183 protein-coding genes, 2 tRNA genes, 1 pseudogene and 2 riboswitches (2 of these 188 only partly in view) are annotated in these 230,686 nt (G+C 66.9%); of the genes and pseudogenes, 102 read left to right on the forward strand and 84 right to left on the reverse strand.

Features of this window, described 5'->3' with window-relative positions:
• Together FBX97_RS23420 and FBX97_RS23425 are read left to right on the forward strand one after the other, a co-directional pair.
• Window positions 1-551, forward strand: the 3' end of a protein-coding gene (locus FBX97_RS23420) for a sugar MFS transporter (protein ID WP_141837252.1). The gene continues 838 nt to the left of window position 1, outside the view; the window shows 551 of its 1,389 coding nt (coding positions 839-1,389); its start codon lies off the left edge, out of view; it ends in the stop codon at window positions 549-551.
• A gap of 74 nt (window positions 552-625) precedes the next feature.
• Window positions 626-3,181 (forward strand): family 20 glycosylhydrolase, encoded by a 2,556-nt coding sequence (locus tag FBX97_RS23425; protein WP_255517605.1) that lies wholly within the window; start codon window positions 626-628, stop codon window positions 3,179-3,181.
• Between the two features lie 4 nt (window positions 3,182-3,185).
• On the opposite strand, the gene FBX97_RS23430 is transcribed toward FBX97_RS23425, so the two are convergent.
• Both FBX97_RS23430 and FBX97_RS23435 read right to left on the reverse strand, forming a co-directional pair.
• Window positions 3,186-3,755, reverse strand: coding sequence for a DUF308 domain-containing protein (locus FBX97_RS23430; protein ID WP_141837254.1), 570 nt, complete (start codon window positions 3,753-3,755; stop codon window positions 3,186-3,188).
• Window positions 3,756-3,863: 108 nt separating this feature from the next.
• A complete protein-coding gene (locus tag FBX97_RS23435; protein ID WP_141837256.1) occupies window positions 3,864-4,448 on the reverse strand; it encodes a TetR/AcrR family transcriptional regulator in 585 nt (194 codons plus the stop codon).
• Between the two features lie 203 nt (window positions 4,449-4,651).
• Here FBX97_RS23435 and FBX97_RS29715 point away from each other — a divergent pair, with 203 nt between their 5' ends.
• Genes FBX97_RS29715 through FBX97_RS23455 form a run of 4 tightly spaced genes read left to right on the forward strand, consistent with a single transcriptional unit; the run spans window position 4,652 to window position 7,765 of the window.
• A complete protein-coding gene (locus FBX97_RS29715) occupies window positions 4,652-5,044 on the forward strand; it encodes a response regulator (protein ID WP_185748717.1) in 393 nt (130 codons plus the stop codon).
• Window positions 5,045-5,078: 34 nt separating this feature from the next.
• Window positions 5,079-6,227: a galactonate dehydratase gene (dgoD, locus tag FBX97_RS23445; protein WP_141837260.1), complete on the forward strand. Its 1,149-nt coding sequence runs from the start codon at window positions 5,079-5,081 to the stop codon at window positions 6,225-6,227.
• Between the two features lie 7 nt (window positions 6,228-6,234).
• The gene (locus FBX97_RS23450) at window positions 6,235-7,170 is read left to right on the forward strand and encodes a 2-dehydro-3-deoxygalactonokinase (protein ID WP_141837262.1); all 936 of its coding nucleotides are present in this window, start codon (window positions 6,235-6,237) and stop codon (window positions 7,168-7,170) included.
• Window positions 7,151-7,765 (forward strand): 2-dehydro-3-deoxy-6-phosphogalactonate aldolase, encoded by a 615-nt coding sequence (locus tag FBX97_RS23455; RefSeq protein ID WP_141837264.1) that lies wholly within the window; start codon window positions 7,151-7,153, stop codon window positions 7,763-7,765. The genes FBX97_RS23450 and FBX97_RS23455 overlap by 20 nt, the downstream gene beginning before the upstream one ends.
• Before the next feature lie 64 nt (window positions 7,766-7,829).
• On the opposite strand, the gene FBX97_RS23460 is transcribed toward FBX97_RS23455, so the two are convergent.
• Window positions 7,830-10,295, reverse strand: coding sequence for a TonB-dependent siderophore receptor (locus tag FBX97_RS23460; protein WP_141837266.1), 2,466 nt, complete (start codon window positions 10,293-10,295; stop codon window positions 7,830-7,832).
• Between the two features lie 212 nt (window positions 10,296-10,507).
• Here FBX97_RS23460 and FBX97_RS23465 point away from each other — a divergent pair, with 212 nt between their 5' ends.
• The 5 genes from FBX97_RS23465 to FBX97_RS23485 all read left to right on the forward strand — a co-directional run bounded on the left by FBX97_RS23465 (window position 10,508) and on the right by FBX97_RS23485 (window position 16,813).
• Window positions 10,508-11,527 carry a LacI family DNA-binding transcriptional regulator gene (locus FBX97_RS23465; protein WP_141837268.1) on the forward strand — a complete coding sequence of 340 codons (1,020 nt, stop codon included), beginning with the start codon at window positions 10,508-10,510 and terminating at the stop codon, window positions 11,525-11,527.
• 84 nt (window positions 11,528-11,611) lie between these two features.
• On the forward strand, window positions 11,612-13,930 hold the full coding sequence (locus FBX97_RS23470; RefSeq protein WP_255517606.1) for a glycoside hydrolase family 65 protein: 2,319 nt from the start codon (window positions 11,612-11,614) through the stop codon (window positions 13,928-13,930).
• Window positions 13,927-14,589, forward strand: coding sequence for a beta-phosphoglucomutase (gene pgmB, locus FBX97_RS23475; protein ID WP_141837270.1), 663 nt, complete (start codon window positions 13,927-13,929; stop codon window positions 14,587-14,589). The genes FBX97_RS23470 and pgmB overlap by 4 nt, the downstream gene beginning before the upstream one ends.
• A 43-nt stretch (window positions 14,590-14,632) precedes the next feature.
• Window positions 14,633-15,895 (forward strand): sugar MFS transporter, encoded by a 1,263-nt coding sequence (locus FBX97_RS23480; protein ID WP_141837272.1) that lies wholly within the window; start codon window positions 14,633-14,635, stop codon window positions 15,893-15,895.
• 108 nt (window positions 15,896-16,003) lie between these two features.
• Window positions 16,004-16,813 carry a YdcF family protein gene (locus FBX97_RS23485; protein WP_255517607.1) on the forward strand — a complete coding sequence of 270 codons (810 nt, stop codon included), beginning with the start codon at window positions 16,004-16,006 and terminating at the stop codon, window positions 16,811-16,813.
• Here FBX97_RS23485 and FBX97_RS23490 read toward each other — a convergent pair.
• Window positions 16,810-17,661, reverse strand: coding sequence for an oxygenase MpaB family protein (locus FBX97_RS23490; RefSeq protein ID WP_141837274.1), 852 nt, complete (start codon window positions 17,659-17,661; stop codon window positions 16,810-16,812). The genes FBX97_RS23485 and FBX97_RS23490 overlap by 4 nt on opposite strands.
• A 28-nt stretch (window positions 17,662-17,689) precedes the next feature.
• Window positions 17,690-18,199, reverse strand: coding sequence for a peptide-methionine (S)-S-oxide reductase MsrA (gene msrA / locus FBX97_RS23495; RefSeq protein ID WP_141837276.1), 510 nt, complete (start codon window positions 18,197-18,199; stop codon window positions 17,690-17,692).
• A gap of 188 nt (window positions 18,200-18,387) precedes the next feature.
• Between msrA and FBX97_RS23500 the strand changes: the two genes are divergently transcribed.
• Window positions 18,388-18,783, forward strand: coding sequence for a DUF2384 domain-containing protein (locus tag FBX97_RS23500; RefSeq protein ID WP_185748718.1), 396 nt, complete (start codon window positions 18,388-18,390; stop codon window positions 18,781-18,783).
• The gene (locus tag FBX97_RS23505; RefSeq protein WP_141837278.1) at window positions 18,780-19,316 is read left to right on the forward strand and encodes an RES family NAD+ phosphorylase; all 537 of its coding nucleotides are present in this window, start codon (window positions 18,780-18,782) and stop codon (window positions 19,314-19,316) included. Before FBX97_RS23500 ends, FBX97_RS23505 begins: the two co-directional genes overlap by 4 nt.
• A gap of 20 nt (window positions 19,317-19,336) precedes the next feature.
• Here the strand turns inward: FBX97_RS23505 and FBX97_RS23510 are convergent, their stop codons facing one another.
• The gene (locus tag FBX97_RS23510) at window positions 19,337-21,481 is read right to left on the reverse strand and encodes an FUSC family membrane protein (protein WP_141837280.1); all 2,145 of its coding nucleotides are present in this window, start codon (window positions 21,479-21,481) and stop codon (window positions 19,337-19,339) included.
• Window positions 21,482-21,738: 257 nt separating this feature from the next.
• Here FBX97_RS23510 and FBX97_RS23515 point away from each other — a divergent pair, with 257 nt between their 5' ends.
• The 4 genes from FBX97_RS23515 (at window position 21,739) to FBX97_RS23530 (ending at window position 31,598) form a co-directional block, all read left to right on the forward strand.
• On the forward strand, window positions 21,739-24,405 hold the full coding sequence (locus FBX97_RS23515; RefSeq protein WP_185748719.1) for a TonB-dependent receptor: 2,667 nt from the start codon (window positions 21,739-21,741) through the stop codon (window positions 24,403-24,405).
• Complete coding sequence (locus FBX97_RS23520) at window positions 24,392-25,615, forward strand: glycosyl hydrolase 53 family protein (RefSeq protein WP_141837284.1); 1,224 nt, start codon at window positions 24,392-24,394, stop codon at window positions 25,613-25,615. Before FBX97_RS23515 ends, FBX97_RS23520 begins: the two co-directional genes overlap by 14 nt.
• A 16-nt stretch (window positions 25,616-25,631) precedes the next feature.
• A complete protein-coding gene (locus FBX97_RS23525; RefSeq protein WP_141837287.1) occupies window positions 25,632-28,100 on the forward strand; it encodes a beta-galactosidase in 2,469 nt (822 codons plus the stop codon).
• A 282-nt stretch (window positions 28,101-28,382) separates the two neighbouring features.
• Window positions 28,383-31,598, forward strand: a complete 3,216-nt coding sequence (locus tag FBX97_RS23530) for a TonB-dependent receptor (RefSeq protein WP_141837289.1) — start codon at window positions 28,383-28,385, stop codon at window positions 31,596-31,598.
• Between the two features lie 49 nt (window positions 31,599-31,647).
• On the opposite strand, the gene FBX97_RS23535 is transcribed toward FBX97_RS23530, so the two are convergent.
• From FBX97_RS23535 to lldD, 3 genes are read right to left on the reverse strand one after another with little or no spacing between them, the layout of a single operon-like run.
• On the reverse strand, window positions 31,648-33,777 hold the full coding sequence (locus tag FBX97_RS23535; RefSeq protein ID WP_221631860.1) for a family 43 glycosylhydrolase: 2,130 nt from the start codon (window positions 33,775-33,777) through the stop codon (window positions 31,648-31,650).
• 21 nt (window positions 33,778-33,798) lie between these two features.
• Entirely contained in the window at window positions 33,799-35,349 is a 1,551-nt protein-coding gene (locus FBX97_RS23540) for a CocE/NonD family hydrolase (protein WP_141837291.1), read from the reverse strand.
• A 17-nt stretch (window positions 35,350-35,366) separates the two neighbouring features.
• On the reverse strand, window positions 35,367-36,497 hold the full coding sequence (gene lldD, locus FBX97_RS23545; protein WP_141837293.1) for an FMN-dependent L-lactate dehydrogenase LldD: 1,131 nt from the start codon (window positions 36,495-36,497) through the stop codon (window positions 35,367-35,369).
• Window positions 36,498-36,680: 183 nt separating this feature from the next.
• On the opposite strand from lldD, the gene FBX97_RS23550 reads away from it, so the two are divergent.
• A tRNA-Cys gene (locus FBX97_RS23550) sits at window positions 36,681-36,751 on the forward strand.
• 50 nt (window positions 36,752-36,801) lie between these two features.
• Here FBX97_RS23550 and FBX97_RS23555 read toward each other — a convergent pair.
• From FBX97_RS23555 to FBX97_RS23570, 4 genes are all read right to left on the reverse strand, one after another.
• On the reverse strand, window positions 36,802-37,707 hold the full coding sequence (locus FBX97_RS23555) for a diguanylate cyclase domain-containing protein (RefSeq protein WP_141837295.1): 906 nt from the start codon (window positions 37,705-37,707) through the stop codon (window positions 36,802-36,804).
• The gene (locus FBX97_RS23560) at window positions 37,704-41,171 is read right to left on the reverse strand and encodes a hybrid sensor histidine kinase/response regulator (RefSeq protein ID WP_255517608.1); all 3,468 of its coding nucleotides are present in this window, start codon (window positions 41,169-41,171) and stop codon (window positions 37,704-37,706) included. The genes FBX97_RS23555 and FBX97_RS23560 overlap by 4 nt, the downstream gene beginning before the upstream one ends.
• Before the next feature lie 10 nt (window positions 41,172-41,181).
• Complete coding sequence (locus FBX97_RS23565; protein ID WP_255517609.1) at window positions 41,182-43,464, reverse strand: TonB-dependent receptor; 2,283 nt, start codon at window positions 43,462-43,464, stop codon at window positions 41,182-41,184.
• 234 nt (window positions 43,465-43,698) lie between these two features.
• Window positions 43,699-44,268 carry a GNAT family N-acetyltransferase gene (locus tag FBX97_RS23570; RefSeq protein ID WP_141837300.1) on the reverse strand — a complete coding sequence of 190 codons (570 nt, stop codon included), beginning with the start codon at window positions 44,266-44,268 and terminating at the stop codon, window positions 43,699-43,701.
• 99 nt (window positions 44,269-44,367) lie between these two features.
• Between FBX97_RS23570 and FBX97_RS23575 the strand changes: the two genes are divergently transcribed.
• Window positions 44,368-46,212, forward strand: coding sequence for a glycosyltransferase (locus tag FBX97_RS23575; protein ID WP_141837302.1), 1,845 nt, complete (start codon window positions 44,368-44,370; stop codon window positions 46,210-46,212).
• A gap of 50 nt (window positions 46,213-46,262) precedes the next feature.
• Here FBX97_RS23575 and FBX97_RS23580 read toward each other — a convergent pair whose 3' ends face one another.
• Window positions 46,263-46,652 carry a VOC family protein gene (locus FBX97_RS23580; protein ID WP_141837304.1) on the reverse strand — a complete coding sequence of 130 codons (390 nt, stop codon included), beginning with the start codon at window positions 46,650-46,652 and terminating at the stop codon, window positions 46,263-46,265.
• 244 nt (window positions 46,653-46,896) lie between these two features.
• Here FBX97_RS23580 and FBX97_RS23585 point away from each other — a divergent pair.
• The 3 genes and pseudogenes from FBX97_RS23585 to FBX97_RS23595 all read left to right on the forward strand — a co-directional run.
• A pseudogene (locus FBX97_RS23585) lies at window positions 46,897-48,186 on the forward strand (paraquat-inducible protein A); the annotation flags it as partial.
• Window positions 48,183-49,844 carry an intermembrane transport protein PqiB gene (locus tag FBX97_RS23590; protein ID WP_255517610.1) on the forward strand — a complete coding sequence of 554 codons (1,662 nt, stop codon included), beginning with the start codon at window positions 48,183-48,185 and terminating at the stop codon, window positions 49,842-49,844. The pseudogene FBX97_RS23585 and the gene FBX97_RS23590, both read left to right, overlap by 4 nt.
• Window positions 49,841-50,434: a membrane integrity-associated transporter subunit PqiC gene (locus tag FBX97_RS23595; RefSeq protein ID WP_141837308.1), complete on the forward strand. Its 594-nt coding sequence runs from the start codon at window positions 49,841-49,843 to the stop codon at window positions 50,432-50,434. The genes FBX97_RS23590 and FBX97_RS23595 overlap by 4 nt, the downstream gene beginning before the upstream one ends.
• Window positions 50,435-50,444: 10 nt before the next feature.
• On the opposite strand, the gene FBX97_RS23600 is transcribed toward FBX97_RS23595, so the two are convergent.
• The 5 genes from FBX97_RS23600 to FBX97_RS23620 form a co-directional block, all read right to left on the reverse strand.
• Window positions 50,445-50,984 (reverse strand): hypothetical protein, encoded by a 540-nt coding sequence (locus tag FBX97_RS23600; RefSeq protein WP_141837310.1) that lies wholly within the window; start codon window positions 50,982-50,984, stop codon window positions 50,445-50,447.
• Between the two features lie 115 nt (window positions 50,985-51,099).
• Entirely contained in the window at window positions 51,100-51,528 is a 429-nt protein-coding gene (locus tag FBX97_RS23605) for a hypothetical protein (RefSeq protein WP_141837312.1), read from the reverse strand.
• 14 nt (window positions 51,529-51,542) lie between these two features.
• Window positions 51,543-52,784, reverse strand: a complete 1,242-nt coding sequence (locus FBX97_RS23610; RefSeq protein ID WP_141837315.1) for a metal-dependent hydrolase — start codon at window positions 52,782-52,784, stop codon at window positions 51,543-51,545.
• Between the two features lie 118 nt (window positions 52,785-52,902).
• The gene (locus FBX97_RS23615; protein ID WP_141837317.1) at window positions 52,903-53,499 is read right to left on the reverse strand and encodes a 4-phosphopantetheinyl transferase; all 597 of its coding nucleotides are present in this window, start codon (window positions 53,497-53,499) and stop codon (window positions 52,903-52,905) included.
• Window positions 53,500-53,501: 2 nt separating this feature from the next.
• Entirely contained in the window at window positions 53,502-57,548 is a 4,047-nt protein-coding gene (locus FBX97_RS23620; RefSeq protein WP_141837319.1) for a Pls/PosA family non-ribosomal peptide synthetase, read from the reverse strand.
• Between the two features lie 227 nt (window positions 57,549-57,775).
• Here FBX97_RS23620 and FBX97_RS23625 point away from each other — a divergent pair, with 227 nt between their 5' ends.
• Window positions 57,776-59,338: a PAS domain-containing methyl-accepting chemotaxis protein gene (locus FBX97_RS23625; protein WP_141837321.1), complete on the forward strand. Its 1,563-nt coding sequence runs from the start codon at window positions 57,776-57,778 to the stop codon at window positions 59,336-59,338.
• Between the two features lie 118 nt (window positions 59,339-59,456).
• Entirely contained in the window at window positions 59,457-60,854 is a 1,398-nt protein-coding gene (gene hemN, locus FBX97_RS23630; RefSeq protein WP_141837323.1) for an oxygen-independent coproporphyrinogen III oxidase, read from the forward strand.
• A gap of 134 nt (window positions 60,855-60,988) precedes the next feature.
• Here the strand turns inward: hemN and FBX97_RS23635 are convergent, their stop codons facing one another.
• A complete protein-coding gene (locus tag FBX97_RS23635; RefSeq protein WP_141837325.1) occupies window positions 60,989-61,387 on the reverse strand; it encodes a TraR/DksA family transcriptional regulator in 399 nt (132 codons plus the stop codon).
• A 153-nt stretch (window positions 61,388-61,540) separates the two neighbouring features.
• Here FBX97_RS23635 and FBX97_RS23640 point away from each other — a divergent pair, with 153 nt between their 5' ends.
• Window positions 61,541-62,119: a GNAT family N-acetyltransferase gene (locus tag FBX97_RS23640; RefSeq protein ID WP_255517611.1), complete on the forward strand. Its 579-nt coding sequence runs from the start codon at window positions 61,541-61,543 to the stop codon at window positions 62,117-62,119.
• On the opposite strand, the gene fnr is transcribed toward FBX97_RS23640, so the two are convergent.
• Both fnr and FBX97_RS23650 read right to left on the reverse strand, forming a co-directional pair.
• Window positions 62,010-62,777, reverse strand: a complete 768-nt coding sequence (gene fnr / locus FBX97_RS23645) for a fumarate/nitrate reduction transcriptional regulator Fnr (protein ID WP_141837327.1) — start codon at window positions 62,775-62,777, stop codon at window positions 62,010-62,012. The genes FBX97_RS23640 and fnr overlap by 110 nt on opposite strands.
• A gap of 41 nt (window positions 62,778-62,818) precedes the next feature.
• Window positions 62,819-63,331, reverse strand: a complete 513-nt coding sequence (locus FBX97_RS23650) for a DUF2721 domain-containing protein (protein WP_185748720.1) — start codon at window positions 63,329-63,331, stop codon at window positions 62,819-62,821.
• A gap of 243 nt (window positions 63,332-63,574) precedes the next feature.
• On the opposite strand from FBX97_RS23650, the gene FBX97_RS23655 reads away from it, so the two are divergent.
• The 16 genes from FBX97_RS23655 (at window position 63,575) to pncB (ending at window position 80,417) form a co-directional block, all read left to right on the forward strand.
• Window positions 63,575-64,228 carry a molecular chaperone gene (locus FBX97_RS23655; RefSeq protein ID WP_141837331.1) on the forward strand — a complete coding sequence of 218 codons (654 nt, stop codon included), beginning with the start codon at window positions 63,575-63,577 and terminating at the stop codon, window positions 64,226-64,228.
• Window positions 64,229-64,236: 8 nt separating this feature from the next.
• Window positions 64,237-64,506, forward strand: coding sequence for a formate dehydrogenase (locus tag FBX97_RS23660; RefSeq protein WP_255517612.1), 270 nt, complete (start codon window positions 64,237-64,239; stop codon window positions 64,504-64,506).
• A gap of 14 nt (window positions 64,507-64,520) precedes the next feature.
• On the forward strand, window positions 64,521-67,340 hold the full coding sequence (locus FBX97_RS23665; protein WP_141837332.1) for a formate dehydrogenase subunit alpha: 2,820 nt from the start codon (window positions 64,521-64,523) through the stop codon (window positions 67,338-67,340).
• A 25-nt stretch (window positions 67,341-67,365) separates the two neighbouring features.
• Complete coding sequence (gene fdh3B / locus FBX97_RS23670) at window positions 67,366-68,049, forward strand: formate dehydrogenase FDH3 subunit beta (protein ID WP_221631861.1); 684 nt, start codon at window positions 67,366-67,368, stop codon at window positions 68,047-68,049.
• On the forward strand, window positions 68,046-68,258 hold the full coding sequence (locus FBX97_RS23675; RefSeq protein ID WP_141837334.1) for a hypothetical protein: 213 nt from the start codon (window positions 68,046-68,048) through the stop codon (window positions 68,256-68,258). Before fdh3B ends, FBX97_RS23675 begins: the two co-directional genes overlap by 4 nt.
• A 10-nt stretch (window positions 68,259-68,268) precedes the next feature.
• Window positions 68,269-69,435 (forward strand): formate dehydrogenase subunit gamma, encoded by a 1,167-nt coding sequence (locus FBX97_RS23680; RefSeq protein ID WP_255517613.1) that lies wholly within the window; start codon window positions 68,269-68,271, stop codon window positions 69,433-69,435.
• A gap of 10 nt (window positions 69,436-69,445) precedes the next feature.
• Window positions 69,446-69,886, forward strand: a complete 441-nt coding sequence (locus FBX97_RS23685) for a hypothetical protein (RefSeq protein ID WP_141837336.1) — start codon at window positions 69,446-69,448, stop codon at window positions 69,884-69,886.
• Between the two features lie 10 nt (window positions 69,887-69,896).
• Window positions 69,897-70,412: a hypothetical protein gene (locus tag FBX97_RS23690; protein WP_141837338.1), complete on the forward strand. Its 516-nt coding sequence runs from the start codon at window positions 69,897-69,899 to the stop codon at window positions 70,410-70,412.
• On the forward strand, window positions 70,409-70,849 hold the full coding sequence (locus tag FBX97_RS23695) for a DUF3305 domain-containing protein (protein WP_185748721.1): 441 nt from the start codon (window positions 70,409-70,411) through the stop codon (window positions 70,847-70,849). The genes FBX97_RS23690 and FBX97_RS23695 overlap by 4 nt, the downstream gene beginning before the upstream one ends.
• Window positions 70,846-71,505 carry a DUF3306 domain-containing protein gene (locus tag FBX97_RS23700; RefSeq protein WP_255517614.1) on the forward strand — a complete coding sequence of 220 codons (660 nt, stop codon included), beginning with the start codon at window positions 70,846-70,848 and terminating at the stop codon, window positions 71,503-71,505. The genes FBX97_RS23695 and FBX97_RS23700 overlap by 4 nt, the downstream gene beginning before the upstream one ends.
• Window positions 71,506-71,537: 32 nt before the next feature.
• Window positions 71,538-73,220, forward strand: a complete 1,683-nt coding sequence (locus tag FBX97_RS23705; protein ID WP_141837340.1) for a 4Fe-4S binding protein — start codon at window positions 71,538-71,540, stop codon at window positions 73,218-73,220.
• Window positions 73,221-73,315: 95 nt separating this feature from the next.
• Window positions 73,316-74,995, forward strand: a complete 1,680-nt coding sequence (locus FBX97_RS23710) for an AMP-binding protein (RefSeq protein WP_141837341.1) — start codon at window positions 73,316-73,318, stop codon at window positions 74,993-74,995.
• A gap of 45 nt (window positions 74,996-75,040) precedes the next feature.
• Window positions 75,041-76,396 carry a GIY-YIG nuclease family protein gene (locus FBX97_RS23715; RefSeq protein WP_141837343.1) on the forward strand — a complete coding sequence of 452 codons (1,356 nt, stop codon included), beginning with the start codon at window positions 75,041-75,043 and terminating at the stop codon, window positions 76,394-76,396.
• A gap of 192 nt (window positions 76,397-76,588) precedes the next feature.
• Window positions 76,589-78,559: a prolyl oligopeptidase family serine peptidase gene (locus FBX97_RS23720; RefSeq protein WP_141837345.1), complete on the forward strand. Its 1,971-nt coding sequence runs from the start codon at window positions 76,589-76,591 to the stop codon at window positions 78,557-78,559.
• A gap of 138 nt (window positions 78,560-78,697) precedes the next feature.
• On the forward strand, window positions 78,698-79,201 hold the full coding sequence (locus FBX97_RS23725) for an SET domain-containing protein (protein WP_141837348.1): 504 nt from the start codon (window positions 78,698-78,700) through the stop codon (window positions 79,199-79,201).
• 28 nt (window positions 79,202-79,229) lie between these two features.
• Window positions 79,230-80,417, forward strand: a complete 1,188-nt coding sequence (gene pncB / locus FBX97_RS23730; protein ID WP_141837350.1) for a nicotinate phosphoribosyltransferase — start codon at window positions 79,230-79,232, stop codon at window positions 80,415-80,417.
• Here pncB and FBX97_RS23735 read toward each other — a convergent pair.
• Window positions 80,414-81,175 carry a sulfite exporter TauE/SafE family protein gene (locus FBX97_RS23735; protein ID WP_141837352.1) on the reverse strand — a complete coding sequence of 254 codons (762 nt, stop codon included), beginning with the start codon at window positions 81,173-81,175 and terminating at the stop codon, window positions 80,414-80,416. The two genes, pncB and FBX97_RS23735, sit on opposite strands and share 4 nt — an antisense overlap.
• A 129-nt stretch (window positions 81,176-81,304) precedes the next feature.
• Here FBX97_RS23735 and FBX97_RS23740 point away from each other — a divergent pair, with 129 nt between their 5' ends.
• The 5 genes from FBX97_RS23740 to FBX97_RS23760 all read left to right on the forward strand — a co-directional run bounded on the left by FBX97_RS23740 (window position 81,305) and on the right by FBX97_RS23760 (window position 85,910).
• A complete protein-coding gene (locus FBX97_RS23740) occupies window positions 81,305-82,051 on the forward strand; it encodes an SDR family NAD(P)-dependent oxidoreductase (protein ID WP_141837354.1) in 747 nt (248 codons plus the stop codon).
• 79 nt (window positions 82,052-82,130) lie between these two features.
• Window positions 82,131-82,562 (forward strand): DUF4019 domain-containing protein, encoded by a 432-nt coding sequence (locus tag FBX97_RS23745; RefSeq protein ID WP_141837355.1) that lies wholly within the window; start codon window positions 82,131-82,133, stop codon window positions 82,560-82,562.
• An 89-nt stretch (window positions 82,563-82,651) separates the two neighbouring features.
• Window positions 82,652-84,040 carry an FAD-binding oxidoreductase gene (locus FBX97_RS23750; protein ID WP_141837357.1) on the forward strand — a complete coding sequence of 463 codons (1,389 nt, stop codon included), beginning with the start codon at window positions 82,652-82,654 and terminating at the stop codon, window positions 84,038-84,040.
• Between the two features lie 58 nt (window positions 84,041-84,098).
• Window positions 84,099-84,935 carry an AraC family transcriptional regulator gene (locus FBX97_RS23755; RefSeq protein ID WP_141837359.1) on the forward strand — a complete coding sequence of 279 codons (837 nt, stop codon included), beginning with the start codon at window positions 84,099-84,101 and terminating at the stop codon, window positions 84,933-84,935.
• A gap of 24 nt (window positions 84,936-84,959) precedes the next feature.
• Window positions 84,960-85,910: a DMT family transporter gene (locus FBX97_RS23760; protein ID WP_141837361.1), complete on the forward strand. Its 951-nt coding sequence runs from the start codon at window positions 84,960-84,962 to the stop codon at window positions 85,908-85,910.
• Here the strand turns inward: FBX97_RS23760 and FBX97_RS23765 are convergent.
• Complete coding sequence (locus FBX97_RS23765; RefSeq protein WP_255517615.1) at window positions 85,907-87,028, reverse strand: major royal jelly family protein; 1,122 nt, start codon at window positions 87,026-87,028, stop codon at window positions 85,907-85,909. The genes FBX97_RS23760 and FBX97_RS23765 overlap by 4 nt on opposite strands.
• Window positions 87,029-87,376: 348 nt before the next feature.
• Between FBX97_RS23765 and FBX97_RS23770 the strand changes: the two genes are divergently transcribed.
• The gene (locus tag FBX97_RS23770; protein ID WP_141837365.1) at window positions 87,377-90,631 is read left to right on the forward strand and encodes a PAS domain S-box protein; all 3,255 of its coding nucleotides are present in this window, start codon (window positions 87,377-87,379) and stop codon (window positions 90,629-90,631) included.
• A gap of 4 nt (window positions 90,632-90,635) precedes the next feature.
• Here the strand turns inward: FBX97_RS23770 and FBX97_RS23775 are convergent, their stop codons facing one another.
• The gene (locus tag FBX97_RS23775) at window positions 90,636-93,407 is read right to left on the reverse strand and encodes a PAS domain S-box protein (protein ID WP_141837367.1); all 2,772 of its coding nucleotides are present in this window, start codon (window positions 93,405-93,407) and stop codon (window positions 90,636-90,638) included.
• Between the two features lie 287 nt (window positions 93,408-93,694).
• On the opposite strand from FBX97_RS23775, the gene FBX97_RS23780 reads away from it, so the two are divergent.
• A complete protein-coding gene (locus tag FBX97_RS23780) occupies window positions 93,695-94,231 on the forward strand; it encodes a pyridoxamine 5'-phosphate oxidase family protein (protein WP_141837369.1) in 537 nt (178 codons plus the stop codon).
• A 157-nt stretch (window positions 94,232-94,388) separates the two neighbouring features.
• On the opposite strand, the gene FBX97_RS23785 is transcribed toward FBX97_RS23780, so the two are convergent.
• The 8 genes from FBX97_RS23785 to FBX97_RS23820 form a co-directional block, all read right to left on the reverse strand.
• Window positions 94,389-95,450, reverse strand: a complete 1,062-nt coding sequence (locus FBX97_RS23785; protein WP_141837371.1) for an L-dopachrome tautomerase-related protein — start codon at window positions 95,448-95,450, stop codon at window positions 94,389-94,391.
• Window positions 95,451-95,486: 36 nt separating this feature from the next.
• Window positions 95,487-96,617: a DNA topoisomerase IB gene (locus tag FBX97_RS23790; RefSeq protein ID WP_141837374.1), complete on the reverse strand. Its 1,131-nt coding sequence runs from the start codon at window positions 96,615-96,617 to the stop codon at window positions 95,487-95,489.
• Between the two features lie 107 nt (window positions 96,618-96,724).
• On the reverse strand, window positions 96,725-98,353 hold the full coding sequence (locus FBX97_RS23795; RefSeq protein ID WP_141837376.1) for a Na+/H+ antiporter: 1,629 nt from the start codon (window positions 98,351-98,353) through the stop codon (window positions 96,725-96,727).
• 74 nt (window positions 98,354-98,427) lie between these two features.
• A complete protein-coding gene (locus tag FBX97_RS23800; RefSeq protein ID WP_141837378.1) occupies window positions 98,428-100,803 on the reverse strand; it encodes a GH92 family glycosyl hydrolase in 2,376 nt (791 codons plus the stop codon).
• A 153-nt stretch (window positions 100,804-100,956) separates the two neighbouring features.
• Entirely contained in the window at window positions 100,957-102,990 is a 2,034-nt protein-coding gene (locus tag FBX97_RS23805) for a prolyl oligopeptidase family serine peptidase (protein ID WP_141837380.1), read from the reverse strand.
• An 89-nt stretch (window positions 102,991-103,079) separates the two neighbouring features.
• Window positions 103,080-105,260, reverse strand: coding sequence for a TonB-dependent siderophore receptor (locus FBX97_RS23810; protein ID WP_141837382.1), 2,181 nt, complete (start codon window positions 105,258-105,260; stop codon window positions 103,080-103,082).
• 81 nt (window positions 105,261-105,341) lie between these two features.
• Entirely contained in the window at window positions 105,342-107,021 is a 1,680-nt protein-coding gene (locus FBX97_RS23815) for a VWA domain-containing protein (RefSeq protein WP_221631862.1), read from the reverse strand.
• 79 nt (window positions 107,022-107,100) lie between these two features.
• Window positions 107,101-109,404 (reverse strand): ATP-binding protein, encoded by a 2,304-nt coding sequence (locus FBX97_RS23820; RefSeq protein ID WP_185748722.1) that lies wholly within the window; start codon window positions 109,402-109,404, stop codon window positions 107,101-107,103.
• Window positions 109,405-109,574: 170 nt separating this feature from the next.
• Between FBX97_RS23820 and FBX97_RS23825 the strand changes: the two genes are divergently transcribed.
• The gene (locus FBX97_RS23825; RefSeq protein WP_141837386.1) at window positions 109,575-109,937 is read left to right on the forward strand and encodes a hypothetical protein; all 363 of its coding nucleotides are present in this window, start codon (window positions 109,575-109,577) and stop codon (window positions 109,935-109,937) included.
• 218 nt (window positions 109,938-110,155) lie between these two features.
• Window positions 110,156-110,761: an isochorismatase family protein gene (locus FBX97_RS23830; protein ID WP_141837388.1), complete on the forward strand. Its 606-nt coding sequence runs from the start codon at window positions 110,156-110,158 to the stop codon at window positions 110,759-110,761.
• 28 nt (window positions 110,762-110,789) lie between these two features.
• Here FBX97_RS23830 and FBX97_RS23835 read toward each other — a convergent pair whose 3' ends face one another.
• From FBX97_RS23835 to FBX97_RS23845, 3 genes are read right to left on the reverse strand one after another with little or no spacing between them, the layout of a single operon-like run.
• Complete coding sequence (locus FBX97_RS23835; RefSeq protein WP_370457353.1) at window positions 110,790-112,325, reverse strand: tetratricopeptide repeat protein; 1,536 nt, start codon at window positions 112,323-112,325, stop codon at window positions 110,790-110,792.
• A complete protein-coding gene (locus FBX97_RS23840) occupies window positions 112,316-114,571 on the reverse strand; it encodes a molybdopterin cofactor-binding domain-containing protein (protein WP_141837390.1) in 2,256 nt (751 codons plus the stop codon). The genes FBX97_RS23835 and FBX97_RS23840 overlap by 10 nt, the downstream gene beginning before the upstream one ends.
• Window positions 114,568-115,056, reverse strand: a complete 489-nt coding sequence (locus tag FBX97_RS23845) for a (2Fe-2S)-binding protein (protein WP_141837392.1) — start codon at window positions 115,054-115,056, stop codon at window positions 114,568-114,570. The genes FBX97_RS23840 and FBX97_RS23845 overlap by 4 nt, the downstream gene beginning before the upstream one ends.
• A 232-nt stretch (window positions 115,057-115,288) precedes the next feature.
• Between FBX97_RS23845 and FBX97_RS23850 the strand changes: the two genes are divergently transcribed.
• From FBX97_RS23850 to FBX97_RS23860, 3 genes are all read left to right on the forward strand, one after another.
• The gene (locus FBX97_RS23850) at window positions 115,289-115,798 is read left to right on the forward strand and encodes a DUF3016 domain-containing protein (RefSeq protein WP_141837394.1); all 510 of its coding nucleotides are present in this window, start codon (window positions 115,289-115,291) and stop codon (window positions 115,796-115,798) included.
• 6 nt (window positions 115,799-115,804) lie between these two features.
• Complete coding sequence (locus FBX97_RS23855; RefSeq protein ID WP_141837397.1) at window positions 115,805-116,533, forward strand: haloacid dehalogenase type II; 729 nt, start codon at window positions 115,805-115,807, stop codon at window positions 116,531-116,533.
• Between the two features lie 70 nt (window positions 116,534-116,603).
• Window positions 116,604-117,560, forward strand: coding sequence for an MYG1 family protein (locus tag FBX97_RS23860; protein WP_141837399.1), 957 nt, complete (start codon window positions 116,604-116,606; stop codon window positions 117,558-117,560).
• On the opposite strand, the gene FBX97_RS23865 is transcribed toward FBX97_RS23860, so the two are convergent.
• From FBX97_RS23865 to FBX97_RS29720, 5 genes are all read right to left on the reverse strand, one after another.
• Window positions 117,557-118,882, reverse strand: coding sequence for an erythromycin esterase family protein (locus FBX97_RS23865; protein WP_141837401.1), 1,326 nt, complete (start codon window positions 118,880-118,882; stop codon window positions 117,557-117,559). The two genes, FBX97_RS23860 and FBX97_RS23865, sit on opposite strands and share 4 nt — an antisense overlap.
• A gap of 2 nt (window positions 118,883-118,884) precedes the next feature.
• Window positions 118,885-120,165, reverse strand: a complete 1,281-nt coding sequence (locus tag FBX97_RS23870; RefSeq protein WP_141837403.1) for an SRPBCC family protein — start codon at window positions 120,163-120,165, stop codon at window positions 118,885-118,887.
• A complete protein-coding gene (locus FBX97_RS23875; protein ID WP_185748723.1) occupies window positions 120,143-120,877 on the reverse strand; it encodes a phosphoribosyltransferase in 735 nt (244 codons plus the stop codon). The genes FBX97_RS23870 and FBX97_RS23875 overlap by 23 nt, the downstream gene beginning before the upstream one ends.
• A 332-nt stretch (window positions 120,878-121,209) precedes the next feature.
• Complete coding sequence (fghA, locus tag FBX97_RS23880) at window positions 121,210-122,073, reverse strand: S-formylglutathione hydrolase (protein ID WP_141837405.1); 864 nt, start codon at window positions 122,071-122,073, stop codon at window positions 121,210-121,212.
• Window positions 122,074-122,167: 94 nt separating this feature from the next.
• On the reverse strand, window positions 122,168-122,344 hold the full coding sequence (locus FBX97_RS29720; RefSeq protein ID WP_185748724.1) for a hypothetical protein: 177 nt from the start codon (window positions 122,342-122,344) through the stop codon (window positions 122,168-122,170).
• A gap of 242 nt (window positions 122,345-122,586) precedes the next feature.
• On the opposite strand from FBX97_RS29720, the gene FBX97_RS23885 reads away from it, so the two are divergent.
• Both FBX97_RS23885 and FBX97_RS23890 read left to right on the forward strand, forming a co-directional pair.
• Complete coding sequence (locus tag FBX97_RS23885; protein ID WP_141837407.1) at window positions 122,587-122,805, forward strand: hypothetical protein; 219 nt, start codon at window positions 122,587-122,589, stop codon at window positions 122,803-122,805.
• Between the two features lie 391 nt (window positions 122,806-123,196).
• Window positions 123,197-125,344 (forward strand): ATP-dependent helicase, encoded by a 2,148-nt coding sequence (locus FBX97_RS23890; protein WP_141837410.1) that lies wholly within the window; start codon window positions 123,197-123,199, stop codon window positions 125,342-125,344.
• A 452-nt stretch (window positions 125,345-125,796) separates the two neighbouring features.
• Here FBX97_RS23890 and FBX97_RS23895 read toward each other — a convergent pair whose 3' ends face one another.
• Both FBX97_RS23895 and FBX97_RS23900 read right to left on the reverse strand, forming a co-directional pair.
• Window positions 125,797-126,657 (reverse strand): Sir2 family NAD-dependent protein deacetylase, encoded by an 861-nt coding sequence (locus tag FBX97_RS23895; protein ID WP_141837411.1) that lies wholly within the window; start codon window positions 126,655-126,657, stop codon window positions 125,797-125,799.
• Complete coding sequence (locus FBX97_RS23900; protein ID WP_255517616.1) at window positions 126,647-127,306, reverse strand: phosphohydrolase; 660 nt, start codon at window positions 127,304-127,306, stop codon at window positions 126,647-126,649. The genes FBX97_RS23895 and FBX97_RS23900 overlap by 11 nt, the downstream gene beginning before the upstream one ends.
• Window positions 127,307-127,455: 149 nt before the next feature.
• On the opposite strand from FBX97_RS23900, the gene glpD reads away from it, so the two are divergent.
• Window positions 127,456-129,144, forward strand: a complete 1,689-nt coding sequence (glpD, locus tag FBX97_RS23905) for a glycerol-3-phosphate dehydrogenase (RefSeq protein ID WP_141837412.1) — start codon at window positions 127,456-127,458, stop codon at window positions 129,142-129,144.
• 38 nt (window positions 129,145-129,182) lie between these two features.
• Here the strand turns inward: glpD and FBX97_RS23910 are convergent, their stop codons facing one another.
• Window positions 129,183-130,388, reverse strand: a complete 1,206-nt coding sequence (locus tag FBX97_RS23910) for an MFS transporter (RefSeq protein ID WP_141837414.1) — start codon at window positions 130,386-130,388, stop codon at window positions 129,183-129,185.
• Between the two features lie 163 nt (window positions 130,389-130,551).
• On the opposite strand from FBX97_RS23910, the gene FBX97_RS23915 reads away from it, so the two are divergent.
• Window positions 130,552-130,749 (forward strand): hypothetical protein, encoded by a 198-nt coding sequence (locus FBX97_RS23915; protein ID WP_141837416.1) that lies wholly within the window; start codon window positions 130,552-130,554, stop codon window positions 130,747-130,749.
• An 88-nt stretch (window positions 130,750-130,837) separates the two neighbouring features.
• Complete coding sequence (locus FBX97_RS23920) at window positions 130,838-132,769, forward strand: glycoside hydrolase family 2 protein (RefSeq protein WP_255517617.1); 1,932 nt, start codon at window positions 130,838-130,840, stop codon at window positions 132,767-132,769.
• 4 nt (window positions 132,770-132,773) lie between these two features.
• Here the strand turns inward: FBX97_RS23920 and FBX97_RS23925 are convergent, their stop codons facing one another.
• Complete coding sequence (locus tag FBX97_RS23925; protein WP_255517618.1) at window positions 132,774-133,523, reverse strand: SDR family oxidoreductase; 750 nt, start codon at window positions 133,521-133,523, stop codon at window positions 132,774-132,776.
• A 135-nt stretch (window positions 133,524-133,658) separates the two neighbouring features.
• On the opposite strand from FBX97_RS23925, the gene FBX97_RS23930 reads away from it, so the two are divergent.
• Both FBX97_RS23930 and FBX97_RS23935 read left to right on the forward strand, forming a co-directional pair.
• Window positions 133,659-134,648 (forward strand): chemotaxis protein CheB, encoded by a 990-nt coding sequence (locus tag FBX97_RS23930; RefSeq protein WP_141837420.1) that lies wholly within the window; start codon window positions 133,659-133,661, stop codon window positions 134,646-134,648.
• Between the two features lie 132 nt (window positions 134,649-134,780).
• Window positions 134,781-135,806 carry a patatin-like phospholipase family protein gene (locus FBX97_RS23935; protein WP_255517619.1) on the forward strand — a complete coding sequence of 342 codons (1,026 nt, stop codon included), beginning with the start codon at window positions 134,781-134,783 and terminating at the stop codon, window positions 135,804-135,806.
• 73 nt (window positions 135,807-135,879) lie between these two features.
• On the opposite strand, the gene FBX97_RS23940 is transcribed toward FBX97_RS23935, so the two are convergent.
• A complete protein-coding gene (locus tag FBX97_RS23940) occupies window positions 135,880-138,540 on the reverse strand; it encodes a M1 family metallopeptidase (RefSeq protein ID WP_141837422.1) in 2,661 nt (886 codons plus the stop codon).
• Between the two features lie 149 nt (window positions 138,541-138,689).
• On the opposite strand from FBX97_RS23940, the gene FBX97_RS23945 reads away from it, so the two are divergent.
• Window positions 138,690-139,313 carry a glutathione S-transferase family protein gene (locus FBX97_RS23945; protein WP_141837424.1) on the forward strand — a complete coding sequence of 208 codons (624 nt, stop codon included), beginning with the start codon at window positions 138,690-138,692 and terminating at the stop codon, window positions 139,311-139,313.
• An 81-nt stretch (window positions 139,314-139,394) separates the two neighbouring features.
• On the opposite strand, the gene FBX97_RS23950 is transcribed toward FBX97_RS23945, so the two are convergent.
• Both FBX97_RS23950 and FBX97_RS23955 read right to left on the reverse strand, forming a co-directional pair.
• Complete coding sequence (locus FBX97_RS23950) at window positions 139,395-140,270, reverse strand: protein-glutamate O-methyltransferase CheR (RefSeq protein WP_141837426.1); 876 nt, start codon at window positions 140,268-140,270, stop codon at window positions 139,395-139,397.
• Window positions 140,270-145,204: a HAMP domain-containing protein gene (locus tag FBX97_RS23955; RefSeq protein WP_141837428.1), complete on the reverse strand. Its 4,935-nt coding sequence runs from the start codon at window positions 145,202-145,204 to the stop codon at window positions 140,270-140,272. Before FBX97_RS23955 ends, FBX97_RS23950 begins: the two co-directional genes overlap by 1 nt.
• Before the next feature lie 449 nt (window positions 145,205-145,653).
• On the opposite strand from FBX97_RS23955, the gene FBX97_RS23960 reads away from it, so the two are divergent.
• The gene (locus tag FBX97_RS23960; RefSeq protein WP_141837430.1) at window positions 145,654-146,385 is read left to right on the forward strand and encodes a LuxR family transcriptional regulator; all 732 of its coding nucleotides are present in this window, start codon (window positions 145,654-145,656) and stop codon (window positions 146,383-146,385) included.
• On the opposite strand, the gene FBX97_RS23965 is transcribed toward FBX97_RS23960, so the two are convergent.
• Window positions 146,360-146,632 carry a helix-turn-helix transcriptional regulator gene (locus tag FBX97_RS23965; RefSeq protein WP_185748725.1) on the reverse strand — a complete coding sequence of 91 codons (273 nt, stop codon included), beginning with the start codon at window positions 146,630-146,632 and terminating at the stop codon, window positions 146,360-146,362. The two genes, FBX97_RS23960 and FBX97_RS23965, sit on opposite strands and share 26 nt — an antisense overlap.
• 120 nt (window positions 146,633-146,752) lie before the next feature.
• Window positions 146,753-148,822 carry a prolyl oligopeptidase family protein gene (locus FBX97_RS23970; protein ID WP_141837432.1) on the reverse strand — a complete coding sequence of 690 codons (2,070 nt, stop codon included), beginning with the start codon at window positions 148,820-148,822 and terminating at the stop codon, window positions 146,753-146,755.
• A 173-nt stretch (window positions 148,823-148,995) separates the two neighbouring features.
• On the opposite strand from FBX97_RS23970, the gene recC reads away from it, so the two are divergent.
• From recC to FBX97_RS23995, 5 genes are all read left to right on the forward strand, one after another.
• On the forward strand, window positions 148,996-152,442 hold the full coding sequence (gene recC, locus FBX97_RS23975) for an exodeoxyribonuclease V subunit gamma (RefSeq protein ID WP_141837434.1): 3,447 nt from the start codon (window positions 148,996-148,998) through the stop codon (window positions 152,440-152,442).
• Window positions 152,439-156,134, forward strand: coding sequence for an exodeoxyribonuclease V subunit beta (recB, locus tag FBX97_RS23980; protein WP_141837436.1), 3,696 nt, complete (start codon window positions 152,439-152,441; stop codon window positions 156,132-156,134). The genes recC and recB overlap by 4 nt, the downstream gene beginning before the upstream one ends.
• Complete coding sequence (gene recD, locus FBX97_RS23985) at window positions 156,131-158,140, forward strand: exodeoxyribonuclease V subunit alpha (RefSeq protein WP_141837438.1); 2,010 nt, start codon at window positions 156,131-156,133, stop codon at window positions 158,138-158,140. Before recB ends, recD begins: the two co-directional genes overlap by 4 nt.
• 86 nt (window positions 158,141-158,226) lie before the next feature.
• A complete protein-coding gene (gene motA, locus FBX97_RS23990; RefSeq protein ID WP_141837439.1) occupies window positions 158,227-159,087 on the forward strand; it encodes a flagellar motor stator protein MotA in 861 nt (286 codons plus the stop codon).
• Between the two features lie 103 nt (window positions 159,088-159,190).
• Entirely contained in the window at window positions 159,191-159,826 is a 636-nt protein-coding gene (locus tag FBX97_RS23995) for a hypothetical protein (RefSeq protein WP_141837441.1), read from the forward strand.
• Between the two features lie 6 nt (window positions 159,827-159,832).
• Here the strand turns inward: FBX97_RS23995 and FBX97_RS24000 are convergent, their stop codons facing one another.
• The 3 genes from FBX97_RS24000 to FBX97_RS24010 form a co-directional block, all read right to left on the reverse strand.
• Window positions 159,833-160,261: a hypothetical protein gene (locus tag FBX97_RS24000; protein ID WP_141837443.1), complete on the reverse strand. Its 429-nt coding sequence runs from the start codon at window positions 160,259-160,261 to the stop codon at window positions 159,833-159,835.
• A 90-nt stretch (window positions 160,262-160,351) separates the two neighbouring features.
• Window positions 160,352-161,329, reverse strand: a complete 978-nt coding sequence (locus FBX97_RS24005) for a serine hydrolase (protein WP_370457333.1) — start codon at window positions 161,327-161,329, stop codon at window positions 160,352-160,354.
• Between the two features lie 372 nt (window positions 161,330-161,701).
• Complete coding sequence (locus tag FBX97_RS24010) at window positions 161,702-162,724, reverse strand: sulfate ABC transporter substrate-binding protein (RefSeq protein ID WP_141837447.1); 1,023 nt, start codon at window positions 162,722-162,724, stop codon at window positions 161,702-161,704.
• A 211-nt stretch (window positions 162,725-162,935) separates the two neighbouring features.
• Between FBX97_RS24010 and FBX97_RS24015 the strand changes: the two genes are divergently transcribed.
• From FBX97_RS24015 to FBX97_RS24035, 5 genes are all read left to right on the forward strand, one after another.
• Window positions 162,936-163,466: a GNAT family N-acetyltransferase gene (locus tag FBX97_RS24015; RefSeq protein ID WP_141837449.1), complete on the forward strand. Its 531-nt coding sequence runs from the start codon at window positions 162,936-162,938 to the stop codon at window positions 163,464-163,466.
• A gap of 124 nt (window positions 163,467-163,590) precedes the next feature.
• Window positions 163,591-164,244, forward strand: coding sequence for a DUF882 domain-containing protein (locus FBX97_RS24020; RefSeq protein WP_141837451.1), 654 nt, complete (start codon window positions 163,591-163,593; stop codon window positions 164,242-164,244).
• A 121-nt stretch (window positions 164,245-164,365) separates the two neighbouring features.
• On the forward strand, window positions 164,366-164,650 hold the full coding sequence (locus FBX97_RS30275; protein ID WP_141837453.1) for a DUF378 domain-containing protein: 285 nt from the start codon (window positions 164,366-164,368) through the stop codon (window positions 164,648-164,650).
• 5 nt (window positions 164,651-164,655) lie between these two features.
• On the forward strand, window positions 164,656-165,111 hold the full coding sequence (locus FBX97_RS30280; protein WP_141838120.1) for a metallophosphoesterase family protein: 456 nt from the start codon (window positions 164,656-164,658) through the stop codon (window positions 165,109-165,111).
• Window positions 165,112-165,150: 39 nt separating this feature from the next.
• Complete coding sequence (locus tag FBX97_RS24035; RefSeq protein ID WP_141837455.1) at window positions 165,151-165,567, forward strand: hypothetical protein; 417 nt, start codon at window positions 165,151-165,153, stop codon at window positions 165,565-165,567.
• Between the two features lie 95 nt (window positions 165,568-165,662).
• Here the strand turns inward: FBX97_RS24035 and FBX97_RS24040 are convergent, their stop codons facing one another.
• A complete protein-coding gene (locus tag FBX97_RS24040) occupies window positions 165,663-167,339 on the reverse strand; it encodes an electron transfer flavoprotein-ubiquinone oxidoreductase (RefSeq protein ID WP_185748726.1) in 1,677 nt (558 codons plus the stop codon).
• Window positions 167,340-167,517: 178 nt separating this feature from the next.
• On the opposite strand from FBX97_RS24040, the gene FBX97_RS24045 reads away from it, so the two are divergent.
• From FBX97_RS24045 to FBX97_RS24055, 3 genes are read left to right on the forward strand one after another with little or no spacing between them, the layout of a single operon-like run.
• Entirely contained in the window at window positions 167,518-168,294 is a 777-nt protein-coding gene (locus FBX97_RS24045; RefSeq protein WP_141837456.1) for an SDR family oxidoreductase, read from the forward strand.
• Window positions 168,291-169,073 carry an alpha/beta fold hydrolase gene (locus FBX97_RS24050; protein WP_141837458.1) on the forward strand — a complete coding sequence of 261 codons (783 nt, stop codon included), beginning with the start codon at window positions 168,291-168,293 and terminating at the stop codon, window positions 169,071-169,073. Before FBX97_RS24045 ends, FBX97_RS24050 begins: the two co-directional genes overlap by 4 nt.
• A 32-nt stretch (window positions 169,074-169,105) precedes the next feature.
• Complete coding sequence (locus FBX97_RS24055; protein ID WP_141837460.1) at window positions 169,106-169,525, forward strand: thioesterase family protein; 420 nt, start codon at window positions 169,106-169,108, stop codon at window positions 169,523-169,525.
• 30 nt (window positions 169,526-169,555) lie between these two features.
• On the opposite strand, the gene FBX97_RS24060 is transcribed toward FBX97_RS24055, so the two are convergent.
• On the reverse strand, window positions 169,556-170,116 hold the full coding sequence (locus tag FBX97_RS24060) for a PAS and helix-turn-helix domain-containing protein (protein WP_141837462.1): 561 nt from the start codon (window positions 170,114-170,116) through the stop codon (window positions 169,556-169,558).
• Window positions 170,117-170,275: 159 nt separating this feature from the next.
• Here FBX97_RS24060 and FBX97_RS24065 point away from each other — a divergent pair, with 159 nt between their 5' ends.
• Together FBX97_RS24065 and FBX97_RS24070 are read left to right on the forward strand one after the other, a co-directional pair.
• Entirely contained in the window at window positions 170,276-170,974 is a 699-nt protein-coding gene (locus FBX97_RS24065) for a CoA transferase subunit A (protein WP_141837465.1), read from the forward strand.
• A 19-nt stretch (window positions 170,975-170,993) separates the two neighbouring features.
• Entirely contained in the window at window positions 170,994-171,644 is a 651-nt protein-coding gene (locus FBX97_RS24070; protein WP_141837467.1) for a 3-oxoacid CoA-transferase subunit B, read from the forward strand.
• Between the two features lie 63 nt (window positions 171,645-171,707).
• On the opposite strand, the gene FBX97_RS24075 is transcribed toward FBX97_RS24070, so the two are convergent.
• The 3 genes from FBX97_RS24075 to FBX97_RS24085 are packed head-to-tail and all read right to left on the reverse strand — an operon-like array spanning window position 171,708 to window position 173,830.
• On the reverse strand, window positions 171,708-172,091 hold the full coding sequence (locus FBX97_RS24075) for an energy transducer TonB (RefSeq protein ID WP_255517620.1): 384 nt from the start codon (window positions 172,089-172,091) through the stop codon (window positions 171,708-171,710).
• A gap of 39 nt (window positions 172,092-172,130) precedes the next feature.
• A complete protein-coding gene (locus tag FBX97_RS24080; protein ID WP_141837471.1) occupies window positions 172,131-173,447 on the reverse strand; it encodes a M56 family metallopeptidase in 1,317 nt (438 codons plus the stop codon).
• Window positions 173,444-173,830 carry a BlaI/MecI/CopY family transcriptional regulator gene (locus FBX97_RS24085; protein ID WP_141837473.1) on the reverse strand — a complete coding sequence of 129 codons (387 nt, stop codon included), beginning with the start codon at window positions 173,828-173,830 and terminating at the stop codon, window positions 173,444-173,446. The genes FBX97_RS24080 and FBX97_RS24085 overlap by 4 nt, the downstream gene beginning before the upstream one ends.
• A gap of 179 nt (window positions 173,831-174,009) precedes the next feature.
• On the opposite strand from FBX97_RS24085, the gene FBX97_RS24090 reads away from it, so the two are divergent.
• On the forward strand, window positions 174,010-174,792 hold the full coding sequence (locus FBX97_RS24090; RefSeq protein ID WP_141837475.1) for an SIMPL domain-containing protein: 783 nt from the start codon (window positions 174,010-174,012) through the stop codon (window positions 174,790-174,792).
• Between the two features lie 83 nt (window positions 174,793-174,875).
• Window positions 174,876-176,678 (forward strand): ABC transporter ATP-binding protein/permease, encoded by a 1,803-nt coding sequence (locus FBX97_RS24095; RefSeq protein WP_141837477.1) that lies wholly within the window; start codon window positions 174,876-174,878, stop codon window positions 176,676-176,678.
• 1 nt (window position 176,679) lies between these two features.
• On the opposite strand, the gene FBX97_RS24100 is transcribed toward FBX97_RS24095, so the two are convergent.
• The 12 genes from FBX97_RS24100 to FBX97_RS24155 form a co-directional block, all read right to left on the reverse strand.
• Window positions 176,680-177,702 (reverse strand): methyl-accepting chemotaxis protein, encoded by a 1,023-nt coding sequence (locus tag FBX97_RS24100; protein ID WP_141837479.1) that lies wholly within the window; start codon window positions 177,700-177,702, stop codon window positions 176,680-176,682.
• Window position 177,703: 1 nt separating this feature from the next.
• The gene (locus tag FBX97_RS24105; RefSeq protein WP_141837481.1) at window positions 177,704-178,078 is read right to left on the reverse strand and encodes a response regulator; all 375 of its coding nucleotides are present in this window, start codon (window positions 178,076-178,078) and stop codon (window positions 177,704-177,706) included.
• Between the two features lie 43 nt (window positions 178,079-178,121).
• Complete coding sequence (locus tag FBX97_RS24110) at window positions 178,122-178,367, reverse strand: hypothetical protein (RefSeq protein ID WP_141837483.1); 246 nt, start codon at window positions 178,365-178,367, stop codon at window positions 178,122-178,124.
• The gene (locus FBX97_RS24115) at window positions 178,364-180,739 is read right to left on the reverse strand and encodes a chemotaxis protein CheA (RefSeq protein WP_141837485.1); all 2,376 of its coding nucleotides are present in this window, start codon (window positions 180,737-180,739) and stop codon (window positions 178,364-178,366) included. The genes FBX97_RS24110 and FBX97_RS24115 overlap by 4 nt, the downstream gene beginning before the upstream one ends.
• Entirely contained in the window at window positions 180,736-181,113 is a 378-nt protein-coding gene (locus FBX97_RS24120; protein WP_141837487.1) for a response regulator, read from the reverse strand. Before FBX97_RS24120 ends, FBX97_RS24115 begins: the two co-directional genes overlap by 4 nt.
• Window positions 181,110-181,952: a protein-glutamate O-methyltransferase CheR gene (locus tag FBX97_RS24125; RefSeq protein ID WP_141837489.1), complete on the reverse strand. Its 843-nt coding sequence runs from the start codon at window positions 181,950-181,952 to the stop codon at window positions 181,110-181,112. The genes FBX97_RS24120 and FBX97_RS24125 overlap by 4 nt, the downstream gene beginning before the upstream one ends.
• Complete coding sequence (locus tag FBX97_RS24130; protein ID WP_141837491.1) at window positions 181,953-182,582, reverse strand: HEAT repeat domain-containing protein; 630 nt, start codon at window positions 182,580-182,582, stop codon at window positions 181,953-181,955. It abuts the gene before it with no gap.
• A gap of 2 nt (window positions 182,583-182,584) precedes the next feature.
• A complete protein-coding gene (gene cheB / locus FBX97_RS24135) occupies window positions 182,585-183,688 on the reverse strand; it encodes a chemotaxis-specific protein-glutamate methyltransferase CheB (RefSeq protein ID WP_141837493.1) in 1,104 nt (367 codons plus the stop codon).
• Window positions 183,689-183,695: 7 nt separating this feature from the next.
• Window positions 183,696-185,234, reverse strand: a complete 1,539-nt coding sequence (locus FBX97_RS24140; RefSeq protein ID WP_141837495.1) for a chemotaxis protein CheW — start codon at window positions 185,232-185,234, stop codon at window positions 183,696-183,698.
• A 28-nt stretch (window positions 185,235-185,262) separates the two neighbouring features.
• Window positions 185,263-187,179: a methyl-accepting chemotaxis protein gene (locus tag FBX97_RS24145; RefSeq protein WP_141837497.1), complete on the reverse strand. Its 1,917-nt coding sequence runs from the start codon at window positions 187,177-187,179 to the stop codon at window positions 185,263-185,265.
• Window positions 187,180-187,335: 156 nt separating this feature from the next.
• Window positions 187,336-187,980 (reverse strand): response regulator transcription factor, encoded by a 645-nt coding sequence (locus FBX97_RS24150; protein WP_141837499.1) that lies wholly within the window; start codon window positions 187,978-187,980, stop codon window positions 187,336-187,338.
• Window positions 187,977-189,119, reverse strand: coding sequence for a sensor histidine kinase (locus FBX97_RS24155; RefSeq protein ID WP_141837501.1), 1,143 nt, complete (start codon window positions 189,117-189,119; stop codon window positions 187,977-187,979). The genes FBX97_RS24150 and FBX97_RS24155 overlap by 4 nt, the downstream gene beginning before the upstream one ends.
• Window positions 189,120-189,469: 350 nt before the next feature.
• On the opposite strand from FBX97_RS24155, the gene FBX97_RS24160 reads away from it, so the two are divergent.
• Window positions 189,470-189,667 carry a hypothetical protein gene (locus tag FBX97_RS24160; protein WP_141837504.1) on the forward strand — a complete coding sequence of 66 codons (198 nt, stop codon included), beginning with the start codon at window positions 189,470-189,472 and terminating at the stop codon, window positions 189,665-189,667.
• Between the two features lie 120 nt (window positions 189,668-189,787).
• Here the strand turns inward: FBX97_RS24160 and FBX97_RS24165 are convergent, their stop codons facing one another.
• The 3 genes from FBX97_RS24165 to FBX97_RS24175 form a co-directional block, all read right to left on the reverse strand.
• On the reverse strand, window positions 189,788-191,233 hold the full coding sequence (locus FBX97_RS24165) for an NAD-dependent succinate-semialdehyde dehydrogenase (protein ID WP_141837506.1): 1,446 nt from the start codon (window positions 191,231-191,233) through the stop codon (window positions 189,788-189,790).
• A 129-nt stretch (window positions 191,234-191,362) separates the two neighbouring features.
• Window positions 191,363-192,664 carry a dicarboxylate/amino acid:cation symporter gene (locus FBX97_RS24170; RefSeq protein WP_141837508.1) on the reverse strand — a complete coding sequence of 434 codons (1,302 nt, stop codon included), beginning with the start codon at window positions 192,662-192,664 and terminating at the stop codon, window positions 191,363-191,365.
• A gap of 139 nt (window positions 192,665-192,803) precedes the next feature.
• Window positions 192,804-194,105, reverse strand: coding sequence for an amidohydrolase family protein (locus FBX97_RS24175; RefSeq protein ID WP_141837509.1), 1,302 nt, complete (start codon window positions 194,103-194,105; stop codon window positions 192,804-192,806).
• 285 nt (window positions 194,106-194,390) lie between these two features.
• Between FBX97_RS24175 and FBX97_RS24180 the strand changes: the two genes are divergently transcribed.
• Together FBX97_RS24180 and FBX97_RS29885 are read left to right on the forward strand one after the other, a co-directional pair.
• On the forward strand, window positions 194,391-197,402 hold the full coding sequence (locus FBX97_RS24180; RefSeq protein WP_221631864.1) for a M12 family metallo-peptidase: 3,012 nt from the start codon (window positions 194,391-194,393) through the stop codon (window positions 197,400-197,402).
• Window positions 197,403-197,482: 80 nt separating this feature from the next.
• A complete protein-coding gene (locus FBX97_RS29885; protein WP_221631865.1) occupies window positions 197,483-198,067 on the forward strand; it encodes a cohesin domain-containing protein in 585 nt (194 codons plus the stop codon).
• 147 nt (window positions 198,068-198,214) lie between these two features.
• Here FBX97_RS29885 and FBX97_RS24190 read toward each other — a convergent pair whose 3' ends face one another.
• On the reverse strand, window positions 198,215-198,592 hold the full coding sequence (locus FBX97_RS24190; protein ID WP_141837515.1) for a hypothetical protein: 378 nt from the start codon (window positions 198,590-198,592) through the stop codon (window positions 198,215-198,217).
• Window positions 198,592-199,386: a 3-hydroxybutyrate dehydrogenase gene (locus FBX97_RS24195; protein WP_141837517.1), complete on the reverse strand. Its 795-nt coding sequence runs from the start codon at window positions 199,384-199,386 to the stop codon at window positions 198,592-198,594. Before FBX97_RS24195 ends, FBX97_RS24190 begins: the two co-directional genes overlap by 1 nt.
• 157 nt (window positions 199,387-199,543) lie before the next feature.
• Here FBX97_RS24195 and FBX97_RS24200 point away from each other — a divergent pair, with 157 nt between their 5' ends.
• The 6 genes from FBX97_RS24200 to FBX97_RS24225 all read left to right on the forward strand — a co-directional run bounded on the left by FBX97_RS24200 (window position 199,544) and on the right by FBX97_RS24225 (window position 205,554).
• Window positions 199,544-200,422: an alpha/beta fold hydrolase gene (locus FBX97_RS24200; RefSeq protein WP_141837519.1), complete on the forward strand. Its 879-nt coding sequence runs from the start codon at window positions 199,544-199,546 to the stop codon at window positions 200,420-200,422.
• 48 nt (window positions 200,423-200,470) lie between these two features.
• Entirely contained in the window at window positions 200,471-200,821 is a 351-nt protein-coding gene (locus FBX97_RS24205) for a RidA family protein (protein ID WP_141837521.1), read from the forward strand.
• Window positions 200,822-200,830: 9 nt separating this feature from the next.
• On the forward strand, window positions 200,831-203,080 hold the full coding sequence (locus FBX97_RS24210; protein WP_141837523.1) for a bifunctional (p)ppGpp synthetase/guanosine-3',5'-bis(diphosphate) 3'-pyrophosphohydrolase: 2,250 nt from the start codon (window positions 200,831-200,833) through the stop codon (window positions 203,078-203,080).
• Window positions 203,081-203,156: 76 nt separating this feature from the next.
• Window positions 203,157-203,963, forward strand: a complete 807-nt coding sequence (locus FBX97_RS24215; protein ID WP_255517621.1) for an ABC transporter permease — start codon at window positions 203,157-203,159, stop codon at window positions 203,961-203,963.
• A gap of 14 nt (window positions 203,964-203,977) precedes the next feature.
• A complete protein-coding gene (locus FBX97_RS24220) occupies window positions 203,978-204,931 on the forward strand; it encodes an MlaD family protein (RefSeq protein ID WP_141837524.1) in 954 nt (317 codons plus the stop codon).
• Window positions 204,928-205,554, forward strand: a complete 627-nt coding sequence (locus FBX97_RS24225; RefSeq protein ID WP_141837526.1) for a hypothetical protein — start codon at window positions 204,928-204,930, stop codon at window positions 205,552-205,554. Before FBX97_RS24220 ends, FBX97_RS24225 begins: the two co-directional genes overlap by 4 nt.
• A gap of 85 nt (window positions 205,555-205,639) precedes the next feature.
• On the opposite strand, the gene FBX97_RS24230 is transcribed toward FBX97_RS24225, so the two are convergent.
• The 4 genes from FBX97_RS24230 to FBX97_RS24245 form a co-directional block, all read right to left on the reverse strand.
• A complete protein-coding gene (locus FBX97_RS24230; protein WP_141837528.1) occupies window positions 205,640-206,113 on the reverse strand; it encodes an MgtC/SapB family protein in 474 nt (157 codons plus the stop codon).
• 96 nt (window positions 206,114-206,209) lie between these two features.
• Complete coding sequence (locus FBX97_RS24235; protein ID WP_255517622.1) at window positions 206,210-206,539, reverse strand: H-NS histone family protein; 330 nt, start codon at window positions 206,537-206,539, stop codon at window positions 206,210-206,212.
• The gene (locus FBX97_RS24240; RefSeq protein ID WP_141837530.1) at window positions 206,536-207,516 is read right to left on the reverse strand and encodes an NAD(P)/FAD-dependent oxidoreductase; all 981 of its coding nucleotides are present in this window, start codon (window positions 207,514-207,516) and stop codon (window positions 206,536-206,538) included. The genes FBX97_RS24235 and FBX97_RS24240 overlap by 4 nt, the downstream gene beginning before the upstream one ends.
• A 99-nt stretch (window positions 207,517-207,615) precedes the next feature.
• The gene (locus FBX97_RS24245; RefSeq protein WP_141837532.1) at window positions 207,616-208,530 is read right to left on the reverse strand and encodes a cation diffusion facilitator family transporter; all 915 of its coding nucleotides are present in this window, start codon (window positions 208,528-208,530) and stop codon (window positions 207,616-207,618) included.
• 139 nt (window positions 208,531-208,669) lie between these two features.
• Here FBX97_RS24245 and FBX97_RS24250 point away from each other — a divergent pair.
• From FBX97_RS24250 to FBX97_RS24300, 11 genes are all read left to right on the forward strand, one after another.
• Window positions 208,670-208,746, forward strand: a tRNA-Val gene (locus FBX97_RS24250).
• Between the two features lie 257 nt (window positions 208,747-209,003).
• Window positions 209,004-210,914, forward strand: a complete 1,911-nt coding sequence (gene thrS / locus FBX97_RS24255; protein ID WP_141837534.1) for a threonine--tRNA ligase — start codon at window positions 209,004-209,006, stop codon at window positions 210,912-210,914.
• A 53-nt stretch (window positions 210,915-210,967) separates the two neighbouring features.
• Window positions 210,968-211,492, forward strand: a complete 525-nt coding sequence (gene infC, locus FBX97_RS24260) for a translation initiation factor IF-3 (protein WP_141837536.1) — start codon at window positions 210,968-210,970, stop codon at window positions 211,490-211,492.
• Between the two features lie 322 nt (window positions 211,493-211,814).
• Entirely contained in the window at window positions 211,815-212,015 is a 201-nt protein-coding gene (gene rpmI, locus FBX97_RS24265) for a 50S ribosomal protein L35 (protein WP_005667419.1), read from the forward strand.
• A gap of 20 nt (window positions 212,016-212,035) precedes the next feature.
• Window positions 212,036-212,398 (forward strand): 50S ribosomal protein L20, encoded by a 363-nt coding sequence (gene rplT, locus FBX97_RS24270; RefSeq protein ID WP_141837538.1) that lies wholly within the window; start codon window positions 212,036-212,038, stop codon window positions 212,396-212,398.
• A gap of 122 nt (window positions 212,399-212,520) precedes the next feature.
• A complete protein-coding gene (gene pheS, locus FBX97_RS24275) occupies window positions 212,521-213,537 on the forward strand; it encodes a phenylalanine--tRNA ligase subunit alpha (protein WP_141837540.1) in 1,017 nt (338 codons plus the stop codon).
• Between the two features lie 34 nt (window positions 213,538-213,571).
• The gene (gene pheT / locus FBX97_RS24280; RefSeq protein ID WP_141837542.1) at window positions 213,572-215,998 is read left to right on the forward strand and encodes a phenylalanine--tRNA ligase subunit beta; all 2,427 of its coding nucleotides are present in this window, start codon (window positions 213,572-213,574) and stop codon (window positions 215,996-215,998) included.
• Between the two features lie 128 nt (window positions 215,999-216,126).
• Window positions 216,127-216,495, forward strand: a complete 369-nt coding sequence (locus FBX97_RS24285; protein ID WP_141837544.1) for an integration host factor subunit alpha — start codon at window positions 216,127-216,129, stop codon at window positions 216,493-216,495.
• A 42-nt stretch (window positions 216,496-216,537) separates the two neighbouring features.
• Complete coding sequence (locus FBX97_RS24290) at window positions 216,538-216,942, forward strand: MerR family transcriptional regulator (RefSeq protein WP_141837546.1); 405 nt, start codon at window positions 216,538-216,540, stop codon at window positions 216,940-216,942.
• Window positions 216,943-217,139: 197 nt separating this feature from the next.
• Complete coding sequence (locus FBX97_RS24295) at window positions 217,140-217,772, forward strand: response regulator transcription factor (RefSeq protein WP_141837548.1); 633 nt, start codon at window positions 217,140-217,142, stop codon at window positions 217,770-217,772.
• 293 nt (window positions 217,773-218,065) lie between these two features.
• The gene (locus FBX97_RS24300; RefSeq protein WP_141837550.1) at window positions 218,066-219,625 is read left to right on the forward strand and encodes a CHASE3 domain-containing protein; all 1,560 of its coding nucleotides are present in this window, start codon (window positions 218,066-218,068) and stop codon (window positions 219,623-219,625) included.
• A gap of 45 nt (window positions 219,626-219,670) precedes the next feature.
• Here FBX97_RS24300 and FBX97_RS24305 read toward each other — a convergent pair whose 3' ends face one another.
• Window positions 219,671-220,477 carry a Crp/Fnr family transcriptional regulator gene (locus tag FBX97_RS24305; RefSeq protein ID WP_141837553.1) on the reverse strand — a complete coding sequence of 269 codons (807 nt, stop codon included), beginning with the start codon at window positions 220,475-220,477 and terminating at the stop codon, window positions 219,671-219,673.
• Between the two features lie 440 nt (window positions 220,478-220,917).
• Between FBX97_RS24305 and FBX97_RS24310 the strand changes: the two genes are divergently transcribed.
• Window positions 220,918-222,585, forward strand: a complete 1,668-nt coding sequence (locus FBX97_RS24310; protein WP_141837555.1) for a peptide chain release factor 3 — start codon at window positions 220,918-220,920, stop codon at window positions 222,583-222,585.
• 49 nt (window positions 222,586-222,634) lie between these two features.
• On the opposite strand, the gene FBX97_RS24315 is transcribed toward FBX97_RS24310, so the two are convergent.
• Complete coding sequence (locus FBX97_RS24315; RefSeq protein ID WP_141837557.1) at window positions 222,635-222,964, reverse strand: hypothetical protein; 330 nt, start codon at window positions 222,962-222,964, stop codon at window positions 222,635-222,637.
• A gap of 197 nt (window positions 222,965-223,161) precedes the next feature.
• On the opposite strand from FBX97_RS24315, the gene FBX97_RS24320 reads away from it, so the two are divergent.
• Window positions 223,162-224,874 (forward strand): methyl-accepting chemotaxis protein, encoded by a 1,713-nt coding sequence (locus FBX97_RS24320; RefSeq protein WP_185748727.1) that lies wholly within the window; start codon window positions 223,162-223,164, stop codon window positions 224,872-224,874.
• A gap of 181 nt (window positions 224,875-225,055) precedes the next feature.
• On the opposite strand, the gene gcvP is transcribed toward FBX97_RS24320, so the two are convergent.
• The 3 genes from gcvP to gcvT form a co-directional block, all read right to left on the reverse strand.
• Window positions 225,056-227,962: an aminomethyl-transferring glycine dehydrogenase gene (gcvP, locus tag FBX97_RS24325; protein ID WP_141837561.1), complete on the reverse strand. Its 2,907-nt coding sequence runs from the start codon at window positions 227,960-227,962 to the stop codon at window positions 225,056-225,058.
• Window positions 227,963-228,177: 215 nt separating this feature from the next.
• Complete coding sequence (gcvH, locus tag FBX97_RS24330; RefSeq protein ID WP_141837563.1) at window positions 228,178-228,558, reverse strand: glycine cleavage system protein GcvH; 381 nt, start codon at window positions 228,556-228,558, stop codon at window positions 228,178-228,180.
• A 60-nt stretch (window positions 228,559-228,618) separates the two neighbouring features.
• Complete coding sequence (gene gcvT / locus FBX97_RS24335) at window positions 228,619-229,752, reverse strand: glycine cleavage system aminomethyltransferase GcvT (protein WP_141837565.1); 1,134 nt, start codon at window positions 229,750-229,752, stop codon at window positions 228,619-228,621.
• A 57-nt stretch (window positions 229,753-229,809) separates the two neighbouring features.
• Window positions 229,810-229,901, reverse strand: a riboswitch (glycine riboswitch).
• A 24-nt stretch (window positions 229,902-229,925) separates the two neighbouring features.
• A riboswitch (glycine riboswitch) is annotated at window positions 229,926-230,011 on the reverse strand.
• A gap of 154 nt (window positions 230,012-230,165) precedes the next feature.
• Between gcvT and FBX97_RS24340 the strand changes: the two genes are divergently transcribed.
• Window positions 230,166-230,686, forward strand: partial view of an ATP-dependent Clp protease proteolytic subunit gene (locus FBX97_RS24340; protein WP_141837567.1) — the 5' portion only. 40 nt of this gene lie beyond the right edge of the window; 521 of the gene's 561 nt are visible here — the first part of the coding sequence; the start codon lies at window positions 230,166-230,168; the stop codon falls past the right edge of the window.

Genomic DNA, 230,686 nt, shown 5'->3' on the forward strand with positions numbered 1-230,686 from the left:
CCGGCGACACCATCGGCCTGTACGGCCATGAGCTCAATGTGGCCAACTTCGGCGTGCTGACTTCCTACACCATGGTCTGCATGGTGATCGGCTACCTGGTCGGCGTGGTGGCGATCCCGCGCTGGCTGACGCAGGGGCGCGCGCTGCTGCTGTCTGCGGTGCTGGGCCTGCTGCTGACGGTCGGCGTCGCCACCGCCTCCAAAACCGGCACCGGCCTGTCGCAGGCGCTGCTGGGCTGGAGCGGGGTGCCGCTGGTGCCGGACAGCGTGATGTGCCTGGCGCTGCTCGGCCTGGCCAACGCGATGGTCTGGCCGGCGATCTGGCCGCTGGCGCTGCACGGGCTCGGACGCTACACCGCGCAGGGTTCGGCGCTGCTGATCATGGCGATCTGCGGGGGCGCCATCCTGCCGCTGGTGTACGGCCACCTGTCCGACCTGGCCGGTCCGCAGGCCGGCTACTGGATCATGCTGCCTTGCTACGGCATGATCTTCTGGTACGCCGCCTGGGGCTACCGCATGCGCAGCTGGGGCCGCGCGGCCGCTCCGGCCTGAGCGCGCATCGGCTCAGCGGCGGCGCCACGGCGCCGCTGCCACCATTTTCAAGCTTCAACCACCTGGAGAGACATTTGGGGAATCGACCATCCCGTGGCGGCCTGCTGGCCTTGCTGCTGCTGAGCGCATCGCTGGCGGCCAATTCATACGGCGCCGCCGCGGCCCGGCCGGCACCGGCCGCAGCCGATGCCGCCGTCGGCGGTTTCGCCAGCGCCGCCCGGATGGGGCTGCGCTGGGAACTGGCAGGGGAGGTGAGCACCCCGGAGGCCCCTGGCGGCCGCACGCGGGCGCGCCTGCGCCTGACCAACCGCGACAGCCGCCCCCTGCCGGCGCAGGGCTGGTCGCTCTACTTCAACGTCATGGACGGCGCCGTGGCCGGGCCGCTGCCGGGAAAGCTGGTGCTCGAGCACGTGGCCGGCGACCTGTTCCGCATCCGGCCGGCGCCCGGTTTTCCCGGCCTGGCCGCGGGTGCCGCGCTCGACACCGAATACAGCTATGCCTGGCGCGTCGCCAAGCTGGGCAAGGCGCTGCTCGGTCCCTACCTGGTGTACGACGCCGCACCCGGCACCGGCGTGGCGATCGGCGACTACCAGCCGCAGGCGGTCGCGCAGCCCGACCGGATGGGCAAGGGCAGCGCCACGCCGGCCGACACCTACCGCATGAACGCCGGCGCCGACCTGCTGCCGGCGGCGGCGCTGCCGCCGGTGCTGCCGACGCCCTTGCAGCTGCAGACCGGTCCCGGACGGCTAACGCTGCGCGGGCGGCCGGCGGTGAGCGCTCCGGGCGCGCTGGCGGGCGAGGCTGCGCTGGCCACATCGCTGTTCCCGGCGGCGCTGCCGGCCGGCGGTCCGCCGCTGCGCCTGAGCGTCGGCAGCGTGCCGGGCCAGTCGTCGCCGGAAGCCTACACGCTGACGATCCGCGCCGACAGCGGCATCGCCATCGTCGGCAACAGCGCGGCCGGCGTGTTCTACGGCTTGCAGAGCCTGCGCGACCTGATGCCGCTGCCCGGCAGCGCCGCGCCGACGCTGCCGGAAGCGGCCATCGTCGACGCCCCGCGCTTCGGCTACCGCGGCTTCCAGCTCGACGTGGCGCGCAACTTCCAGGACAAGCAGACCGTGTTCAAGTGGCTCGACCTGATGGCGCGCTACAAGATGAACAGCCTGCATTTCCACCTGACCGACGACGAAGGCTGGCGCCTCGAGATCGCCGGCCTGCCGGAACTGACGGACATCGGCGCGGTGCGCGGCCACGGCGAGCGTCCCGGCCTGCGCCTGCAGCCGGCCTACGGGTCCGGTCCCGACCCGCGCGACCCGCGCGGCAGCGGCTACTACACGCGCGCGGACTACATCGAGATCCTGCGCTACGCCGCCGCGCGCCACATCGACGTCATCCCGGAAATCGAGATGCCGGGCCATGCGCGCGCCGCGGTGCAGGCGATGGCGGCGCGCTACCGCCGCCTGCAGGCGGCAGGCGAGGGTGACGCTGCCCGCTACCTGCTGCACGATCCGGATGACCGCTCGGTCTACCGCTCGGCGCAGTGGTTCGGCGACAACGTGATCAACCCCGGCCTCGATTCCAGCTTCGCCTTCATCGAGCACGTGGTGACGCAGGTGGCGGCGCTGCACCGCGAGGCCGGCGTGCCGCTGCGCACCCTCCACATGGGCGGCGACGAGCTGGCCAACGGCGCCTGGGAACGCTCCCCTGCGAGCGGGGCGCGCATGCGGGAGGAGGGCCTGGAAAGCGTGGCCGACCTGTGGGACTACTTTTACGACCGCGTCGACGGCATCCTGCGCAAGCAGGGCCTGACCACGTCGGGCTGGGAAGAGCTGGCGGCGCGCAGCACGCTGCTGGACGGCCGGCGCAAGCTGATCCCGAACCCGCGCTTCAGCCAGCGCGGGTTCCGTGCCTGGGTCTGGAACAACACCGAGGGCGCCGAGGACTTCGCCTACCGCCTGGCCAACGCCGGCTACGACATCGTGCTGGCGCCGGTGACCCGGCTGTACATGGACATGGCCTACAACGCCAATTTCGACGAACCGGGCATGACCTGGGGCGCCTACATCGAGCTGGCCGACGTCTACGATTTCATCCCCTTCGACTACCTGAAGAACGCCGCTCCCGGCGCGCGCAGCGGCAAGGACGGCCTGACCGACTACGGCAAGCGCCATGTGCGCGGGCTGGAAGCGACCATCTTCGGAGAGACGCTGCGCGACCCCGGCCGCCTCGACTACATGGTGATGCCGCGCCTGCTGGCGGCCGCGGAGCGCGCCTGGGCGCCGGACCCGGCCTGGGCCACCGAAAAGGATGCGGCCAAGGCCGCGGCGCTGCACCGCGCGGCCTGGTCCGGCTTCGTGAACGCGCTGGGCCAGCGCGTGCTGCCGCGCCTCGACCTCGAGCAGCCCGGCGTCGCCTACCGCATCGCGCCGCCGGGGCTGCTGGTGGAGGGCGACGGGGTGAAGGTCAACCACGTCCTGCCCGGTATCGCCCTGCGCTACACCACCGACGGCAGCCTGCCCACGAAAAACAGTCCGCCCGTGACGGGACCGATCCGCGCGCGCGGCGTGATCCAGGCGGCCGCCTTCGACCGCAATGGCCGGCGCGGGCTGGTGGCGCGGGTCGAGCGGCGCTGAACGCTCAGGCGGCCTTGCGGCGCCAGCCGGCGGCACTCAGCGACAGCGCCGATACCAGGAAGTAGAAGGCACCGAAGCCCGCATAGCCGGCCAGGGCGGCGACGGATGGTTCGGCCGGCGCCCGTGCCTGCAGGATGAAGACCGTGCCGGCCAGTGCCGACTGGGCGCCGCTCAGGATCATCGCCCATTGCGCGCCGACGCTTTTCCAGCGGCGCAGGCCGGTGCCGAGCTGGAGCAGGCCGGACAGGATGGCCCAGATGCCGAACACGGCCAGCACCCGGTGCATGTCGGGGAGCGCGGCGCCGATGGCGACGGCGACCAGGGTGCTGGTAGCGGCGTTCCAGGCCTGGGTCCGGCTGGCGGCGAGGCCGCCGCTGCGACGGGCGTCGGCCAGGTTGGCCAGGGCATCCCAGGCGGGATAGGCGACCAGCAGGGCGGCCGCCGCCGCGCCGTGCGCGTCCACGCGTCCTACCGCGAGCACCCAGGCGAGCGAAAACGCGGCCCTGGCAAAGTAGTAGGTCTTGAGCCAGGCGGCGTGGGTGCGCTGGTCCGGCAGGGTGTTCGATGACAGCATGGTGTTCTCCTCGGGTGAATGCATCTGCAAGTTGTGTACCTACTAGTTGGTAGGCTGGGTTGGCAAAAAATGACCCCGGTGCCGCGCACGGCCTGCCGGGGCCAGGGGTCAATCTGCGGCCGCCAGGCGCGCCAGTTGCGGGTCCATGATGGTGGCGAAGATGGCGGTGTCGCCGTACGCCCGCGCCGACAGCATTGCGCCGTGCACCGCGGCCATGAAGATTTCCGCTTCGACGCGCGCCGTATCGCGCAGCGCGATGGCGCCTTGCGCCGCGCCTGCCTCCAGGACCGCCGCGAGCCATGCGGACAGGAAGCGGAAGTACGCACGGATCTCCGTCGCGATCTCCTCAGGCAGCACCGGCAGTTCGTTGGCCAGCAGGGCACACACGCAGAACGGCGCGCTGGCGTCCCCGATGCAGGCTTTCCAGTAATCGATATACGCGCGCAGCCGGCCGAGCGGGTCGGGAATCGCGCGTTCGAGGTTCTTCATGCCTTCCTCGGCCGCCTCGCGGTAGCGGGCGACCAGCGTCCTGACCAGGTCGGCCTTGCTCGGGAAGTGGTGGTGGATGCTCGGCTTGCGGATGCCGACCACGGCGGCGATGTCCGCATAGCTGAAGCTGTTGTAGCCGCCGCCGAGAATCAGGGAGCGGGCACAGGCGAGAATATCATCGGCAGTCGAAGATGTCTTGTTCATACCAATCAGCCTACCTTCTAGTAGGTCAGATGTCAAGCAGGCCCACAGTGGGTCGGTTGTTGGTATTTACCAACGTTAATTTCTTTAAGAAAAGTGTTAAAATTGGCTTGGCCGCGTATCCATGCATACCGGTCGCGCGTCGGCCCCATCCCCGCCGATATCTCAGGTCCGCGCCGCACGCGCTCTTCAGTTATCGATTTTTCATGTCACCCGCTCACCATACCCGCGTCCTCATCGTGGACGACAATCGCGATGCAGCCGACCTGCTGAGCGAGCTGTTGATCATCAATGGTTATACGACCCGCACCGCCTACGACGGCTTCATGGCCCTCGACGCTGCCATGTCTTTCGAACCGGAGATCGTCATCCTCGACCTCGGCATGCCCAAGTATTCGGGCAACGAAGTCGCGCCGATGCTACGCCAGGTCAAGAAGCTCGAAAACGCCTACATCATCGCCCTGACCGCCTGGGGCGATGCCGAAAGCCGCGCCCTGACCAGCCGCACCGGCTTCGATCTGCACCTGACCAAGTCGGTCACGATGCAGGAACTGCTGGGGGCCGTGAAAGCCGGCCGGATGCGCAGCGCGACGTTATAAAGCAGGATTTTGCAGCCGGGCGTACACTTGGCTGATGAACATCACCCGGCTCTCCACCTACCGCATCCCGCCGCGCTGGATGCTGCTGAAGATCGAGACCGACGCCGGCATCGTCGGCTGGGGCGAACCGATCGTCGAGGGACGCGCGCGGACCGTCGAGGCAGCCGTGCACGAGCTGGCCGACTACCTGGTCGGGCGCGACCCGTCCCGCATCAACGACTTGTGGCAGACCATGTACCGAGGCGGCTTCTACCGCGGCGGTCCGGTGCTGATGAGCGCGATTGCCGGCATCGACCAGGCGCTGTGGGACATCAAGGGCAAGGCGCTCGGGGTGCCGGTGTATGAACTGCTGGGCGGCCTGGTGCGCGAGCGCATGAAGACCTACAGCTGGGTCGGCGGCGACCGCCCGCACGACGTGGTCGACGGCATCGCCGCCCGGCGCGAAGTCGGCTTCGACACCTTCAAGATGAACGGCACCGACGACCTGGCCCTCATCGACAGCGCGCGCCGGATCGACGAGACCGTCAAGCGCGTCGCCAACATCCGCGCGACCTTCGGCGACGCCATCGAGTTCGGCCTCGATTTCCACGGCCGCGTGTCGCTGCCGATGGCGCGCGTGCTGCTGCGCGAGCTGGAGCCGCTGCGGCCGTTGTTCGTCGAGGAACCGGTGCTGCCCGAATTCGCCGACAGCTACCGGCGCCTGGCCGACCAGACCTCGATCCCGATCGCCGCCGGCGAGCGCATGTTCTCGCGCTTCGACTTCCGCCACGTGTTCGAGGCGGGCGGCCTGTCCATCGTCCAGCCCGACCTGTCGCATGCGGGCGGCATCACCGAGTGCCTGAAGATCGGCGCGATGGCCGAGGCCTACGGCATCGCGCTGGCGCCGCATTGCCCGCTCGGGCCGGTGGCGCTGGCGGCCTGCCTGCAGGTCGATTTCGTGTCGCACAACGCGGTGCTGCAGGAGCAGAGCATGGGCATCCACTACAACAAGGGCGGCGAGGTGCTCGACTACGTGGCCAACAAGGAAGATTTCGCCATCGTCGACGGCTACATCAAGCCGCTGCCCAAGCCCGGCCTGGGCGTCGAGATCGACGAGGCGGCCGTCGTGCAAGCCACGCAGCGCGCCATCGACTGGCGCAACCCGGTATGGCGCCACCCCGACGGCAGCATCGCCGAATGGTGACAACAGCATGAACGAGACCGCGCACCGCATCCTCGGCATCGACTGGGGCACCAGCAACCGCCGCGCCTACCTGGTCGACGCCGCCGGCACCCTGGTCGACAGCCGCGCCGACGACCAGGGCATGCTGGCGGCCGGCCCGGACTTCGGCGCCTCACTGGCCGCGCTGCTGGCGGACATGGGCATAGCCCCCGGCGTGCCGGTGCTCGCCTCGGGCATGATCGGCAGTGCCCAGGGCTGGCGCGAGACGCCGTATCTCGATGCCGCCGTCGCGCTGGAAGACTTGCCGCGGCATCTGGTGGGGGTGCCGGTGCCCGGCGATGCCCCCGCGCGTACGTGCCGGATCGTGCCCGGCTACCGCTTCCAGGATGCGGACGGCCGCGTCGACGTGATGCGCGGCGAAGAGATGCAGCTGCTCGGCGCGGTCGCCATGGGCCGGCGCAGCGGCTGGTTCGTCCTGCCGGGCACGCACAGCAAATGGGTGCGGCTGGAACAGGGCGTCATCCGCCACCTCTCGACTTTCATGACCGGCGAGTTCTTCGCGACGCTGGGGAAGCAGGGCACGCTGGCACCCTTGATGAAGGGACCCGACGACGACGCAGCCTTTGCCGCCGGCGTCGACGAGGCACGGCGGCGCGCACCCCTGACCCACGCCCTGTTCGGCGTACGCGCCCGCGCCGTCACCGGTGCCATGCCGGCAGCGCAGGTGCGCTCCTTCGTCAGCGGCCTGCTGATCGGCGCCGAGCTGGTGGCGGCGCTCGATCTCACCGGTCCGGCCGCCGGCGGCGTCACCACCGTCGCCGCGCCGAAGCTGCAGGGCATCTATGCCGCCGCCGCGGCGCGCCTGGGCATCGACCTGCAGCCGCTGGATCCGGACGCCGTCTACCGTGCGGCGCTCGGCGTTTTCCTCGACAGGATGGACCCCCATGAAGCTTCCCCACTTTGACCTGCCGCTGGTCGCCATCCTGCGCGGCCTCGCGCCGGAAGACGCAGAACCGGTCGGCCGCACCCTGTTCGATGCCGGCTTCCGTCTGATCGAGGTGCCGCTCAACCGCCCTGGCGCGATCGAGGCCATGCGCACCATCCGGGCGCTGGCGCCGCCGGATGCGCTGGTCGGCGGCGGCACCATGCTGACGCTGGCCGACGTCGACGCCGTCGCCGACGCCGGCGGCCAGATCTTCGTCGCGCCCAACTGCGATCCGCCGGTGATCGCCCATGCGGCGGCGCGCGGCCTGCTGTGCGCACCGGGCGTGGCGACGCCGAGCGAGGCGTTTGCGGCGCTGGCGGCCGGCGCCCACATACTGAAATTGTTCCCGGCCGAGATGATTGGCCCGGCAGGCCTGAAGGCGATGAAGTCGGTGCTGCCGGACGGGACGCCGCTGTGGCCGGTGGGTGGCGTGGTGCCCCAGCAGATCGGCGAATGGAAAGCGGCCGGCGCCAGTGGGGCAGGGATCGGCGGGGCGCTGTTCACGCCGGGCGTGGGACTGGATGAGCTGGCGCGGCGCGCGCAAGCCTTCGTTGCGGCGTGGCGGCAGGACTGAATGAAAAAAAGCGGGACCGAAGTCCCGCCAAGAGGGTTGAAACAGTTGAACCTGTGCAGCCGAATCAGAAGCGGTAGTTGAGCGACGCTTCCCACGAACGCCCGAAGATCGGACGCGCATTGATCGGGCCGCTGCTGGCGCCGACCAGGCGCGAGTTGCCTTCCGTCAGGCCCAGCTCGTTGCTGAGGTTGCTGCCGCTGACGCGGAACTCGAGCTTGTCCGACAGCTCGGCCAGGATGCCGACGTCGAGCGTGTTGTAGGCGGGCAGGTACTGGGTGTTCGCCTGGTCGGCCCAGCGGCTGCCGATGTGCGAATAGGTGCCGTACAGGCGCAGCGCGTAGTCGCCCATCGGGATCCGGTAGCTCGGCGAGAAGCGGTACTGGAACTTCGGCTGGCGCTGCACCAGCTTGCCGGCGATGTCCGGGTTGTCCTTGTAGGTCGAATCCTGCCAGTCGCCGGTCAGCTGCAGCTGCAGGCCTTTCAGCGGACGCACTGCCAGTTCGAATTCGACGCCCTTGCCCTTGGAGCCGCTGATCGAATACAGGATGTCGGTGGTCGTGATCTGCTGGAACGAGATGCCGCTGAAGTCGGTGAAGAAGGCATTCACGTAGGCGCTGTACAGCGGCGTCGCGGTCTTGAAGCCGACCTCGTACTGGGTCACCTTCGGGTTCGGCACGCGGTTGCGGTCGTTCAGCACGGCCTGGCTGCCGGCGTTGCGCATGTCGTCGAAGTAGATGAAGGTGTGGCCCTGGTTGGCGCGCACGAACACGCTCGCATCGCGGCTCAGCTTGTACAGGCCGCCGACCGTGAACGAATTCGCCGAATCGGTGCGCGACAGTGCGGTGTAGCTGCCGTTCGGCATCGAGGTGCCGTTGTTGTAGACGGTCAGCGGATTGTTGTCGGTGTCGGCGCTGGTCAGGTTCGAGACCGAGCCCGACAGGCGCTGGCGTTCGTGGCGCATGCCGGCGTCGACCTTGAAGCGGTCGTTGATGCGCCATTCGTCGGCGATGAACACCGCCGTGTTGTCGCCGTCATAGGAAGCGATCGGCGCGTAGTTGACGTTGCCGTCGGTGCCCTTGTTCGAGACCACCACACCATTGTTCAGGCGCACGTCGAGCAGGCTGGCGTTGGGCGTGGCCGTCATCAGGTGGCTGTTGCCCAGGTACCAGACATCCCTCGACGAGTAATTGGCGATATAGGCGCCGGCGGTGACGGTGTTGTTGCCGATCTCCCTGCTGACGCGGAACTCGTCGGTGAAGGAGCGCAGTTTCTTTTCCACCGCCCACAGGCCGGCCTGCACCACCTGCTGGTTGGCGGCGACGGCGCCGCTGCCATTCGTGTAAGTCATGCTGCCGCCGCTGGCCGGCACGCCGCCGGCCGCCGCCAGCACCGCCGCATTGCCATTGGCCGCGCCGACCGCCTGGGTCAGGTAGTCGGCCGCGCTCAGCGGGTTATTGCCGGTGAACATGGCGATCGTGTTCAGGTCGCCTTTGAAGTAGTTCAGCTTGTTCGACACGTCCCAGCCGTTGAATTTCTGCTGGAATTCGGCGCCGAGCAGGTTCGAGCTCAGGCCGCGGCCGTCGCCGAGGTCGTAGTTCAGGGTCTTGCCGGGGCCGGCTTCGACCGTGAAGTTGCGCATCTCGTTGCTCATCAGGGTGCCGGTGAGCGGATTGAAGCCGGGGAAGGACGAGATCGTGTGGCCGTTGTTCGACGAGATCAGCGGCACGCCGGTATAGAAGGCGTTCTTGTCCGAGGTGGAGCGGGCGTACAGCGTCAGTTCGCCCTGGTCCAGCTTGCGGGTCAGCGATGCCGACAGCTGGCCGCCGTCGTCGGCCGGGAAGCCGGCATCGCGCACGCCGTTCGTGGTGCGGTAGAAGCCGCCGATCATGCCGTACCAGCCTTCGGCGATCTTGCCGCTGTAGACGCCGTCGACGCGGCGCAGGTTGCCGGTGCCGGTGGTGAAGCGCAGGTTGCCTTCCGGGGTGTCGCCGCCTCGCTTCATGATGAAGTTCATGGTGGCGCCCGGCTGGCCGACCGAGTAGATCGTGCTCGGGCCGCCGCGCAGCACTTCGACGCGTTCGATGGTGTCATCGAGGCGGAAGGCCGACGAACCCTCGAAGAAGGACAGCACCGGCACCGGGAACACCGGGTTGCCGTTCAGCTGGATCGAGACGAAGGGCGAGTCGCTGCCCGACGGGAAACCGCGCACTTCGATGTTGGCGCCGGCCTGGCCGCCGGTCGATTCGGCGTACACGCCGGGGACGATCTTGAGGACGTCGGCGGTGCTGGTCGGCGCCGCCTGCTTCAATTGTTCCTCGTTGGCGGTAGTGATCGAGAAGCTGGTGTCGATCTTGCGCGTGCCGCTGGCCGACGCGGTGCCGGTCACGACGACCTGCTGGATCTCTTTCTGCACGTTGTCCTGCGGGGGGAGGGGAGAAGTTTCCTGGGCGGCGGCCTGGACCTGGGCCACGAGGGCAAGGACGGCAAGCGCGCTGGCCGACAGCTGCGGGAACTTGACTGGTTTTTTCATTGTGTTCTCTCTGATGGAGGATGGGAATCCGTGAACGGGGCGTCTCCTCCCCGTGCGCCGTCGAATCATTTGTTCGACAAGCAATGAAATCATTGAAACATTGAAATGTTATCGATGTCAACCGAATTGTTATCGATGTCATTTTTTGTCGACAACACAAACAAATCTGGCATAATGCATCCTCGTTCGCAGACTCATCCGGATTCAGCCACATGGCGCAAAACAAGGTGACGCAAGACAGGACCGCCGGCGACGGCACGGTCACTATGGAAGACCTGGCCAAAATTGCCGGCGTCTCTTCCATCACGGTCTCGCGCGCCCTGCGCGACAGTCCGCTGGTGACCGAGAAGACGCGCGAAAAGATCCGCAAGATCGCCGCCGAGCAGGGCTACCGCTTCAACATCAGCGCCCGCAACCTGCGCATGCGCCGTTCGTATTCGGTGGCGGTGGTGGTCGAGATGACGCCGGTGAAGGGCCGGCCGATGTCCGATCCGTATCCGCTGGAACTGCTGGGCGGCATCACCCAGGAACTCACCACGTCCGGCTACAGCGTCGTGCTGACCTCGAAGCAGCTGCTCGACACCGCGCCGGTGCAGGGCGCCGACGGCCTGATCCTGCTGGGCCAGGGCTCGCACGGCGAAGCGGTGCGCGCGCTGCAGGCGACCAACCTGCCGCTGGTGGTGTGGGGCGCGCCGGAGGCCGACGGCAGCTACGTCGTGGTCGGCAGCGACAATGCCAAGGGCGGCGCCAGCGCGGCCGAACGTTTCCTGGAGCTGGGACGGCGCAAGCTGGTCTTCGTCGGCGACGTCGACCACGCCGAGGTCGAAAAGCGCTGCGCCGGCTTCGTCGACGCGCTGTCCGGACGCGCCACCGTCCACATCCTGCGGCCCAAGGCATTTACCTTCGAGGCCGGCTTCGACTGCGTCAACGCGCTGCTGAAGAAGAAGGGCGGGCGCAACTGCGACGGCCTGTTTGCCGCCAGCGATTCGCTGGCCATGGGCGCCATCCGCGCCCTGACCGAAGCCGGGCTGCGCGTGCCCGACGATATTTCCGTGATCGGCTACGACGACACGCCGGGCGCCGCCAGCTTCGTGCCGCCGCTGACCAGCGTGCACCAGTACCTGCGCGACGGCGGCGTGCTGCTTGCCAAAAAAATGCTGGCCATGATCGAGGGCCAGCCGGACGTGCGCTCCGAGATGCTGCCGACGACGCTGATCGCGCGCCATACCTGAACCACCCGAACAACCCATCCGCCCCACCATAAGCGCCACGCGCAACGAGACGAGGAAAACGAAGTGCAGAATGACATCGATAACATGGGTAGCATGATTACATTGGCGGCCGAGCCCTGGTGCATCCGCGAGCGCGGTATCGATCCCGCCCGGCGCTTCCTGCACGAGACGCTGTTTACATTGGGGAATGGCTACATCGGCATGCGCGGCACCCCGGAAGAGGGCGGGCATGGCGCCAGGGACACGCTGGAAGGCACCTACCTGAACGGTTTCCACGATACCGAAGCGATCCACTATCCGGAAAACGCCTACGGCCTGGCCCGCGTCAACGAGTTCATGCTGAACGTGCCGAATGCCAAGCGCGTCGACCTGTTCGTCGACGGCGAACGCTTTGCCCCCGACAGCGGCAAGGTCGAGGCCTACGAGCGGCTGCTCGACTTCCGCACCGGTGTCCTGCGCCGCAGCCTCGAGTGGACCTCGAACTCGGGCAAGCGCGTGCGCATCGTGAGCCGGCGCCTGGTGTGCATGGGGCGCAAGCACGTGGCGGCCGTCGAATACGCCGTCACGCCGCTGAATTTTTCCGGTACGCTGCGCATCGTCTCGGCGATCGATGCCGACGTCACCAACCTGCAGGCGGGCGACGATCCGCGCGTCGGCTCGGCGATCACCGGTCCCAGCCTGCAATTGGTCGAGCGCCGCCTCCAGGACACCAGCCAGCTGGTGCTGCAGCGCACCCGCCACAGCGGCTTCCTGCTAGCCAGCGCCACCGATTCCACGCTGGCCCACGGCACGGAGGCTCTCGCAAGCGCGCTGGACGGCGGCCATGCCTTCGACGTCGATGCCCGGCAGGGCCGCACCGTCACGCTGCACAAGTTCATCGCCTACGCCAGTTCGCGCGACATGCCTGACGCGGAGGTGGCGGACTTCGCCGGCGCCGAAGCCGCGCGCGCCCGTACGGTCGGTTTCGAGGCACTGGCGGCGGAGCAGGCCGCCTACCTGGCGCAATTCTGGGACGAGGCCGACGTCGGCATCGAGGGCGACGACGCCCTGCAGCAGGGCGTGCACTTCAACCAGTTCCACCTGCTGCAATCGGTGGGGCGCGACGGCAAGACCAATATCGCCGCCAAGGGCGTGACCGGGGAAGGGTACGAGGGCCACTATTTCTGGGATACCGAGATCTATGTGTTCCCCTTCTTCCTGTTCTCGCGGCCCGAGATCGCGCGCGCCCTGCTGCAATACCGCTACAACGGCCTGCCGAAGGCGCGCGAGCGCGCACGCCAGATGGCGCACGCGAAGGGCGCGCTCTACCCCTGGCGCACCATCGCCGGCGAGGAGTGCTCGGCCTATTTCCCGGCCGGCAGCGCCCAGTACCACATCAATGCCGACGTCGCCTATTCGATCCGCCTCTACCTGCTGGCCACCGGCGATTTCGACTTCATCGCGCAGTACGGCGCCGAGATCGTGCTGGACACGGCGCGCATCTGGATCGGCCTCGGCAGCTACGACCGCCAGGGCCGCTTCTGCATCAATGAAGTGACCGGCCCGGACGAATACACGGCGCTGGTCAACAACAATTACTACACCAACGCGATGGCGCGCATGCACATGACGTTTGCCGCCGACGTCGCCGCGCGCCTGCGCGCCGAGCGCCCGGACGACTACGCCCGCGTGGCCGCCGCCATCGGCCTGGAGCCGGCCGAGCTGGACGCCTTCCGCGCCGCCTCCGCCGCCATGCACCTGCCTTACGACTTTGACCTGGGCATCCACGAGCAGGACGACAGCTTCCTCTCGAAAAAGCCCTGGGACTTTGCCGCCACGCCGAAGGAAAACTATCCGCTGCTGCTGCACTACCACCCGCTGGTGATCTACCGCCACCAGGTCTGCAAGCAGGCCGACGTGGTGCTGGCGCTGCTGCTGCTGTCCGACCAGTTCGCGCTGGACGACAAGCGCCGCGACTTCGACTTCTACGAGCGCGTGACGACCCACGATTCCTCGCTGTCGTCCTGCATCTTCAGCGTGATCGCCGCCGAGGTCGGCTACCGCGACAAGGCCTACGCCTACTTCATGGAGACGGCGCGCCTGGACCTCGACAACACCCACGGCAACACCGAGTACGGCGTGCACACGGCAGCGATGGCCGGCACCTGGCTGGGCGTGGCCTACGGCTTTGCCGGCATGCGCCTCGACGACGGCGGCTTGCGCTTCGCGCCGACGCTGCCCGGCCAGTGGCGCGGCTACCGCTTCAAGCTGCACGTGCACGGCGCGCTGCTGGAAGTGGCGGTCGACGCCGGCGGCGCCGACTACCGCCTGCTGCAGGGCGAGCGCCTGGCGCTGGCGCACCGCGGCACCGCATTCGAACTGAACGCAGCACAAAAAAGCATCCGCATGGGAGACCTGGCATGAGCACGAACAACAGCAATCACACCCGCTTCAAGGCGGTCATCTTCGACCTCGACGGCGTCATCACCGACACCGCCCACTACCACTACCTGGCCTGGAAGCGCACCGCCGACAGCATCGGCGCGCCGTTCGACGAAGCCTTCAACGAGCAGCTGAAGGGCGTCGACCGCATGGGTTCCCTGCGCCTGATCCTGGCGCGCGCGCCGCGCAGCTTCTCCGAGGAAGAACAGCTGGCCCTGGCCGACGCCAAGAACCGCCATTACCAGGAACTGATCGCCACCATGACGCCGCGCGACCTGCTGCCGGGCGCGCTGGAAGCGCTGGAAGCGGTGCGCGCCGCCGGGCTGCGCATCGGCCTTGCATCGGTCAGCAAGAACGCGTTCACGGTGCTGGACCGGCTCGGCATCCGCGACCGCTTCGACGACGTGGTCGATGCCGCCACCATCCGCAACAGCAAGCCGCATCCGGAAATCTTCCTGACCGCGGCTGAGCACCTTGGCGTGGCCCCGGCCGACTGCCTGGGCGTCGAGGACGCGGCGGCGGGCGTGGCGGCAATCAAGGACGCCGGCATGGTCGCCGTCGGCGTCGGCAGCCCGGACGTGCTGCACCGGGCCGACCGCGTGATCCGTTCGATGGAAGAGTTCGATTTGTCCGCGTACTAATAAAATACAAGACGACCACAACCAAAACAACGGCGGAGACACCGTGAACAAACGACGCATACTGCTTGCACTATTCCTGATCTATTTCGTGTTCGCCATCCTGCTCAACAGCGTGGGCACGGTGATCCTGCAGGTCATCAACAACTACGGCGTCGACAAGAGCGCCGCCAGCGTGCTGGAAGGCTTCAAGGACCTGCCGATCGCGATCGTCTCCTTCCTGGTGGCCTCGATGCTGCCGCGCTTCGGCTACAAGAAGGCGATGCTGGAAGCGCTGGCCATCGTCACCTGCGCCACGCTGGCGATGCCGCTGCTGCCGGCCTTCGCCACCGCCAAGCTGTTGTTCCTGTGCGTCGGCATCGCGTTCGCCCTGGTCAAGGTGTCGGTGTATTCGACGGTCGGCCTGATCGCCCAGGACAGCCGCCAGCATGCCGGTATCACGAACACGCTGGAAGGCTGCTTCATGCTCGGCGTGCTGAGCGCCTACTGGCTGTTCGGCCAGTTCATCGATTCGTCCGACCCCAGGTCGACGGCCTGGCTGGACGTCTACTGGCTGCTGTCGGCGCTGTGCGCGGCCACCTTCCTGCTGGTGCTGACGACGACCTTCGACGAGCGCGGCGCCGCGCCCCCGCACAACCGCGGGCTCACCGCCGAATTCGTCGAGATGCTGCGCCTGTTCATGCGCCCGCTGGTGTGCGTGTTCGTGCTGACCGCCTTCCTGTACGTACTGGTCGAGCAGGCCGTCGGCACCTGGCTGCCGACCTTCAACAACGAGATCCTGAAGCTGCCGGCGGCGATGAGCGTCCAGATGACCGGTATCTTTGCCGGCTGCCTGGCGCTGGGCCGGCTCTCGGCCGGCGTGATCATGCGCCGCCTGAACTGGTACCCGGTCCTGAGCGTCTGCATGCTGGCGATGGGCGCCACCGTGCTGCTGGCGCTGCCGCTGGCGCAGGACATCGTGCACGACCCGCACGTCGGCTGGTCGACGGCCCCGACTGCCGCCTTCCTGTTCCCGCTGATCGGCCTGTTCATGGCGCCGATCTACCCGGGCATCAATTCAGTGATGCTGAGCTCCTTGCCGCGTCACCAGCACGCGCCGATGACCGGCCTGCTGGTGATCTTCTCGGCGCTGGGCGGCACCACCGGTTCGCTCATCACGGGTTATGTGTTCGGGCGCTTCAGCGGCCACTTCGCGTTCTACCTGACCCTGGTGCCGATCGCGCTGATGCTTGTAAGCCTGTATGTGTTCAAGCGCCAGGTGCAGCGCGGGGCAGGGGTGCCGATGGCGGGCGCGGCGGGGACGGTCTAGGCGGCGATGGTCCAGGCGCGATGGTTCAGGCGATCGGGGGGCGCCGGGACTTGACGGCGGAGCGGGGCTGCGGTCTACTCTCGCGGCCATCATCTTCCAACGCCATTCATGATTCTCCAACCGGTGCTCGACCTGCTGAACGACCTCCCGCGCGACCTGATCCTGCCGCCCACCAGCCTGTTCCTGGTGATTGCCGTCGGCCTGGCGCTGTGGCGCCGCTGGCCGCGCGCCGGACGCATCGTCGCCGGCAGCGGCCTGGCGGCGCTGGCCTTCCTGTGCACCGGCGCCGGCGCCCAGCTGTTCGTGCGGCCGCTGGAAGCCATGACCGCGCCGCTGCGCGCGCCCGAGCGCGCCGGAGCCCAGGCGATCGTGGTACTGGCCGCCGGCCACGTGCGGCGCGCCCCCGAATACGAAGGCCGCGACATACCCGACTACATCGCCCTGATACGCCTGCGCTATGCGGCGCACCTGCAGCGCCGCACCGGGCTGCCGCTGCTGGTCAGCGGCGGCAACGGCGCCGACAACGGCCACCCGGCGCCGGGCCGTCCGCGCGCCTATGCCAAGGCCGACGGGATGGCCGCGGCGTTGCGCGAAGACTTCGGGGTGCCGGTCAGGTGGATCGAATGGCGCTCGCGCGATACCGCCGAAAACGCGGCCTTCAGCGCCGAGATGCTGAAAGCCGGCGGCATCAAGCGCATCCTGCTCGTCACCGACGCGATGCACATGCCGCGGGCCCATGCCGTGTTCGCGCAAGCCGGGCTCGAGGTGGTGGATGCGCCGACCATGTTCTACACCCGGCGCCCGCTGTCGCTCGATGCCTGGGTGCCGGACGCCGAGGGCATGCGGGTGTCCTGGTATGCGATCTACGAGTCGATCGGCCTGGCCTGGTACCGCGTCCGCGTGCTGCGGAACGCCTAGGCCGAGCGCGCCAGCCGCCGCGCCGCCTGCACCGGTGGCGTGTCGCCCAGCGGCAGCACGCCGGCCGCGCGCCCCAGTGCGCGCACCAGCGCCGCTTCGCCGGGGCGCAGGCCGCGCCCGTGCAGTTGCGGCAGCGAACCGACCGGCTCGGGCGCGATCTGCACGGCGGCGCGCACCAGCAGCCGCTGCAGCGGGCGCAGCGGCGCGGGCAGGATCGGTGCCTCGTGCATGATATCCAGGAATTCGGCCAGGATCGGCGAGCCCTCGAGGCCGGGGGCGGCCGCGGCCAGCATCGTTTCCCAGGCGGCCCAGGAAACCGGCACGCCGGTCGCGCCATACAGCGCAGCGGCCGGCTGGCCCTCGGCGAAGGCGGCATCCCTGTCGCGCGCGGACAAGGGCCGTACATAGCGGTGGTAAGCCTGGGTGAAGCCGAAGACGGCCGTGGCCTGCACCCAGTCGAGCAGGCGCGGATCGTTGGCATGGTAGGCGACGCCGTCCGGCGTGGTGCCTTCGACGCGGCCATGCATGCGCACCACGCGCGCGATCAGCGCTTCGGTGGCCGAGCGCGGGCCGTACACGGTCATCATCGCGGCGAAGCCGGTGCGCCGCAAACGCATCTGCGGATCGCGGCGGAAGCTGCTGTGGTCCCACACGCCGCTGCGCACCGACGGTTCGGCCAGTTCCAGCAGTACCGCCGCCACCCCGCCGACGAACAGGGCGACCGGGTTGGCGAACACCCGCCAGGCGACGCCGTCACGCGGGGCCAGCGCCGGTTCGCCGGGCGGCTGGCTGAAGTCGAAGGCCATGCCCGGCGGCGGCTGCATCAGTTCGCGTAGCGTGTCCAGCATCGCCCGGATGCGCGCACCGGCGCCGTGTTCAGGCTGCGCTGCCGCGCTGCGGCAGGTGCCAGTCCTTGCGGATGTAGTGGCAGGTATAGCCGTTCGGGCGCTTGACCAGGTAATCCTGGTGTTCCGGCTCGGCTTCCCAGAACGGGCCGGCCGGTTCGACTTCGGTCACCACCTTGCCGGGCCACAGGCCGGACGCATCGACGTCGGCGATGGTGTCCAGCGCCACCGCGCGCTGCTCGTCGCTGGTAGTGTAGATGGCCGAGCGGTAGCTGGTGCCGATGTCGTTGCCCTGGCGGTTGCGCGTGCTCGGGTCGTGGATCTGGAAGAAGAATTCCAGCAGGCGCCGGTAGCTCATCTGCTCGGGATCGAACACGATCTCGATCGCCTCGGCGTGGGTGCCGTGGTTGCGGTAGGTTGCGTTCGGCACGTCGCCGCCGGCATAGCCGACGCGGGTGGAGAGCACGCCGGGCAGCTTGCGGATCAGGTCTTGCATGCCCCAGAAACAGCCGCCGGCGAGGATTGCGGTTTCTTGTTTCATTGGAAGTCCTTTCATGGTTGCGTTGGATGCACTATAGCCGGTTTCCCGAATATCTTCCGGCAGCGTCACATAACGCCACCAGCTTGTTCTACGCCAGGTGGTCTCTGAAGCACCAAGCTTCGAGGCTACTTTGTAGTGTCAAAATTAGTGCTAATATGAGGCATATTTAGTGCAAAACTGAGGGTGTCATGAAAATTGAGCAACAGTCTCCCGTATTTGGGCAAGATTTCGACGCTTTCATGACCTATCTCCGGGATGGAGCGAGCCCGACGTTATCGCCCGCGCGTTATGGGGAAGTGCTGCATCTGGACACGCAGACCCTGGCGCAAAGTGCACAGGTGCACCGTAACACGCTGCGGCGGGCACCTCAGTCGGCCAGTGTCCAAGGGTTTCTGCGCGATTCGGTGCGCGTGCTGCGCGCCGCGACCGATCTGCATGGGAGTGTCGAGGAAGCGCTGTTCTGGTTTTCCAATCATCCACTGCCTGTTTTTGAATACAAGACGGCGCATACGCTGGTCACGGAACGCCGCACCGAGGCGCTGCTGCGCTATCTTGCATCGCTCGACGCAGGGTTCGCCGGATGAAAACCACCCGGCTCGATGCGACAGCGTATCGGGTCCATACGCCGCGCTGGGCGCATGCGCCACTCAGCGGCGCCGGCGCTGCGCGTGTAGGCGGACGTGCCAACCGACCGGGTGTGCCGGCGCTTTACCTGTCGCTTGAACTGGAAACGGCCCTCGCTGAATACCGGCAGCTCAGTCCACTCATGCCGCCTGGATTGATGGTGACCTATCTTCTCGGTCTGGGACCGCTGGTCGATTTGCGCGACGGCGTGGATGCTGCCTGGGATCCGCTGTGGAACGACTTTTACTGCGACTGGCGCGCCTTATATTTCGACAAGGGTGTCGAGCCGCCGTCATGGGTAATGGGCGACATCGCAATGGCATCCGGCACGAAGGGCATTGTGTTTCCTTCCGTGCTCGTGGCCGGTATCAACCTTGTGCTGTATACGGAGCTGCTGGATGCAAATGACCGTCTGAGTGTGTACGACCCGGACGGTGGACTGCCGCGCAACCAGCGTTCCTGGGAAGAGGACAGGGCGCCGCCGGCGCCGTGACATGCAGGTTTTGTGCCCCCCTAGCCGCGCCGTCCCGGCGCCTCGTCCAGCGCGGCCCTGGCCTGCGTCACCTGCTCGGCATCCTGGTGCAGCAGCTTGAGCCGGCGCTGCAGCGGCACCCAGCCGGCCCAGGGCGCGGCCGGCCCGCTGCGTTCGCGCGGCGGCGCCTCGCCACCCGGCGCCGCCATCCCCAGCCGGGCGCGCAGTTCGGCGAAGGTCTGTTCCAGCGCCGCCTCGACCTGCGCGCGCGGCATGTGCTCGGCGTAGCGCTGCAGCAGCAGCCGCACCGCCGCGACGTGCGCCACCAGCAGGTAATTCTGCACCGTGAAGCGGTTCAGCGCTTCCGGCGCGCGCCGCTTGGCCGCCGGTTCGTCGAGCATGCGGCCGAGCGCCGCACTGAGATTGGCCAGGCTGTCCATGAAGCCCTTGCGGCGCACCCGGTAGTGGAAATCGTCGACACTGCGACCCAGCAGCAGGTCGGCGGCGGCGTCGACGTACTTGCGGTTGGCATCCAGCACGGCGTCGATCAGGCGCGGCAGGGCCTGGTATTCCCAGCTCGGCAGCACGTAGCTGAAGAAAGTGGCGATCAGGGTGCCGAGCAGGGTGTCGAGCAGGCGCTCGTTGATGGCGCTGGCGCCGTGCGGCAGCGTCAGGCCGATCAGCAGCAGCGCCTGCATGCTGGCGGCGATCGCGGTGTAGCGGTACTTAATATAGAGGAAGGTCGGGCCGGCCGCGGTGGCGACGAACAGGAAGCCGAACAGGATCGCGGGCGCATGCACGAAGCGCAGGATGATCGCGGTCAGCACGCAGCCGATCAGGGTGCCGACCAGGCGGTCGGCGCGGCGCTGGCGCGTCATGCTGAAGCTCGGTTTCAGGATGACGGCGATGGTCAGCGCGGTCCAGTAGCCGTGCGACTGGTAGGGCAGCCATTCGGACAGCAGCAGGCCGGCCGAAATCGCCATCGCCACCCGCAGCGCGAAGCGGAAGGTCGGCGAGCTCCAGCGCAGGTTCGACAGCAGCAGGCCGATGCTGTAACGCTGCTGGGTGAGGAAGGGCGTCAGGTCGGCGCCGGGCGTGATCGGCAGCGCACCGTGGGGCGCGCGGCTGGCGGCATGCAGGCGGGCGATCATCCCGATCGTCTCGCGGATCTTGTTGGAGGTGGCGCGCAGCACGGCCTGGGCCTCGCGGGTCTTGTCGTCCTCGTCGTTGCTGGGCAGCGTGCGCAGCACCTCGGCCAGGCGGCGCAGATCGTCCTGGTAATCGACGACGCGGCGTGACGGGCGGTTGCGCGTCATGGCGTAGGCCACCGATTCGATGTCGCGCGCGGCCTTGCCGATCAGGTCCCCGAGCAGCTCGAGGACCGGGCCGCCGGTTGGTCCCTCGGCGAAATGGCGGCGCAGCAGCGCGTAGTCGGTGTGGGTCGACAGCACCACTTCGTACAGGTCGAACATGGCGTAGTGCACCTGCACCAGGCTGGTTTCGTCGGGGCCGGGTTTGCCGCGCAGGATCAGGTCGCGCGAAGCCTGCTGGCGTTCGGCCAGTACGCTCTGCTGGCGTACCAGCTTTTCCAGCTGGGACGGCAGCGGCGTGGCGATGTCGTAGCAGTTGGCCTTCAGGTTGGTATAGCTCGCCAGTTCGTACAGCGCTTCGGCCAGCACCTGCTGCTTCAGGCGCCGCTGCAGGGTCCAGACCACGGCCATCGCATACGCCATGTAGCCGGCGCCGCCCGCCAGGAACAGCGCGCCGTGGCGCAGCGCCTGCAGCGGCGTGGCCGCTTCCTCGGCCGACAGCATCATCACGAACAGCGCCGCGAACTGCAGCGGCATCGCCTTGCGCCCATACACCACCATCATGCTGGCCAGGAAGGAGACCAGCACGATCACCGTGCGCAGCAGCCACGGCACCGGCGAGCACAGGCTGATCAGCAGTGCCACCAAGGAGCACAGCAGCACCGCTGCCAGCATCTCGTTGAACTTGTGGCGCAGTGGACTGGGCATGTCCATCAGGCTGGTGCACAGCGCCCCCATCGCCACCGCCATGGCGGTGCGCAGGTCGGCGAAGGCGTAGGTGAGGCAGCTGAGGCCGACGACGCCGGTGGCGATCCGCAGGCCGGTGTAGAAGTAATGACTGAAGACGAAGGTGCGCGGCGCGAGGGCGTAATGCATGGAGTCAGGGCGGAAATGTTGCGACCATTATATCGCTGCCGCCCGCACGCCATCCGTTCGGCTGAGACTGAAAAGCGGCCAGACCGATTCCGGATCACCTGTCCAGCCAGTTGCATGCAAGAAGCATGTGGTCAGCGCGCCACATCCTCCAGAAACGACCAAGAATGTTCCTACAAAAACCTTGTTTCTAAGCACGTTTTTGTTGTCGATATAGTAAGCTCATGAACACTTCAATAAGAATCCACCAGGAGACAGGAATGAACATGCACGTCCCGGGGCGCCGCCGCGCCATCGCGCTGGCGGCCGCCCTGTGCGCAGCCCAGGTCTGCGCGCAAGCCCACGCACAATCCCAAACCGCTCAGACCAGCGATGCCGAGGCGCCCCTGCAGCAGGTCGTCGTCAGCGGCATGCGCGCCAGCCTCGAAAAGGCGCAGGACCTGAAACGCCGCGCCGACCAGGTGGTCGACTCGATCGTCGCCGACGACATCGGCAAGCTGCCCGACGCCAACGTGGCCGAAGCCCTGCAGCGCATCACCGGCGTGCAGGTGTCGCGCAACCGCGGCGAAGGCGACCAGGTGCAGATCCGCGGCCTGTCGCAGACCCAGACCCTGCTCAACGGCCGCTCGATCTTCACCGCCGGCAAGGAGCGCGGCCTGTCCTTCCAGGACGTGCCGGCCGAGCTGCTGGCCGGCGCCGACGTCTATAAGACCCCGACCGCCGACCAGGTCGAGGGCGGCATCGGCGGCCTGATCGACCTGCGCATGCGCCGGCCCTTCGACTTCAGCGGCGCCCGCATCGCCGGCACGCTCAAGGAAACCTACGCCGACTATGCGAAGAAAAAGAACCCGGAAGGTTCGATCCTGCTCAGCAACCGCTGGAAAACCGGCATCGGCGAGGTCGGCGCGCTGCTCAGCGTGGCCCACCAGAAGCGCGACTACCGCTCGGATTCGATCGAGCTGGGCGCGCCGGCGCAGCTGGCCGACGGTTCCGGCACCTACGCCCCGGTCGGCGCCTATTACTCCTACGAGATGGGCCAGCGCGAGCGCACCGGCGTGACCGCGTCGCTGCAATGGCGGCCGTCGCGCCAGCTCGACGTTTACCTGGACGGCAACTTCACCCGCCTGAAGACCGCCACCGATACCTATTCGATGTACGCCTCGCCGTACTGGGCCAACTGGAGCGCCGCGACCAATGCCGGCGCCATGTGGCCGAAGGGGACCATCGAGACCGACGGCGACGCCATCGTCAAGGGCACGGTGTGGGGTGCGCAGCTGAGCACCTCGGGCTTCATCGCCGACGACCGCACCAAAACGCAGCAGCTGGCGCTGGCCGGCAAGTGGCGCGGCCAGGACTGGACCGTGCGCTCGGAACTCGGCCATACCAAAAGCGACTACGCCCGCCTGTACCAGGAAGTGCGTCTCGGTGCCGGGACCAACGACCCCACCTTCACCTACGACATGACGACGCCGGTGCCGTCGGCTTATCCGGTGCTGGCCAACGCCAACGACCTCCTGAACCCGTCGAACTACTGGGCCGGCAATGCGCTGTACTTCCGCCAGAAGAACGAGGGCAAGGAAACCACCTGGCGCGCCGACGGCGAACGCAGCCTCGACCTCGGCGCCGTCACCCGCGTGCGTACCGGCGTGCGCTATGCCGACCGCAATGCGAACAGCGCCGAGATCAACACCATCGACAATATCTGGCGCGACGGTAATTCCAGTGCGGTGGGCGGCGCCGTGCCCGGCCTGGCCAGCCAGATCGCACCGATCCCGTACAGCGATCTTTTGCACCGCGAAGGCGGCGGCATCTACCCGCGCCAGTGGCTGTCGGTCTCGAACCTCGACTGGCTGCGCGATCCGCAGGCGGTGCGCAGCACGCTCGGCCTGAGCGTGCCGGGCTTCGACGCCGCCCAGACCTTCGACTTCTCGGAAAAATCGACGGCCCTGTATGGCATGCTCGATTTCGAATCGACGCTGTTCGGCAAGGCGCTGGGCGGCAACGTGGGGGTGCGCTACATCCACACCAAAACCGGACGCTCGTGGCAGGAAGCGGTCGCGGGCGGTGGCTACGTTACACGCACCGGCGACAGCACCGACAACGACTGGCTGCCCAGCCTGAACGCCAAGCTGGCGCTGACCGACCAGCTGCAGGCGCGCTTCTCGGCCTCCAAGGTGATCACGCGTCCGAACTTCGACCAGCTGACCCCGAGCCTGTCGCTGAACGCCAACGACCGCACCGGCTACCAGGGCAATCCGACCCTGCAGCCCCTGAGCGCGCGCCAGCTCGACGCCACGCTCGAGTACTACATGAGCAGCAGCGACTACCTTTTCGGCGCTGCCTTCTATAAAAAGGTGGACGGCTTCATCCAGACTTCGGCCACCAACCTGCAGTACGGCGGCACCTCGTACACGGTCAGCACCCCGAGCAACGGCCAGGACGGCACCATCAAGGGCCTGGAACTGGGCTACCAGGGCTTCTTCAAGAACCTGCCGGGCATGCTGCGCGGCCTCGGCGTGCAGGCCAACTTCACCTACGTCGACAGCCGCGCGCCGGGGCCGCTGGAAGGCCAGCAGACCGCGCTGGAAGGCCTGTCGCGCCAGAGCTACAACTTGGTGGCGATGTACGACTGGGAGAATTTCTCGGCGCGCCTGGCCTACAACCACCGCGGCAAGTACCTGGCCGGCACTACCAACTACTATCCGAACAACGGCAACACGATCGCGCAGACGCCGTACTACATGGACGGCTACGGCCTGGTCGACGCCTACCTGAGCTACGGCCTGAGCAAGACGCTGAAACTCGCGGTCGAGGCCAACAACCTGACCCGCACCTCGCGCCACAGCTACTACGGCGTGAGCGGGCTGCCGTTCGGGCGCTACGTGGACGACCGTCGCTTCGCGGTGAGCCTGCATGCGGACTTCTGAGGCGCGCCGCGGCGTCCTGCGCGGCCTGGCGGCGGCGCTGGCGCTGGCCTTTGGCGGACCGGCATGCGCCGCCGGCTCCACGGCGCGTGTCGCCGGCAGCCGGTTCCTCGCGGGCGGCGACGTCTCGGTCCTGGGCTGGCTCGAACGAAGCGGCGCCCGCTATCACGACCGGCGCGGCCGCCGCGGCGATGCGCTGGCCATCCTGCGCGACGCCGGCTTCGATATCGTACGCCTGCGCCTGTACGAGCAGCCCGGCCCCGGCCGCGGCCACGACGGCTGGCACTGGCCGGCCGACTGCATGAACCTGCCCGACCTGCTGGCACTGGCGCGCCGTAGCGCCGCGCTGGGCATGCAGATCCAGCTGACCTTCCACTACAGCGACTTCTGGACCAACGGCAAGGTGCAGACCGTGCCCGCGGCGTGGCAGGCCCAGCTCGATGCCTTGCCGACCGAGGCCGAGCGCTTCGAGCGTTTGCGTACGCTTGTGTACGCGCGCACGCGCGAGGTGATGCTGGCGCTGCAGGCCCAGGGCACGACGCCGCAGTTCGTCTCGATCGGCAACGAGATCGAGGGCGGCCTGCTGTTCCCGTACGGTGCATTGAATACACCGGATGGGGAAGCCAACTGGCCGCGCCTGGGCAAGCTGCTGCAGGCAGGCCACGATGCGGTGAAGTCGGTGGCGCCGGCCAGCCGCACCATCCTGCACCTCGACGACGGCGGCAACATCGGCAAGTACACCTGGTACTTCGACCACCTGCGCAGCCTCGGCGTGGACTGGGACGTGATCGGCGCCTCCTACTATCCGTTCTGGACCAGGAAGAGCGTGCCGCAACTGGCCGATTTCATCCGCGCCGTCACCGCGCGCTACGACAAGGATTTGTTCGTGATGGAGGCCGGCTTCAACTGGAGCCCGACGCTGCCGGACGGCCGGCGCGGCCAGCTGAGCGACAACGGGCCGTATCCGGCGGCCATGAGTTCGCCCGAAGGCCAGCAGCGCTTCATGCGCGAGCTGCTGTCGACGCTGCGCCGCACGCCGCGCACGCTCGGCGTGCTGTACTGGGACCCGATCATGATCGAGACCCCGGGCGTCGGCTGGGCGCTGCGCGACGCCGACGGCAAGCCGGGACCGAACGTGGTCTCGAACACCACGCTGTTCGACTTCAGGGGCAGGGCGTTGCCGGTGCTGGACAGCTGGCGCGGCAACAAATAATCCAAGCAGAGAGACGATGAAGAATACCAACCACCACCGCCATGCGGCGCTACTTGCGTGCGCGCTGCTGTTCCCGACCGCGGCCGCACTGGCCGCGTTTGATTCCGATCATTTACTGGCGGTCGACGCCAGCGCACCCGTCAACGCCCCGCTCGAGGGCCACCTGAAACAGGGCAGCAACCGCTCGCCGCAGGGCGCGACCATCGGCATCAACAGCCGCTACCTGACCCGCGCCGGCAAGCCCTGGCTGCCGGTAATGGGCGAATTCCATTACACCCGCATGCCGGCCTCGCAGTGGGAACTGGAGCTGCGCAAGATGAAGGCGGCCGGTGTCGACGTCGTCGCCAGCTACATCATCTGGAACCACCACGAGGAGCAGGAAGGCAAATTCGACTGGAGCGGCCGGCGCGACCTGCGCCGCTTCGTCGAACTGTGCCGCAAGGTCGGCCTCGACTTCGTGGTGCGGGTCGGTCCCTGGGCCCATGCCGAGGTGCGCTACGGCGGCGTCCCCGACTGGGTGGTGGATGCGATGCCGACCCGCGGCGACGATCCGCAATACCTGTCGTATGTGGAGCGCTTCTACGGCCAGATCGGCCGCCAGCTGCGCGGCCTGCTGTGGAAGGATGGCGGGCCGGTGATCGGTGTGCAGATCGAAAACGAATACAACCTGCGCGGGCCGGGGCAGGGCGCCGCCCACATCGCCAGGCTGAAAAGCCTGGTGCTGAAGGCCGGGCTGGACGTGCCGCTGTACACCGTCACCGGCTGGGACGGCACCGTGTACCCGCCGGGCGAAGTGACCCCGGTGTTCGGCGGCTACATCGACGAACCCTGGTCCACCAGCACGAAGGAGCTGCCGCCGAAGGAGACCCACGCCTTCCGCTTCGACACCCGCGTCAGCGGCGACCTCGGCGCCCAGACGGCCTCGCACGGCGTCGGCACCGCCGACCAGGAAATCGACAAGACGCCTTTCCTGGGCGCCGAATACGGCCCCGGGCTGCCCTTCATGTACCGCCGCCGTCCGGTGCTGTCGCCCGACGACGTGGCCTCGATGCTGCCGGTGCAGCTGGGATCGGGCCTGAACCTGCTCGGCTACTACATGTTCCACGGCGGGCGCAATCCGGAAGGACGCACCTGGCTGCAGGAAAGCAGCGCCAGCGGCGGCTACAACGACCTCCCGCTGATCAACTACGACTTCCAGGCGCCGCTCGGCCCGGACGGGCAGGGGCGCCCTGTGCTGGCGCGCCTGCGCCCCTTCCACTGGTTCCTGCACGATTTCGGCGCGCAGCTGGCCACCATGACGGTGCGCAAGCCGGACCTGGTGCCGGTCAATCCGGCCGACCTGAAGACGCCGCGCTTCGCCGTGCGCAGCCAGGGCAAGTCGGGCTTCGTCTTCATGAACAACCACGTGCGTCAGTACGCGATGGCGCCGCAGAAGGGCGTGCACTTCTCGGTCAGGCTGCCCGGTGAAACCCTGGTGTTCCCGAGCAAGCCGGTCGACGTGCAGGACGGCGATTACTTCATCTGGCCATTCCACCTCGACCTGGACGGCACCGACCTGCGCTACGCCACCGCGCAGCCGATGGCGCGCATCGATGCCGGCAAGGAGGGCATCGTCTACGTGTTCGCGGCGCATGAAACGATTCCGGTGGAATTCGGCTTCGATGCCGCTGCGGCGGGCAGCATCGCGCTGGCGGGCGCACAGGGGACCGCGCGCGAGGGCGCATACGTGGTGGATGCGATCACGCCCGGTACCGCGGCCGCGGTGACGATCCGTCGTCCCGGCGCACGCCCGGTACGCATCGTGGTGCTGGGCGCGGCGCAGGCCGGGCAGGTCAGCATCGAGCAGGTGGCCGGCCAGCGCCGGCTGCTCATGAGCGCCCAGCAGGTGGTGGTGGCGGACAAGGCGCTGCAGCTGCGCTCGGCCGGGCAGCCGCATTTCCGCCTTGGCGTGTTCCCGGCGCTGGGCAAGACGCTGGCCGGCACGCGCGCCGGCCAGGACGGCATCTTCCAGACCTTCGAGGCCGACCTGCCGGAGCGCCGCATCGCGGCCACCGTCACGCCGGTGCGCGCAGCGCGCGAAGCGCCGCCGGTCAGGATCGGCGGCCCCGCGCGGGCAGCCGTGGAACCCGCGCCGGAAAGCTTCAAGGCCGCCGCCAGCTGGCAGATCGCCGTGCCGCGCGCGCAGCTGAAGGGCCTCGACGATGCGCTGCTGAACGTCGACTTCGTCGGCGACGTCGGCCGCCTGTACAGCGGCGTGCACATGCTCGACGACTGGTACTACAGCGGCTACGGCTGGCAGTTCGGCCTGCGCGATGCGGAGGCGGCGCTGGACCGGCCCCTGACGCTGTCGGTGATGCCGCTGCGCGCCGATGCGCCGGTGTACATCCCGAAGGAGGGCCGGCCGGACTTCGGCGGCAAGCCGCAGGTGGCCGCGCTGCGCGGCGTGAGCGTCACGCCGGTCTACCTGCTGACCCTGACGCCGTGAGCGCCGCTTAGCGTCGCTTGATGCCACACGCGCCGGACCTGGCAGGTCCGGCGCGTGTCTGGGTACGACACAGCGTTTTGCTTCTTTTCCACCCGTCATGCATGCCAATGCAGCGCCTCCTTCCTGCCGCCCCGGTTCGATACCGGTTTTGGTATCGCGGCAACAAAAAAAGTTGTTGGCCTTCCCGTATTTACTTGGATAAATTGCTTATATATTAGTGTAGAAGCAAGAGTGACACCAAAGCAGTGCCACGCGAGAAGACAACAACAGAGGAGACAAACCATGAACAAGAACTGGAAGGGCGCCGCGCTGCGCCGGCTGGATGCCGGGCGCGGGGTTTTGGTGATGACCGTCCTGGCGGGCATGATATCGAGCGCCTACGCGCAGACGAGTGCCGCATCAGGCGCCACCGACCCGGCCGGCACGCCGGCGACGGCGCCGCAGACGGCGCCGCAGTCCACCGATACCACCCCCGACAAGGTGGCCGCCAACGCCAAGACCCCCGCCATCTCGACCGTGAACGTGAGCGGCTACCGCAGCTCGCTGGCGCTGTCGGCCAATGAAAAGCGCGACAACAACGGCTTGACCGACACCGTGTTCTCGGAAGACATCGGCAAGTTCCCCGATCCGAACATCGCCGACGCGCTCTCGCGCATGCCGGGCGTGCGGGTGCAGCGCGCCGCCATCGACGGCGAAGGCATGAGCATCTCGATCCGCGGCATGGGCCCGGCCTTCACGCGCGTGCTGCTGAACGGGGCGCCGATGGCGGCCGCGTCGGCCGGCAGCTGGGGCGGCACCATCAGCGCCAACCGCGAAGTGGACATGGACTTCCTGCCGTCCGAACTGTTCCGCAGCGCGACCGTGTACAAGAGCCAGCAGGCCGACATCATGGAAGGCGGCGTGGCCGGCACCGTCAACATGCGCAGCGTGCGCCCGTTCGACAAGGCCGGCTTCCGTTCGGCCTTCACCGCCAGCGGAAACTACCGCGACCAGGACGGCAAGTGGGGCAACACCGGCTCGGCCCTGGTCAGCAATACCTGGAACACGCGCTTCGGTAAGGTCGGCGCGCTGGCCGGCTTCGCCTGGGGCAATACCAAGTACCACACCGACGTGTTCCAGACCGTCGACATGCGCACCTTCCGCCTCAACGCCAACCAGAGGAATGGGTCGGACCCGGCCTCGCTCGGCGGCGACTACTTCAACAGTCCGGCCACCGTGCCCTCGGGATTGCCGATGAATCTGCTGCCGGATTATGCGCAGGCGGTACTCAAGCCGGGTGCGGCGATCGACCGCAACATGCTGCTGGCGCTGAACCCCGGCGCCACCATCCAGCAGATCGACAACGGCCTGATGGGCCGCCTGCCGCGCTACCTGGTCTACGACGGCGCGCGCAAGCGCCGCGGCGAAGTGCTGAGTTTCCAGTGGCAGCCGAACGAAAGCTGGGACTTCTACCTCGACGCCCTGTTCGCCCAGAAGGGCAACAAGATGACGCAGGAGTCGATGAACGTCGGCATGCGCGCCAACACCCCGATCCCGATCGGCCTGCAGTTCGACCGCAGCGATTGCTCGGCCTATTGCACGATCACCCAGGCCACGCTGGCGAATACCTTCTGGTCGCTCGAGTTCCGTCCGCTGCAGGAGAATACCCACTTCCGCAGCCTCAACCCGGGCTTCGAATGGCGCGCGACCGACAAGCTGACGGTCGACGGCCACGTCAACTACACCGACAGCGGCTTCTGGCGCGACACGCCGTCGGTGCTGGTGGCGACCCGCTCGGCGCCGTCGCTGATCAACTACAGCAACACCGATCCCGGCCAGATCCCCAAGATCACCAGCAACATCGACATCAACGACCCCAGCGCCTTCGGCTGGTACCAGGCAGGCCAGAACCTGTCCGGCCTGCGTACCGACCTGTACCAGCGCACCAACACGACCAAGGGCACGCGCCTGAACCTCAACTGGGGCGAGGAGAAGTTCGCGATCAAGGTCGGCGGCTCGTTCGACGACATCACGCGCCGCTTCACCGGCAGCGACTTCACCAATCCCGAAGCGTGGATGAACTACACCTGCGGGAACAACGTGAGCTACCAGTTCTATGCGCCGAACACCGCGCTGCAAGGGGCCTGCGACGGCCGCTCCACGCCGGGCGTGGCCGTGGCGCCGACCCTGTATCCGGGCTACGGGACCGGCGTCAGCGCCGGCCAGACCGCGCCGCTGGTCTACCTGGGCTCGAAGGTGACGAATGCCGATCTGGCCAAGTACGTGCACAAGAGCGATCACGGTTTCATCACCGTCGACTGGGACCAGTTCGCGAAGGACACCAACTACGACTATTTCAAGCAGCACATGTACGGCGTGGCCACCGCCGGCGGCGGCTACCTGCGCGAAAAGGTCAGCGCCTTTTATGTCGAGACCAACGGCCGCGTGCCGGTGTTCGGCCACACGCTGCGCTACAACGCCGGCGTGCGCTATGCCACCACCGAGCAGACCATCGGCGCGCCGCAGAACCCGGCCGATCCGCGCAACGCCGAGCAGAACCTGCAGAACGGCGGCCGCTATCCGAACGTGCAGACCTGGGTCTACGAGACCACCAAGTACCACAACGTGCTGCCGTCGTTTAACCTGTCCTACAACCTGACGCGCGACCTGATCGCGCGCGTCTCCGGTTCCAAGTCGATGACCCGCGCCAATCCGGCCGATTTGCACCAGACCCAGCTGACCATCGGCGACCAGGGCGTGAACCAGGGCAGCGTGTCGAACCCGAACCTGAAGCCGTTCAAGGCCAACGCCCTCGACCTGGCGCTGGAATGGTACTTCAGCCGCGAGGGTTACGTGGCGCTGTCCGGCTTCGCCAAGGACATCGTCAGCCGTCCGGGCCAGCGCCTGGTCGACTACACGCTGGCCCAGCTGGACCAGATCTACGGCACGGTCGGCCTGACCGACGCCCAGCAGGCGGCGGTCGATGCGGCCGGCGGGCGCGATCAGAAGCACGTGATCATCACCGAGCCTTACGACATCAACACCAAGCTCAAGGTCCGCGGTTTCGAATTCACCTGGCAGCAGCCGCTGGACATGTTGCCGGTCAAGGGCTTCGGCTTCACCGGCAACTTCACCTACACCAAGCAGACCGACGAGGTGGCCGGTTCGCCGCCGGTGGCAGGCGTGCCGCCGCGCACCAACAACCTGACCGTCTACTATGAACGCAATGGCCTGAACATGCGGGTGTCGCGCCAGTACACCTCGAGCCTGATCAGCAACACCAGCACCGGCCTGGCGCCAGGGGTGTATGCGTATTCGACCGGGCGTTCGCAAGTGGACCTGTCGGCCGGCCTGAACCTGCAGCGCATGTTCGGCTTCCGCTACAACACCGACCTGACGCTCAGCGTGTGGAACCTGAACCGGGCCAAGAGCCAGAACTACACCCAGTTCACCAACGCCGTGTACGACCAGAACGATCCGGGCCGCAGCTATACGATGTCGCTGCGGACCGCGTTCTGACTCAAGAGGATGGCGAGTGAAACCCCGGCGTTGCGGCGCCGGGGTTTTTTTATTGTCTCGGCACCGCCGCCTGCGACCACGAGAAGCGCACGCCGTCGCGCGCGTCCGGACCCGGTCCCGGACTGTCGGCGCCGATGGCGCCGGTGGCCGGATCGATGCGCAGGTAGCGCCGGGTGGCCAGCGACATCAGCAGCAGTTCGCCGTTCAGGGTCTCGCTCCACTGGAAGGCTTGCGCTTCTTTTGCCGGACCCGGCGCCAGCCCCGCGCGGCCATCCGGGCCGACCGTCAGGTAGCGCGTGCCGGCGCGCAGGGCGACGCGGCCCAGGCCCCGGTCCTCGACCGTGAACGGGGTCGGCGCCGCTGCCGACAGCCCGGCGCCGTCGGCATGCAGTCCGGCGCCGGTCCCGATGCCGGCCAGCCGGATCGGCTGGCCGTAGGGGATGGCGCGCATCAGGCCATGCGGATTCGGCTGGTAGACATCGATGCTGTCGAAGTCGGCGTGGCCGCCTTCCTTGCCCTGGGTGTTGTAGTTGAACAGGGCATAGCGCACGCCCTGGAAGGTGGTCAGCTGGAACACCATCGTGAACGGCTCGCCGATCGGCTGGAAGACCTTGCCGTCCAGCGAGTACGAGAAACTGGCCTGCTCGGTCAGGAAATCGCAGTCGGCGCGCAGCCACACGCGCGCAGTGTCGGATGAACCCGCGAGCGTGATCCGGCGGCTGGCGGCGCGCGCCTGGTCGAACAGCACGATGGCCAGGCCGGCGGCGGTCTTCTCGACGCCGAGGGTGGCGTACGGCAGGTTCAGCAAGCCCAGGCCGGCGACGTCGCCCGGCTGCATGCCGGCCGCGTCGAGCGCCACCGTGGGCGAGGAGCGCGGGCCGATGGCGCGCTGGGTCAGGCTGTTGCGCGCGTCCCGGAACGACGCCGCCGGCAGTGCGTGCAGGCGCAGGAAGCCGGGCCGTTCGGTCAGCGACCATTTGCCGTCGACCGGCACGTGGTTCCATTGCCACAGCGGCTGCAGCGCCGTGCCTGAGAAATCGTCGCTGCGTTTGAACGGCACCCGGATCGGCTGCGCCGTGTCCGTTTTCGGCTTGACCCAGGTGCGCGGCGTGCGTCCCAGATTGCCCGGCAGGCCGAACCAGGGCCAGCCATCCTTCCAGGTGACCGGCGACAGGGCGGTCAGGCGTCCGACCGCGTTCGCATCCATCATCGAGAACCCCCACCATTCGCCGGCCGGCGTCAGCACGATGCCGCCCTGGTGCAGCGGTCCGGCGGACTTGCCCGGCTGCGGCGGCGCGATCGTGAATGACTCCCCGGTCTGCTTCAGGCCGTGCCCGCCGGCCAGACCGAAGGCTTCGTCGCGGCTGATCGCCTGATTGACTTCGTAGGGGCCGAAGACGTGGTCGGCGCGCGCGGCCGGCATGCGGAAGCCGCCGGCGTAGTTGGCGCTGATGATGTAGTAGCGGCCGTCGATCTTGTAGAAGTGGGCGCCTTCGCCCATGCCGGCGGTCTTGGAGAAGACGACTTTTTCCGTCTCCGGGACGATGTCGGTCAGGTCCGCCGTCAGCTCGGCCACGTGCATGTCCTGGTGGCCCCAGACCGCGTAGGCCTTGCCGTCGTCGTCGAACAGCACGGAGAGGTCGTGCAGGCCGCGCTTCATCTCGCGGTGGGTCCAGGGACCGCGCGGATCTCGTGCGCTGTAGACCTGGGTGGCGCGCCGGTTGACGTTGCTGAAGATATAGAAGGTGCCGTCGCGGTGGCGCAGGCTCGGCGCCCAGATGCCCTGGCCGTAGATGCCCTTGCCGTCTTCCAGCCGGTAGCCGGGACCGTAGTCGAGGCGGTCGGCGGCGTAGGCGAGGAATTCCCAGTTGACCAGGTCGCGCGAGCGCAGGACCGGCAGGCCCGGCATGGTGTGCATGGTGGTCCCGGTCAGGTAGAACCAGTCGCCGACGCGGATCAGGTCGGGATCGGAGAATTCGTCGTAGAACAGCGGGTTGGTGAAGGTGCCGTTGCCGTTGTCGGCGGTCCAGGTGGCGCTCGACAGGCCGGCGGCCGGGCGCGGCACCTGCTGGGCGGCGGCGGGCAGGGCCGCCAGGATCGCGCACAGGACCAGGGGCCAGGTGCGGGGGCTGCGCGGCAGGCTGCGGCGCCGCGGGTGGGTAGGTTGTGCTTGACTCAAGTCTCCTCCATGATGCCGGTCTCAGTGCCTGCTTTCCGCTTCGAGCCGCGCAATCGCCAGCTTCGCATCCGCCATGTCGGGCCAGAAGCCGAGCACGCGCCGGTAGGCCGCGATCGCCGCGGCGTTGTCGCGCTGCCTGTCGTAGGTCATGGCGAGGTAGAACATGGCACGCCCGCTGTCCGGATACAGGCTGGTGGCAAGGCGGTAGATGTCGATTGCCTCGGCATACCGCTTCAGGTCCAGGAAGCGCTCGCCCCATGCGATCAGCGCGCGCTCTTCCGGCTTGAAGCCGGCGTCGCGCCGCCCCATGTCGCGATAGATCGTCTCGAGGTCCTTGTGGTCCTGGCGGGCATAGCGCGCGGCCAGCGTGGCCAGCGTCGCCGGTTCGCCTTCGGCGCGGTGGATGTCGACTGCCAGCAGGTGGGGCGGCACCGCGTTCGCCGCCGGCTTGTTGCCCATGAAGGCCAGGCCGGCCGCATCGCCGCGCAGGTAGGCGTCGAGGAAGGCGCGCACGTAGCGCCCCATCCAGCCGTGGGCGAGCAGGGCTTCCTCGCGCGAGTAGTCGCCGAAACGCTCGTCCGGCCCGAGCCGCAGCGCTTCCGCCTGGAAGGCGGCATGCGTCATGGTGTCCATGGTGACGTTGTACAGCGTCGCGTACTTCATCCGGTTCATCAGGCTGTAGCTTGCCGCCACCTGTTCCGAGCGGTTCATGGCCTCGGCGGTCGACGGCTTGCCGCCCAGGTACAGCATCGGCAGCGCCAGGCGTTCCGGTGTCGCATACGCGGCTTGCTGGACGACCGCCGGGTGGTAGCGCACCGACCCGTCGAGCGAGACCAGCGCCGCGATCCGGTCGTCGCGCGCGGCGGCCAGCACGTTGGCCAGGCCGCCCCAGCTGTAGCCCATGGCGGCCACGTGGCGGGCGTCGGCCTGGGGCAGGGTCGCGGCATACCCCACCAGGAAGGAGATGTCGCGTGCCTCGGATTCCGCGCTGACGAGGTCGAGGTCGATGCTGCGCGTATGCACGCCGATACTGGCGCTGGCGACGACCAGGTAACCATGGGTGACGAGGTATTCGCACAGGTCGGCGTTCTCGTGCGCGGACATGCTCGAACCCGGCGCGTAGATCACGACCGGGAACCGTCCCGCAGCCGGCCGGCCGTCGCGCCGCGCCAGCATCGGCTGGTCGAGCGCGGTCCTGGCCTGGCGCGGGTCGAGGACCGGGTAGTTGTCCTGCATGTAAGCGGCGACGAAACGCTCGACCGCCGCGGCGTCGCGCCCGAAATGGTCTTCGGTGGCCGCGGTGCGCAGGTAATCGGCGTAGCGGACCGGCGTGCCCGCCTGTTTTTCGGCCGGATACCATACCAGTGCCTGGATCGGGCGCGCGCGTTCGCCATCGGTCGGCATGCCGGTCACCATGTCCATCTTTTCCTGGTAGGCGCGCGACCTGTCGTGCAACTGCACGACGCGCAGTCCGACGGCGTATGGCCCCGGTCCGCCGGGAAAGGAGGGGTTGGCGGCAGCCGCGACGTGGGATGCCAGTCCGATTGCGAGCAACAGCAGCAGTTTGCGCATGACTTCCTTTTGGGTGTTCAGGCCAGGATGCGGCCGTCGATCTCGCGCACCGACTTCACCCCGGTCAGCACCATGCTGGTCCGCATGTCCTTTTCCAGGATCGCCAGCAGGTTGCGCACGCCGGCCGCGCCGCCCACCGCCAGCGCATAGATGAAGGCGCGGCCGATCAGCACGCCGTCCGCGCCCAGCGCCAGCAGGCGCACCACGTCGAGGCCGGTGCGAATGCCGGAGTCGGCGAAGATGGTCAGGTCGCCTTTCACGGCGGCGGCGATCGAGGGCAGGGCCCTGGCCGTGGACAGCGCGCCGTCCAGCTGGCGCCCGCCGTGGTTGGAGACCACGATGCCGTCGGCGCCGAAGGCCTTGGCGTCGCGGGCGTCGTCGGCGTCGAGGATGCCCTTGATGACCATCGGGCCGTTCCACTCGTCGCGGATCCACTGCAGGTCGGCCCAGTCGATGCCCGGGTCGAAGTTGGCGGCCAGCCAGCCCATGTAGTCGACCAGGCCGGTCGGGTTGCCGCGGTAGGCCGAGATGTTGCCGAGGTCGTGCGGGCGCCCGAACACGCCGACGTCGAAGGCCCAGCGCGGATGGGTCATCGCCTGGAACACGCGCCGCAGCGGGCCGCTGCGCCCGCTCATGCCCGAATGGGCATCGCGGTAGCGCGCGCCGGGCACCGGCATGTCGACCGTGAAGACCAGCGTCTTGATGCCCAGTTCGCGCGCGCGGCGCAGGTAGTCGCGCATGAAGCCGCGGTCCTTCAGCACGTACAGCTGGCACCAGATCGGGCGCGCCGACTGCGCCGCGACTTCCTGCAACGGGCATACCGACACGGTCGACTGGATGAAGGGGATGTTGCGCTCGGCCGCCACGTGCGCCGCCTGCACTTCGCCGCGGCGCGCATACATGCCGGCCAGGCCGATCGGCGCCAGCGCGATCGGCAGGTCCTGCTTGACGCCGAACCATTCGGTGCCGAGGTCGAGGCTTTCCGACCCCTTCAGCACGCGCTGGCGCAGCGCCACCTCCTGCAGGTCGTCGACGTTGGCACGTAGCGTGGATTCGGTGCCGGAGCCGCCGTCGAGGTAGTGGAACAGGAAGGGCGGCAGCTTGCGGCGTGCCGCTTCGCGGTAGTCGGTTGCGGAAGAAATGATCATGTTCGGGTCGGAAGATGGTAAGCCCGACAAGAATGACGGCCCGGGGCCCGGCCTGTCAACCCGGCAGCGTGCCGGACGGGGATGTGAGCAGCGAACTGATCGTTTTGCGCATATTGATATGCTTTAAATGATCGATTGACCGGCTTCCGTACCGGTTTCTCCCGGGCGCGTACTATCGGTTCTGGCGAGGTAGCAAAGAGGTTATGCAACGGCTTGCAAAGCCGTCCAGACAGGTTCAATTCCTGTCCTCGCCTTCTCCCCCTCCAGATTCACGGCACCCGGCCGTTTCGCCGCAAGTTCCGGTTCAGCGCCACACCACCCGGTTGCGCCCGGCCTGCTTGGCCCGATACAGGTGATTGTCGGCCGCTTCGAACAGCGCGGCCGCGGTTTCGGCACCGTTCGTGCCGAGCGTCGCGCCACCCACGCTGACGGTCAGCACCGGCGCCACGGGCGACGCCGCGTGCGCCAGCTGCAGCGCCGCCAGCGCCGTGCACAGGCCGTCGACCACGCTGCGTGCCTCGTCGGCGCCGGTCTCCGGCAGTATCAGCACCAGTTCCTCGCCGCCGTAGCGCGCCGCCAGGTCGGCCGGACGGCGCATCGCCGCGCGCGCCACCCGCGCCACCGCGCGCAGCGCCCGGTCGCCGGCCGGGTGGCCGTAATGGTCGTTGTACTGCTTGAAGGCGTCGATGTCGAGCAGGGCGATCGACAGCGGGGCGCCGCTGCGCTGGGCGCGCGCCCATTCCTGTGCATACACTTCGTCGAAGCGGCGCCGGTTGGCCAGTTCGGTCAGGCCGTCGACGTTGGCCAGCCGCTCGAGCATGCGGCGCTGGCGCACCATCTGCAGGTGCAGCGCCACGCGCGCCATCACCACGGTGGCGTTGAAGGGCTTGGCGATGTAGTCGGCGGCGCCCAGCTTGAGGCCATTGGCTTCGTCTTCGGGCCGGTCCAGGCCGGAAATGAAGATCACCGCCAGCTGGGCCGTGGCCGGATCGGCGCGCAGGCGGCGCAGCACGTCGAAGCCGTTCATGTCCGGCATCACCACGTCCAGCAGCAGCAGGTCGGGCATGAGACGGGCGGCCCGTTCCAGCGCCTGTTCGCCGTTCTTCGCCAGCAGCACCGTGTAATCGGGCTTCAGCAATTCCGCCAGCAGCTGGCGGTTGATCGGATCGTCGTCGCAGATCAGGACTTTCTGGGGTTCGACCGGGTTCATGCCTGGGTTTCCGTTTCGAGCTCGAGCGAGCGCACCAGTGCCGCCAGCTGCACCTGGGCGGCATCGTATTCGAGGTCGCCGATGGCATCGGTTAGCACCGCCAGGGCGGCCGCGTGGACCGGCTGCGGCAAGGCCTGCCGCAGCGCCGCCAGCGCATCGTCGGCACGGGCGTCGCCGTCGCGCAGCCAGGCTGCCAGTTCGGTGGTCAGCGTGGCAAGATCGGCTGCCGTGGCGGCCGCGGCGCCGGGCGCCGCGGCGGCCGGTACGGCGGCACGCGCCAGCCCGGCCAGCACGCCTTCCAGGGCCATGATCAGGTCCGGCACCAGCAGCGGCACGCGCGCGTGGCTGCCGGCGCGCAATTCGCCTTCCAGACTGCCGGCCAGTGCCGCCAGTGGCGTGGCGCCGATGTAGGCCGCCCCCGACTTCAGGTTGTGCGCCAGCGACGCCAGGGGCGCATAGTCGCCGTCCGCCAGCGCGTCGCGCAGCGCCTGCGGCGCGGCGCGGTATTCCTGGATGAAGCCGGCGATGCGCTTGTGCACGCGTGCCGGCTGGCCGGCGGCGCTGGCCAGCGCGCGCTGCCAGTCGATGCCGTGCACCGGCGCCAGGCCATGGCCGGCACCCACATCGGTGTCCGGCACGGCGGCCTGCGGCACGCTGCGTCCGGCCAGGCGCGCCGGGTCGATCCACTTGACCAGGGTGCGCAGCAGCAGGTCGGGGTCGATCGGCTTGACCACGTGGTCGTTCATGCCGGCCGCCAGGCTCTTGTCGCGGTCGCCGGCCATGGCATGCGCGGTCATGGCGATCACCGGCAGGTTGGCGCATTGCGGCAGCGCGCGGATGCGGCGGGTGGCGCTCAGGCCATCCAGTTCGTGCATCTGGATGTCCATCAGCACCAGGTCGTAGTCGCCCTTGGCTGCCATGCCGACCGCCTCGAGGCCGCCGCTGGCGACGTCCACCTGCATGCGCGCGGCAGCCAGGAAGTCGAGCGCCACCTCGCGGTTGTTGGCGTTGTCGTCGACCAGCAGGATGCGGGCGCCGTCCAGGCGCGCCAGCGCATCGGCGTGATTGTCGGTCGTTGCAGATGCAGCGCCTGGCGGCGCTGCATCTGCGGCCAGTTCGGGACGCAGCACCTGCACCAGGCTGTGGTAGAGCAGGGCCGGGCCGACCGGCTTGGTGAGGAAGGCCGCCAGCGGCAGCTCGCCTTCCTGGGCCAGCACGCTTTCGCGGGTGCAGGCGCTGACCATCAGGATCGCCGGCGGCGCCGCGACACCCACGACACCCGCGTCGGCGCGGATGCGGCGGATCGCCTGGACGCCGTCCATTTCCGGCATCAGGTAATCCATCAGCACCGCCTGGTAGGGCTTGCCGTCGCCGGCTGCCGCGGCCATGCTCGCCAGCGCAGCCTCGCCGGAGGCCACCGCATCGGCCTTGATGCCGAAACCGTCCAGCATGTCGACCAGTGCGCTGCGGGCGCTGGCGCAGTCGTCCACCACCAGCACGCGCATCTGCTGCAGCGCGCCGATCGACGGACGTGGGTCGGTTGCCGTGGCGCCGCCGATGCCCAGGCGCGCCGTGAAGCTGAAGCGGCTGCCCACGCCCGGGGTGCTGGCGACCTCGATGCGGCCGCCCATCAGTTCGACCAGCTGCTTCGAGATCGACAGGCCGAGGCCGGTGCCGCCGTACTTGCGGGTGATCGAGCTGTCGGCCTGGCTGAAGGACTGGAACAGGCGCGCCAGCTGGTCGTTGTCCATGCCGATGCCGGTGTCGCTGACCGAGAAGCGCAGCAGCACGCCGTCCGCCGTGCGTTCGGCCACCTCGACCGCGACCACGATCTCGCCTTCGTCGGTGAACTTGACGGCGTTGTTGGTCAGGTTGATCAGGACCTGGCCCAGGCGCAGCGGGTCGCCGACCAGGCGCGCCGGCACCCCGCGCGGCACCGAGAACACCAGTTCGACGCGCTTGTCGTCGGTCTTCAGCGCGGTCAGGCTGGACAGGTGCTCGAGCAGTTCGTCGAGGTCGAAGGGGACCGCTTCCAGCGTCATGCGGCCGGCTTCGATCTTGGAGAAATCGAGGATGTCGTTGATCACGCCGAGCAGGTGCTCGCCGGCGCCCAGGATCTTGCCGAGGTAGTTGCGCAGCTTCGGATCCGGATCCGCCATCAGGCCCAGGCGGCTCATGCCGATGATCGCGTTCATCGGGGTGCGGATCTCGTGGCTCATGTTGGCCAGGAACTCCGATTTCAGGCGCGTGGCTTCCTCGGCGCGCAGCATGGCGTCCTGGATGCCCTTGGTGCGCAGGCCGAGGATGCGCATGAACAGGATCATCTCGAAGGTGCTGCCCAGCTGCACGCCGTGCAGGGTCCAGAAACTGGCGCCGAGACGGCCCTTGATCAGTTCCGCCGCCACCACCGAGCCGGCGAAGGCGACCGCCCAGCCGATCAGGAAATAGGTGCCGACGGCGTCGCCGCGGCGGGCACGCTGGAAGGCGCCGGGCAGGCCGAGCAGCATCGGCATGATGCCCAGGCTGCCGACGATCGCGACCAGTACCTTGTCGTCGATCAGGTCGAAGCCGAAGGCGGCGGCGCCGAGCACGCACAGGACGGCGCCGGTCTTCATCAGGCGCGAGAAGATGCGGTCCATGCCGGGACGCGCCAGCGCCTGTTCGACGAACAGGTAGGCGCCGCAGGACGCCATCAGGGCGACCGTGCCGCCGGCATGGATCGTGAACCAGGCATTGCCGCCCCACAGGTAATGGGCGCCGAGGCCGAACCACGACAGGTTATAGATTGCCATGCTGCCGGTCAGCAGCGCGTACTTGCCGAACAGGTGTTCGCGCAGGTTGATCCACTGGGCCAGGCTGTACAGCAGCAGGCACAGGCTCAAGCCGCCCAGCACGCCCTGCAGCAGGAATTCGTTCATGGCCCCGCGTGCGTAGGTCGCCGGTTTCTGCAGGCTGAGCGGCAGGATCTTGGGACCGTTGGTCAGGACCCGCAGCAGCACCTCGTAGCGCGCGCCGGGCTGTAGGCGCAGCACGAAGGCCGGCGCCGGCGTGCCCAGCGATCCGCGCTGCGCCACTGCGCCGCCCGCCAGTGCGTGCTGCTCGATGCGGCCGTCGCGTGCCAGATACATGTCGACGCGCTTGAGCAGGCCGAAGTCCAGCTTCAGGACCCAGCTGCCGTCGCTGCCCGCCGCCACCTGCAGCGGTATGCGCACCCAGACCACCGCCTTTTCCATGCCGAGCGTGGCGTAGGCGCCGTCCGGGCGCGTAAACCGCTGCGGCGCCGCCAGCAGCGCTTCCGGTGCCAGGGCGGCGCCCGGGTCGCGCAGCACCGTGGCTGCCGGCCAGGCTTCGATGTGCGGCGTGGCGTCGTCCAGCAGCAGTGCCGCGGCCCATGCCGGAAAGGGCGCCGCCAGTGCCAGTACCAGGGTCAGGAACAGCGCGCTGAAAGAACGAAGGGTAGCCATCGGCATGCTCTCAGAAGCGGTAGTCGAGCCGCAGCTCGCCGGTGCGCGGATCGCTCGGCACCGTGATGCCGGTCGAGTTGATGGTCAACGGGCGTACCGCGTTCTCGAGGTTGCGCACGCGCGCCAGCAGGCTCCAGTTGGCGGCGCGAGGTTCCCAGCACAGGCGCAGGTCGGATTCGGTGTGGCCGGGGATGCGGTACACCAGTCCCTTCGACGGCACGCTCAGGATGTAGGCGGCGCTGGCGCGGGTACCGCCGCCGAGCACTAGGCTGCCGCCCGGCAGCGCGAAGCGGTGCTCGTAGCCGAGCGCCAGCGTGCGCGCCGGCGCGCGGTCGAGCCTGGTGCCTGACAGGTCGCGGGTGGCGTCCGGCCGGTAGCTGGTGTAGTGCGCATCGAGCAGGCTCAGGGCATAGGTGACGCGGTCGGCCGCCGTCACGCGCACCTGGCCGTCGGCTTCCAGGCCGCGCACCTTGGCTTCGCCGGCGTTGGTGGTTTCGTAGCGCGGCTTGCCGTTGATGACTTCCTGCGACGACAGCTGCAGGTTGCGGTAGTCGTAATGGAACACCGCCAGGTTGAGGCTGGCGCGGCTGTCCCAGAAACGGGTCTTGAGGCCGGCCTCGAGCGCGCGCAGGGTTTCCGGCTGGTACACCAGGCTGTGCGCCGGCACCGCGCTGGCGGCCGGGCAGCCGACGCCGGCCAGGCGGCCAGTGCCGACCGCGCCCGCGCTGCAGCCGTCGTTGAAGCCGCCCGACTTGTAGCCGGTGGCGAGCGAGCCGTAGAGCAGGGTGCCCGGCGCCAGGTCGTAGTCCAGGGCGAGGCGCCAGGTGGTCTTGTTGCTCGAGATCGCGCCGGCGTTCAGTTCGCGCGGGTCGGTCGCCATGTTCAGCGCCGCCGCCTGCTGGTAGCCGATATAGCCGTAGCGCGACTTGTCGTCCTCGGTATAGCGGGCGCCGGCGGTGGCGCGCAGGCGCGGACTCAAGGCGTAGGTCGCCTGGCCGAACACGGCGCGGCTCCAGGCGTCGACCGGATCGTTGTCGAACACATAGTAGGGCGTGAGGCCGGCCGCCTTCAGGTCGCGGAAGGTGTAATGGTCGCTGACGTTCTCGTGGAACCAGTACACGCCGCCCTGGGCGCTGAGCGGCCCTGCGCTGTTGGTGGCGATGCGCAGCTCGTGCGAATCCTGCTTGTAGTCGCCGTGGAAGTTCTGGCGTACCCCGAGCGCGACGCTGGGCGCCACGCGGTAGAAATAGTTATACAGGTAGTCGTGCTCGAAATTGCGGTGCGAGCCGAGCCAGCTCAGCGTGGCCGGGCCGAGGTCCCAGCTGACGTCGGCCGTCAGGCTGGACGAGGTCTTGTGCGAGAACCCCTGGTCGGGCACGTTGTTGGGGGACTTGAAGCGGTTGGTCAGGCGGCGCGCGCTGTCGTCGCCGTTCCAGACCGGCTTGCCCTGGGCCAGGCCGGAATAGAAGTTGGTGTCCGGGACGGTGCTGTCGTTGTTGGTATTGTCCAGGCCCGTTTCGTAGCGCACGATCGCGGTGATGCCGTGGCCGGGCCTCCAGCTGGCCGACAGGCGCGCGGCGCGGTCGTCGCGGTCGAGGCCGGGCCTGTAGCCCGTGCCTTGTCCATTGCGGAGATACGGATCGTGGCGGTTGGCAGTGAACGCGGCGCGCAGCGCCAGCACGTCGCTCACCGGCACGTTGACCATGCCGCCCAGCTGGCGCGTGTCGTAGCTGCCGACCGTGGCATTGGCGGCGGCCTCGAAATAGGGCACGGGGGCCTTGCTGATCACGTTGACGGCGCCGGCGGTCGTGTTGCGGCCGTACAGCGTGCCCTGCGGACCGCGCAGCACTTCGATGCGTTCGACGTCGTAGAACGATGCATTCTGGGCCTGCGGCCGCGCGACGTAGACGCCGTCGACCAGGTAGGCGGCCGACGGGTCGCCCTTTTCGGTGGCGTCGGCATTCGAGACGCCGCGCATCGTGATGCGCAGGCCGTCGTAGGAATTCTGCAGGTAAGTATTCGGCAGGCGATCGGCGATCGCACCCGGGCTGTCGATGCCCTGCTGGTCGAGCTGGGCAGCGGTGAGCACGCTCATTGCCACCGGCGTCCGCGATGCCGGCGCGGCGCTGCGCTGGGCGGTGACGATGACTTCCGGGAGCGTGCCGTCGGCGCTTGGTGCCTGCTGCGATGGCTGGGCCTGCGCGGCGGCATGGAACGGTACGGCAAACGAGGCGATGCCGGCAATCGACGCTGCCAGCAGGGTGGGGTTCAGGCGAACCCATTGCTTTTTCATGAGACTTCCCCAGCTATTTTTATGATGTTTATCCGGTTCCGTGCTTAATAAACATTGCGAACCGTCAACGTGAAATTGTGAGAGATTTTATTTCACGGCGGGGGCACTGGGCAGTTGCAGGGGGAGCTCAGATGTAAAAATAGTTCCGTAAAGCCACAAAAAAGTGGCTGAAAAGCAACTTGATAAAGTAATCAATCTTATATATGACACCGGATTGATGGGCTGGCGCTTGGCTTACAGGCTGTCGACTTGCTCAATGGGATTGATGAGCGAGCTCAACACCATGTCTTCCCATTTGCCATCGATGCGCAGGTAGGAACGCGCATAACCCTCGCGTTCGAAGCCGAGCTTGGCCAGCAGCACGGCGCTGCGCAGGTTGCGCGGCAGATGGCTGGCCATGATCCGATGCAAGCCTTGCGGCCCGAACATGTGATCGATGCCCGCCCGTGCCACCTCGTGCATCAGGCCCTGGCCCTGGCAGGCCGCCGCCACCGAAAAACCGATGTGGCAAGCCTGGAACACGCCGCGCACGATGTTGGTAAAGGAACAGCTGGCCACGATGGCGCCGCTGGCGCGCTCGCGTGCCAGGAAGTGCAGGGCGCTGCCGGCGCGGGCCTCGGCCACCGACTGCGCCAGGCGCCGCCGGGCCGCCGCCTCGGTGTAATAGTCGGCGCTGCGCGCCGGTTCCCACGGCGCCAGGTGCTCGCGGTTGTGCAGGCGGTAGGCCAGCAGCAGCGGCGCGTGTTCGGGCGCCGGCACCGTCATCACGGTGCGCGCGGTATCCAGGATCGGCAGGTCGCTCATGCGCCGATTGTAGCGGAGCTGGCGCACGACTGATACCGCGCAAACGCCGGCCGGCACCGCTGTCTATGCTGGCAGCATGTTCAAACGGCAGGAGCTTCCATGGCCCAGGTGCCCGCGGTCAGCGTGCTGATGCCCAGCTTCGAGCAGGCGGCCTTTATCGGCCGCGCGCTCGCCAGCCTGCAGGGCCAGACCCTGCACGACTGGGAAGCGCTGATCGTCGACGACGGCTCCGAGGACGGCACCGCCGGGGCAGTGGCGCCTTTCCTGGCCGATCCACGCATCCGCACCGTCCGCCTGGAGCGCAACGAGGGCCTCGGCCGCGCACTGAACACGGCGCTGGACCGGACGAGCGCGCCGCTGGTGGCCTACCTGCCCAGCGACGACGTGTTCTACCCGCGCCATCTCGAACTGCTAACCGGCGCGCTTGGCGAGACCCCGCAGGCGGTGCTGGCCTTTGCCGGCCTGCGCCATCACTACAACCGCTGGCATCCGGGCCAGCTGCCCGATGCCCCCCTGCAGCTGGTGCAGGTGATGCACCGCCGCAGCAGCCTGCGCTGGCTCGAACGGGACACCCTCGAATCGGACGACCTCGAGCGCCTGTACTGGGGCGGGCTGCGCGCGGCGGGCAGCTTCATCGGCACCGGCGAGCCGAGTTGCGAGTGGGTCGACCATCCCGGGCAGCGCCACAAGCGCATGCAGGAGCCGGTGGGCGGCATCAACCCGTTCCGCCAGCATTACCGCGTGGCGGCGCCGCTGCGCTTTCACACCACCGCCGGCAACGCGATCGACGAGGACGCCCTGTACCGCCGCCTGCGCGAACGCCCGCCGACGCCGCGCGCCACCGACGGCCTGCGCATCCTGCTGGTGGGCGAACTGGCCTACAACGCCGAGCGTGTGCTGGCGCTGGAAGAGCAGGGCCATGCCCTGTACGGCCTGTGGACCGATACGCCTTACTGGTTCAACACGGTCGGCCCGCTGCCCTTCGGACACGTGACCGAGCTGCCGCGCCAGGACTGGCGGGCGGCCATCCGCGAACTCCGCCCGGACCTCATCTACGGCCTGCTGAACTGGCAGGCCGTGCCCTTCGTGCACGCGGTGATGCTGGCCACGTCCGGCATTCCCTTCGTCTGGCATTTCAAGGAAGGGCCCTTCATCTGCATCGACAAGGGCAGCTGGCCCCAGCTGCTCGACTTGTACCGCCGCGCCGACGGCCGCATCTTCGGCAGTCCGGAAACACGCGACTGGTTCGAGCTGGCGTCGCCCGGCCTGGCGACGGCGAAGCCGGCCATGGTGCTCGACGGCGACCTGCCCAAGCGCGACTGGTTCGATGCACCGCGCAGCAGCCTGCTGGCGGCGCGCGACGGCGGCCTGCACACGGTGGTGCCGGGACGGCCGATCGGGCTGCATCCACCCGCGGTGGCGGCACTTGCGGCGCACGACATCCACCTGCATTTCTATGGAGACTTTACCCACGGCCAGTGGAAGGACTGGATCGCCAAGGCGCGCGGCCTGGCGCCGGCACACCTGCACCTGCACGCCAATGTTGCGCAGGACCGCTGGGTCGACGAATTCTCGCGCTACGATGCCGGCTGGCTGCACTGCTTCGCCAGCCGCAACGGCGGCGACCTGCGCCTGGCCGACTGGGACGACCTGAATTATCCGGCGCGCATGGCGACGCTGGCGATGGCGGGGCTGCCGATGATCCAGCGTGACAACCGCGGGGCGGCGGTGGCTGCGCAGACGCTGGCGCGCGAACTCGGCATCGGCATCTTTTACGACGACATCGACGGCCTGGCCGCGCAACTGCGCGACCCGGCGCGCATGGGCGGCCTGCGCCAGCGGGTGTGGCAGGAACGCGAGCGCTTCAGTTTCGACAGCCATGTGCCGGCGCTGCTCGGGTTCTTCCGGCAGGTGATCGCCGAAGGGGGCCACACCCGCGCATGAGTGCCAGGCGTGACCTTGAACGGCGCCCTCAGGAACGGCTCAGGGACCGCTCAGGGACGGAAGGCGGCGCACAGCTTGTTGCCGTCCGGATCGCGCACATAGGCCAGGTGCAGCGTGCCCATGCTGCTCTCGCGCGGGCCCGGCGGTGCCTCGATCGAGGTGCCGCCATTGGCGACAGCGACGTCGTGGAACTGCTTTACCTGTTCCGGCGAGCTGCATTTGAAACCGATGGTGCCGCCGTTGGCCGGCGTTGCCTGTTCGCCATTAATCGGTTCGCTTACACCGAAGCTGCTGCCGGCGTGGCGGTAGAACAGACGGGTGTGGCCCGAGGCGGCCACGTTGCGAATCGCTTCGCCCGCACCCAGCAAGCCGAGCACGGCGTCATAAAAACGTTTGGATCGTTCGATATCGTTCGAGCCGACTAAGACGTGATTGATCATCCTGATTTTCCTTTATTGGGTGGGTCCTGCAACGCGACGGCCTTGCAGCGGCGACTATAGCATCCGCCGCGGTTCTTACCCGAGCTGCATGGCGCCAACCGTTCCGCACGCTATCGTGTGGGGGTTGCTGCATCAAAATAGTCATAATACAAATGACATCGCGATTATTTTTGGAGCCCCGTTTGCCATATCACCCCCCATTTTCTGCCCGTAAAGCCGGTCCCGCACCCGGGAAGCGTGCGTCCGCATGAGGGAAGGGGAACTGATCGGATGCCACGACTGCGGCCAGGTCTACCGCTGGCGGCCGCTGGCACGGCGTGAACGGGCGCGCTGTACGCAATGCCGCAAGGAACTGTATCGCTGGCAAGCTGCGGGACCGACGCCGCATCCGAACACGATGATGGCCGTCACCCTGGGCGCGGTGCTGGTGTGGCTGATCGCGCAGTGCTTCCCGATCGTCTCGCTGAACCTCGAAGGCATGGTCACCAGCGTCACCCTGCTGCAGTCGATCGGCGTGCTGTGGCACGAACGCATGCAGATCATCGCCGCGCTGGTGTTCTTTTGCGCGATCGTGTTCCCCTTGCTCGACCTCGGCGCCCTGCTGTACGTGGCGACCGGCCTGGCGCGCGGCCGGCGCGTGCCCGGCTTCGACCTGCTGCTGCGCATCGTGCAGGCGGCGCGCCACTGGGCCATGACCGAAGTGCTGATGATGGGCATCCTGGTCACCGTGATCAAGATGACCAGCCTGGCCAGGGTGGAGCCGCATCCGGGCCTGTTCGCCTTCGGGGCGCTGACGCTGCTGTCGGCGCTGGCCATGCGCTACGAGCCGCGCGCCCTGTGGGCACTCGGCGACCAGGTGGCGCCGCGCCGCATGCAGCGGGTGCTGCCGGCGCCCGGCACGCCGACCGAATACGTCAGCTGCCACGCCTGCGGCCTGGTCAACCTGTGCGCCTGCCACGGCCCGGCGGCGCGCTGCGCGCGCTGTGCGACGCGGCTGCACCGGCGCATTCCGGACAGCATCAGGCGCACCTGGGCACTGCTGATCTCTGCCGCGCTGCTGTACATCCCGGCCAACATCCTGCCGATCATGTACACCACCTCGCTCGGCAGCGGCAGCGAGGGCGACACCATCATGAGCGGCGTCAAGCTGTTCTGGGACACCAATTCGCGCGGGCTGGCGATCATCATCTTCGTTGCCAGTATCTTCGTGCCGGTCGGGAAGCTGCTGGCATTGACCGTGCTGGTCGTCACCGCGCAATTCCGCTCGCGCCGGGCGCCGCTCAGGCGTACCCGGCTGTACCGCATCGTCGAGTTCATCGGCCGCTGGTCGATGCTCGACATCTTCGTCGTGACCCTCACCGTCGCCCTGGTGCGCTTCAACGCCGTCGCCACCATTACCGCCGGTCCCGGTGCGCTGGCCTTCGGCGTCGTCGTCGTGCTGACGATGTTCGCATCGAGCCAGTTCGACCCGCGCCTGATCTGGGACCCGATCGACCCCGGGAGCGACGCTCGTAAAGAAGGAGAAAGAACATGATTGACCAGGATGGCGGCAACGCCCCTGCGACCCAGGCAGCGCCGCCGCAGGCGCGGCAGATGCCGGAACCGCCCCCGCCCGAGATCGACAAGCCGAACCGCTGGCTGCCGTCGCTGATCTGGCTGATCCCGCTGCTGGCCGCGATCATCGGCGCTACCCAGGTCGTGACCTGGCTGTTCGACAAGGGACCGTCGATCACGGTCAGCTTCGCCACCGGCGAAGGACTCGAAGCCGGCAAGACCAAGGTCAAGTTCAAGGAAGTCGACATCGGCCAGGTGACCAAGGTGACGCTGGGGCCGGACGGCAACCGGGTCGTCGCCACGATCCAGATGGCCAAGGAAGCTGAACGCTTCACCGCCGTCGACACCAAGTTCTGGGTGGTGCGGCCGCAGATCGGCACCAGCGGCGTCACCGGCCTCGGCACACTGCTGTCGGGTGCCTACATCGGCGCCGCCGCCGGCACTTCCAAGGAAACCAATACCAGCTTCGTGGGACTGGACAAGGCGCCCGCGGTCCCGCCCGGCCTGAAGGGACGCGAATTCAAGCTGCACGGCGACAGCCTCGGCTCGCTGGCGGCCGGTGCGCCCGTGTATTACCGGCGGGTGCGCGTCGGCCAGATCGCCTCGGCCAAGCTCGATCCGGCCGGCAAGGGTGTCGATTTGTCGGTCTTCATCGAAGAACCCTACATCGGCCTGGTGGGCGCCGACACGCGCTGGTGGCACGCCAGCGGCGTCGACGTGCGCCTCGACGCCAACGGCTTCAAGCTGAACACGCAATCGCTGGCGACGCTGGTCACCGGCGGCATCGCCTTCGAATCGCCGAGCGGCGAAAAGCCCGCGGCCCCGGCCAGCGCCGACACCACCTTCCTGCTGGCCAACGACCGCAACGCGGCGCTGCGCCCGCCGGATGGCCCGGCCGTCACCACGATCATGTACTTCGACCAGTCGCTGCGCGGGCTGGCGGCCGGCGCCCCGGTCGATTTCCGCGGCATCGTGCTGGGCGAGGTGCGCACGGTCGGCATCGAGTACGACCCGGTCCGCAAGAAATTCCGCATGCCGGTGACGGCCGACCTGTATCCGAGCCGCCTCGGCCAGTCGGTGCTGAATGCGCTCGGCACCGACGCCGCCACCTCCGAACAGGCGCTGGCGCAGATGGTCACGCGCGGCTTCCGCGCCCAGTTGCGCACCGGCAGCCTGCTCACGAACCAGCTGTACCTCAACCTCGACTTCTTCCCGAAGGCGCCCAAGGTCAAGCCGGCCACGCTGGCCGCCGCCCCCGGCGTACTCGTGCTGCCGACGGTGCCGGGTCCGCTCGACGAATTGCAGAGCCAGCTGTCGCGCATCGCCGGCAAGCTCGACAAGATTCCGTTCGACGAGATCGGGAATAACCTGAACAAGACGCTGCAGCAGGCCAACGCGATGATCGCCCGCCTGGACGGCAAGGTGCTGCCGGAAATGCAGGAAGCGCTGAACGCCGCCAAGAAGACCCTGTCCAGCGCCGACGCCCTGCTGCAGCAGGATTCGCCGCTGCAATCCGAGCTGCGCCAGACGCTGCAGGACGTGCAGGGCACGGTGGAATCGCTGAACTCGCTGTCCGATTACCTCGAACGCCATCCGGAATCGCTGATCCGCGGCAAAGCAAAGGAGAAAAGCAAATGAGATCGATCCAGGCTGCGGCTTGCATCGGGATGGCCGCGCTGCTGGCGGCGTGCGCCACGACCGACAGCGACCATTTCTATACCCTGAACGGCCCGGCCGCGCCGGCGCCTACGGTCCAGGCCGCCGCACGGCCGGTCTATATCGAGATGCTGGCAGTGAACGTGCCGGCCCAGGTCAAGCGCAAGGAGCTGGTGGTCACCACCGGCGCCGGCCTGGTCGACATGCTCGACCACCACCGCTGGATCGGGCCGCTGGCGGACGAGATCGGCCACGCGCTGTCGCTGCAGGTGAGCGCCGAGCTCGGCGCGATCGATGTCTACCGCACCCCGTACCCGGCCGGGGCGGCGCCGTACCGGATCAGCACCAACGTCCAGCGCTTCGAGTCGGTGCCGGGGCAGTATGCGCTGGTCGACGCCACCTGGAGCGTGCGCCAGGTCGGCAGCGAGACCGTGCTGACCTGCCGCAGCGTGCTGCGCGAACCGGTGGGGCAGGGCTACGACGCGCTGGTGGCCGGCCACCGGGCGGCACTGGCCAAGCTGGGGAGTGCGATGGCGGCCGCGGTGCGCAAGGGGCCGGGCGCCGGCTGCTGACCGTACTACCTCAGACGCTGCGCAGCAGGGCGACCGCGGTCAGCCACAGGATGGCGCCGGTCGCCAGCAATGCCAGGGCCACGCCGTTGACGGCGCCGCCGGCCAGCAGGGCAGTACAAGCGACCACGACCAGCGCGGCCGCCGTCAGGTTGTAGGCGCGGTAGCCGAACAGCCTGGCCAGCGGAAAGAAATGCAGTCCCACGACCAGGATCACGGCCGGCAGGATCCAGGCCACATGCCCGGTCAGGTTCAGCAGCAGCACCGCCAGGCCGATGCTCGACCATTGCACGGCGTTGACCACCATGAAACCCTTGCGTACCCGCCGGCTCGCGGCGGCGTCGCCGGTCGCGGTGAAGCTGCGGCGGCGTGCGCGGAAGGTTGCGATGGCCCATGCCGTCATCAGCAGTGCCGCGATCGCGATTGCCGCCAGCAGCGGCAGGTTGGGGCCGGCATACGCGATGCTGGCGCCGCACAGCCAGGTGGCACCGAACAGGGACAGGAAGATGCCGCCCAGCGCCATGCTGGGGTGGTACGGGCTGGCAGGGATCACGGATGGCCTTTGCGTAGTCAGATGATGCAAGTTGGAGTCGATGAAATGCAGAAACGATACCAGACCTGTCATGCCAGAAATGCACACATTTCCACCAGCTGACCGGAGTAGGGCGTCAGGCGCCCGGGTTCCGAAAACAATTGTCGGGTCGAAAAACGGGGTCGAATACGCGCGCCTTGTCTTCAAAGCCATAGGACCAGCCGTACACCCGTGCGGCCTGCGCGAAGCATTGCTCGATCCACTTCCTGTAGGCTTCCATCAGGGGCGGAAAATCGTTGAAGCACACTTCGATGCTGTCGTAGCAGCGGCTGCGGATGTCGAACCAGTGCTGCATGAAATACAGCAGGTAGTGGGTCTGGTCGGCCGTATCCCTGGACACGGCACCGGCCTCGAACATGAGCGCATTGCGCGGCCGGTCTTCGGCCATCCGGAAATGTTTGGCGCTCAGCCGGCCAACGCGCTCTGCATACGGCGCCGTTTTCGCCAGCTCGGCCAAGGCCGCAATCTCGGCGAAGGTCAGGTTATCTCTGATTACGAACGGCATCGGCGGATTCCCATTCAATGGGCGCTGCCGAGCAGGTCGGCACGCGGATAGGTCCAGTCCGGCACCGGATGCGGGCAGGGCGTGTCCGCCTGCGCCGCGATCTCCATGGTCGAGAAATTCGTGCTGCCGACCGGGCCCCAGCGCACGTCGGTGGCCAGGCCGCCGGCAATCGAGGGCGCCCGTGCGAAGCGCAGCCAGGCGTTCACGTGGCAATCGCGCGCCAGCGACTGCAGCTCGGCCAGGCTTTCGCGACGGTCGCCCAGCCAGGCCAGTTGCGGCGTCGCGTCTTCCGACGCGCGGCCGGCGATCGGCGCCGGGCAGGCGCGCACCGGATCGATGCCGGGCGCGACGCTGAGCAGGCCGCGCCGCAGGTGGTAGCTGCCGCCGGCGTCGTCGCGCGCCACCGTCACGAAGGACCAGCACAGCGGATTGGCGGGGTAGGCGGACAGTGCGGTGTCGAGCAGGCGCTCGCCCGGATCGAGGGTGCGCACGGCGGCCGCCAGCACGCTGCGCGCCTGCTGCAGCGCCACCGCCTGCACGCCGATAAAGGCGAGCGACACCGCCAGCCCGGCCGCCAGCGCCAGCCGGCCGCGCGCGCCGTGGCGTTCGTGCGCATGGCGCGTCACCCAGGCCAGCACCAGGCCGATCGCGACCAGGGCCGCCAGCGAACCCCATTGCAGGAAGCCGAGCAGGGTGGCCACCACCGGGATCAGGACCATCAGGCCGAGGAACAGCCAGCGCAGCCGCGGCCGCGGCACGATGGCCGCGAGCGGCGCCCCGAACGCGAACCAGAACACCGGCTCGACGATGAACACCAGGTCGCCGTAATACCAGTGGGTGTTCCAGGGCCAGAACGGGTGCACCCCGTAGACGTTCATGCCGTCCATCGACAAGTGCAGCAGCAGGCCGGCACAGGCCGCGATGACGGCGCCCCAGCGCGCAGTGGCACTGACCTGCAGCAGCCGGCGCGCGTTCGGCCACAACAGCCAGACCAGGGCCAGCAGCACGAGCACTTCGCCCAGCGCCGCCAGCAGCGTGTGGGTATGGCCGCGGTGGTGCAGCAGGTAGCCGAGCGGCGCCGGCAGGATGCGGGTATAGACCAGGTCGAGGTCCGGGAAATTGCTGGCCAGGCAGCCGACCGTCAGCAGCATGCGCTGGCGCGTGCGCTCGCGGGCGGTGTCGGGTTCCGGCGGCAGGCTGCGGTCGATCAGGGCGCCGATGCCGAGGCCGACGACCGAGTGAGTAATATTGTCCATGCTGCAATCTTACCTTGAACGCAAGCTTGGCAGGATTCGGATGAACCCGTGCGAGCTCGTCCCAAGTATTGCAACTAATCGACAAGCGGCGTCACGAACTAATTAAAAGCGCGGCCAGTCAGGCAGCGTCCGCAGCCACGGCCAGGTAACCGACGTAGCCAGCCGGCAGCGCCAGCGGAAAACAGCGACAGGCTTGCAGCACCGGCGCGCGCTCGGCACGCCACTCGTCCAGTTGCAGGCCGAGGCATTTCAGGCGCGCCTCGTGTTCGCTCCAGGCGCGCGCAAACCCGGCATCGCGCGCCGCAAAGGGCAGGGCGGCAAGCTGGGCCGCGACGGCCGGTCCGAGATAGTCGCGCGCCACCGGCTCCCAGTCCGGCACCGGCACGACCTGGCTGACGTCGATGCCGACCGCGCCGCCGTCGGCGCGGAACGCGGCCACCGAGAGCTCGCCATCGTGGCTGATCGCGAGCGCGATGCGGCGTTCGCCGCCATCCAGGGCTGCAGTCGCCCAGGGTGCGGCACCTTCGGGCGAACGCAGCCCGATGCGATCCGGACCGACGCCGCAATGCGCCGCCAGCGCGGCTGCCAGGGCGGCGCGGATGCGCAGCCGGGCCGTCTCGCGGTCCGGCTGGCCAGGCACGCCGATCACGCGCACGCCGCCCGGCCCTTCATGGACGGGATCGCCGGGCCAGGCTGGCGTGACGGGCGCGTCCATGCTCACCCCGCCGCCCGCAAGGGTGCCGCCGGCAAGCCGCTCCAGCTGGTCGCCGCCGGAATGTGCTCGCCCTTCATCACCAGCGTCAGCGGTCCGAGGCGCGCGTTGTCGCCGACCTTGGCGCTGTACAGCACGGTGCCGCGCGGGCCGACGTAGACCTTGCTGCCGATGTCGACACGGTCGATCTTCATCACCCGGTCTTCGAACAGGTGGGTCTGCGGGCAGGACAATGCATTCAGCTCGCTGTGGTCGCCGATGTGGACGCAGTCGAATTCCGTGATGTCGGTGGTGTCCATGTACACGCCCTTGCCGATGCGGCAGCCGAGCAGGCGGAAGGCGACCGGCAGCCACGGCGTGCCGCGCAGGTAGCGCATGAAGTTCGGCACCGCGATGCCTTCGTACATATTGGTCACGCCTTCGGACAGCCACACGAAGGGCGTCCACATCGGTTCCGCGCGTTTCTGGTAGCGGCCCAGCAGCAGCCATTTGAAGGCGAGCACGAACAGGTAGTTGCCGACGCCGAAGGCCAGGCCGATCAGCGCCAGGTACCAGACCACCTCGCCCCAGCGCCCCTGGCCGGCGATCGGCATCAGGTCCAGCACCACCGTGTAGCCGACCGCGATCACCACCGCGTGCGGCGCCACGATGCGGAAGGCTTCCACCAGCGCGCGGCCGAAGCGGCGCAGCGGCGAGGGGCGGTAGGTCAGGTGTTCCGGGTAGCCGCTGACCTGTTCGCGCGCCGGCAGGTGGATCGGGGGCGATCCCAGCCAGGTGTCGCCGCCGGTCATGCGTTCGTTGGCCGGGGCGTGGGTGTGCACGCCGACCAGCACGCCTTCCGGCAGGATGGTGCCGTCCGGGATGTAGCTGCCGTTGCCGACGAAAGAGCGGTTCGAGACCACGGTGGGCTCCATCGTCATCCAGCCGCCGTCGATCTGTTCGTCGCCCAGCATCACGGCGTCGGCGATGAAGGTTTCGTCGCCCAGGGTCAGCATGTCGGGTACCACGCCCAGCGCGGTCGAGATCTCGGCGTCGCGTCCGACCTTGGCGCCCAGCAGGCGGTACCAGAAGGGCGCGTACACGGTGGCGTAGATGCCGTGCAGGACATTCAGGCTGGATTCCTGGATGTGGCTGACCAGCCACTTCTTGCAGTAGGCGTTCGAGTGCACCGCGGAGCGGCCCGGCTGCATGCGCGGCAGGAAGCCCCAGCGGATCCCGGCCGACACCAGCATGGTCAGGAAGATCAGCACCGCGCTGGCCGGCAGCGCCAGCACGAAGTAGCGCACCAGCTGCCCCTGGATGGTACTGGCCTGCAGCCAGGCCAGGGTGCCGCGTTCGTCGAACCAGTCGATCAGGACGAAGCTCGGGAACACCGGCATGAAGAACAGGGTCGCCACCAGCAGGATGCCGAACACGAAGAACAGCGCTTCCCCGGCCAGGCGCCGCCGGCTGGCGCGCGGGCGCGGCGGCAGGGTCGACGGGTCGAAGGCGCCGGCGTCGCGCGCGGGCGAGCCGTTCCAGATGCGGTTGGCCGGCACCACGGCGCCGTCCTGCAGCGCCGACTGACCCTCGAGGTGGCCGCGCCGCTCGACCCGTGTGTTCCCTTCCAGGATCGCGTACGAGGACACGAAGGCGTCGTCTTCCAGCGTGACCGCGCCCAGGATCAGGCGTCCGCGCTCGACCCGCGCGTTCTCGAAGTTCACCGCGTTGCCGATGCTGACGTTGTCGCCGAAGTGCAGCAGTTCCGGCGCGCGCACCGTCATCGAACCGATCACGACGTCGCGGCCGATCCTGGCACCCAGCAGGCGCAGCCACCAGGCGTACAGCGAGGAACCGGCCAGCAGGTAGGTCGGCGCCGCCTCGACCAGGCGGTCGGCCAGCCACCAGCGGAAATACGTCCTGCCCCACAATGGGTAGACACCCGCTTTCAGACGGCCGGCCACCAGCCATTTGCCGCCGATGGCGAGCACGAATTCCATGACCGTCGCCAGCAGGAACACGCCGATCGACGCCGCGATCGCGCGCGGGATCTTGTCGCCCGGGTCGCCGGTCATGAAGTGGTAAGTAAAGAAGGGCGCCAGCCACTGCGCCATGCGCAGCGTGACCAGCACCGGCACCGTCGCCAGCTGGGCCAGGCCGCACAGCCAGCGCCGCGCCGCCGGCGGCGGAGTCCAGTCGTCTTCCATCGCGGCGGTGCCTGCGGCCTGGTCCAGGCTCGAGGCGATCGCGCCGATCTGCCGCTGCTGGTAGATGTCGCGCACCGTCATGTGGGCGAAGCGCGGGTCCTGGCGCAAGGCGGTGGCCAGGCGCGCGGCAAAGAAGGAGTGGCCGCCGAGGTCGGAAAAGAAATCCTGCTCGCGCCGGATCGCCTGGCCCGGGAACAGCCCGGCCAGTGCCGCGAACAGGGCTTCCTCGCCGGGCGTCTCGGGCGTATCGGATTCGGCCGGGTCGCTCGGCAGCGGCGCACTCAGGGCCATCGCCTTCAGGGACTTGCGGTCGATCTTGCCCGAGGTCAGGCGCGGCATCACGCTCAGGACTTCGAAGCGGCTCGGCACCATGTAGGGCGGCAGGCGGCCGGACAATGCGCGACGCAATGTGGCCGGGGCCAGCTGTTCGCCGGTGGCGCCCGCGGCCGGCACCAGGTAGGCCACCAGGCGGTCGATGCCGTCGTCCTTGCGCAGCAAGACGGCCGTGGTGCCGATGCCGTCCTGCTGGGCCAGTACCGCCTCGATCTCGCCCAGCTCGACCCGGAAACCACGGATCTTGACCTGGTCGTCGGTGCGGCCCAGGCACACCACCTGGCCGTCCGGCTCGATGCGTGCCAGGTCGCCGGTGCGGTACAGGCGCGCGTCGTCCATGCCCGAGGCCCACGGGTTGGGCAGGAATTTTTCGGCCGTCAGGTCGGGGCGGCCCAGGTAGCCGGCCGACAGGCCGGGGCCGGTGATGCACAGTTCCCCGGTATCGCCGCGCGGAAGGATCTGCAAACCCTTGTCGGTTTCGGTGGAGATGACCAGCAGGCCGTAGTTCGGCAGCGGATCGCCGATCGTGATCGTGCGCCCCGGTTCCATGCGCGCCAGGCTGGCCGACACCGTGGCCTCGGTCGGGCCGTAGGTATTGAACATCGTGCGGCCGGGCTTCGAGAAGCGCTCGACCACGGTTTCCGGGCACATCTCGCCGCCCAGGTTGATGATGCGCAGGCCCGGCACGTCCTCGGCGAACAGCGACAGCAGGGTCGGTACCGCGTGCAGCACGGTGACGCCGTTTTCCGTCAGGAGGCGCGGCAGCGCTTCCGGATCGCCCGCGCTTTCCTTGGGGCCGAGCCAGAGGGTGGCGCCGACCAGCCAGGAAATCCAGATCTCCTCGAACGACATGTCGAAGGCGACCGAGAAGCCCTGGTAGACGCGGTCGTCGGCACGCACGCCCAGCACCTCGTTTTCGCTGCGCAGGAAGTGGCAGATGCTGCGCTGGTCGATCAGGATGCCTTTCGGCTTGCCGGTCGAGCCCGAGGTGTAGATCACGTAGGCCGGTGCACTGCCCGGCACGGCGCCGCGGCGCTGCAGCACGTAGCCGTCAGCGGCCGGCAGCAGCAAGTCCTCGGCCATGTGTAGCGGCCGGGTCGCGCCAGGCTGCGTGACGCCGCCGAGGCGCTCGCGCATCCGTTCGCTGCTGACCAGCGCCGGCGAGCCGGCATCCTCCATGCACACCAGCAGGCGCTCGACCGGCGTGTCTTCGTCGACCGGCAGCCAGGCGGCGCCGGTCTTGGCGATCGCCGCTTGCATGATCAACAACTCGATCCCGCGCGGCATCCACAAGCCGACGATGTCGCCCGGCCCGATACCTGCCTCGATCAGCCGGGAAGCGGCCAGGCTGGCCTGCTCGTCGAGTTCGCGATAGCGCAGCCGGCGTTCGCCGGACACCAGCGCCAGCTGCTCGGGCGCCCGGCGCGCACTGGCTTCCAGCAGGTCGGCCAGGATTTCGTTGCGCAGCAGCTCGGGCTGGTGTGGTCCATACAGGACGTCGGGGTGCCGCGTCAGGGAAAGGTGATCGTTCATCGACGCTAAATGAGGGTAAGCATGGGTTTAAGCAAGGCCGTTGTGCAGTTAAAAACATTGGTCTGCAATCATTGCGCGCAGCGTAACTCATTTTGAACCCAGCCACGAAACCGTCTGTTTTTTTCTTCACATACGCAGGTTTCATTCGCGTTTTTGATCTAAGTCAAGGAAAATAGTTGCCGTGAGTCCATAAAATTACCATGTTTCACAAGAATTAAGGATTACCTGTGCGTACCAACCTGCCGGTCACCGGCATCGAATACCTGCTCCAGGATGGCCAGTCGATCGTCTCCAAGACCGACACCAAAGGCCGCATTACCTACGTCAACCCGGCCTTCATCGAAGTCAGCGGTTTCGCCGTCGACGAATTGCTGGGCAAGGCGCACAACATCGTGCGCCACCCGGACATGCCGCCGGAAGCCTTCGCCGACCTGTGGGCCACGCTGCAGGCCGGCGAACCCTGGACCGGCATGGTCAAGAACCGCCGCAAGAACGGCGATTTCTACTGGGTGGTGGCGAACGTGGTGCCGGTCAAGGAAAACGGCCGCGTGGTCGGCTACATGTCGGTCCGCACCCGGCCCGGGCGCGACCAGGTCAAGGCGGCCGAAGCGCTGTACCGGCGCTTCCGCGAGAAGAAAGCCGAGGGACTGGCGATCCGCCGCGGCGCCGTGGTCAAGTCCGGCTGGGCGGCGCGCCTGCTGGCCCTGCGCAGCATGCCGCTGGGACGGCGCCTCGGCCTGATGCTGGGTTCGCAGTCGGCGCTGCTGCTGGCGCTGGCCGCCGCCACCGGCGGCATCGTGTGGCGCGTGCTGGCCGGCGCCGGCGCGGTCCTGACGCTGCTGGCCTGGGCCGAGCTGCAGCGCGCCATCGTGGCGCCGCTGGGCCAGGCGCGCGACGCCGTCAATGCCCTGGCCGGCGGCGACCTGTCGCACATGCCGCCGAGGGGCCGCGACGACGAAATGGGCAGCTTGCTGCTGGCGCTGCGCCAGCTGAACGTGAACCTGACCGCGATCGTCGGCGACGTGCGCGCCAACGTCGGCTCGATCGAAGCGGCCACGCGCGAGATCGCCACCGGCAACCACGACCTGGCCCAGCGCACCGAAGCCCAGGCCGCGAGCCTGGAGCAGACCGCCGCCAGCCTGGCGCAGGTGGCTGCCGCGGCCGGACAGAACGTCGACAGCGCGGTCCGCGCCGACGGCCTGGTCGGCGCCGCCTCCAGCGTCGCCGGGCGCGGCGGCGATGCGGTGCAGGCGGTCGGCGCCACCATGGGCCAGATCAGCGGCTCGGCCACCCGCATCGTCGACATTATCGGCCTGATCGACGGCATCGCCTTCCAGACCAACATCCTGGCGCTGAACGCGGCGGTGGAAGCGGCGCGCGCCGGCGAGCAGGGGCGCGGTTTCGCGGTGGTGGCGGGCGAGGTGCGCAGCCTGGCCCAGCGCTCCGCCGGCGCGGCCAAGGAAATCAAGGCGCTGATCGAGGATTCGGTGCAGAAGGTCGGCCAGGGCAACGACCAGGTCGGCAACGCCGGCCAGACCATGCGCGAAGTGGTGGCCTCGGTGCAGGACGCCGCCGTCATCATGCACGGCATCACGCTGGCCTCGCGCGAGCAGGGGCAGGGCATCGCCCAGGTGAATGCGGCGATGGCGGAACTGGATGCGATCACGCGCCAGAACGCGGCGCTGGTCGAGGAATCGGCGGCGGCATCGTCCAGCGTGGCGGAGCAGGCGGCGCATCTGTCGCAGGCGCTGGATGTCTTCAAGATCGACACGCGTTCGCTTACTGCTTAAATAAAGGGGCTCGGCGGTTTTTGATGTAAGTCAAAGATTTAGCTGAGCCCGCTCAATAAACTCCTCGTATAGATTTCCACCTGGCATGGGTCATGTGGATCACAAGGAGTTAGTTGACATGAAACTGCACGACCTGCCGGTAGTCGAATTCGACGCCGAGCTGATTGCCCGCCTCGGCAAGTCCGGCCCCCGCTACACCTCCTACCCGACCGCCGACCGCTTCGGCGACAGCTTCGGCTACCGCGATTTCCTGCATGCCGTGGCCGACCGCCGCACGCGTGCCGGCGTCCGGCCGCTCTCGCTGTACCTGCACATCCCGTTCTGCGACACCGTCTGCTACTACTGCGCCTGCAACAAGATCGTCACCAAAAAGCGCGACAAGGCCGCCACCTACCTGGCCTACCTGAAGCGCGAGGTCGAGATGCAGGGGCGGCTGTTCGCCGGCATGAATGAAGTCGAGCAGCTGCATTTCGGCGGCGGCACGCCGACCTACCTGTCGGACGCGCAGATGGGCGAGCTGATGGACCACCTGCGGCGCTGCTTCCGTTTCGCCGGCGATGCCGCCGGCGAGTATTCGATCGAGGTCGATCCGCGCACCGTGTCGCCGGAACGCGTGCACAGCCTGCGCCGCCAGGGCTTCAACCGCATCAGCCTCGGCGTGCAGGATTTCGACGGCGCGGTCCAGCAGGCGGTCAACCGCATCCAGCCGGAGGAGGAGACGCGCGCCATCATCGCCGCCGCGCGTGCCGCCGGCTTCCGTTCGGTCAGCATCGACCTGATCTACGGCCTGCCGAAGCAGACCCCGGCCACGATGGACGCCACGCTGGACAAGGTCATCGCGGCCGACCCGGACCGCATCGCGGTCTACCATTACGCCCACATGCCGCAGCTGTTCAAGCCGCAGCGCCGCATCCTGGACGCCGACATGCCCGACAGCGATACCAAGCTGCAGATGCTGCAGCTGTGCATCGAGCGCCTGGGCCGCGCCGGCTACGTCTACATCGGCATGGACCATTTCGCCAAGCCCGGCGACGATCTGGCCCTGGCCCAGCGCCAGGGCCGCCTGCACCGCAACTTCCAGGGCTATTCGACCCACGCCGACGCCGACCTGGTGTCCTGCGGGGTGTCCGCCATCAGCGCGGTCGGCGCCACCTACAGCCAGAACGCCAAGACGCTGGACGGCTATTACGACGCCCTCGACCGCAACGAACTGCCGGTGGCGCGCGGCGTGCGCCTGAGCATGGACGACGTGCTGCGGCGGACCGTCATCCAGAAACTGATGTGCCAGTTCGAACTGTCGATCCTGGCGCTGGAGCAGGCGTTTCCGATCGTGTTCCGGCGCTATTTCGAACGCGAGCTGGACGCGCTGGCGGCGCTCGAGCGGGATGGGCTGGTGAGCGTGGGGGAGGACTGGATCAGCGTGGGCATGAAGGGGCGGCTGCTGATCCGGAATATCTGCATGGTGTTCGACCGGTACCTGGACGTCGCGGAGCCGCGCCATTCGAAGACCGTTTGAGGTACTACGGACACGCTGTATGAGCGTCGCCCCTGCGCAGGCAGGGGCCCAAGTTTTGCGCTACACCACGAACTTGGGCCCCTGCCTTCGCAGGGGCGACGTTTACGCGCTAACAACGGAAGAGCAGGGCGGCCTCACATCGTCGGCCCGCGCCCCGATCCTTCTTCCTTCTCGATCCGCTCCTGGCACTGGATGCAGGTCTGCACCGTCGGCGTCGCCAGCAGGCGCTCTTCCGGGATGTCGCAGCCGCACACCACGCAGATGCCGGCGCCACCCGATTCCAGGCGGCCGATGGCGGCGTCGATCTCGTGCAGCATGTTGGTTTCGTGTTCGGCCAGGTGCTCTTCGTTATGGCTGAGCATTTCGCCGGCCGGGGCGTCGTCGTTCTGGCCCATGTGGGCATTCGGCGAGATCGCCGGGCGGTCGTCGGTGTCGCCGTCGGTGCGGGCGTGGACGGTGGCGAGGATGTCTTCGCGGCTCTGGCGCAGGCGTTTGCCGAGTTCTTCGTGGAGTTCTGGTGAGATTGGCGGCATAGGTAAGTCCTTGATACGTTATTGATCGCGTTGTTGATCGTCTTGATAACAGTCTAGCCGATGCCTGCCGGGAGGCGCGCACGCGCGGGGAAGTTGGCTTGTATTGACGGCCGTGATAGATTGATCGGCACCGATAGCGTACGAGGCCAGACGATGAGCATGCCATCCCAGCGCCCGGCCACCGAAGCCGACCTCGCGGCCCTCTGGGCGCTGCGCACCCGCGCCGTGAGGAGCAGCTGCGCAAGCCACTATCCGCCCGAGGTCATCGACATCTGGTCCGCCGCCGCGCCGCCGGCCACCATGCCCTTGCTGGTCCGGTCCGGCGGCGGCATCGTCGCGGAAGACGCGGGCCGGCTGCTCGGCTATGCCGTGCTGGATGCCGAGACCGGCGAAGTCGATGCGGTGTTCGTCGATCCCGGCGCGCACGGGCAAGGAATCGGGCGCGCCTTGCTGGCGGCGCTGGAAGCGATGGCGCGCGCCCAGGACGTCGACCGGCTGTTCCTGTCGGCGTCGCTGAATGCGGTGCCGTTCTACGAGCGCGCCGGGTTCCGCGCGCTGCGCGAGCGGCTGGTGCCGCACCGCAGCGGGATCGCGATCCGGGCGCTGCAGATGGAAAAACGGCTTACGCCATCGGGCTGCACTGCTCCGTACCCGCCGCCATTGCCTTCAACCGGGCCGGCTCCAGCAGCACGATCTCGCGCTTGTCCACCTGCACCAGTCCCATCTTCTTGAAGCGCGACAGCAGGCGGCTGACGCTCTCGATGGTCAGGCCCAGGTAATTGCCGATGTCCTCGCGCGACATGCGCAGCTGGAAGCGGGTCGGCGAGTAGCCGCGGGCGGCGTAGCGCGACGACAGGTTGACCAGGAACACGGCAAAGCGCTGCTCGGCGCGCATGTTGCCGAGCAAGAGCATGACGTTCTGCTCGCGCGTGATTTCCTGGCTCATGATGCGGTGGAAGTGGCGCAGCAGGGCCGGTACCTGGCCGAACAGCTCTTCCAGGCGCGCGAACGGGATCTCGCAGACTTCGCTGTCTTCCAGCGCCACCGCGTCGCAGTGGTGGCGGTCGCCGCTGATCGCGTCCATGCCCAGCAGTTCGCCCGCCATCTGGAAGCCGGTGATCTGGGATTCGCCGGCCGCATTCACCTGGTAGGTCTTGAAGTGGCCGAAGCGCACCGCGTACAGGTTGCGGAAGGGTTCGTCCATCGCATACAGGCGCTCGTCGCGCACCAGGCGCCGGCGGCGGCCGATGATCTGGTCGAGGCGCTCCATGTCGGCATCTTCGAGGCCCATCGGCAGGCACAGCTGGTGCATGCTGCAGGCCGAGCATTTGACCTTCAGCGCCTGGACGTTCAGCGGCTGCTCGATGGCAGGAAAATCGGGGGAGCTCATGGGAGGGTAAGGGCCGTCAATACCCCGCCATTATAGCCTGTTCACTTTCCGCCACCCAATGCATTCGAGGCCTTGTGGCCGCTGCGCGGCCTGGATGCCAGCGCGCGCAGTTCCGGAATGTCTTCCATTTCATGGTCGAGCGGCAGCTTGATCAGCCGGTTCTCGGCCACCACCAGCGCCGCCGACCAGATGATGGCGGCCAGTCCGGCCAGCGTGGTCAGCGTGCCCAGGTATTTCAGGAACGCGGGAGCGCCGAACATCGCGCTGAGGGCAGCGATGATCAGGGTGCCGATCAACAGCATCGCCGCATACAGGCCGAGGTCGAGGGCGCGGCGCATGTAGTCGACCCGTTCACGGTACAGCGCGATCTGGTCGCGTACCGTGTCCTTGCGCTTGCCCTCGATGCCGTGCCGGAAATCGCTGATCAGCTCGCGGTAGCGTGTGAACGCGGCGGTATAGCGTCCCTGCAGCAACTGCATGAACATCCAGGAGGCGAACACCAGGCCGGCGTTCGGGCCGACCGCTTCCATTACCTTGCTGAGTTCATAGTCCATTGCTTCCTCTAAGTTTTTCCGCTGCAATGCCATCGATCGATGCAGTGTGCATGGCACGGCCACGTCAAGCAAGCGTGCGCCCCCGTTCGTTACAAAACTGCGCGCTGGCGTTGCCCGTCGTCATGAATGCGGCGGGCATGCGCTGCCACCCAAGCCGGCTGCGCATGCAAGGCGGTTCAACCGTGCGCGTCCCGTCCTTACGAGCGTCTACACTTTCCGTAAGAATTTATTAACGGGAGAACCATGGTTCCTCAGCAGCCAGACGCATCCGTCAACCTGCCGCTCGGCGGCGAGGACCAGGCGCGCGCCGATTTCTACGCCTTGCTGGCGCGCCTGCTGCTGGCGCCACCGGACAGCGGTTTGCTGGCAGCCCTGGCCGAGTCGGAGCCGATCTCTGCCGCCGGCGAGTTCGCGCTGGAAGATGCCTGGCTGAAGCTGACCCAAGCCGCCAGCGTGGTCGACGCCGGCGCGGCGTCCGACGAGTTCACGCTGCTGTTCCTGAGCACCGGCAACCCGCTGCTGAATCCCTTCGGTTCCTTCTATCTCACCGGCCACCTGAACGACGTGCCGCTGGTCCAGCTGCGCCACGACCTCGCGCGCCTGCGCCTGGCACGCGCGCCGGGTGCTGGCGAGTCGGAAGATCACCTCGGCGCCCTGTGCGAAACCATGCGCGTGCTGATCCAGGGCGCCCCGGGCATCGGCCGGCAGCCGCTGCTGGCCCAGAAACAGTTTTTCGAAGCGCACATCCGTCCCTGGTATGCGGCCTGCCTGGCCGATATCGCGCATGCCGAGGGAGCGAATTTCTACCGCGTCGTGGCCGCCGTGGCCGACGCCTTCCTGTCGATCGAAGCCCAGGCCTTTTCGGTGCTGGATGCCGATGACCTGATTGCAGCCTGAGGACACACATGGACAAGGAACAGAAACCCGACCAAATGGACGAGAACGGCATTGCTGGATCGGGCAGGCCGGCCCGCAAGCCGGCCGGCGTACCCGATCCAGCCCGACGCAGCCTGCTGAAGGCCGCGCCGCTGTGCGCCCTGGCAGTGGCCGCCGCCGCTGGTGCCAAGGAAGCCGAAGCCCCGGCTGCCGCCCCGGCGCCAGACACGGCCAAGCCGCGCGGCTACCACGAGACCGAACACATCCGTAATTACTACCGCACCGCCGCCTACTGGTAAATCGAGGAACTCTCATGACCCTGGTGAAAACATCGCGCGACAGCGGCCTCAAGCGCCGCCGCTTCCTGGTCGGGGCCGGCGTCACCGCCGGCGCCGGCGCACTCGCGCGCCACCTGCCGCTGAACATGATGCAGCCGGCCACCGCCGCCGAGCCTGTGCAGGCCGAACCCACGACCGAGATCAAGCACACCGTCTGCAGCCACTGCTCGGTCGGCTGTTCGGTCGAAGCGGTGGTCAGCAACGGCGTCTGGGTGCGCCAGGAAGCGGCCTTCGATTCGCCCATCAACATGGGCGCCCACTGCGCCAAGGGCGCGTCGGTGCGCGAGCACGGCTTCGGCGAGCACCGCCTGCGCTATCCGATGAAGCTGGTCAACGGCAAGTACGAGCGCATTTCCTGGGACCAGGCCATCAACGAGATCGGCGACAAGCTGCTGCAGCTGCGCCAGCAGTCCGGTCCGGATGCGCTGATGCTGATCGGCAGCTCCAAGCACAGCAACGAGCAGGCTTACCTGCTGCGCAAATGGGTCTCGTTCTGGGGTAGCAACAACTGCGACCACCAGGCGCGCATCTGCCACTCGACCACGGTGGCCGGCGTGGCCCAGACCTTCGGCTACGGCGCGATGACGAACTCGTTCAACGACTTGCACTATAGCAAGGCCGTGCTGTTCATCGGTTCGAATCCGGCCGAGGCCCACCCGATCTCGATGCTGCACTTCCTGCACGCCAAGGAACTGGGCGCGAAGATGATCGTGATCGACCCGCGCTTCACCCGCACCGCGCGCTTCGCGCATCACTACGTGCGCGTGCGCCCCGGCACCGACATCCCGCTGGTGTGGGGCATCGTCTGGCACATCTTCGCCAACGGCTGGGAAGACAAGGAATTCATCGCCGCCCGCACCTACGGCATGGAAGACGTGCGCAAGGAAGTGGCGAAATGGACGCCGGAAAAGGTCACTGAAGTGACCGGCGTGCCGGAATCGGCGGTGCGCATGGCGGCCGAGATGCTCGCCACCAACCGGCCGTCGTCGGTGGTGTGGTGCATGGGCATCACCCAGCACCACGTCGGCACCGCCAACGTGCGCGCGCTCTCGATCCTCCAGCTGGTGCTGGGCAATATCGGCAAGCCGGGCGGCGGCGCCAACATCTACCGCGGCCACGACAACGTGCAGGGCGCAACCGACGTCGGCCCCAACGGCGACTCGCTGCCAGGCTACTTCGGCCTGGCCGAAGGCGCCTGGAAGCACTTCGCCAACGTCTGGGGCGTCGACTACGACTGGATCAAGTCGCGCTTCGGGTCCAAGGAGCTGATGGAAAAACCGGGCATCACGGTGTCGCGCTGGTTCGATGCCGTGCTCGAGGAAAACAAGTACATCGACCAGCCGAGCAACCTGAAGGCCGTCATCTACTGGGGCCACGCGCCCAACAGCCAGACCCGCCTGCCGGACATGAAGGCGGCGATGCAAAAGCTCGACATGCTGGTCGTGGTCGACCCGTACCCAAGCATGACGGCGTCGATGCACGGGCGCCAGGACGGCGTCTACCTGCTGCCGGCGGCGTCGCAGTTCGAATCGCAGGGTTCGGTGACGGCCTCGAACCGCTCGATCCAGTGGCGCGAGCGCGTGATCCAGCCGCTGTTCGAGTGCAAGACCGACCATGAAATCATGTACCTGTTCGCCAAGAAGCTCGGCTTCGGCGAACAGCTGGTCAAGAACATCAAGGTCGTGCACAACGAACCGGTGATCGAAGACATCCTGCGCGAGATCAACCGCTCGTGCTGGACCATCGGCTACACCGGCTGCTCGCCCGAGCGCCTCAAGCTGCACATGCAGAACAAGCACACCTTCAACCCGACCACGATGCGCGCCGACGATGGCCCGTGCAAGGGCGATTACTACGGCTTGCCGTGGCCGTGCTGGGGCACGCCGGAAATGAAGCACCCGGGCACGCCCATCCTGTACGATTTGACCAAGTCCGTGGCCGAAGGCGGCCTGCCGTTCCGCGCCAACTGGGGCGTCGAGCACAACGGCGAAAGCCTGCTGGCGGCCGACGGCTCGTTCACGAAGGACAGCGAGATCGACACCGGCTACCCCGAGTTCGACCACGTGTTCCTCAAGAAGTTGGGCTGGTGGGACGATCTCACGCCGGAAGAAAAGATCGCCGCCGAGGGCAAGAACTGGAAGACCGACCTGTCGGGCGGCATCCAGCGCGTGGTGATCTCGCACGGCTGCGCGCCCTATGGCAACGCCCGCGCCCGCGCCAACGTCTGGAACTTCCCGGACCCGGTGCCGACCCACCGCGAACCGCTGCTGTCGCCGCGGCGCGACCTGGTCGCCAAGTACCCGACCTACGACGACAAGGCCGCCTTCCTGCGCCTGCCGACGCTGTACAAATCGGTGCAGCAGGTCGACTTCTCGAAGGACTTCCCGCTGATCATGACCTCCGGCCGCCTGGTGGAGTACGAGGGCGGCGGCGAGGAAACCCGTTCCAACCCGTGGCTGGCCGAACTGCAGCAGAACATGTTCTGCGAAGTGAATCCCGAGGACGCCGCCCAGATCGGTGTCAAGCTGGGCGACTTCATGTGGGTCGAGACCCCGACCGGCGCGCGCCTGAAGCTGATGGCGATGGTGACCCAGCGGGTGCCGATCGGCATCGTCTGGATGCCGTTCCACTTCGGCGGCTGGTGGATGGGCGAAGACCTCGAAAAGCACTATCCGGAAGGCGGCGCGCCGACGGTGCGCGGCGAAGCCGTCAACACCGGCTGGACCTACGGCTACGATGCCGTGACGATGATGCAGGAAACCAAGGTATCGCTGTGCCGCCTGGTACGCGCCTAAGGAAAGAGCTGAGGAAGGAGCTGACATGACGGCACGAATGAAGTTCATTTGCGACACCGAACGCTGCATCGACTGCAACGGTTGCGTGACCGCCTGCAAGAACGAACACGAAACCCCGTGGGGCGTGAACCGCCGCCGCGTGGTCACGATCAACGACGGCATCCCCGGCGAGCGCTCGGTCTCGGTGGCCTGCATGCACTGCACCGACGCCCCCTGCCTGGCGGTGTGCCCGGTCAACTGCATCTACCACACCGAGGACGGCATCGTGCTGCACTCGAAGGACCAGTGCATCGGCTGCGGCTACTGCTATTACGCCTGCCCGTTCGGCGCGCCGCAGTTCCCCGAGACCGGCCTGTTCAACCACCGCGGCAAGATGGACAAGTGCACCTTCTGCGCCGGCGGCCCGGAACCGGACACCTCGGAAGCCGAATTCAAGAAATACGGCCGCAACCGCATCGCCGAAGGCAAGCTGCCGGCTTGTGCCGAGATGTGCGGCACCAAGGCCCTGATCGGCGGCGACGCCAACGTGATCGCCGACATCTACCGCCAGCGCGTCGAGACGCGTGGCTACGGGCCGGAACTGTGGGGCTGGAAGATCGCCTACGGCAAGCCGAAACGCGGCGGCGAGATCAAGGCCACCGGCGACGCGCCGCGCGAAAACCAGAACCTCAAGGATTCGCAGAACGATGCAGGGAGGATCCCGACATGAAACGCTTGTTGCTGTTGATCGTACCGCTGTGGGTGCTGACCGGCTGCCTCGAAGTCGAGCAGCACCCGAACTGGGTCAAGGGCCAGTACGCCGGCAAGAAGGACAACCGCCCATTCGAGGTGATGTTCCACAAGGACAGGCTGGCGTGGTGGGGCACGGTTGCCAACCGCAACATGCACCAGAACGAATACAACCGGGCCAACCCGTAAAGGAACCGACATGCGAATCGATTTGCGCGCCGCGCTTCCCTCCGCTGTGTCTCCCGGTGTGTCTCCTGTTTCCTGGCTGGTCCGGTTTGTCCTGTCGAGCATGATGCTGTTCGTGTTCGCGACGCATCTGGCGCATGCCGGGGTGCCGAACAACCGCGCCGAGCCGGCCTACGCCGAAGAACAGACCATGCTGCAGCTGCAGCAGGATTCGCGCGTGCCCGAACCCGGCCTGGCCGACAAGTCCTCGGGCCGCGTTCACGTCGACCGCCACTACCTCGGCCAGTACGGCAGCACCGAAGCCAACGTGATCGTCCAGCGCGGCGGCAACCAGTGGCGCGTGTGGCGCAACGGCCCGATCGCGACCATCATGGGCAGCCTGCTGGTGCTGGTGATCGCCGTCATCTTCGTGTTCTACCGCGTGGTCGGCCCGGCGCGCACCGATGCGCCCGACACCGGACGCCGCCTGCAGCGCTTCAACGGCTGGGAGCGCTGGGTGCACTGGGCCACCGCGATCAGCTTCGTGATCCTGGCTGTCACCGGTCTCCTGATCACCTTCGGCAAGAAGCTCTTGATCCCGCTGTTCGGCCACGACGTGTTCTCGTTTTTCGCTTACGTCTCGAAGTACCTGCACAACTTCCTCGGCCCGCTGTTCATCGTCTGCTCGGTGCTGATGTTCTTCACCTTCCTGCGCCGTAACTTCCCGCGCAAGATCGACTGGCTGTGGATCAAGCAGGGCGGAGGGCTGGTCCAGCACAAGCACGTGCCGGCCGGCTTCTTCAACGCCGGCGAAAAGAGCTGGTTCTGGTTCGGCGTGGTACTGCTGGGCCTGGTGATGTCGATCAGCGGCCTGATCCTCGACTTCATCGGTTTCGGCCAGACCCGCTACATGCTGCAGGTGGCCAACTACCTGCACATGATCGGCGCCACCTTCTACATCGCCGCCGGCATGGGCCATGCCTTCATCGGCACCTGGGGCACCCCGGGCGCCTACGAGGCGATGCGCCACGGCACCGTCGACGAGACCTGGGCCAAGGCCCACCACCGCCTGTGGTACGAGGAAGTCAAGGCGGGCGTGCCGCCAGGCACCTTCGACGACCAGGTGCCGACGGACCCGCCGCCACCGGACAACCCGCCGCCCCAGGGTGGCATGCGGCCGCGACCCGGCCCGGCCCACTGAGGACAGCGGCATGAAAGCATCGACTTATCTGATACCGGGCGTACTGCTGGCCCTGGCCCTGGCAGGCTGCAAGGAGCACGGCGACGACGCCCAGATCCATACCAAATTCCCCGGCATGGTGACAGCCGGCGGCGGCACCAGCGGCCAGGTGATGGCGGCGCATGGCGGTCCGAAGACCGACGCCACCTATGCCGGCGGCACGCCGGGCATCGCCGGCGGCGCCGGCGGCAACACCGGGGGCGCCGGTACCGGCGGCACCACCACCGAGACCGGCCAGGGCCCGAGTTCCGGTGTCAGCAACCCGGGTGCCGCGAGCGGCACCACCCAGCAGCAATCCGGCGACAACAAGCCGGCCCCGTCCGCACCCACGCCGGAATCGGGCAACGGCGCGCCGCAGCCGGCTGCCGCCCACCGCGACCCGGGCGCCAGCCAGGCTGCGCCGGGACGTTGAGGAGAACGCAATGACCACCAAGACCATGATGCTGGCCGCGGCCCTGCTGGCGGCGGCCTCGGCCTCCCTGCCGGCCTGGGCCGCACTGCCGGCCCCGACCCCGGCCCAGCAGCAGGCCGCGGACGCCAAGAAAGCCCAGGCCGCTGCGCAGGCGGCGAAAGACAAGGAAAGCCTGACCGCCTCGATGGATGCGCTCAGCAGCCGCTGGCGCGGCCGCGCTGCCCAGCAGGGCTGGAAAACGCATCCGCCGGTGGCGATTGCCGCTGCCGCGCCGGCCGCTGCAGCCCCAGGATCTGCGGCGCCGGCGGGCGCATCCGCCGGCGGCATCGTGACCGCGGCCGGCGCCGGCGGCCAGCAGGCCGGCCAATTGCCGGCTTCGCCCGCCAACCCGATCGTCAAGAGCGAAAAATGGGGCACCGCGCCGCCGAGCGAGGACCAGAAGGCAGGCCCGACCAAGGCCGTGCCGCATGGCACCGAGCCGACGGTCCAGAAAGGGTCGCCAGAGAACGTGAGCAAGAAAAAATGAAAATGGGAAGCATGCCGATCGCGGTGCTGATGCAGCGCCGCAGCGTCCAGCACCGCTGGGCCGATGAAGCCTGGGCCGCCGTCGGCATCGTGCCCGACCGCGGCAACCTGCCGCCGGTCCAGATGCTGAGCCAGTCGCCCGAGCGCGACTATTACCTGGTCTCCGGCCTGGAGCTGGAACTCTACCCGGACGAAAACGAAGGGTATTACGAGAACTGCATGGCGCCGGAATCGAAGGTGTTCGTGATGTGGCGCATGGAAGAGGGCAGGGCGATGCCGGTGCGCGCCTCGGTCAGCTACGTCGAGGGCACGCGCATGTTCGACTCGGGCGAGAACGCCGACGGCGTCGACATGCCGGCCGAGGTCTACAGCTGGGTGGCCGGCTACCTGCGCGAACACTACCAGCCCAAGCCGCGCCGCGGCCGGCAGCACGGATGACCATGGCCGAAGAAGGCTTCCTGCGGCGCTGGGCACGGCGCAAGACTGAAACCAGGGCGGGCATCGAGCCGGCACCCGAGCCGGCAGCGGAAACCGCCGTCGAACCCATCGTAGTCGAATCCCCTGCGCCACGCATGCCGGCGACCGAAGCGGCGCCGGTCGCGCACGCCGCGGCGCCGATCGTCCTGCCGACCATGGACGATGTGGCGCAACTGACCAGCGAATCCGACTTCTCGGCCTTCGTCGCCCGCGGCGTCGACCAGGCCGTGCGCCGCAGCGCGCTCAAGAAACTGTTCGCCGACCCTCACTTCAACGTGATGGACAAGCTCGACATGTACATGGACGACTACAACGTCGCCAGTCCGATGCCGGCCGACATGCTGGCTTCGCTGAAGCATTCGAAAAGCTTTTTCGACCAGGCGGCCGAGGATGCCCGCAAGCGTGCCGAGGCACAAGCCAGGGCCGAGGCGGGCGGGGTGCTGGCGGCTTCGCCGCCGGTCCCGGAACAGCCTGGTCCTGCCGAGGCAGCGCAGGTGCAGGTGCGGCAGGATGGCGCGCAAGCCATCGGGCCGCCCGACGTGCCCGAGATGGCCGTGCTGCAGGCAGAGACGCATATCGTGCCGGAAAGCGACACGATCATGCAAAAACAACCATAATCACAAGAACGACCACCTGAACCAGAGACAGAATGAATATCCGCTTTATCGAAGGACAGGGCGCCGACCCGGAGCAGGAGCGCCGCAACGCGCTGGCCAAGGTCGCCGCCATCGTTGCACTCGATGCGCAGGGCATGCCCGAGGCGATCGACAGCGTCGGCTACCGCTCGGCCGGCAAGACCCTGATCATCGGCGCCGCACGCGACGTGCTGCCCCAGGCCGACCGCCTGGCCGCGGCGCTGCCGGTGACCGTGCTGCTGACCGATGCCGCCGACGGCGCGCCAGCCGGAGAACGCCCCAGCCTGCGCATCTACCCGGTATTCCAGGTCCGCGGCCTGGTGCTGAGCGGCTGGCTGGGCGCCTTCCACGCCACCTGGCAGGCGCCGGGACAGCCACCCCAGCAGGAACGCTTCGACCTGGTGCTGGACCTCGGCGCCACGCCGCAGATCGCTGCGCACCAGAAGCCGCACGGCTACTACGCGCCCGGCCTGGACGAGGCCGCACGCGGCGCCGCGCTCGAGGCGCTGACGGACATGGTGGGCGACTTCGAAAAGCCGAAGTACTTCGCCTATAAAGAGCGCCTGTGCGCCCACAGCCGCAACGCACGTACCGGCTGCAATGCCTGCATCGACGTGTGCTCGGCCGGTGCGATCGAAGGCGCGGGCAACCTGGTCAAGGTCAATCCCTACCTGTGCGCCGGCTGCGGCGCCTGCTCGACCGTGTGCCCGACCGGCGCCATGACCTACGCCTACCCGGCGCCCCAGCACACCGGCAGCCGCCTGAAGGCGCTGCTGCAGGCCTATTACGAGGTCGAGGGCAGCGAACCGGTGGTGCTGCTCCACAGCGAATCCGGCGGCCACCTGCTGGCGAACCTGCCGGAGCCGGTGCCTGCGCGCGTGCTGCCGGTGGCGCTGCACCACACCGCATCGACCGGGATCGAGGTCTGGCTGACCGCGCTGGCTTACGGCGCCAGCGGCGTGACCGTGCTCATGACCGACGACGACGCGCCGCAGTACACGGCCGCACTCGACCAGCAGATGCAGTTCGCGCAGCAGGTGATGGATGGCCTGGGTTACGCCGGACCGCATTTGCAGCTGCTGCGGGTGAGCAGCCCTGCCGAGCTGGGGCTGGCCTTGCAGCACGCCCCGCGCGGCGAGGTGCCGGCGCAACGGGCCGGCTACAACATCGCCGCGGACAAGCGTAACACGCTGGATTACGCCCTCGACCACCTGTACCGCCACGCGCCGCAGCAGGTTCCCGCAATCCCGCTGGCCGCGGGCGCCCCTTTCGGCGCACTGGCGCTGAACCGCGACACCTGCAGCCTGTGCATGGCCTGCGTCGGCGCTTGCCCCGCCTCGGCCCTGCAGGACGGACAGAACGCGCCGCAGCTGCGTTTCATCGAAAAGAATTGCGTGCAGTGCGGCCTGTGCGCCGACACCTGCCCGGAAAACGCGATCGCGCTGGTGCCGCGCCTCTCCTTCTCCGAGTCGCGCAAGCAGGCAGTGCTGCTCAACGAAACCCAGCCCTTCCACTGCATCCGCTGCAGCAAGCCCTTCGGCACGCTGCGCATGATCGAGGGCATGCTGGCGCGCCTGGCCTCGCATCCGGCCTTTGCCGGCAACCTCGACCGCATGAAGATGTGCGGCGACTGCCGCGTGATCGACATGCTGCAGCCCCAGGACGAGATGAAGGTAACGGCGCTGCGGCGCGAATGAATGGCACCTGTGCGTCTGCCGCCGTGGCAGAATGGTGAGAACCAAACCGTAGAGCGGAAACATACCGCTCACGCCACCACGCACAGGAGACAACCATGGCCGCAGCAACCCCGGGCGCGCGCTTCTTGGCCGCGCGCGATTTCCTCCAGCAGCACCGCACCGACTACGACAGCGCCTACCGCGACTACCGCGCGCCCGAACTGACTGAGTTCAACTGGGCGCTCGACTACTTCGACATCCAGGCGCAGGACAACGCGACAGCGGCCCTGTGGGTGGTCGAGGAAGACGGCAGCGAACGCAAGATCAGCTACGCGGAGATGGCCGCCCGCTCGTCCCAGGTGGCCAACTGGCTGCGCGACTGCGGCGTCGGCCGCGGCGACCGCATTCTCCTCATGCTGCCGAACCGCGTCGAGCTGTGGGAAATCATGCTGGCCGGGATCAAGCTGGGCGCGGTGCTGGTGCCGACCACGATGCTGGTGTCCACGGCCGACCTCGAGGACCGCATGGCGCGCGGGCAGATCCGCCACGTGATCGCGCAAACCTCCGAGACGCACAAGTTCGCGTCGCTGGAGGGCGACTACACCCGGATCGCGGTCGGCGGCACTGCGGACGGCTGGCGCGATTTCGACGACAGCCGCGAGGCCGCGCAAGGCTACACGCCGGACGGCGTGACCAAAGCCAGCGATCCTTTGCTGCTGTACTTCACCTCCGGCACCACCGCCAAGCCGAAGCTGGTGCTGCACAGCCACCAGAGCTACCCGGTCGGCCACCTGTCGACCATGTACTGGATCGGCCTGCAGCGCGGCGACGTCCACTGGAACATCAGCTCGCCCGGCTGGGCCAAGCATGCCTGGAGCTGCTTCTTCGCGCCGTGGAACGCCGGCGCCACCGTCTTCGTCTACAACTACGAACGCTTCTCGGCGCGCGCCTGCCTCGACACCATCGTGCGCTGCGGCGTCACCTCGCTGTGTGCGCCGCCGACCGTGTGGCGCATGATGATCAAGGAAGACCTGCGCGCCTGGCAGCCGCCGCTGCGCGAACTGGTCGGGGCAGGGGAACCGCTGAACCCCGAAGTGATCGAGCAGGTCGAGCGTGCCTGGGGCATCCGCATCCGCGACGGCTACGGCCAGTCCGAGACTACCTGCCAGGTCGGCAATTCGCCGGGCCAGCTTGTCAAGCCGGGATCGATGGGGCGGCCGCTGCCGGGCTACCGCATCGAACTGCTGGACGCCGACGACCAGCCGGCCGCCGAGGGCGAGATCGCCATCGTGACCGACCCGAGACCGCTCGGCCTGATGCTGTGCTACGAGGGCGACGAGGCCAAGACCGCGGACGTGATGCGCGCCGGCCGCTACCACACCGGCGACAGCGCCACGGTCGACGCGGACGGCTACTATTTCTACGTCGGCCGCAACGACGACGTGTTCAAGTCTTCCGACTACCGCATCAGCCCCTTCGAACTCGAGAGCGTGCTGATCGAGCACCCGGACGTGCTGGAAGCGGCCATCGTGCCCAGCCCCGACCCGCTGCGCCTGTCGGTGCCCAAGGCCTTCATCGCGCTGCGTCCCGGCGTGGAACCGACGCGCGAACTGGCCGCCGCCATCTTTGCCTTTACGCGCGAGCGGCTGTCGCCGTATAAACGCATCCGGCGGCTGGAATTCGCCGAGCTGCCGAAGACGATTTCGGGCAAGATCCGGCGCGTGGAATTGCGCAAGGCCGAGGCGGCGGGTGGCAGGCGCGAGACCGAGTATCGTGAAGAAGACGTTGACGGCTGACGTCTTATTAGACAAACTAAATTAACGCATTGTCCTTTTCCAGTCATGGCCTATACCGTCTATAGCATCACCCACCGCATTGGTAACCAGAACGAAAAGCTATACGTCGGTGTCACTCGGCGAACATTGACAGACCGGCTTAACGCACATTTCAACGAAAGCACACGCAAAAAAACGCAGGGGTTATCGCCATTTTCCCTTGGTTTCGCAATACGTCAACACTTAAGTGACGACCCGAAAGGGGAGCGGTTGATGACAGATTTCGAGATCCAAGAACTCGAAACATATTCATCAGTGCAAAACATGCTACAAGGTGAAGCGCATTGGATAGAAAAATTAGGGACAATGGCCCCGTCCGGCTATAACTTGATGCGTGGAGGTTCAAGCGCTGGCGGGCCTTCCAATGCAAAACCATGTGAAATTTTTCTCGGCGATACGACAAGAGAATTTACGAGTATTACGAGTGCGATCGAAGCAGTCGCACTATTTCATAATATTACTGAAGAAACAGAATTTAGGAGATATTACGGAAGAGTGCGTGCCCGCATGAATTACAAAGGAAGCCAACCTTGGACTCTCGCCGAGGCCTTGGAGCTGGAACCTCGGGAAGATTTTCGAAAAACTGTGCTGAGCAAGAAAGCCAAGGCATCCGGCGAGAACCTGGGGACGGCACGATCACGCGAGTACAGGCAAAAGCGCACACAAGAACTTGCTAGTGTAGAGAAGGTCCGCATTATCCCGCATCCGGAGGATTCTGGTAAAACAGTATCGATTGGCGAAGCGGCGAAATTGTTTGGCATAGCTGACTCAACTCTTCGCTGGCGGCTAGACCAGATTCGTCCAAACATCAGTCAGATGCAGCCACAAGAGATTATTGCACATCTTAAAACTGCTCAGGAACGTGAAAAGCCTGTCCGGGTATTTTTGCCTGGAGAGAAAGAACCGGTTGAACTTGGCTACAATGCGCTCGCCCGGAAGTACCAGAGAAAAGGTCACTCCGTCTCCGCAATAAAAGCTCGATTAAGGAAGATGAGTTCGTCACCGACCAACGACGAATTGCTGGTGGCAATTGGACTCACGGAGCCTCCACCGCGGACGCGCGTCGTGCATGTCAAGGCGATATCTCGAAAGAAACACTGTGATGACTGGACTGTTTCTTTTGATATGTCGGCTCACCAATTCCCCAATCAAGCGGCCTTTGTCCGTGCTTGTGCAGAGGTGCTCATGAACATGCCCGGAGATCGGCGGAAATTAGGAAAGTCGCCCACGGATATGGTGAAAGTGATTGGGTATATCAGAGGTGTTGCATGCCGCATGACTAAGGGCGGGACGACCCCGAACGAGTTGGCAGACTTTTTCGGAATACGCGAAGAGCTATCCAGGTACGGCAGAAAAAAATAAGGTGCTCGGTTCGTAAGCGTAACGAACGGTATGTGGCGATGTTGAATACACCGAGATTCTCGCCAATTATTGCAGTAGCTTAAATATTTACCTTGCGCTACCATAATTGGCCTTCTGTCCACAGGACTGTCCATTATGTGCAAAGCATCCCTGTTTCGTGGCGTTTCGGCTTGCCGCCAGATCTTGCCATTGATGCTGACCTTGATTGTCTTCGCCCAGGCAACCCAGGCCGCCGACGCCCCGATTCCGCTGACGGCCTTCTTCGGCAATCCCGGCGTGAGCGGCGCCAAGCTGTCGCCGGACGGCAAGCGCCTGGCCATGCTGGTGAATAACGAGAGCGGGCACGACCAGCTCGGCGTGATCGACCTGGCCGACAATGCGATCAAGGTGGTGGCCACCTTCCGGGATGCCGACGTCGGCTATTTCGAGTGGGTCAACAACGGCCGCCTAGTCTACGATTCGCGCGACAAGACCACCGCGCCGGGCAAGGAGCGCTACGCGCCGGGGCTGTTCGCGGTGAATGCGGATGGCAGCGTGCGGCGCCAGCTGGTCGAGACCTTCGATCCCTGGGTCAAGGACGCGACCGTCCTCGAACGCGAAAAAATGCCCTGGAATACCTATCTGCTGCGTCAACCCGGCGCCCAGGATTCCGACTGGGTGTATGTGATGACGGTCAACTTCTCGCGCGACGAGGGCATCGACGAGGTCCGGCTGGTCCGGCTGAATACCCTGAACGGTGCCAACGAGACGGTGAAGGCGCCGCGCTGGACGCGCCAATGGTGGCTCGACGCCAAGGGCCGGCCGGCGCTGGTGACCACGGTCGAGGACAACCGCGAAGTGCTGCATTACCTCGACCCCAAGACTGGCCAGTGGCGCAAGCTGGCGGACAGCGACGCCTTCCTGCGCAGCGAGGATGCACTCACGCCGGTCGGCTTCGCGCCCGACGGCACGCTGTACGTGAGCAGCTACGGCAAGCGCGACAAGAGCGCGCTGTTCGCCTACGACCTCGGGGCCGGCAAGGTGGCCGCGACGCCGTTGGTCGACCTGGAACAATACGACTTCAGCGGCGAGCTGGTGCTTGATGCCACCCGCCTGCTCGGCGTGCGCTACACCATCGACACCGAGGCCGTGGCCTGGTTCGATCCGGCCATGAAAAAGGCGCAGGAAGCCGTCGACAAGCTGCTGCCCGGGCGCGTGAACGCCCTCAGCGTTGCGGTACGCTCGATCACGCCGTTCTTGCTGGTCGAATCCTGGTCCGACCGCCAGCCGCCGGTCTTCATGCTGTACAACCGCGATACCGGCAAACTCACGAAGGTCGGCGAGAGCCGTCCGGCGATCGCGGCGGCGCGGATGGGGCCGCAGGCGCTGGTCCAGGCCACCGCGCGCGACGGCCGCACCATTCCGACCTGGGTCACGCTGCCGGCCAGGACTAGCGGCAAGAAGCTGCCGATGGTGGTGCTGGTGCACGGCGGTCCCTACGTGCGCGGCAACGATTGGCGCTGGAACGCCGACAGCCAGTTCCTGGCCTCGCGCGGCTACGTCGTGCTGGAGCCGGAATACCGCGGCAGCACCGGTTACGGCGCCGCCCACTTCCACGGCGGCTGGAAGCAGTGGGGGCTGGCGATGCAGGACGATATCGCCGACGCCACGCGCTGGGCGATCGCCGAGGGCATCGCCGATCCGCAGCGCATCTGCATCGCCGGCGCCAGCTATGGCGGCTATGCGACGCTGATGGGGCTGATCCGCGATCCGCAGCTGTACCGCTGCGGCATTGACTGGGCCGGGGTCACCGATATCGAGTTGATGTACACCGGGCACTGGAGCCGCGCCGACGACCTGTCCGGTGCCTACAAGCGCTACGGCATGCCGAAGCTGATCGGCGACCCGGTGCAGGATGCGGCCCAGTTCGCGGCCACCTCGCCGCTGAAGCAGGCGGCGCGCATCACCCAGCCGCTGCTGCTGGCCTACGGCGGCGCCGACCAGCGGGTGCCGCTCTATCACGGCCGCAAGTTCTACGACGCGGTCCGGCAGACCAACAAGAACGTCGAATGGGTCGTGTACCAGGAGGAAGGGCACGGCTGGACCCTGGTCGAGACGCGCCTGGATTTCTGGGGCCGGGTCGAGAAGTTCCTGCAGAAGCATATCGGGCAGGGCGGCCAGTGAGCCTGCGCAGCCGGCGAGTTGACGATCACGTTCAAATCGCTTGTGCAAGGTTCGGTGTGGCACCGGTGCTGCAATTTGGGCAATAATAGGGACAGTGTTCATTCTCAACGACCCTCGACCTTGCCCATCCGCCCGCCCATGAGCCCATCCGCAAAAACGGCAGCACCGCAACTGTATGAAGTCAGGAAGTCCCCGGTCCACGGCAACGGCGTGTTCGCCCTGCACGACATCCGGGCCGGGGAGCGCATCATCGAATACCGCGGCGAACGCATCACCTGGGACCAGGCCACCCAGCGCGCCGAGGAACGCGGCGGTCCGGTCAACCACACCTTTTATTTCAGCCTGGCCGACGGCCGCGTGATCGATGGCGGCAAGCGCGGCAACGATGCGCGCTGGATCAACCACGCCTGCGAACCGAACTGCCAGGCCTTCGAGGACGACGGCAAGGTGTATATCCACGCGATGCGCGATATCGCGGCCGGCGAGGAGCTGAACTACAATTACGCCCTGATCTACGACGAACGCCACACGCCGGCCCTGAAGCGCCTGTTCGAATGCCGTTGCGGCACGCCCGCCTGCAGCGGCACGATGCTCGCGCCGAAGCGCCGGGCCAGGAAGAAGGCCGACGTCGCCAGCGTTTGATACCAGCACACGAACAAGAAAGTCCGCCATGACCCCCGTCGTCCGCAGCCTGCTCGAAACCGACCTTTACAAATTCACGATGTGGCAGGCCTTCCTGCACATGCACCCGAACGCGGTCGGGGATTATGAATTCAAGTGCCGCAATACGCCGGCCTATCCGCTGGCCGAACTGAAGGAGGAAGTCGAGCGCGAACTGGACCACCTGTGCACGCTGATGTTCAGCGAAGACGAGATCGACTACTTGCGCTCGCTGCGCTTCATCAAGAGCGATTTCGCCGACTTCCTGACCCTGTTCCGCTTCCAGCGCAAGTTCATCCACGTCGAAGCCGAAGGCGAACACCTGCGCATCCGCGCCAGCGGTCCGATCGTGCACGTGATGGGCTTCGAGATCTTCGTCCTCTACATCGTCAACGAACTGTATTTCCGCCGCTTCGACCAGGAAGCGGCCATGCTCGAAGCGCGCAAGCGCCTGGCGCAGAAGATCGACGAATGGCGTGCCTTCGACCAGGAACCGAAACGCCTGAATCCCTTCGAATTCTTCGACTTCGGCGTGCGCCGCCGCTTCTCGGGCGTGTGGCACGAGGAAGTCGTCGCTACCCTGGCGCGCGAGCTGCCGCAATTCTTCCGCGGCACCTCGAACGTCTACCTGGCCAAGAAGCTGAAACTGGTCCCGATCGGCACCATGGCCCACGAATACATGCAGGCCTTCCAGTCCTTCGACGTGCGCCTGCGCGACTTCCAGAAGAAGGCGCTGGAAGACTGGGTCATGGAATACCGCGGCGACCTCGGCACCGCCCTGACCGACGTGGTCGGCATGGACGCCTTCCTGCGCGACTTCGACCTGTATTTCGCCAAGCTGTTCGACGGCCTGCGCCACGATTCCGGCGACCCGGTCGAGTGGGGCGAAAAGGCGATCGCCCACTACGCCAAGCTGCGCATCGACGCCCGCACCAAGCGCCTGGTGTTTTCCGATGCGCTGACGGTGCCCAAGGCGCTCAACCTGTACCGCCACTTCGCCGACCGCGTGCAGACCGGCTTCGGTATCGGTACCAAGCTGACCAACGACACCCAGTTCGATCCGATCAACATCGTGATGAAGCTGGTGCGCTGCAACGGGCAGGCGGTAGCCAAGCTGTCGGATTCGCCGGGCAAGGGGTTCAGTACCGACGAGACGTTCATCGCTTATTTGCGGCAGGTGTTCGATCAGCGGATTTAACTCACCAGCATCATCACCGCCGTCCCCAGCAACACCACACTGAAGCACATGCGCAGGCGCGCCGCCGAAAACCGGTGCGCCAGCGCCACGCCCCACGACACGCTCAGCACCCCGCCCACCGCCATCGGCAGGCCGACCTGCCAGTCGACGTGGCCGCCCTGTGCATACGCGACCAGCGCAATCAGGGCACCCGGCGCCGCCAGCGCCAGTCCCATGCCCTGGGCGCGCGTCTGCTTTTCGCCGAACAGGCTGACCAGCGCCGGCACCACGATCAGGCCGCCGCCGACGGTGAAGATGCCCGACATCGCACCGCTGAACACGCCCAGCACCGGCAGTGCCGCACGCGGCATCGGCTTCGCCGGGGCGTCCACAGTCCCGGTCGTGCCCTTCGGCCGGCGCCCGAAATACAGCGCCAGCAGGATCAGGAACACGGCAAAGGCGATGCGCAGTTGGCCGGCGTCGATGCCGGTGGCGAGGCGTGCGGCCAGGTAGGTCGTCACCATCGAGAACACGGCAATCGATGCCACCGAGCGCAGGTCGATGCGGTTGCGCTGGTGGTAGCGCCAGAAGCCGAGCAGCACGTTGGGCGCGATCATGACCAGCGCCGTGCCCTGGGCCAGGTGCTGGTCCATGCCGTACAGGTAGCCGAGCACCGGAATCGCGATCAGGCCGCCGCCGATGCCGAGCAGGCCGCCGGCCACGCCGAGGGCGGCGCCCAGGCCGAAGTTGATGAAAGCGGTGACGAGAGGAAGGGCCATCGGAGGCATTGCCGGAACAGGATGAAGCCGGCATTGTCGCAGACCGGCGCACTGCAATACCAGAGCGGACGCGGTCTTCGGCCGCTTTCGTCTATGCTGGCAGTTCCGCACAACCCGACAGGAACCACTATGCCCCAGGATCAACCGCAACATGTCGCGATCGTGACCGGCGCCGCCGGCGGCATCGGCCTGGCCGTCGTGCGCCGCCTGCTGCGCGACGGCGGCGCCGTGATGCTGGTCGGCCGCCACCTCGACAAGCTGGACGAGGCCGCCGCCAGGCTGGCGCAGGATGCCGACCCGGCCCGCATCGCCACCATTGCCTGCGACGTGTCGCACGAAGACCAGGTCATGGCCGCGGTGGACGCCACCATCGCCCGCTTCGGCCACTGGAACCAGGTCGTCAACAATGCCGGCCTGATGACCTTCAAGAAGCTCGAGGAACAGGTCGCCGACGACTGGCACAGCGTCCTCGGCGTCGACCTGCTGGGCGCGTTCTTCTTCATCAAGCAGGCCTTCCTCAAGATGGAGGGGGGCGGGGCGGTCGTCAACGTGTCGAGCGTGCATGCGGTCGAGACCGAGCCCCTGGTCGCACCCTATGCCGCAGCCAAGGCCGCGCTGCTGTCGCTGACCCGTTCGGCGGCGCTGGAAGGCAAGCCGAAGGGCATCCGCGTGAATGCGGTGCTGCCGGGGGCGGTCGATACGCCGATGTTGTGGGACAACCCGAACGTCCGCAACGGCACCGAGGTCATCGACAAGGCCGACGTCGGTACGCCGGACGACATCGCCGCCGCCATCGCCTTCCTGCTCGGCGACGATGCGCGCTTCGTCTGCGGCGACGCGATGCGGGTGGACGGCGGACGCCTGGCGCGGCTCTGACACATGGCCCGACGACGGCACTGACAGCCGTTGAGCGCGGTGCTATCCTGACGAGGTCCTCTTCTCTTGAAAGGCCGCCATGAACAAACCGATCGCCGTCCTGCTCGCCGGCGCCGTGCTGCTGGCCCCTGCCGTCCATGCCCAGGACGCCCAGGATCCCGGCGCCGCCGTGGCCGCCGCCACCGACAGCGCCACCCGCTGGCTCGCGATTGCCGACGCCGGCAAAGGCAGCGAGAGCTGGGATGCGATGGCGCCCGCGGCCCAGTCGATGGTCACGGAGCCGGCCTGGACAGGCGAGCTGGCCTCGACACGCGCGCCGCTCGGCGCGGTCAAGTCGCGCAAGCTGCAATCGGCGTCGTTCACGCACGCGCTGCCGGGCGCGCCGGCCGGCGACTACGTCGTGATCCAGTACGCCACCGACTTCGCCAACAAGCCGCAGTCGGTCGAGACCGTGGTGCCGATGCGCCTGCCGGACGGCAGCTGGAAGGTGTCCGGCTACTTCGTGCGCTGACCCGCCGCGCCAGGCCGACCACGCTTGCACATCCGCCCGCGAGACCTATGCTGGGAGAACGGCATGGGCAGATTTTCGCGGAGGCTGCGATGACGGACATGAAAAGCGACGTGGTCGAGCACTTCAGGGCCACACTCAGGGGACCGCTGCTGCAACCGGGCGACCCGGACTACGATGGCGCACGCAGCATCTGGAACGCGATGATCGAGCGGCGCCCGGCCTTCATCGCGCGCTGCAGCGGCACCGCCGACGTGCTGGCGGCGGTCGCCTTCGCGCGCAACCACGGCCTGCCGCTGGCGGTGCGCGGCGGCGGCCACAACATTGCCGGCAATGCCTTGTGCGACGACGGCCTGGTCATCGACCTGTCCGCCATGCGTACAGTGCGGGTCGACCCCGACGCGCGCATCGCCCGCGCCGGCGGCGGCGCCACGCTGCGCGACCTCGACCACGAAACCCAGGCATACGGGCTGGCGACGCCGACCGGCATCAATTCCACCACCGGCCTGGCCGGCCTGACCCTGGGCGGCGGCTTCGGCTGGCTCAGCCGCACGCTCGGGCTGACGGTCGATAACCTGACAGGTGCCGAGATCGTCACCGCCGACGGCCGCCGCCGCCACATCGGGCCGGACCGGGAACCGGACCTGTTCTGGGCGATCCGCGGCGGTGGCGGCAATTTCGGCGTGGTCACCGAGTTCGAGTTCGCGCTGCACCCGGTCGGCCCGGAAGTCACCGCCGGCCTGGTCGTGTTCCCGTTCGCCGAGGCGCGCGAGGTGCTGCGCCGCTACCGCGACCTGGTGCACGGCCTGCCCGACGAGGTCTCGATCTGGGCGGTGCTGCGGCGCGCGCCGCCGCTGCCTTTCCTGCCACCCGAAGTGCACGGCGAACCGATCGTGGCCTTGGCCGTGTTTTCGCCGCTGGCGCCGGATGCCGCGCTGCCGCGGATCACGCCGCTGCGCGGCTTCGGCCAGGTGCTGGGCGAACACGTCGGCGCCGTTCCCTACACGGCCTGGCAGCAGGCCTTCGATCCGCTGCTGGCGCCGGGTGCGCGCAACTACTGGAAATCGCACAATTTCACGGCCCTGAGCGACGCCGCCATCGACGCAGTACTGCGCTACGCCGCCACGTTGCCGACGCCGCACTGCGAAATCTTCCTCGGCCTGATCGGCGGCCGCGCCAACGTGCCCCTGCCTGCCGACACCGCCTACCCGCACCGCGACGTGCTGTACGCGATGAACGTGCACGGGCGCTGGCTGGCGCCGGAAGAAGATGCCCCGGTGGTGAACTGGGCGCGCGAATTCTTCGGGGCGGTGGCGCCGTTCGCGGCGGGCAGCGTGTACATCAATTTCCTGACGCAGGATGAGGGGGCACGCATCCGCGAGGCGTATGGCGGCAATTACGATCGGCTGGTGCAGGTCAAGCGGCAGTACGATCCGGATAATCTGTTCCGCTTCAACCATAATATCCGGCCGGACGGCTGAAGCGCCGCGCTAGAGCAGGGTGCTACACTGTCGTGGCCCCTTGTCCGCTACCTCTCGCATGCCTTCGATACCCACCGCCGACCTCCACCTGCGCAGCTACGGCCGGGTCCGCGAATCGGACCGCCACGACTTCGCCCAGCTGGTGCTGCCGCTGAGCGGCACGCTGCTGCTCGAGATCGAGGGCAGCCAGGGCCGGCTCGATCCGGTGCATGCCGCCTTCGTGGCGCCGGGCGCCTGGCATTCGCAGGTTAGCAGCGCGCCGAACCAGTCCATCATCCTCGACCTCGACCTGGCGAGCGTGACGCCCGAGGCGGCCGGGCGCCTGATCGAGCAGCCCTTTCCGCAACTGGGTGCGGCGGCGCGCAAGCTGGTCGAGTTCATGGGCATCATGGCCTTGCAGCAGCCGGCCGGGCAGGGGCCGGCACCGGCGCTGCTGCAGGGCTGGGTGCCGCTGCTGCTCGATACGCTTGCGCTGGACACGCCGCGCCCGCTATCCCGCCTGAACGCGCTGATGGCCCGGATCGAGGCCGATCCGGGCCGGCCCTGGACCACCGACGCGATGGCGGCCAACGCCGGACTCAGCGTCAGCCGCCTGCATGCGCTGTTCCGCGACGAGTTCAATACCAGTCCGCATGCCTGGCTGCTGGCGCAGCGCCTTGCGCGCGCCCGCACCTTGCTGGCGCAGTCCGACCTGCCGATCGCCGAGCTGGCGCTGCGGGCCGGCTTTTCCGAGCAGAGCGCACTGACCCGCGCGATGCGCCAGGCCAGCGGCGAAACGCCGGCCGCTTACCGCCGCCAGGTGCGCGCGCGAGGTGGCGAGCAGGCTGGCGAACAGGAGAACCGGTCCAGACAGGAGGAGAGCAGGTCAAGAAGCCGCCGCAGCCGGGATGCATAATGCCGGCCTCGGAGGTGTTTTTACATGCAATCACGGAATCTGTTATTCGGCCTTGGTGCCGGCATCCTGGCCGGCGCCATGTGGGGACTGGTGTTCCTGACGCCGGAACTGACGCGCGGCTTCCTGCCGATCCAGTTGTCGGCCGGCCGCTACCTGGCCTATGGCGTGCTCGCCGCGGCGATGGTGGCGCCGGCCTGGCGCCGGCTGGCCGCCACCCTCGGCTGGAAGGAGTGGCGCGCGCTGATCTGGCTCAGCTTCACCGGCAACATCCTGTATTACGTGTGCCTGGCGAACGGCGTGCGCGGCGGCGGCGTCGCCATGACCTCGCTGGTGATCGGGCTGCTGCCGGTGACGATCACGCTGGTCGGCAGCCGCGCGCACCATGCAGTGGCGCTGCGGCGCCTGCTGCCGTCGCTGGTCCTGAGTGCAGGGGGCCTGGTCTGCATCAGCTGGGAAGCGCTGGCGCGGTCGGCGCCGGGTTCGCTGTTCGGCCTGCTGAGCGCGGCCGGCGCGCTGCTGTCGTGGACCGTGTATGCGATCGGTAACAGCCGCTGGCTGGCCCGGCTCGACCACGTGTCGGCCCACGAGTGGAGCCTGCTGACCGGCGTCGTCACCGGCCTGCAGGCGCTGGTGCTGGCGGTACCGGCGTTCTGGCTGGCGCCGGGCAACCATGCGCCGGCCGAGTGGCTGCGCTTCGGCGCCATCATGGCGGCGGTTGCGCTGCTGTGTTCGGTGGTCGGCAACGCGCTGTGGAACCGCGCCAGCCGCCTGCTGCCGCTCACCATGGTCGGGCAGATGATCGTGTTCGAGACCCTGTTCGCGCTGCTGTACGGCTTTGTATGGGAACAGCGCTGGCCGACCGTGCTCGAAAGCCTGGCCATGGTGCTGCTGGTGGCCGGCGTGCTGACCTGCGCGACGGCGCATCGCCAGCCGGCCACGGCACAAGCCGAAGCCGAGACCGAAGCCGCTGCCTAATGCGCCGATCCGGCCGCCGGCGGTCTCAGTTTCCACAACTGCGTCGGCAGGGCCAGCGGCGCGTCGCGCCGGAAGAAGGCCGAGTCCTGGATGCGCGAGGTGGTAACGTAGAGCGCGCCGTCCGGTCCCTGGCTGAAGGTGTCCGGCCAGCGCAGGCGCGGATCCTGGGCCACCACGCGCAGGCCGCCATTCGGGCCCTGGCTCAGGTCGCGGGCCTTGACGGCATTGTCTTCGATCGCGGTAATGAAGAGCGTGTTGGTCCCGCGGCCGATCCAGAAGCCGTCGGTGGGACCGACCCGGCCGTAGGGCTGCACCGCATCCGCCACGTCCTGGCCGGCCAGGCCGCGCGTCACCAGTACGCCGGTGGCGATCCGGTACAGCCTGGTGCCGGTGAGCGGTTTCCAGTACAGGTAGCCGTCTTCCGACAGGGCGATGCTGTCGGCCGCGAACAGCACCGGGCGCCCGTCCGGGTAGCGCAGCGGGCGGCCGTCGGTACGGACCACCACGCCCGGTTCCGGCTGGGTCGACGGGTGGCCGTCCAGCACGCGCCGCGCCGTCCCGCTGGCGAGTTCGACCACCACCAGCGCGCCGCGCTGCCCGGAATCGGTGAGGTAGGCGTAGCGGCCGTCGGCCGAGAAGCGCACGTCGTTGAGGTAGGAGCCGGGAATCGCGACGTCCTCGCCGAAGCGGATCACCTGCGCCACGCGGTCGCTGGCGAGGTCGATCCGCACCAGCTTCGGCCCGCCGCGCACGATGCCGTCGAGGCCGGGGGCGGCCGGGTCGACCACCCACAGGCTGCCGCGGCCGTCGGCGACCACGCTCTGCACGCAGACCCAGTGGCTGGCCGGGTCGAGTTCGTCGCGCCGCACGTTGCGCCAGGCGTTCCAGCCGGCGTCGGGGTAGGGCCGCAGCGAACCGTCGCGCAGGACTTCCGCCACCGACAGCGGGGCGTCCTCGGTCCAGCGCGGGAAATTCACGAAAATCCGGCCGCGCTCGCTGACCGAGACGCCGGTGACCTGGTGCGCAAAATGCGCTACCGCCTGCAGGCCGTTGCCGGCCGGGTAAGACCACTGCGCTTGCGCAAACGCGATGCTGCTGCCGCCAGCATGTGCGAGCACGAGCGCAAGTAGCGCCAATAGGTTTCTGAAAACCGGCCTCATCTGTGCCTCCGTCCTGGAAACAGCCTGTTGGAGCGTCGATTCTGGCACGCGGCCGGTCGCAGGCGCGTAGGCGCCCGCTGATTCGTTTCGAGGAATAGGCCAGGGCAAGGTAAAGATGGCTTACCCGGTCACATCAGCCATGAATTCATGGCCGATCCTCAGCCGCGTAAATACGCGGCTGAGGATCAAGTACAATGGCGCCGCCGGTCACAACGGCTGAGCACGCCAGGTACTGCGTCTGCTGCGCCGTGGTGCATACTCAACAAGTAGAATAGCTTTTTTCGCTTGCAGTCCATATCACATCCCATGCCACATTCACTGACCTTCCTCGACGGCGGCGGCCAGACCGCAGAACTGATCCGCACCTTTCCCTGGGCCGACACCGGCCTGGGGCCGATCGAGGCGTGGCCGGGTGCCGTGAAAACCATGGTTGCGATGATCCTGCATTCGCCGGTCCCGATCGCCACGCTGTGGCAGGACGAAGGCTACATGATCTACAACGATGCTTACTCGGTGGTCGCCGGCGGCCGCCATCCCCAGCTGCTGGGTTCGCGCGTGCGCGAAGGCTGGGAAGAGATCGCGGACTTCAACGACAATGTGATGAAGGTAGTCATGGGCGGCGGTATCCTCAGCTATACCGACCAGGAACTGACCCTCCATCGCAACGGCAAGCCGGAGCCGGCGTGGATGAACCTCGACTATTCGCCGGTGCGCGACGAGGCCGGCCGCATCCTCGGCGTGGTCGCCCTCGTGGTCGAGACCACCGCCAAGGTGCGCGCCGAGCGCCACATCCAGGGCGAGCGCGCGCGCCTGGGCGCAATGTTCGAACAGGCGCCCGGCTTCATGGCGCTGCTGAATGGTCCCGAGCACCGCTTCGACCTGGTCAATACCGCCTACCGGCAGATGATCGGCGATCGCGCCTGGGCCGGCCGCACCGCGCGCGAGGTGCTGCCCGAGCTGGCCAACCAGGGCTATTTCGAAATGCTCGACCAGGTCTTCCAGACCGGCAACGTGGTGACCGGGCAGGCGACGCCGTTCCAGCTCGAAGCGGATGCCGGCACGCCGGGCGAGGTGCGTTACCTCGACTTCGTCTACCAGCCGCTGAAGGACGAGCAAGGCAAGGTATTCGGCATCTTCGTCGAAGGCACCGACGTCAGCGAACGGGTGCGCGCCGAGTCGGCGCTGCGCGAAAGCGAAGCCAAGTTCCGCGCCTTCGCACAGGCGATGCCGCACCAGGTGTGGACCGCGCCGGCCGATGGCCAGCTCGACTGGTTCAACGAGCGCGTCTACGAATACTCGGGCGCGCGCGCCGGTGCGCTCGACGGCGACGGCTGGGGCACCATCATCCATCCCGACGACGTCGCCACGGCGACCCGGCGCTGGCGCGAATCGCTGGCCAGCGGCGAGGGCTACGAAGTCGAATTCCGCATTCGCCGCCACGACGGCGCCTGGCGCTGGCACCTGGTGCGCGCCGTGCCGATGCGCGACCCGGAAGGCAAGGTCGTCCGCTGGATCGGCAGCAATACCGACATCGAGGAACAGACGTCGACCGCGCAGGCGCTGGTGTGCCTGAACGCCACGCTGGAAGAGCAGGTCTCGACCCGCACCGCGGAGCGCGACCGCATCTGGCGCCTGTCCAAGGACATCATGCTGGTGGCCGACTTCAACGGCATATTGAGCGCGGTGAACCCGGCCTTCACCTCGACCCTGGGCTGGCGCGAACAGGACGTGACCGGCACCTCGCTGCTCGACCTGGTGCATCCGGACGACGTCCAGTCGACCGTCCAGCAGGTCGGCTCGCTGAGCGGCGGCAGCCACGTCTACCGGTTCGAGAACCGCTACCGGCGCAAGGACGGCAGCTACTGCACGCTGTCGTGGACCGCGGTGCCGGACGCGCACTACATCCACGCCATCGGACGCGACATCACCGCCGACCTGCAGCAGGCCGAGGCCATGCGCAAGACCGAGGCCGCCCTGCAGCAGTCGCAAAAAATGGAAACGATCGGCAAGCTGACCGGCGGCGTCGCGCACGATTTCAACAACCTGCTGCAGGTCATTTCCGGCAACCTGCAGCTGCTGGCCCCACAGGTCAACAACGTGCCGGTGGCGCGCCGCCGCGTCGAGAACGCGCTGGCCAGCGTGCAGCGCGGCGCCAAGCTGGCCAGCTCGCTGCTGGCCTTCGCGCGCAAGCAGCCGCTGGAGCCGAAGGTGGTCAAGGTCAGCCGCCTGATCACCGGCATGGAAGACATGCTGCGCCGCAGCCTGGGCGAGGAAATCGAGATCGAGACCGTGATGTCGGGTGGCCTGTGGAGCGCGTCGATCGACGTCACGCAGGTCGAGAACGCGATCCTGAACCTGGCCATCAACGCACGCGATGCCATGGAACACTGCGCGGACGGCACCCGCCGCCTGACCATCGAAGTCAACAATGCGCTGCTGGACAGCGCCTACTGCGCCACGCATCCGGACGTGGTGCCGGGCCAGTACGTGATGATCGCGGTCAGCGACACCGGCAGCGGCATGTCGCCGGAGGTGTTGCAGCAGGCCTTCGAACCCTTCTTCTCGACCAAGGCCGAGGGCAAGGGCACCGGCCTGGGCCTGTCGATGGTGTATGGCCTGGTCAAGCAGTCCGGCGGCCACGTCAAGATCTACAGCGAACCGGGCGAGGGCACGACCATCAAGCTCTACCTGCCGCGCTCGCGCGAGGCGGAAGACGCCTACGTGGCGCTGGACGTGCAGCCGGTGGTCGGCGGCAGCGAGACCGTGCTGGTGGCCGAGGACGACGATGCGGTGCGCGCTACCGTGGTCGAGATGCTGACCGAGCTGGGCTACCGCGTGCTCAAGGCCGGCGACGCCAGCGCCGCGCTGACCGTGATCGACAGCGGCGTGCCGATCGACCTGCTGTTCACCGACGTCGTGATGCCGGGGCCGTTGCGTAGCCCGGAACTTGCGCGCAAGGCCAGGGAGCGCCTGCCGGAGCTGGCGGTGCTGTTCACTTCCGGCTATACCGAGAATGCGATCGTGCACGGCGGCCGCCTCGACCGCGGCGTGGAACTGATCGGCAAGCCGTACACGAAGGAGAGCCTGGCGCGCAAGATTCGCCACGTGCTGGCCAACCAGAAGCAAAAGACGGCCGGCAAGCTGCCGGAGGCGGCGGCGGTCGAGGTCCCGCCGCCCGCCGCAGCGCCGCCGGCGGCGGGCGCCGGGCTGCACATCCTGCTGGTCGAGGACGACGGCGACATCCGCGAGAACACGCGCGACATGGTCGAATTCCTCGGCCATCGCGTGATCGCCGTCGCCAGCGCGGAAGAAGCGATGGACAAGCTGTCGCTCGACATCGACCTGCTGCTGACCGACATGCAGCTGCCCGGCGTCCAGGGCGACGACCTGGCCCAGCTGGCCCGGGCCCGGTTCCCCCATATCAAGGTGCTGCTGGCGAGCGGCTATGGCGGGGTGGCGGTGCCGGGCGCCGACATTCTACCCAAGCCCTACGCCCTGGAAAGCCTGCGGGCGGCGCTGGATGCGCTCGGCGCGCCGGCCGCGGCCTCCGCCATGTCCTGAGCGGTCAGTCCGGCGCCAGGGTATCGAGCAGCGCCAGCAGGCGCGGCAGGTCCACCGGCTTGACCAGGTGCAGCGCAAAGCCGGCACGGCGCGAGGCTTCCAGGTCCTGGCGCTGGCCGTAGCCGCTGAGGGCGATCATGGTGGCCCGCGCCGCCAGCGGCAGCGCCTGCAGGCGGCGCACCAGCTGGTGGCCGTCCATGTCGGGCAGGCCGATGTCGAGCAGGCAGACGTCGACCGCCTCGTCCTGCACCCGGCGCAGGGCCGCCTGCGAGCTTTCCTCGACCATCACCGTATGCCCGCTCGACGCCAGTACGATGCCGAGCGATTCGCCGGCATCGCGGTTGTCGTCGACGACCAGGATGCGCAGCGGCACGCGTGCCGGCGGCACCGGGGTGCCGGCCGCCGCGGTGGGCGCCGCCCCCGGGCGGTCCGTCAACAGCGGCAGCACGACGTCGAAGCGGCTGCCGCGTCCCGGTCCCGCACTGCTGGCCTCGACCCGTCCGCCATGCAGGCCGACCATGCTGCGCACCAGCGCCAGCCCGAGGCCGAGCCCGCCCTGGGCGCGGTCGGGCGTGCGCTTGGCCTGGGTGAACAGCTCGAACACCTCGGGCAGCAGGGCGGCGTCGATGCCGATGCCGTTGTCGATCACGCTCAGCTTGATCCCGGTGCCGTCCACGTCTGCGTAGACCTTGATCTCGCCGCCGTCCGGCGTGTACTTGGCCGCGTTGTTGAGCAGGTTGACGATCACCTGCACCAGCCGCTTGCGGTCGCCGAGCACGCTGACGTGGGCGTCGCCCAGGCGCGTGGACAGCGTATGGCCCTTGCGTTCGATCAGCGGGCGCGCCTGTTCGATCGCGCTCTGCAGTGCGGCCGCCAGGTCGACCGGCTCGCGTTCCAGTTCCACCAGCCCGCGCGTGACGCGCGAGACGTCGAGCAGGTCGTCCACCAGTTCCACCATGTGCCTGACCTGGCGCGCGATGACGTCGCTGGCGTTGGCGATGCGCTTGGGGTCGGCGCCGGGCAGCTTGAGGATCTGGGCGGCGGTGCTGATCGGCGCCAGTGGATTGCGCAGCTCGTGGGCCAGCATTGCCAGGAATTCGTCCTTGCGCGCATTGGCCGCCTTCAGTTCCTCGGCCGCCAGCTTCTGGTCGTGGATGTCGGTCACGGTGCCCATCCAGCGTACGATCTTGCCGTCTTCGTCGTGCACGGGCAAGCCGCGGTTCAGCACCCAGCGGTATTCGCCGTCGTGGCGGCGGATGCGGTGCTCGGCATCGAACAGCGCGCCGCTCTCGACACTGCGCATCCAGTTGGCATGCAGCGCCTGCAGGTCGTCGGGATGGATTACGTCCAGCCACTGCATCCCGGACAGGTCCTCGCTGGACAAGCCGGTGAACTCGCACCAGCGGACGTTCGAATAATCGTTCCGGCCATCCGGCAGGGTCGACCAGACCATCTGCGGCATGGCATCGGTGATGGTGCGGAACCGCTGTTCACTTTCACGCAGGGCACGCTGGGTGCCGATCTGCTCGCTCATGTCCATGCTGACCGAGACCGCGCCGGCGACCGCGCCGCCCTCGTCGCGGATCGGCTCGGCGCAGATCAGCAGGGTGCGGCGCTCGCCGGGCCGTCCGAAGGGCTCGATCTCGACGATGTCAGCGTCGACCCGTTCACCGCGCAGCGCCCGCGCCGTCGCCCAGTCGTCGGCGCCCAGCGGCTCGCCCTGGCGCTCGGCACCGTCCGCCCACCAGCCGCGCCATTCGCCATATTCGTGCCGGCTGCGCGACATCGGATGCTCGCCCCACAGCACCTGGTTCATGCGGTTGGTGGCGGACAGGCCGCCCTCGGCGTCGACGTAGGCGATGCCGACCGGGACCGAGCTGAGCAGGGCGTCCAGCCGGCGCCGCTCGGCTTCGGCCAGGGCCGCGGCGCTGCGTGCCTGCTGTTCGCTGGCCTGCAGCGCGCGCTCGGCGTTGATGCGCTCGGTGATGTCGGTGAACAGCAGGGCGACGCGGCGCTGTTCCGGCGTTTCGATGCGGCCCGCATACACGTTGAACCAGCGTCCCATCACCGGCGACTCCTCGACGAAGCGGCGCGCCACGCCGGTGCGCGCGATCTCGTCGTAGATGTCGATCCAGCGCTGTTCGATGTCCGGCACCAGCTGGCGCGCGGTCTTGCCGACGCTGTCGACCAGGCCGGTCTGGGCCACGAAAGCCTTGTTGGCCTCGACGAACAGGTAGTCGACCGCCTTGCCGTCGGCATCGCGGAGGATGTCGATCAGGCAGAAGCCGTCGTCCATGGTCTCGATCAGGGCATGGTTGGTCTGCTTCAGGCGCTCGCGCAGCAGGTGGTCCTCGGTGACGTCGTTGCAGATCACCAGCACGCCGCGGATGCCGGACTCGTCCTCGATCGGGCTGTAGCCGTAGGTCCACCACACGTCCTGGCGCTCGCCGTGGCGGGTGAGGGGCACCAGCCGGTCTTCGTACCAGGTCGGCTCGCCGCCCGCCATCACGCGCTCGATGTCCGGACCGATCAGGTCCCAGGCTTCTTCCCAGCACACCCTGCCGGGCTGGCCGAGGGCGGCCGGATGGCGTTCCGGTCCCATGGTCCGGCGGTAGCCGTCGTTGTAGAACTGGATCAGGTCCTCGCCCCACCAGATGAACATCGGGTGGTTGCTCGACAGGATCAGCCGGATCACGGTCTTCAGCGTGGACGGCCAGGTGTCGGGCGCGCCCAGCGCCGTGCCGTGCCAGTCGTGGGCGCGGATCAGGGCGCCCATTTCGCCTCCGCCGGCGAGGAAATTGAAACTCGAGTTCAAGCTGGTCCGATCGGTTGTACAGCGGCGTGGTGCGCGCCGTTTATCCCTGTAAAAGAGGCAGACTGTAACATTATTTCACCTTGAAGGTCGGGGCGGGCGCGTCCGGCACGCCGCAGCAGCCACAGCCGGCCAGTGACGACGCAGTTTCCAGACAGTTAATATTACGGCGGTGCGCTCGCGCACAGTCGGCGCGGAGTGGAATGCCTAGAGTCGTCGCAACGGCCATCCCGGCCATAAGGAGAATGACCATGGATTCGATCAACCGCAACCAACCTGAAGAAAACCGCCGCGACCTCAGCGGCCCCGACGCCGTGAAACGCGTCAAGGACATGGCCGACGATGCCGAGTCGTGCTTCTTCGTGACCGCCGCCGCAACCGGTGAAACCAACGGCGTGCGTCCGATGAGCATTCGCGAGACCGACGACGCCGGCAACCTCTGGTTCCTGAGCGCCAGCGACAGCCACAAGAACCACGAACTGGCGTCCAACCCGGCCGTGAAGCTCTACTTCCAGGTCGGCGCCCACGCCGGCTTCCTGGAACTCGAAGGCCGCGCCGAGGTGCTGACCGACCGTGCGCGTATCCACGAACTGTGGAATCCGCTGCTCAAGACCTGGTTCACCGAGGGCGAGGACGATCCGCGCGTCACCGCGATCCGGTTCACGCCGCAGTCGGGGTATTACTGGGACAACAAGCATGGCTCGGTCGTGGCCGGCGCCAAGGTGGCGGTGGGGGCCTTGATCGGCAAGACGCTGGATGATTCGATCGAGGGGCGCTTGACGTTCTGAGCACTGATACACAGCTTCTTGCTGTGTTGGCGCGTAAACGTCGTCCCCGCGCAGGCGGGGATCCAAGTTGCACGCGCTGCGTGAACGCACGCAGCACTTGGGCCCCCGCCTGCGCGGGGGCGACGTTCAGGGGCAGCGGGCCGTTATCGACCGTACGTCACGCTTGTGTACCGAACTTCAACTTCCACAACTGCGTAGGCAAAGCCGCCGGCGCGTCCGGCTTGAAGAAGGCCGAATCCTGGATGTGCGAGGTGGTCACGTAGATCGTGCCGTCCGGCCCCTGGCTGAAGGTATCCGGCCAGCGCAGGCGCTCGTCCTGCACCACGGTGCGGATGGCGGCCGACGGGCCCTGCGCCAGGTTGCGCACCTTGATCGCATTGTCCTGCACCGAGGTCAGGTACATGTCGTCGGTGCCACGGGCGATCAGGAGGCCGTCGTTGACGCCGTTCTTGCCGTACGGTTCCACCGACCCGGATACGTCCTCGCCGCGCAGGCCGGCGCCGAGCAGCACTTCGGTCGGGATGCGGTACAGGTCGTCGCCCTTGATGGCCTGCCAGTACAGGTACTTGCCGTCGCCGGAGAGTTCGATGCCGTCGGCCGAAAATTCCACGCCGCGGCCGTCGGGACGGCGCAGCACTTCACCGTCGACGCTGACGTCGAGGCCCTTCTTCATCTGCGTGGACGAATGGCCGTCCAGCAGGCGCACGCTGTTGCCGGCCGCGAGGTCGACCACCACCAGCGCGCCGACCACGCCGGAATCGGTAATGTAGGCATAGTTGCCATCGTTCGAGAAACGCACGTCGTTCAGGTAGGAACCCTGGGGCGCCACGTCTTCGTCGAAGGCGACGGTCTGCGCCACTTTGTTCGTCGCGAGGTCGATCTTCACCAGCTTGGCGCCTTTCGCCACCAGGTGGGCCTGGGCCGGCGCCGCCGGGTCCAGCACCCACAGGCTGCCGCGGCCGTCGGCGACGATGCTCTGCACGCACACCCAGTGGTCGTCCGGCGTGATCTCGTCCTTCTTGGCGTTGCGCCAGGCATTCCATTCTTCGTCCGGATACGGCTTCACGCTGCCGTCGACCAGTTCGGCCACCGACACCGGGCTATCCTCGGTCCAGCGCGGGAAGTTGACGAAGATGCGGTTGTCCTCGGAGACCGAAATGCCGGTCACCTGGTGCTCGAAAGCCTGGACCAGTTCGATCGTGCATGTACCTGCTGTCATTCTTTTTCCTTTCAATTGAGTGGATAGGGGATGCGCTCACGCCGCGCGGCGCTTCACCTGGAGCTTGGTATCGTCCGGAACTTCCTGCGCCAGGCGCCGCTGCAGCATGGCCAGCACCGCGGCTTCCTCGGGCTGCAGGTCGTGCAGGTCCTCGACCAGCTTTTCCTCGGCCAGCGCACGCAACCCTTCCAGCATGGTGCCGTCCATGTAGGCGTCGAGCACGGCCGGGTGCACGTAGCACTTGCGGCACACCGACGGCGTGTTGCCGAGCTTTTCGGCCACCGATTCGATGGCGCGCACCACGTTCTTCTTGGCCTGGGCTTCGGAATCGACTTTCTCGAATTCCTGCAGCGCCAGCGCCGCCAGCACCGTGCCCGACCAGGTACGGAAGTCCTTGGCCGTGTATTCCTCGCCGGTGATGTCGCGCAGGTAGTCGTTGACGTCGCTCGAGTCGACCGTGTGCGGCTCGCCGTCGTCGCCGACGTACTCGAACAGGTGCTGGCCGGGCAGGTCGCGGGTGCGCCCGATGATGCGCGCCAGGCGCTTGTCGTGCACCTTGACGTCGTGATGGACGCCGCTCTTGCCGCGGAAGCGGAACTCGACTTCGCTGCCGTCGATCTTGACGTGGCGGTTGCGCAGCGTGGTCAGGCCGTACGACTTGTTCTCGCGCGCGTATTCGTCGTTGCCGATGCGGATCATGGTCGCTTCGAGCAGGTAGACGATGGTCGCCAGCACCTTTTCGCGCGGCAGGCCGGGCAGGCTCAGGGCGCGGTCGACTTCCTTCCTGATCTGCGGCAGCGCCTTGCCGAAGTTGATCATGCGCTCGTACTTGACCTCGTCGCGCACGGTGCGCCACTTGGGGTGGTAGCGGTACTGCTTGCGCCCGCGCGCGTCGCGCCCGGTGGCCTGCAGGTGGCCGTTGGCTTGCGGGCAGATCCAGACATCCTGCCAGGCCGGCGGGATCACCAGCGACTTGATGCGCTTGAGCGTGGCCTCGTCGTCGACCTTCCGGCCCTTGGCGTCGACGTAGTCGAAGCCGTCCTTGGCCGGCGCGCGGCGGATGCCGGGGCGGTCGTCGTGGACATAGCGCAGGCCGGCCGCTTTGGCGGCGGCGGGCGGGTCGGCGTTGGGAATGGCGTGGTTTTCCTGCTGTGCGTCATCTTTCATGGTCGGCCTCGTAGGGTGGGCACAGAGAGCCCACCCTACGGAAGGCCTGCCCGAGCATGCAGTCTAAGCGGGGCGGGTTGCTACGCACCGTACGGAAACGAACATTGCTAGCGGTACCTTGCCTCTACAAGATCGATCTCGCGCAGCAGCTTGCGTGCGATCTCGTCGGAAATCTCGCGGCGCCGCCCCAGGCGCAGGATGGTCTCGCGCTCGGCCCGCAGCGCGGTCAGGCGGTACTCGCGTTCGGTGTCGCGCGCCTGCTGCGGATCGTGGCCGGCATCGCCTTCCTGGACCACGCGCAACCGGTGGCGGTACAGCTTGGCCACGTGGCCGGCCGTGTTGGCGTGCAGGTCGGCGTCGGGACCGGTGCTGCGTTCGCGTCCCAGCCGCTCGACCGCTTCCACCGCCGCCGTGATCGCCGCATTGCGGGCCTTGTCCTCGTGCTGCTCGGCTTCGCCTTCGGTCGGCACTTCCAGGCCGCGCAGCAGGCGCGGCAGCATGATGCTGGCCAGTATCAGCGACACCACGATCACCGCGCTGGCCAGCAGGATCGCCAGATGGCGGCCCGGGAACGGATCGCCGTTCGGCAGCGCCAGCGGCAGCGTCATCACACCGGCCATGGTCAGGGCGCCGCGCACGCCGGCGAACGAGGTCGCCAGGATCAGGCGCAGGCGCGGCTTGAACACCTGCTGGCCCAGGCGGCGCTGGTTCAGGATGGTCAGGCGCAGCGACACCCAGACCCAGACGAAGCGCAGCAGCACCAGCCCCAGGCTCAATGCCAGCGCATTGCCGGCCAGCCACCAGGGGTTGAACGGGTGGCCGCCGCCCGGCGGGTGCACGGCTTCTCGCAGGATGTCCGGCAACTGCTCGCCGAGCAGCACGAACATCACGCCGTTCAGCGTGAATTGCAGCGTGTCCCAGACCACGGCGCGGTGCACGCGGGTGGTCGGAGTGGCCGAGCCGCCCAGTTCCACGTAGCTCATCGTGATGCCGGCCGCCACCGCGGCCAGGATGCCGGACGCGCCGATGTGTTCGGCCGCCAGGTAGGCGCCGAACGGCGTCAAGAGGTTGATCAGGATCGGTGCGCCCTCGTCGTCGCCGAAGCGGCGCGTCAGAAACTGGTGCACGCGCGAGATCGCGAAGGTGACCGCCACGCCGGCCGCGATGCCGGCGAGCGCCAGCCACAGGAAGGTCAGGCTGGCCTGCGCGATCGAGAAGGTGCCGGTCATCGCCGCCGCCACCGCGAAGCGGAAGCACACCAGGCCGCTGGCGTCGTTGAGCAGCGATTCGCCCTCGATGATGTGCATCAGGCGCGGCGGCACCGGCACCCGGCTGGTAATCGCCGACACCGCCACCGGATCGGTCGGCGCCACGATCGCCGCCAGCGCGAACGCCACCGCCAAGGGCAGTTCCGGGATCAGCCAGTGCAGCAGGAAACCGGCGCCGACCACGGTGAACAGCACCAGCCCGAGTGCCAGCTCGATGATCGTGCCCTTGTCGCGGAACAGGCCGACCTTGGGGATGCGCCAGCCATCCAGGAACAGCAGTGGCGGCAGGAACAGCAGGAAGAAGATGTCCGGTTCCAGCGCCGTGCCATGCTTGAGCACGCCCGAGATCACGGCGCCCAGCGCGATCTGGATCAGTGGCAGCGGCACGGCGAAGGGCAACATCCGTCCCAGGAAGCCGCTGGCAACCACGGCGAGCAGCATCGCCAGGACGATTTCGATCGAATCCATTCTTTTACATTCCGTTTACATGTCGAAGACCGATGATAAAGGAATGTAGGGATAAGCGTGGTCTGCTTGGCAATTTATCTGGGCAAGTTCTCCTGTGTCGCCATCGACGGCGGTGCCTGGCGCGGGTCGGCGCCCCAGGCCTCGTTCGGTGCCGGACCCATGGTCAATACCAGGGTGCCGCCATCGGCGATGTCGGCTTGGCTGAACCAGGGCTTGGTCCACGGCTTGCCGTCGAGCGTGGCCGACTGGATGTACAGATTGCGCGCCGAGTTGTTGCGGGCGACGATCTCGAACACCTTGCCGTTGCCCAGGCGCAGGCGCACGCGGTCGAAGATCGGGCTGCCGATGATGTAGTCGGCGCTCGACGGGTCCACCGGATAGAAGCCCATCGCGCTCAGGACATACCAGGACGAGGTCGAGCCCTGGTCGTCCATGCCGGGGTAGGCATAGCCGCTGGCGTCGCTGCCGTACAGCTCGCCGAGGATGCGGCGCACCAGCGCCTGGGTCTTCCACGGCTGGCCGCTCCAGGCATACAGGTAGGGCGCCTGCTGGTCCGGCTGGTTGCCCTGCACGTACTGCCCGATCAGGCCGGTGCAGTCGCGGCAGATGCCCTTGGGCGTGTAGGGCGTGGCGAAGAAGGCGTCGAGCTTGGCGTTGAAGGCGGCGCGGCCGCCGAGCAGGCCGACCAGGCCCTGCACGTCGTGCGGTACCAGCCACAGCGTGGACCAGCCCGAGGCTTCCTTCATCATGAAGTTGTAGTAGGGCTCGCCCGGGTCAAAGGGGGCGATCCACTTGCCGTCGGCAGTGCGGCCGCGCATGAATCCGGTCGACGCATCGAACACATTGCGGTAGTTGGCGGCGCGGCGCAGGAACAGTTGCGCATCGTCGGGCTTGCCGAGCCGGCGCGCCATGTCGGCCAGCACGTAGTCGTCCCAGGCATATTCCAGCGTCTTGGCGACGCCGGCCTTGCCGCCGGCGTAGGGCGGGCTCGGGTTGCCCGGCGGGACGATGTCCGCGATCCAGCCGTTCTGCATGTACTCGGCCAGGTAGCCGCGCGGGCCCTTGGGATCGAGCGCGTTCTTGCGCAGGTAGGCGTAGGCGGCGGCGTAGTCGAACGGAATCCCGCGCCGCAGGGCGCCGTCGTAGAGCAGCACGGCGTGGTCGCCGTGGAACGAGGTGTTCATGTAGCCGCTGGCGCGCGCCATGTCGAGTTCGGAACGCATGACGTCCTGCACCACCTGCGGTTCGAGCAGCATCAGCAGCGCGATCTGGTTGCGCCCGGTATCCCAGAACGGCACCGGCCCGTAACGGTCGTAGGCGGACGCTTCGGTACGGCCGTCGGCGCCGCTCACGGGCATGCCCTTGGGGGCGACCAGCCACGGGCTGGCGAAGGAATGGTACAGGGTCGAGTAGAACAGCATGCGCTGCTTGTCGGTGCCGCCGCTGACTTCGACGCGCCCGAACAGTTGCGCCCAGGCCGCGCGCGCCTGCGCGTGCACGCGCGCGAAGTCGAAGTCCGGCGCCTCGCGGCGCAGGCGCTGCTCGGCTTCGGCGGCGCTGTTGCCGTGTGCCATGCGCATCAGCACCTGCTCGCCGGCGCGGGTGGCGAAGGTGACGTACACACCCGCACTGGGGCCGCTGTCGGTGCGCCGCCCGGCCTGGACGTCCTTGTAGCCGAGCGCGCCCCAGTTGTAGTCGTGCACCGCGTGGAAGGTGCCGAAGCCGGCGAACGGGCGCGAGAACTCGGCCACGAACCAGGGACCGTCCGCGGCCGCGTTCCTGTCCTTGCGGTCGGCGAGGCCGACGATCTTGCGGTCGCCGATCACTTCCACCTTGCCGCCGGGGCGGCGCAGGTCGATCACGACGTTGGCGCGCGGGCTTTCGGGGAAGGTGAAGCGCATCAGGCTGGTCGACTGTGTCACCGTCAGTTCCACTTTGGTACGCGAGGCGGCGAGATCGACCGCGTAATAGCCTGGCGACGCTTTTTCGCTGGCCTTGTCGTACCAGGACTGCGAATAGGCCGGCGGCACCGTCCAGTCGCCCACCACCGGCATCACGATCGGCGCCGCTTCGGCGGGATAGGCCGAGCCGCCGCCGGTAAAGCCGAACATGGTCGGATTCGGATAGGCGTAGGAAATGTCGACGCCCATCGGGTAGTTGAGGTCGACGTTGAAATTCACCGGCGCGGCCTGGGTCAGGCTGTGCGGCAGGCGCGCGCCCGGCGAAGTCTGGCCCGAGTACAGCAGCTCCCCCGGAGGCGGCGCGTTGCCGGTCAAGGCCGGACGGTCGAGGGGCGCGGTGCCGACCAGTGGATTGGCGAGGTCGACGCCGGACCTGGCCGGCGCAGGCGCGGCGCCGGGTTGGGCATGGGCGGTGCCGAAGCCGGCCAGGGCCGCGATGGCGGCGGCCCGGACGACACAACGGCAAAGGCTGGGGAGGGGTGAGTGCATGGCCGGTTCCAGTGGCCGGCCAGGCCAGCCTGTTAGTTGACTGCAACTAATTTATATACAGGAAGGCGATGCGCTCAACAAGGTTTCGATATTCCGGTGCAGTTTATGTTCGTTTACTAAACCTGCGCATCGATGCCACCCGCTTGGCCACGGTCAGTCGGTCCCTTTGCCGATCTGCTTCTGCAGGAAACGCTCGACCCGGCCCCAGAAATCCAGCCGCGTATCGACCAGGGTCCAGCCGTGCGCTTCCTCGTCATAGACCACCCACTCGACCTGCTTGTTATGCGGCTTGACCGCGTCGTACAGCTTGCGGCCGTGGTACAGCGGCACGCGCAGGTCGGCGCCGCCGTAGGCCAGCAACAGCGGCTGGGTCAGCCGGGCCGCCTGCTTCAGGGGCGAGGTGGCCTCGAACTGGCCGGCGTCCTTGACCGGATCGCCCACCAGGGTCGGCATGCCGTAGCGCTTGTAGGCCTCGGAGGTGTCGCTGTCGCGGGTCCAGTTGCCGCTGTAGATCAGGCCGATGTCGGTGACGCCGAGCCAGTCGATCCCGCATTTGTACAGGTCCGGGTCGCGGATCAGGCCCATCAGGGTGGCATAGCCGCCGTAGCTGGCGCCGGCGATGCAGATGCGCTGTCCATCGGCCATGCCCTGGGCGATGGCCCAGCGCGTGGCGTCGGCGATGTCGTCCTGCATCGCCAGGCCCCACTGTTTCCAGCCGGCCCGGAAGTGGGCCTCGCCATAACCGGTACTGCCGCGGAATTCCGGCTCCAGCACCAGGTAGCCGCGCGAGGCCAGGAATTGGCTGTCGCTTTCCCAGCGCCAGTCGCGCCCGCGCACGTAGGGGCCGCCGTGCACCAGCACCACCATCGGCAATTTCTTGCCGGCGCCATCCGGCGGCACCGTCAGCCAGGCCGGGATCGTGCGGCCGTCGCGCGCTTTCACGGTCACCATGTCCTGCCTGGCCATCCTGGATGGATCGATGGCCGGGTGGCTGTTGCCCAGCATCGAGAGCTTGCCGCTCTGCAGGTCGAACAGCATGAACACCGGGGGCTGGCGGTCGGACCACGAGCGCACCAGCAGGAAGGAGGTTTCGGAACGCCTACCGGCGCTCAGCACGTTGACGCGGCCGGGCAACAGCTTGTCGACCGCCGCCTGTGCCGCCTTCATGGCCGGGTCGAACCAGGCCACCGCCTCGGTATCGGCCGTATAGCGTACGCCCAGCAGCTTGCCGGCGCCGGCCACCAGCTGGCCGCGGAAATCGTATTCCTCGAGGTCGACCAGCGGCTGCTCGGCCAGCTTCCCGCTGGCGAGGTCATAGGCGAACAGCGCGCTCTTGTCGCGCCCGCGGCGGCTGACCACGTACAGCGTGCCATCGGGAGCGAAGCCGAGCGGCGCGAAGGCGCCTTTGGCCCCGAGGTAGACGTCCTGCGCGAACAGTTTGCGCCAGCGGCCGCTGGCGGGATCGAGGTAATGCAGGGTCTCGACGTTGTCCTCGATCGTGGTCGCCAGCGCCGGCTGCCCTTTGGCGTCGAGCCACCATTCGCGCGTCTTGCCCTGCGCCGGACCGTGCACCGGGTCCCAGCGTCCGCTGACGGTGTCGAGCTTGATCAGCTCGACTTCCTTGACCGCGTAGTCTTTCCCGAATTCGGCGCTCTCGACGTAGACCCAGTTCGAATCCTGCGCGCCGGGCTGGTCCAGCATGAAGGTATGCCAGGGCAGCTTCTCGCGGCCGTTGTCGCTGCCATACGAGAAGAAGGTGCGGCCCGTCACCTGCACCAGCTGGCGCCGCAGGCTGCCGTCGATGTTCACGGCAAACAGGCCGGGCGCATAGCGCTCTTCACCCGGTGCCGTGTGCTTGTCGCGCGAATCGTAGAGCAGCCTGTCGTTGTTGACCCACTCGAAGCGGCCGACATCGGCGCCGGCGAACGCGGCCACCACCTTGATCGATTTGTCGGCAAGGGTCACGACGCCGAGCTGGTCGTGGCCTTCCGTATTGTTGACGAGCATGGCCAGATGCTTGCCGTCGGGCGACAGCTTGGCGTTGCTCAGGCTCGGATTCTCGAAAAAGGCGGCGATCGGAACAGGACGCTCGCCGGCGTGGGCGGTCGCGATGGCCAGCAGGGCCAGGCCCAGCAGCACGCTGCGGCGGAAGGTCGCGCTGGCGGCGACAAATAAGGTGGCGCGCATGATGGAAGAATGAACGACGAGGCCAACATGGTACCGCGTCGAAACTGTTTCTTCTACTGCAATATTTCGTGAGAATCTGTCTGACTGTACTAGATCGGCAGCTCCACCTGCAGCCGCAGTGCTGGACGGCGCGGCGTGGCAACGAAGCGCTGCTGCAGCAGCGCCGTATCCTGGTAGACCTGGCTTTCGCGTGCGCTGCGCCGCAGCACATCGGGCAGCGTCAGCCGCCATTGCGCGCCGGCGGCCGACCAGGCCGCATACGCTTCCAGCTCGCGCACCATGCCGGTGCTTGATGTCAGGCTCGGGGCCACGCGTGCCGTGTTGGTACCGACCACGTGCAGGTTGAGGCCTGCCGCCAGCTTGTGCGCGTTGCCGGCCAAGCGCGCATCGGCCCCGAGGTTGAGCGTGAACGGCGCCTGCGCCGCCAGCCGGTTGTCCGGGCCGGGCAGGGCGTCCACGTGCGACCAGTTGCGGCCCAGGTTGGCGCGCAGCTCGATGGCTGGCCAGCGCGGGATGGGTGCCGGCAGCGGCAGGCGCAGGTCGGCTTCGATGCCGTGCACGCCGGCGCCGCCGTTGTTGGCGGGCGTCGCGACCCAGCTTGCGCCATCCTGGTACAGCCGCTGCAGCACCACGTCGCGTATGCGGCGTGCATACACCGAGACGCTGGCCATGCCGTCGCCTGCAAAGTAGGATTCCAGCGCCGCATCCAGGCCCCAGGCCAGTTCCGGACGCAGGCCCGGGTTGCCTTCGAAGTCGGGGTTGGCCGGGCCGTTGTCGTTGTTGACGGTGTAGCGGCGCGGCACCAGGGCGCCCGGCTGCGGCGCTTTATAAGTGCGCGCCAGCGCCAGGCGCAACTGGTCGCGCGGGCGGCCCGGCAGTTTCCACACCAGCTGCCCGATCGGGCTGAACACGCTGGCGTGTACCGCGCGCCCGTCGAAGCCGCGGCCTGCGGTACGCGTGTCCAGGCCTTCCCAGCGCAGCCCGAGGTAGGCTTGCAGATCGGGCCGCAGCTGCCACTCGTCCTGGGCGAACAGCGCCAGGCGCCGCACGTCGGCCGTGTAGTCCTGGTCGAGCGTGTAGTAGGGGGCTGTGCCGGGTGCGCGGTCCTGCTGCAGGCGGGTTTCGGCGCGGCGCGTCAGCGCGGCATCCCAGCCGAACGCGATGTCGTGGCCATCGCCCAGCGGCGTCACGTACTTGCCGCTGGTGGAGGCGCGCCGTTCGCCGGCGCTGGAGGTGACGGCGCGCTCGAACCAGGGCGTGCCGCCGGCGTCGATGCCGCGGAACAGGTAGTCGCCGGGACGCCGGTTGGCTTCCAGCCCGGCCTTCAGCGACAGGCGGCCGGCGCCGATGCGGCGCGACCAGGACAGGTCGGACTTGGCCAGCCAGGTGTCGTAGGCGGCGCGGCCGGTGGCGTCCGGCGAGGCGGTCGGCTGGCCCAGCAGCGTGGTTTCCAGCTGGCGGCTCATGGAGCGGCTGCGCGACAAATCGAACAGGCCGGTGAGCGCGAGCGTATCGCCGTTGGCGGCCTTGCGCTCCATGCGCGGCGCCAGGCTCAGTTTGGTGAGGCGGCTCTCGTCGCGTTCGTCGAAGTGGCGCAGCGTGGTGCCGGCGCTGCCTTCCGTGCGCTCGTCGATGCCTGGATCGTCGTGGCGGCGCGTCTGCGATGCGGTGGCGGCGAGCGCGTAGCTGGTGATGCCGGCGCGGCCGGACCACTGCAGCGTGGCCGCCGGGCTGGCGCGCCGCTGCGCCTGTGCGGCGCTCAGTTTCAGGCTGCGCGCGCTTTTGCCGGCACCTGCGCGCGCCTTGCGCATCACGATGTTGATGGTGCCCGCGACCGCCTGCGCGCCCGTGTCGGCGCTGGCGCTGCGCAGGATCTCGATGCGTTCGACCAGGTCGGGCGACAGGGTGTCAATGGCGAAGCCGCCAGGGGCCGGATCGCCGTCGACCAGGATCTGGGTGTAGCCGGCACCGAGGCCGCGCATGCGGATTTCGCCGGCACTGACGCTGACGCCGGGCTGGCGCTTCAGCGCATCCGACAGCGTGGTGTCGCCATATTTCGCCAGCTCCTCGCGTCCGACCACGATACGCCCCAGGCTGTCCTGCCGGCGCAGTTCCTGGCTGCCGGGCCCCTTGATCTCGACCTGCTGCAGCGGCGCTTCGGGCGTCTGCTGGGCCGTCGCGGCGCAATGGAACATGAGGAGGGGCAGGGGCAGCAGCGGCAGGCGGCGGAGCATGGGGGCGGGACGGTCGGTGAAGTAGCGGGAGCGCAAGTATATGCAGCTCCCGCGCCGGCTGGCCAGTCAATTCGGCCAGCCGTGCATGGCACGCGATGAAGCGCCGATAAGCGCCGATCAGGGCTGGCCGGCCTGCGCCACCTTGCCCAGCGCATCGGCCATGCGCACCAGCTTCACGAACTCGGCGCGGTAGCCTTCCGGATCCGGGCCGCGGGCGGCGTTCGCCATCGCGGCGATCTGTTCGTAGCTGGTGTCGGCCAGCGGCGCTTCGCCGCGCAGGCGCTGGCCGAAGGCGGCGACGGCCACCGCGAAACGCTGGTCGTCCGGTGCAGCCTCGAAGCGGGCCCGCGCCGAGCCGGCACGCACCGGATGCTCGACCAGGCGGCTGCCTGCTTCGCCCGGCAGCTTGTAGCGCAGCTTGACGAAGCACAGCTCGTCGCCGCCGCTGGATGCGGCCTTTGCGGTATTCTCCTTGCCGTAGCGCAGCGGATCGACCAGGATGCCGGCCGCGGCGCTCGGCGTGATCTCGTAGATCGCGGTGACGGTGTGGCCTGCGCCCATGTCGCCGGCGTCTACCTTGTCGTCCTTGAAATCCTGGCGCTGCAGCATGCGGGTTTCGTAGCCGATCAGGCGGTAGGCGGCGACCCGCTCGGGATTGAATTCGACCTGTACCTTGACGTCGTTCGCGATCGGGAACATGGTCGAGCCGAGTTCTTCGCCGAGCGCCTTGCCGGCTTCCATCAGGGTGTCGATGTAGGCCGCATTGCCGTTGCCCGACTGGGCCAGGCGCTGCATCAGGGCGTCGTTCAGGTTGCCTTCGCCGACGCCGAGGATCGACAGGTAGACGCCGCTCTTGCGTTTCCCGGCGACGAACTGTTCGAGCTGGCGCGGGTCGGTGATGCCGACGTTGAAGTCGCCGTCGGTGGCCAGCACCACGCGGTTGACCGCCTCGCGGTCGAAGTTGCGCTCGGCCAGTGCATAGGCGCGCTGCAGGCCTTCGCCGCCGGCGGTGCCGCCGCCCGCGTGCAGGGCGTCGATGGCATCGAGGATCTTGCGGCGCTCGCTGCCGGGCGTCGGCTCCAGCGCCACCGCGGTGCCGTTGGCATAGGTGACGATGGCGACGCGGTCGTCGTCGCGCAGCCGTTCGGCAAACAGGTGGAACCCCTGCTTGAGCAGCGGCAGGCGGTCCTGCCCCATCATCGACCCGGACACGTCGACCAGCAGCACCACGTTGGCGCGCGGGCGCTGCGCATTCTGCAGGTCATAACCGCGCACGGCGATGTGGACCAGCTGGTTGCCCGCCTTCCACGGGCTCGGCATGACTTCGGTGGACACCGCGAACGGCACGCGGCTGTTCTTCGGCGCGGCGTAGCGATAGGGGAAGTAGTTCACCATTTCCTCGACCCGCACCGCTTCCGGTGCCGGCATGCGGCCTGCGGACAGCAGGCGGCGCACGAAGGCGTACGAGGCGGTGTCGACGTCGGCGCTGAAGGTCGATACCGGCTGGTCCGCCACCAGGATCGCCTTGCCGGCTTCCTTGTCCGGGAACTTGTCGGTGGAGGGCGGCACGACCAGCCACGGCGCCGGCGCCACGATGGCGCGCTGGCTGGTGGCGTAGCCCAGGACCCCGGACCGCGACATCATGGCAGGGGCGGGAGGCGGGGGCGCCGCCGGCGGCGCGCGATACGCGCCGACGTCGTCGCTGACGACGGTCTCGCGGATGGTGGTCTGGCTGCTGCAGCCCGCCAGCAGCAGGGCGCAGGCGAGGGTGATCGAGGTACCGCAGAGAGTCTTCATGGTGTCCCTGTCGTGGTTATGGTGGCGCCTGTTGGCGTTCCGATAACTTGATACAGGATGCGACGTTTGGCAACTGCGGTTACATATTGTCATCAGCCGGCGCGCCGGCGGGCGCCACCGCCGCCAGGATCTCCGCCAGCCGGACGGTATCCACCGGCTTGACCAGGTAGTGATCGAAGCCGGCCGCCAGCGCCGTCGCGCGGTCCTGCTGGCGGCCGTAGCCGGTCATCGCGATCAGCGTGCTGCCCGCGGCCTGCGGCAGCTGGCGCAGGCGGCGCGCCAGTTCGTTGCCGTCGAAGTCGGGCAGGCCGATGTCGAGCAGGCAGACGTCCGGCCGCGTCAGGCGCGCCAGTTCCAGCGCGTCGCCGGCGGTATACGCGATGTCGACCTCGTGTCCGGCCGAGCGCAGGAACAGCTGCAGCGTGTGCACCGCGTCGACGTGATCGTCGCACAGCAGGATGCGCAGCGGCGCGCTTGTAACGGCGGCGGGGGCGCCCGCGGCATCCGCATCGGCCTGCGCCGCCGGCGCGGCCAGCCCGGGCATCTGGCGCGGCAGCCGAACCGTGAAGGTCGAGCCCTGGCCCGGGCCGGGGCTGGCCGCCTGCACGCTGCCGCCGTGCAGCTCGACCAGGCTCTTGACCAGCGCCAGGCCGAGTCCGAGGCCGCCCTGCGAGCGGTCGGGCGTGCGCTCGGCCTGGGTGAACAGGTCGAACACGTGGCCGACCAGGCCGGCGTCCATGCCGATGCCGTTGTCGGACACGCTCAAGAGCCAGCTGCCCTGGCCGGCGTCGCCTTCGCCTTCGAGGCGCAAGCGGATCGTGCCGCCCTCGGGCGTGTACTTGCCGGCGTTGCCGAGCATGTTGGCGACCACCTGCACCAGGCGCTTGTGGTCGCCCATCGCAGGGGCCGGCGCGCGCGCCGGATCCGGCAGCTCGACCAGCAGGCGGTGGCGGCGCGCCGTCACCAGCGGCCGGATCTGCTCGACCGCATCCTCGATCACGCGCTTCAGGTCCAGCGGCTGGGCCGAGATCGAGACCAGCCCGCGCGTCACCCGCGACACGTCCAGCAGGTCGTCCACCAGGCTGGTCATGTGCTGCACCTGGCGCACGATGATCGAGCAGGTCTGGTGGATCTGGGCATTCTCCGAATGCAGCAGCCGCAGCAGGTTGGCGCCGGTGCTGATCGGCGCCAGCGGGTTGCGCAGTTCGTGCGCCAGCATCGCCAGGAACTCGTCCTTGCGCTGGTCGGCGCTGCGCAGCTCGCGCTCGGCCAGCGACCGCGCCGCTTCCTTCTTCTGCAGCGCCGCCGCCATCCGGTCCAGCGCCTGCGCCAGGCTGCCGATCTCCTCGTTGCCGTAATCGATGCGGGAACGCGCCTCCAGGTCGCCGGCCGCGATGCGCTCGGCGGTGCCCATCAGCTTGTGCACGCGGCGCACGATCAGCACGTCGCCCACCAGCCACGCCGCCAGCAGGGCCAGCAGGATGGTCGCCCCGAGGCCGAGCAGCGACATGATCTGGTCGTGGCGCGCCGCGCGCAGGATACCTTCGGTCGGGATGCCGATGGTGACGGTGTAGTCGGTCAGCGCCGGCGTGCCGACGCGCGCGAAGCTGTGCAGGCGCTCGATGCCGTCCCTGCCGTGCAGGGTGACGGCACCCGCGCTCGCCGCCGGCGCCTTCATCGCTTCCAGCATCGCCTTCGGCACCGGCTTGCCGAGCCAGGTCTCGGGTTCGGGGCGGCGCGAGATGATGCCGCCGCGCGCATCGAAGGTGGTCAGGATCGAGCCGGGCGGCAGGTCGATGTCGTTGATGAAGGTGTCCAGCGCCTCCAGGTCCATCGCCGCGAACACCACGGCCAGCACCTTGCCGGCGCGGTCGATGACGGGGTAGGTGAGGTTGATCGTGTGTTTCTTGATCACGCGCCCGAACACGTAGTCGCCGGCGATGAAGCGGCGTTCCTCCATCGCGCGCCGGAAGTGGCTGCGGTCGCCCAGGTTGACCGGGTGCAGCAGCGGCACGGCGCTGCAGGTGACGTCGCCGTTCAGCTGGATCAGCCCGAAGTTGACGTAGCCCTCGTTGCGGTCGAGGACGTCCGACAGCAGCGCGGTGCAGCGCGCGGTGTCCCCCATCAGGTCGGGCACGCTGGCAAGGTCGACCAGGATCTGGCGCGCACCCTGGATCGACTGGGCTTCGTTGGCGGCGGCCATGGCGGTCAGGCGCCGCAGGTGTTCTTCGGACGCCTGGACCGTGTGGTGGCGCTCGCGCACCCCGGCCAGGACGGTCATGATCGCCAGCGGCATCATCGCCAGCGCCACCAGCAGCATCAGCCGGCTGCGCAGGCTGTTCAGCCGGAAGCGGCTCAGCCCGCGGTTCAACCCAGAGTTCATCTTGCTTTTTGTCTATATGTATTGCCCTAGCCCGCGAGTGTACACCTTGCTGTCGAGCTTGTGCGGCTTATCCATGCCTTATGGATACCTCATGTGGCCTGCGAGCGCCACCGCCTTGCCATTTCTGGTACGGTGGAATTCAACACAATGTACTCAATGCAGGAGAAACCATGCAAAATCCGATCGTACGCACTTTCGTGCAACTCGCTTCCGCCGAACAGGCACGCAACGAACTGCTGGCCGCCGGCCTGGCCGCCGATAACGTCGTGATCGACGTCCGCATCGACGAGACCGGCCCGGTGCAGGGCAATTTCACCGTCGGCGACAACCCCGAGGTCAAGGGCAAGACCGCCTACACCCACACCTATGCGCCGACCGCCCAGGACGACGTGCGCGACTGCCAGATCACCGTCACGACGGCAGACGCGGCGCAGGCGCAGCAGGCGGTGGCCATCCTCGACCGGCTGGGGGCGCTGGATCCGGATCCGGCGGCGCGCGCGGCGCAGGCGTCGGGGTCGACGCTGCCGCATTGATTGCATTACCGGCCGCGGCGCTCACGCACCGTGCGCCCGCTACGCTGGCCCGTCGCCCCGTACGCTCGCCCGTCGCCCCCGCGAAGGCGGGGGTCCAAGTTTGCCCGCGTCTCGACTGCGCTTGCAGAACTTGGACCCCCGCCTGCGCGGGGGCGACGGTATATACTGGCATTAACCGACAAGTTCGCGCGACGACAGCGCACCATGGAGAACAATAGATGAGTGCCATCCACCTCGAACCAGGCGACGCCCTGTTGATCATCGACCTGCAATACGACTTCCTGCCCGGCGGCGCCCTCGGTGTCGCCAACGGCCACGAAGTCATCGCCCCGATCAACCACCTGATCGAACTGTTCCAGGCCCAGGGCCTGCCGATCGTCGCCTCGCGCGACTGGCACCCGCAGGACCACTGCTCGTTCGCGGCCCAGGGCGGGCCGTGGCCGCCGCACTGCCAGGCGGACAGCCCGGGCGCCGAATTCGCCGCCGAGCTGGCGCTGCCGGACGACGCCATCGTGGTGTCGAAAGCCGACACCGCCGCCGTCGACGCCTACTCGGCCTTCGGCGGCACCGACCTGTCCGCCCAGTTGCGCGCGCGCGAAGTGACGCGCGTGACGGTCTGCGGCCTGGCCACCGACTACTGCGTGCTGAACACCGTGACCGATGCGCTGGAAGAGGGCTTCGACACCCTGATCGTGCCGGAAGCGATGCGCGCGGTCGACGTCAAGCCCGGCGACGGCACGCGCGCCATCGACCGCATGGTGGCGCGCGGCGCGGTGCCGGTGCGGCTGGGCGAGATCGGCATGACGGCGCTGTCGGTGGCCTGAAGCTAGCTTCCTTACGCCGGCGCCGGTCTTACGTCCGGCGCAGCAGGACCAGGTGGCCGGCCACCTCGCGGCCGTGTTCACGGCGCAGTGCCGCGGCGCGGGTTTCCACCGGCGCGAAGCCGTGCTGCGCGGCCAGCCGCTCGATATAGGCCAACGCATGCGTGAAGCGGTTCGACGGCGTGATCGCATAGCCGCTGGCGCCGTCGCCATCCTTGTCGCCTGGCGCTTCCACCGAAAACGCAAACCAGCCCCCGGCCTGCAGGGCCTGCGCCACCCCGGCGAACACGGGTGAGAGGTCGCCGATGTACACGAACACGTCGGCCGCCAGTACCAGGCCGTAGCGGCCGGCCTGGCCATCGCCCGCCAGGAAATCGACGATGTCGGCACAGGCGAGGGCATCGTACAGGTTTGACGCGCGCGCCTTGTCGAGCATGCGCTGCGACAGGTCGACCCCGGTCAGCCTGCGTGCCAGCGGCCGCAGGAAAGGTGCGCACAGGCCGGTGCCGCAGCCGAGGTCGAGCACCTCGTCCTGTACGGCCTGCACGGGCCCGAGGTGCGCGCGCAGTACCTCGTCCAGCAGGGCCGGCGTGCGGTAGGCCAGCACCTCGACCAGGTGGCGGTCGAAATGGCCGGCGTACTGGTCGAACAATCCTTTTATATAGTCGGACGGAGCGCTCGCGGGCAGGGCGCCTTCGCCCAGCGCCGCCAGCGCAAAGCCGACCTCGGTGGCGTCGGCGCCCAGCGCCAGCGCCGCGCGGTAGGCGGCGATGGCGTCAAGCTTGCGGCCGAGCGCGCGCAGCGTGTTGGCGCGGTAGTGCTGGGCCAGCGCATAGTCCGGGTCGAGCGCCAGCGCGCGTTCGTAACTGTCCAGTGCCGCCGCCAGGTCGCCGGACTTTTTCAGCGCACTGCCGCGCGCGCACCAGATGTCGGCGCGCGGCGCCTTCGTCAATGCCTGCTCGTAGGCGGCGCAGGCTTCCTCGAAACGCTCCAGCGCCTGCAATGCATTGCCGAGCGCCAGCAGCGCATCCGGGTAGGTCGCCCGCAGCTGCAGCGCGCGGCCGGCGCTGGCGGCGGCATCGTCGAAGCGTCCCAGGTCGTTCAGCACGATGGCGCGGTGGCACCAGGTCTCGGCCGCATCGTGGCGCAGGCCGAGCGCCTGTTCGTAGCTGGCCAGGGCCTCGTCGAGGCGGCCCAGCCGGCGCAGTGCGTTGCCGCGGTTGTCCCAGGCCAGCGCATAGCGCGGATCGAGGCGCAGCGCCTGGTCGTAGCTGTCCAGGGCGGCCTGGGGCTGGTCCAGGTCCTGCAGTGCCGCGCCCAGGTTGCAATGGGCGCGCGCCTGGGACGGGTCGACCTGCAGCGCATCGCGGATCAGGCCGGCGGCAGCGGCGGCATCGCCGCGCTGGCGCGCGATCACGCCCAGCAGGTGCAGGGCGTCGAACTGGCGCGGCGCCTGCGCCAGCACTTGCCGGTACAGGCTGGCCGCCGCATCCAGCTTGCCCTGCTGGTGCGCCTGCAGGGCTTGTTGCAGCAGAGCGTGGGCCTGGGAGGACAGGATCAGCTCCAGCTGAGGTCGGTCTTGCTGAGCGGCAGTTCGCGCACGCGCTTGCCGGTGGCGGCGAAGATCGCGTTGCAGACGGCCGGCGCCAGCGGCGGGAACACCGGTTCGCCCAGGCCCGTGACCGGGTAATCGGTCTTCAGGAAGTGCGATTCGATTTTCGTCGGCGTGTCCGGCATGCGCAGCAGCGGGTACTCGTGGAAATTGCTCTGCACGATGCGGCCCTTGTCGATGTCCAGCGCCGGTCCCATCAGCGTGGAGAGGCCATCGATCACCGAACCCTCGACCTGGTTCTCGGCGCCGGACAGGTTGACGATCTGGGCGCCGATGTCGGTCACCACCACCACGCGGTCGACGGTCAGCTTGCCGTCCTTCGACACCGTGACCTCGGCCACTTCGGCCACATAGCCGCGGTGGCTGAAGTGGAAGGCCACGCCGGCACCCTGGCCGCGCGCAAACTTGCGCTTGCCCCAGTCGGCCTTGTCGGCCACTGCCTTCAGCACGTTGCGCATGCGCGCTACGCTGTAGGGCTGGCCGCGTTCTCCGGTGCCGGGCACGATGTCCTTGTCGCCCAGCAGCTCCAGCCGGAACTCGACCGGATCGCGCCCGGCCGCATGCGCCAGCTCGTCGATGAAGCTGTGGAACACCCAGGCGAATACATTGCTGCCCGGCGCGCGCCACGGTCCCATCGGGATGCGGCATTCGATCGGGGTCTGCTCGAGCAGGCAGTTGGCGGCCCAGCGCCCCGGGAATTCGTCGCCCGACAAATTGCCGCCGCTGCCCGGCTGCAGCACGCTGTTGTTGGTGCCGTCGCTTTCCTTGCGCTCGATGCGGTTGGCGAAGGTGACGAAATGGTTGTGCCAGGCCACCAGCTTGCCGGCGTCGTCGACGCCGCCGCGCAGGAAGTGGAAGCCGCCCGCACGGAAATGGTCTTGCTGCAAATCGTCTTCGCGGGTCCAGGTCAGCTTGACCGGCGCCTTCACTTTTTGCGAGATGGCCGCCGCATCGACGATGAAGTCGGACGACAGCCGGCGCCCGAAGCCGCCGCCGCTGCGCGTGATGTGCAGCGTGATCTTTTCCTTAGGAATGTCGAAGGTGCTTGCCGCCAGCGCCTGGCCCGAGCCCGGATTCTGGGTTGGCGCCCACAGTTCCAGGCTGCCGTCCGGCTTGAACCAGGCGGTGCAGTTCTGCGGTTCCATGCTCGCGTGCGAGATGAAGGGGTAGCTGTAGGCGGCCTCGACCGTATGGGCGGCGCCCGCCAGCGCGGCGTTGACGTCGCCGTCCTTGCGCATGGTGGCCGCACCCGGCTGCCTGGACAGCGCCTGGGCCTGGGCCGTGAAGCCGGCCCAGCTATGGTTGGCGCCTTCGCCTTCGTCCCATTTCACGTCCAGCTTCTTGCGCGCGCGCAGGGCGTTCCAGGTCGAGTTGGCGAGGATGGCCACGCCCGGGCGCAAGCCGTTCAAATTGGCCGTGCCTTCGACGATGAAGGCATCCTTCACGCCCGGCATGGCCTTGATCGCGTCGAGGTTGGCGCTGACCGGGCGTCCGCCCAGTGTCGGGCATTTGACGTAGGTTGCATACAACATGCCCGGCAGCTTGACGTCGATGCCGAACAGCGGCTTCCCGCTGACCACCAGGCCATTGTCGACGCCGCCGATGCGCGTGCCCAGCAGGCGATAACCGGACGGATCCTTCAGCTGGACGCCCTTGGCGTCCGGTACCGGCAGCGTGGCCGCCACCTTGACCAGCGCGCCATAGCCGAGCTTGCGGCCGGAACCCTTGTGCTCGACGCTGCCCTGGGCCGTCGCGCATTCGGCGGCCGGCACGTTCCAGGCCTGGCTTGCGGCCTGCACCAGGATCGCGCGCGCGGTGGCGCCGAGGCGGTGGAAGTTGTCGTAGTTGGTCGGGGTCGAGGTCGAACCGCCGGCGCCCTGCGAACCGTAGACCGGGTTCAGGTCGCCCTGCACGACGCGCACGTCTTTCCAATCGACGTCGAGCTCTTCGGCGATGATCATCGGCAGCGAGGTCTTGATGCCCTGGCCGATTTCCGGCTGCTTCGAGATCAGGGTGACGCGGCCGTCCTGGCCGATGCGGATGAAGGCGTTGGGGGCGAACTCGGCGCCCTCGGCCGGCGCCGTGGCGCCGGCGGCCGCGATCACGCCGCCGCTATGCAGGCCCAAAAGCAGGGAAGCGCCGCCGGCGGTCGACTGGCGCAGGAAGTTGCGGCGCGCACTGGAAACGGGCGGGTGGGTCATTTCTTGCCCTTTCCAGTCGTCGTCGCGGAAGCGATCTCGGCTGCGCGATGGATGCCGGCGCGGATACGCACGTAGGTCGCGCAGCGGCACAGGTTGCCGGCCATGGCGTCGTCGATCTGGGCGTCGGTCGGACGCGGGGTCTGCTTGAGCAGCGCGCAGGCGCTCATGATCTGGCCGGACTGGCAGTAGCCGCATTGGGGCACGTCGAGTTCCTGCCAGGCCTGCTGCAGCGGGTGCATGGCGCGCGCATCCAGGCCTTCGATGGTGGTGATCTTGTGCTTGCCGACGCTGGCCACAGGCATCTGGCACGAGCGGGCGGGCTGGCCGTCGATGTGGACGGTGCAGGCACCGCAGGCGCCGATGCCGCAGCCGTATTTGGTGCCGACCAGGTTCAGGGTATCGCGCAAGGCCCACAGCAGCGGGGTGTCGGGTTCGACGTCGACGGACTGGACCTTGCCGTTGACGTTCAGGTTGTATTTACTCATGTCTCGGCTCTGTTCTCACTCTGATTAAGTTGCCAGATCATAACGACGCCATCGTAAACCAAAGCGGGCGGGTCCAAGCAATAAAATTTGTTGCCGGGGGCTGGAGCGTCGTTTTACATTCACAGCGCATTCCCCGGCCTGGGCACGCCGGGCGCGCGGCGGCGGGCACGGCTGAGGGAAGCGGCGTATAGTTGAACCGACATCGTTTTCGCGAAAGGACGGGAGGCCAACCATGACCTGCCTACGGCAACTTGCATTCGCCGCCGCCTGGCTGGCGGCGCACGGCATCGCCGCGGCCGCCGTCACCGTCAACTATGTCCACGACGCCCAGTTCACCGACCTGCCGCGCACGCCCTGGCAGCGCCAGCAGGCGCTGGAAGACATCAGCGGCCATTTCCAGGCGCTCGGCAAGGACTTGCCGGCCGGGCAGGACCTGGTCATCGACGTGCTCGACATCGACCTGGCCGGCCGCGAGGAGCCGAACCGCTTTGCCCTCAGCGGCGTGCGTATCCTGCGTCACGGCGGCGACTGGCCGCGCATGCGGCTGCGCTATTCGCTGGTCGAGGACGGCAAGGTCCTGAAGAGCGGCGACGCCCAGCTCAGCGACAAGGCCTATGGCAACCGCGTGAATGCCTACCCGTCGGACGCGCGCTGGCCGCACGAAAAGCAGATGATCGACGACTGGTGGCGCGCGACGATCGTGCCGGACCAGCGCCCCGCCAAACAGGTTTCCACGGAGTGATGCCCCATGTCCTTGCCATTCGAACAGCTTGAATTCCTGGGTTTCGACGTCTTCGGTACCGTGGTGGACTGGCGCTCGGGCGTCGCCCGTGCTGCCGAGCCTTTTCTGGAGCGCCATGGCATTGCAGTCGACCCCTTCGAATTCGCCAAGGAGTGGCGGGCCCTGTACCAGCCGGCGATGGAAGCGGTGCGTTCCGGCGCGCGGCCCTGGGTCCGGCTCGACGTGCTCAACCGCGAAAACCTGGAGCAGGTGCTGGACCGGCATGGCGTCGCTGCCTCCAGCATCCCGCAAGCCGAGCTGATCGCGTTGAACCGGGCCTGGGAACGTCTCGATCCCTGGCCGGATGCCGTGGAGGGCCTGCTGCGCCTGAAGCGGCGTTTTGCCATCGGGCCGGTGTCGAACGGCCATATTGCCGGCATGCTGAAGCTGGCGCGTTTCGGCGGCCTGCCGTGGGACGTGATCCTGGGCGCGGAAATCGCCCGCAGCTACAAGCCGCGCCCCGAGGTCTACCTGCGGTCGGCCGAGGCGGCCGGGGTGGCGCCCGGCCAGTTCGGCATGGTGGCGGCCCACAACACCGACCTGGCGGCGGCCCGCGCGCTCGGCCTGCGCACGATGTTCGTGCGGCGCCGCTTCGAACACGGCCCCGGCCAGACCACCGATTTGCAGCCCGAACAGGACTGGGATATCGTCGCCGATGACCTGGTGGCGCTGGCCGACGCACTCGGGTGCCCGTGACGGGCGCTGCGGCCCGGTAAAGCCGGTATCATCTTGAAACAGCGAATATGTTTTAAAGATGAAAGAGCTTATGGTAATCGTGACCCACAGCGGGAAATTCCATGCCGACGATGCATGGGCCGCCGCCACACTGAACGTGTTATATCCCGGCAGCGAGATCGTGCGCACGCGCAATCCGGCCATCATCGACAAGGCCGATTTCGCGGTCGACGTCGGCGGCATCTGGGACCCGGCCAGCGGCCGTTTCGACCACCACCAGAAAGGTTTCGACGGCGCCCGCCAGAGCGGGGTGGTGTATGCCAGCGCCGGCCTGGTGTGGCGCGAGCATGGCGCCCGCTGCGTGGCCATCCTGGCCGAGACCCATACCGGCCAGCGCCTGTCCGACGACGCCGCGCGCGAGATTGCCTACGCCATCGATGCCGACATCGTCCAGTACCTCGACATGTCGGATACCGGCGCCGCCCGCAACGCACCCGGCAGCTATGGCCTGTCGGCGGTGATTTCCGGCTTCAATCCGAACTGGCTGGACGAGCAGCGCATCGGCTATGGCGAACCGACCGAAGCCTACCGCCTCGGCCAGTTCCGGCGCGCGATGGCGCTGCTGACCGATATCATGGTCAATGCGGTCAAGTACCGCGTCGGCGCGACGCTGGCGGTGGAGCAGGTGCGCCAGTCCGAGCTGCTCGAAGACGGCAAGGTGCTGTACCTGAAAAACAGTGCGCTGCCCTGGACCAGCGTGGTGCGCAAGGAAATGCCGAAAGTCCTGTTCGTGATCAGCCATAACCTGGGCGAGCAGCGCTACATGCTGCACACGGTGCCGGTCAGCCCGGAAACCTTCGAGGCCCGCGCCGATTTGCCGGCAGCCTGGGCCGGGCTGCGCGACGCCGAGCTGGCCGCCGTGACCGGCGTGCCGGATGCTGGCTTCTGCCATAACGGGCGCTTCATTGCGGCCGTCAAGTCGTACGAAGGCGCGCGCGTGATGGCCCGGCAGGCGCTGGCCGCGGTGGAAGCCGAGCGCCAGCCCTAAAAGCCGCCCGGATAAGTTTCCGGCGGCTCTTCCGAGTGCCAGCCGCCGCCCGGATCCAGCGGCTGTACCGCCGTGGTCCGGTCGATATGGATCACCGCATCGAACTGGCGCGCCATCTGGGCCGAGAAATAGTGGCTGTGGCGCTCGGTCCGCGGCAGGTAGATGACGCCGATGGCGCGCTCCAGCCGGCGCTGCATCAATGCGTCGCGTGCCGGGCCTTCTTCGCGCAGCGGCAGCAGGAAGCGGTCGACGCCGACCTCGTGCAGCAATGCTTCGTAGCTGCCCGGCATGCCCGGACGCACACGCTTGTGCTCGGCCGGCGCGTCCCATTCCGACGCCGCCGTCACGAAACCCTCGTAGGTGGAAAAGCCGATCAGGCGGGTGTCGCCGTCGTAGGCCTTGCGCGCCAGTTCGCCCACGTTCCATTCGCCGAGCTCGCCGACCTCGGTCGCACGTGCATCGCCGATGTGCGAATTGTGTTCCCACACCACGATCTTGGCCGGTTCGCCATCCTTCGACAGGTGCTGGGCCAGCGCCTCGAGCGTCTCGGCCATGTGGCTGTCGCGTAGGTTCCAGGACGACACACGGCCCCGGAACATGGTGCGGTAGTATTCTTCGGCATTCTTGACCAGGCGCGCGTTTTGCTGCGCGTAGAAGAGTGCCTCGTCGGCGCCGTCCTTCTGCATGGTGTCGGCCGAGCGCCTCTGCAACTGGTGCAATTGCTCGATCACACCCTGCTCGCAGGATTCCGACAGGCTCAGGCTGGCGGTGTAACCGTAATGCTGGCTGTCTTCCTGGTAATGGTCGAAGCAAGAGTAGCGCTCGCGCGCCACCTTGGCGGCCTGCGGGTCGACCTTGTCCAGGTAGGCCAGCACTTCGCTGATCGAGGTGAACATACTGTACAGGTCGAGGCCATAGAAGCCGACCTTGTGGCTGGCCGTCTTCTGGTTATGCGCGCGCAGCCACTCGACGAAGCTTTGCACGTCGGTGTTGCGCCACATCCAGTTCGGGAAGCGCTGGAAGCCCGACAGCGCCGCGTCGGCACTGCCGTCCTCGCCCTCGCCGCGCACGTAGCGGTTGACGCGATAGGCGTCCGGCCAGTCGGCCTCGACGGCCACCGCGTGAAACCCCTTGTCTTCGATCAGGCGCCGGGTGATGCGGGCGCGCTCTTCGTAGAACTCGTGGGTGCCGTGGGTGGCTTCGCCCAGCAGCACGAAGCGCGCATCGCCGACCAGGTCGAGCAGGGCATCGTAGTCGCGCTCGCCGCCATCGAGCCTGATGGCGGCGGCGCGCAGGGCGGAGAGGGTATCCTGGTCCGCCATGATCAATGCAGGAAACGGCTGGAGGAACGCGAGCGGCCGGCGTCGTCCGAGCCCCTGGACGGCATGGCGCCACGTTCGACGAAGGCTTTCATGCGTGCCAGGTCGTCGTCCATCTGCGCCTTCGGATCGGCGCCGAGGAGGGTTGCCAGGCCATGGCCGATGACACCGGCCGGCGGCGTGTACGACATGCGCACCGTCACGTGGGTGCCGCCGCGGTGCGGCTCGAACTGGATCGAACCGCTTTGCGGGATCTCGGCGCCCGGCTCGCTGCGCCAGGCCAGGCGATGCGGGCGGGTCTGCTCGGTGAGCACGGAATTCCACGCGAACTCGCTGCCGCCCGGCCCCTTGACCACCCAGTGCGAGCGGCGCCGGCCCAGGTCTTTCACCTCGACCACGTGCGACATGAAGCGCGGGAAGTTCTCGTAATTGTTCCAGAGGTCGTACACCTCTTCCGGCGAGGCCTCGATATGGATCGATTTCTCGAAATCGATCGTCTGGCTGAGACCGCCGCTCAGTGTGCTGCTCAGTGTGCCGCCCAAGCGGTCGCCGAGCTGGCGCGTCGACAGCAGGCTGCGCAGCGGCTTGCCGGTCACGCCGCGTGCCAGCAGGGCGGCGCCGGCCAGGCCCAGCACCAGGCCCAGCGGCGAACGGCGCGCCAGTCCATACAGGCCAAGCAGGCCGCCGCCCAGCACCGCCGGGTTGCGTGCGGTCGCGCGCCAGTCGGTCGCACGGAGGGCGCTGCGGGCGTCGTCGATGCCGCTGCTGACGGTATTCCTGGCGAGATCGGCGGCGCGGTTGGCGCGGCTGGTCACCCTGGATGCGAGGTCGCCGGTCGTGTCGGCGCTGCGGCTCATGGCGCTGCCGGCCTTGGATACCGCGTCGCTGGCGGCATCGCCGGCACGGCTGGCGACGCTTTTTGCCCTGGAAATCGTATCGTCGAGCACTTCGCCGGCAGCATGGCCAAGGCGCGACAGCGAGGATTTGATCGTGCCCGCTGCGCCGTCCGGCTTGGCGGCAGCGGCGAGGTCGGCGGCGCGGTCGCCGGCCGCATCGGCCATGTTATCCGCCGCCGCACCGAGGCGCGCGCCGGCGCCGCGCCAGACGTTGCCGAGCGCGCTCGAGGTGCGGCTGCCGGCATGGCGCACGGCCGCCACCGAGTGCGCGCGCCGTGCGCCGCCGCGGTCCGGGTCGAGAATGTACATCAACAGGGCGCCCGCGGCCGCGCCGCCGAGCAGCTTGGCAAGGTCGAGACCCAGTTCGTTATCCGTCATCTGTGTTTTCATCGTTCTGTCCTCCTGTTGTTGGATGGGACGCTGCCTGCGGCTGCCGTGCGGCCGTCAACAGCGCCTGTACTTGTTCGTCGCTGGTCTGCTCGAACGCGTCGTACCACTGTCCGACCGAGCGGAACAGCGGCGGCGCCGACAGGCAGACCAGCTCGTCGACCTGCGGCGCCAGCTTGTGCACGGTCGCGGGCGGCGCGACCGGCACCGCCAGCACCAGCTTGCGCGGCTGCATGCGGCGCAGCACCTGGATCGCCGCCCCCACAGTCGAACCGGTCGCGATACCGTCGTCGACCAGGATCGCGGTGCTGCCGCGCAGGTCGGGCGCGGTGCGCGTACCCCCCGCTGCATCGTCCCCGATGCCGCGGTAAGCCCGCTCGCGGCGCGCGAGCTCGGCCAGCTCGCGTGCCGTGACCGCTTCGAGATCCTGTGCCGTCACACCCATCAGCCCGGGTACGCCCGGCTGCAGCACGCGCACGCCGCCACTGCCGACCGCACCCATGGCGAACTCTTCGTGGTGCGGCATGCCCAGCTTGCGCACGACCAGCACGTCGAGCCCGATGCCGAGCCGCTGCGCGATCGCGAAGCCGACCGGCACGCCGCCGCGCGGCAGAGCCAGCACGATCGCGTCCGGCGCGTGCGCGTAGCGGCGCAACTGCCTTGCCAGCAATGCGCCCGCGTGCGCGCGGTCCTTGAAACGGTGGATGTGCGCCATGCAGCAGCCGCTCCTGATTGCGTTCGATTGCCAATCGAGAGCGGCCAGAGTACACCACCTGTTCACCCTGGCGTCGTACGTTTCTGCAGGGATACCCGGTCCCACTGCAAGCGCACGGCTTCATTTATAAGACGCCTCGCGGCGTGGTTCAAGCGTGCGCACGCGCCGCGGCGGGCCTGCCGGACGCAGGGTTGACACAGGCCATAATGCGAGCGGGAGCGGGGAATTCGCAGCGCCGGACGCACTCTGACGGGAAGCAGGGGAAAGTTGGCCAACGAGGCGGGCGCGCCGCACAGGACGTGCGGGCGCCGGCAGCAGTCAGCCTTCAGCCCTCAGCCGAGCTGACGGTGGTGGAAGCGCAGGTGATCTTCGACGAAAGTCTGGATGAAGTAATAGCCGTGGTCGTACCCGGCATGGCGGCGCAGCTCGAGCGGCTGGCCGGCCTTGCGGCAGGCTTCTTCGAAGGCCTCCGGATAAAGCTGTTCGGCCAGGAATTTATCGGCCAGGCCCTGGTCCACCAGGATGCCTTTGGGGAAAGGCGCCGCCGCGCTGTTCGCCATCAGCTCGGTGGCATCGTAGGCGCGCCAGGCGGCCTGGTCCGCACCGAGGTAGCCGCCGAAGGCTTTCTGGCCCCACGGGCAGCGTACCGGCGCGGCGATCGGCGCGAAGGCCGAGACCGAATGGAACAGCGCAGGATTGCGCAGCGCCAGCATCAGGGCGCCGTGGCCGCCCATCGAGTGGCCGAAGATGCCGACGCGTGCCAGGTCGGCGGGCAGGCGGGACAGCACCAGTTCGCGCAGTTCCAGGATGTGGCTGTACATGCGGTAGTGGCGCGACCACGGTTCCTCGGTGGCGTCGACGTAGAAGCCGGCGCCCACGCCGAAGTCCCAGCTGTCGGCTTCGCCGGGGACGCCGGCGCCGCGCGGGCTGGTATCCGGCGTCACCAGGATCACGCCCAGTTCAGCGGCCACGCGCTGGGCACCGGCCTTGATCATGAAGGTTTCTTCGGTACAGGTCAGGCCGGCCAGGTAGAACAGCACCGGCAGCTTGCCGGCATCCGTGCCGGCGGTGGTGTCGGCAGCCCCGGGCGGCAGGTACACCGAAAACCGCATCGGCAGGCCGATCGCGGTGGAGTCGTATTTATAGAAGCGCTGCACGCCGCCGAAGCAGGCGTGTTCACTGAGGAGTTCGGGCATGACGGAATCCATCGGAGCTCGCAGGGACAAGTTAACGATAGCGCAAGTATGCCCGATCCGCGCCGATGGCGTCGGCTCAGCGTCAGGCGCGGCTTCAGCCGCCGCCGATGCCGCGCATCACGCGGCCGGTGCCTTCGCACTCGGGGCAGGTCTTGCCGTTGTCCAGCTTGCCGCTGCCGCCGCAGCTTTCGCACAAGTCTTCAGCGGCGCCCGGCGTGCCCGGTTCGGCTTCGTCGCCAGGTTTCAGATCGGGATCGGGGGTCATGCTCATGGGCGGCCTCGCTGCTGTGTGGTTGAAAGTGGACATCACGTGGATGACGCAACCATTCTAGGCTCACCCATCCGATGATGGCGCACGGCCGGCATCGCGACGCCGGTCATGCAGGAGGCATACCTTGTCATGGAGATTTCACGCCGCCATGCGAAATTTGCTTGACTTTGGCAAATGCTGGCAAATACTCCCTAGGGCTTTACCCATCACCATCTTAACCCTCATCAAAACCAGGAGTTGCGATGCCCCAAGATAACCTCGACCACAGCGACAGCGACTTTGTCGTGCCTTACCAGCGGCGCGATGCCCGTCAAAAAGACATTGTCGACCTCGGCATCGCGCTCCAGCAGCGCAGCAATACGATGTCCGCGCTCGAATACCTGCGTTCCCAGGATGTCGGCAACGACGTCATCGAGCGCGTGCTCACCGAGCCGGGGCGCAGGCGTTCGTGGAGCGTATAATCGGGACACGACTCATATGCGGAAAGCTTGGCCGGCATGCGGCCTGCCTGCACGCTGCAGGGCTTCGGATTTCCGTTCCACCGCGTCGACGACGGCCTCGATTTTACGTAGCTCACAAGTTGCCCGCGCAACGGGCAACTTGTTGAAAGCCGCATGTGCACTTGATTGCAGCTTGTCAAGGGGGTCGTTTTCCACATACTTATGCACAGATTTTGTGGATATCTGACATATATCAATGTCTTCCTTGAGCTAACGCAAATTGGGCGGACTAGGGAGTGCTAGTTAGCCCTATTGATGTGATTTTGCTACAAGCGCAGCACGGCCAGGGGCGACTGCCACTTGCGCTCGACTACTGGATAAATGTACAGTTGAGCATCTGATCCAGTCCGCCATGACCGCCGCCCACGCTACCGCCGCCTTCGCTTCCATTCCTGCATCCGCCACCGCCGATGCGGACCCCGCCGTGCCCGATCCTTTCGGCAGCCTGAACCCGGCGCAGCGCGAGGCGGTCGAGCACGGGATTGGCGCGGCCTTGCCCCAGCCGCTGCTGGTGGTGGCCGGTGCCGGCTCGGGCAAGACCAACACGCTGGCGCACCGGGTGGCGCGCCTGATCCAGTCCGGGGCGGATCCGCAGCGCATCCTGCTGCTGACATTTTCGCGCCGTGCCGCCAACGAAATGGGCCAGCGCGCCGCCGCGGTCCTGCAGCGCCTCTTCGGCAGCGCGGGCGCGCCGGGCCTGATGGCCAGGCTGCCGTGGGCCGGCACTTTCCATAGCATCGGCGCGCGCCTGCTGCGCGAATACGCCGGCAACATCGGCCTGGAAGCCTCGTTCACGATCAACGACCGCGGCGATTCCGAAGACCTGATGGGCATGGTGCGCCAGGAAATCGGCCTCGGCCAGAGCGGCGGGCAGGGCGGCCAGAAGCGCTTCCCGCTGAAAGGGACCTGCCTGTCGATCTATTCGCGCGTGGTCAACAGCCGCGAACCGCTGGATGCCGTGCTGCAATCCACCTTTCCCTGGTGCGCCGAATGGGAGGCGCAATTGAAACGCCTGTTCGGCGCCTATGTCGACGCCAAGCAGGCGCAGAACGTGCTCGACTACGACGACCTGCTGCTGTTCTGGGCCGAGATGGCGGCCGATCCCGAGCTGGGCCCGGCAATCGGCGCCCAGTTCGACCACGTGCTGGTCGACGAATACCAGGACACCAATCGCCTGCAGGCGGCCATCCTGCACGGCATGAAGCCGGACGGGGCCGGCGTGATGGTGGTCGGCGACGATGCCCAGGCCATCTATTCCTTCCGCGGCGCGACGGTGCGCAACATCATGGAGTTCCCGCAGCAGTTCTCGCAGCCGGCGCGCATCGTCACGCTGGACCGCAATTACCGTTCGACGCAGCCGATCCTGGATGCCTCGAATGCCGTGATCGCTGCGGCCGTCGAGCGCCATGCCAAGACGCTGTGGACTGATAAGACAGGCAGCGGCAAACCGCAACTGGTGCTGATCCCGGACGAAGCCGAGCAGGCGCGCTGGGTCTGCAACCGCGTGCTGGAGCAGCGCGAAGCCGGCATCAAGCTGACCCAGCAGGCGGTGCTGTTCCGCGCCGCCAGCCACAGCGCGGCCCTGGAGCTCGAGCTGGTGCGGCGGAATATTCCCTTCGTCAAGTTCGGCGGCCTGAAGTTCCTGGAGGCGGCCCACATCAAGGACCTGCTGGCCGTGCTGCGCTTCGTCCAGAATCCGAGCGGGCGCCTGGCCGGGTTCCGCGTGGTCCAGCTGATTCCCGGCATCGGCCCGGCAACGGCGGCACGCTGCATGGATGCGGTAGCAGAAGCGGCCGAGCCGGCTGCGGCACTGGCGGGCTTTGCCGTGCCGGCGCGGGCGCGCGACGACTGGGATGCCTTCGTGGCGCTGTTCGCCGCGCTGCGCACGCCCGGCCTGCGCTGGCCGATGGAGATCGAGCTGGTCAGGAACTGGTACCAGCCCCACCTCGAGCGCCAGTACGACGACGCAGCGGTACGCGCCGCCGACCTCGAGCAACTGGTGGCATTGGCCGGCGGCTATGGTTCGCGCGAATCGTTCCTGACCGAGCTGACCCTCGATCCACCGGAGGCGACGAGCGACCGGGCTGGCGCGCCGCTGCTGGACGAGGATTACCTGATCCTCTCGACGATCCATTCCTCCAAGGGGCAGGAGTGGAAATCGGTGACGCTGCTGAACGTCGTCGACGGCTGCATTCCGTCCGACATGGCTACCGGCTCGCTCGAAGACATCGAGGAAGAGCGGCGCCTGCTGTATGTGGCAATGACACGCGCCAAGGAAAACCTGCAGCTGGTGGTGCCGAACCGCTTCTTCATCAAGCAGCAGGCCCAGCTCGGCGACCGCCACGTGTATGCCCAGCGCACGCGCTTTATCAGCCCGGCCATGCTGAAGCATTTCGAAGAGGCGGTCTGGAACGATGCCGAGACGCTGCACAGCCGCAAACCGGTGCCGGATGCGGTGCGGATGCTGGTACGCGAACGGGCCCGCAACGCCTGGAAATAAGCGGTTTTCAATCCTTGTGGAAATTAACCATGTTCTACATGCTCAGCAATAAGAGCAAGGCTCACGAGTTATCCCCCAGTGCATGATTTTGTAGGAATTTACCCCACTGCTACGTTCTGCTGAAAACATATGCAATCGTAAGTCATTGATTCCTAAGGATTCCGTTTTTGCCTCTTGAACGGGCATTTTGTTGAAACCCGCATCAATACTGCGCTTCCGGCTTGTCAAGAGGCGCTTTTCCACACAGTTATCCACATTTCTTGTGGATATTAGAATAAAGGCCGTGGAATCAAGACTTTAGGCAAGGCTCCTCAAAAACGGATTAGCATTTTCGTAACGTTAATTATTGCTCAAGATTAAGGCACTCGATGCCTGGTGCATAAACCGTTCATGAAAGGAAATTTCTCTCCACTGCACTTCATGAAAGAAAATTTCATGATGGAAATATTTGTTCAGTTGGCAAGGACAGTGCGCAGGCGCTGCAATGCGTCGAGTGCGCCTGCCGCAATACCGACTCCGCTGCCGGCTGCTACCGCCGGCTCGCGCGGGTTGATGCGGATCAGCGGGGCACGCTGTGTCTCGCACAAGCGGCGTACCGAGGGAATGTCGGTGCCGGCACCGAGTTCGATCACCACCGGCCGCTGCACCCGTGCGCGCCATGCCGTGAAACGCGCGTACTGCGCTTCGCTGCGGGCTTCCAGCCAGCGGCTGTCGTTGAACATCAATATATTCGGCCGGGCCAGTGCGCCGCAGCGCGGGCAGGCTGGCAGCGGCAGCGCCATCGTGCAGGTCGACGGGTCGACCTGGGGCGTCACCGCCTCCGCCGCCCAGATGGTGTCGCTGCAGGGCCGCGTGCATTGCAGGTGGTGGATCGAGCCGTGGTATTCGACGATACGGCCGGGGTCGAAGCCGGCGCGCTGGAACTGGCCGTCGACGTTGCTGGTAAACACAAAGGCGCCGTGCGGCAGGGAAGCGCCCAGCGCCCGCAGGATCGCGAAGCCTTTGTGGGGCACGGTCGCCCGGTACAGCGCCAGGCGGTGTCCGTAGAAGCCCCATGCCAGCGCCGGATCGGCCTCGAAGCTGTGCGGGTTGGCGATCTCGACGAAGCGGATGCCGCGTGCAGCCAGCGGTGGATAGGCGCGCCAGAAACCATGGTCGCCGCGGAAGTCGGGCAGGCCGGAATCGACCCCGATCCCGGCGCCGGCGCCGATCAGCAGGGCGTCGGCATCGCGCACGAGGTCGGCTGCACGGGCGACCGCGGCGTCGAGGCCGGCCTCATCGTGACCGGCACGGGGGTGGGGATCAGGAGGCATGCGGGTTCTTTTCATCCGTAACTCGTTCCTGCGCATCGATGCGCCGCTCCAGGGTCTCCAGCGCCTCCAGGAAACGCTCGGCCGCCACGGCCGGCTTCCACGGTTCCCACGGCCGGCAATCGTAGACCGCGGCCAGCGGATCGTCCTGCAGCACGGCGGCGCGGATGCGCAGGGTGTCGCGCACTTCCCTGGCCGACCAGCCGGCCACGTGCACGGCCTCGCTGGCGGCGGCCAGGCGGTCGGCGCGCTTGTGGCGTTCGTGCTCGGCCGGGGTCCAGGCCGGCAAGCCGTAGCGCAGGAACACCGCCTGTTCCAGGCGCCGCGTCAGGGCGCGGAAACCGTCGCCGAGGAAGGGCTTCAGCGGCGACACGGCGTCGAAGCCGAGCAAGCCTTCCTCGGCGTCGTGCAGCAGTTCGCGCAGCTCGATGACCGGCGCCAGCGGCGTGCCGGCGGGGGCGGCGGCGCGGCGCAGCAGCATCACGCTGAGCGAGTGCTGGGCCACCGACAGCGGCAGCGGCCAGGCAGTGTGGCCGCCCCAGCGGTAGGTGCGGGCCAGGCCGAGCGCCAGGTCGGCGTCGTCCCAGTCGAAAGGGGTCGGGTTCAGCAGGTCAAGCCGCTTGCCGGAGGGCATGCGGACCCAGGCGCGCATCTCGGGCGCCATCTCAGTGTGCGATGTTCGGAAAGCTCATGCGCCGATTTTACACACGCTGCGGCGCGCTCCCCGCGAGATTGATATGGCCGAACACCGCCCTTGCGCGCGCCACTAGACTAATCAAAATGGCATGCAAAGGAACCGACATGGGCGAGCATCCGAAACGCATCGATTGCGACGTGCTGGTGGTGGGAGGCGGCATCAACGGCGCCGGGATCGCGCGCGACGCCGCCGGGCGCGGCCTGCGCGTGGTGCTGTGCGAAAAGGACGACCTGGCCCAGCATACCTCGTCCGCGTCGAGCAAGCTGATCCATGGCGGCCTGCGCTACCTCGAACAATACGAATTCGGGCTGGTGCGCAAGGCGCTGGCCGAACGCGAGGTCCTGCTCAAGAGCGCGCCCCACATCATGCATCCGCTGCGCTTCGTGATGCCGCAGCGCAGCGGCGGCGCTTCGTCGCGTGAAGCGCGCCTGGGCAACATGCAGGGCGAGCGTCCGGCCTGGATGATCCGCGCCGGCCTGTTCCTGTACGACCACCTGGCGCGGCGCGACTTCCTGCCGGCGTCGAGCAGCATCGACTTGCGCAGCGATCCGGCCGGGGCCGCGCTGCAGCGCCGCTTCGCGCGCGCCTTCGTGTATTCCGACGCCTGGGTCGACGATGCGCGCCTGGTGGTGCTGGCCGCCGTCGATGCGCGCGACCGCGGCGCCGCCATCCTCACGCGCACGCGCTGCACGGCGCTGCGGCGCGAGGCCGCGCGCTGGACCGCCACGCTGGCCGGGCCGAAGGGCGAACTGGCGGTGCAGGCGCGCTGCGTGGTGAATGCGGCGGGGCCGTGGGCGGCACGCTTCCTGCAGGAGGCAGTCGGCGGACGCATGGCCGCAGTGCGTCCGCTGCGACTCGTCAAGGGCAGCCACATCGTGGTGCCGCGCCTGTTCGAGCACGAGCAAGCCTACCTGCTGCAGCAGCCGGATGGCCGCATCGTGTTCGCGCTGCCCTATGAAGGCGCGTTCACGCTGGTCGGCACCACCGACGTCGAGTACACCGGGGATCTCGACCGGGTGGCCATCAGCGCCGCCGAAACCTTGTATCTGTGCGAGGCCGCCAACCGCTGCTTCGAGCGCCGCATCGGCCGCGAGGACGTGGTGTGGAGCTATGCCGGGGTGCGTCCGCTGATCGCCGACGAAGGCGCCGGCAGCGCTTCCAGCGCCAGCCGCGACTACCGGTTCGAGACCGATACCGGGGGTGCGCCGCTGTTATCCGTGTTCGGCGGCAAGGTCACGACCTTCCGCAAGCTGGCCGAGCAGGCGGTCGACTGGATCGCGCCGGCGCTGGGGAGGCGCGTTCCGGGCTGGACGGGCCACGCCTGCCTGCCGGGCGGCGACCTGTTCGGCAAGGAGCCGGATGCGCGCGGGGTGCTGGAATTCGATGCCTGGCTGCGTACCCGCCAGCAGCAATACGCGTGGCTGGCGCCGGCGCTGCTGGCGCGCTATGCCCGCGCCTATGGCACCCGCCTGGGGACGTTGCTGGCGCACTGCCGCACACGCGCCGACCTCGGCGCCGAAGTCGTGCCGGGGCTGTTCGAAGTGGAACTCGATTATCTGCGGCGCCAGGAATGGGCGCTGTGCGCGGACGACGTGCTGTGGCGGCGCACCAAGCTGGGCCTGCACGTGGCGCCGGGAGCGGCGGCGCAGGTCGACGCCTGGCTGCGGGAGCGCGAGGCGGCGCAGGCCCTGGCGCATGCATCGGCGCAAACGTCGGCGCATGCTTCGGCACACAAGGCGGCGCCGGCAGCAACGCGGACAGCGCCGGGACCGGGCAGCACCAATCCCGCCTGACCCGGCCAGGCGCTGCCGATTGCGCGCCGCGGCGCCGCTCAGCGCCGCACCTGCTCCATCTTCGGCAACAGCGCCGCCAGGATTCCCAGCAGCGGCAGGAAAGAGGCAATCCGGTACACCTGCGCAATACCTGCCACGTCGGCGATATGCCCCATCGCCGCCGCGCCGATGCCGCTGACGCCGAACATCAGGCCAAAGAAAATACCGGCGATCATGCCGACCTTGCCCGGCACCAGTTCCTGCGCGAACACGACGATGGCGGAAAACGCCGACGACATCACCAGGCCGATGATCACCGACAGCACGCCGGTCCAGAACAGGTCGGCGTAGGGCAGGGCCAGCGTGAACGGCGCCGCACCCATGATCGAGACCCAGATCACGCGCTTGCGGCCGATGCGGTCCCCGATCGGGCCGCCGGCAAAGGTACCGAGCGCAACGGCGGCCAGAAACAGGAACAGGTACAGCTGCGCGGTGCCGACCGCCACGTGGAACTTTTCGATGAGATAAAAGGTGTAATAGCTCGACAGGCTGGCCATGTAGATGTATTTCGAGAACACCAGCATGGCGAGCACGGCCAGCGCCTTGATTACCTTGTCGCGCGGCAGGCCGGAACCGGCCGGGGCGCCGCTCTTGCGCGGCATGTTGCGCAGATGGCTGCCGTACCAGCGGCTGACGCCGACCAGTACCAGCACCGCCACCAGGATGAACAGCGTGAACCAGCCGATCTTGCCCTGGCCGCGGCCGACGATGATGGCGGCCGCCAGCAGCGGTCCCAGCGCTGAGCCAAGGTTGCCGCCGACCTGGAACAGCGATTGCGCGAAGCCGAAGCGGCCGCCCGAGGCCAGCCGCGCCACGCGCGAGGCTTCCGGGTGGAAGGTCGAGGAGCCGACGCCGATCATGGCGGCCGCCAGCAGCAGTACGGTAAAGCTGCCGGCCACCGCCAGCAGTCCGACCCCGGCCAGGGTCACGCACATGCCGACCGGCAGGAGGAAGGGGATCGGGCGCTTGTCGGTGTACAGGCCGATCCAGGGCTGCAGCAGCGAGGCCGTGCACTGGAAGGTGAGGGTGATCAGGCCGACCTGGGTAAAGCTCAGCGCGAATTCCTGCTTGAGCAAGGGATAGATCGCGGGCAGGACAGCCTGGACGCAATCGTTGAGCAGGTGGACGAAGGCCACCGAAAACAGGATCTGCAATACGGTGCCGGTCTGGGCGGACACGGCTTTGGAAGAAGCGGATGTGGACATGGAATGATTGTCATGGGCTCGGCCACCCAGTGTAACAATCCAGCGACTCGGCCGCCAGCACCTGGCCTGGCAGCGCTCTCATGCAGGATGGGCAAGCCGGACGCCGTTCGTCCCCGCTCTGTGCCAGACTGGATACACCGCACTATTTTGCAAGGAGCATCGCATGAGCAACGATCAGCATACCCAGGACCGGCCGGCCGACGATCCAAAGGCGCAGGACATGCAGGCGAAGCAGCAGGAAGCTGCCCAGGCCCTGAACGAGGTCGACGGCCTGGCCGACAAGAAACCGAACGAACTGACGCCGGAAGAACTGCGCCTGATGGCCGACACCATGCCGGGCGAAGGCCCGGGCGACGACTGAGGGCGCGCCATCTGTCTCTGCAATAAACGTTTTGACGCCGGTATTGATTCTGGATAATCTTCTGGCAACAAAACAAAAAGGAGACAGAATGGCAAACCCTGCATATGGTCCGGCGGCCGACTTGCGCCGCCTGATCCTTCCCCTGGCAGCCTGCGCTGTCATGACAGCCATGGCAGCCCAGGCTGCCGAACCGGCGGGGCCAATCGATGTCCAGCTGGCCGGCCAGCCCGCCAGCGCCAGAACCGCCAGCAGCCTGATGGCCCCGGTCCAGAACATCTACGGGCGCAGCCACATCAGCCTGAACGGCCGCTGGCACTACATCATCGATCCCTACGAAAACGGCTACTACGACTACCGCCACATGCCCTTCGACCAGTCGCAGACGGGCAAAGGCGGCTACTACGACGACCGCCAGCCGAAGGACAAGACCGACTGGGTCGAATACGACTTCGACCGCGCCCCGACCATGAAGGTGCCGGGCGACTGGAATTCGCAGGCGGAAAAGCTGCAGCTGTACGAAGGCACGGTCTGGCTGCGCCAGCGCTTCGAAGCCGATCCGAAGCCGGGCCGGCATTACGTGCTGTCGTTCGGCGCGGTGAACTACGAAGCCCACGTCTACCTGAACGGCAAGAAACTGGGCATGCACAAGGGCGGCTTCACGCCCTTCCAGTTCGACGTCACCGGCAAGCTGAACCAGGGCCGCAACACGGTCGTGGTCAAGGCCGACAACAAGCGCTACCAGGACGAGATCCCGACCGTGAACACCGACTGGTGGAACTACGGCGGCATCACGCGCGACGTGCTGTTGGCCGAATTGCCGGCGAGCTATATCGCCGACTACAAGGTGCAGCTGAAGAAGGGCGATGCCGGCCGCATCGAAGGCTTCGTGCAGGTCGGCGGCGACAGCAAATCCCAGCGCGTCACCCTGCGTGTCCCCGAAGCCGGCATCGCCACCACCGTGCAGACCGACGCCAATGGCCGCGCCGCGATCGCCATCCCGGCCGGCAAGCTGGAGCGCTGGTCGCCCGAGCATCCGAAGCTGTACACGGTGGAATTGTCTGCAGGCGAAGACAAGGTCCAGGACCGCATCGGTTTCCGCACGATCGAAACACGCGGACGAGACATCCTGCTGAACGGCAAATCGGTGTTCCTGCGCGGCGTCTCGATCCACGACGAGAATCCGCTGATCCCGGGACGGCTGCGCGGCCAGGGCGACATGCGCATGCTGCTGCAATGGGCAAAGGACATGAACTGCAATTACGTGCGCCTGGCCCATTACCCGCACAGCGAAGAAATGATCCGCCTGGCCGACGAAATGGGGCTGATGGTATGGGCCGAAGTGCCGGTGTACTGGACGATTTCCTGGAACAACCCGGACACCTATGCCAACGCCAGCACCCAGCTGACCGACCTGATCGTGCGCGACAAGAACCGCGCCAGCGTGGTGATCTGGTCGGTCGGCAACGAAACCCCGATCAGTGCGCCGCGCAACGCCTTCATGGGCAAGCTGGTGAGCACCGCGCGTGGGCTCGACGATACCCGGCTGGTGGCGGCGGCGCTGGAAATCCACCGCAGCGGCAACGACATCACGGTCGAAGACCCGCTGGCCGAGCGCATCGACCTGATCAGCTTCAACGAGTACGCCGGCTGGTACTGGGCCAGCAATGCCGAGATGCTGAACTACCGTTTCGACATCAAGCAGGACAAGCCGGTGATGATCACCGAGTTCGGCGCCGATGCACTCGGCGGCTACCACGCCGACGCCGACACCCGCTGGAGCGAGGAATACCAGGACACGCTGTACAAGAACCAGTTCAAGATGCTGGCCGGCATTCCGGGCTTGCGCGGGCTGGTGCCCTGGATCCTGGTCGACTTCCGCTCGCCGCGTCGCCAGCACCCGTATTTCCAGGATGGCTGGAACCGCAAGGGCCTGATCTCGGACGACGGCAAGAAGAAGCAGGCGTTCTGGACCATGAAGACCTACTACGACGAGGTCCGCAAGCGCTACGAGTCCAGATAACCGGTCAGTACTCCTGCTGGGTCGGCCGGAACAGGATCTCGTTGATGTCGACGTCGTCCGGCTGGGAGATTGCGTAGGCGACCGCCCGCGCGAACGCCGTCGGCGAAATCGCGATCTCGTAGAACTTGCGGATATTGTCGGCGATATCCGGCTCGGTGATGCTCTCCGGCAGCTCGGTATCGACGGCGCCGGGCGAGATGATGGTGGTACGCAAGCCATGCGCCTTGACTTCCTGGCGCAAGCCTTCCGAGATCACCCGCACCGCATGCTTGGTGGCCGAATAGACGATGCTGCCGGGGCGCACCTTGTGGCCGGCCACCGACGACACGTTGATGATGTGCCCGGCGCGCTGGGCGATCATGTGCGGCAGCACCGCTGCGATGCCGTACATCACGCCCTTGATGTTGACGTCGATCATGCGGTCCCAGTCCTCGATCTTGAGGCGTTCGAGCGGGGAGTGCGGCATCAGGCCGGCGTTGTTGAGCATGACGTCGACCCGGCCGTACTTTTCAACGGCAGCGTCCACCAGCGCCTTGACCTGGGCGCTGTCGGTAACGTCGGTCTTGACGGCCAGTGCCTGCGCGCCGTCCCCTTCCAATGCGGCCGCCAGGGCGTCGATGCGCTCGACGCGGCGCGCGCCCAGTACCACGATGGCCCCTTGCGCCGCCAGGTGGCGTGCAGTCGCTTCGCCGAGGCCGCTGCTGGCACCGGTAATGACCACCACCTTGCCCTGGATATTGTTTTGCGTGTCCACAGTACGATCCTTTTCAATTGTCGTTGCGTGAAAGGCGAGCATAGCGCATGCATGCGTAAGGACTGGAATCCATTGCCGCGTCGAATTTTTCTCGTGTAGGTTAAGGTGGGACCATTCCGCCTCATCCTGTTTGGCATGCAAAAAATCGTCGTCATCGGTGGCTCGGCCGGCAGTATCGATGCCCTGAAAGTCATCTTGAATGGATTGCCGCCGGATTTCCCGGCAGCCGTACTTGTCGTCGTTCATGTCGGCGCGCGCCACAGTGTGTTGCCGAGCCTGCTCAGCCGCAGCGCGAGCCTGCCGGTGCGGCACGCCGCCCAGGGCGAACTCATCGTCCCAGGCGAGGTGCTGGTGGCGCCGCCCGACCTGCACCTGACCGTGGCGGTGGATGGCGAACGCCGTTTCGCGCAGCTGTCGCGCGGCCCCAAGGAAAACCATGCACGTCCCGCCATCGATCCGCTGTTCCGTTCAGCCGCCGCAGCCTGCGGCACCGATGCGATCGCGGTGGTGCTGTCCGGCTTCCTGGACGACGGAAGCGTCGGCCTGCAGGCGATCAAGGCGCGCGGCGGCGTTGCCGTCGTCCAGGACCCGCAGGATGCCGAGGTGCCCGACATGCCCGCGAACGCCCTGCAGCACGCAGCGGTCGACCTGGTGCGGCGCACGGCCGATATCGCATCCACGCTGGTCGCGCTGCTGCAGCGCGAACAAGTGGCACCCGACAATGAACCTCAGGACTGGATCGCCGTCGAAAACCGCATGTTCGACGAAGGAGCCGCCATGAAGGAGCTGGACCAGATCGGTTCGCGCACCGCACTGACCTGTCCGGAGTGTGGGGGTGCCATCTGGGAAATCCGGCATGCCCAGCCTCTGCGCTACCGCTGCCATACCGGGCACGCGTTCACCGCCCGCGTGCTGGAAGCGCTGCAGGTCGGCGAAGCCGAGGAAGCGCTGTGGGCAGCGGTGCGCGCGCTGCACGAGCAGGAACAGCTGTACCGTGAGATGCATCGCAAGCTGCAGCAGGGCGATGCGGCCGTCGATTACCTGCACAAGGCCGAGCAGGCGGCGGTACATGCACAACTGCTGCGCGACATGATCGCCACGCGCATGCAGAATGTGCCACTCTGACATGCAGGGCGGCAGCGTTGCCCAAGGTATTTCCCAAGCGTACGCTGCGCCGCACCATTTGCAATCGGGCTAGACTCCGAGAGCATATTTCTGTGCGCTTCAGGAGGCCTTTTGGAACACACGAACATACCCATGCCGCGGCCGGTCAGCCTCGGCCTGCAGGGCGGCGGCACCTACGGTGCATTCACCTGGGGCGTGCTCGACCGCCTGCTCGACGAGGAAAGCTTCGCCTTCGATAGCCTCAGCGGCAGCAGTTCGGGCGCCGTCAATGCGGTGGTGCTGGCCGACGGCTGGGCGCAGGGCGGCGGCCGCGCCGGCGCGCAGCAGGCCTTGCGCCGCTTCTGGACCACGCTGGGCACGCTTTCCAGTTTCAGCCCGCTGCAGCCGACGCTGGCGGACCGCATGGCGGGACGCTGGACCATGGAACGCTCGCCCATCTATCAATTGATGGAAATGGCGGGTGCCGTGATCGGTCCGGTGATGCAACTGCCGCTCACGCTGAATCCCTTGCGCAACCTGCTGCAGACCCTGGTCAACTTCGAGCGCGTGCGCGCCTGCGAGGAACTGGAACTGTTCATCGCCGCCACCAACGTGCGCACCGGCACCGGCCGCATTTTCACCCGCACGGAACTCGATCCGCAAAAGGTGATCGCCTCGGCTTGCCTGCCGACCGTGTTCGCCGGCGTGGAAATCGATGGCGAGACCTATTGGGACGGCAGCTACGTCGCCAACCCGCCGCTGGCGCCGCTGCTGAAGCGTCCCGCGCGCGACCTGATCGTGGTGCAGAACAACCCGATCGCCCGCGCCAGCCTGCCGCGCAGCCTGGCCGACATCAGCAACCGCTCGAACGAGATCGCCTTCAACATCAGCTTCGTGCGCGAGATGAGTGCGCTGAAGCACCTCAGCGCCTTGCCGGACGAGGAACGCGGCGCCGGCATGACCCATGTACCGACACGCCTGCACCTGATCAGCGGCACCGACATCCTGACCGGGTACGCGATGTCGAGCAAGTTCAACTCCGAACTCGCCTTCCTGACCCACCTGCACGATTGCGGCGCCAAGGCGGCCGATGCCTGGCTGCGCGAGCATGGCCCGGCCGTCGGCACGCGCTCGACCTTCGACGAGATGCCGGTGTTTTATCCGGACATGGTGGCCTAGACAGAAAGGCCCTGATAAAAAAATGCCGCCCGATTCGCACCGGGCGGCATGTCCATTTATCGATACGGACGGCTTACTTCGCGTTCTGCGCCAGCCACGCATCGATCTCCGGCAGGCGCGCCGCATTCACCTTGACGCGGTCCTGGATCGACGCGATCGCCGCATCGACGTCGCCGCGCGAGCTGGCGGCCAGGTTGGCGCCGGCGTAGGCATTCAGCTTGCCGACCATGGCCGGGTCGGACGAGCCGCCGGCCAGGCGCGCGAAGTAGCGGCTGCGCGAGGTGGCGTCGATGCGCTGGTTGATCTTCTCCTGGTTGGCCAGGGCGAAGTCGAAGGCCAGGTCCGGGTGCACCTCCGCCACCGCCGAAATCATGCCGGCGCTGGTGGTCAGGTCCGGCTCGTCGGTCAGGGCCAGCTTGAGCGCGCGTTCGGCCAGGGCGCGGTCGTCGGCGATGCCCAGCAGGTGGTACAGGTTGGCCTTCAGCAGCGGCGTTTTCTCGGCCTGGGCACGGGCACGCAGGCTGTCCCAGGTGGCGGCGTCGGCGTGCTGCGCGACCACGGCCAGGACGGTCTTGCGCAGCGGACCCGGCACGGCGGACGGGTCCTTGTCCATCGCGGCGTAGCGGCGGCGCGCTTCGGCGATGACCTTGGGGTCGCCCAGGTCGCTCAGGACGCCGATCAGCTGCGAACGCAGGTTGGTCACGGTCGACGGCTCGCCCTGGCGTGCGGTCCAGCCGACTTGCGCCATCACCGGCGCCAGGCGCGCGATGGCGAAGGCGTCGAAGGCGCGCTGGCGTTCCGGCTTGCCCTGGTAGCGGCTGTGCAGGCCGGCGAACACGCCGGCGATGCGCGCCCACACCTGCGGCTCGGCGCCGGCCGGGGTGGCCCTGGCCAGCTCGAGCACGCTCGATGCCGGCTGCATCCCGGCCATGCCGAGCGCGGCGCTGTCGGCCAGCAGACCGATCTGGTCGATCGGGGCCAGGTTGGCGAAGTTTTGCGCCAGCTGGGCGAATTCCTTGGGCGCGTACAGGGTGCGGTAATAGCCGCTCTGGCCGGCGTTGATGACGACGGCGCCGCAGCCCGGCACGGTGATCGTGCCCTTGCCGCCGGCGACCAGCGTGCGCGCTTCCTTGCCGTCGCCGCCGATGCGGGCGATCACCGGCACGCGCCAGGCCAGTGGCTTCTTCTCCGGCCGGTCGCGCGAGAATTCTTCCTGGGTCAGCGCCACGCTGGTGCTCCCGTTGCTGCATACCGGCGCGCCGACGCGGATCAAAGGCACGCCCGGTTGCAGCGTGAAGTCGTGGGCGATCGCGGTGACCGGCTTCTTCGCCGCCTTTTCGATCTGCTGCCACAGGTCGTCGGACACCGTGTTGCCGTAGGCGTGGGCCTTCATGTAGGCACGCACGCCGTTGCGCCACGCGTCTTCGCCGACGTAGGCTTCGAGCATGCGGATCACGGCTTCGCCCTTCTGGTAGGTGATGACGTCGAAGGCCTGGCTGGCCTGCTCGACGGTCTCGATGTGCTGCACCACCGGGTGGGTGGCGGCGACCGAGTCGCGGCCCATGGCGGCGTCGCGGCCGCCGACGGCATCCAGGTGGGTCTTCCATTCAGGGTGGGCGCGCGCCGTCATGCGGCCTTCCATCCAGGACGCAAAACCTTCGTTCAGCCACAGGTCGTCCCACCAGCGCATCGTGACCAGGTCGCCGAACCACTGGTGCGCCATCTCGTGCGCGGCCGTGGCGAACACTTCCTGGCGGTCGTGCTGGGTCGAGATCTTCGGGTCCAGCAGCAGCGCGTATTCGAAGGTGAAGATCGCACCCCAGTTTTCCATCGCCCCGAAGAACTGGCTCTGGCCCGGGCCGGCAATGTTGTCGAGCTTGGGCAGCGGATAACGGACGCCGAAGTAGTCGTTGTACTCGCGCAGGATGGTCTTCGAGGATTCCAGCGCGAAGGCGGCCTGGTCGAGGGCGCCGCGGCGCGTGATCACGCCCAGTTCGGTGTTGCCTTCCCTGGCGGTGGCGCGCTCGAAGTCGCCGACGCCCAGGAACAGCAGGTAGGTCGACATCTTCGGCGACTTCGCGAAGCTGATGCGCTGGCGGCCGTCGGCCAGGGTGCTGGTGGTCGCGGCCGGCATGTTGCTGACTGCCATCTGGCCGGCCGGTACCGTGACCTCGAGCGAGAAGGTGGCCTTGTAGGCCGGCTCGTCCCACGACGGGATCATGCGGCGCGCATCCGAGTTCTCGAACTGGGTGTACAGCGCGCGCTGCGGCTTGCCATCGGTGCCGGCATAGTCGAGCGAGAACAGGCCGACGGCCTGGGTGCCGATCACGCCGCTGTAGTCGAGCGCCAGCTTGACGACGCCGGGCGCCAGCGGGCGTGCCAGCTTGAAGGTCGCGGTCTGGGCCTTGTCGTCGACGCTCACCGTGGCTGCCAGCGGGCTGCCGCCGGCGGCCGGGGTGACGCTCGCGCTCGCGAACTTGAGGTCGGCGGCGTTCAGGGTGATGCTGTCGGTGGCCTTGGTGACGGTGAGCGTGATGGTGGCCTTGCCGCTGAAGCTGCCGGCGGCGTCGTCCGGGGTCAGGGCGATCTCGTAATGGCTCGGGATGACGCCGCGCGGCAGCTGGGTGGTGGCTTCCACGCCGGCTTTGGCGGCGGCTGGCGCGGCATGAACCTGGAGGGCGGGGACGGCGGTAAAGGCGAGGGCGACGGCTGCTGAAATGAGACTGCGATGCATGGGAAAGACCTGTCTTCTATTATGTATGTATGTCGAGCTTGCCCGGGCAGCGGCAAGGCCAACCTGCGAATCTAAGCGCTTCGTGCCATGGTGTCAACGCAGGCTTGCGTTATCATCGGCGCTCATCCATACAGCAAGAGGAGACCCGCATGAAGCTTTACACCAGCGCCAGAGCCCCGAATCCGCGCCGCGTGCTCATGTTCATCGCTGAAAAGAACATCGCCGGCATCGACCTGGTCCAGGTCGACCTCGGCCAGGGCCAGCACCGCAGCGACGCCTTCCTGGCGCTGAACCCGCTGGGCCAGGTGCCGGTGCTGGAACTCGACGACGGCCGGCTGTTGTCGGAGACGCGCGCGATCTGCACCTACCTGGAAGGCCTGCAGCCGCAGCCGAACCTGATGGGCGAGGGCTTCGAGGAGCGCGCCTTCATCGAGATGATGGACCGGCGCTGCGAGCTGCAGCTGTTCCTCAGGATCGCCAACAGCGTGCGCCACTGCCATCCGGGCCTGGCGGCGCTGGAGCAGCCGCAGTTCGGCGAGTTCGGCGTGTCGCAGGGGCAGAAGATGCGCGAGACCGCGCGCTGGCTGGATGGGGTGCTGGCGACCCAGCCTTTCGTCGCGGGGGAGCGGTTGACGATTGCCGACATCACGGCGTTCTGCGCACTGGAGTTTGCGCGCGGCTTGATGAAGTTCCGGCCGGGGGATGAGGGGATGGGGTGCCTGCAGAGCTGGCGGGATATGGTGGCGGGGCGGGAGAGTGCGAAGGTCTTCTGAGGAGCTGACCACGTAAAAACCGTCGCCCCTGCCTGCGCAGGGGCGACGTTTACATGTAGCGGGCCGTATTCAGCCGCCAGATTATCCCACCCGCTTGTACCACGGCCGGTCCCCCTCGACCGCCTGGTAAGTCCGCGCATGTGCATCGGTCACCGACAACGGCCGGTCCAGGCACAGCACGCCGAAGCGCGCCAGGCTGTCGTGGAACAGCCGCAGCACGCGCTGGCGCAGCACCGGGCCGAAATCGGCCAGCGCGTTGCAGCACACGATCGCCTGGAACTCGTTGAACGAGGCATCGGTCACCAGGCTGTACTGCGACCAGGTGATGCGCCGCCGCAGCTCGGGCTTGAGCCGGGCCTGGCCGTCGCGGATGTCGAAATACGACGCCAGCGTAGCTATCCCGCCGCTGGCGGTATAGCGCAGCTGCGCTGTTTCGAGCTCTTCTACCGGGACCGCGGCGTCCAGCATCTCGGACACCATCTCTTCGTTGGCCAGCGTGGCGTGGATGTCGAGCCGGCCCAGGATGCCTTCCTCGGCCAGCAGGATCGCCAGCGTCCACGCCTCGCCCACGCCCGCGCATTCGGCCAGCCACACCCGCGGCACCGGCCAGCCGCGCAGCGACGGCGCCAGCACGCCGCGCAGGCGCGCCGCATGCTCGGCATTGTCGAACAGCGCCGCCGGCGGCACCGACAGCGCACGCAGCACGGCGCCGGCGGCATCGCCATGGTGCAGCACCTGTTCCTGCAGACCGGACAGGGTGGCGGCACCCTGGGCCGCCATGGCCATGCTCAGCTTGCGCCGCAGGGCAGGGCGGTCGTAGGCGCGGAAATCGTGGCCGAAGCGCTGGAAGACGGCTTCCAGCAGCAGCTCGGTTTCCAGCTCCTCGATCGCCAGCCCGGCCGCGAGGCCGGTCCAGCTGCCCACCGCTGACGCCGCCGGCAAGATCGCCGCAGCCATCAGTGCAGCCACACGCGCATCATCGACAGCAGCTGCGCCACATCGACCGGCTTGGTGATGTAGTCGGAGGCGCCGGCGGCGATGCACTTGTCGCGGTCACCCTTCATCGCCTTCGCGGTCAGGGTGATGATCGGCAGCGACTTGAACTTCGGGATGCGGCGGATGGCACGCATGGTATCGTAGCCATCCATCTCCGGCATCATGATGTCCATCAGGACGATCTCGATGGTCGGATCCTTTTCCAGCACCTCGATGCCGTCGCGGCCGTTCTCGGCGAAGAGGACCTGCATCTGCTGGCGCTCCAGCAGCGAGGACAGGGCGAAGATGTTGCGCAGGTCGTCGTCGACGATCAGCACCTTGCGGCCGGCCAGGCCCCCATCCAGCGCGTGGATCTCTTCCAGCATCTTGCGCTGCGCGTCCGGCAGGCTGGCCTGCGAGCGGTGCAGGAACAGCGCGGTCTCGTCCAGCAGGCGTTCCGGCGAGCGCGCATCCTTGACCACGATGGTCTTGGCGTAGCGTTTCAGCTTGGTGACGTCCTTGCGCGACAGTTCCTTGGCCGTGTAGATCACGATCGGCAGGTCGCGCAGCTGCGGCAGCTTGCCGATCTGGTCGAGCAGGTCGAAGCCGGAGATGTCGGGCAGGGTCAGGTCCAGCACCATGCAGTCGAACTGGTGTTCGCTCAGGGCCGCCATCGCCGCCGCGCCGGTTTCCACGGTCACGATGTGGACGTCGGCGTCGCCGATCAGCGAGACGATCGACTCGCGCTGGGCCATGTCGTCCTCGACCACCAGCAGCGAACGCTTGCCGCCCATCAGGAACTTCTGGATGCGCTTGAATTCTTCCTGCAGCGCCTCGCGGCTGACCGGCTTGTTGATGTACGAGATCGCGCCCTGGCGCAGCGCACGCTCGCGCTCGCGCAGGGCCGACAGCACGTGCACCGGGATGTGGCGCGTGCTCGGGTCGCGCTTCAGGCGGTCCAGCACGGTCAGGCCGTCGATGTCCGGCAGGTCGATGTCGAGCAGGATCGCCGACGGCAGGTAGTCGCGGGCCAGCGACAGCGCCGAGTCGCCGCGGTAGGTGACGATGCCCTTGAAGTTCTTTTCGCGGGCGAAGTCGAGCAGGGTCTTGGCGAAGCGCTCGTCGTCCTCGACGATCAGCACCGACGGGTCGCCCGGGGCGATCAGGCCGCGGTCGTCCAGCAGCGTCGCGTATTCGACCACGCCGGTGGAGACGTCGGTGACGGTCACGGTCGGCACGGTGGCGACTTCGTGTTCCAGCTCGGCTTCCGGCGCGCTGGCCTGGGCCGGTTGCACCACGGGGGCCGAGGAGGCCAGTTGCGGCGGCGCGAAACGGGCCGGCTGCGGCTGGCGGGTCTGCTCGTAGTTGATGAAGCCGGCGCGGTTGTACGGCAGGTACAGCGTGAAGGTCGAACCGATGTTGACGGTCGACTCGACACGGATCTCGCCGCCCAGCAGGCGCGCCAGTTCGCGCGAGATCGACAGGCCCAGGCCGGTGCCGCCGTACTTGCGGGCGGTCGAGCCGTCGGCCTGCTGGAAGGCTTCGAAGATCAGCTGCAGCTTGTCGGACGGGATGCCGACGCCGGTGTCCCGCACCGAGAACGCCAGTACCGCATCGGCGTGCAGCAGGTGCGGGTGGTCGGCGGTCCAGCCGCTGGTGACCAGGCTGATGCTCAGGGCGACCTGGCCGTGGCTGGTGAACTTGAACGCATTCGACAGCAGGTTCTTGAGGACCTGCTGCAGGCGCGTGGTGTCGGTCATCAGCGCGGTCGGCAGGTTGTCCGCCAGGTCGACCTGGAAGCCGAGGTGCTTGGCTTCGGCCATGTGGCGGAAGGTGCGGTCGACGTAGTTGCGCAGGTTGGAGAAGCGGTATTCCGAGACGTCCAGCGTGACCGTACCCGATTCGATCTTCGACAGGTCGAGAATGTCGTTGATCAGGGTCAGCAGGTCGGAGCCGGAGCCGTGGATGGTCTTCGCGAATTCCACCTGCTTGCTCGACAGGTTGCCTTCCGGGTTGTCGGACAGCTGCTGCGCCAGGATCAGGAGCGAGTTCAGCGGCGTACGCAGTTCATGCGACATGTTGGCCAGGAACTCGGACTTGTACTTGGAGGACAGCGCCAGCTGGGTCGCCTTTTCTTCCAGCGCCAGCTTCGCCTGTTCCACCTCGCGGTTCTTGCGTTCCACCTCGATGTTCTGCTCGGACAGCAGGCGCGCCTTTTCCGCCAGTTCCTGGTTGGTCTGCTGCAGTTCCTGCGCCAGCGACTGCGACTGGGTCAGCAGCGATTCGGTACGGCTGTTCGCCTCGATGGTGTTCAGCACCACGCCGATCGATTCCATCAGCTGGTCGAGGAAGGACAGGTGGGTTTCGGTGAAGCGGTCCAGCGACGCGATCTCGATGACGGCCTTGACCTGCTGTTCGAACAGGATCGGCAGCACCACGATGTTGGTCGGCGGCGCCGCGCCCAGGCCCGACGACACCTGGATGTAGTCGCGCGGGACGTCGGTCAGCCAGATGCGGCTCTTCTCGAGAGCGCACTGGCCCACCAGGCCTTCGCCCGGCAGGAAGGAGGTCGGCAGCTTGCGGCTGGAGCGGTAGCCGTAGGAGGCGATCATGCGCAGGCGTGCGTCGGCATCCTGCGAATCCATCATGTAGAACACGCCGTGGTGGGCCGAGATCAGCGGCGCCAGTTCGGACAGGATCAGCTTGGTCACCGCCTGCAGGTCGCGCTGGCCCTGCAGCAGGCGCGTGAAGCGCGCCAGGTTGGTCTTCAGCCAGTCCTGCTGCGCGTTCTTCTGCGTGGTTTCCTTCAGGTTGCGGATCATCTCGTTGATGTTGTCCTTCAGGTAGGACATCTCGCCGCGGGCTTCCACGGTAATCGAGCGCGAGAGGTCGCCGCGCGTCACCGCCGTCGCCACTTCACCGATCGCACGCATCTGGTTGGTGAGGTTTGCCGCCAGCTGGTTCACGTTCTCGGTCAAGTCCTTCCAGGTACCCGCCACGCCGGACACGTTCGCCTGGCCGCCGAGCTTGCCTTCGGTACCCACCTCACGGGCGACTCGGGTCACCTCGGATGCGAACGAGGACAGCTGGTCCACCATCACGTTGATGGTGTCCTTCAGTTCCAGGATCTCGCCCTTCACGTCCACGGTGATCTTCTTCGACAGGTCGCCGCGCGCCACCGCGGTCGTCACCGCCGCGATGTTACGCACCTGGCCGGTCAGGTTGGATGCCATGAAGTTCACGTTGTCGGTCAGGTCCTTCCAGGTACCGCCCACGCCCGGCACGTAGGCCTGGCCGCCGAGCTTGCCTTCGGTACCCACCTCGCGCGCCACACGGGTCACCTCGGATGCGAACGAGGACAGCTGGTCCACCATCACGTTGATGGTGTTCTTCAGTTCCAGGATCTCGCCCTTCACGTCCACGGTAATCTTCTTGGACAGGTCGCCGTTCGCCACCGCGGTGGTCACGTCCGCGATGTTACGCACCTGCGCCGTCAGGTTACCCGCCATCGAGTTCACGCCGTCAGTCAGGTCTTTCCAGGTACCGGCGACGCCCGGCACGTTCGCCTGGCCGCCGAGTTTACCTTCGGTACCCACTTCACGCGCCACGCGGGTCACCTCGGATGCGAAGGAGTTCAGCTGGTCCACCATCACGTTGATGGTGTTCTTCAGTTCCAGGATCTCGCCCTTCACGTCCACCGTGATCTTCTTGGACAGGTCGCCGTTCGCCACCGCGGTGGTCACGTCCGCAATGTTACGCACCTGGCCGGTCAGGTTACCCGCCATCGAGTTCACCGAGTCGGTCAAGTCCTTCCAGGTACCGGCCACGCCCTTCACCTGCGCCTGGCCGCCGAGTTTACCTTCGGTACCCACTTCACGCGCCACGCGCGTCACCTCGGACGAGAACGAGGACAGCTGGTCCACCATCACGTTGATGGTGTTTTTCAGTTCCAGGATCTCGCCCTTCACGTCCACCGTGATCTTCTTGGACAGGTCGCCGTTCGCCACCGCGGTCGTCACGGTAGCGATGTTGCGCACCTGGCCGGTCAGGTTGGAGGCCATGAAGTTCACGTTGTCGGTCAAGTCCTTCCAGGTACCGCCGACGCCCGGCACGTAGGCCTGGCCGCCGAGCTTACCTTCGGTACCCACCTCGCGCGCCACGCGGGTCACTTCGGATGCGAAGGAGCGCAGCTGGTCCACCATCACGTTGATGGTGTCCTTCAGCTGCAGGATCTCGCCGCGCACGTCCACCGTAATTTTCTTGGACAGGTCGCCGTTCGCCACCGCGGTGGTCACCTCGGCGATGTTACGCACCTGCGAGGTCAGGTTACCGGCCATCGAGTTCACCGAGTCGGTCAAGTCCTTCCAGGTACCGGCCACGCCTTTCACCTGCGCCTGGCCGCCCAGCTTGCCCTCGGTACCCACTTCGCGCGCCACGCGCGTCACCTCGGACGAGAACGAGGAAAGCTGTTCCACCATGGTGTTCGCGGTCGTCGCCGCGCGCAGGTACTGGCCCTTCAGCGGGTGCCCGTCGACTTCCAGCGCCATGGTCTGCGACAGGTCGCCTTTGGCCACGGCGCCGATCACGCGCGCCATTTCGGTGGTCGGGCGCACCAGGTCGTCGATCAGGGTGTTGACCGAGCTGATGATCGTGGCCCAGCCGCCGACCACGCCCGGAACGTCGGCGCGCTGGGTCAGGTGGCCTTCGCGGCCGACCACGCGCGACACCTCGGTCACCGTCTCGACCATCTTTTCCTTGGTCTCGATGATGTCGTTCAGGGTATCGGCGATCTTGCCGGAGACGCCGGTCCAGTCGGACGGCATACGCACCGAAAAGTCGCCTTTTTTCAAGGCCATCAGCGTGGACAGCAAGAGCTTGACATCGAGCTGTTCAGCCATGTCAGTCATGTTATTCATTGACTTGGATTCCTCTGAATGCGAAGTAGGTATGGTGGTAAGGCAGAAAAGGCGGGAAACCGGCGGCAGTCCGTCGCGGGCAGGGCGGCGTTGTGTTGTGCACGTGCAGGCAAGGTGTTCTGTACAGACGCGGTTTTGTTAAATATCAGAAAAACGCCAACGATACTCTTGTGCCCGATCAAGTCAAGCTTGTTTGGAAGCAAGATAGCAGCTCAGCAACGGCTTCGTGCTAATCTTGCAATGCATACTTGTAAATAGGAAATTTCGATCGGGCAATTCGCGCGATTTTAGAACAAATTCCCGATGGAACGCGCACGATTGGCAACGCCAGCGTGTTCAAAATGTGCGAATTGCCGAGCCGGCGTGAATAAATCAATAATTTTTCGTGCTTTTTGGTTACAACTCAACTAGCATACTAGCTGTCGTTACATCAATAGCCCGGGGGACACATGACAGGCGCAGAACTGGACGAGCTGTTGCATCGGGAAACGGCCGCGAGCTGGGGCGAAGCGCTGTTCGGCGTCGGCCGGCGCTACGGTTTCGAGAAAGTGCTGTTCGGTATGTCCGGCTCGCGCCATGCGCGCCTGGACAATGCCTTTATACAGAGTAATTATCCGAGTGCCTGGCGCGAGCGCTACGATGCCGAGCGCTACGCCTATGTCGATCCGGCCGTCACGCATTGCCTGGCCAGCACCTTGCCGATCGTATGGCAGCCGGACCTGTTCCGCAGCCAGACCCAGCGCACGCTGTACGAGGAAAGCTGCAGCCACGGCCTGCGTGCCGGCGTCAGTTTTCCGATCCATGGACCGAATGGGGAATTCGGGATGCTGACGTTTGCCACCGGCGCAGCGGCGGATGGGACATTTACGCGCCATGCCAACGCCAGCCTGTCCGACCTGGCGCTGGTGCGCGACTACGCGTTTGCAACCGGGGTGCGGTTTTCCCCGCAGACGGGGCAGGAAGTGGCGCCGCGCCTGACCCCGCGCGAGCTCGAAGTGCTCAACTGGGTCATGGTGGGCAAGTCGTCGTGGGAAATTTCAAAGATTACCGGCTGCTCCGAGGCGACGGTGAATTTCCACATGGGTAACATCAGGCAGAAATTCAACGTCAACACTCGGCAACAGGCGGTGGTGAGGGCGATCTCCCTCGGCTTGATTACCCCAGAAGATCACCATCGTTGAGCTTGCCGTTGACGTAGAGCTTCAACAGCAGGGCCACCGGTGCCGGAATCGCCAGACCGGTTTCGAAACGGCTGCCGCTCGATTGCGTGACCCCGAAGCGGCCCCAGAATTTCTCCTGGCTTTCGCGCTTGCTGACCCGGTACTTTTTCAGGTCATGGATGGAGAGCGCCGCTGGCGCCAGTGGTTTTATGCCTGCGCCGGTAAACGGTTCTCGCAGGCTTGCTTCGGTAACGAAATCATTAGCCATCGCCGCTCCTCCATGGAAAGATGTGTGAGAAACAAGTATTCCATGCATCATTCATTTCGAGTCCTAGCAATACTGCTAGTTCCCGTAGGCATGTAAATACTGCGGCTTTTGTAACCAAGTTTAACGTTTGAGCTGCATCAATAAGAATGTATAAGTTAATGCCCACATTGTTGCGGTTTGCTCATTGTTGGCTGCACCGGCATGGCCGCCTTCGGTGTTTTCCCAGTACAAAACGTCATGGCCCTGTTCGCGCATCCGCGCCGCCATCTTGCGCGCATGACCGGGATGAACGCGGTCGTCGCGGGTAGACGTGGTGAAAAAGACGCGTGGATATTGTTTTTCGGCAGATACGTTCTGGTAAGGCGAATATTGGCGGATCACGTCCCACTCGGCCGGATCGTCGGGATCGCCGTATTCGCCCATCCAGGATGCACCTGCCAGTAACTGATGGTATCTGCGCATGTCCAGCAGCGGCACCTGGCAGACCACGCCGTTGAACAGGTCCGGACGCTGGGTCAGCACGGCGCCGACCAGCAGGCCGCCATTGCTGCCGCCCATGATGCCGAGATGCTGGGGGCTGGTGATATTGCGCCGGATCAGATCCTGCGCCACCGAGATGAAGTCGTCGAAGGCATTCTGGCGCTTGTCTTTCAGTGCGCCCTGGTGCCAGCGCGGCCCGAACTCGCCGCCGCCACGGATGTTGGCCAATACATACACGCCGCCCTGTTCCAGCCAGGCGGCGCCGGTGATGCCGCTGTAAAAAGGCGTCAGCGACACTTCGAAGCCGCCGTAGCCGTACAACAGTGTCGGGCTGTTGCCATCCGGCTGGGCATCCTTGCCGATCACGACGAAGTAGGGAACCATGGTGCCGTCCTTCGACTTTGCCGCGAACTGCTTGACCGTGAACGGGCTGGCGTCGAAGAAGGCCGGCATCGCCTTCAGCGGCTGGCGCGCGTTGCTGACGCTTGCGCTGCCGGCTTCGCACAGGTACAGGGTGCTCGGCGTCAGGAAGTCGGTGACGGTCAGGAAGTACTGGTCGGAGTCGAATTCGTCGACGCTGGAGATGCCGAGCGCACCCATGCCCGGCGTGGCGATGTCGCGCGTGCGCCAGTATTGGCCGCTGCGGGTCAGTTCGACGATGCGGTTCTTGACCTTGTCGAGGATGGTCAGCAGGATCGTGCTGCGGGTGGCGGACACGCCGTCCAGCGACATGGTCGGGCTCGGCGTGAACAGCGCCTCGAAGGCCTGTTCGCCGGCCATGAAGCGTTCGAAGTCCATGGCCAGCAGGCTGCCCTGCGGCCAGGTGGTGGTGCCGGTGGTCCAGTCCGAGCGCAGTTCGACCACGACCTGGTCGCGCACCGTGAAGGCATTCGCATCGTCGGGTTTCGGCAGTTTGACCAGCTGGCCGCCGCGGCGCAGGAACATCTCGCTGCTGTAGAAGCCGATCTGGCGCTGCACGAAGTCGTGCTCGTGGCCGGGCGTCGGATCGTGCCAGGCCGAGGCCGACAGGTCGTCGGGCTCGGCTTCGTACACGGTCGCGGCGGCCTCGAGCGGCGTGCCGCGCTTCCATTCCTTGACGATGCGCGGGTAGCCCGAGCTGGTCATCGAACCTTCGCCGAAGTCGGTGGCGACGAACAGGGTGTCGACGTCGATCCAGGCGGTGCTGCTCTTGGCTTCCGGCAGGGTAAAACCGCCGGCGACGAACTGCCGGCTGGCCAGGTCGAATTCGCGCACCACGTGGGCATCGCCGCCGCCGCGCGACAGCGAGACCAGTGCACGCATGCCGTCGGGCTTGAGCGTCGAGACGCCGGCCCAGACCCAGTTCTCGTCTTCGTCGCGCGCCAGCTGGTCGAGGTCGAGCACGGTTTCCCATTGCGGCTCGGCCTCGCGGTAGCTGTCCAGCGTGGTGCGGCGCCAGATGCCGCGCGGGTGCTCGGCATCGCGCCAGAAATTGTAGAACAGGCCGTTGTGGCAGCCGACGTAGGGAATCCGCTCCTTCGAATCGAGGATGGTCTTCAGGCGCGTGCGCAGTGCGGCGTAGCCGGGCCGGGCCGTGAGTTCCTGTTCGCTCTCGGCATTGCGTTCGCGCACCCAGCCGAGGGCTTCGTCGGAGGCGACTTCCTCCAGCCACAGGTTGGGGTCGTCGTGGTCCTGGCCTGGCAGCTGGCCTTGCGCGGTTTGGTCTTGCATGATGGATCCTGTTCTCGATAATGACTTGATGACGCCATCTTAACAACAACCGGGTGGTTGCCGCATTGCAATGCAAGAAGGGTCGTATCGTCGAGCTTGCCGCCCGGCATGACACTCTACCGCCGCCTTGTCATAAGTAGTATCCTTCGGGCGTCCACTCCACGCTCATCACCATGCCTTCCGCGATCACCCCCGGCCTCCTCATCCTGCACGGCAACCAGATGGAATTGCTGCGCGCCGCCGTCTTCGACTGGCTGCGCAACCACCCGCTGGGGCCGCTGGAAGAGGAAATCGTGCTGGTGCAGTCGAACGGCGTCGCCGAATGGCTGAAGATCGCGCTGGCCGAGGACATGGGCGTGTGCGCCGCCACCCGCGTGGCGCTGCCGGCGCGCTTCCTGTGGCAGTCCTACCGCGGCATGCTGGGTCCGGAGCGGGTGCCGAGCCGCTCGCCCTTCGACAAGGATGCGCTCACCTGGCGCCTGATGCGCCTGCTGCCCGAGCTCCTGCAAAAGGAGAAGTTCGAACCGCTGCGCCACTTCCTGCAGGACGGCGACCCCGAGCGCCGCCTGCAGCTGGCCGAGCGCCTGGCCGACCTGTACGACCAGTACCAGGTCTACCGCGCCGACTGGCTGACCGACTGGGCGGAGAATCGCGACCAGTTGCGCCGTCCCGGCGGCGAGCCGGTGCCGCTGGCGCCCGACCAGTGCTGGCAGGCCCAGCTCTGGCGCGAGATCCACGCGAGCATGCCGCCGGAGCGCCGCTGGTCGGGCCGCGCCACCATCCACCAGCAGTTCATGGCCGCGGTCGAGGAAGCGCGCCAGCCGGTGCAGCGCCTGCCGCGCCGCGTGGTGCTGTTCGGGATGTCGACGCTGCCGTACCAGACCATCCAGGCGGTAGCCGGCCTGTCGCGCTACACCCAGGTGCTGCTGGCGGTGCCGAACCCCTGCCAGTTCTACTGGGGCGACATTTGCGAGGGGCGCGAGCTGCTGCGCGCCGCCTATAAACGCCAGGTGGCCAAGAACGGCACCAGCCTGGCCGACATCCCGCCGGAACAGATGCACGCCCACTGCCACCCGCTGCTGGCCAGCTGGGGCAGGCAGGGGCGCGACTTCATCCGCATGCTGGACGAATTCGACAACGGCGAAGCGAGCAAATTCGCCAACATGCGGGTCGACCTGTTCTCCGATGAGGAAGGCGCGTGTCTGCTGAACCAGGTGCAGGGCGCGATCCGCGACCTGGTGCCGCTGGCCGAGCATGCCTTTGAAGCGCCGCCGCCGGACGACCGCTCGATCGAATTCCACATTGCCCACAGCGCCCAGCGCGAAGTCGAGGTGCTGCACGACCAGTTGCTGTCATGGTTCGCCGAGGATCGCGATGAGCCCCTGCGTCCGCGCGACGTGGTCGTCATGATGCCGGACATCGAGACCTTCTCGGCCGCGATCCACGCCGTGTTCGACCAGCACAAGAGGAATGACCCGCGCTACATTCCGTTCGAGATCGGCGACGTCAAGGACCGCAGCGTGAATCCGCTGCTGGTGGCGCTCGAATGGCTGCTGCGGCTGCCGCAGCAGCGCTGCCGCCAGAGCGAGGTGCGCGACCTGCTCGACGTGCCGGCGGTGGCCAAGCGCTTCGGCATCGAGGAAGACGACCTGGCCATCCTCGGCCACTGGATCGAAGGCGCCAGCGTGCGCTGGGGCCTGGATGCGCGCCACCGCGCCGGCCTCGGGCTGGGTTCGGCCGGCGAGCAGAATTCCTGGCTGTTCGGCATCCGGCGCATGTTGTTGGGTTATGCCACCGGCCAGGGGGCCAGCTTCAACGACATCGAGCCGTATGCGGAAGTGGGCGGACTCGATGCGGCGCTGGCCGGCTCGCTGGCCGAGCTGGTCGAGGCGCTGCTGGCCTGGCGCGAGCAGCTCGACGGCAACCTGCGGCCGATGGAGTGGGGCGCCCGTGCGCGCGCGATGATGGCGCGCTTCTTCCGCGCCACCGACGACGACGACCGCCGGATGCTGCACCAGCTCGAGGAAGCGCTGCAATGCTGGCTCGAGATCTGCGAGAACGCGCTGTTCGACGAACCGGTGCCGCTCGCGGTGATGCGCGAAGCCTGGCTCGGCGAGCTGGACCAGCCGGCGCTGACCCACCAGTTCGTGTCCGGCGGCGTCACCTTCTGCACGCTGATGCCGATGCGCGCCGTGCCCTTCCGCGTGGTATGCCTGCTCGGCATGAACGACGGCGATTTCCCGCGCCGCGCCCAGCAATCCGACTTCGATCTGCTGGCGATGCCGGGGATGGGCCGCCCGGGCGATCGCTCGCGCCGCGACGACGACCGCTACCTGATGCTGGAAGCGCTGCTGGCCGCGCGCGACAAGCTGTATGTGAGCTGGGTCGGACGCAACGTGCGCGACAACACCGAGCAGCCGGCCTCGGTGCTGGTGTCGCAGCTGCGCGATTACCTCGCGGCCGGCTGGCACATGGACGTCGGCATGCTGACCACGGTGCATGCGCTGCAGCCGTTCTCGCGCCGCTACTTCGAACGCGGCGGCCTGCTGACCTATGCCGGCGAATGGCGCTCGGCGCACCGCGAGCTCGAAGGCGGCGAGGGCGGTGAGGAGGATGCGGGCGAGGCCAGGATCGAGGACAGCGGGCTGCCGCCCTACGAACTGGAACCCGACTACCGCCTCAAGCTGGGCGAACTGGCCGGTTTCCTGCGCCAGCCGGCGCGCTACTTCTTCCGGCGCCGCCTCGGCGTCAACTTCGGCCAGCTCGAAGTGGTGGGCGAGGACGAGGAACCGTTTTCGCTCGACGCGCTCGAGCGCTATCTATTGGAGGATACGCTGCTCGACGACAGCGGCACCCAGGAAGCCCAGGACGAGGTGCGCCAGGTACTGGCCACGCGCGCCGGCCGCCTGGCGCGCGAAGGCGTGCTGCCGATCGGCCTGATCGGGCGCCAGTGGCAGCAGCAGCTGGTCGACGAGCTGGTGCCGGTGCGCTCCGCCTGGCTGGCGCTGGGGGCGCGCTATCCGCAGCCGGCGCCGAAGCTGGCGGTCAGCCTGGATCTCGATGGGACGGGCGGCGCTCCGCTCATGCTGGACGACTGGATCGACCGCCTGCGCAGCAGCGACGAACGCAGCGTGTGGCTGATGCAGATCTCGTCCAAGGTGCTCGACCGCAAGGGCGCGCCGCGCGGCGACAAGCTGATCGGACCGTGGCTGCGCCAACTGGCGGCCGGTGCCGCGGCCGGCGACCATGCAGCGGTCACCGGCTACCTGGTGGCGCGCGACGGCATCGTCGAGATGGCGCCGATCGCGCAGGACGTGGCGCTGGCCACGCTGCGGCAACTGGCCGCGCTGTGGCGGCGCAACCTCGACCATCCGCTGCCGGTGGCCTGCAAGACCGCGCTGGCCCACCTGCAGGAGGGGGACCCGCGCGAAACCTATGACGGCGGCTTCGAACTCTCCGGCGAGGTGGACGACCCCTGCCTGGCGCGCCTGTGGCCGGAATTCGCGCTGCTGCGCGCGGCCGGCGGCTGGCCCGACGTGGCCGAGGCGCTGTACGGGCCGCTGGTGGCCTGGCTGGACGAAGGCGTGACGGTGACCCGTTTCGAAGGAGGCGAGGCATGAGCCAGCTCCTCGACGCCCTGAACTTCCCGCTGCACGGCTCGCGCTTGATCGAGGCCAGCGCCGGTACCGGCAAGACCTGGACCATCGCCGCGCTGTACCTGCGCCTGGTCCTCGGCCATGGCACGAAAGGCGACGACGACAGCGGTGGCCTCTGGGAGGAGCCGGAAGAGCCGAGCGCCTTCGTGCGCCCGCTGCTGCCGCCCGAGATCCTGGTGATGACGTTTACGCGCGCCGCCACGCGCGAGCTGTCCAACCGCGTGCGCGAGCGGCTGGTGCAGGCCGCGGCCTACTTCCGCGGCGAGGCGGAACACGTCGATCCTTATTTAGAGGCGTTGGCCGACAGCTACCTCGACGATGCCGAGCGCGAACGCGCCGCGCACCGCCTGGTGCTGGCCGCCGAGACCATGGACGAAGCGGCCATCTTCACCATCGACGCCTGGTGCCAGCGCATGCTGCGCGAGCACGCCTTCGACAGCGGCAGCCTGTTCGACGAGGAACTGGTCAGCGACGAGCGCGGCCTGTTCGAGGATGCCGCCCACGATTACTGGCGCCAGCAGGTGTATCCCCTGAATGGCCAGGCTTTGAAGGTGCTGCTGTCGGCCTTTGCCGACGTCGAACTGCTCAAGCGCGCGGTGCGCGAGCTGGTCGGGCGTGCCGACAGTCTTGGCGGCGTGAGCGAGGAGCCGCTGGGCGCGCTGATCGCCCGCATCGAGCGCGAACAGAAAGCCGAGCTGGCGCGCCTGAAGGACGGCTGGGGCGAACGCGCGAACGCGATGGAAAGCTGGATCGCGGCCCAACGCGAGCGCCATCCGAAAGCCTTCAACGGCAACAAGATGCGGCCCGATTCGCTGGTCAAGTGGTTCGAGGCGCTGCGCAGCTGGGCCGCCGACCCGGCGCGCCACCTGCCGGACCTGCCCGACACCGCGTGGCGCCGCCTGACTCCGGACGGTATCGCCGATGCGTACAGCAAGGACTTCAGCGCCGACGTGCCCGAGTGCTTCGACCATACGTGCGCGCTGCAGGAAGGCTTGCAGGCCATCGCGCCACTGTCGCACGCGCTGCTGCGCCACGCCGCCGGCCAGATCGCGCGCCGCATGGCCGACCTCAAGCGCCGCAACCGCCAGTTCGGCTTCGCCGACATGCTGGTGCGCCTGCGCGAGGCGCTGGAAGGTCCGAACGGCGAAGCGCTGCGCAAGCGTATCCTCGACCAGTTCCCGGTGGCGATGGTCGACGAATTCCAGGACACCTCGCCCGACCAGTACCGCATCTTCGACCTGCTGTACCGGGTCGAGGCGAACGACCCGGCGCGCGGCCTGTTCCTGATCGGCGATCCCAAGCAGTCGATCTACGGCTTCCGCGGCGCCGACATCCACAGCTACCTGTCGGCGCGGCGCGCCACCACCGGCCGCCATTACCAGCTCGGCACCAACTACCGCTCGACCGAGCAGCTGGTGGGGGCGGTCAACCGCCTGTTCCACTACGCCGAACAGGGCTACGCCGCGGGCGCCTTCAAGTTCAAGAGCGGAGAAGAGAACCCGCTGCCTTTCGAACCGGTCGAAGCGGCCGGCCGCCGCCAGCAGCTGGTCGGCGTCGACGGCCCGTACCAGGCGCTGGCGGTGGCCGCCACCGAGCGCGACGACCTGCGCACCGAGGATTACCGCGACTTCTTCGCCCACCACTGCGCCGAGCACATCGTCACCCTGCTGAACGACGCGCGCGTCGGATTCGCCGACGACGAAGGAAATTTCGAGCGGCTGATGCCGGCCGATATCGCGATCCTGGTGCGCGACCGCCGCGAAGCGACCGCGATCCGGCGCGCGCTGGCCCGGCGCAAGGTGCCGAGCGTGTACCTCTCCGACCAGGATTCGGTGGTCGAGAGCGAGGAAGCTGCCGACGTGCTGCGCTGGCTGCAGGCGGTCGCGAATCCACTGGACGGCGCCCTGGCGCGCGCCGCCTTTGCCACCGCCACCTGCGCGCTGCCGCTGGCCGAGCTGGCGCGCCTGGCCAGCGACGAGCAGGCCTGGGAAAGCCGGGTCGAGCAGCTGAAAGCCCTGCACCAGACCTGGCAGCGCCAGGGCGTGCTGGCCATGCTGCGCCGCTTCATCCACGAACTCGGGCTGCCGGCCAAGCTGCTGGGCCTGGGCGGCGGCGAGCGCCGCCTGACCAACCTGCTGCACCTGGCCGAGCTGCTGCAGGAAGCCAGCCGCGAACTCGATGGCGAACAGGCGCTGGTGCGCTGGTTCGCCGAACAGATCGAGGGCATGGGCGAAGGGGGCGACGAACGCGTGCTGCGCCTGGAGAGCGACGCCGAGCTGGTGAAGGTGGTCACGGTGCACAAATCGAAGGGACTCGAGTACCCGCTGGTCTACCTGCCGTTCGCGGTCACTGCGCGCAAGACCGACCGCCGCAACCGCGCCTTTTTCGAATACGTGGAAGAGGGCCAGCGCCGCATCGACCTGGCCCTGAGCGACGAAGCCCTGGCCGCGGTCGACCGCGCGCGCCTCGAAGAAGACCTGCGCCTGCTGTACGTGGCGCTGACGCGCGCGCGCCACTTCCTGTGGCTGGGCGTGGCCGCGGTGGCGGCCGGGCGCAAGGGCGAGAACCGCCTGCACGAATCGGCGCTCGGCTACCTGCTGACCGGCGGCGAGCCGGTGATGGCGTCCAGCATGCGCGAACGCTGGGACAGCGTGCGAGGAGAGGCAGAGGGTATCGAACTGCACACCCTGGACGCGCCCGAGGGCTGCACCGTGCTGCGCCGCGAGGACGTGCGGCCGGCGTTGATGGAAGCGCCGGCCTACCGCGCCGCCTTCGAGCGCAACTGGGCGGTCGGCTCCTTCACCTCGCTGACGCGCCAGACCGTGGCGCCGCCGCAGCGCGCCCAGGAAGAAAACCTGATGGAAGAGGCCGAGCCGGGCACGGTGGAAGTGCTGCACGCCGACGACGCGCCCTGGCACCGCTTCCCGCGCGGCGCCGGACCCGGCAACTTCCTGCACGAGCGCCTCGAGTGGATGGCCACCGAGGGCTTCCACCGCATCGACGACGAGAACTTCCTGCTGCAGCTGACGCAGCGGATCGAGCGTGCCGGCTGGGCCAACCGCCGCGAGGACGCCATCGCCTGGCTGCGCACGATCGCCACCACGACCCTGCCGCCGCTGGAAGCCTCGCTGGCGGAACTGTCCGAAGCTGCGCAGATGCACGATAGCCGCGTGCTGGCCGAGATGGAATTCTGGTTCCCCAGCCGCCAGCTCGACGTCGGCGCGCTCGACCGCCTGTGCCGCAAGCGCCTGCTCGGCAACGTGCAGCGTCCGGTGCTGCCGGAGCGCCAGCTGCACGGCATGCTGAAGGGCTTCATGGACCTGGTGTTCGAGGCCGATGGCCGCTACTGGGTGCTGGACTACAAGTCGAATGCGCTCGGGCCGGGCGACGCCGCCTACACCAGGTCGGCGATGGCGTCCGGCATGGCCGGGCACCGCTACGACATCCAGGGTGCCATCTACATGCTGGCGGTGCACCGCCTGCTGCGGGCGCGCCTGGGCAACGATTACCGGCCCGAGGAGCAGCTGGGCGGGGCGGTATTCCTGTTCCTGCGCGGGATCGCCAACCCGGCCACGCATGGCTGCTACCTGCTGGAGCCCGACCTCGAACTGCTCGATGGCCTGGACCGCCTGCTGGGCGAAGGAATGAACGGATGAACGCCGACCTCACAATCGATACCCAGGCCGCCTTCTGGCAGGAAGTCGAACGCCTGACCGAGGCCGGCGAACTGCGCCGCCTGTCCGGCGCCTTTGCGCGCTTCGTGGCGACGCTCGGCGCTGGGTCACCGGCGGTACTGTTGGCGGCGCTGGTGCTGTCCGAGCTGGAGGGGCGCGGCCACAGCTGCCTCTTGGTCGCTGACCTGGTCGACGACCCGGCCGGGCTGCTGGGCTGGGCCGAGGACGACTGGAAGGCGCTGGCCAAGGCCGCCAAGCCGGTGCCGAAGAGCGTCAAGGGCTGGACCGCGCAACTGGCCGCCTGCGAGCCGGTGTGGCACGCCGCCGACAGCTTCGACTACGGCCAGCCGCTGGTGCTGGCCGGCGCCGAGCGCGATACGCGCCTCTACCTGCGCCGCTACTGGCGCGACGAAACCCTGGTCGCGCGCACAGTGCGCGAGCGCGCCCGGGAACGCCACCCGGTCGACGCGCGCCTGGTGCGCACCTGGCTCGACGTCTTGTTCGTCTCCCCGCGCGCGCGCAACCCCGCGGACGGGCCGGACTGGCAGAAGCTGGCCTGCGCGATCGCGCTGCGCGGTTCGGTCGCGATCATCACCGGCGGCCCCGGCACCGGCAAGACCTACACGGTGGCGCGCCTGCTGGCGCTGCTGTTCGCGACGGCGCCCGATGCCGCGCGCCAGCGCGTGGCGCTGGCGGCGCCGACCGGCAAGGCCGCGGCGCGCCTGAAGCAGTCGATCGACAAGGCGCTGGGGGAACTGGCCGAGCGCGTCGGCGAAGCGCTGCCGCTGCGCGAACTGACCGCGCGCATGGGCGCCGCGCGCACGCTGCACTCGCTGCTGGGCGCGCGCCCCGACACCCGCATCTTCGCCCACAACAAGGGCAATCCGCTCGACATCGATGTGCTGATCGTCGACGAAGCCTCGATGGTCCACCTCGAGATGATGGCCTCGCTGCTGGACGCGCTGCCGCCGGGCGCCACCCTGATCCTGCTGGGCGACAAGGATCAATTGGCGTCGGTGGAAGCCGGCGCCGTGCTGGGCGACCTGTGCCACGACGCCCAGGGTGGCCACTACGACGCCGACACCCTGGCCTACGTGGCCGAGGCCAGCGGCGAGACCATTCCGCCGGAATATGCCGGCGACGGCGGCGCGCTGGCCCAGCAGACCGTGATGCTGCGCCACAGCCGCCGCTTCGGCGGGCCGATCGGACAGTTGGCGCTGGCCGTCAACCGCGGCGACGTCGAGGCGGCGCTCGGGGTGCTGCGCGCCGGCGGGCCGGAGGGCGAGGTGAGCTGGATCGAGCACGCCCACCAGCACCACGTGATCGCCCTGGCCGGCGACGGCTACCGTCCGTACCTGGAGCTGTTGCGCAAGGGACCCGGCGCCGCTGCGCACGAAGACTGGGTGCGCGCCGTGCTGCAGAGCTTCGAGGGCTTCCGCATCCTCTGTGCGGTGCGCGAGGGCGAGTGGGGCGTCGAAGGCCTGAACACGGCGATCGAGACACGCCTCGACCACGCGGGGCTGATCCGGCGCGGCGGCGACTGGTACGTCGGGCGCCCGGTGATGGTGACCCGCAACGACTACGGTACCGGCGTCTTCAACGGTGACATCGGCCTGACCCTGCCCGATCCGGCGCGCCCGGACTCGCTGCGGGTCTGGTTCCTCGAAGGCGACAAGGTCAGGAGCGTGCTGGCCACGCGCCTGCGCCACGTCGAGACCGCGTACGCGATGACGGTGCACAAGTCGCAGGGTTCGGAATTCGCGCACACGGTACTGGCGCTGCCGAAGGAGGGCGGGGCGGTGCTGGCGCGCGAGCTGGTCTACACCGGCATCACCCGCGCCAGCCGGCGCTTCACCCTGGTCACGCCGGGCACGGCGGTGCTGGGCGAGGCGATCCTGCGCCGCACTCACCGCGCCAGCGGTTTGCGCGGCATGGTCGAAGCGCGGCAATCAGCGGGCACAGGACATCAAGGGGACACAGGACATTAAGGGGGCGCAAGAGGCAAACCGATTATTTGATTTCCATGTGGCAATAGTGATAAAGTTTTCGCTGGAAATCAAACCGGGGAGCGCTCATGCTGGTCGTTGTCGGTTTCGTCGTCGTGCTGCTGGCGGTATTCGGCGGCTTCGCGCTGCAGGACGGGCACCTGGCTGCGCTGTTCCAGCCGTATGAACTGCTGATGATCTTCGGCGGCGCGCTCGGCGCCTTCGTGATCGCCAACGACCGCAAGGCGCTGTACCTCACCTGGCACAGCATCCCGGCCCTGTTCCGCGGCTCGCGCTACACGCGCGCACTCTACATGGCGCTGATGGCGCTGCTGTTCGACGTGCTGACCAAGGTACGCAAGGAAGGGCTGATGTCGCTCGAACGCGATGTCGACCACCCCGAGGCCAGCGCCCTGTTCGCCCAGTACCCGCTGGTGGCGGCCGACCCGCACCTGATGGAGTTCATCACCGACTACCTGCGCCTGATGGTGTCCGGCACCATGGACGCCTTCCAGGTCGAGAACCTGATGGACAACGAAATCGAGACCTACCTCGAAGACGCCGATATCCCGGTGCAGGCCATCCACAAGCTGGCCGACGGCATGCCGGCCTTCGGCATCGTTGCCGCGGTGATGGGCGTGGTGCACACGATGGGGTCGGTCGGCAAGCCGCCGGCCGAGCTGGGCGCGCTGATCGCGGCGGCACTGGTCGGCACCTTCCTCGGCATCCTGCTGTCGTATGGACTGGTCGCGCCGCTGTCCAGTCTGCTGCACCGGCGCCACCAGGAAGTGGCCAAGGCGCTGCAGTGCGTGAAGGTGACGCTGCTGGCCAGCATGAACGGTTATGCGCCGGCGATTGCGGTGGAGTTCGGGCGCAAGGTCATTTCCGCCACCGAGCGCCCGACCTTTGCCGAGCTGGAAGGGCATGTGCGCCAGCTGAAGGCGCGCTGACGCGGCAGCGGCCCTGCAATAAAGTGTGATTATTTGGCAAGAATCATTTGCTATGCTCTTCCTTTTCGCACATTGTCGCTGATGTTCGGCAAGGGAGAAGCTGTTGGAACACGAAAGCCATCACCACCACCCGCACGGCACCGGCGTGCGCTGGCTCGACGTCATCCTCGGCGTGGCGGCGACGATCGTCTCGCTGGTATCGCTGTGGCTGGGCCTGCACTCGGCGCATTCGATGGAGAAGCTGGTCGCGGCCAACAGCTATCCTTACCTGGAGCTGATGCGTTCGAACATGTCGGCAACGCCGCTGCCCGGAACCGATCGCCACCAGTACCAGGTGAAATACGAATTGGTGAATAACGGTATCGGGCCGGCGCGCATCGAGTGGGTCGAGTTGAAGTTCAAGGGCAAGCCCATGCGCAACCTGTCCGAGCTGCTGGACGCCTGCTGCAAGGGGTGGCAGGGCGACGATGTGAACCAGATGGACACGCGTGGCGGCATCGATGGATCGCTGGTGCGCGCCGGCGGCGAGGTCGCGATGTTCACCTGGGCCGAACCGGCAACCTCGAGTCCCGTATTCGTGGCGCTGCACCGGCAGATGGACCAGATCGCGTATTCGGCCTGCTATTGTTCCGTCTTCGACGAGTGCTACCTGCGCACGGAAGACGACGCCAAGCCGCAACCGGTCAGGCAATGCACCGCACCGGCGGTGCCGTTCCAGCCGAGCTTCAACAAGAGCTGATGCGTCTCAAGCCGCCGCCCAGGCGGCTTCGAGTTCCTCGCGCCGCGGACCGGCGGCCACGTGCACGATCAGCGTCCTGTTCAGCGTGAGGGCCGGATGCGCCGCACGGTGGCGCGCGAACCAGAACAGCTCTTCCAGCTCCTCGTCCTCGTGCGAGGTGGTGACCACGGCCTGGTCTTCGGCATCCTCGGGAGTTGCGGCGTCGAGGGCTTCGGCCGCGGCGTCGTCGACCGCTTCGCTCCAGACTTCCGCATCCTTGCCCCAGGCCAGCAGTACGCGGCAACCGGCTTCCACCAGCCAGCGGCTGGTGTCCCAGAGCCACATCTGCGACACCTCCTCGTCGGCAACCAGGATCGCCATGAAGGGCGTCTTGTCCATCATGTGCGGCAGGCTGCCGTCGGGGAGAAGGTGAAGGTAGTTGACGGTTTTTTGCATGGCCGGCAGCTTACCACGGCGCCCTGAAAAAAGCCGGCTGGGTCGCCCCAGCCGGCTTTTTTATACATATATACAGTACAGCTCCTGCAATCAGCGATGACGGCGGTGGCGCGTCACCACCACCACATGCTTGCTGCGGGCGCGGCCGCTCGACGCCTTGGCGCGGACACCGCCGGCGCTGACCTTGATGCGTGGGCCGGCCAGTGCGCTCTTGATGCGCGGTGCGCGCAGCGCGGCCTTGATGCGCGGGCCGGCGGCGGCGGTGCGCACGCGGGTGGCGCGGGCCGGGGCGGTCGCCACCGAGATTTCGTCGTTCAGCACGTGGCGGCGGATGTTGAGCGCATCCAGCAGGCGCACCGACGAGGCGCCGGCGTTCAGCAGCACCATGGTCGCGTTCTTGCCGGCGGCTTTCACGCGCATGATCAGGCAGCGGCCCGCTTCCTGGGTATAGCCGGTCTTCGACAGGCCGATGTCCCAGCCCTTGGCGCCGACCAGGCGGTTGGTGTTGTGGTACTCGACTTCGCGGCCCTTGATGTTGATCAGGTGATCCGAGGAGGTCGTGATGCGGGTGATTTCGCCGTAATTCGAGGCTGCGGTCGCCATCTTGACCAGGTCGGCCGCGGTCGACTGGTTATGCGGGCTGAGGCCGGTCGGCTCTTCGATCACGGTCTGGGTCATGCCGAGCGCCATGATCTTGCGCTTGACGGCGGCGCGGAAGGCCTCGGTGCCGCCCGGATAGGTGCGGGCGAGGGCGGCGGCGGCGCGGTTATCCGACGACATCAGGGCCAGCTGCAGCACGTCGCGGCGTGGGATGGTGGCGCCCACCGGTACGCGCGACGAGCTGTGCTTGAGCACGTCGACGTCGCTTTTTTCGATTTCGATCGGCTCGTTCATGTCCTGGTGGGCATCGAGCACGACCATGGCGGTCATGAGTTTGGTCAGGGAAGCGATCGGGGCAACGGTCGAGGCGTTCTTTTCGAACAGCACCTTGCCGGTATCGTCTTCCACCACCAGCACCGATTGCGATCCGAACGGCACGGCGAGGGCGGCCGCACTGGAAATCGTCATCAATACGGCAGCAATGAATTTTTTGATCATGTATGAATAGGGTACGGGTTAATGGTCGGGCGCCGGACGGCGGCGGAACATCAAACGAATCACCAGTAGCGGCAAGCTACTTGGGAATTTTCCATTGATTGATTACATGCCGATGGACATATAACAATGTCGCTCAAAGGAAATCAAAATCAACGGCAAGATTCTACAAGAAAAAAGGCCTCGCGTTGTCGCAAGGCCTTATTTATACAGGGAAATTCTGCAAAGAAATTATTGATGAGTGGTTAAAAATCCCCTCAAGAACAGTTCGCTTTAGATAATGCTGTATATATATACAGCATTTATGTCCAATTCAGCATCCTGGTGAATGCCGGATTGAATCCATTATTTGTTTTGATAAATCTTATCGAATTCGCCGCCATCGTCGAAATGCCGTTTCTGTGCGGCGCGCCAGCCACCGAACACCTCATCCACAGTGAACAGCTGGATCGGTTTGTAATTCGCGGCAAACTGTTTCATGACCTTCTCGTTGCGTACGCGCATGTAATGCTTGGCGCCGATCGCCTGGCCGGCTTCCGAATACAGGAAATTCAGGTAAGCGGTGGCCTGCTTGCGCACACCCTGGCGATCGACCACCTTGTCGACCACTGCCACCGGCGATTCGGCCAGTACCGACATTGCCGGATACACGACTTCGAAGTTGTTGCCGAATTCGGCGCGCACCAGATTCACCTCGTTTTCGAAGGTGACCAGCGCATCGCCGATCTGGCGCTGGGTAAAGGTCGTGGTAGCTGCGCGGCCGCCGCCGTCCAGTACCGGCACGTTCTTGAAGATGCGTGCTACCAGGTTGCGCGCCTGCGCTTCATTGCCGCCTTTCTTGATCACCGACCCCCAGGCGGCCAGGTAGGTATAGCGGCCATTGCCCGCGGTCTTGGGATTCGGGATCACGACCTGCACGCCCGGCTTGGCCAGGTCGGCCCAGTCGCGGATCTGCTTGGGATTCCCTTTGCGCACCAGGAACACCATGGTCGAGTAATACGGGGCCGCGTTGTTCGGGAATTTTTTTGCCCAGTCGGCGGCGACCAGGCCGCGGTCGGCCAGCATGTCGATGTCGTTTGCCTGGTTCATGGTGACCACGGAAGCCGGCAAGCCGTCGGCCACGGCACGGGCCTGCTTGCTGGAACCGCCGTGCGACTGCTTGATAGTGACGGTTTCGCCGCTGCTCTTTTTCCATGCCGCGATGAACGCCGGGTTCACGTCCTTGTACAGCTCGCGTGCGACGTCATACGACACGTTCAGCAGCTCGACCTCGGCGGCCTGGGCCGGCACCACCGCGGACGCGGCCGCCGTGCCGAGTGCAAGCGCCAGCACGATGCGGCGCAATGGAGAAAAATGCAGTGTCTTCATGTGGGTCCCGTACATACCTTGATAAGAAGGCTGGATCATCCGTTATGGCAAGGCAAAACAAAAGTACATTTTCATCATATGCTTAAACGTCCGATTCTGCCGCCAGGGCTGGCGGGCCGTGCCAAAGCAGAGAGTTCCCGTTTGGGTTATAGTCCGGCTTGTCGGACCTCGCAGAAGTGTCCTACCAGCTCGTATTTGACGTCAGAAGTTCATGGGTAATCAGATTTGCGGTATTGACATTCGCCAGGCGACACCAGACGACGCGACAGCAGCCTGCGCACTGCTGCGCCACTCGATCGAGCAGGGCTGCGCGGCCGAGCACAGCCAGCGTCCCGAGCTGCTCCAGGCCTGGCTCGGCAACAAGACCACGCAAAACGTGTCGGCCTGGTTTGCCTCCTCCAGCAATTACGCCGTCGTCGCCGAGCAGGCAGGACAGCTCGTCGGCCTGGCGCTGCTGACGCCGGCCGGCAAGCTGGCGCTGTGCTACGTCGAGCCCGGCCGCCTGCGCAGCGGCATCGGCAGTGAACTGCTGGCCGCCGTCGAAACCCGCGCTCGCGCCTGGAACATCAGCAAGCTGCACATGCACAGCCCGGCCTCGGCCAGCGCCTTTTTCGAGCGCCACGGCTACGTCAATGCGGGCAAGGACAAAGCCTGCTTCGGCCTCGAATGCGATTTCCTGTGGAAACAGCTGGATGCGGTGGAGCCGCCAGCGCGCAAACGCTTTTGCAACTGCAATAATTGATTAACGTCAGTTAGTGCGTATTCAGTGTTGCGTGAAACATTCTGTAATACAAACTGAAACGAACACGTCTTCAATCCATTTGTGCGTTGCGATATAGTACGCGCATTAAAATGATGAGTTCGTTATGGCTTCCCGCAGAGACTTCCTACACCAGGGCTTGCGCCTGACCGCCGCCGGATTGGTGGCCGTGCCCCTGATCGATGCCCGCGCCGCGCGTGCCGGCGCTTCCCAGACTTCCGATGCCGTCGGCGTGGAACCGCCGCCCGACCTGTTCGACGCCCAGGTGGTCGACGCCGACTTCTGGGCCAAGCCGCGCACCCTGTCCGTGATCCGCCCGCAGAGCGGCGAGCGCACCAACGTGCTGTACTGGAAAGACGGCCAGGTGATCGATTCCGCGTACCAGGAACTGTGCCACATCCTGCGCGACGTGAATGGCAAGTCATCGATCCCGATCGACCCCAAGCTGCTCGAGACCCTGTGGGCGTCGCAGGCCTTCGTCGCGCGCTACGGCCTCGACAAGCCGATGGAGATCCTGTCCGGCTACCGCACCCCGGCCTCCAACAGCCGTTTGATCGAGCAGGGCGTGCCCGCGGCGCGCCAGTCACTGCACATGTCGGGCAAGGCGGCCGACGTGCGCATTGCCGGCCTGACCGAGGAAGTGCTGGGCGGCCTGGTAAAAAGTTTCCGCAAGGGCGGCGTCGGCTTCTATTACCGCGGCGGCCCGAAAGGCGGCTGGATCCATGCCGATACCGGCCTGAATCGTACCTGGAAGGGCTGAGCCGGCCTGCAAGCTTCCATTCCGGATGGATAAGCGGCGCGCATTTTCACATCTTTTTGCTATCTTGAGATGGAGGAGCGTATGGCGCTCCGACCTGATCTTATTGGTAATGGAGGTGAAGATGGCAAGCGTAAATGCACCAACCATGGAACGGCGGCACCTGCCGGAACGGCGGGCGGCCGCGCGCGAAGGGCACTCGGCCATGTCGGCAGTCGACTATATCGCGATGGCGCTGCTGATCGTCGGCGGCCTGAACTGGGCCATGGTCGGCCTGTTCGACGTCGACGTGGTCGCCACCCTGTTCGGTCCCGGCAGCCCGGCTACCCGGCTGGTCTACGTGCTGGTCGGCATCGCGGCACTGTACTCGATCTATACCGCGGCCAAGATGAGCCGGCCACGGCATTGACGCGGCTGAGGATCGGACTGATCTCCGACACCCACGGCCTGCTGCGTCCCGAGGCGCTCGACTTCCTTGCCGGGTCCGACCACATCGTCCATGGCGGCGATATCGGCGGACCCGACATCCTCGAACGCCTCGGCACGCTCGCGCCCCTGACTGTGGTCCGCGGCAACAACGACACCGCCGTCTGGGCGCGCTCGATCCCGGAAACCGCGCGCCTCGAACTGGGCGGTGTGGGGCTGTTCGTCATCCACGACCTGAAAACCCTCGAGCTCGATCCGGCAGCGGCCGGCGTGCGCGTGGTGATCGCCGGGCATTCGCACAAGCCGTCCTGCACCGAACGCGGCGGCGTGCTGTACGTGAACCCGGGCAGCGCCGGCCGGCGGCGCTTCAGCCTGCCCATCTCCGCCGGAGAATTGTCGATCGAAAACGGCGAGCTTGCGGTCAAGCTGGTGACCTTGGTGTAGCATACGCGCCGTTTCCATTCATTCCGATAGCGCCACACCATGAGCCAAGACGCCCGCGACAACGCCACCGACCGCCCCCGCTTCCGCCCGGTACCCTGGACCCCGCTGGAGACGCCGCAGGATGTCGAGCTGTGGATCGCCGAGCACAACCAGACCATGCTGGAACTGATCCAGCCGCAGGAGACCGGGGTCGGCGTACGCTTCCGCCTTGCGGTCGGCGGCGACATCTACATGCAGACCACGGCCGACGCCATCCTGCTCGACGTCGAGCCGGACGCCAGCTGGGTCGCACCTTTGATCATGGCCGCCACCAACGCCAGCCAGCCGGAAGGGCAGATCTGGGTGCTGCCGGACGACAAGCTGGTGCAACTGCTGCTGGGCCTGTCGACGCTGGTCGAGAGTTCGCTGATCGTGACCGGGCATAACTTCGGCAAGCACGGGCGGCGCCTGTACTGAGACGGCAGCGCTGCCGGTACGGATAATTACAGTAATAAAAAATTACAGTAATAAAAAACCGGCGCCCAAGGCGCCGGTTTTTTATTGATTACACGTTACATGTTCGGGTAATTCGGCCCGCCGCCACCCTCCGGCGTCACCCAGACGATGTTCTGGGTCGGATCCTTGATGTCGCAGGTCTTGCAGTGCACGCAGTTCTGGGCATTGATCTGCAGGCGGTCACCCCCTGCATCCGTCTTCACGTACTCGTACACCCCCGCCGGGCAGTAGCGCGATTCCGGACCCGCATAGCGGGCCAGGTTGACCTCGACCGGCACGTTCGGGTTCTTCAGCGTCAGGTGCACCGGCTGGTCTTCGGCGTGGTTGGTGTTCGAGATGAACACCGAGGACAGGCGGTCGAAGGTCAGCTTGCCGTCCGGTTTCGGGTACACGATCGGGGTGAACTCGGACGCCGGACGCAGGCATTCATGGTCCGCGTGCTTGTGGCGCAGCGTCCACGGCGCCTTGCCCTTGAACAGGATCTGGTCGATGCCGGTCATGATGGTGCCCAGATACAGGCCCTTGCTCATCCACGGCTTGAAGTTGCGCGCCACGTGCAGCTCTTCGTGCAGCCAGGACTGCTCGAAGGCGGCCGGGTAGCTGGCCAGTTCGTCGTGCTGGCGTTCCTCGCCCAGTGCGGCGAAGGCGGCGTCGGCGGCCATCATGCCGGTCTTGATCGCACCGTGGCTGCCCTTGATGCGGCTGGTGTTGAGGAAGCCGGCATCGCAGCCGATCAGGGCGCCGCCCGGGAACACGAACTTCGGCAGCGACTGCAGGCCGCCGGCGGTGATGGCGCGCGCACCGTACGAGATGCGCTTGCCGCCTTCAAAGAAGCCGCGGATCGCCGGGTGGGTCTTGTAGCGCTGGAATTCCTCGTACGGCGACAGGTAGGGGTTCTGGTAGGCCAGGCCGACCACGAAGCCGACCGCGACCTGGTTGTTTTCCAGGTGGTACAGGAAGGAGCCGCCATAGGTGCTGTTGTCCAGCGGCCAGCCGGCGGTGTGCACCACCAGGCCCGGCTGGTGCTTGGCCGGGTCGATTTCCCACAGTTCCTTGATGCCGATGCCGTAGGTCTGCGGGTCCTTGCCCTTGTTCAGGTCGTACTTGGCGATCAGCTGCTTGCCGAGGTGGCCGCGCGACCCTTCCGCAAAGAAGGTGTACTTGGCATGCAGTTCCATGCCGAGCTGGAACGCGTCGGTCGGCTCGCCGTGGCGGTTCACGCCCATGTTGCCGGTGGCCACGCCCTTGACCGAACCGTCGTCGTTGTACAGCACTTCCGCGGCCGGGAAGCCGGGGAAGATCTCGACGCCCAGCGCTTCGGCCTGCTGGCCGAGCCAGCGCACCACGTTGGCCAGCGAGATCACGTAGTTGCCGTGGTTGGTCAGCATCTTCGGGACCATGAACGACGGCGTGGCGTAGGATTTGGTCTCGGTCAGGAACAGCACGCGGTCTTCGGTCACCGCAGTATTGAGCGGAGCGCCCAGTTCTTTCCAGTTCGGGAACAGTTCGGTCAGCGCGCGCGGGTCCATCACCGCGCCCGACAGGATATGGGCGCCGAGCTCGCCGCCTTTTTCCAGCACGCAGACCGACACCTCGCGGCCTTTCTCGGCGGCGAGCTGCTTGAGGCGGATCGCGCTTGCCAGGCCGGCCGGGCCGCCGCCGACGATCACGACGTCGTATTCCATCGCCTCGCGCGGGCCGTATTGTTCGAGGATGTTGTTGGGCTGAGTCATTATTATCTAGTGTTGAAAAAATTTAAGCACGAGTGTGCACTTTTTTACTCGCGATTGCAACGCCGTGCGCTATTGTAGGGCATGTATTAGATGCGGCAATCTAAACCGCGTGAAATAGGCGAAGTGTGCAATCATAATGTCTTCGCAACAGAATAACGTTCGGCTAAGGGAGACCCACGTGGGAATCGAAGTCAATTTCGAAGGCAAGATCGCCATGGTCACCGGCGCTTCCAGCGGGCTCGGCGCCCGTTTCGCGAAGGCGCTGGCCGGCGCCGGCGCCCAGGTGGTACTGGCCTCGCGCCGCCTCGAGCGGCTCAAGGAATTGCGTGCCGAGATCGAGGCCGACGGCGGCGCCGCCCACGTGGTGACGCTCGACGTGACCGACCTCGCCAGCATCAAGTCGGCGATCGCGCATGCCGAGACCGAGGTCGGGCCGATCGACATCCTGGTCAACAATTCGGGGGTCTCGACCACCCAGCGCCTGCTCGACGTCACCGAGGAAGACTACGGCTACATGATGGACACCAACCTGCGCGGCGCCTTCTTCATGGCCCAGCAGACCGCCAGGCGCATGATCCAGCGCGCCAAGGGCGACCCGAAAAAACAGCACCGCATCGTCAACATCGCGTCGGTGGCCGGGTTGCGCGTGCTGCCGCAGATCGGCGTGTATTGCATGAGCAAGGCCGGCGTGGTGCAGATGACCAAGGCGATGGCGGTCGAGTGGGGCCGCTACGGCATCAACGTGAACGCGATCTGCCCCGGCTACATCGCCACCGAGATGAACGAGGACTACTTCGACACCGAGCAGGGCAAGAAGCTGATCGAAATGCTGCCGCGCCGCCGCACCGGCAAGCCGGAAGACCTCGATGGCCTGCTGCTGCTGCTGGCGGCCGAGGAAGCGCACTTCATCAACGGCGCCATCATCACTGCCGACGACGGCATGACGGCGCAATGACCGGTACGGTAAACAAGGGCGCTGCGCTGCTGATGGTGCACGGCCTGCTCGGGCCGATCGATTATTTCGCGCCGGCGCGGCTCCTGGCAGGCATCGACGTCCATGCCCCCGACATGATCGGCTACGGCCGCCACCGCAGCGAGGAAGCCGGCATCGACCTGCCTGGCCAGGCCGACGCGCTGGCGCACTACCTGCGCGACGAGGTCGAACAGCCGGCCTGGCTGCTCGGCCACAGCGTCGGCGGCGCGGTGGCGATGATGGTGGCCGACCGCGTGCCCGAGCTGGTGCGCGGCCTGATCAGCGTCGAGGGCAATTTCACGCTGCGCGACGCCTTCTGGTGCGCCCGCATCGCCGCGCTCGGCGAGGAAGAGTGGGCGGCCGAGTACGGCGCGATGGAAGACGCACCCGCCGCCTGGCTCGAAAAGAGCGGCATCGAAGCCTATGACGAACGCATCGCCTGGGCGAAGGACATCCTCAGCAACCAGCCGTACACGACCGTGCAGCGCATGGCGCGTTCGACCGTCGCGGAGACCGGCAAGCCCGAGTGGCTCGACTTGGTGCGGCGCGTGCTGGTGCGCGATACGCCCTTGTACCTGCTGGGCGGCGAACAGTCGGCCGCTGGCTGGGACGTGCCCGAATGGGTGCTGGCGGCGGCGCGCCAGATCCTGGTGCAGCCGAAGACCGGGCACATGATGATGCTCGAGGATCCGCGGAATTTCTGCCGTATCGTCGGGTCCATCATCGGCGGCGGCGAGGGCAGTGCGGGCACCGCCCCCTAACGATTTTTTTCAACGAAGCAAGGCAGCAAGTAATGAGTGAGAAGAAACACGTCCACGTCATGCGCCAGGATATCCGCTGGGGCGACATGGATGCATTCGGGCATGTGAACAACACCGTGTATTTCCGTTACATGGAGACCGCGCGCATCGCCTTCCTGGAAGAGACCGCGGGACGCACCGACACCGCAAGCGAAGGACCGGTGATCGTCACCGCCTACTGCACCTTCGCCAAGCAGCTCAAGTACCCGGGCCAGATCGAGGTGCGCACCTTCGTCGGCACCCCGGGCCGTTCCAGCATCGAAGTCACGCACGAGATCCGCCTGGTCGACGAGAACGGCAACGCCGACGTGGTGCATGCCGAAGGCGGCGCCAAGGTGGTGTGGGTGAATTACGCGGCCGAGAAGTCGGTGCCGCTGCCGGAAGCGCTGAAGGCGCTGGTGCCGGCGGCGTGAAGCAATGCGGCGGGCAGGGTGCTGCCCGCTTCAGCGCGCCACGCCCACCAGCTTGTGCACCAGTTCGGACGAGGTCGAGGCCGAGAACTTCTTCATCAGCTTGGCGCGGTGCATCTCCACCGTGCGCGGCGACAGGTCGGTCTCGCGCGCGATCACCTTGCTGGTCTTTCCTTCCACCAGCAGCGCCGCGATCTCGCGCTCGCGCGGGGTCAGCTCGGCCGTGACCGGACGCTTTTCGCTGACGTCCTCGAAGGTCCAGACCCCGGCCCCGAGGGGCTTGCCGGCATCGAGCGCGCGGCCGGTCACGTGGCACCAGAACAGCTCGCCGTCGGCACGGCGCATGATGCGTTCGTCCGAATAGCGGCCGCGCGCGTTCATGATCGGGATGATGCGGTCGCCGGTGCGCAGGAACTCGTCCATGGTCGGGTACAGCACCGCGAACGACTCGCCGTTCAATTGTGTGCAGTCATAGCCGAACATCGCGCCCAGCGCATGGTTGCAGGACTGGATGATGCGGTCGATCGAAATGCACATGCCTACCGGCGCATGCTGGAAAATCATCTCGTAGTCGATGGCGTATGATGCGTTCATGTCGGTGGGCACCTCGGTTGTCTCCCTGGCCGGTGACCGGTAGTTCTACGGTATTGTGCTTGGAAGAGTGCTATTTTATGCTGCCATTCTACTCTGCGGTACACATCGGGCCGGGCTCGCTTGACGTTTCCGGCTTACATCTATAAACAAGGGACGGGTATGAACAAAGTTTATCCAGATGCGCGGTCTGCGCTCGAAGGCGTCGTGCAGGACGGCCAGACCATCGCCGTCGGCGGTTTCGGGCTGTGCGGCATTCCGGAAGCGCTGATCCTGGCGCTGCGCGATTCCGGCGTCAAGGACTTGACGGCCATCTCCAACAACGCCGGCGTCGACGACTTCGGCCTCGGCCAGCTCCTCGCGACGCGCCAGATCAAGAAGATGATCGCGTCCTATGTCGGCGAAAACAAGGAATTCGCGCGCCAGTACCTGGCCGGCGAACTCGAACTCGAATTCACGCCCCAGGGCACGCTGGCCGAGAAACTGCGCGCCGGCGGCGCCGGCATCCCGGCCTTCTTCACCAAGACCGGCTACGGCACCATCGTCGCCGAAGGCAAGGAAACCCGCGAATTCGATGGCGAGATGTACGTGATGGAACGCGCGCTGTTGCCGGACGTGTCGCTGGTCAAGGCCTACATGGCCGACCGCGCCGGCAACCTGGTGTTCCGCAAGACCGCACGCAACTTCAACCCGAACGTTGCCACCGCGGGCAAGATCTGCATCGTGGAAGTCGAAAAGCTGGTCGAGATCGGCGAGATCGATCCGGATCAGGTGCACACCCCGAGCATTTTCGTGCACCGCATCGTGCATAACCCGACGCCGGAAAAGCGCATCGAACAGCGCACCGTGCGCCCAGCATAAGACCAGGACGGAGACAACCATGGCATGGACTCGTGATGAAATGGCCGCGCGCGCGGCAAAGGAACTGCAGGACGGTTTCTACGTGAACCTGGGCATCGGCTTGCCGACCCTGGTGGCAAACTACGTCCCGGACGATATCGAAGTGTTCCTGCAATCGGAAAACGGTTTGCTGGGCATCGGCCCGTTTCCGACGGATGCCGAAGTCGACGCCGACCTGATCAACGCCGGCAAGCAGACCGTGACCGCGCTGCCGGGCTCGGCCTACTTCAGCTCGGCCGATTCCTTCGGCATGATCCGCGGCGGCAAGATCAACCTCGCCATCCTGGGCGCGATGCAGGTGTCGGAACAGGGCGACCTGGCCAACTGGATGATCCCGGGCAAGATGGTGAAGGGCATGGGCGGCGCGATGGACCTGGTCGCCGGCGTGAAGCGCGTGGTGGTCGTGATGGAACACGTCGCCACCGCCAAGGACGGCTCGACCAGCCACAAGATCCTCAAAAAGTGCGATCTGCCGCTGACCGGCGTCGGCGTGGTCGACCGCATCATCACCGACCTCGGCGTGATCGACATCACCGATACCGGCCTCAAGCTGGTGGAACTGGCGCCGGGCGTGAGCAAGGAGCAGGTGGTGGCCGCGACCCAGGCCGAGCTGGATACCTCGGCGCTCTGAGCACATTCACTGGCCAGCAACCGAACGGCCCGCAACCGGACAGTCCGGTTGCGGGCCGTTCGTTTATCCCAGGGTCCAGACGTACTGGACCACCGTCCATGCTTCGACCGGCTGGCCATCCTTCAGCGCCGGCTTGAAGCTGCATTTTTCCAGCGCGACCCGGGCCGCTTCGTCCAGACCCGCGAAACCGCTGGAGTGCTGGACTTTCGATGCGGTCACCTTGCCGTCCTGGCCGACCTTGAAGTCGAGCGCGACCGTGCCCTGGTGGCGCTCGCGCAGATCGGATTCCGGATACATGGGTTTGGCGCACGAGTTGAAATCCAGGAGCGCTTTTTGCGTCACGCCTCCGGCGTCGTGCTGGGCGCCGGACAGCGGCGCGCAACCGGCCATGGCGCAGGCCAGCGCGAAGCCGAGTGCTGCCTTGCGTGCGGATGAATGTCGAAACATGGTACTCCTCCTCGGCCTGTGGCCGTCGTTGATCATTCTTTACTCCAGGGTCCAGACGTACTGCACGTTGGCCCACTGCGCCGCGGCGCGTCCGTCGACCGTCCCCGGCTTGAACCTGCATTCGGCGATCGCCGCGCGCGAGGCTTCGTCCATCGTCGCGTAGCCGCTCGAGCGCTCGACCTTCGATTCGGCGACGCGGCCCTCGGCATCGATCAGGAAGGCCAGGGTCGTGGTGCCCTGGTGGCCGGCGTTGAGGTCGGCGTGCGGGTACTGCGGCTTGGCGCAGGTCGAGAAATCGGCGATCGGGCCGCTGCTGGCGCCGCGCAGCGTATCCCGATGCACAAGGGGCGGTGCCGGCGCAAAGACCGACGTGGCGGCCGGCTTCAGCACGTGCGCGCCAAGGGCGCAGGCCAGCGCCAGGCCCAGCACGGGCAGGGCGGCCGTCCAGTCCAGGGCCTGTTGGCCCGGGCGCAGCAGGCGCCGGATGCGCGCCGTCAGGTCGCCGCCGTTGGCCGCCTGCGCCAGGTGATGGCCGGAAAACTGCAGGCGCTCGAGTTCGGACAGCGCCAGCGCCAGGCGGCGCGGCTCGCCCAGGTGGTGGGCGGCGTAATCGTCGGCGATCTGTTCGCGCTCGAGGCGGATGCGGTGCGAGATCCACCAGACGGCCGGGTGGTAGAACAGCAGGGTCTCGATCAGGTTCTGCAGCAGGTTGACCAGGTAGTCGTGGCGCTGTACGTGGCCGAGTTCGTGCGCCAGCAGGGCTTCCAGCAGCTGCGGCGGCATGCCGGACACCAGCGCTGCCGGCACCAGCACTACCGGACGCCACCAGCCTGCCGTGATCGGGCTGGCCAGGCCGTCGACGATGCGCAGGCGCACCTCGCGGCCGAGTCCGCAACGCGCGGCCATCTGCGACAGGCGTGCCTGCCACGCCGGGTCGGTGGCGCAAGTGCGGCCGGCGCGGCCGATCCAGACCAGGCCGAGCGCCATGCGCAGCGCCAGGGCGGACGCAGCGGTGGCCCACAGGCCGACGATCCAGTCGAGGTGGCTCTGGCACCAGGCCAGCAGCCATGCCGGCAGCCCGGCCGCGCCTTCGGCACCGGCGGCCACCGCCAGCCCGGGCAGGGCGCCCGCGGCCTTGCCGGTGTTCAGGCTGCTCCCCAGTCCCAGCACCAGGCCGGCCAGCGGCCACGCCAGGCACAGCAGCAGCCCGGCGCAAGCCACCGCGTAGCGCCGCTGCGGCGCCGCATTGCGCAGCACCGTCAGGGCCAGCGCCGTGACGCAGCCGACCAATGCACCCTGCCACACGAAGTGCAGCAGCGCCCAGCCGATCGCGGCGACCGCCGCCTCGGCGCTCATTGCTTGTCCTCGTCTTTCAGCAGCTTCTCGATTTCTTCCCGTTCCTTTTTCGAGATGCCGGTCTTGAGCGCGGCCAGCACCAGCGCCTTGGCGGAGCCGGAAAAGGCGCGCTGCATCAAGTCCTTGAGCAGGTTGGTCTGCAGCGATTCCTGGGCCTGGGCCGGCGCGTACACGTGCGAGCGTTCGCTCTCGTCGCGGATCAGGAGGCCCTTGCCGTGCATGATCTGCATCAGGCGCAGCACGGTGGCATAGGTCACGTCCGGACGCTCCCGGGTGATGGTTTCGTGCACCTGGCGCGCGGTGGCGGAACCCAGCGGCCACAGTACCTGCAGCAGGTCGAGTTCGGCCGGGGTCGGCTTGGGGAGGGCGGGAGACTTGGCCATGGCGGATCCTTGGTATCGAGTGTGCATACGTAGACTAAACCGTCTAGAAGAGGCTGTCTACTGAATTATTTGAACACGTGCTACTTGCTCAGGCGATCGGTATCGGTCTAGCATAGACAATATTGTCTACTGCGCTGCCTCTGCGCGAACGAACAGAATCCTTTGACGATGGAGATCGCATGACCGACATGAAAACCCGCCTGCGCGCCGTGGCGCTGTCCTTGTCCTTGGCCAGCGCCGCCGGCGCGGCCGCGGCCTCGCCCGTACCCGACTATCCGTTCGTGCACGTGGTCGGCAGCGCCTACACCGCGGTGATCCCCGACATCGCCGTGCTCGATTTCGAGATCGTGGCGGCGGACGCCGACCCGGCTGCGGCCAAGGCGGTGCTGGAAGCGCGCGTCGGCGAGATCCGGGCGCTGATGCAGCAGCTGGGCCTGGACCCGGAAGACGCCGTCGTGCGCGAGGTGCGCCAGAGCGTGCGCAAGGGCGAGCAGGCGCCCGGCGGCGGTCCGCTGTATGAGCTGCGCTGCGACGTCAAGATCAGCGTGCGCAACGTCAGCAGCTGGCCGGCGCTGGCCGGCGGCCTGTTCGGCAAGCCCAACCTGGACGGCTTCGCCTCGACCTTCGACCTCAGTACGATGCAGCAGACCAACGACGAGCTGGTGGCCAATGCCATCGCCGACGCGCGCCGCCGCGCCGAGGTCATCGCCGCCGCCTCCGGACGCCGCCTCGGCGCCGTCACCGCGGTGACGCCCGAGGGCATCAAGAACCTGAGCACCGCGATGGGCCTGCAGCGCGAAGACTTCCGCATGGAAAGGCGGGTCGGGACCCCGGGCCGGGGCGACGTCGACCGCGAACAGCTGATGACGATCTCGGCGATCCGCCTGAACCAGCCGGTCGACGTGATCTTCCGCCTGGAGAACCTGTCCAGCGCCAGGCCGCGCCCGCCCAGGAAGCCTTGAGCCGGCCGGCGCCGGGGAGTCGAGCAAGCGCCGCCAAGGTCCAATGGGAAATCGGCAGCGGGGGGTAGAGGACGATGGCGGACATGGCCGACAGCACGGCAGACCGGACCGGGGACCGGCGGCGCTTCGCCGCCGAACTGTGGCAACTGTTGCGCCAGTACCGCTGGCGCATCGCCTTTTCCGTGGTGCTGCTGCTGGTGGCCAAGCTGGCGACCGTGGCCGTGCCCTTGCTGCTCAAGCGCATCATCGACACCTTTTCGCACGCGCCGTTGCCGTCCCACCTGGCGCTCGGCTTGCCGGCCTACCTGCTGGCCGGCTACGCCCTGCTGCGCTTTTCGTCGACCCTGTTCAACGAGTGGCGCGACCTGATCTTCGCGCGCGTGACGTTGAACACCGTCAAGGCCTACGCCGAAAAGACCTTCGCCCACCTGCATGCGCTCGGTCCGCGCTTCCACGCCGGGCGCCAGGTCGGCAGCCTGCTGCCGGACATCGACCGCGGCACCAGCGGCATCGCCTTCCTGCTCGGGATCGGCCTGTTCACCATCGTGCCGACCCTGGTCGAGATCGGCCTGGTGCTGGCCATCATGCTGGGCCGCTATCCGCCTTCGTTCGCGGTCATCATCGGCGCCACCTTTCTCGCGTATTCCGGCTTCACGCTGGTGTTCACGGCGCGCCGCGTGATCTACCAGCGCCGCGTCAACAAGCTCGACTCGCGCGCCAAGGGGCAGATGGCGGACAGCCTGATGAATTACGATACCGTCAAGGCCTTCACCAACGAAGCCTGGGAGTCGCGCCGCTTTTCGGCCACGATGGCAGACTGGATGGGGGCCGGCATCAAGAACCAGCGTGCGCTGTTCATCCTGCACGTGGGGCAGAGCGGGGTGATCGCCGCCGGCGTCGCCGCCATCATGCTGCTGGCCGGGCAGGCGGTGCTGGCGCGCAGCATGAGCGTGGGCGACCTGGTGCTGATCAATGCCTATGCGCTGCAGGTCTGCCTGCCGCTGAATGCGCTCGGCTTCGTGTACCGCGAATCGCGCGACGCCTGGGTCAACGCCGAGCGCCTGTTCGCGCTGCTGCGCCTGCGGCCCGAGATCGAGGACCCGCCTGATGCGCCGGCGCTGCATGTCGGCGCCGGCGCCGGGGTTGGCGATGTGGTGTTCGAGCACGTCAGCTTTCATTACGATCCCGAGCGTCCGGTGCTGTTCGACCTGAGCCTGCACATCCCGTCCGGCACCACGCTGGCCGTGGTCGGGCGCAGCGGGTCAGGCAAGTCGACGCTGGCGCGCCTGCTGCTGCGTTTGTACGACCCGGCCAGCGGCCGCATCCTGATCGACGGCCAGGACATCCGCCACCGCAGTCCGACCAGCGTGCGGCGCGCGATCGGCGTGGTGCCGCAGGATACGGCGCTGTTCAACGACAGCATCGGCAACAACATCGCCTACGCGCGCGTGGGCGCCACCCAGGACGAGGTGATCGGCGCCGCCCGCGCCGCGCTGCTGCACGACCTGATCGCCTCGCTGCCGGAGGGCTACGCCACCCCGGCCGGCGAGCGCGGCGTCAAGTTCTCGGGCGGCGAGCGCCAGCGCATCGGCATCGCGCGCGTGATCCTGAAGGACCCGGCGATCCTGATCTTCGACGAGGCGACGTCGGCGCTGGATTCGGTGTCCGAGCACGCGATCGCCCGGGAACTGGAGCGCCTGTCGCACCGGCGCACCACCCTGATCATCGCGCACCGGCTGTCGACCATCGTGCATGCGCATGCGATCGTGGTGATGGAGCGCGGGCGCATCGTCGAGCAGGGCACGCATGCCGAGCTGCTGCGGCGCAAGGGGGCATATGCGCGCCTGTGGATGCTGCAGCAGCACATGGACCGCGAACGCGGCTAGCTCAGAACAGCTCGATCGCCGGCGAACTGTTCTCGGCCGTCATGCCGTCGCCGTGCAGCCGCTCGGTGGCCAGGTACTCGGACGTGATGTCGGCCACCAGGCGCGCCAGCACGTCCGGCCGCGGCACCGGATTGCCGATGAATTCCTGGCCCAGCGCCGCATTGCGCTGGGCGATCGCCGCCTGCAGCCGTTCCACGCACTGGCGCACCACGTCCTGGTACTGCAGCTGGCCGAGCACCTCGACGGTGCCGGCCGCGAGGGCCTCGCCGTGGTCGTGCATCTCGCCCAGGCGCTCGCGGTAGCTGCCGCAGGCGCGGTCGAAGCTGGTCTGCAGGCGCGCCACCGCCTGCGAGACGCGGTTGATGTGCACCATGTCCTCGGCCGACTCGGCGGTGCTGTTTTCCAGGCCTTCCTTCAGCATGCTGCGGATGCGCTCCAGGCTGCCGCCGATGTGGCTGGCCGCCGTGTGCGAATTGGCCGCCAGCGCCCGCACTTCCGACGCCACCACCTTGAACGCGTGGCCGGCGCTGCCGGCGCGGCTGGCCTCGATCGCGGCATTGATCGACACCAGGTGCGACTGCATGCTGATCGCCTGCACGTTCTCGGCCAGGCCGGACAGGCCCTTGATCTCGCCGGCGATGGCCGAGATGCAGGCCAGGTCGCGCTGCAGGCGCGCCGGAAGGCATTCCAGGAAGCGCGCCAGCTGCGCCAGCGCCGCGGCGTTGGCGGCGATGTCTTCCTCGAATTCGGCGGCGTCGCTGGTGGCCTGCTGCAGGCGCGCCGCCAGCTCGGTCGAGCGGTCGGACAGCTCGCGCACCTGCTGCATGATGGCCAGCGCCGAGGTCTCGGTGCGCGCCACCGCTTCGTCGAGCTTGCGGCCGATCTCGCGGTCCAGGTCGAGGCTGGCCTCGATGGCCGCCTCATAACCGCCGGTGGCCGGCAGCGCAAGCGCGGCGGCACGGCGGCCGGAAGTGCGCCGTAACGGCTTGGCGAGGGCCGAGGGCAAGCGCATGGTCAGGCGCATGTCAGGCTCCCGGCAGCACTTGCTTGACGATCTTCAGCAGGTCGGCGCCGGCCACGGGCTTGACCATCCACCCGGTGGCACCGGCCTTCTTGGCTTCGTCGCGGCGCGCCTGCTGGCTCTCGGTGGTCAGCACCAGGATCGGCGTGAAGCGAAAGCCCGGGGTGGCGCGCGCCTTGCCGATGAATTCGATGCCGCCCATGTTCGGCATGTTGATGTCGGTGATGATCAGGTCGGGCTTCGGGCCGGCCTTCAGGCGTTCCAGGCCCTTGAGGCCGTCGCTTGCGGTTTGCACCGCGAAGCCGGCGATTTCGAGGTTGTTCTTCAGGCTCAGCACCATGGTGCCGGAGTCGTCGACGACGAGAATAGTCTTGGCCATTTCGATTTCCTTGTTTATCTTGATATGTTCGTTCTTGTTGCGCTCAAGCCGGTGCCAGCGCGGCGACGAGCCAGGCGGCCAGCGCGCTGCCCGCCGGCCAGGCGGTGACGCGTACGCCGGCCGCCATCAGCACCTGCAGGCAGGCGGCGTGCACGTGCTCGCATCCGGCCAGGTCGGCGCGCCGGCCGGCGCCGCCATCCAGTTGCGCCAGCTGCGCCTGCAGCACCTCGGCGTCTTCCACCGTGAGCGTGCCGCTGCACGTCAGCACGCCATCGTTCACCTCGATCATTGCAGCAGCTCCTTCGGGTTGATGACCATCAGCACCGAGCCGTCGCCCAGCAGGGCCGAGCCGGCATAGGCGTCCAGGCCGCCGAGAATGCCCGCCATCGGTTTCAGGATCACCTCGACCACCTCGCGGAAGTCGTCGATCACCAGGCCGACGTCCTGGCCGTGCACGCGCAGCACCAGCGTGGCCATTTCGTCGTGTTCGTTGTGGCGCTGCGGGCGGTCGAGCGCCAGCAGCTCGTTCAGCGAGCGCAGCGGCACGATGCGTCCGCGCAGCACCGCCGTGCGATACTGCTTGATGGCGTGCACCGAAGCCGCCGGCACGCGCACGGTCTCGACCACCATATCCATCGGCACGCCGTACTGCACGCCGCCGGACTCGACCACCATCACGTTGGTGACGGCCATCGACAGCGGCAGCGACAGCTGCATGCGGGTGCCCTGGCCGGCCGTGCTCGACAAACTGACGTTGCCGCCCAGGCGGTCCACCGCGCTGCGCACGGCATCCATGCCGACCCCGCGGCCGGACAGGTCGGACACCTGCTCGGCGGTCGAGAAGCCCGGCAGGAACACCAGGTTCACCGAGTCCTGGTCGCTCAGGCCTTCGAGCGCCCCCTCGTCGATCAGGCCCTTGCCGTAGGCTTTTCTGCGGATCGCGGACGGGTCGATGCCGCGGCCGTCGTCGCTGACCTCGATGATCACGCGGTCGGCTTCCTGGCGTGCCCCGATCACCAGGCGGCCGCAGGCCGGCTTGCCGGCTTGTGCGCGCGCCGCCGGCGTTTCCAGGCCGTGGTCGAGCGCGTTGCGCACGATGTGCACCAGCGGGTCGGCCAGGGCCTCGATCACGTTCTTGTCGGCCTCGGTGGCTTCGCCTTCCAGCACCAGCTCGACTTCCTTGCCGAGGCGGCGTGCGATGTCGCGCACCAGGCGCGGGAAGCGCTGGAACACGAAGGAGACCGGCGTCATGCGCACCTGCATGATGGCGTCCTGCATTTCCTCGACGATGCGGTTGATCACGCCGTGCTGGGTCTTGATCTCGCGCGCCAGTTCGCGCACGCCGTAATGGTCCTCGGCGCGCGCGGCCAGGTAGGGCAGGCCGTTGCGCGCCACCACCATTTCGCCGATCAGGTTCATCAGGCGGTCGACCTTCGACTGCTCGACCTTGAGGATGCGGCCGGCGCCCTGGTCCTCGGCGCGGCGGCCGAACTTCTGGTCCGGCGCAGCATCGGCAAGGGCAGCGCTGTCGGCAGCCGTGGCATCGCCGGCGCGCACCGCTTCCGGCAGCGCGGCAGGCGCTGCCTGCACGTCGTCGTGCGCTGCACCCTGCGCATGGCGCTCGATCCAGGCCAGCACCGGTGCCACCGTGCGGCGTGCCAGCGCGTCGGCCAGGCAGCCGTCGAGTTCCGCCAGGATGGCGCCGCGTCCGACCGCCGTCATGCAGCCGCGGATCGCCGCCACCGCCGCCAGCAGGCGTCCCGGCACCCAGGGCGTGTCGCCGGTGCTCCACAGCGCCTGGCCCTGGGCCTGGACAATCGCCAGCGCGTCGGCCAGGCGCTCGTCTTCCTGCGGCGCGGCGGCGGCGGCGGCCGGCAGGGCATCGATCCAGACCTGGTCCGGCACGTAGCGGAAATGCTCCTCGACCTCGGCGCGGGCGGCGCCGCTCACCGCCTGGAACACCAGGTTGCAGCGGTAAGGGTCGAGTTCCGGCAGCGCCGGCCAGGCTTCGGCCGGCACCACGCGCTGCCACAGCACGCCGGGCAGCTGGATCGCCTGGTACAGCGGATCCTCGCCCTTGAAGAAGCACTCGGCTTCGGGCGTGTACTCGATCCAGAGCAGCGCCTCGCCGGCCGCCAGCGCCTCGCTCCAGCCGGCACGCAGCTCGGCCGGCGCCAGGGCCAGCGCCGCTTCCATGCGCGCCGTGCGGGCGGCGCTGGGCGACGGGGTGTCCGCGCCGGCGCCGGCGTCGCCGGACCCGGCGGCATCGCCGGACAGGGCGCACAGGCGTTCGGCCAGCGCCACCGCCGCCGGGCCGTGGGCCGCGTCCGGGGTGGCGCCGGTGCCGATCTCGTCGAGCTGCAGGGACACGAAGTCCATGGCGTCGAGGACGGCGTCGGCCATGTCGCGGTCGTAGACCAGGCGGCCGTCGCGCACCGCGCTCAGCAGGTCCTCGGCGGCGTGGATCACGCGGAACATGTCGGGAAAGTCGAACAGGCCGCAATTGCCCTTCAGCGTGTGCACCACGCGGAACAGGTCGTCGAGCAGGGCGCTGTCGGCCGGGTTGCGCTCGAGCGCCATCAGGCTGCCGGCGATGCCTTCCAGCGCGTCGCGCGACTCCTGCAGGAATTGCTGCAGTAGCGGATTCGATGCGGCGTTCATGCGCGTTCTCCCAGCAGCAGGCCGACGATGCGCGCCAGCTGCTGCGGGCGGGTCGGTTTCACGAGGTAATGGTTGGCGCCGGCCTCGAAGGCGCGGCGGCAGTCGCTGTCGGCGGCTTCGGTGCTGGCCATGATGGCCGGCACCTGCGGCCCGTCCTGGCCGCGCAGCGCGCGGAGAAAAGCGTAGCCGTCCATGTGCGGCATGTTGACGTCCACCAGGTACAGGTCGAAGGCCGCGGCGGCAGCCTTTTCCAGCGCTTCGACGCCGTTCGCGGCCTCGGTCACCGCGTAGCCGGCTTCCTCGAGGATGGTGCGGTGGTACATGCGCACGGTGGCGGCATCGTCCACGACCAGGATATGTTTGGCAGCCTTCATAGCCCCTCCAGCGGCTTTTGGTACACGATCGCCTGCGGGAACTTGCGGACCCTGAACAGCGACGAAATACGGCTCATCGATTCGGAATGGCCCAGGCAGATGAACCCGCCGGGGCGCAGCACGTCAAAGAACGACTCGGCCGCCTGGCGGCGTGAGGCGTCGTCGAAATAAATCAGCAGGTTGCGGCAGAACACCACGTCGAAGCCGCGGTAGGCGTCCACCTCGCGCGGATCGTTCAGGTTCACGCGGGTGAACGCCACCGCATCGCGCAGCATCTGGCAGATGCGCCAGCCGCCATCCTCGCGCTTGAAGTACTTCTGCAGCCAGGCCGCCGGCAGCTGCTGCACCGCGCGCTGCGAGTACAGGCCGGCCTGGGCCTGGGCCAGGATGCGGGTATCGATGTCCGAGGACACGATCTCGACGTCGAAGTCGGCCAGCTGCGGCCAGCGTTCCAGCAGGTAGATCGCGATGGTGTACGCTTCCTCGCCCGAAGACGAGGGCATGACCCAGATCCGCAACGGCTCGCCGCGCCGCTTGCGCGCCGCCAGTTCGGGCAGGATGCTCTGCACCAGGCACTCGAACTGGTAGTCCTCGCGCATGAAATAGGTCTCGTTGACCGTCATTTCATTGACCAGCGCCTGCCACTCGGCACCCGAGGCCTGGAAGCGCAGCATCGCGAAGTAGTCGCGAAAGCCCGTGCTGCCGGTGGCGCGGATGCGATCCACCAGGCGCTTGTCGACGAAGTAGCGTTTCGATGGCTCGAACTGGATCCCGCTGCGGCGATAGAAATACTCGCGGAAGCGCTGGAAGTCGTCGTCGCTGATGGCCGTTTCCGTCATTCAGCGACTCCGTGCCAGGCGTCCGAGCACCAGCTCGCCGGCGAATGCGATGTAGGGCTCGCCGCGGAAGCGTTCCAGCAGGCGCTCGACCGGCGCGCGCGCCGTTTCGGTGCCCACTTCGGCCAGCACGTCGAGCGCGGCGCCGCACACGTTGACGTCGGGGTCGGCCTCGATCAGCTGCAGCAGCCACTCTTCCACGCAATCGTGGCGCAGGGTGTCGAGGATGCCGACCGCCAGGATGCGCACGTCGCGGTCCCAGTCCACCAGCAGGTGGGCGATGACGGTCGCGACCTGCGCCGGCAAGCCGCGCAGCACCTCGATGGCGGCGTTGCGCAGCCAGGCATCTTCGCTGCGCAGGCAGGACGCCAGGCCGGCCGCCGCCTCTTCGCTGCCGGTCCGGCCGAGCGCCGCCAGCACCGCGCTGCGCACCGGCTGCTCGACTTCCTGTTCCAGCGCGCGCAGCAGGGCGGGCACGGCCTCCGGGCAGTCGCCCAGCGCATGGGCGGCGGCGCGGCGCACGGCCGCATCGGGCGCATCCAGCAGGGCGGTGTCGCATTGGCCGGCCGATGCCGGTGCCGGTGCGAGTGCCGGCGGCACGCTGGCGGTGCTGATGTGTTTGATCAAAGGCATGTCTATTTCCTCGTTGTAGCCGCGGGCGCCATCACCCAGTCGGCGAGCGCTGCGGCGATCTGTTCGCACGGCAGCACCTTGCGCGCACCGCCGCGGCGGATCAGCTCGGCAGGCATGCCGAACACCACCGACGACTCCTCGCTCTCGGCGATGGTGCGGCCGCCGCGGCGCGCGATCTCGGCAAAGGCGTCGGCGCCGTCGTGGCCCATGCCAGTCAACATCACCCCGACGATGGCCTCGGGGGCGTAATGCTCGAGCGCGCTGCGCCCCAGCATTTCGACCGACGGATGCCACAGGTGGGCCGGGTTTTCCGGGCGCGGCAGCAGCGACGGCTGGCCGGCGCGCATGACGACGGCGGTGTCGGCGCCGCCCTTGCAGATATAGACGGTGCCGGCTTCCAGCGCCGTCGGGCGCGCCGCCTCCACCACGCGCAGCTGGCACAGGCCATCCATGCGCTGGGCGAACGGCGCCGTGAAATTCGCCGGCATGTGCTGTGCCACCACCACCGGCCACGGGAAGTCGGCCGGCAGTGCGGGCAGGATGCGCTCCAGCGTGCGCGGACCGCCGGTCGAGACCCCGACCACCACGATGCCGGCGGCGGTGGCCCGGGCGAGCGGACTACGAGCGGGCGCGGTGGACGCGGTGGCTGCCGGCGCCGCGGCCCTTGCGCGCGCTGCCGGCGCCACGCTGCGCACCGGCGGCAGGCAGCGCTGCGGGCGCGCCCGCGCCGCGCCGCGCACCTTGTCCAGCAGCTGGGGCGCGATCGCGTCGAGGCCGAGCGAAATCGTGCCGCCCGGCTTCAGCACGTAGTCGACCGCGCCCAGGTTCAGGGCTTCGAAGGTCGCCAGCGCGCCTTTCACCGTCAGCGACGACAGCATCACCACCGGCACCGGCCGCTCGACCATCATCTGCGACAGGGCGGTGAGGCCATCCATGTCCGGCATGTTGATGTCGAGGGTGACCACGTCCGGCGCGAACGCCAGGTTGGCGGCCACCGCCTCGCGTCCGTTGCGCGCGTAGGCGATCTCGAAGCCGCCGGCCTCCTCGAACAGGGACCCGAGCTGGCGCCGCATCAGCGCCGAATCGTCGACGATCAGCAGTTTCATGCCGGCCTCACACCTCGATGCCGGCCAGTTGCGCCAGGTCGCCTTCGGCGATCAGGTGGCGCGGGTCGAGCAGCTGGATCATGCGCTTCTGCTTTTCCAGGTTGGCCATGCGCGCCAGCAGGCGCGACTGCTCGGCGGACAGGCAGGGCGCCGGCTCGATCGCGCGCCGCTCCACCTTCAGCACCTCGGCCACCGAGTCGACGATGAAGCCGGTGCGCACGCCGTCGATCACGAACACCATGATGCGCTGGCGGTCGCTGCGCTCGGCATGGAGCAGGCCGAGGCGGCGCCGCAGGTCGACCACCGGCAGCACGGCGCCGCGCAGGTTAATCACGCCTTCGACAAAGGCGGGCGCACGCGGCACCTGGGTCAGCTGTTCCGGGACGCGCACGATTTCCTGCACGCTGTCGATCGGCACGCCGAATTCTTCCTGGCCGAGGCGGAACACGACCAGCTGTTCCTCGTCGTCGCTGCCGGCGCGGCCATTGCCGGTATCCTCTTCCATGTGGGTTTGCATGTGTTGGTTCTCCAATACTTCGCGGATCGCGTCCTGGCGGAACATGCTGGCGGCATCGATGATCGACACCAGGCGCTTGCCGCCGTCGAGACGGCAGATGCGGGCGATGTCGGCCATGCCGGGTTCGCGCGCCAGCAGCGGCGGCACCGGTTCGGCCCCGGACAGGGGCACGCGCAGGACTTCGTTGACGCTGTCCATCACCACGCCGACAGCAGCGCCAACCCCAGCGCCGCCGATCGCGACCACCACGATGCGGCTCTGCTCGTCGGCGGCGCGTTCCGGCAGCGCGAACATGCGGCGCAGCGACACCAGCGGCAGCAGGCGCTGGCGCAGGGTCATCACGCCCAGCACGTGGCCTTCGGCATGCGGCACTTCGACGATCTCGTCGGGCATCTGCACGATTTCCTGCACGTTCTCGATCGCCACCGCATATTCCTGGCCGGCGACTTCGAAGCTCACCAGCTGCAGCTCGTCGGCGGCGGCACCGTCGTCGGCACCGGCTGCCGCGCCGGCGTTCAGGCCGGCCACGGCGGCGCTGCGCACGGCGCGTGCGGCCTGGGCGAATTCGGCGGCGATCAGGCGCTCGAAATCGAGCACCATGATCATCGCGTGGCCGCCGACGTCCTTCAGCAGGCCGCGCAGCAGCTCGCTGCGCACGGTGGTCGATACGCCGGCCGCATCCTCGATCTGGCGCACGTCGACGCCGACCACGCTGGCCACGCGGTCGACCACGAAGCCGAGCGGCTGGCCGAGGTCGATCACGACCGCGCGCGAGGCGTCGTCGGCGGGGCGCTCCGGATAGCCGAAGATGCGGCGCAGGCTGATGATCGGCAGCACCTTGCCGCGCAGGTTGGCCAGGCCGTCCAGCGTGGGCGGCGCCAGCGGCACCCGCACCACCTCGGGCACGCGGATGATTTCCTGGACCGGCGCCATGTCGACCGCGAACACCTGGTTGCCGGCGACGAAGGTCACGAACTGGCGCACTTCGGAATCGGCGGCCTGCGGTGCCGGATTGATCTCGTCTCTCATAGTTGATCTCTCAATGCGGGCACCCGCTTCAGGCGCTCTGCAGCTCGTCGGCCAGCGAAGCGATTTCCTCGACCGCGCTGGACAGTTCTTCGGCGCCCTGCGACTGCTGGCGCGCGGCGGCGGCGGCTTCGCTGGCGGCCTTGTCGGCTTCCTGGGCGGCGGCCGAGATCTGGTCGGTCGCGGTCTTGACCTGCACGATGGCGGCCGAGATGTCGTTGGCGGCGGCCAGGATCTCGCTGGTGCCGGTTTCGACGGCGTTGATGTCGCCTTCGATGGTGATCAGGGCGGCGGTGATCGACTTCGCCTTTTCGGCTTCGGCCAGGGCGGTGGCAGCGATCTCGTCGAGGTCGCGGCTGACCACGCCGATCTGGTCCTGCACGGCCTTCACCAGGTCCTTGATGCTGTCGGCATTCTCGGCCGAGTCGTGGGCCAGGTTGCGGATGTCGGTGGCGACCACCACGAAGCCCTTGCCGAACTCGCCGGCGCGCGCCGCTTCGATCGAACCGTTCACGGCCAGCATGTTGGTCTGGATCGAGACGGTGGTGATGGCGTCGACGATCTTGTCGATGCGGCGCGAGACCAGTGCCAGCTCCTTGATCTGGCGCAGCGAGGCGCGCGAGGCGTCGACCGAGGTCGAAATGCCGGTGATCAGGCTGTCCACCGCTTCCTTGTTACGGCCGAGCAGGGCGCGGATCGCACCGGCCTTTTCGCCGCTGACGGTGGCGCGGCCCTGGGCCAGCTGCAGGCCCTTTTCGATCTGGGTGATGGCGGCGCTCGACTGCTCGGTGGCGACCGACTGCACCTGGGCACCCTTGCGGATCTGCTCGATGGCGGCCATGATCTGGGTGCCGGCGCGGCTGATTTCCTGCACCGCCGACGACAGCTCTTCGGCGCTGGAAGCGACTTCCTCGGCGCTCTTGGCGACGTCGGTCGAGTTCTTCAGGTCTTCGGCCAGTTCCGACAGGGTCTGCGAGGTCGATTCGCATTCGCCCAGCGCCTGGCTCTGTTCGGCCACGGTCTTGGCCGATTCCTCGGCGGCGGCCGACTGTTCCTCGGCGGCGGCGGCGATTTCCTGCGAACCCTTGAGGGCTTGCTGGGCGGCGGCCGCCGACTGCTGGGCGCCGACGGCGATCTCGCGCACGCCGGCAACGATCTCGGCGGCGTCCGTACGGATGCGGGCCAGCTGCTCGCCGATCGCCTTGCCGTTCTCGACTTCGCCGAGCACGGTGCGCGCCGAGGCGCCGATGCCTTCGGCCACGACCTTCACTTCGCTCTGGATCTGGGCCACCAGGTCCTGGATCTGCTTGGCGCTCTTTTCCGAGGTCTCGGCCAGGGTGCGCACTTCGTCGGCCACGACCGCGAAGCCCTTGCCGTGCTGGCCGGCGCGCGCCGCTTCGATCGCGGCGTTCAGGGCCAGCAGGTTGGTCTGGTCGGCGATGCGGGCCACGGCCTTGACGATGTCGCCGATGTTGGCGGCCTGCTTTTCGAGTTCGGCGACCATGGTCACCGATGCCGCCTGGCGCTCCGCGGCGACACCGACATTGCTGACCAGCACGGCGATCTCGCTGCCGGTGCGTGTCACCAGGTTCTGGGTGGCTTCCATGCGCACCTGGCTGGCGTCGGCGTTCTCGAGCTGGCGCCCGATCGCGACTTCGACCTGCTGGAAGGCGGCCAGCGATTCCTGCGAAGCCGACGACGCCTGCTGGGCGCCGGCGGCGATCTGGTCGGAGGCGCGCTTCAGTTCCTCGGCGGCCGACGAAGCTTCATTGATGCCTGCGGCCAGCTGGGCGGTGGCGGCGGCGATGCGCTCGGCAGCCTGCTGCTGCTTGGCCAGGGTGCGCGCCTTCTTGCGCTGCACTTCGGCGAGACGGGCCGCGGACTGTGACGGTTTGGCGGCGACATCGCTGTCGTACTGGGTACTGTGGATTTTCTTGACGAGCGCCATCTGCGCCTCCTGGACACGGGTTGATCACGGTCCCGCGTATTGACGGGATGTGAAGCAGTGTATGCAAGAGGCATGGGGCAGGTGAAGTAGGATTGATCCTACGAGAAACGGTAAATTCCTTAAGGCAACATAGGATATTTCCTACGATAAACCTGGTTACTCGGGTTTTTTGACGAGTCCGTGCTTGACTGCAAACAGTACCAGACCGACCAGATCCCGCACACCGGTGCGCTCCATGATCTGTGCGCGGTGGGCGGCGATGGTCTTTTCGCTCAAATCTAGCTCATAGGCAATTTCCTTAGTCGACTTCCGGCTGGCGATCATCGTCAGGATCTGTTGTTGCCGTGCTGTCAGCATGTCGAGTGCCTTCGGCGCAACAGTGGGCGGACGAACGAAGCGTTCGATCATCTTTTTCGACACCGACGGACTCAGGTAGCTGTCGCCGCGACCGACGGCCTGCAGCGCGATTTCGAGTTCGCTCGGCGCCGATTCCTTCAGCAGATAGGACGCCGCGCCCCGGCGCAGGGCTTCGGCCACCAGCTCTTCCGAGGCATGCATGCTCAGGATGATCACGCGGGTCTTGGGACTGACCTGGCGGATCGGTTCCAGCAAATCGAGTCCGCTTTCTTCGCCGAGCGTGATGTCGGCCACCACGATGTGCGGACGAAGCTGGCGCACCAGTTCCATCGCATCCATCCGGGTACTGGCTTCGCCGACGACGATGAAGCCGTCGATCTGGTTGATCAGGTTGGAGATGCCCGCACGCACCAGGGCGTGGTCATCGACGAGAACGACGTTCACTTTTCCTCCGCAGGCGCAAGGGACAGAAGGGGCAGGGTGGCGGTGATCCGGGTGCCCTGGCCGACGGCGCTGTCGACGCGTAGGCTGCCGCCCAGCAGCTGGACGCGCTCGCTCATCCCTGCCAGCCCCGAACGGCCGTTGCGCGCCCCGTGCTCGCGCCAGTGCGTGGCATCGAAGCCGAGGCCGTCGTCGCGCACGATGACCTCGATCTCGTCGCCCCTGGCGCCGCCGTTCACCTCGACCACGACATGGCGCGCGCGCGCATGGCGCACGATGTTGGTGACGCTTTCCTGCACCAGCCGGAATACGCCGATCTCGATGGCCGCGTCGAGCCTCGGCGGCAGGCCGGCGTATTCGAAGACGTAGCTGGGACCGCCTTCCAACTGACGCGACAACATGTGGCCGATGGTCGGTTCGAGTCCGAAATAATCGAGGCCGGGCGGGCGCAGCGACACCGACATGTCGCGCACCAGCCCGACCAGCGAACCCAGTTCGCGCTCGGCCTGGCTCCAGATCGCTTTTCCGCCGTCGTCGTCGAAGTAGGGCAGTGCCCGGTGCAGCAGCAGGTTGAGGGCGGACAGGCGCTGGCCGAGCTCGTCATGGAGTTCGCGTGCCAGTGCCTTGCGTTCGGCTTCCTGGGCGTTGATCAGGTCGCGCGACAGGCGGGCCGTGTGGGCACGCTTGCGGCTGATCCTGTCGATCAGGCGCTCGCGCTCGAGGCTGGCGTCTTCCAGGTCGCCAACCAGCTGTTTTTCCCGTGTCATGTCATGCTGGAACCCGGCAAAATGCGTAACCTTGCCCTCGTCGTTCTGCATCGGGAAGATATACAGCTTGTTCCAGAACATCTCGCCGTTCTTGCGGTAATTCCTGAGGATGCATTCGGCCGCGAGACCGTGCGCCAGGGCCTCGGCCAGGTGGGCGCGGTCGGACTGGCCGCGGTCGCTGCCCTGCAGGAAGCGGCAATTACGGCCGACGACTTCGGCGCGCGCATAGCCGGTGATGCGCTCGAATGCCGCGTTGACGAACACGATTGGATAGTCGGGCTGCAGCGCGTCGGTGATGACGACGGGTGCGTTACTGGATTCCAGGAACGAAAACAGAAATTCCAGGCAGCGGTGTGGGGAACGGCTGCTGTCCATGTCAGTACAAACGTGAATAGTTGTGATTTTAGTGTAACAAAGATCGCCGGTTGTGTCCGCACGTATGTCACGCGCATGGCATGCAGCGACAGGGGGGGCGTACTCACCGCTTTGTGGGGACTGCCGGGCTTTGCGCGTGTGGTTCGGCGCCAAGGGCGCGGATTTTTACCTGCACGATCCCGTGTTCTGGGCCAAGACCGGCGCGTCCGGGTTCGTCGGGCTGCCGTAATGCCCTGCAGTGAGGGCATCCGGCGACATGTCCTACATCGAACCAGCCAGTGTGCCTATTTTCGATACCGTGCAAGCCCTTAGACTTGAGCCTATCGATCACGCATTCGAAGGAACACATCATGGCCGCCAATCAGACGAACCAATCCGACGACAAGCTCGACGCCCCGACCGGCAAGCAGGACCACGCCCAGGTCCCGCCCGGCTCGAAAACCGGCACCGACACCCGCGACAGCGCCGGCGGCGGCGGCACCGTGCGCGGACCCGGCGGGCCGGACACGGGCAGCGATGCCATGCCCGGCCAGAGCAACGCGCTGTAGCGGAAGCCGTCGCCGGGGCGTATGTGCCGCTGGCGGCTGCCTGTTTGCCACTAAATAAAAAGGTGGCCGTGCATGCCGCACGGCCACCTTTTCAGGTCCTGCATCTGGAGCGCCGCAGGCTTACACGCCGACCATCGACACCGCCTTGGTGTTCAGGTACGACTCCAGCGCTTCCGGACCGCCTTCCGAACCGTAGCCCGAATCCTTGATGCCGCCGAACGGCAGCTCGGCGCTCGGCGTGGCCGGCTGGTTAATCCACAGCATGCCGACTTCGACACGGTTCATCAGCAGCTGGGCATTCTTGATCGAGCGCGTGAACGCGTAGCCGGCCAGGCCGTAGGGTAGGCGGTTGGCTTCGAGGATCGCGTCTTCCAGGCTGTCGAAGCCGCGGATGCCGGCGACCGGGCCGAACGGCTCGTCGTTGAAGATGCTGGCTTCCAGCGGCACGTCGGCCAGGATGGTCGGTGCGAAGAAGTTGCCGGCATCGCCGATGCGCTCGCCGCCGGTGGCGACGATGGCGCCCTTGGCGCGCGCATCCTCGACCACCTTGCTCATTGCGGTGATGCGGCGCGCATTGGCCAGCGGACCCAGGGTGGTGCCATCAAGCAGGCCGTCGCCCAGCTTCAGGCCTTCGGCGTGCTGCACCAGCGCGCGCGTGAATTCTTCCTTGATGCCGTTGTGGACCAGGAAGCGGGTCGGCGAGATGCAGACCTGGCCGGCGTTGCGGAACTTGGCGGCGCCGGCGGCCTTGACCGCCAGCTGTACATCCGCGTCTTCGGCGATGATCACCGGGGCGTGGCCGCCCAGTTCCATCGTCACGCGCTTCATGTGGGCGCCGGCCAGCGCGGCCAGCTGCTTGCCGACCGGGGTCGAGCCGGTGAAGGTGACCTTGCGGATGACCGGGTGCGGGATCAGGTAGCCCGAGATCTCGGCCGGGTCGCCGAACACCAGGCCGACCACGCCGGCCGGCACGCCGGCATCGACGAAGCACTGGAACAGGGCTGCCGGCGATGCCGGGGTTTCCTCGGGTGCCTTGCACAGGAACGAGCAGCCGGTCGCCAGCGCGGCGCCCAGCTTGCGGACCACTTGGTTGATCGGGAAATTCCATGGCGTAAAGGCGGCGACCGGGCCGACCGGTTCCTTCAGCACCAGTTGCTGGGCGGCCGGGTTGCGCGACGGCACGATACGGCCGTAGACGCGCATGCCTTCGGCCGCGAACCAGTCGATGATTTCGGCGCCGGCCAGGGTCTCGCCCTTGGCCTCAAGCAGCGGCTTGCCCTGTTCCTGGGTCAGCAGGCGGGCGATGTCGCCGGCGCGCTCGCGCAGCAGGCTGGCGGCGCGGCGCATGATGGCGGCGCGTTCGGCCGCCGGGACCGCGCGCCAGGCCTCGAAACCGGACTTGGCCGCGGCCAGGGCGCGGTCGAGGTCGGCGATGCTGGCATGGGCGACCGTGCCGATGGTCTGGCCGGTGGCCGGGTTCAGCACCGGGATCGTCTTGCCGCCGCTGGCGTCGCTCCATTCGTTGGCGATCAGGAGGCGGGTGTCGGGATAGCTGGAAGTCGTCATCGTTGCGGTTCCTTTTCTGGATGAGGCGTATATGATCGCACCGCTTTCGATTGTTTGCTTAACATGGCGAAGAACGAAAAAAAACGCCGGGCAAGCCCGGCGTCGTCAGGGTGGAACGAGGAATCGTGATCAGGCGGCTTCGCGCACCGGACGCAGGTCCTGGTTCTGGTCGGCGGAGCCCGGATTCTTCAGTTCGGCGGTCAGGCGATCCTTGTCCAGTTCGCCTTCCCACTTCGACACGACGATGGTCGCGACACCGTTGCCGATGATGTTGGTCAGGGCGCGGCACTCGCTCATGAACTTGTCGATGCCCAGGATCAGGGTCATACCGGCCACCGGGATGGTCGGCACCACGGCCAGGGTCGCTGCCAGCGTGATGAAGCCGGCGCCGGTGATACCCGATGCGCCCTTCGAGGTCAGCATCGCTACCAGCAGGATGGTCAGTTCCTGGGTGAGGGTCAGTTCGGTGTTGGTGGCCTGGGCCACGAACAGGGCTGCCATCGTCATGTAGATGTTGGTGCCGTCCAGGTTGAACGAGTAGCCGGTCGGGACCACCAGGCCCACCACCGATTTCGGGCAGCCCAGCTTTTCCAGCTTGCGCATGATGGCCGGCAGGGCGCTTTCCGACGAGCTGGTACCCAGCACGATCAGCAGTTCTTCCTTGATGTAGGCCAGGAAGCGGAAGATCGAGAAGCCGGTGAACTTGGCGATGGTACCCAGGATCAGGGCGACGAACAGGAAGCAGGTCAGGTAGAAGGAACCGACCAGCGAGGCCAGCGGGATCAGCGACTTGACGCCGTATTTGCCGATGGTAAAGGCCATCGCACCGAAGGCACCGATCGGGGCCGCTTTCATGATGATGTTCACCACGCCGAAGATGGCGTGCGACAGCGTTTCGATGCCGTGGGCGATCGGACGGCCGCGTTCACCCATCATCGATAGCGCGAAGCCGAACAGGATCGCGATCAGGAGCACCTGCAGGATGTCACCCTTGGCGAAGGCACCGATGAAGGTATCCGGGATGATGTTCATCAGGAAGTCGGTGGTGGTCAGCGCCTTGGTCTTCTCGGTGTACTGGGCGATCGAGTGGGTGTCGATGGTGGCCGGGTTGACGTTGAAGCCGGCGCCCGGTTTCACCAGGTTGGCGACGATCAGGCCGATGGCCAGTGCGAAAGTCGACACGACTTCGAAGTAAAGCAGCGCCTTGCCGCCGACGCGGCCGATCTTCTTCATGTCCTGCATGCCGGCGATACCGGCGACCACGGTACAGAAGATCACGGGGGCGATGATCATCTTGATCAGCTTGACGAAGCCGTCTCCCAGCGGTTTCATCGCGGTGGCGAGGCCCGGATCGAAAATGCCGAGCAGCACGCCGATCACGATTGCGAACAGCACCTGGATGTAGAGGACTTTATAGAAGGGTTTTTTCATGATCAGGCATCATGCGTTAATGATAGTGCTGTCATAATTACGCAAAATATCTGCCTAATCTATTGTGGAAACCCGCAATCTTGCCGCTGATAACCGTTGTGTGGTGTGTGAATATTAGGGGCGCGGGAACGACGGCAGGTCAGGGCCGTTTGTAAACAGCGCCGCCCTTCATCACGAACCCCACCTTGCGCAGCGCCGCGATATCCGCGGTCGGATCGCCGTCGACCGCCACCACGTCCGCCAGCGCGCCATTCTTCAGCGTCCCCAGCTCCGGCTTGCCAAGGATGCCGGCGGCGACCACGGTTGCCGCCCGCAGCGCTTCCGTCGGACTCATCCCCAAACGTACCATCCACTCCAGCTCGCGCTCGTTGGTGCCGTGCGTGAAGACGCCGACGTCGCTGCCGTTGCCGATGACGACGCCCAGTTTCCTCGCCAGTTGGAACGCGCGCGCGGCCTGCTGCATCGCCGGGGTCGGGGTGCCGCCGCGCACGTGCTTCTGGAAATACTCGCCGATGGCTTCCGGCGCGGTCAGGGTCGGCACGTAGGCGGTCTTGCGCTCGACCATCAGCTTGAAAGTCGCCTCGCTGGCGCCGTAGCCATGCTCGATGGTGTCGACCCCGGCCAGCACGGCCAGGCGGATCGCGTCGTCGCTGCTGGCGTGGGCCGCTACCTTGCGTCCGGTGATGTGCGCCGCCGCCACCATCGCCTTCATCTCTTCCAGCGTGAAGGTGGGGCGGGTGCTGCCGTCGATGCCGGTGCGGTAGTCGGCGTAGGTCTTGATCCAGTCGGCGCCGTGGGCCGACTGTTCGCGCACCGCCTTCACGCCCTCGTCGATGCCGGTCGCCTGCTGGGCGCCGTAGGGGATCTCCATGTCGGGGCGGTAGCTGCGTTCGGCTGGGCCGTAGCTGGCGGTGGCGACGATGGCGCGCGTGGCCACCAGCAGGCGCGGACCCGGCACCTGCCCCTCGTCGATGGCGCGCTTGATGCCGACGTCGTCGTAGCCGGCGCCTTCGGTGCCGAGGTCGCGCAGGGTGGTGAAACCGGCCTGCAGGGTGTCGGCGGCGTGGCGCACGGCCAGGGCGACGCGGTAGGCGGGCGCCTCCTTGATCACCTGGTCGTCCCAGGTGGTTTCGTTATACGGATGCAGCAGCACGTGGGAATGCAGTTCGATCAGGCCCGGGATCAGCGTCTTGCCCGGCAGGCTGATGCGTTCGGCGTCGGCCGGTACCGCAAGGGTATCGCTGGGGCCGACCCCCTGGATGCGGCCCTGGGCCACCAATACGCTCCAGCCGGCGTGGGGCGCGCCTTCGCCGGTCCAGACCCGGTCGGCACTGAGCAGGACCGGGCGCTGGGGTTCCGCCTGCCGGGCTTGCTGGGCATGCACGTTGCAGGCCAGCAGTGTCAGGGTAGCGAAGGCAAGGTGGCTGGGCCAAATACGCATGTGTTCCTCTTGTCTCAATCAATTGTAAAGCCGACATCATAGCCGAGCGCACCGGCCGTGGCATGCTGGCTTTTGGTGACATTTTTGCTAACGCATCTTTGAATTTCATGCAAGAAAAAAGATCGGTGTAGCAATGTTTTCAGGTTTTTACGACAACGTTCAAAATTCCTTGTGTTAATACAAATCAAGCAATAGTATTGATGCGCGTCATTGTTTTCTTTTTATCAAAAAATGCAAAAGGCATCGTAACAGCACCGGAAACCATCAGTTCAGAGAGGGCATCGCATGAAAACGAAGTGTTCGACCCTGCAGCGCACCCGGCCACAAGCCACCCGCCGTATCCCCAGCATGAGTTCCCTCGCAGTCTGCGTCGCCCTGGCCTTCACGGTCGCGGCCCCGGCTGCACAGGCGCAGACCAAACCCGCGGCGAAAGCGGTGCTGGGACAGCGCGCCGCCCCGTTCTGGCAGAGCCTGTCGGCCGGAACTTCCGCGGCACGCACGACGTCGGCCAAGGCGCCGGCACTGCAATTGTCGCGCTTCCATGCCACCACCCTCGACCTGCCGGGCATGCAGTCGCTGACGGCGTCCGCGCCGCGCGAGCAATCGCGCGCGGTCGCCAGTTCGCTGACCATCTCGCTGCCGGCGCCGGACGGCAGCTTCCAGCGCTTCGTGCTGGAAGAATCGCCGATCATGGAAGAAGGCCTCGCCGCCAAGCACCCCGAAATCAAGACCTACCGCGGCAAGGGCCTGGATGACCCGAACGCTACGCTGCGCATGGACATCACCCCGCTCGGCCTGCACGCGTCGGTGCGCTCGCCCAACGGCGGCTGGTACGTCGATCCTTACTACAAGAACGATACCAGCGTCTACGCCGCCTACAGCCGCGCCGACCTGGTCAACCCGCGCGCGCCGCTGGTCGAGGGCCATCTGGACGAATCGCAGCTGACCCTGTCGCGCAGCCTGTACAACCAGGGCGACAGCGTGCAGGTGAGCGGTTCCGGCTTCAAGCCGGGTGCCAGCGTCGAACTGGCCGTGCGCGCCGAAGGCGACGAGGTGCCGCTGCAAACCCTGAGCGCCGTTGCCGACAAGAGCGGCAACATCAGCGTAACGCTGCCGGCCGGCGTCCGCTCGGGCGCGTTCTCGGTCAGTGCCAGCAACGGTACCGCCGCCGAAGCCTCCTTCCTGGTGGTCGATGCCGACGTCAGCGCGCGCGCGGTCGGCGACCAGCTGCGCACCTATCGCCTGGCGCTGGTCACCGACCCGTCGTACGCCACCTACGTGGGCGCCAACAACGTGACCGCGGCCAAGGTCACGCTGATCAACCGCGTCACCCAGATCTACGAAGAAGAAACCTCGATCCGCCTGGTGCTGATCGATGCCACCGACAACCTGAACCTGGACACCGCTGCCGAGATGACCGGCGCCAACGGTCCCTGCGGCGGTTCGGCCTGCTACACCACCAGCCAGGCATCGACCTGCTCGAGCAGCCTGCTGTCGCGTAACCGCGTGGTGGCCGGCCTGCTGGCGGGCGCCAGCAACTTCGACATCGGCCACATCGGCCTCGGCCTGAACGGCGGCGGCATCGCCAGCCTGGGCGTGGTCGGCCGCGACGCCAAGGCACAGGGTTGCACCGGTATCCCGACCCCAGTGGGCGACTTCTACGCCGTCGACTACGTCGCGCACGAGATGGGCCACCAGTTCTCCGGCAACCACACCTTCAACGGTACCCAGGTCAACTGCTCCGGCGGCAACCGCAGCGCCGCCAACTCGGTGGAGCCGGGCAGCGGCTCGTCGATCATGGCTTATGCCGGCATCTGCGGCACTGACGACCTGCAGCCGCACAGCGATCCGTACTGGTCGCAGCGCAGCTTCGACGAGATCACGACCTACACCTCGGGCGCCGAAAACCTGCTGAGCGAAATCCAGATGGGCGTGCTGACCAACTTCACCACCAACGGCCAGCAATTCCAGTTGAGCTTCAACGGCGGCGTGTCGGCACCGATCGTGCGCGGAAGCAACTACACCACGACCGGCATCGCGGCGGCGATCCAGGCGATTCCGGGCTGGCCGGCCGGCGCCACGGCGACTGTCTCGTCCGTCACCGATACCGCCTTCACCGTCACCTTCGGCGGCACGCTGGCCAATACCAACATCGCCAGCCTGCAACTGGTCAACCCGACCGCCGGCGTGACCGGCTACGTCGGCGAGATCACCGCCGGCGGCCCGACCACCCGCAACGGCAGCGTCTCGGCCACCACCAACCGCGCGCCGGCCGTGACGGTGCCGGACGGCTACACGATCCCGGTGCGCACCCCGTTCGCCCTGACCGGCAGCGCCACCGACCCGGACGGCGATGCAGTGACCTACATGTGGGAGCAGAACGACCGCGGCGCTGCGACCGGCACCGGCCTGGTCAGCAACACCAAGACCAACGGGCCGCTGTTCCGCCAGTTCGGCACCCGCGCCGTCGTCACCAGCACCGGCACGCTGCAGTACGATTCGCCGGGCGAGAACCACGTCGACGGCAACCCGACCCGCGTGTTCCCGGACATGGCGCAGATCCTGATCAACAACACCAACGCTGAAACCGGTGCTTGCCCGACCGCATCGACCACGCCGACCGCAGCCCAGATCGACTGCTTCTCGGAGTTCCTGCCGACCGCGGCCTATGTCGGTTTCGCCGGCGTCAACGCCAGCCCGGCGTCGCTGCACTTCAAGCTGACGGCGCGTGACGGCCGCGGCGGCGTCAACAGCGCTACCACGACCCTGACCCTGGCCCCGGCCGCCGGTCCGTTCCTGGTCAACTCGTTCAACGGCAGCGGCGTGACCGTGGATGGCGGCAGCACCCAGACCATCACCTGGAGCGTGGCCAACACCAACGTGGCCCCGGTGTCGGTCGACAACGTCAAGATCTCGCTGTCCACCGACGGTGGCCTGACCTTCCCGACCGTGCTGGCGGCAAGCGTGCCGAACAACGGCAGCGCCAGCGTCACCCTGCCGGCCGTCGTGACCAGCAGCGCGCGCATCAAGGTGGAAGCGGTCGGCAACGTGTTCTTCGACGTGTCGAATGCCAACTTCGCGATCCAGCAGGCAGCGCCGCAGCCGGTGGCGGGTGACGTCGATGGCGACGGCGCCGTGAGCTGCACCGACTACGGCATCGTCAAGGCTTCGCTCGGCAAGCGGCCGGGCCAGCCCGGCTACGACGCACGTGCCGACGTGAACAAGGACGGCGCGATCGACGCGCGTGACCTGCAGTACGTGACCCTGCGCCTGCCGCAAGGCCTGTCCTGCAAATAACAAACGATGCAGCCGCCGGCCGGATGCGTTTCCGGCCGGCGGCAGAACGAATCTGCCATAGAGGCACAAGGAGAAAAAATATGATGGGATGGAAAAAATCGCTTGGCGCAGCGCTGCTGAGCATGGCTTGTGTGCAAGCCTGGGCAACCACGCTGTCGGTGACGCCGACCCCGGCGGTCACGACACAGGGTTCGACGATCAGCGTTGCCGTGAACCTGTCGGACGTGATCGACCTGTCGACCTATCAGTTCTCGCTGAGCTACGACCAGAGGATGCTGCACTTTACCGGCTACACGGCCGGTGGTTTCCTGAGCAGCGGTGGCGCCATGACCGACGAGTTCTACAGCTTCGAGACGCCGAACTCGATCTCGTTCGTGACCGGCATCGCCTTCGGGGGCGCGAGCGTGAGCGGCAGCGGTACCCTGGCGTACTTCACCTTCGACACCGTGGCGGCGGGTTACTCGGGTCTGACCCTGTCAGACGTGTTGCTGCTCAACACGAATGGCGGCGACATCGCCACGACCATCGGGAACAGTGCGGTGACGGTGCAAGTGCCGACCGGCGACGTGCCGGAACCGGCAAGCTGGATGCTGATCGGTGCCGGCCTGGTGGCTGCGGGTGCGCTGCGCCGCCGCCGTGTCAGCGCTTCGGCTGCAATGGCTTGAATCAACTGCCTTAGCACGTCGTCCCCGCGCAGGCGGGGACCCAAGTTACGCGAATTGCCGCAAATTTCGCACTGAGCACCGAACTTGGGGGGAAGAGTGCCAGTGGCACTCTTTCCGCCTTCGCGGGGGCGACGTTCAGAAGTTCGACTACTCCAGATCCTGCATCGACTGCTCGATCCCCACCGCCACATCCTCCAGGAACGCGGCCCCCTTCGCCGACAGCGCGATCCCGGGTACCGCCAGCTCGACCAGGCAATTCAGCGCCTGCCGGAACCATTCCATGTCGGTCCCCATCAGCGGCAGCGCATGTGCATCTATTAAATAGTGCACCGCGCGCGTCAGCAGCGCCGTGTCGCGGCCGTTGCCGGCCACCAGCGCGGCGAAGTCCGCGGCTTCCGCCTCGAACCGGGACGCCAGCGTTTCCAGGATGTCGCGCGACACCTGCGGCTGGCCGGAGGCCAGCACCACGTGGGCCAGCTCTTCACAGGCCTCGCGCAGGCCGGGGACGTGGATAGGATCGTCCATCACTGCGCCGCCCAGCCCCCATCCATGTTCCAGGCCACGCCGCGCACCTGGTCCGCGACCGGCGAGCAGAAGAACACCGCCAGCGCCCCCAGCTCTTCCGGCGTGACGAATTCGCCCGACGGCTGCTTCTCCATCAGCAGGGCCTTCTTGGCCTGCTCGTTGGACACGCCTTCGCGCGCCGCGCGGTCGTCGACCTGTTTCTGCACCAGCGGCGTCAGCACCCAGCCCGGGCAGATCGCGTTGCAGGTCACGCCGGTCTGGGCGTTTTCCAGCGCGGTGACCTTGGTGAAGCCGACCAGGCCGTGCTTGGCCGCCACGTAGGCCGACTTGGCGGCGGAGCCGACCAGGCCGTGCACCGAGGCCAGGTTGATGATGCGGCCCCAGTTCTTCTGCTTCATGTGGGGCAGGGCCAGGCGCGTGGTGTGGAAGGCCGAGGACAGGTTGATGGCGATGATCGCATCCCATTTCTCGGGCGGGAAATCCTCGACGTTGGCCACGTGCTGGATGCCGGCATTGTTGACCAGTACGTCGACGCCGCCGAACTTTTCGGCGGCAAAGGCCATCATTGCCTCGATCTCGGCCGGCTTCGACATGTCGGCGTTGTGGTAGGCGGTCTGCACGCCGAATTCCTGGCCGATGTCGGTGTACAGCTTTTCGATCTGCTGGGCGTCGCCGAAGCCGTTGAAGACGATGTTGGCGCCCTGTTCGGCCAGCGCGCGCGCAATGCCGAGGCCGATGCCCGACGTGGAGCCGGTGACCAGGGCGGTTTTCCCGCTCAGTAAGGTGGATTTCATGCGTTCCTCGTTCGTGTAATTGGGCATATGGAGGGCTGTGTCGGGTCATCCTGGCCAGACTTGGTAGAATTCTAATCGCTCCGCCGGTTAAAATGTTGGCGGCCGACTAATGTGCGATGTGCGCCGCGCGTCGTGCAGAACGAGAATGGACTACCAGATGAGCGAACCAAGGCTGTCATCCGTGCAATGCAGCTCGCCGGCCGGCCTGCATCGCATGGCATACAAGGAGTGGGGCGACCCGGCGAACCCGCATGTGCTGGTGTGCGTGCACGGGGTGACGCGCGTGGCCGACGATTTCGATGCGCTGGCGCGCGCCTTGTGCGACCGCTACCGGGTGGTGTGCCCGGACGTGGTCGGGCGCGGCCGTTCCGGACGCCTGCGCGACCCGGCGTATTACACGGTGCCGCAGTACGTGGCCGACATGGTGACCCTGGTCGCGCGCGTCACGGCCAACAACGCCGACGAGCGCGTGCACTGGTTCGGCACTTCGATGGGCGGCCTGATCGGCATGATCCTTGCATCGTTCGAGGACAGCCCGATCGAACGGCTGGTGCTGAACGATATCGGCCCGGTGCTCGATCCGGTGGCGATGGCGCGCATCGGCGACTACATCGGCCAGGACCTGCGCTTCCCGAGCTTCGACGCCGGCGCTGCCTTCGTGCGCGAAGTGTCGAGTGCCTTCGGCCCGCACAGCGACGAGCAGTGGCACAAGCTGGCCAGCGACGTGCTGGTGCAGGAACCGGACGGTGCGTGGACGCGCCACTACGACCCGGGCCTGGCCAAGCCCTTCGCCGCGATCACGCCGGAACGCGCGCAACAGGACGAAGCCCAGCTGTGGGCCGCCTACGACGCGATCCGCTGCCCGACGCTGCTGGTGCGCGGCGAGCTGTCCGACCTGCTGTCGCGCGCGACGGCCGAGGAAATGACGCGGCGCGGGCCGCAGCCGGAACTGGTGGAGCTGGCCGGCGTCGGCCATGCGCCGACCTTCCTGCAGCCCGACCAGATCGCGCTGGCGCGGCGCTTCCTGACCGGCTGAGCCGGGACTGAAATTTAGCTTTTTTTGTGTAACACGACTAGAGAAACCATGGAAATCAAACGACTGCACGTAGGCAAACGCCTGTCCGAAATCACCATCCACAACGGCACCGTCTACCTGGCCGGCCAGATCGCCGAAAACACCTCCCAGGACATCGTCGGCCAGACCCGCGAAGTGCTGGGCCACGTCGACCGCCTGCTGGCGGAAGCCGGCAGCGACAAGACGCGCATCCTGTCGACCCAGATCTACATCGCCGACATGGCCGACTTCCCCGGCATGAACACCGTGTGGGACGAGTGGGTCGTGCCGGGCAACACGCCGCCGCGCGCCACCGTCGAAGCGAAGCTGGCCAACCCCGCCTGCCTGGTCGAGGTCGTGATCGTCGCGGCCCAGCCGTAAGGCGCGCCCATGGTATCGATTGCCGCGCTCGGCGACGCCAGCACGCAACTGCTGCACGGTCTCGGTCCGGACGACTCCGCGCGCGTCCAGGCCGCCCTCGACTTTGCCGGCGAGGCGTATGGCGACCGCCTGACGGGCTGGGGCCAGGGCGCCTTCGAGTTCTCGCTCGGGGTCGCGGGCACGCTCGCCGTGCTGCGCGCCGATGCCGAGACCCGCATGGCCGGCCTGCTGTTCGAGCTGTGCATGGCCGACCCGCTCCAGGCCGAGAAGCTGGAAGACCGCTTCAGCCGCGAAGTCTCGGACATGGTGCGCGGCGTGCACCAGCTGATCCGCCTGCGCGACCTGACGGCCGCTCAGGCGCCGGTGGGGCGCGGCAAGAATGCGCAGCAGCAGGCCATGGCGCAGGTGGAAACCCTGCGCAAGATGCTGCTGGCGATGGCGTCCGACATGCGCGTGGTGCTGGTGCGGCTGGCCTCGTGTGTCGTCAGCCTGCGCCATTTCGCCGAGCAGAAACGCTTCGACGAGATGACCCATAATTACGGCCGCGAAGTGCTGGACCTGTACGCGCCGCTGGCGAACCGCCTCGGCATCTTCCAGCTCAAGTGGGAGCTGGAAGACCTGTCCTTCCGCATGATCGACCCCGATACCTACAAGCGTATCGCCAAGATGCTCGAAGAAAAGCGCATGCTGCGCGAAAGCTTCGTGCAATCGGCGATCAAGCGCCTCGAGGACGAGCTGGCGGCGGCCGGCATCAAGGCGGAAGTCAGCGGCCGCCCGAAACACATCTACAGCATCTGGAAGAAGATGCGCGGCAAGGAGCTGGATTTCTCCGGGCTGTACGACGTGCGCGCCTTCCGCGTGATCGTCGCCGACGTGCGCACCTGCTACACGGTGCTCGGCCTGGTGCACAACATCTGGACCCCGATCCCGAAAGAATTCGACGACTACATCTCGCGGCCGAAACCGAATGGCTACCAGTCGCTGCATACGGTGGTGAACGCAGACGACGGCCGCCCCCTCGAGGTGCAGATCCGCACCCAGGAAATGCACAACCTGGCCGAAAACGGCGTCGCCGCGCACTGGCGCTACAAGGAAGAGGGCGGCTCCAACTTCAAGAGCCAGGAGTACGACGAAAAGATCGCCTGGCTGCGCCAGCTGCTGGCCTGGAAGAGCGAAGTGGCCGACGCCGTCACCGGCGCCGGCGACGAGGCACTGCAGCGCGAGTGGGTCGAAAAGCTGAAGTCGACCACGCTGGACGACCGCATCTTCGTGCTGACGCCGCAGGCGCGCGTGCTCGAGCTGCCGGTGGGCGCCACCCCGATCGACTTCGCCTACCACCTGCACAGCGAAGTCGGCCACCGCTGCCGCGGCGCCCGCATCGACGGCGTGATGGTGCCGCTGAACACGGCACTCAAGAACGGCCAGACCTGCGAGATCATCACCGCCAAGGGTCCGGCCGGCAGCGCCGGTCCGTCGCGCGACTGGCTCAGCCCCGGCTACACGGTCAGCAGCCGCACCCGCACCAAGATCCGCGCCTGGTTCCATGCGCAGGAACTGGAAGAGACCCTGGCCAACGGCCGCGCGCTGGTGGAGAAATCGCTGCAGCGCGAAGGCAAGACCGCGGTCAACCTGGAAGCGCTGGCGCACAAGCTGGGCTTCGCCAAGGTCGACGACCTGTTCATCAGCGTGGCCAAGGAAAAGTTCAGCCTGCGCCATGTGGAGGCCGCGCTGCACGAATCGGCCGAACCGGCGCCCCAGGCCGAAGACGCCGCCGTGGTCAACAAGAGCCGCGCCTCGAGCGTGGAGCAGGGTGCCAAGTCGGGCGTGCTGGTGGTCGGCACCGAAGGCCTGATGACGATGCTGGCCAAGTGCTGCAAGCCGGCGCCGCCGGACCCGATCGTCGGCTTCGTCACGCGCGGCAAGGGCGTGTCGATCCACCGCGCCAGTTGCAAGAACTTTGCCGAGATGGCGTCCAAGGCGCCCGAGCGCGTGCTCGACACCGAGTGGGGCAGCACCGGCAAGGAAACGGTCTACCCGATCGACATCTTCATCCTGGCCAGCGACCGCCAGGGCCTGCTGCGCGACATCTCCGAAGTGCTGACGCGCGAGAAGATCAACGTCACCGGCGTCAATACCCAGAGCAGCAGGGGCCTGGCGCGCATGGTGTTCACGGCCGAGATCAGCTCGACCGGGCAGCTGCAGAAGGCCCTGGCGGCAATTGCGGAAGTGGGTGGCGTGCAGGAAGCCCGGCGTCAATGATGACAGCGAACAGTAAGCGTCCTTCCGATGTGATACATATCGGGAGGGCACCCTTCCTGCACCGTATCATGTGACCATGTCCCTATCCGCTCTCCTGTACATCAAGCCGCGTCACTGGGGCGTGCACGCCGCCCGCTGGCTGGCCGGCTGGTGGCACATGCTGCACCTGGGCGCGGTGGCGCTGGTGATGGCGCTGTCGCCCTCGACCTACAACCGCGCCAACCGCCTGGCCACGGCGCGCCACATCTACGCCAGCACCTGGCAGGTGCTGCCCTGGTTCACGATGCTGACCGCACTGGTCAGCCTGGTCGTGATCCGCATCGTGCTGGTCACGGCCCAGAGCTACGGCCTGTCGCGCTACGCGCTGGAGATGGTGGTGCGGGTACTGGTACTGGAATTGATTCCGCTGTCGGCCGCGCTGTTCGCCGCACTGCGCGCCGGCATGGCCTTCGACGCCGCCGCCATGGGCCTGGCCAGGGCAGGGGTGCCAGCTGCGGTAGCGACCGAAGAGACCCTGAAAAAGGTGCGGCGCGACTTGGTGCCGCAGGTATTCGCCAACGCCTTTTCGGTGCTCAGCCTGGCGATGGTCAGCAGCGTGATCGTGCTGGTGCTGGCCTACCTCAACGTGTACGGCCTGTCGCCCTGGGGCATCCCCGACTACACGCGCACCGTGGGCCGGGTGTTCGATCCGGTGGTCACCGCCGGCTTCGTGTTCAAGACCGTGCTGTTCGGGCTGGCCGTGGCGGTGATCCCGAGCGCCGCGCTGCTCGAACTGCTGCGCCACGCGCGCCGCCACCGCTCCAGCGTGCAGCCGGGCGCGCTGCGACTGCTGTTCGTGCTGCTGCTGATCGAGGCCGGTTCGCTGGTCCTCAAATATATCTAACCCGAAAGGACGTTATGGCCGATCCCGTCACCACGCCCACCGCCCCCGCCGCCCCCGACGAGCCGAAACATGTCGAAGCCAAGGCCCTGATCCTGCTGGTCGCCATCGGCGCCCTGATCGCCGCCTTCGTGCTGTACGTGATGTACGCGCGCGGCGTATTCGAAAAGACCCAGACCCTGACCCTGGTGGCCGACAATTCCGAAGGCGTGATTCCCGGCATGGACATGACCTTCGCCGGCTTCCCGATCGGGCGCGTGCGCCAGGTGAGCCTGGGGGCGGACGGCAAGGTCAACATCCGGGTCGACATCCCGCGCGACGACGCCAAGTGGCTGCGCACCACCAGCGTGTTCACGCTCGAGAGCAGCGTGGTCGGCGAGACCCGGCTGCGCGCCTTCAGCGGCGTCCTGACCGACCCGCCGCTGCCGGACAAGGCCCAGCGCCCGGTGCTGCGCGGCGACGCCGGCGCCGAGATCCCGCGCCTGCTGGCCAGCGCGCGCACGCTGCTGGAAAACCTGACGACCCTGACGCAATCCGGTTCCTCGATCGACAACACGCTCGCCAACGTCGAGACCCTGAGCGGCCGCCTGACCGGCAAGTACGGCGTGCTCGGGACGGCACTGGGCGGCGATGCCGAGGCGCAGAAGCTGTTGCAGACGCTGCAGCGGGTCGACACCCTGCTGGCCAAGACCGACCAGCGCGTCTTCGGCAGGAACGGCGTGATGGACGACACTCAGGCCGCGGTGCGCGAACTGAACGGCATGCTGGCCGACGCCCGCACCACGCTGCAGAAGGTCGATGCGGTGCTGGTCGAAGCCCAGGCGGTCGGCGCCAACGCGCGCGTGGCGACCCAGGACCTGGGCCGGCTGCGCGGTGAAGTCGACGCCAGCCTGCGCAAGGTGAACCGGCTGGTCGACCAGATCAACCGCAAATGGCCATTCAAGAGCGAATCGGAGATCAAGCTGCCATGAAGCGTGTCTATGTGATGCTGGTTCTGGCGCTGGCCGGTTGCGCCAGCAAACCCCAGCCGCCGAGCTGGCAGCCGAGTGCGCGCGATGCGCTCGACGGCTACACCGACGCCTGGCTGAAAGGCGACACGCCGGCCGCCGATGCCGAATTCGCGCGGGCGCGGCGCGAGACCGCCAGCACCGGCCGCTTCGACCGCGTGGCCCAGGCCGAGCTGGTGCGCTGCGCGGTGCAGGTGGCGGCGCTGGAGACCGATTGTCCGGGCTTTGCGGCGATCGCGCCTGACGCGACGCCGGCGCAGCGCGCCTACGCGGCCTACCTGGAAGGCCGCTGGCAGGGGCTGGATGCCGGGCTGCTACCGGCACAGCACCGCCCGGTCGTGGCAAGCGGCACGCTGGCCGGCGTGGCCGATCCGCTGGCGCGCCTGGTGGCGGCCGGCGCCCTGCTGCGCGCCGGGCGTCTCACGCCGGCCGATATCGGCGTGGCGGTGGAGACGGCGTCGGAGCAGGGCTGGCGGCGGCCGCTGCTGGCCTGGCTCGGGGTGCAGGAGAAGCGCGCGCAGGCGGCGGGGGATGGGGCGGCTGTCGAGCGGGTGCGCAAGCGCATCGCGCTGGTTGCGGGAAATTGAAGACATTGCGCCATGATGTCATGGTCGACCTGGCATGGTCGATTGCGGATCCGACAACTGCGCCGCGGACTGCGTGGACGGCGCCTCAGGTATCGCGCTGCTTCGACACCCGCCGCAAAATCGACAGGATCACAAAGGCAAACACCGCACTGACGATCGCCGACGACTCGCGCCCCATGCCGGCGGCGACGCCAATCGCCGCCGTGGTCCAGACGCTGGCCGCGGTGGTCAGGCCGTGGATATCCTTGCTGTCGTGCTGCTTGAGGATGGCGCCGGCACCCAGGAAGCCGATGCCGGCCGTGACGCCCTGCAGCACGCGCGACAGGTCGTCGATCTCCATCCCGGCCTGGACCGGGATCAGCACGAACAGCGCGCAGCCGAGCGAGACCAGCATGTGGGTGCGCAGGCCGGCCGGGGAGCCGATCGATTCGCGCTCATAGCCGAGCAGGCCGCCCAGCGCCATCGCCACCAGCAGGCGCAGTACGATCCGCGTGATGTCCTCGGCGTTGCCGAGGTCCGAAAATTCTTCTACCGTGGTTGCCCAGATCCGTTCCCACACACCCTGACTCCTCCCATTGCCAAGGCTCGATGATGCCAGTACGGGGCGCCGGGCGGCGCCCTATAGTCGAGGGACGGCAGATCGCGCCGAGGGAAGCTAGAACTTCAGCTGGTCCAGCGTCCTGCCGCCTGCCAGCGCATCCGCCACCCATTTCGGCTGGCGCCCGCGGCCGCTCCAGGTCTGGCTGGCGTCGTCCGGGTTGCGGTAGCGCGGCAGGACGGCGGCGCCGTCCAGCAGCTTCTCGGCCGGCAGGCCGGCGCCGCGCGCAATCGTAATGATGCGTTCGCGCGCCTCGGCCACGTCGCGCCGCTGGCGTTCCTTGATCGCCTGGCCGACCTCGAACAGCAAGCCCTTCAGCTCGCCCAGGTCGTAGTCGGCCAGGTCGACGCCCGGCGCTTGCGCGGGTTTGGCCGTCTTCGCCATCATGCCGCCCGGTGCAGCGCCAGCGGGCTGGCGGCCTGGGCGGCGCGCAGGGCCGGCGGCAGACGGTTGTGGATGTGGGTGGCGGCGCGCGCCGCCTGGCCGGTCGCCACCGCGATCTGGTTCAGGCCGACCGTCACGTCGCCGATCGCATACAGGCCTGGTACTGCGGTAGCACCATGGCTGTCGACCACCAGTTCGTCGCAATGGGCGGTTTCGGCGCCCAGCTTGGCAGCCAGGCCGGAGCGCGCGTTTTCGCCCAGCATCGGGTAGAACACGTCGGCCGGGTGATCGTTGCCGTCGGCGGTGTGCATCACCGGCTTCATGGCGGCGTCCAGCGTGACCGACAGCAGCGGCGAATCGATGTAGCGCACGCCGGCGGCGTCCAGGCGGCGGCGGTCGTCGTCGGTCAGGATCGACGCGGGACCGCGCTCGAACAGCGTTACGTCGGCGCTGAAGGTACGCATGAACAGGGCGTGGCCGACCGGGTTGATCTCGGCGGTGGCGACGGCGATGCGCTTGTCCATCACGTCGAAGCCGTCGCACACAGGACACAGGCGCACCGAACCGAAGGCGACCGCCTCGCGCCAGTTCTCGACCGGCAGGCCGACGTCGGCCACGCCGGTGGCCAGCAGCACGGTCAGGGCGCGGATCTGCACGGGCTCACCCGCGGGGGCATCCTCGGCCGCGTAGTCCGCAACGAAATGGCCGTCCTCGATGCGCAGATCGAGGATCTCGCCCGGCATCACCGAGCCGCCGTAGCGTTCCAGCTGGGCGGTCAGGTTGCCGAGCAGGGCGTGTCCGGGCACACCCTCGGGGAAGCCGGGGTAGTTGTGCGAAACGGGGATCAGGCGCAGGCGGCTGTTGCCCTTGTCGACCAGGGCGACGTTGCGCGTGAAGCGGCGCAGGTAGATGGCCGCCGTCAGGCCGCCGGGGCCGCCGCCGATGATCAGGGTATCGTAGACATGAGATAAGCTTGGCATGTTTACATTATCCACAAGCCGCCGCGCGCGTCCTGTCGGCGTGCCACCCGCTGCCGGGTCGGACCCGGCTTACATGTGTCCAGCTCCAGGGGCTGGGGCTCAGTGATTGTGGGTTTCGGGCTGCAGCGTCACGTGGTCGATGCCGTGCTTGTCCAGCAGCATGCCGCGCACCGCCTGCAGCACCTCCGGCCAGCGCGCCATGTTCTCGATCTGCAGGTGGCCGATCAGGGCCGGCTCCCCGGGCGACATGTCCCACACGTGCAGGTCGTGCACCGAGACCACGCCCGGCACCCGCGCCAGGTCGGCGCCCACTTGCAGGTAGTCGATCTGGGACGGCACGCCTTCCATCAGGAAATGATACGACTCGCGCAGGATGCCGGCGGTCGAGCGCAGGATCAGCAGCGACACGAAGATCGACAGGATCGGGTCGATCCGTACCCAGCCGGTCAGGTGGATGATGGCGCCGGCGGCGATTGCCGCGATCGACCCGAGCAGGTCGCCCAGCACGTTGACCAGGGCGGCGCGCGTGTTGATGCTTTGCTCGCCGCGCGACAGCACCCAGGCCACCAGGATGTTGATGGCGGCGCCGATCGAGGCGACCACGAACACGGTCGCGCCGCCGACGGCTTCCGGATGCACAAGGCGCTTGCCGGCTTCGTACACGATCCAGCACACCAGCAGCAGCATGGCCAGGCTGTTGACGAAGGCGGCCAGCGCCTCGGCGCGCACGAAGCCGAACGAGTGGCGTGCCGACGGCGGGCGCTTGGCGATGAATTGGGCCATCAGCGCCAGGCCGAGGGCGGCGGCGTCGGTCGTCATGTGGCCGGCGTCGGAAATCAGCGCCAGCGAATTCGACATGAAGCCGGTCACCACTTCGATCAGCGCGAACAGCAGGGTCAGCCCGAGCGCAATCGCCAGCGCCCCCTGGCTGCGGCCCTCGATGGTGTGGGCGTGCCGGGCGTCCCCGTCGAGGTGGGCGTGCAGGTGGGCGGAGGAGGCGGGTTGCTGGGACATGGGGAAGGCAGGTCATCAAAATAAACAGCATGAAGTATACCTGCAGGGTGGGGCGCCAAGTCCGCGCCGATGCCGGTTTGCTCATCAATTCATGCGTGCCTTGCATAACCGGCGCCGACTCCCTATAATAGCGGCACACGGGCGGTTAGTTCAGCTGGTTAGAATACTTGGTCGACATCCAAGGGGTCGCAGATTCGAATTCTGCACCGCCCACCAGAACATCTCGGGAACTTCACGGTTCCCATATGTAAGAGCGAGAAAGGCATCCACGGTTATGACACCGCGAACTACAACTTGGTTGTGGGGGAATCGCTAGACGCGGTTTGGTGTGCTTTTGTCTCGAAAAAGCTCTACAACACTGAAATGAACGCGCCTGGTGCGCGTTTTTTTTCGTCCAAAGATTTTTAGTTTCAATTCTTTTAATCATTTCATTTACTTAGCGGGCGCGACAGGGCGCCGACAAGGAGATCAAGATGCTGAACGTGCGACTCCCCGACGGCTCCAGCCGTCAATTCGAAGGACCGGTCACGGTGGCCCAGGTGGCCTCGAGCATTGCCCCGAGCCTGGGCAAGGCTGCGCTGGCCGGCAAGGTCAACGGTAAAGTGGTCGACACCTCGTTCCTGATCGAGTCCGACGCCGACCTGGCGATCGTCACCGACCGCGATCCGGAAGGCCTGGACGTGATCCGTCACTCGACCGCCCACCTGCTGGCGTATGCCGTCAAGGAACTGTTTCCGGAAGCCCAGGTCACGATCGGCCCGACCATCGAGAACGGCTTCTACTATGACTTCTCGTACAAGCGTCCGTTCACCCCGGAAGACTTGACCGCGATCGAAAAGAAGATGGCCGAGCTGGCCAAGAAGGACGAGCAGGTCACCCGCAAGGTGCTGCCGCGCGACGAAGCCGTCGCCTACTTCAAGTCGATCGGCGAAGACTACAAGGCCGAGATCATCGCCTCGATCCCGGCGAACGAGGACGTGTCGCTGTATTCGGAAGGCGGTTTCACCGACCTGTGCCGCGGCCCGCACGTGCCGTCGACCGGCAAGCTGAAAGTGTTCAAGCTGATGAAGCTGGCCGGCGCCTACTGGCGCGGCGACGCCAAGAACGAGATGCTGCAGCGTATCTACGGCACTGCCTGGGCCAAGAAGGAAGACCAGGAGCAATACCTGCACATGCTGGAGGAAGCCGAGAAGCGCGACCACCGCAAGCTGGGCAAGCAGCTCGACCTGTTCCACTTCCAGGACGAAGCCCCGGGCCTGATCTTCTGGCACCCGAAAGGCTGGACCATCTGGCAGCAGGTCGAGCAGTACATGCGCAAGACCTACCAGATCACCGGCTACAACGAAGTCAAGGCGCCGCAGATCATCGACGTCAGCCTGTGGCAGAAGACTGGTCACTGGGACAACTATCGTGAAAACATGTTCACGACCGAGTCCGAGAGCCGCACCTATGCGCTCAAGCCGATGAACTGCCCGGGCCACGTGCAGATCTATAACGCCGGCCTGCGTTCCTACCGCGACCTGCCGCTGCGCTACGGCGAATTCGGCCAGTGCCACCGCAATGAATCGTCGGGCGCGCTGCACGGCCTGATGCGCGTGCGCGGCTTTACCCAGGACGACGGCCACGTATTCTGCACCGAAGAGCAGATCGCGCCGGAAGTCGTGGCTTTCCACGCCCAGGCGATGCAGGTATATGAAGATTTCGGCTTCGAGAACATCGACGTCAAGATCGCGCTGCGTCCGGAAAACCGCATCGGTTCCGATGAAGTCTGGGACCAGGCCGAGGAAGCGCTGCGTTCGGCACTGCGCGGCTGCGGCGTGGAATGGACCGAGCTGCCGGGCGAGGGCGCCTTCTACGGTCCGAAGATCGAGTACCACCTGAAGGATAGCCTCGGCCGTCCGTGGCAGGTCGGCACCATGCAGGTCGACTTCTCGATGCCGGGCCGCCTCGGCGCCGAGTATGTATCGGAAGACAATACCCGCAAGGTGCCGGTGATGCTGCACCGCGCGATCGTCGGTTCGATGGAGCGTTTTATCGGTATCTTGATCGAGAACTATGCCGGTGCGCTGCCGCTGTGGCTGGCCCCGGTGCAAGTCGCCCTCTTGAATATCTCGGATTCGCAAGCATCTTATGTGAAAGAGGTGGAATCCCGACTGAAAGCCGCCGGTTTGCGTGTTCACGCTGATTTGCGGAACGAGAAGATTACCTATAAAATCCGTGAGCATTCCGTCCAAAAACTGCCGTACATCCTCGTTGTCGGCGATAAAGAGCGGGATGCCAACACTGTGGCCGTTCGCGCGCGCGGCAATGTCGACTTGGGCGTGATGTCCGTCGATGCGCTGCTGGAACGCCTCCTGGGCGAGGTGGCATCCAAGGCGAAGTGATCGTTTCCGCCTTGAGGAACGGCCGAACATAATCAACTACCAAAGGAAACAAAATAGCTACTGACAAGTCTTCAAATCGCATCAATGGCGAAATCACCTATCCGGAAATGCGTCTGAACGGTGTGGACAACGAGCCGCTGGGCATTGTGAGCCTGGCCGAAGCGTTCCGTCTGGCTGAAGAAGCGAACGTCGACCTCGTGGAAATCGCGCCGAACGCGGTTCCGCCGGTCTGCCGTCTCATGGACTACGGCAAGTTCAAGTATTCGGAGCAGAAGAAACAGCACGAAGCGAAGCTGAAGCAGAAGATCATCCAGGTCAAGGAAATCAAGTTCCGTCCGGGTACGGACGAGGGTGACTACAGCATCAAGCTGCGCAACCTGATCAAGTTCCTGGAAGAGGGTGACAAGACCAAGATCACCCTGCGTTTCCGCGGCCGCGAAATGGCCCACCAGGACATCGGCCAGCGCATGCTGGAGCGTCTGCGTGGCGACCTCGAGCCGTATGGCGTGGTCGAGCAGTTCCCGAAGCTGGAAGGCCGCCAGATGATCATGGTCGTCGGCCCGAAGAAGAAAAAGTAAGCTTCTGCGCGGCGCGGCATTCGCCGTGATGGCTGGACAGAGTGGGGCCGGTGGCGGGCCGCAGGGTGATCCTGCGTCCCGCCACCGGCCTATTCCCGTTTCACGCTCGTTGCGTCGTGCAATCAACTGCAGGCCGAACCATTCCTCCGGAATCAAACTTGTGGTAGAATCTGCGGTTCCCGTTTCGAGAGATGCGGGAATGCAAGACTGTAGTGGACTCGCTTCCGCTGCAGAAACAAGTGAAAGCAGGCATCCAAGAGCAGCGTTGCTGCCACCTGCAATCCTGTTACATATGAGGCTGCCTATAAAAGGGCAGATGACTATGCCGAAAATGAAAACCAAAAGCTCCGCGAAAAAGCGTTTTCGCGTGCGTCCGGGTGGTACCGTCAAATCGGGTATGGCGTTCAAGCGTCACATCCTGACCAAGAAGACCACCAAGAACAAGCGCCAGCTGCGTGGCACCCGTAACATCAATGCATCGGACGTCACGAGCGTCTACCGCATGATGCCGTCGGCCGTCTAATCTCACACTAAGGAGCGAATATGCCTCGAGTAAAACGTGGGGTTACTGCACGTGCCCGTCACAAGAAGGTTCTTGAACTTGCCAAAGGCTACCGTGGCCGTCGCAGCAAGGTATTCCGTATTGCCAAGCAAGCAGTCATGCGCGCTGGCCAGTACGCTTACCGCGACCGCCGCAACAAGAAGCGCGTTTTCCGCGCACTGTGGATCACCCGTATCAACGCAGCTTCGCGTTCGCACGGCATGACCTACAGCGCATTCATGAACGGCCTGAAGAAAGCCGCGATTGAACTGGACCGTAAAGTCCTGGCCGACATGGCTGTCAACGACAAGCCGGCATTTGCCGCTATCGTGAACACCGTCAAGGCACAAGTCGCTGCTGCTTAATCGCTGAGCGAACCATAGCGCCGCAGCGATGCGGCGCAAAAAGGACGGGGCAAAGGTTTCACGACCGATGCCCTGTTTTTGTTTCTGGCGCCTCCCGCCCTTCAATAGGAAAAGAACACGCAATGAACTCGCTGGAAGAACTCGTCGTCTCCGCCCAGTCCGACTTTGGCGCCGCCCAGGACGCTGCCGCGCTGGAAAACGCTAAAGCGAAATACCTGGGCAAGACCGGCCAGGTGACCGAACTGATGAAGGGCCTGGGCAAGCTCGACCCGGACCAGCGCAAGGCGCAGGGCGCCCTGATCAATGCTGCCAAAGAAAAAATCGAACAGGCATTGACCGCCCGCCGCGAAGACCTCGCCAACGCCCAGCTGATGGCGCGCCTGAATGCCGAAGCGATCGACGTCACGCTGCCGGGCCGCGGCCGCGGCATCGGCGGCATCCATCCGGTCATGCGCACTTGGGAACGGGTCGAACAGATCTTCCGCTCCATCGGTTTCGACGTGGCCGACGGCCCGGAAATCGAGACCGACTGGACCAACTTCACGGCACTCAACAGCCCGGAAAACCACCCGGCGCGTTCGATGCAGGACACCTTCTATATCGAAGGCAATGACAGCACCGGCAAGCCGCTGCTGCTGCGCACGCATACCAGCCCGATGCAGGTGCGTTATGCGCGCACGCATACGCCGCCCATCAAGGTGATCGCACCGGGCCGCACCTACCGCGTCGACAGCGACGCCACCCACTCGCCGATGTTCCACCAGGTCGAAGGCCTGTGGATCGGCGAAGACATCAGCTTTGCCGACCTCAAGGGCGTGTACCTGAACTTCGTCAAGGCCTTCTTCGAGACCGACGACCTGCAGGTCCGCTTCCGTCCATCCTACTTCCCGTTCACCGAACCGTCGGCCGAGATCGACATCGCCTTCGGCTCCGGTCCGCTGAAGGGCCGCTGGCTGGAAGTGTCGGGCGCCGGCCAGGTGCACCCGACCGTGGTGCGCAATTTCGGCCTGGATCCGGAAAAGTTCATCGGTTTCGCGTTCGGCTCCGGCCTCGAGCGCCTGACCATGCTGCGCTACGGTATCAACGATTTGCGTCTGTTTTATGAAGGCGATCTGCGCTTCCTGAAACAGTTCAATTAAGAAGAACAACGCAAACCATCAAGGCTAAAAGATTATGCAATTCTCCGAAAACTGGCTCCGTTCCATGGTCGATCCGAAGATGAATTCGGACGAACTCTCCCACCTGCTCACCATGTCCGGCCTCGAAGTCGAGGAAGTCGAAGCGGTCGCGCCGCCGTTTTCCAACGTGGTCGTGGCCGAAGTCAAGGAAGTGGCCAAGCACCCGAACGCCGACCGCCTGAACGTGTGCCAGGTCGACGTCGGCAGCGGCACGCTCTTGAATATCGTGTGCGGCGCGCCGAATGTGCGTGCCGGCATGAAGGCGATCTGTGCCAAGGCCGGCGCCGTGCTGCCGCCGGGCGCGGACGGCAAGCCCTTCGAGATCAAGGTCGGCAAGCTGCGCGGCGTCGAATCCCAGGGCATGCTGTGCTCGGCCAAGGAACTCAAGATTTCGGAAGAGGGCAGCGGCCTGATGGAGCTGCCGGAAGATGCGCCGGTCGGCCAGAACATCCGCGACTATCTCGGCCTGAACGACCTGAAATTCACGATCAAGCTGACCCCGAACAAGGCTGACTGCCTGTCGGTGCTGGGCGTGGCGCGCGAAGTGTCGGCGCTGACCGGCTCGCCGCTGAGCCTGCCGGCGCTGCGCAGCGTCCCCGTGACGATCGACGAAGTGCTGCCGGCAAAGATCTCGGCACCGGACCTGTGCGGCCGCTTTACCGGCCGCGTGATCCGTGGCCTGAACGCCAGGGCGGCCACCCCAGAGTGGATGAAGCGCCGCCTGGAACGCTCGGGCCAGCGCTCGGTGTCGGCCCTGGTCGACATCTCGAACTACGTGATGCTCGAAGTCGGCCGTCCGTCGCACGTGTTCGACCTGAACAAGATCCATGGCAGTATCGACGTGCGCTGGGGCAGGAAGGGCGAGTCGCTGAAGCTCCTGAACGGCAATACCGTCGAGGTCGACGAGTGGGTTGGCGTGATCGCCGACGACAAGGAAATCGAATCGCTGGCCGGCATCATGGGCGGCGACTCGACCGCCGTCACCCTGGACACCACGGACATCTACCTGGAAGCCGCCTTCTGGTGGCCGAACGCGATCCAGGGCCGCGCACGCCGCTACAACTTCTCGACCGATGCCGCGCATCGTTTCGAGCGCGGCGTCGATTACGCGACCACGGTCGAACACATCGAGCGCATCACTACCCTGATCGTCGAGATCTGCGGCACGCTTGATACCAAGGTCGGTCCGGTCGACGACCAGATCGCCAATCTGCCGGAACGCAAGCCGGTGCTGCTGCGCACCGCGCGTGCCGCCAAGGTCATCGGCGTCGACATCACCGACGAGACGGTGGCCGACATCTTCACCCGCCTGGGCCTGCCGTTTACGCAAGAACCCGGCCAGTTCCACGTGACCTCGCCGTCCTACCGCTTCGACATCGAGATCGAGGAAGACCTGATCGAGGAAGTCGCGCGCGTGTACGGCTTCGAGAACATCCCGACGCTGCCGCCGGTTGCCCCGAGCGCGATGCTGATCGAGCCGGAAAACACCCGCTCGCTGTTCGCGATCCGTCACCAGCTGGCCGACCTCGGCTACCAGGAAGTGGTCAACATGAGCTTCGTGGAGCAGCAGTGGGAAGCGGATTTCGCCGCCAACACGGATCCGATCCGCCTGCAGAACCCGATCGCCAGCCAGATGAGCGTGATGCGTTCGACGCTGATCGGCAGCCTGGTCGCCAACGTGCGCTACAACCTGAACCGCAAGGCCGGGCGCGTGCGCGTGTTCGAGATCGGCGCCGTGTTCAAGCGCAACGCCGAGGTGCAGGATGGTCCGCTGGCAGTGGCCGGCTTCGAACAGCCCAAGCGCGTGGCCGCGATCGCCTACGGTCCTGCGTTCGAGGAGCAGTGGGGGCAGCCGACCCGCGCGGTCGATTTCTTCGACGTCAAGGCCGACCTGGAAGCGCTGTTCGCGCCGCGCCAGGTACGCTTTGCCAAGATGGACCACCCGGCCCTGCACCCGGGCCGCTGCGCCGCGGTCGAGATCGACGGCAAGCAGGTCGGCTTCCTCGGCGAACTGCATCCGCGCTGGCAGCAGAAGTACGACCTGCCGCAGGCGCCGGTCCTGTTCGAAGTCGACGCCGAAGCCCTGCGCCAGCGCGACCTGCCGCGCTACAGCGAGATTTCGAAGTTCCCGGGCGCCACGCGCGACCTGGCGCTGGTGGTCAAGCAGGACGTCCCGGCCCAGGCTTTGCTGGATGCTTTCAGCGCAGAACTATCGTCCAATCCGGTTGGGAAACTCGTGCAAGCCGTTGTTTTGTTTGATGAATATCGCGGCAAAGGTTTGGAACAAGACGAAAAAAGTCTTGCGTTCCGCTTTGGCTTGCAAGATACTCAATCGACGTTGCAGGACGATGCGGTCGATGCCATCATGGCTGCGCTTGCTGCTGCGGCACAACAAAAACACGGCGCCAAATTGCGCGCCTGAGGGGATCTGGAAGGGGTTCCCTCATTCCAAAATGACTGTTGATCTGAAGGTAGGGCTTTCAAATTAATAATAATGACCTTGATTCCGCCGTACTCCAGGAGGCGCTGAACGCCGACCTGCATCGTGCGATGCAGGTGGCGCGAGTGCGGCAAGAAGCGGAAAAGGAATTGCCGACCTTGACCAAGGCGGAGCTGGCCGAGCTGCTGTTCGAGCAGGTCGGCCTGAACAAGCGCGAAGCCAAGGACATGGTCGAGACCTTCTTCGATGAAATCCGTAACGCGCTCGAGCGTGGGGAAGCCGTCAAGCTGTCAGGCTTCGGCAACTTCCAGCTGCGCGACAAGCCGCAGCGCCCCGGGCGCAATCCGAAAACCGGCGAGGAAATCCCGATCACGGCGCGCCGTGTCGTGACGTTCCACGCCAGCCAGAAGCTGAAAGGTATGGTCGAGGAAGCCGGGCCAGCGAGTACGGGCACCTCTGCGCTGGCACACGCCGCCTGAGACCTGCCTGCATCGCCGACCGGGTTCCTCTCCACGTAAGCCATGAACGATCGACCGAACAAGAACGAACTGACCGTGCTGCCGCCGATTCCGGCCAAGCGCTATTTCACGATTGGTGAAGTCAGCGAATTGTGCGGGGTCAAGCCGCATGTGTTGCGCTACTGGGAGCAGGAATTTACCCAACTAAAGCCTGTCAAACGCCGTGGAAATCGCCGCTATTACCAGCACCACGAAGTGCTGCTGATCCGGCGGATCCGCGAGCTGCTGTACGAGCAGGGGTTCACCATAAGCGGCGCGCGCAACCGTCTCGATGGCCGCAACGGCCCGCCCGATGAGGTCGAAGCCATCCCTGAGGCGCCGCCGGTTCCGACACTGTCGCCGGACCAGTTGCGCACGGAATTGCAGGCCATCCTTGCCGTGCTGCGGGGCGGTTCGCAGGCTGTCTGAGCCGGCCTGCCGGCACGCCGGTCCGAGGCAATTCCAGGTTAGGCGAGCTCAGGTATTCGTGCGCCCTGTTGTTCTGCACCTCGGAGGTGCTAGAATGTCACTTGCGAATGTTGCTGACTCAAACGCATGACCTAAAACGGGGCGTGAGGTGTCAGCCTCGGCTCTTTCCTGTACCAGGAAAAATCTAAGGGAAGACAATGATACGCGTTGCCATTTGTGACGATCACCAGATAGTTCGAGCAGGTTTCAAACAGATATTTTCGTCGTCCGGCGATTTCGAAGTCGTCGCCGAAGGCGCAACCGGGCGTGAAGCCCTCGATATCGCACGTCGTGAAATTTGCGACGTCCTGCTGCTGGATATTGCCATGCCCGACCAGAGCGGCATCGATATCCTGCGGACCATCCGCCAGGGCCAGCCCAACCTGCCGGTGCTGATCCTGTCCGGCTATCCAGCCCAGCAATACGCGCTGAACCTGTTCAAGATGGGCGCCAATGGCTACCTGAACAAGGAATGCGACGCCGACGAACTCAAGACTGCCGTCCGTACCGTCTACCAGGGCCGGCGCTACGTCAGCTCGCAGGTCGGCGAACTGCTGGCCCAGAGCTTCGACCGCGATCCCAACACGGCGCTGCACACCGAGTTGTCGGACCGTGAATTCCAGGTGTTCCTGCGCCTGGCCAAGGGTGCGACCGTGTCGGACATCGGCAATGCGCTGTCGCTGTCGATCAAGACGGTGTCGACTTACCGTACCCGCATCATGGAAAAGATGGGCCTGCAGTCCAACAGCGACCTCACCTATTACGCCATGAAAAACAACCTGCTCGACTGAGCAGGCGAGGGCGGCCACGGCGCCGCTCTTTTCCGCATGCCGCCGGTGCGCCCTGCACCGGTCTCTCTTCCCCCTCTGTTGTTCATATCGCCATTGCTGTATCCTTCCTGACTATCTGGATTAGCAACACACTTGCCTGCAGACTTGCTAATATGTAAGTTTTCGTAAAGAATTGTTTCTTTCCTGTGGTCCTCATGCCACAATCGGCTGCTCTCGTTCATGTACATGCTCACGAGAAATTTTCACCGGTCTATAATGGTCCGGACAGTCAATACTGGCAAAGGACCACGAGGATGTACTTCACCACTGACCCCAAGTCCCGGCCGGTCGGCAGCCTTCCGCTGTACCAGACGCTACTGTGCGTGGTGTGCGTACTCTTCCTGGTATTGAACGGCGTCAGCTTGGTGCGCAACCTGGATGGCTTGAACGACGCGAACGCCCGGCAGGCACGCGCGGACCGCGTGGCCGGCCACCTGCAATACCTGAACCTGCTCGTGACCGATGCCGAAAGCGGCATGCGCGGCTATTTCCTGTCCGGCTCCGACACCTATCTCGGCCCCTTGCGTACCGCCCAGCGCGAACTCGAGCGCGAGTTCACCACGCTGCAAGTCCTCCTCGCCGACAATCCATCCCAGCTCAAGAACCTGGCCCAGCTGCGCACCCTCGTCACGCGCCGCCTCGGCCTGATGGGGCAGGCGCTCGAGGTCTACCGTCATGGCGGCCTGGAGGACATCGTCGCGATTGCACGCACCCAGGACGACAAGACCCACATGGACGAGATCCGGCTGCAGGTCGTGATCATGACCGGCGAGCAGAACGAATTGCTGGCTGCGCGCGGCGCCGCCTTTTACGAGCATTCGCGCCGCGCCGCGCTGTTCGGCATCGGCATCAATATCGCGGCGCTGGTGGTGCTGGTGCTGTTCTATAACCTGATACGCCGCGGCTACCGCCTGCGCCTGCAGGCCGAGCGCGCGCTGCAGCAGACCAACGATGGCCTGGAAAACGTGGTGGCTTCGCGTACCGAACAATTGTCGGTGCTGTCGCGCCACCTGATCCGCGTGTCGGAAGAAGAAAAGGCGCGCCTGGCGCGCGAGCTGCATGACGAGATGGGCGCCAACCTGACGGCCATCGGCATGCACCTGAGCAGCGTCGGCGACCAGCTCAAGGATAGCCATCCGGCGCAGGCCGAGATGCTCGCGCGCGCCCGCGCGACGCTGGTCGATACGGTGGAACTGAAACGCCGCATCATCGAGGACTTGCGTCCCAGCCTGCTCGACAACATGGGCCTGGCGGCCGCCCTGGAAAGCTATTGCCAGGATTTCTGCCGCACCAGCGGGATCGATTGCGAGGCGCTGATCGAGCGCGAGGTGGACCGCGCCGCACCGATGCAGGCGATTGCCCTGTTCCGCATCACCCAGGAATCGCTGAACAACGTCGCCAAGTATGCCAAGGCACGCCATGTCATCGTGCACCTGGCGATCGAGGGCGAAGCGCTGGTGCTGGAAGTGAGCGACGACGGCGTCGGCATTCCGCCCGATGCGATGCGGCGGCCGAAATCGCACGGCCTGCTGGGCATGCGCGAACGCGCGGCGCTGCTGGGCGGGAGCCTGAAGGTGGGGCGTGGCGTCAATGGTCTCGGCACAAGCGTGCATGCCATCGTGCCCTTGAGCGCGCCGGGTGCCGGCGCCGAAGCGGAAGCTGCCGGCAAGCCGGCGCTGACGCTGGTCGCGCATAAGCCGGAAGCAACGCCGGACACGGCGCAGGCAGCAGAACAGATCGTAGAACAGACTGCAGAAAAGACAACGGCCCAGTTGACTGGGCCGGAAGAACTTCATCAGCGCTGGGCCGGCTGATCGTCCAGGTGATGCTGGACGGCCGCCCCGGCGCTGGCAGGTGAATCAGCGTGCGACGTCCATCAGCAGGCGGTCGTATTCGCTCTTGGCGACCTTGTAGCACTCGCCGGCGTAGTCTTCCAGGCCCTGGCGGTTCAGCACCGTGATGTTACCGCGGCGGTACTGGATCAGGCCTTCATCCTGCAGCTTGCCGGCGGCAGCGGTGATGCTTTCGCGGCGCACACCCAGCATGATCGAGATCAGTTCCTGGGTCACTTTCAGTTCGTTGCTCGGCGAGCGGTCCAGGCGGTCCAGCAGCCAGCGGCACAGTTTCTGCTCGATCGAGCTGTGGCGGCCGCCGACGGCGTTCTGTGCCATCTGGGCGAACAGCGCGTTCGTGTAGCGCATCAGCAGCTGGGGCAGGGCGCCGCCCTTGTTGAAGGCGTCACGCAGGTATTGGGTTTTCAGGCGGTAGCCGTAGCCAGCGCTCTGGACCACGGCGCCGCAGGTGGCGCGCTCGCCCATGAACAGCGACACGCCGACGGCGCCTTCGTGGCCGACCACGGCGATTTCAGTCGTCGCACCGTCTTCCATCACGTACAGCAGCGACACGATGGCGGTGGTCGGGAAGTAGACGTATTCGAGTTTGCTGCCGTATTCAAACAGTTCTTTGCCGAAAGGCAGCGGAACCAGTTCCAGATGCTCAAACAGGGTTTCCAGGTCTTGGCGCGGCAGGGCTGCCAGCAGCTCGTTCTGTTGGGTGCCGCTGTAGCTAACAACCGGGCGGGACGCGGTTTTCAGATCCTCAGAGGTGGTCGGGATCTGGCCCAGCGATTTCTTTTGCGCGGCAGCACCAAGTTGAGCGTTATTCATTTTATATCCTCTTTATCTCTGTCTTACGTCGGGGGCGATTGCTTGGATGGGTTTCCTCATCGCGATGTGAGAAGATTAACGGTTACGTATGTTGGCGAACATAAGACTGGCTGTCGCCCCCCTGTAGGTCCTATGCATGATGTTTTGTCAGTCCAGTCCTACTGGGAGGAAATGCCGAAAACAGGGTTTTTTGAGGGTCTGGACATGGATTTCAGGCATAAATTTTTCGTCCGAAGCCTCTTCGGCGTGTTGTGAAACGTGCTTCTCCTACATTTGTCCTACTGCTGAGTACGTCAAAATCGGCGCGCCCGCGCGGCATTCCGGTTTTCCCTCTGATGAAACGTTTGCTCAGCGATGCCGCCGGTGCCCCAATCAGTTCACACAAGCCGTCCCGGTATCGGTAAAATCGACTGTTTTGCAAGCGCCGCAAAGGCGAGACCATGTCCAACGAAACTGCAGCCATCACCCCAGACAATATCGACGCCGGCACCGCTGCCGCGGACGCCAAACCGGCCGCGCTGATCGCCCGCGAAGTCGCACGCCGCCGCACCTTCGGCATCATTTCCCACCCGGACGCGGGTAAGACCACGCTGACTGAAAAGTTGCTCCTGTTCTCGGGTGCGATCCAGCTGGCCGGTACCGTCAAGGGCCGCAAGAGCGGCCGCCACGCGACCTCGGACTGGATGGACATCGAGAAGCAGCGCGGCATTTCGGTGGCCTCGTCGGTGATGCAGTTCGAATTCCGCGACCACGTGATCAACCTGCTGGACACCCCGGGCCACCAGGACTTCTCGGAAGATACCTACCGCGTGCTGACCGCGGTCGACTCGGCCCTGATGGTGATCGACGCCGCCAAGGGCGTGGAAGAACAGACGATCAAGCTGCTCGACGTCTGCCGCATGCGCGCCACGCCGATCGTCACCTTCATGAACAAGATGGACCGCGAAACCCGCGATCCGCTCGAGCTGCTCGATGAAGTCGAATCGGTGCTGAAGATCGAATGCGCCCCGGTGACCTGGCCGATCGGCATGGGCAAGAACTTCCGCGGCGTGTACCACCTGCTGAACGACGAAGTCATGCTGTTCAAGGCCGGCGAGGAAAAGGCCGACGGCGCCTACGAAGTCATCAAGGGCATCGATAACCCGAAACTGGCCGAAATGTTCCCGCTCGAGATGGACCAGCTCAAGATGGAAGTCGAGCTGGTGCACGGCGCTTCGCATCCGTTCGACCTGGAGCGCTTCCTGGCCGGCGTGCAGACCCCGGTGTTCTTCGGCTCGGCGATCAACAACTTCGGCGTGCGCGAGATCCTGTCGGCGCTGGTCGAATGGGCGCCGGCGCCGCGCGAGCGCGACGCCACCGTGCGTGCCGTGAACCCGGACGAGCAGCCGTTCTCCGGCTTCGTCTTCAAGATCCAGGCCAACATGGACCCGGCCCACCGCGACCGCATCGCTTTCCTGCGCGTGTGCTCGGGACGCTTCGAAAAGGGCATGAAGGTCAAGCACCTGCGCCTCGGCCGCGAAGTCAAGCTGTCGTCGGTGGTGACCTTCATGGCATCGTCGCGCGAACAGGTGGAAGAGGCGTATGCCGGCGACATCATCGGCCTGCCGAACCACGGCAACATGCAGATCGGCGACAGCTTCTCCGAAGGCGAAGTCCTCACCTTCACGGGCATCCCGTACTTCGCGCCGGATCTGTTCCGCACGGTGCGTATCCGTAACCCGCTGAAGACCAAGCAGCTGCATAAAGGCTTGCAGCAGCTGGGCGAAGAGGGCGCCGTGCAGGTGTTCAAGCCGGTCATCGGCAGCGACCTGATCCTGGGCGCGGTCGGCGTGCTGCAGTTCGAGGTGGTGGCGAGCCGCCTGCTGAACGAGTACGGCGTGGACGCCGTGTTCGAAGGATCCAGCATCAGCAGCGCGCGCTGGGTGTCGAGCGACGATAAAAAGTCGCTGTCGGACTTCGAGACCGCGCTGGCGCCGAACGTCGCCTATGACGCCGCCGGCAACCTGGCTTACCTGGCCACCTCGGGCGTCAACCTGCGCCTGACCCAGGAGCGCTGGCCGAAGCTGCAGTTCCACGCGACGCGCGAGCACGCGGCCAAGCTGGATTGAGCGAAGGGTGGACGGGGGGAAACCCGTCCACTTACCCGTAACGCACGCGTTATCTCAGGGGCGGTTTTACCAGCAGCGCCTCCAGAACGCTTCCCACCCAGCTCACCACGAACACGACGCCGCTGATCGACACCGACAGCGGCGTCGGCGCTTTCGCGATCTGTGCCTCGATCGCCGCCGGATCGAGCGCCACCCGTCCCGACAGCACCTGATCGGCCAGCTCGTTCGCCTGCCCCAGCGCATGATTCAGGTACAGCAAGCCACCCACCGCGGCCACGACGATAAACAGCCATGCCCGCTGCCTGCGCCCCAGGTAGTACTGGCCGACCCCCGGAAATACCAGCGCAGACAACAGCGCCGCCACAAACTTCGACTTCATTCACGCTCCTTCTTCATGCATTGACACATCACAAATGCGGCCATGCGCCACAGCGTAGATTCATTAAATGCGCACCGGAAATAGCTCGGCGACATTGTTGACAGGGGAGGAAACCATGACGCTCGCATTCGATTTCAATCGCCGCATTGGCGGCGCCCGGCAACCGGCTCGGAGCCTCGGCTGAGATGCGCGCCGGGATGCTCTCACGCCTGCGTATCGGGCCGAAACTACTGCTGGCACCGGCGGTCGCGCTGGTGCTGCTGATCCTGCTGTCGTGCAGCGCCTATTATGCGATGGTACGCCAGAACAACTCGCTCGACGTCATCGTCCAGCAGCGCGCGGTGCACATGCGCGCCGCGGCCGAGCTGGCGGCGTCGAGCCAGCGCGCTCACGCGCAAGCCTACCAGGTGCTGACCTGGATCAGCGGCAGCTTTCCGCGCAGCCGCATCGAACCGCTGGCGCGCGACGTGCAGATCCAGCACGCCGCCGTCGAGCGCGGCTTCGCCAGCCTGGCGCGCCTGACCGGCGACAGCCCGGGCGAACGGCGCTACGTCGAACAGGCGCGCCGCGCCTGGGGCATCTACGTGACGGCGGTGCAGGACGTGATCGAGATCGCCCAGCTCGACCAGTCGATCAGCGCCAACGCCATGTCCAAGGCCGAGCGCGCGTTCGCCACGGTGTCGCAGCGCCTGGCCGAGCTGTCGCAGCGCGAACAGGAACTGTCCGAGCAAGCCTCGAACGGCGCCGAAGACGACTTCAAGACGGTGCAGACCCTGATGCCGATCGTGATCGCGCTGTCGATCGTGGCGGCGCTGGCGATCACGATGGCGGTGCGGCGTTCGCTGCTGGCCGAGGTCGGCGCCATCGAGACGGCGCTCAACGGCCTGGCCAGCGGCGACCTCACCGTCAAGCCGCGCGTGTATGGCAACGACGAGATCGCGGACACTTCGCGCGCCCTCGATGCCAGCATCCGCAGCCTGAACGGCCTGCTGCGCACCATCCTCGATTCGGCGCGCTCGATCGGCTCGTCCTCGCGCGAGATCACGCTGGGCCGCGCCGGCCTGCCGCCGCGCGCCGGCGTGCGCGCCTCGCTCGAGCAGACCGCGTCCTCGATGCAGGAACTGGCGGACGCAATCAGCCGCACCGCCGACAGCGCCGAGCAGGCCAACCGCCTGACCGAGAGCGCGTCGGAAGCCGCCCAGCAGGGCAACAGCGTGGTGCATCGCCTGGTGACGACGCTGGACAACGTGCGCCGCAGCGCCAGCCGCCTGGAAGAACTCGGCGGCACCATCGAAACCGCGCTGGACCGCGCCGGCATGCTGGCGCTGAACGCGGCCGTGGAAGCGGCCCAGACCGGGGAGGGCGGCCAGAGCTTCGCCCAGGCTGCCTGCGACATCCGCGCCCTGGCCCAGCGCGCCGCGCTGGCCGCGCACGAGGCGCGCGAGCTGGCCCAGCAGTCGGTGGCGACGATCGAAAGCGGCCACGCCTGGGCGCTCGATGCCGGCACCAGCATGGCCGACCTGGCCAGCTCGGTGCAGGAAGTGGGGGATATCGTGAACCGCATCGGCTGCGCCAGTGCCGAACGGGTGCAGGAACTGGCCGGCGTCAACCAGGCCATCGTGCGCATGGACGAGATGACCCAGCAGGGGTCGCGCATGGTGGAAGAAGCGGCGCTGGCGGCACGCAGCCTGCAGCAGCAGGCCCTTACGCTGTCGCGCGCGGTAGCGGCGTTCCGGCTGGACGAGGCGGTGCATGGGCCGGATACGCCGGTGAATACGCACGATCTCAGGAGCCGGGCCGAGCAGAACGACGCCGGGCCGGCCGGATCGCCGGACCGGCGCCCCGGCGGCGCCGGGCATCCCTACCTGCGGCTGGCGGCGAGCCGTGGTCAAAGTAGATCGATCAGCTAGCCGTCGACCGAGAACCGTCAGCGCCAAAGCCGTCGCCCCTGCGAAGGCAGGGGCCCAAGTTGCAAACGCAGTCGGAACGCGTCGAACTTGGACCCCTGCCTACGCAGGGGCGACGTATCGTTGCAGCGGGCTTCATGGAAGCGCACCCGTGTAGTTGCGCTTCACCCGCTTTTCTTGCCGCTTACTCGTAATCGCTGATCGGCGCGCAACCGCAGAACAGGTTGCGGTCGCCGTACGCATTGTCGGCACGGCCGACCGGCGGCCAGTACTTCTTCTTGCGCAGCGACGGCACCGGGAACGCAGCCACCTCACGGGTGTAGGTGTGCTGCCAGTCGTCGGCGGTGACCACTTCCGCGGTGTGCGGCGCGCCTTTCAGCGGGTTGTCCATGCGGTCGTACTCGCCGCGCTCGACCTTCACGATCTCGGCGTGGATGGTGATCATCGCCTCGATGAAACGGTCCAGCTCCACCTTGGCTTCGGATTCGGTCGGCTCGATCATCAGCGTGCCCGGCACCGGGAAGCTCATGGTCGGGGCGTGGAAGCCGAAGTCCATCAGGCGCTTGGCCACGTCTTCGTTGCTGATGCCGGTGGCATCCTGCAGCGGGCGCAGGTCGATGATGCACTCGTGCGCCACCAGGCCGTCGTGGCCGGTGTACAGCACCGGGTAGTGCGGCGCCAGGCGGCGCGCGATGTAGTTGGCGTTCAGGATCGCCGTCTCGGTGGCGGCGGTCAGGCCGTCGGCGCCCATCATCGCGATGTACATCCACGAGATCGGCAGGATCGAGGCCGAGCCGTAGGGCGCCGCGCTGACCGCGCCGATACCCTGCTCGTCACGCTGGTAGCCGGTCGAGGCCTGGTTCGGCAGGAAGGGCACCAGGTGCGCCGCGACCGCGACAGGACCGACGCCCGGTCCGCCGCCGCCGTGCGGGATGCAGAAGGTTTTGTGCAGGTTCAGGTGGCTGACGTCGCCGCCGAACAGGCCCGGACCGGCGACGCCGACCAGCGCGTTCATGTTGGCGCCGTCCACGTACACCTGGCCGCCGTGCGCATGCACGATCTCGCACAGTTCCTTGATGCCTTCCTCGAACACGCCGTGGGTCGACGGGTAGGTGACCATCACGCAGGCCAGGTTGGCGCTGTGCTGCTCGGCCTTCTTCTTCAGGTCCGCCAGGTCGACGTTGCCGTTTTCGTCGCAGGCGGTGACCACCACCTGCATGCCGACCATGTTGGCCGATGCCGGGTTGGTGCCGTGCGCCGAGGACGGGATCAGGCAGATGTTGCGGTGGCCTTCGCCGCGCGACTCGTGGTACTTCTTGATGATCAGGAGGCCCGCGTACTCGCCCTGCGAACCGGCGTTCGGCTGCAGGGACACGCCGGCATAGCCGGTGACGGCGCACAGCATCTTCTCTAGCTGGCCGATCATCTCGCGGTAGCCGACGGTCTGGTCATCGGGGGCAAACGGGTGGATGTTGGAGAACTCGGGCCAGGTGACCGGGATCATTTCCGAGGTCGAGTTCAGCTTCATCGTGCACGAACCCAGCGGGATCATGGTGCGGTCCAGCGCCAGGTCCTTGTCGGCCAGCGCGCGCAGGTAGCGCAGCATCTCATGCTCGGCGTGGTAGCGGTGGAAGGTCGGGTGCGTCAGGTAGGCGCTGGTACGCGCCAGGGCGGCCGGGAAGGCGTCCTGGACGTCGCTGTCGAGGCTGTCGAAATCGATGGCGACGCTGTTTCCCGACCCGTTGCCGGCGGCGGCGCCGAAGATCTTCGCCAGCACGGCGATGTCGTCGCGGGTGGTGGTCTCGTCGAGCGACAGGCCGACCTGGCGCGCGTCGATGCGGCGCAGGTTGACGCCGTTTTCGTTCGCGATGCGGTGCACCTCGTCGGCGTTGTCCGCGACGATGGTCAGCGTGTCGAAATAAGTTTCGTTAGCCAGCTGGAAGCCGGCGCCCTGCAGCGCGGTGGCCAGGATGCCGGTGTAGCGGTGCACGCGGCGGGCGATCTGCTCCAGGCCTTTCGGGCCGTGGTAGATCGCGTACATCGACGCCATCACGGCCAGCAGCACCTGCGCGGTGCAGATGTTCGAGGTCGCCTTTTCGCGGCGGATGTGCTGTTCGCGCGTCTGCAGCGCCAGGCGGAATGCCTTGTTGCCCTGGGCGTCGATGGTGACGCCGGCCAGGCGGCCCGCCATGCTGCGCTTGTATTCGTCGCGGGTGGCCAGGTAGCCGGCGTGCGGGCCGCCGAAACCGAGCGGCACGCCGAAGCGCTGGCTGTTGCCGACGACCACGTCGGCGCCCCATTCGCCCGGCGGGGTCAGCACGGTCAGGGCCAGCAGGTCGGCCGCCACGATGACCATGGCGCCGGCCGCATGCAGCTTCTCGACCGCGTGGCGGTAGTCGCGCACGTCGCCGTTCACGCCCGGGTACTGCAGCAGCACGCCGAAGCAGGTGTCGGTGAGGTTCTCGATGTCGGCGGCGGCGATGGTGCGCACTTCGACGCCGATCGGCCTGGCGCGCGTCTCGACCACTTCACGCGTCTGCGGCAGCACGTCGTCGGCGACGTAGAACACCTTCGAGGCCGATTTGCCGACGCGCTGGATCAGCGTCATGGCTTCGGCGGCGGCGGTGCCTTCGTCCAGCATCGAGGCGTTGGCGATGCCCATGCCGGTCAGGTCGATGATCACCTGCTGGAAGTTCAGGATCGCTTCCAGGCGGCCCTGCGAAATCTCCGGCTGGTACGGGGTGTAGGCGGTGTACCAGGCCGGGTTTTCGAATATGTTGCGCAGGATGACGGGCGGGGTGGTAGTGCCGTAGTAGCCCTGGCCGATCATCGACTTCATGACCTTGTTCTGCGAGGCGATGGCCTTCAGCTTGGCCAGCGCGGCCATTTCCGGCAGCGGCTCGAAGAACTCGCCCAGGTCCAGCTTGTCCTTGCGGCGGATGTTGGCGGGAACGACGGCATCGATCAGCGCGGCGCGCGATGCGTAGCCGAGGACGGACAGCATGGCTGCCTGTTCGGCGTCGGACGGACCGATGTGGCGCGGGATGAAACCGTCGCGGGCTTCGAGTTGGGTCAGGCTGGTGCGGGTCATGGTATGAGCAGAAAGGGAAAAATCGGCCGGGTAGGCAAACTATGCGCCGTCGCCCCTGCGAAGGCAGGGGTCCAATTTTTTGCGCAGGCTACGGAGCGAACCTGAGGCCCCTGCCTTCGCAGGGGCGACGTTGGCACCGGTAGGGTGCAATCGAAACGATATTGGGTCGAACAGACAAACAACAAGCGCGCCCTTGGGCGCGCCTGTCAAAAACATCACTCCTCGGTCGCCTTGCCGTAGGCAGCCGCATCCAGCAGGCCGTTGATGGCCGCCGGATCCGCCGGCTGCAGCTTGAACAGCCAGGCGCTGTAGGCGTCGGCGTTGATCGAGTCCGGCGCGTCGGCGGTCGGCTGGTTGACGGCGACCACGGTGCCCGAGACCGGGGCGTAGATGTCGCTGGCGGCTTTCACGGATTCCACCACGGCGGCGTCGTCGCCGGCGGTGAAGGTCTTGCCGACTTGCGGCAGCTCGACGAACACGATGTCGCCCAGCGCGTCCTGCGCGTATTCGGTGATGCCGACGGTCAGGGTGCCGTCGGTTTCCTGACGGACCCACTCGTGGGATTCGGTGTACTTCAGGTCGGCTGGGATGTTCATGCGTAGCTCCTAATGGGGATGGTTCAGTCAGTATAGTTTGTTCGGGTGCGGCCGGCGCGCTTACGCGGCCAGCACTTTGCCGTTACGCACGAACGGCAGCTTGACCACCGAGGCGGCCAGCTTCTTGTCGCGGATTTCGACGTGCACGGTGTCGCCCACGGCCACGTCCATGGGCACGCGCGCCAGCGCGATCGCCTGCTGCATCGACGGGCTGAAGGTGCCGCTGGTGATCTCGCCGGCGTTGCCGGATGCGGCGATGACTTTCTGGTGGGCACGCAGGATGCCGCCTTTTTCGCGCAGGATCAGGCCGACGAACTGCTGGTGCTGGCCGCGTTGCAGCGCGTTCTTGCCGACGAAGTCGCGCTCCGACACCAGGTCGACGGTCCAGGCCAGGCCGGCGTCCAGCGGCGACACGGTATCGTCCATGTCCTGGCCGTACAGGTTCATGCCGGCTTCAAGGCGCAGCGTGTCGCGCGCGCCGAGGCCGGCCGGCTTCACGCCCTGCGCCGCCAGCGCGTTCCACAGCGCGTCGACCTGGCCGGCGGCGACGCCGATCTCGAAGCCGTCTTCGCCGGTGTAGCCGGTGCGGGCCACCATCAGTTCGCCGAACGGGGTGTCTTTCACGATGACGGCGTTGAACGGCTTCAGGCCTTCCGAGGCTTCGCGCGCGGCCGGCACCGTTTCCCAGAACTTGGCGCGCGCGTTCGGACCCTGCACGGCGACCAGCGCGATGCCGTCGTCGGTGACGTGTTCGTTGATGTCGCTGCGGCGCGGGGTGATCGAGAGGCCCGAGCCCGAGGTCTCGTTGCGCTCGCGGATCCAGGCGATGTCCTTTTCGGCGGTGCCTGCATTGACCACCAGACGGAACCAGGTCTCGTCGAAGAAGTAGACGATCAGGTCGTCGATGACGCCGCCCTGCGGATTGAGCATGCAGGAGTACAGGGCCTTGCCCGGCGCCTGCAGCTTGTCGACGTTGTTGGCCAGCAGGCCGCGCAGGAAAGCGCGCACGTTGTGGCCCTGCAGGTCGACCACGCACATGTGCGAGACGTCGAACATGCCGGCGTCGCTGCGCACGGCATGGTGTTCTTCGATCTGCGAGCCATAATTGACGGGCATGTCCCAGCCGCCAAAGTCGACCATCTTGGCACCAGCGGCGCGGTGTACGGAGTTGAGCGGGGTCGCTTTGAGCGTCATGGAGTCCTCGGGCACGTGAAATGGGGTTCGGGCACACGGACCTCGTCCGCATGCCTTGCGCACCCCTCTGTCCTCGGTACCTGAGAGATAGCGGCGATGCCGCCTGCCCCTTCGGTGGGCCCCCAGGGCCGCTCTCCAGAGTTGGCCGCCGCACCATTCTTCGATGGCGCAGCGTCCCTTGACCGGTCCGGTTGCCTGAGAGTTTTCGGGTGATGCCCCTTCGGCGGCAGCCTGCGCTGCGCTCTCCCGGTCAAGACTGCGAAGGATATGTCAGCGGCCGGGGGAAGTCAATCCGGAGAGCTGGCAGCTTGCTTTTCATGGCAGGGGCGCACACTCTTGCTGGTAGGCCACATGGCGCCAAACCGTGATTTGTTACACTTGTCCCACGAACCTTGTGACAGAAGAGAGGGACTATGAGCGAAGATCTAGCAAATCAACAAAAGGAGGCGTGGTTCACGCTGTCAGGCGACGTGAACAGCGACATGGTGCATCGCGTCTTCGAAGCCACATCCCACATGACCGAAGACGGTATCGACACGGCGCACGTGCTGGTCCAGTCGAACGGCGGCTACGTCAGCGACGGCCTGTGCCTGTACAACTTCATGGCCAATTCACCGGTCAACTTCATCACCTACAACGGCGGCGCGGTGGCGTCGATCGCGGTGATCCTGTTCCTGGCAGGCCGGCAGCGCTACGCCAGCGAGACGGCGCGCTTCATGATCCACAAGTCGCATGCGACGGCTTCGCCGGGTTCGCGCCCGGATGCGCTGAACATCATCGTCGAAGGCTTGCGCGCCGACGACGCGCGCACCGAGTCGATCCTGCGCAAGCACATCGAACTTTCGCCGGAGCAGTGGGGCATCCACCAGTACGGCGACCTCCACCTCACCGCGCGCGAAGCCAAGGCCGCGGGACTGATCACCGAGGTGACCGA

Origin of the sequence: Herbaspirillum sp. SJZ107 (genome assembly GCF_006715485.1) — a bacterium.
In the GTDB taxonomy this organism is placed as follows: Bacteria; Pseudomonadota; Gammaproteobacteria; order Burkholderiales; family Burkholderiaceae_D; genus Telluria.

What these genes read in the sequence shown, in the direction of transcription:
- FBX97_RS23430 (WP_141837254.1), bottom strand. Translation starts at nt 3,755, where the DNA reads ATGCTGTCATCGAACACCCTGCCGGACCAGCGCACCCACGCCGCCTGG.
- FBX97_RS23435 (WP_141837256.1), bottom strand. Translation starts at nt 4,448, where the DNA reads ATGAACAAGACATCTTCGACTGCCGATGATATTCTCGCCTGTGCCCGC.
- FBX97_RS29715 (WP_185748717.1), top strand. Translation starts at nt 4,652, where the DNA reads ATGTCACCCGCTCACCATACCCGCGTCCTCATCGTGGACGACAATCGC.
- dgoD (WP_141837260.1), top strand. Translation starts at nt 5,079, where the DNA reads ATGAACATCACCCGGCTCTCCACCTACCGCATCCCGCCGCGCTGGATG.
- FBX97_RS23450 (WP_141837262.1), top strand. Translation starts at nt 6,235, where the DNA reads ATGAACGAGACCGCGCACCGCATCCTCGGCATCGACTGGGGCACCAGC.
- FBX97_RS23455 (WP_141837264.1), top strand. Translation starts at nt 7,151, where the DNA reads ATGAAGCTTCCCCACTTTGACCTGCCGCTGGTCGCCATCCTGCGCGGC.
- FBX97_RS23460 (WP_141837266.1), bottom strand. Translation starts at nt 10,295, where the DNA reads ATGAAAAAACCAGTCAAGTTCCCGCAGCTGTCGGCCAGCGCGCTTGCC.
- FBX97_RS23465 (WP_141837268.1), top strand. Translation starts at nt 10,508, where the DNA reads ATGGCGCAAAACAAGGTGACGCAAGACAGGACCGCCGGCGACGGCACG.
- FBX97_RS23470 (WP_255517606.1), top strand. Translation starts at nt 11,612, where the DNA reads ATGGGTAGCATGATTACATTGGCGGCCGAGCCCTGGTGCATCCGCGAG.
- pgmB (WP_141837270.1), top strand. Translation starts at nt 13,927, where the DNA reads ATGAGCACGAACAACAGCAATCACACCCGCTTCAAGGCGGTCATCTTC.
- FBX97_RS23485 (WP_255517607.1), top strand. Translation starts at nt 16,004, where the DNA reads ATGATTCTCCAACCGGTGCTCGACCTGCTGAACGACCTCCCGCGCGAC.
- FBX97_RS23490 (WP_141837274.1), bottom strand. Translation starts at nt 17,661, where the DNA reads ATGCTGGACACGCTACGCGAACTGATGCAGCCGCCGCCGGGCATGGCC.
- msrA (WP_141837276.1), bottom strand. Translation starts at nt 18,199, where the DNA reads ATGAAACAAGAAACCGCAATCCTCGCCGGCGGCTGTTTCTGGGGCATG.
- FBX97_RS23500 (WP_185748718.1), top strand. Translation starts at nt 18,388, where the DNA reads ATGAAAATTGAGCAACAGTCTCCCGTATTTGGGCAAGATTTCGACGCT.
- FBX97_RS23505 (WP_141837278.1), top strand. Translation starts at nt 18,780, where the DNA reads ATGAAAACCACCCGGCTCGATGCGACAGCGTATCGGGTCCATACGCCG.
- FBX97_RS23510 (WP_141837280.1), bottom strand. Translation starts at nt 21,481, where the DNA reads ATGCATTACGCCCTCGCGCCGCGCACCTTCGTCTTCAGTCATTACTTC.
- FBX97_RS23515 (WP_185748719.1), top strand. Translation starts at nt 21,739, where the DNA reads ATGAACATGCACGTCCCGGGGCGCCGCCGCGCCATCGCGCTGGCGGCC.
- FBX97_RS23520 (WP_141837284.1), top strand. Translation starts at nt 24,392, where the DNA reads ATGCGGACTTCTGAGGCGCGCCGCGGCGTCCTGCGCGGCCTGGCGGCG.
- FBX97_RS23525 (WP_141837287.1), top strand. Translation starts at nt 25,632, where the DNA reads ATGAAGAATACCAACCACCACCGCCATGCGGCGCTACTTGCGTGCGCG.
- FBX97_RS23530 (WP_141837289.1), top strand. Translation starts at nt 28,383, where the DNA reads ATGAACAAGAACTGGAAGGGCGCCGCGCTGCGCCGGCTGGATGCCGGG.
- FBX97_RS23540 (WP_141837291.1), bottom strand. Translation starts at nt 35,349, where the DNA reads ATGCGCAAACTGCTGCTGTTGCTCGCAATCGGACTGGCATCCCACGTC.
- lldD (WP_141837293.1), bottom strand. Translation starts at nt 36,497, where the DNA reads ATGATCATTTCTTCCGCAACCGACTACCGCGAAGCGGCACGCCGCAAG.
- FBX97_RS23555 (WP_141837295.1), bottom strand. Translation starts at nt 37,707, where the DNA reads ATGAACCCGGTCGAACCCCAGAAAGTCCTGATCTGCGACGACGATCCG.
- FBX97_RS23560 (WP_255517608.1), bottom strand. Translation starts at nt 41,171, where the DNA reads ATGGCTACCCTTCGTTCTTTCAGCGCGCTGTTCCTGACCCTGGTACTG.
- FBX97_RS23565 (WP_255517609.1), bottom strand. Translation starts at nt 43,464, where the DNA reads ATGAAAAAGCAATGGGTTCGCCTGAACCCCACCCTGCTGGCAGCGTCG.
- FBX97_RS23570 (WP_141837300.1), bottom strand. Translation starts at nt 44,268, where the DNA reads ATGAGCGACCTGCCGATCCTGGATACCGCGCGCACCGTGATGACGGTG.
- FBX97_RS23575 (WP_141837302.1), top strand. Translation starts at nt 44,368, where the DNA reads ATGGCCCAGGTGCCCGCGGTCAGCGTGCTGATGCCCAGCTTCGAGCAG.
- FBX97_RS23580 (WP_141837304.1), bottom strand. Translation starts at nt 46,652, where the DNA reads ATGATCAATCACGTCTTAGTCGGCTCGAACGATATCGAACGATCCAAA.
- FBX97_RS23590 (WP_255517610.1), top strand. Translation starts at nt 48,183, where the DNA reads ATGATTGACCAGGATGGCGGCAACGCCCCTGCGACCCAGGCAGCGCCG.
- FBX97_RS23595 (WP_141837308.1), top strand. Translation starts at nt 49,841, where the DNA reads ATGAGATCGATCCAGGCTGCGGCTTGCATCGGGATGGCCGCGCTGCTG.
- FBX97_RS23605 (WP_141837312.1), bottom strand. Translation starts at nt 51,528, where the DNA reads ATGCCGTTCGTAATCAGAGATAACCTGACCTTCGCCGAGATTGCGGCC.
- FBX97_RS23610 (WP_141837315.1), bottom strand. Translation starts at nt 52,784, where the DNA reads ATGGACAATATTACTCACTCGGTCGTCGGCCTCGGCATCGGCGCCCTG.
- FBX97_RS23615 (WP_141837317.1), bottom strand. Translation starts at nt 53,499, where the DNA reads ATGGACGCGCCCGTCACGCCAGCCTGGCCCGGCGATCCCGTCCATGAA.
- FBX97_RS23620 (WP_141837319.1), bottom strand. Translation starts at nt 57,548, where the DNA reads ATGAACGATCACCTTTCCCTGACGCGGCACCCCGACGTCCTGTATGGA.
- hemN (WP_141837323.1), top strand. Translation starts at nt 59,457, where the DNA reads ATGAAACTGCACGACCTGCCGGTAGTCGAATTCGACGCCGAGCTGATT.
- FBX97_RS23635 (WP_141837325.1), bottom strand. Translation starts at nt 61,387, where the DNA reads ATGCCGCCAATCTCACCAGAACTCCACGAAGAACTCGGCAAACGCCTG.
- FBX97_RS23640 (WP_255517611.1), top strand. Translation starts at nt 61,541, where the DNA reads ATGAGCATGCCATCCCAGCGCCCGGCCACCGAAGCCGACCTCGCGGCC.
- fnr (WP_141837327.1), bottom strand. Translation starts at nt 62,777, where the DNA reads ATGAGCTCCCCCGATTTTCCTGCCATCGAGCAGCCGCTGAACGTCCAG.
- FBX97_RS23650 (WP_185748720.1), bottom strand. Translation starts at nt 63,331, where the DNA reads ATGGACTATGAACTCAGCAAGGTAATGGAAGCGGTCGGCCCGAACGCC.
- FBX97_RS23655 (WP_141837331.1), top strand. Translation starts at nt 63,575, where the DNA reads ATGGTTCCTCAGCAGCCAGACGCATCCGTCAACCTGCCGCTCGGCGGC.
- FBX97_RS23660 (WP_255517612.1), top strand. Translation starts at nt 64,237, where the DNA reads ATGGACAAGGAACAGAAACCCGACCAAATGGACGAGAACGGCATTGCT.
- FBX97_RS23665 (WP_141837332.1), top strand. Translation starts at nt 64,521, where the DNA reads ATGACCCTGGTGAAAACATCGCGCGACAGCGGCCTCAAGCGCCGCCGC.
- fdh3B (WP_221631861.1), top strand. Translation starts at nt 67,366, where the DNA reads ATGACGGCACGAATGAAGTTCATTTGCGACACCGAACGCTGCATCGAC.
- FBX97_RS23675 (WP_141837334.1), top strand. Translation starts at nt 68,046, where the DNA reads ATGAAACGCTTGTTGCTGTTGATCGTACCGCTGTGGGTGCTGACCGGC.
- FBX97_RS23680 (WP_255517613.1), top strand. Translation starts at nt 68,269, where the DNA reads ATGCGAATCGATTTGCGCGCCGCGCTTCCCTCCGCTGTGTCTCCCGGT.
- FBX97_RS23685 (WP_141837336.1), top strand. Translation starts at nt 69,446, where the DNA reads ATGAAAGCATCGACTTATCTGATACCGGGCGTACTGCTGGCCCTGGCC.
- FBX97_RS23690 (WP_141837338.1), top strand. Translation starts at nt 69,897, where the DNA reads ATGACCACCAAGACCATGATGCTGGCCGCGGCCCTGCTGGCGGCGGCC.
- FBX97_RS23695 (WP_185748721.1), top strand. Translation starts at nt 70,409, where the DNA reads ATGAAAATGGGAAGCATGCCGATCGCGGTGCTGATGCAGCGCCGCAGC.
- FBX97_RS23700 (WP_255517614.1), top strand. Translation starts at nt 70,846, where the DNA reads ATGACCATGGCCGAAGAAGGCTTCCTGCGGCGCTGGGCACGGCGCAAG.
- FBX97_RS23705 (WP_141837340.1), top strand. Translation starts at nt 71,538, where the DNA reads ATGAATATCCGCTTTATCGAAGGACAGGGCGCCGACCCGGAGCAGGAG.
- FBX97_RS23710 (WP_141837341.1), top strand. Translation starts at nt 73,316, where the DNA reads ATGGCCGCAGCAACCCCGGGCGCGCGCTTCTTGGCCGCGCGCGATTTC.
- FBX97_RS23715 (WP_141837343.1), top strand. Translation starts at nt 75,041, where the DNA reads ATGGCCTATACCGTCTATAGCATCACCCACCGCATTGGTAACCAGAAC.
- FBX97_RS23720 (WP_141837345.1), top strand. Translation starts at nt 76,589, where the DNA reads ATGCTGACCTTGATTGTCTTCGCCCAGGCAACCCAGGCCGCCGACGCC.
- FBX97_RS23725 (WP_141837348.1), top strand. Translation starts at nt 78,698, where the DNA reads ATGAGCCCATCCGCAAAAACGGCAGCACCGCAACTGTATGAAGTCAGG.
- pncB (WP_141837350.1), top strand. Translation starts at nt 79,230, where the DNA reads ATGACCCCCGTCGTCCGCAGCCTGCTCGAAACCGACCTTTACAAATTC.
- FBX97_RS23735 (WP_141837352.1), bottom strand. Translation starts at nt 81,175, where the DNA reads ATGGCCCTTCCTCTCGTCACCGCTTTCATCAACTTCGGCCTGGGCGCC.
- FBX97_RS23740 (WP_141837354.1), top strand. Translation starts at nt 81,305, where the DNA reads ATGCCCCAGGATCAACCGCAACATGTCGCGATCGTGACCGGCGCCGCC.
- FBX97_RS23745 (WP_141837355.1), top strand. Translation starts at nt 82,131, where the DNA reads ATGAACAAACCGATCGCCGTCCTGCTCGCCGGCGCCGTGCTGCTGGCC.
- FBX97_RS23750 (WP_141837357.1), top strand. Translation starts at nt 82,652, where the DNA reads ATGACGGACATGAAAAGCGACGTGGTCGAGCACTTCAGGGCCACACTC.
- FBX97_RS23755 (WP_141837359.1), top strand. Translation starts at nt 84,099, where the DNA reads ATGCCTTCGATACCCACCGCCGACCTCCACCTGCGCAGCTACGGCCGG.
- FBX97_RS23760 (WP_141837361.1), top strand. Translation starts at nt 84,960, where the DNA reads ATGCAATCACGGAATCTGTTATTCGGCCTTGGTGCCGGCATCCTGGCC.
- FBX97_RS23770 (WP_141837365.1), top strand. Translation starts at nt 87,377, where the DNA reads ATGCCACATTCACTGACCTTCCTCGACGGCGGCGGCCAGACCGCAGAA.
- FBX97_RS23775 (WP_141837367.1), bottom strand. Translation starts at nt 93,407, where the DNA reads ATGGGCGCCCTGATCCGCGCCCACGACTGGCACGGCACGGCGCTGGGC.
- FBX97_RS23780 (WP_141837369.1), top strand. Translation starts at nt 93,695, where the DNA reads ATGGATTCGATCAACCGCAACCAACCTGAAGAAAACCGCCGCGACCTC.
- FBX97_RS23785 (WP_141837371.1), bottom strand. Translation starts at nt 95,450, where the DNA reads ATGACAGCAGGTACATGCACGATCGAACTGGTCCAGGCTTTCGAGCAC.
- FBX97_RS23790 (WP_141837374.1), bottom strand. Translation starts at nt 96,617, where the DNA reads ATGAAAGATGACGCACAGCAGGAAAACCACGCCATTCCCAACGCCGAC.
- FBX97_RS23795 (WP_141837376.1), bottom strand. Translation starts at nt 98,353, where the DNA reads ATGGATTCGATCGAAATCGTCCTGGCGATGCTGCTCGCCGTGGTTGCC.
- FBX97_RS23800 (WP_141837378.1), bottom strand. Translation starts at nt 100,803, where the DNA reads ATGCACTCACCCCTCCCCAGCCTTTGCCGTTGTGTCGTCCGGGCCGCC.
- FBX97_RS23805 (WP_141837380.1), bottom strand. Translation starts at nt 102,990, where the DNA reads ATGCGCGCCACCTTATTTGTCGCCGCCAGCGCGACCTTCCGCCGCAGC.
- FBX97_RS23815 (WP_221631862.1), bottom strand. Translation starts at nt 107,021, where the DNA reads ATGAAGACTCTCTGCGGTACCTCGATCACCCTCGCCTGCGCCCTGCTG.
- FBX97_RS23820 (WP_185748722.1), bottom strand. Translation starts at nt 109,404, where the DNA reads ATGAACTCTGGGTTGAACCGCGGGCTGAGCCGCTTCCGGCTGAACAGC.
- FBX97_RS23825 (WP_141837386.1), top strand. Translation starts at nt 109,575, where the DNA reads ATGCAAAATCCGATCGTACGCACTTTCGTGCAACTCGCTTCCGCCGAA.
- FBX97_RS23830 (WP_141837388.1), top strand. Translation starts at nt 110,156, where the DNA reads ATGAGTGCCATCCACCTCGAACCAGGCGACGCCCTGTTGATCATCGAC.
- FBX97_RS23840 (WP_141837390.1), bottom strand. Translation starts at nt 114,571, where the DNA reads ATGACCCACCCGCCCGTTTCCAGTGCGCGCCGCAACTTCCTGCGCCAG.
- FBX97_RS23845 (WP_141837392.1), bottom strand. Translation starts at nt 115,056, where the DNA reads ATGAGTAAATACAACCTGAACGTCAACGGCAAGGTCCAGTCCGTCGAC.
- FBX97_RS23850 (WP_141837394.1), top strand. Translation starts at nt 115,289, where the DNA reads ATGACCTGCCTACGGCAACTTGCATTCGCCGCCGCCTGGCTGGCGGCG.
- FBX97_RS23855 (WP_141837397.1), top strand. Translation starts at nt 115,805, where the DNA reads ATGTCCTTGCCATTCGAACAGCTTGAATTCCTGGGTTTCGACGTCTTC.
- FBX97_RS23860 (WP_141837399.1), top strand. Translation starts at nt 116,604, where the DNA reads ATGGTAATCGTGACCCACAGCGGGAAATTCCATGCCGACGATGCATGG.
- FBX97_RS23865 (WP_141837401.1), bottom strand. Translation starts at nt 118,882, where the DNA reads ATGGCGGACCAGGATACCCTCTCCGCCCTGCGCGCCGCCGCCATCAGG.
- FBX97_RS23870 (WP_141837403.1), bottom strand. Translation starts at nt 120,165, where the DNA reads ATGAAAACACAGATGACGGATAACGAACTGGGTCTCGACCTTGCCAAG.
- FBX97_RS23875 (WP_185748723.1), bottom strand. Translation starts at nt 120,877, where the DNA reads ATGGCGCACATCCACCGTTTCAAGGACCGCGCGCACGCGGGCGCATTG.
- fghA (WP_141837405.1), bottom strand. Translation starts at nt 122,073, where the DNA reads ATGCCCGAACTCCTCAGTGAACACGCCTGCTTCGGCGGCGTGCAGCGC.
- FBX97_RS29720 (WP_185748724.1), bottom strand. Translation starts at nt 122,344, where the DNA reads ATGAGCATGACCCCCGATCCCGATCTGAAACCTGGCGACGAAGCCGAA.
- FBX97_RS23885 (WP_141837407.1), top strand. Translation starts at nt 122,587, where the DNA reads ATGCCCCAAGATAACCTCGACCACAGCGACAGCGACTTTGTCGTGCCT.
- FBX97_RS23890 (WP_141837410.1), top strand. Translation starts at nt 123,197, where the DNA reads ATGACCGCCGCCCACGCTACCGCCGCCTTCGCTTCCATTCCTGCATCC.
- FBX97_RS23895 (WP_141837411.1), bottom strand. Translation starts at nt 126,657, where the DNA reads ATGCCTCCTGATCCCCACCCCCGTGCCGGTCACGATGAGGCCGGCCTC.
- FBX97_RS23900 (WP_255517616.1), bottom strand. Translation starts at nt 127,306, where the DNA reads ATGCGCGCCTGGGTCCGCATGCCCTCCGGCAAGCGGCTTGACCTGCTG.
- glpD (WP_141837412.1), top strand. Translation starts at nt 127,456, where the DNA reads ATGGGCGAGCATCCGAAACGCATCGATTGCGACGTGCTGGTGGTGGGA.
- FBX97_RS23910 (WP_141837414.1), bottom strand. Translation starts at nt 130,388, where the DNA reads ATGTCCACATCCGCTTCTTCCAAAGCCGTGTCCGCCCAGACCGGCACC.
- FBX97_RS23915 (WP_141837416.1), top strand. Translation starts at nt 130,552, where the DNA reads ATGAGCAACGATCAGCATACCCAGGACCGGCCGGCCGACGATCCAAAG.
- FBX97_RS23920 (WP_255517617.1), top strand. Translation starts at nt 130,838, where the DNA reads ATGGCAAACCCTGCATATGGTCCGGCGGCCGACTTGCGCCGCCTGATC.
- FBX97_RS23930 (WP_141837420.1), top strand. Translation starts at nt 133,659, where the DNA reads ATGCAAAAAATCGTCGTCATCGGTGGCTCGGCCGGCAGTATCGATGCC.
- FBX97_RS23935 (WP_255517619.1), top strand. Translation starts at nt 134,781, where the DNA reads ATGCCGCGGCCGGTCAGCCTCGGCCTGCAGGGCGGCGGCACCTACGGT.
- FBX97_RS23940 (WP_141837422.1), bottom strand. Translation starts at nt 138,540, where the DNA reads ATGCATCGCAGTCTCATTTCAGCAGCCGTCGCCCTCGCCTTTACCGCC.
- FBX97_RS23945 (WP_141837424.1), top strand. Translation starts at nt 138,690, where the DNA reads ATGAAGCTTTACACCAGCGCCAGAGCCCCGAATCCGCGCCGCGTGCTC.
- FBX97_RS23950 (WP_141837426.1), bottom strand. Translation starts at nt 140,270, where the DNA reads ATGGCTGCGGCGATCTTGCCGGCGGCGTCAGCGGTGGGCAGCTGGACC.
- FBX97_RS23955 (WP_141837428.1), bottom strand. Translation starts at nt 145,204, where the DNA reads ATGAATAACATGACTGACATGGCTGAACAGCTCGATGTCAAGCTCTTG.
- FBX97_RS23960 (WP_141837430.1), top strand. Translation starts at nt 145,654, where the DNA reads ATGACAGGCGCAGAACTGGACGAGCTGTTGCATCGGGAAACGGCCGCG.
- FBX97_RS23965 (WP_185748725.1), bottom strand. Translation starts at nt 146,632, where the DNA reads ATGGCTAATGATTTCGTTACCGAAGCAAGCCTGCGAGAACCGTTTACC.
- FBX97_RS23970 (WP_141837432.1), bottom strand. Translation starts at nt 148,822, where the DNA reads ATGCAAGACCAAACCGCGCAAGGCCAGCTGCCAGGCCAGGACCACGAC.
- recC (WP_141837434.1), top strand. Translation starts at nt 148,996, where the DNA reads ATGCCTTCCGCGATCACCCCCGGCCTCCTCATCCTGCACGGCAACCAG.
- recB (WP_141837436.1), top strand. Translation starts at nt 152,439, where the DNA reads ATGAGCCAGCTCCTCGACGCCCTGAACTTCCCGCTGCACGGCTCGCGC.
- recD (WP_141837438.1), top strand. Translation starts at nt 156,131, where the DNA reads ATGAACGCCGACCTCACAATCGATACCCAGGCCGCCTTCTGGCAGGAA.
- motA (WP_141837439.1), top strand. Translation starts at nt 158,227, where the DNA reads ATGCTGGTCGTTGTCGGTTTCGTCGTCGTGCTGCTGGCGGTATTCGGC.
- FBX97_RS24000 (WP_141837443.1), bottom strand. Translation starts at nt 160,261, where the DNA reads ATGCAAAAAACCGTCAACTACCTTCACCTTCTCCCCGACGGCAGCCTG.
- FBX97_RS24005 (WP_370457333.1), bottom strand. Translation starts at nt 161,329, where the DNA reads ATGACGATTTCCAGTGCGGCCGCCCTCGCCGTGCCGTTCGGATCGCAA.
- FBX97_RS24010 (WP_141837447.1), bottom strand. Translation starts at nt 162,724, where the DNA reads ATGAAGACACTGCATTTTTCTCCATTGCGCCGCATCGTGCTGGCGCTT.
- FBX97_RS24015 (WP_141837449.1), top strand. Translation starts at nt 162,936, where the DNA reads ATGGGTAATCAGATTTGCGGTATTGACATTCGCCAGGCGACACCAGAC.
- FBX97_RS24020 (WP_141837451.1), top strand. Translation starts at nt 163,591, where the DNA reads ATGGCTTCCCGCAGAGACTTCCTACACCAGGGCTTGCGCCTGACCGCC.
- FBX97_RS30275 (WP_141837453.1), top strand. Translation starts at nt 164,366, where the DNA reads ATGGCAAGCGTAAATGCACCAACCATGGAACGGCGGCACCTGCCGGAA.
- FBX97_RS24035 (WP_141837455.1), top strand. Translation starts at nt 165,151, where the DNA reads ATGAGCCAAGACGCCCGCGACAACGCCACCGACCGCCCCCGCTTCCGC.
- FBX97_RS24040 (WP_185748726.1), bottom strand. Translation starts at nt 167,339, where the DNA reads ATGACTCAGCCCAACAACATCCTCGAACAATACGGCCCGCGCGAGGCG.
- FBX97_RS24050 (WP_141837458.1), top strand. Translation starts at nt 168,291, where the DNA reads ATGACCGGTACGGTAAACAAGGGCGCTGCGCTGCTGATGGTGCACGGC.
- FBX97_RS24055 (WP_141837460.1), top strand. Translation starts at nt 169,106, where the DNA reads ATGAGTGAGAAGAAACACGTCCACGTCATGCGCCAGGATATCCGCTGG.
- FBX97_RS24060 (WP_141837462.1), bottom strand. Translation starts at nt 170,116, where the DNA reads ATGAACGCATCATACGCCATCGACTACGAGATGATTTTCCAGCATGCG.
- FBX97_RS24065 (WP_141837465.1), top strand. Translation starts at nt 170,276, where the DNA reads ATGAACAAAGTTTATCCAGATGCGCGGTCTGCGCTCGAAGGCGTCGTG.
- FBX97_RS24070 (WP_141837467.1), top strand. Translation starts at nt 170,994, where the DNA reads ATGGCATGGACTCGTGATGAAATGGCCGCGCGCGCGGCAAAGGAACTG.
- FBX97_RS24075 (WP_255517620.1), bottom strand. Translation starts at nt 172,091, where the DNA reads ATGTTTCGACATTCATCCGCACGCAAGGCAGCACTCGGCTTCGCGCTG.
- FBX97_RS24080 (WP_141837471.1), bottom strand. Translation starts at nt 173,447, where the DNA reads ATGAGCGCCGAGGCGGCGGTCGCCGCGATCGGCTGGGCGCTGCTGCAC.
- FBX97_RS24085 (WP_141837473.1), bottom strand. Translation starts at nt 173,830, where the DNA reads ATGGCCAAGTCTCCCGCCCTCCCCAAGCCGACCCCGGCCGAACTCGAC.
- FBX97_RS24090 (WP_141837475.1), top strand. Translation starts at nt 174,010, where the DNA reads ATGACCGACATGAAAACCCGCCTGCGCGCCGTGGCGCTGTCCTTGTCC.
- FBX97_RS24095 (WP_141837477.1), top strand. Translation starts at nt 174,876, where the DNA reads ATGGCCGACAGCACGGCAGACCGGACCGGGGACCGGCGGCGCTTCGCC.
- FBX97_RS24100 (WP_141837479.1), bottom strand. Translation starts at nt 177,702, where the DNA reads ATGCGCCTGACCATGCGCTTGCCCTCGGCCCTCGCCAAGCCGTTACGG.
- FBX97_RS24105 (WP_141837481.1), bottom strand. Translation starts at nt 178,078, where the DNA reads ATGGCCAAGACTATTCTCGTCGTCGACGACTCCGGCACCATGGTGCTG.
- FBX97_RS24110 (WP_141837483.1), bottom strand. Translation starts at nt 178,367, where the DNA reads ATGATCGAGGTGAACGATGGCGTGCTGACGTGCAGCGGCACGCTCACG.
- FBX97_RS24115 (WP_141837485.1), bottom strand. Translation starts at nt 180,739, where the DNA reads ATGAACGCCGCATCGAATCCGCTACTGCAGCAATTCCTGCAGGAGTCG.
- FBX97_RS24120 (WP_141837487.1), bottom strand. Translation starts at nt 181,113, where the DNA reads ATGAAGGCTGCCAAACATATCCTGGTCGTGGACGATGCCGCCACCGTG.
- FBX97_RS24125 (WP_141837489.1), bottom strand. Translation starts at nt 181,952, where the DNA reads ATGACGGAAACGGCCATCAGCGACGACGACTTCCAGCGCTTCCGCGAG.
- FBX97_RS24130 (WP_141837491.1), bottom strand. Translation starts at nt 182,582, where the DNA reads ATGCCTTTGATCAAACACATCAGCACCGCCAGCGTGCCGCCGGCACTC.
- cheB (WP_141837493.1), bottom strand. Translation starts at nt 183,688, where the DNA reads ATGAAACTGCTGATCGTCGACGATTCGGCGCTGATGCGGCGCCAGCTC.
- FBX97_RS24140 (WP_141837495.1), bottom strand. Translation starts at nt 185,234, where the DNA reads ATGAGAGACGAGATCAATCCGGCACCGCAGGCCGCCGATTCCGAAGTG.
- FBX97_RS24145 (WP_141837497.1), bottom strand. Translation starts at nt 187,179, where the DNA reads ATGGCGCTCGTCAAGAAAATCCACAGTACCCAGTACGACAGCGATGTC.
- FBX97_RS24155 (WP_141837501.1), bottom strand. Translation starts at nt 189,119, where the DNA reads ATGGACAGCAGCCGTTCCCCACACCGCTGCCTGGAATTTCTGTTTTCG.
- FBX97_RS24160 (WP_141837504.1), top strand. Translation starts at nt 189,470, where the DNA reads ATGGCCGCCAATCAGACGAACCAATCCGACGACAAGCTCGACGCCCCG.
- FBX97_RS24165 (WP_141837506.1), bottom strand. Translation starts at nt 191,233, where the DNA reads ATGACGACTTCCAGCTATCCCGACACCCGCCTCCTGATCGCCAACGAA.
- FBX97_RS24170 (WP_141837508.1), bottom strand. Translation starts at nt 192,664, where the DNA reads ATGAAAAAACCCTTCTATAAAGTCCTCTACATCCAGGTGCTGTTCGCA.
- FBX97_RS24175 (WP_141837509.1), bottom strand. Translation starts at nt 194,105, where the DNA reads ATGCGTATTTGGCCCAGCCACCTTGCCTTCGCTACCCTGACACTGCTG.
- FBX97_RS24180 (WP_221631864.1), top strand. Translation starts at nt 194,391, where the DNA reads ATGAAAACGAAGTGTTCGACCCTGCAGCGCACCCGGCCACAAGCCACC.
- FBX97_RS29885 (WP_221631865.1), top strand. Translation starts at nt 197,483, where the DNA reads ATGATGGGATGGAAAAAATCGCTTGGCGCAGCGCTGCTGAGCATGGCT.
- FBX97_RS24190 (WP_141837515.1), bottom strand. Translation starts at nt 198,592, where the DNA reads ATGGACGATCCTATCCACGTCCCCGGCCTGCGCGAGGCCTGTGAAGAG.
- FBX97_RS24195 (WP_141837517.1), bottom strand. Translation starts at nt 199,386, where the DNA reads ATGAAATCCACCTTACTGAGCGGGAAAACCGCCCTGGTCACCGGCTCC.
- FBX97_RS24200 (WP_141837519.1), top strand. Translation starts at nt 199,544, where the DNA reads ATGAGCGAACCAAGGCTGTCATCCGTGCAATGCAGCTCGCCGGCCGGC.
- FBX97_RS24205 (WP_141837521.1), top strand. Translation starts at nt 200,471, where the DNA reads ATGGAAATCAAACGACTGCACGTAGGCAAACGCCTGTCCGAAATCACC.
- FBX97_RS24210 (WP_141837523.1), top strand. Translation starts at nt 200,831, where the DNA reads ATGGTATCGATTGCCGCGCTCGGCGACGCCAGCACGCAACTGCTGCAC.
- FBX97_RS24215 (WP_255517621.1), top strand. Translation starts at nt 203,157, where the DNA reads ATGTCCCTATCCGCTCTCCTGTACATCAAGCCGCGTCACTGGGGCGTG.
- FBX97_RS24220 (WP_141837524.1), top strand. Translation starts at nt 203,978, where the DNA reads ATGGCCGATCCCGTCACCACGCCCACCGCCCCCGCCGCCCCCGACGAG.
- FBX97_RS24225 (WP_141837526.1), top strand. Translation starts at nt 204,928, where the DNA reads ATGAAGCGTGTCTATGTGATGCTGGTTCTGGCGCTGGCCGGTTGCGCC.
- FBX97_RS24235 (WP_255517622.1), bottom strand. Translation starts at nt 206,539, where the DNA reads ATGATGGCGAAGACGGCCAAACCCGCGCAAGCGCCGGGCGTCGACCTG.
- FBX97_RS24240 (WP_141837530.1), bottom strand. Translation starts at nt 207,516, where the DNA reads ATGCCAAGCTTATCTCATGTCTACGATACCCTGATCATCGGCGGCGGC.
- FBX97_RS24245 (WP_141837532.1), bottom strand. Translation starts at nt 208,530, where the DNA reads ATGTCCCAGCAACCCGCCTCCTCCGCCCACCTGCACGCCCACCTCGAC.
- thrS (WP_141837534.1), top strand. Translation starts at nt 209,004, where the DNA reads ATGCTGAACGTGCGACTCCCCGACGGCTCCAGCCGTCAATTCGAAGGA.
- rpmI (WP_005667419.1), top strand. Translation starts at nt 211,815, where the DNA reads ATGCCGAAAATGAAAACCAAAAGCTCCGCGAAAAAGCGTTTTCGCGTG.
- rplT (WP_141837538.1), top strand. Translation starts at nt 212,036, where the DNA reads ATGCCTCGAGTAAAACGTGGGGTTACTGCACGTGCCCGTCACAAGAAG.
- pheS (WP_141837540.1), top strand. Translation starts at nt 212,521, where the DNA reads ATGAACTCGCTGGAAGAACTCGTCGTCTCCGCCCAGTCCGACTTTGGC.
- pheT (WP_141837542.1), top strand. Translation starts at nt 213,572, where the DNA reads ATGCAATTCTCCGAAAACTGGCTCCGTTCCATGGTCGATCCGAAGATG.
- FBX97_RS24285 (WP_141837544.1), top strand. Translation starts at nt 216,127, where the DNA reads ATGCAGGTGGCGCGAGTGCGGCAAGAAGCGGAAAAGGAATTGCCGACC.
- FBX97_RS24290 (WP_141837546.1), top strand. Translation starts at nt 216,538, where the DNA reads ATGAACGATCGACCGAACAAGAACGAACTGACCGTGCTGCCGCCGATT.
- FBX97_RS24295 (WP_141837548.1), top strand. Translation starts at nt 217,140, where the DNA reads ATGATACGCGTTGCCATTTGTGACGATCACCAGATAGTTCGAGCAGGT.
- FBX97_RS24300 (WP_141837550.1), top strand. Translation starts at nt 218,066, where the DNA reads ATGTACTTCACCACTGACCCCAAGTCCCGGCCGGTCGGCAGCCTTCCG.
- FBX97_RS24305 (WP_141837553.1), bottom strand. Translation starts at nt 220,477, where the DNA reads ATGAATAACGCTCAACTTGGTGCTGCCGCGCAAAAGAAATCGCTGGGC.
- FBX97_RS24310 (WP_141837555.1), top strand. Translation starts at nt 220,918, where the DNA reads ATGTCCAACGAAACTGCAGCCATCACCCCAGACAATATCGACGCCGGC.
- FBX97_RS24315 (WP_141837557.1), bottom strand. Translation starts at nt 222,964, where the DNA reads ATGAAGTCGAAGTTTGTGGCGGCGCTGTTGTCTGCGCTGGTATTTCCG.
- FBX97_RS24320 (WP_185748727.1), top strand. Translation starts at nt 223,162, where the DNA reads ATGCTCTCACGCCTGCGTATCGGGCCGAAACTACTGCTGGCACCGGCG.
- gcvP (WP_141837561.1), bottom strand. Translation starts at nt 227,962, where the DNA reads ATGACCCGCACCAGCCTGACCCAACTCGAAGCCCGCGACGGTTTCATC.
- gcvH (WP_141837563.1), bottom strand. Translation starts at nt 228,558, where the DNA reads ATGAACATCCCAGCCGACCTGAAGTACACCGAATCCCACGAGTGGGTC.
- gcvT (WP_141837565.1), bottom strand. Translation starts at nt 229,752, where the DNA reads ATGACGCTCAAAGCGACCCCGCTCAACTCCGTACACCGCGCCGCTGGT.